The organism is Kitasatospora sp. SolWspMP-SS2h (assembly GCF_003259315.1).
Taxonomy (GTDB): domain Bacteria; phylum Actinomycetota; class Actinomycetes; order Streptomycetales; family Streptomycetaceae; genus Kitasatospora; species Kitasatospora fiedleri.
This window is the reverse complement of the sequence record NZ_QLLT01000004.1, coordinates 56,816-287,501: the sequence shown is the minus strand read 5'-3', so window position 1 is coordinate 287,501 and position 230,686 is coordinate 56,816. Positions and strand designations below refer to the sequence as shown.

The window sequence follows — 230,686 nt, the reverse complement described above, 5'->3', positions numbered from 1 at the left end:
CGGTGCTCAGCCTGGACGCGACGGTGGTGCTGCTGACCCCGGTGGTGATCGCCACGGCGGGGACGCTGGGGGTGCGGCCCCGGCCGCACGTGTACGCGTGCGGGCACCTGGCGAACACGGCCTCGCTGCTGCTGCCGGTCTCCAACCTGACCAACCTGCTGGCGTTCACCGCCAGCGGCCTGGGGTTCGGCCGGTTCACGGCGCTGATGGCGCTGCCCTGGCTGGCCGCGGTGGGGGTCGAGTACCTGGTGCTGCGGCGGTGGTTCGCGGCCGAGCTGGCGGTGCCCGCCGAGCGGCCGGTGGCGGCGGGCGGGGTGCGGCTGCCCCGGTTCGCGCTGTGGACGGTCGCGGGGACGCTGGCGGGTTTCGTGCTGGCCTCGGCGGTCGGCGTCTCCCCGGCGTGGGCCGCGGCGGCGGGCGCGCTGGTGCTGGCGGTGCGGGCGCTGACCGGTCGGCGCAGCACGCCGCGCCGGATCCTGTCGGCGGCGGCCGTCCCGTTCCTGGCCTTCGTGCTGGCGCTGGGCGTGGTGGTGCGGGCGGTGGTGGACAACGGGCTGGCCGACCGGCTGGCGGCGGTGGTCCCGGCGGGCGACACGCTGCCGGTGCTGTTCGCGCTGGCCGGGCTGGCGGCGGTACTGGCCAACCTGGTCAACAACCTCCCGGCGACGCTGCTGCTGGTCCCGCTGGCCGCCCCGTCCGGTCCGGGCCCGGTGCTGGCCGTGCTGCTCGGCGTGAACCTCGGCCCAAACCTGACGTACGCGGGCTCCCTCGCCACCCTGCTGTGGCGCCGGATCACCCGGGAGCGGTCGGTGGACGACGGCGGTCCGCGGCTGTTCACCGCGCTGGGCGCGCTCACCGTGCCGACCACCCTGGCGGCGTCCGTCCTGGCCCTCTGGGTCTCGCTGCGCCTGTTCTGAGCGGTGGCGGGCGAACTGACCGGGCGTCAGCTCCCGTTCGCCGGGTTTTCCGATGATCAGCGGTGTGAGATCCGCCACGGCCGGGGGAATTGCGTAGACACGGCCGGGTGAGGCAGGGTGAATCGGCGTCAGGCCCTGCGTACGGCCCCGCACACCCGCCGACTCCGGTCGGCGGGCCGATGACTTGCACGACCGCGAGGCCGTACGCCGCTCGATCCACCCGCCGCTCCGGGCCCGCCCGGGGCGGCGGCCGAGTCCGCGTCTCCCGTGACCAGCGTTCGACGGAGGCCAGCGCCAGGGGCAGGTAACGCGCCCGTGCGGTCACAGGACGGGCGACGCCGGAAGGAAACCATGTGACTCGGATCTCGGTCCGGGGCGTCGCTGTCGCCTCCGCCACCGCGGTGACCGCCGTCGGAGCGGTCGTGGGTGCGGCCGCCGGCAGTGAGGGCAAGGCCGTCCAGACGGTCGACGTCGCGAGCGCCACCCTGCTCGCCGACGCGCCCACCGGTGCGCAGGCCCAGAACGTCAGCGACGGCATCGGCCGGCAGGCCGACGCCCAGCAGGTGTCCGCCGACACCGCCGCCCGGAAGGCCGCCGCCGAGGCCGCCCGGCAGAAGGCCGCGGCCGACGCCCAGGCCAAGGCCGACGCGGACCAGGCCGCCGAAGCCGCCAAGGCGGCCGCTGAGAAGGCGGCCAAGGACGCCAAGGCCGCCGAGGAGGCGGAGGCGAAGCGGGCCACCGAGCAGGCGAGCCGCGATTCCGCGCGCAGCGTGCTGGCCAGCGTCCCGGCCGGTTCGGTCCAGGAGATCGCCCGGGGGATCATCGGCAGCGACACCCAGTTCCAGTGCTTCAGCCAGATCGTCACCCGCGAGAGCGGCTGGAACTACACGGCGAGCAACGCCTCCTCCGGCGCCTACGGCCTGGTCCAGGCACTGCCGGGCTCCAAGATGGCCTCGGCCGGCGCGGACTGGCGCACCAACCCCGCCACCCAGATCAAGTGGGGCCTCAACTACATGAACAGCCGCTACGGCAGCCCCTGCGGCGCCTGGTCGTTCTGGCAGTCGCACCACTGGTACTGACCGGCCCCGACCGCGGCCCCGCGGTGGCGGGGCACGGCGCACGACGTACGGCCCGAGGCCCGCGCGACCCCCGTGGTCGCGCGGGCCTCACCGTTCCCGCACGCCACCTTCACCTCCCGCGTCCCGGGATTCTCCTCCCGGCTCACTAAGCTTCGCCTCTGCCGAAGGTTCCCTCCCGTTTTGCGTTATCCGCCGCCGGCCGGTGGATCTCCCAGGGTGTGAGGGCAGGACGCGAGAACACGAGGACGGACCGGGCTGTGGACAGTGGACGGACGGCGGCGCTGGTCGGGCGGGCGCAGCGCGGTGACCGGCAGGCGGTGGCGGAGCTGGTCGGCGGGCACCTGCCGCTGGTCTACAACGTGGTGGGGCGGGCCCTGTCGGGGCACCCGGACACCGACGACGTGGTGCAGGAGACGATGCTGCGGGCCGTGGACGGCCTGGCCGGGCTGCGCGATCCGGCCGGGTTCCGGAGCTGGCTGGTGGCGATCGCGCTGAACCAGGTGCGGCGCCGCTTCCGGGACGCGGACGCGGTGGACGCGGTGCCGGACCCGGCCGCGGTGGCCGATCCGGCGGCGGACTTCGTGGGCCTGACGATCGTCCGGCTGGGCCTGTCGGAGCAGCGCCGCGAGGTCGCGGAGGCGACCCGCTGGCTGGACGACGGGGACCGCGAACTGCTGGCGCTGTGGTGGCTGGAGGCGGCGGGCGAGCTGTCGCGGACGGAGCTGGCGGCGGCGCTGGAGATACCGCCGCAGCACGCGGCGGTGCGGGTGCAGCGGATGAAGGGCCAGCTGGAGGCGGCCCGGGTGGTGGTGCGGGCGCTGGCCGCGGTGCCGGGCTGCCCGTGGCTGGCGGAGGTGACGGCCGGTTGGGACGGCGTGCCGGGCGCGCTGTGGCGCAAGCGGATCGGGCGGCACGCCCGGGAGTGCGCGGTGTGCGGGGAGCAGCGGCGCGGCCTGGTCCCGGCGGAGGGGCTGCTGGCGGGCCTGGCGCTGGTGCCGCTGCCGGACGGGGCGCGGTTCGGGCAGGAGCTCGCCGCCGCGTCCTCCCCCGGTGGCGGCGACGGCACCGGCGGGGCCGCGCCGTGGGCCGGGCGGGCGGCGCACCGGCGGGGCCCGTCCTCGGGCGGCGCGCACCGGGCGGGGGCGCGGCGCGGTCACCGGCGGGCCCGGCGGCGCGGTCCGGCCCCGGTGGTGCTGGGCGGCGGGGTGGTGGCCGCGGTGGCGGTGGTGGCCGGGCTGCTGGTGGTGGTCGGCGGGACGGACACGCCGCCGGCGGTGGGCGCGGCCGAGCCGCCGCCGCCGTCCGTGGCGGCGCTGGTGGACCCGGCGCAGGGCACCGCCCCGGCGGCCGACGGGGGCGCCTCGCCGTCCGCAGCGCCGTCCGCGTCCCCGTCCGCCTCGGCCTCCCCGTCGCCGAGCGCGCCGGTCTCCTCCGCCGCCCCGTCCCCGTCCGCGTCGGCTTCCGCCAAGCCGTCCGCCCCGGCGGCGGCGCCCGGTTCCGGGTCGGCCGCGCCGTCGGCGAACCCGGCGGCGGCCTCCGCCGCGAAGCGGTCGACGGATCTGGCGCAGCAGGTGGTGGACCTGGTCAACACGCAGCGCGCGCAGGCGGGTTGCGGGCCGGTGCGGTCCAACGCGAAGCTGGCGACGGCGGCGCTGCGGCACTCCGAGGACATGGCGGCGCGCAACTTCTTCGACCACACCAACCCGGACGGGGCCGGTCCGCAGCAGCGGATCGACGCCGTCGGGTACGCGTGGAGCGGCTGGGGCGAGAACATCGCGCGCGGGCAGAAGGACGCGGCCGCGGTGATGGAGAGCTGGATGAACAGCCCGGGCCACCGGGCGAACATCCTGAACTGCAAGTTCACCGAGCTGGGTGTGGGGGTCCACCTGGGCACGGGTGGACCCTGGTGGACGCAGGACTTCGGCACGCCGCGCTGAGGCCGGAGCCGCGAACGGCACGGAGACCCCCCGCCCGCGCCCCAGCCCACGCCCCCGCCTGCGTCTCCGGTCGAGCGGTCAGTCGGTGGTGGCGTGGGTCCCTTCGCGCGGGCGGGGGACGGCGTCGGCGGCGTCCGCGGTCAGTACGGTCTCGCGCAGGTCGGCGAGTGCCTCGTCCACCGAGTCGTGGACGTCGAAGATCCGCTCGATCCCGAAGAGCTGGAGGATCTTGCGGGTGTGGACGTCGGGCCCGGGCAGGACCAGCCGCAGTTGCCCCTCGCGGGAGGACAGCATCCGGCGGGTGGCCACCAGGACGGCGAAGCCCGTGGAATCGCAGAAGTCGACCCGGCTGATGTCGACCACCATCCGCAGGCAGCCGTCGGTCACCAGTCGCTGGAGGCGTTCGCGGAGGGCAGCGACTCCGCTGATGTCCACCTCCCCGGCCACCTGGACCACCGTCCAGCCGTATCGCTCCCCGTAGCTCACGCTCAGTGCCACGCTGTTGCCTCTCTCTGGTGCCGCTTGGGGTATGCGGCCCCCTGCCCGTTTCCTCCGGCGGCAATCCTGTTCCAGGTGACGGTTTGGCGGTCGAACGGAGTAATTTCCGCGAAATGTCATGGCCAGGCACCGTTGAACGGTCGAATTCGCTGGCCGACCTGATGATCTGCACAGGATTTCCTCCGGTTGGCGGTACCACCGGGGCGGCCTCCCGGTGCAGGCCGAGGAGGAGGGGAGGAGGAGGACTAGCCGGGCGTGTTCTCCCGCTCCCGGCGGACCTGGCGCATGCGCTCCCCGGTGGCGTCCGGGGCGATCAGGGGGGCCGGGTAGGAGTCGGGGCGGTGCGGGGACTGCCAGGGGCGGTGGATCTCGCGGCCGGGGAGGTCGGCGAGTTCGGGGAGCCAGCGGCGGACGTAGTCGCCGGACGGGTCGTAGCGGTCGGCCTGGGTGAGCGGGTTGAGGACGCGGTTGGGGCGGGTGTCGGTGCCGGTGCCGGCCACCCACTGCCAGTTCATCTGGTTGTTGGCGAGGTCGCCGTCGACCAGGTGGTGCAGGAAGTGCGCGGCGCCGGGCCGCCAGTCCTGGCGGAGCGTCTTGGCGAGGAAGCTGGCGGTGAGCAGCCGGGCCCGGTTGTGCATCCAGCCGGTCTCGGCGAGCTGCCGCATCCCGGCGTCGATGATCGGGAAGCCGGTGCGGCCCTCCCGCCAGGCGGCCAGTTCCTCCGGGTCCTCGTGCCAGTGGCCGGGCCGGTGGCGGTAGTCGGCGCGGGCGGCGTCGGGGCGGGCGGCGAGCACCTGGTGGTGGAAGTCGCGCCAGACGAGCTGCCGGACGAAGGCGTCCGCGCCGTGGCCACCGCGCCGTTCGGCGAGGTGGGCGAGTTCGTTGGCGGACAGGCAGCCGAAGTGCAGGTAGGGCGAGAGGTGGGAGGTGCCGTCGGCGGCGAGGTCGTCGTGCAGGGCCGCGTAGTCGTCGGTGTGCCAGCGCTGCCAGGCGCGGCGGGCGGCGGCCTCGCCGGGGTCGGGGAGGCTGCGGGCGGTGGGGGTGGCGGTGGGCAGCGGGGCGCCGGTCAGGTCCTCGGGGGTGCGCAGGGCGGACGGGGCCGGCAGCGGGGTGCGGCGGGGGGCCTGCTGCCAGGCCCGGTGGTAGGGGGTGAAGACGGCGTAGTGGTCGCGCCCGGCGGGCTGCACGGCTCCGGGCGGGACGGCGGTCAGCGACGCGTCGTGCACCCGCAGCCGTTCGCCGAGCGCGGCGCGCAGCCGCTGTTCGCGGCGGTGCGCGTAGCCGCTGACCCCGGCGGCGACGTGGACGCTCGCCGCGCCGGTCTCGGCGGCGAGTCGCGCGGCCTGGTCGGCGGTGTCGCCCTCGCGCACCAGCAGCCGGCCGCCGGCCCCGCGCAGTGCGGCGTCCAGTTCGGCCAGGCAGCCGGCCAGGAACGCGGCCCGGTTGGGGGCGGCGAAGCCCGCGGCGGCGATCGCCGGGTCGGTGACGAACAGCGGCACCACCCGGTCGGCCCCGGCGCGGGCGGCGTGCAGGGCGGGGTTGTCGTGCAGGCGCAGGTCCTGGGTGAACAGGACGATGGCGAGAGTCATGGTGCTGGTTTCCGTATGGGGCTCACGGTGTCGACTTGGCGACCTGTCGGTGTTCCGGGCGGCGCGGTGGCCGCGCCGGGCGGTGGTCGGGCCGACGGCCTGGGTGGTCTGGTCGGTCTGGCGCTGTGGTGTGGTGGCGGTCTGGCGCTGTGGTCCTGTGGCGTTCTGCGGCGGGGACGGGTGCCCCGTACGTCTTCGGAGCGGTCGCCGCACCGGATGGGGCCGGGGCGGGCGGGGGCGGGCCTCGGCGGTACTGTCGGCCCGTCCCCCTCGCCGATCACACCACCGGGAGCCGTGCCGTGCACCAGCTCAGCCACGCCGACGTCCAGGCCGCCGCCGACCGGATCGCGGGCCTGGTCCGCCCCGTGCGGGTGGTTCCGGGCGGGCCGGGCGGGGTGTGGCTGGCGTTGGAGTACATGCAGCACACCGGCTCGTTCAAGGCCCGCGGCGCGGTCAACTTCCTGCGCGCGCACCGGGAGGCGGGCACCCTGCCGGACGCGGGCGTGACCATCGCCTCGGGCGGCAACGCGGGCCTGGCCTGCGCGTGGGCCGCCCGGCAGCAGGGCGTGCGGGCCACCGTGTTCCTGCCGGTGAACGCGCCCGCGGTGAAGGTGGCCCGGCTGCGCGGCTACGGGGCGGACGTCCGGTTGGCGGGCGGCGAGTACGCGGAGGCGCTGGCGGCCTGCGAGGAGTTCGCGGCGGCGAGCGGCGCGCTGGCCTCGCACGCCTACGACCACCCGCTGGTGGCGGCCGGGGCGGGCACCCTGCTCGGGGAGGTCCACCGCCAGGTGCCGGGCCTGGACACGGTGGTGGTCTCGGTCGGCGGCGGCGGCCTGTTCGCGGGCGTGGCCACCGCGGCCCGCGCGCACGGGGTGCGCACCGTCGCCGTCGAACCGGAGAACTGCCGGGCCCTGCACGCCGCGCTGGCCGCCGACGCGCCCGTGGACGTCCCCGTCGACTCGGTCGCCGCCGACTCGCTGGGTGCCCGCCGCGCCTCCGCCACCGCCCTGGCCGCCGCCCGCCACCGGGACGTGCGCACCGTCCTGGTCCCGGACGCGGCGATCGTCCGGGCCCGCCGCGACCTGTGGGAGGAGCACCGGATCGCCGTCGAGCACGCCGCCGCCACCGCCCTGGCCGCCCTCGGCACCGGCTACCGCCCCGCGCAGGACGAGCGGGTGTGCGTCGTGCTGTGCGGCGCCAACACCGACCTGACGACGCTGGCCGGGGCCGACGGGGCCGGGGACGACGCCTGACCCCTTTCCCCCGGCCGCACCGGCGAACCGACAGCCCGGTCCCGGCCGCCGTGCCCGCTGTCCCCGACGCCACGGGCCCCGACGCCACGGCCCTCGACGCCACCGGCCCCGGCTGCCCGGACGGGCCCCGCGCAACTATCCGATGATCCACTCGTTGGTCCGTCCGACGTACCCCGGTCGCGTGCCGAGCCTTGGAGGGGCCGATGGATCTCAGGACACTGCCGCGGCCCCGGGCGGCCGGTTCCGGCGGACGGCCGGAGTCCGCGGAGGCCCTGCTGGTGCGGCACTACCGGCACCTGGTGGGGATGGCCTACCTGACGCTGCCCGCCGACCGGGGGCGGCACGCCCGGGTGGTGGCGGCGCACGCGGTGGTGCAGCGGGCGCTGCCGGTGCTCGGCGGGAAGGTCGCGGACCGGTCCGGGTACGGGTCGGGGTACGAGGCGGTGCGGGCCCGGGTGCTGCGCGGGGCGCTGCGTCGGCGGCGCTGGCCGGGGGCGGTGCTCCCCCGGGTGTGGGGGGTGCGGCTGTTCACGCCGCCGGACGACGGCGGCGCCGAACTGGACGTCCGGCTGGCCGAGTTGCCCGCCCCGGCGCGGGCCGGTTTCGCGCTCCGGGTGCTGGACGGACTGGACCGGGCCGAGACCGCCGAGGCGCTGGCCTGGGCCGGGGTGGAGGCGCCGGCCGAGGCGGCCCGGGCCGGGGACGAGCTGCTGCGCTCGCTGGGCGGCGCGGGCTGGTCGGAGCTCCCGCCCGGCTACGACGCCTGCACGGTGCACCTGCGGCCGGGCGACCTGCTGCGCCGCCGCCGCCGTTCAGCCCTGGTGGCCGCGGCGGTGGCGGTGGCACTGACCGCCGCGGTCCTGCCGGTGCTGGGCTCGCCCCACGGCAGTACCGGCAGGTCGAGCGCGCCGCCGCCCGCCGCGCGGGCCGTCGCGCCCGAGCGCCGCGCCGCGGACCTGTGGCGGCGGACCGCGAAACTGGACCTCGCCGTCTGGCCAGCCCGCGGCGAACTGGTGGACGACACCGCCCTGGTCGATCGCGCGGTCACCGCCTGGCAGCAGGCCGGGCCGTCCGCCGCCACCGAGCCCGGCAGCACCCCGGCTCCGCCCGTGGCCGTGCCCCAACTGCTGTACGCGGGACGGCTGGACGGCACGGCGGTGGTGCTGCTGACGGACGGCCGGAGCCTGGCCCGGTACACCGACGGACCGGCGTCCGACGGACCGGCACCTAGCGGACCGGCACGCAGCGGGCCGACGTCCGGGGCGGCGTCCGGACCGACGTCCGGGACCGGCGGACCGGTGCTGGCGCTGGCGGCGGCCGGGGACAGCGACGTGACGGCCGGTGCGGCGGTGGTGCTGCGGCGCGACGCGCGCGGGGCCCGGTACCTGCTGGCGCCGTGGGTGGCGTCCGCGGCGACCCGGCGGCTGGACCGGCCGGACGAGGCGGAGCGCCCGCTGGCGTTCGCCGACGGGGTGACCGACCCGGTGCCGGGGACGGCCGCGCCGGGCTGCCCGGGGCCGGTGCTGCAACTGCGGTCGGACCCGGTGGTCGCCGAGCAGCACGCCTTCCTGCTGGCCGACCTCGGCGGGCTCGCCCCCGCGCACCTCACCTACACCCCGCCCCCGGACGGCTCCGCCCCGGCCCGCCCGCCCCGGGAGGCGGTCGGCGCGCAGGCGCTGCGCCGGTGGGCGGCGGGCGCCTGCGCGGTGCCCGAGGCGGGTCCGGGCGTACGGCAGTTGAACCTGTGGGAGTTCGCCGACCAGCGGCTCCCGCAGAACGCCGGGGAGTTGGCCTGGGCCTGTCTGCGGGCCGACCGCTGGGACGGCTCGGGCAGCGCGGCGGCGGCGGTGCTGCCCCCGGACGGCGGCCGGGCCGAGCGGCTGGGCCGCGCGGACGGCCGGGCCTGCAGCCGCTACGAGCAGGACACCGTCGCCCAGTACCGCTGGCGCGCCCCGAACGGTGCCGCCTACCTGCTGGTCGCCGCCAGCCGCCGGGTCTCCCGCCTGCTGGTCACCACCCCGTCCCGCCGGCTGGACCAGCCCGCCCCGCCCGGCCGGACCCTGGCCCTCGACGACCCGGGCAGCGGCCCGGCCGGCGTCGAGGCCGTCACCGCCTCCGGCACCCGGCTGCGCCCGATCGGCTGACCCCGTCGGCGCCTTCGCCGACGGCGTCCCCGCTCAGGCGAGTTCGAGGATCAGCTTGCCGGTGTTGGCGCCGCGGAACAGCATCTGGAAGGTCTCCGGGAAGGCGTCGACGCCGCCCCGGACCAGGTGTTCGCGGGTGGTGAGGCGGCCGTCGGCGATCCAGCCGGCGATCTCCCGGGCGGCCTCGCGGTAGCGGGCGGCGTGGTCGAAGACGACGAAGCCCTCCATCCGGGCCCGGCGCACCAGCAGGGACAGGTAGTTGGCGGGGCCCTGGACGGCCTGCTCGTTGTTGTACTGGCTGATCGCGCCGCAGATCACCACCCGGGCGTGCATGGCCAGCCGGGTGAGCGCGGCGTCCAGGACGGGGCCGCCGACGTTGTCGAAGTAGACGTCGATGCCGTCGGGGGCGTGGGTGCGCAGGGCCTTGCGGACGTCCTCGGTCTGGTAGTCGACGGCCGCGTCGAAGCCCAGCTCCCCGGTCAGCCAGTCGCACTTGGCGGCGCCGCCGGCGATGCCGACCACCCGGCAGCCCTTCACCTTGGCGATCTGGCCGACCAGGCTGCCGACCGCGCCGGCCGCGCCGGAGACCACGACCGTCTCGCCCTCGCGCAGCGCGCCGACCTCCAGGAGGCCGAAGTAGGCGGTCATGCCGGGCATGCCGAGCGCGCCGAGGTAGGTGGGCAGCGGGGCGACCGCCGGGTCGACCCGGTGGGCGCCGCGGCCGTCGGACAGCGCGTACTCCTGGACGCCGAAGGTGCCGGTGACGAACTCGCCGACCCGGAAGCCGGGGTGGGCGGATTCGACCACCTCGACGATCGAGCCGGCCCGCATCACCTCGCCGAGCGCGACGGGCGGCAGGTAGGAGGGGCGGTCGTCCAGCCAGCCGCGCATCGCCGGGTCGAGGGAGAGGTAGCGGGTGCGGCCGAGGAACCAGCCGTCGGCCGGTCCGGTGACCGGCTCCTCGGTCAGCGTCCAGTCCTCCGGGCGGACCGGGCCGACGGGGCGGCGGGCGAGTCGGATCTGGCGGTTGGTGGCCGGCATGGCGCTCTCCTGCGAGGGGGGCGGGACGGGACGCGGGGCCGCCGGCGCTCGGGGGATGGGTCGGCGACCCCACCCGGCCGAGTCTAAGCAAGCGCTTAGTCAAAACACCAGGGGCACGCCGCCCGGCCGTCCGCAGCCGTCCGGGTGGTCGGCGGTGGGCGGCTCAGCGGGCGTCCGGCGCCGGGTGCGGTTCGCGGAAGGTGAACGCCTCCGGGCCGGGTCCGTGGTCGCGGATCAGGGCGATCCGCGCCATCGCCTCGGCCACGCCCGGACGGTGCCCGGCCGGGACCCACCACATCGCCTGGTGCGCCCCCGTCGGCCGCCGGAACCACTCGCGACGGCGGGCCAGCACCCTCAGGTGGTCGCTGCGGTAGACGTACGCGCGCAGCGCCTCGACCGACTCCCAGACCGAGCAGTTGATCTGCAGCAGGCCGTCGTCCGGGTCGGGGCGCAGGCCCGTCGCGTCCGCGCCGGTTGCGTCGACCAGCCGCCAGACGAAGCCGGGGCTGCGTTCGGCGAGCTCGTTGATCTCCGCCAACTGGGCCATGAAACCGGCGAGTTCGGGGCTGTCCAGCGGGGCCACGGTACGGCCGACGTTGACCTGGGCCAGGTGGTGGCCGGAGGGGGCGGGCGCGACGGCGGCGGGGGCGGCGGCAGCGGGCGCGGCGGGGGCGGCGGCAGCGGGCGCGGCGGGGGCGGCGGCAGCGGCCTGAGGGGCAGTCATGCGGCAAGCATGGCCCGGACCGGCTTCTAACGTCAATGGTTATTGTTTTTAGAGAGCGACACGCAGCAGCCGCCCGCGCACGGGTCCATCGCGGGCGTCCACCCCTCCCCCGCCAGGCCCTCCAGCAGCGCCAGGTTCATCCCGCACACCAGCGCCGGGAACTCGTCCGCCAGCGCGTGGAACGGGCAGTTGCGCAGCCGCACCACCTCCCCGTCCAGGAACGGCGCGTAGCCGCGCTCGCGCAGCGCCGCCAGCACGTCCGAGGGCTGCTCGGCCGACCCCGCCGCGCGGGCCGCCGCCTGCAACTCGCGGTCCAGGCCCGCCCGTTCGACCACCTCGGCGAGCAGTCGGCCGGCCGCGCCGTACTCCCGCGGCGGCAGTGCCACCGCGAACTCCGCCTCCGCCCGGCGGTACACCTTGGCGGGCCGCCCCGCGCCGGGGCCGCCGCGTCCCGGCGGCCGCCGGTAGGAGACCGCGAGCAGGCCCGCGTCCACCAGCTTGTCCAGGTGGAAGGCGGCCAGCGACCGGGAGACGCCGGCCGCCGCCGCGGCGGCGTCCCGCCCGACCTCCTCCGCCGCGTCGGCCACGTGCCGGTAGAGGGCGCGCCGCACCGGGTCGGCGAGGGCGCCCAGCGCCTCGATCGAGGAGTCCTCAGCAGTCATCCGTCGAGTCTATGACCGGCGCGCCCGACGCGAACGCGCCACCGGGGCGGCGCCGTTGCGCCACACCGCCCGGATGGCCGACGATTCGTTTCTACACCTCTGTAGAGTGTTCCCGACCGCCACCAGCCGGGTCGTTCGGGCATCCCGCACCCGTTCCACCCCCGCCGACCGGACTCGAAGGAGGCCCGCAGTGCTCCCTCCGCAGCTGCAGACCGACCCCGCCTGGTCCCCGCCGGAACCGGACGTCCGCCCCGCCTACCAGCCCGTCGAAGTCCTGCTCGACGACTCCGACACCTGGGCCCTCGGCCGCATCAACGCCTGGTGGCACTCCCCCGAGGGCACCCCCTGGTGCCGCCTCCGCCTGATCGGCGCCACCGCACCCCCCGCCTGGCACCGCTACGACCCCGACCGCATCCTGCTGCTCCCCACCCACGGCACCTGACGCCGCGCCGGGCCCGGCCGCTCCGGGCCCGGCGCGGCGTCAGCGTCAGCGTCGGGTGCCGCAGCTGGGGCAGAACGCGGAGCCGGCGGGCACCTCGGCGTGGCAGGAGGCGCACTGCGGGGGCTGGGCGAGGCGGAAGCCGCAGCCGGGGCAGAACGGGGTGCCGTGGGTCTCGGCGCGGCACTGCGGGCAGACCAGTTGGCGGTCGGTGGTGACGTCGAACTGCGGGGCCCGGGACTGGCCGTGGGTGTACGCGTTCTGCGTGACGGCGTCGTTGAGGCCGCGCTGGCGGGCGGCGGCGGCCTCGGCGGCGGTGTCGGGGGCGCAGCCGAGGCAGAGGCCCTGGGTGGCGTTCCAGCAGCGGCCGCAGACGTAGTGGGTGCAGCGGGCGCAGCGGTTGAAGTGCTGCTGGGCGCTGCCGATGGCGCGCTGGAAGGCGGCGTCGCGGCCACTGCCCCAGCTGGCGCCGGCCAGGCCGTCGGCGGCGTTGGTGAGGCCGTTGGAGGCGCTGCCGCCGAGCAGGCTCCAGGCGGCGCTGACGCCCTTGTTGATCCAGCCGGCCGCCTGGCCGGTGCGGAAGGGTTCGAACTCGGAGCGCCAGGTGTCGTAGCAGCGCGCGCAGGAGAACTCGAACTGGAAGCCCGCGCCGGTGCCGTGCTGCTCGCTGAGGTCCCGGTAGTTGTTGCTGAACTGGATCTCGCTCATGTCCGCCGACCAATCCTTTACAGGTGCTCCACAGGTGCCGTCTGGATTCGCCACACAGGCTCCCACACCCGGGGGCGGGGGCCGGTGCGGGGCCGGTGGTCCGGCCGCCGGTGCGGTCCGGCGGCCGGTGCGGTCGGTCGGTGTGGTCAGCCGCCGAACAGGACCGGTCCCAGCACGGAGGGACGGAACAGCAGGGTGGGCGGTTCCACCATCGCGGCGACCCGGTGGAACGCGCCGGCGACCCGGGCGTCGGTGACGGCGCGGGCCAGCACCCGGTCCAGCATCCGCTGTTGGACGCGGACCTGGAGGCCGGAGGGGCCGCCGGTGGTGCCGGCGAAGCGGACGTCCTCGCCGGCCGCCATCTGCCAGGGGTTCCTGGTGACGCCGGCAATGGCGTCCCGGGTCTCCCGGACGGCGGCGTGGCCGAGGTCGCCGCGGTGGTGGACGGCGTCGCGCAGGGCGCGGGCGGCGAGCGCGGCGACGGTCATGCCCTGGCCGTAGACCGGGTTGAAGGTGCAGGAGGCGTCGCCGAGCGCGAGGAAGCCGTGGGTGGCGGAGCGTTCGTAGTGCCGCCAGACGCTCGGGCCGGGGACGAAGCCGCGGGCCGGGCCGGTGGGCTTGGCGCCGATCACCGTCTCGGCGATGACGGGGTCGCGGAGCAGGCCGAGCTGCTTCTCGAACTCCTCGGGCTGGAGCGAGGGTTCGAAGCCGCGCATGCCGCCCATGCCGACGATCCAGCGCTCGCCCTCGACGGGCAGCAGGACGCCGAAGCGGCCCTGGTCGGGGGCGTGGCTCTGCAGGTAGACGGCGGAGCCGGCGGGGGCGTCGGCGGGGCGGTGGTAGAACCGGGTGGCGTAGGAGACGCCGGCGTCGACCCGGTCGCGCGGGACGGCGGGCGCGCCGAGCACCGAGAGCCACTTGGCGGCGCGGGTGGCGCGCCCGGCGGCGTCGACGACCAGCTCGGCGGGGATCGCCTCGATCTCCTCGCCGTGCCGGCCGCGGTGGTTGACCTGCACGCCGGTGACGGCGTGCCGGTCGCCGAGCAGGCCGATCACCTCGGTGCCGGTGCGGAACTCGACGTTGGACGCGGCGCGGACCCGCTCCAGCACGACCTGGTCGATCAGCGGGCGGCTGCAGGTGAGGACGGCCAGGTCGCTGTCGTAGGGGGCGAGCCAGCCGGCCGAGGTGAGCCAGCGCAGGCCGCCGGAGAGCGGGACCCGGGTGGCGCCGGCGGCGAGGAGTTCGGCGAGGGTGCCGGGCAGCAGTTCGTCGATGGTGCGCTGGCCGGCCTCCAGCAGCAGGTGGCCGTGCTTGGCCTGCGGGACGCCCGGGCGGAAGTCCACCCCGTCCGGGTAGCGGTCGCGTTCGACCACCACGACCCGTTCCGCGACGCCGTGCAGCGCCCAGGCCGCCAGGCATCCGGCCAGTCCGCCGCCGATCACCACTGCCGTGCCGCGGTCACCGGCCGCGGTCCCCCTAGAACTCATGTCCGTACAGTAAGGGACGCGGCGCGCTCGGTCACCGGGAGTCCGGGGTTCGGCCGCCTTTTCGTGGCGGGCAACTCCCCTCCGGGCGGGGTGGTTTCACCGCTTCCGCCCGGAGGTGCCCGCCTTGTCCGGGTGCGCGGGAGGGTCCGTCACCGGTCGGCGGCGGTGCGCTGGCGCAGGAACAGGGCGGCCCGTTCCAGCGCCTCGTCGGCCTCGTCCAGGACGCCGGCGTAGCACTGGAAGACGTGCGGCACGTCCGCGGTGACGTCGAGGACGACGTCCACGCCCGCGTCACGCGCCCGGGCGGCCAGCCGGGTGGAGTCGTCCAGCAGCACCTCGTTGGCGCCGACCTGGATCAGCATCGGGGGCAGGCCGGTGAGGTCGGCGTGCACGGCCGGGCTGAGCAGGGGGTGGCGCGGGTCGGCTCCGGCCAGGTACATGGCGCCGGTGCGGTCGAAGGAGGAGCGGGTGAAGACCGGGTCGATGCCGTCCTTGGTCTCCATGCTGGCGCCGGTGCGGGTGGCGTCGGCGCCCGGGGAGAAGGCCAGGATGCCGGCGGGCAGCGGGAGTCCGGCGTCCCGGGCGGCGAGGGCGGTGGTGACGGCGAGGCCGCCGCCCGCGGAGTCGCCCGCGAGGACGGTGCGGGCCGGGTCCGCGCCGCGCTCCAGCAGGGCGCGGTAGGCGGCCAGGGTGTCCTCGACGGCGGCCGGGAAGGGGTGTTCGGGGGCGAGCCGGTAGTCCAGCGAGTACGCGGGCAGGCCGCTGCCGGCGACCAGGTGGCCGGTCAGCGACAGGGCGGTCTCGGGCGAGCCGAACACCCAGCTCCCGCCGTGGAAGTACAGGATCGTCCCGTCCCGCGCCTCCCCGACCGGGTCGACCCGCAGGGCGGGACGGCCGCCGAGTTCGGCCGGGGCGGTGCGGATGCGCTCGTGCGGGACGGTCATCCCGGCCATCAGCTCCCGGAACCCGGCCCGGATCTGCTCGACCGTCGGCTCCCCGTCGGGGGCCGGCTTCCGCAGCCTCCGGTCGATCTCGGCGCGCTGCTCCCTGCTCATGGCACACTCCTGTCCGAAGTAGCTTCCACCACACTATATGCCATGGAATATACATTGCCCGACGACCGCACCTCGGCGGACCTCCTCGCGGACTCCCCCGACCCCGCCCGCCGTCCCGAACTCCCCGGACTCCCGGACCTCCCGGACCTCCCCGGACTCCCCGCGCTCTTCGCCGACCTGATCCGCTGCGAGACCCGCCTCTACAACGCCCTCGGCGACCGGCTGCGCGAACGGCACGGCATCGTCACCTCGCAGTACGAGTTCCTGCACCACCTGCGCGAACACCCCGGCTGCCGGGTGGCCGACCTGGCCGCCGAGTTCGCCATCGGCGTCGGCGCGACCAGCAAGGGCGTCGACCGCCTGGAGAAGCAGGGCTGGGCCGTCCGGCACCCGAACCCCGACGACCGCCGCTCCTCCCTGCTGACCCTCACCCCCGAGGGCGAACGGCTGACCGCCCAGGCCGAACGGACCTACACCGAGGCCCTGACCGAACTCCTCACCCCCGCCCTGGACGCCCCCGCCCTCACCGCCCTCGCCCGCACCCTCGCCGCCCTGCGCACCACCCTCGAGCACCACCGCACCGGCACCCCGGCGGGCTGACCCCCGCCGCCCCGGAGCGGGCCGCTCCGGACGGACCGCCCCCGCCCGTCCGCGCCCGCCGGAATAACCGGTCGAATTCGCCCCGGGCGGTGCCTACCCTGGCGGGCATGGCCCACGCGAAGACCTCGTACGTCTGCCTGCCCTGCCGGGCCTCGTACAAGCAGCCCTACGACCGGGAACGGGCGCGGACCTGCCCGCGCTGCTCGGAGCCGCTGGTCCACGCCGGGTCGGCCTTCGCCGCGCCCCGGCGGCGGGACACCGCGGCCTGGCGGACCCTCGCGGTCCTGCTGAACGCGGGTGTGGGTTTCCACAAGAGCTGCTGCGGCGGCCCCGGGTACCGCCCCCGCACGCCTCGCGAGGTGCGGGAGCGGATGGCGCACGCGCGGCGCACCGGCGAGCCCGTGGCCGAGGCCCTCGTCCGGCGGGTGATCTGACCGGGGGCCGCGGCCCGGCGCTCCCCGCCGCGGTCGTCCGCCGTCCCTCGGGGCTCCCGGCCGCTCCGCTCCCCGACTGGGCGGACCTGGAGCACCCCGGGCACCGTGTCCCGCCCGTCGGACCCGACGGGTCGTGGAGCCGCCGCTGGGAGGCCGCGGTCGGCGTCGCGCCGGCCCACCTCGTGGTGGCCACCGGGAACCGCCCGGTGACCCTCCCGGCCGGCCCCGTGGCCGAGTTGCTCGGCCACGCCGTGGCCCGCCGCCTGCCCGCCGGGCCCGACCCCCGTTCGGTGGGGCCGGCCGGCCCGGGCATCCCCGTGCCCCGGCCCCGGCCCGACGTCCTGCTCGTCCCTCGCCACCCCGGCACGGGCGAGCCGTGGCGGCCGTCCGGCCGGCGGGCGACGGTCGTGCCGCTGGACAGCGGAGTCTGGGCGTACCTCACCGGCACCGGGGAGACGTCGCCGACGCCCGCCACCGGGACGCTCCCGGCGGACGTGCTGCGCGACGACTACCCGCCGCCGGCGCGCCCCTGGTGCCCGCCGGAGCCCCACGGCGGCGCCTTCCGGGACACCCTGGTCCGCCTGCCCGGGATCCGTCGCCCCGAACTGCGCGGGTACCGCGGCGACGCGTACCCCTCGTGAGCCCGGGAGCGCCCGGCGGTGGCGGGGCGGCGCCGGACCGCCCCGGCGCCCGTGACGGCTCCTCGGGGGGCGGGGCCGGGTCAGGAGTGTGCGATGTCGCCGGAGCGCGAGGGGACGGCGTCCAGGGCGGCCAGGGTCGGGGCGTCGAGGACGACGGCGCCGGCCTCGGCGTTGGCCCGGAGGTGGTCGGGGTCGGCGGTGCCGGGGATGAGGAGGGTGTGGGGGGCGTGGTGGAGCAGCCAGGCCAGGCCGACCTGGGCGGGGGAGGCGCCGAGCGCCCGGGCCGCGGCGAGGACGGCGGGCTCGTCGGCGACCTTCGGGATGCCCGGGTACGCGCCGCCGAGCGGGAAGTACGGGACCCAGGCGACGTCCTCGGCGAGGCAGAGCCGCAGGACGTCCTCGTCGTCGCGCGACACCAGGCTGTAGGCGTTCTGCACGCAGGCGATGCCCGCCGGGAGGGCCCGGCGCAGTTCGTCGGCGCCGACGCTGCTGAGTCCGAGGGCGCCGATCTTGCCCGCGTCGCGCAGCTCGGTCAGGACGGCGAGCTGGTCGTCCAGGTCGACCACCTGGTCGCCCTCGGCGCGCAGCCCCGGGCCGTGGCCGGCGCGGCGCAGGTTGACCAGCGGAATCCGCTCCCAGCCGAGGCTGCGGAGGTTGTCCTCGACGGCGGCGCGGAGCTGCTCGGGGCGCTGGGCCAGCCGCAGCGGGAGCGGGCCGGTGGCGGGTTCGGCGCCGACCTTGCTGGCCACCAGGACGTCGTCCTCGGCGGTGAACGCGGCGCCGATCGCCTCGTTGGCGGAGCCCGCGCCGTAGAACTGGGCGGTGTCGACGTGGTCGATGCCCAGTTCGGCGGCGGTGCGCAGCAGGGCGACCGAGGCGGCGTGGTCCAGGCGGCGCAGCTGCATGGCGCCGAAGCCGACCCGGGAGACGGTGCGGCCCGCGAGCGCGCCGGGCCCGCCGGCCCGTTCCGCGCCGGTGGCGGTGAACTGCGGGGATCGGGCCGTGGAGGTCATGGCGAGGTCACTCCCGTGAGACGATGGAGGTAAACGGAGGAACTCCGTTACCGACCACCGTAGCACCGGTCAGCACTAACCGGAGGGACTCCGCTTTGACCGCCCCCGATCCCCGCGCCCCCGACTCTTCCGCGGCCGGCCCGTCCGGGTCTGACTCCCCCGCGGCCGGGCGTCCGCCCCGGGCCGACGCGCAGCGCAACCGCGAGCGGCTGCTCGCCGTCGCCCGGGACGCCTTCGCCGCGACCGGCGGCAAGGCCACCCTCGACGCCATCGCCCGCGAGGCAGGTGTCGGCATCGGCACGCTCTACCGCCACTTCCCCACCCGCGAAGCGCTCGTCGAGGCCATCTACGCGACCGAGCTGGACGCCGTGGTCACCAGCGCACCCGCGCTGCTCGCCCAGCTCCCGCCCGACGCGGCGCTGCGCGCCTGGATGGACCGCTACGCCGCGTTCTTCGCGGCCAAGCGCGGCATCTCCGAGACCCTGCGGGCCGGTTGGGCCTCCGGCGCGATCGCGACCCCGGCCACCCGGGAGCGGATCACCGCGGCGATCGCGTCGATCCTCGACGCCGGTGCGGAGGCCGGTGCGCTGCGGGACGACGTGCCGGCCGAGACGGTCACGATGATGCTCCTGGGCGTCTTCCTCTCCACGACGGCCGGTAACGACCCCGAGCTGACCGGCCCGCTCCTCGACCTCGTGGCGGACGCCCTCCGGCCCACCGCCTGACCGGCCCGCCGGGCCGCTTCCCCGCACGGGCGGGGCCCCGGCCGGGCCGGTCCTCAGCCGACTCGGGCCTCAGCCGACCCGGGCCTCAGCCGACCCGGTCGAGGAGGGACGCCAGCACGGTGCGCAGCTGTTCGTCCTCGCGGACCACCGCGTCCTCGGCCCCGAAGACGGCCAGGCGGCGGTCGCCGGTGGCGAGGGCGGCCAGCCGGTCGCGCTGCCGCGGCGTCAGGACGGCGGGGCCCAGGGCCCGCAGCGCGTCGCAGGCGGTGTCGAGGTCGGCACCGGTCTCGGCCGAGCGCAGCGCCGCCTCGGCGAGCCGGGCGCGGTCGAGGTCGGCCGGGTCGGCGACGGCGAGCAGCCCGAGCACGGCCGAGGGCGCCTGGGCCGGGTGGTCGAGGAGGGCGTGCAGCCGGGCGGTCAGCGGGCGCCCGGCCGGGCCGAGCACGGCGATCTCGCGGGCGGCCCGGGCGGCCGTCCAGTGGAACCACCGCCGGTCTTCGCAGCGGTCGAACACCGCGTCCAGCACCGGGACGGCCTCGGCCGCCTCCCCGGTGATCCGCCACAGCGCGAGCGCGAGCGCGAGGTCGGCGTCGACCTCCGGCGCGGTGTCGCGTGCGGTGTCGCGGTCGACGGCGCGGCCGAGCGCCGCCCGCAGCGCCGGGACGAGGGGTCCGGCCGCCGACCCGAGGGCGGCCGCGGCGCGGGCACCCTCCGCGACGCCGCGCGGCCCACCGACGAGCGCCGCCCCGACCGCGGTGAACAGCGGCCCGGTCTCACCGGTCAGCACGTGCAGCGCCTGCGCCCCGAGCAGCTTCCCGGCCCCGGCCCGCAGGACGTTCGCGGCCTGCTCGCGCCACTGCGGCCCGGCGGCGATCGCGGCGACGGCGGTGCCCGCGCCGACGGCAGCCTCCACGACACCCCCGGCGGCAGCGTCCGCAGCCGCAGCGGCACCCACAACGCCCGCAGTGACGGCGGTGATCGCGGTGGCGGCGTGCGGGAACCGCGGCAGGGCGGCGCACAGTTCGGGCAGCGCCTCGACGGCCTGCGGGCCCCACTGCCGCAGCAGGCGGACCAGCCCGGCGGTGTCGCCCTGGTCGCCGGTCGGCGGGCAGCCGCAGGGCTCGGGACGCTCCGGCGTCCTGGCGGCCAGGCGGGCGCGGACCGCGGCGAACAGTTCGGGGTTGAACGGGAAGGGTGTGTCGGCCGGGGCGTGGGACCCGGCGGCGCACTGGAGGGCGCGCGGGCGCCGACCGAGCGCCCGGGCCAGCAGCGGGGCGGCGGTCTGCGGGGCCACCAGGACGAGCGCGGCGAGCGCCTGGTCGGCCGCCTCGTCGTCCGACTCGTCGTCCGCCCCGCCACCCGGACCCGGCCGCGCGGCGAGTGCGGCGAGGACCGGGGCGGCCTCGGCGGCGGCCGGGCCGAGCTTGCCGAGCAGGCGGGCGGCCGTCGCGTCGGCGGCGAGCGGGACGATCGCGGGGATCAGCCGTCGCGGGGCGCTGCGGGAGCGGGCGCAGGCGCGGTCGGCCGCCCACAGGGCCTCGGCCCGCGCCTCGGGGCGCTCGTCGCGCAGGGCGGCGTCGAGCAGGGCGAGGGCGCTCTCGCGGTCGGCCTCGGTGTCCCGTTCCAGCAGCGCCCCGACGATCGCGCGCAGCGGCTCCCTGTGCTCGTACGTGTGGCCGGTCCCGGCCGTCCCGGCTGCGGGCAGCAGGCCGAGGACGGCGTCGTGGTGCGCGGCGCGCCACGGTTCCCCGGCGTCCAGTGCGGCGAACACGGCGGCCAGGCGCAGCGGCGCGGGCGTCTCCGGGCCGAGCAGCGCGCGGGCCTCGGCGGCGGCGCCCGCCCGGTCCAACCGGCCGTACGAGGTGAGGAGTTCGGCCCGGACGACGGGCTCGGTCTCGACGGCCAGCCGGGCCCGGACGGCGGGCAGCGCGGGGCCGGCGTCCCGGGTGTGGCCGACCGTCCAGCCGGCCGCCTGCCGGACCGCGGCGTCCTGATCGGCCAGCAGCGGGAGGAGCAGCGGCAGTTGGGCGGCGACGGCGGCCCGGACGGCACCCGGCGCGACCTCGCACTCGTCCTCGCTCTCGGCGAGGCAGCCGAGCAGCCGGAGCGCGTCGAGGCTGCGTCGGCCGGAGGCGGCGATCCGGGCGAGGTACGGGGCGGCGTCGGCGCTGGCCGCGTACACGGTGCCCTGGTGCGCGATCGAGCCGTACAGCTCGTCCAGCGCCTCCTCGGCGTCCGCGCCGTCCTCGGCGAGGGCCCGCAGCAGCCCGGGCAGGTCCTCGGCCGGGCCGTAGGCGTGGTCGACGGCGGCCCAGGGGTGGGCGTCGAGTCCGGCGAGGACGGTGCGGAGTTCCATGGCCGCGATCTTCCCGGGAGCCTCCGACATCCGTCCGGTCCGGACCGCCCGAACCGGACCGGACCGTGCGAGAACGGTGGTGCGGGAGCGGCGGCGCGGGCCGGGCTGGGCCGGACGGGTGACCCGCCGGGCGCGTGGCGGCGCGGCGCGGTGGTCGGCGGCTTGGGATGGGCGGATGACCTCTGAGCAGATCCTGATCGGGTCCGGGCTGACCTTGGTACTCGCCGTCGCCTCCCAGCTGCTGGCCGCCCGGCTGCGCGTCCCGGCGATCATCGTGCTGCTGCCGGTGGGCTTCGCGGCGGGCGCGCTCACCGACGACGTGCACCCCGACCGGCTGCTCGGTCCGGCCTTCTCGCCGCTGGTCTCGCTCGCCGTCGCGGTCATCCTGTACGACGCCGGGCTCGGCCTGGACCTGCGCGAACTGACCGGCCACGCCCGGCACACGGTGGTGCGGCTGGTGTGGGTCGGCACCCTGCTGACCGCCCCGGCCGCCGCGTTCGCGGCCGCCCCGCTGCTGGGCGTCTCGGGGAAGGCGGCGGCGATGCTCGGCGCGATCCTGGTGGTCTCCGGGCCGACCGTGGTCGGGCCGCTGCTGGACTTCGTCCGCCCCACCGAGCGGGTGCGGCGCGTGCTGCTGTGGGAGGGCTCGCTGATCGACGCGGTCGGCGGCATCCTCGGCGCGCTGGTCTTCCACGCGCTGGTGAGCGAGCAGCACCGGAGGCTGGGCGCCGGGCTGCTGGAGTTCGCGGCCAGCGTCGGCCTGGGCCTGCTCGGCGGGCTGCTCGGCGCGGCCCTGCTGTGGCTGCTGCTGGTGCGGGCGCGGCTGAACGAAGTCCTGGGCACCAGCGCCCAGTTGGCGGTGGTGGTCGGCGTGGCCGCGGTCTGTGACGCGCTGCGCGACGACACCGGGCTGATCGCCGCGATCGTGCTGGGCGTGGTGGTCGCCACCGTCCCGGCCTTCGACCCGCCCGCCCGGCGGATCTTCCTGGAGACGCTGGTCCCGCTGATCGTCGGCGTGCTGTTCGTGTCGATCTCCTCGACCGTCACCTGGTCGTCGGTGCGCCCGGTGCTGCTGCCCGTGCTCGGGCTGGTCGCGGTGCTGGCGGTCGTGGTGCGGCCGGTCGTCGCGGCGCTGTCCACCGCCGGGACGGACCTGGCGGAGGGCGAACGGGCGTTCCTGGGCTGGATGGCGCCGCGCGGCATCGTCGCCGCCTCCACCGCCGCGACCTTCTCCACCAGCCTGGCCGCGGCGGGCGTCGGCGGCGCGGAGAAGATCCTCCCGGCCACCTTCCTGGTGATCGTGTTCACCGTCACGCTGTACGGCCTGAGCGCCGTCCCGGTGGCCCGGCTGCTGCGGGTGACCCGCCCGGCCCGCTCCCGCCCGCTGCTGGTGGGCGGCGAGCCGTGGACGGTCGAGCTGGCCGCCGTGCTCCGCTCGGCCGGGCTGGACGTGCTGCTGTGGGCCGGGCGGGACGAGCAGCGGGCCCGGATCTCGGCCGCCGGGCTCGAACTCGCCGACGGCGAACTGCTGGCCGTCGCGAGCGGCGAGGGCGCCGAGCGGGAGGGCGTCACCGCGGTGTACCTGCTGACCGCCGAGGACGGGTTCAACGCGCTGGCGGCGGCCGTCCTGCACGAGGTGTCCGAACTGCCGGTGTTCCGGCTGCCCGCCGCCGCGCCCGGCCCCGGCGCGGTCGGCGGCCCGCCCGCCGCGACGGTCCTCCCGGCCGCCCTGACCGGCCCCGAGCTGGCCCGCCGGCACGCCGCCGGAGCCCGCATCCTGCGCCGCCCCGCCGACGGCGAGCTGCCGCCCGGCCACGACCTGCTGTTCACCCTCGACCGGGCCGGCCACCTGCACCCGGCCGCCCCGGACGGCGCCCCGCCCCACCCCGACCGGGTCACCGAACGGATCGTCCTCGGCCCGGCCTGACCGCCCGTCACCCGTCCCGGTGGGGCACGGGGCGTCAGCGCGGCGTGGCGGCCACCCCGTTGATCAGCATCCGGAACGTCCAGGCGAGCCGTTCGGCGGGGCGGCCGGAGACCAGCTCCCCGGCGGTCGCGGCCACCTTCGGGTAGCGGGACGGGTCGGCCTCGCGCAGGGCGCGGACCATCGCGCCGTGCTCGGCCTCGGCCGCCGCGCCGGTGCGGGCGGAGTGCTCGGCGGCGGTGGCGGTGGCCACCTGGAGCAGGGTGTCGACGCCCCAGGCGGCCTGCCCGGCGGGGACGCCGCCCTCCTCCAGCAGGGCCAGCAGGGTCTCCACCAGGGCCAGGTAGTGCGGCCCGGCGGGCCGGGCGAGCAGCGCGGAGTGGGCCAGCGCCGGGTGTTCGAGCAGCACGGCGGTGTAGGACTCCAGCACCGCGGCGAGCCGCCCGCGCCAGTCCCGGCCCGGGTCTCCGGCGGTGCCCGGGTCGGCGGCCCCCGCGCCGGCGGCTGCGCCCAGGTCGACCCGTCCGAGGTGGTGCTCCAGGATCGCGGCGTGCAGTTCGGCCGTGTTGGCCACGTAGACGTACAGCGAGGCCGGTCCGGTGTCGAGTTCCTGGGCCAGGCGCCGCATGGTGACCCGCTGGAGCCCCTCGGCCTCCATCAGGCGGACGGCCGCCGCCACGATGCCGGCCCGGGTGAGCGCGGGCTTGGCGGGCCGCTCCCGGCGGCTGCGCGGGGCGGGGGCGGGGCTGTCGTCCATGACCACCAACATAGATGATCGGCGCCGGGGGGCCGGGGCGGTCGACACGGCCTTGGAAGCGCTCTCAGAGCAGGCCGCCCAGCAGCCCCCGCCCGCACCGCCCCGCACCGCCCCGCACCGGGTGCGGCGGCACGACCTCCGCGCCGCCGCACCCGCTGCGCCTACCGCTCGCGCTGACGCTGACGCCGACGGTCAGGCCAGGGCGAACTTCTGGGCGCCGGAGCCGTTGCAGTCCCAGATCTGCAGCCGGGTGCCGTTGGCGGTGGCCCCCGACGGGGAGTCGACGCACCGTCCGCTGGTCGGGTTCGACAGCGAACCGTCGCCGTTGGCCACCCAGTTCTGGTAGCCGCCGCCGTTGCAGGTGGCGAGCTGGAGCTTCGTCCCGGCCGCGCTGCTGCCGCCCGCGATGTCCAGGCACTTGCCGAGGGTCTGGAGGGTCTGGCCGCTCCAGGTCCACTTCTGGTCCTTGGCGCCCGACTGGCAGTCCCAGAGCTGCACCGCCGTGCCGTCGCCGCCGTTGTCGTCACCGGCCACGTCCGCGCACTTGCCGCCGGGGCCGTAGATCGGCGCGCCGATGGCGAACTTCTGGGCGCCGGAGCCGTTGCAGTCCCAGATCTGGAGCCGGGTGCCGTTGGCGGTGGCCCCCGACGGCGAGTCGATGCACCGGCCGCTGGTCGGGTTGCGCAGCGAACCGTCGCTCTGCCGCACCCAGTTCTGGTATCCGCTGGTGTTGCAGGTGGCGAGTTGGAGCTTCGTTCCGGCGGCGCTGCTGCCCCCGGCGATGTCCAGGCACTTGCCGAGGGTCTGGAGGGTCTGGCCGCTCCAGGTCCAGTGCTGGTCCTTGGCCCCGGACTGGCAGTCCCAGAGCTGCACCGCCGTGCCGTCGCCGCCGTTGTCGTCGCCCGCCACGTCCACGCACTTGCCGCCGGGGCCGGTGATGGCCTGGCCGGAGACCGTGCCGCCACCGCCCCCGGAGCCCGGGCCCTTGTTGTAGACGGCGACCGAGTCGATGATCAGCTTGCCGCCCGAGACGGTGGCCGCGTTCGGGCCGCCGCCGAAGGCGTCCGGGAAGCCGCCGCCGATCGCCAGGTCGTAGATGATGAAGAACGGGTGGTCGACGGCGTTGGCCCAGGTCGTCGCGTCCACCTGGTTGGCGTTGACGGTGTAGAAGTTGCCGCCGTCGAGGTAGAACCGGATCTGCTCGGGCGAGACCGAGCGGTCGATCTCCACCGCGTAGTCGTGGAAGCCGGTCTGGCAGCCCGGACAGGCGCGCTCGCCCGAGCCGATGCCGGTGGACTCGTTGCACGGGCCGCCCGGGTTCACCCCGCAGTGGATCGTGCTGAAGACGGAGCTGCGGCCGTTGATGTCCTCCATGATGTCGATCTCGCCGGACTTCGGCCAGGTCACCCCGTCGCGCAGCGGCGCGCCGAGCATCCAGAACGCCGGCCAGTAGCCCGCGCCGTTGGAGGTGTTGACGTTGGGCTGCTGGAGGACGGACTCCATCCGCACCACCCCGCCCGCCGGGGCGCCGAAGGACGCCGACTGGGTCTCCACCCGGCCGGAGGTCCAGCCGGCGCGCGGGTCGGAGCCGGAGTGCAGCGCCTGGAGCACCAGGTGGCCCTGGCCGTCGTAGTAGACGTTGGAGGTGCTGCTGGTCATGGTCTCGATCTCGCCGGTGCCGAAGTTGCTGCCCGGCCCGGTGTCGTACTTCCACAGGCTCTGGTCGATGCCCGTCCCGGACGCGCCGTTGAAGTCGTCGCTCCAGGTGAGCGAGAAACCGGACGGCGGCGCGGGGGCCGCGACGGCGGTGTCCGTCGTCGCGGTGACGGTGGCGGCCACCGTGAGCGCGACGACGGGCAGCAATGAGAGCGCTCTCTTCCACGCGCGGCGCATCGGCCGTGCACTCAGGGATGTCATGTATGCAGCATGGCGATCAGCCCCGCGCTCGACAAGAAGTTGGACGCGTTCGGCTTCGAACTCCGCTACAACGTTTACCTTCTGAAGGCTTCCAGTGACTCCGCGTCCACCGCGACCCGGTCGGCGTTCACTCCTCGTCGGCCCCCGCGAAGACGGCGAGCAGTCCGGCGACCGGGTCGGGACCGAACATCAGCTCCAGGCCGGCGGCGGACTCGGCGGCGGAGGCTTCGGCACGGGCGAACATGGCCTGCTCGTAGGCGTCGAGGGCGGCCTCCAGGTTGCCGGGGCGGGCGGCCAGGGCGAGGCCGAGCTCGGCGCCGTCCTGCATGGCGAGGTTGGCGCCCTCGCCCGCGAACGGGGACATCAGGTGCGCGGCGTCGCCGAGCAGGGTGACGCCGGGGCGCCGCTCCCAGCGGTGGCCGACCGGCAGCGCGTGGATCCGGCGCAGCGTCAACTCCCCGTCGGCGTCGGCGAGCAGGGCGCGCAGCCGCTCGCTCCAGCCGTCGAAGGCGGCGAGCGCGGCCTCGCGGAGCGCGGCCGGCCCGGCGGCGGGCGGCCAGCTCTCGTCGGCGCGGACGGCGGCGTAGACGTGGATGCTGCCGTCGGACTCCAGGTGGCCGAGGAAGCCGCGCCCGCCGCCGAGGGCCATGAACATCCCGCCGCCGACCAGGGCGGCGGCGCCGGGGTGGCGGCGGGCGGCGTCGTGCAGGTCGGCCTCGACGAAGGAGACGCCGGTGTAGGCGGGCCGGGCGTCGGAGAGCAGCGGGCGGACCTTGGACCAGGCGCCGTCCGCGCCGACCAGCAGGTCGGTGGTGATCGCGCTGCCGTCGGCGAACCCGACCCGGTGGCGGCCGTCGCCGAGCGCCCGGACGTCCACCGCCTTGCGGCCCCAGTGCATGGCACCGGCGGGCAGCGCGGAGAGCAGCAGGTCGCGCAGGTCGCCGCGGTCGACCTCGGGGCGGCCGCCGGTGCCGTCGTCCTCCTCGGCGAGGTGGACGGTGGCGTCGGGGCCGAGCAGGCGCAGGGCCTGGCCGCCGGGGTGGACGATCCGCCGGAAGTCCTCGTGCAGCCCGGCGGCCTCCAGCGCGGGCTGGCCGGAGTCGTGGTGGATGTCGAGCATGCCGCCCTGGGTGCGGGCGGTGGCGTCGGGTTCGAGGTCGAAGACGGCGGCGGGGATGCCGTGCACGTGCAGGACCCGGGCCAGGGTGAGGCCGCCGAGGCCGCCGCCCAGGACGGCGAGGGGGTGGTGGGGGGTGTGGCCGGCGGCGTGGTGGGCGGTGGTGGTCACGGCGGGCTCCTCGGGTTCGTCCGGTGGCTGCCCTTCGAGCGTAACGAACGTGTTCGTGACGAACAAGTTCGGCGCGCAGGGTTCACGCGTCCGACACGGCGGCGCGTCACTCTGCGTAACAGCACTCGGGTACCGTTCCCACCGCCGCCCCGGCCACTGCACGCACCGGAAGGACCCCGCTCGGTGACCACCGCCCCCGACATCACCGCGTTCCTGCACGCCCAGGGACTCGACCCGCACGGCCTGGACGACCCCGACACCCTGCTGTGGACCACCCGCGACGCCAACGGGCCGATCGCCAGCGCCGCCCTGGAACTCGCCCGGCCGGCCGCCCTGTTGCGCAGCGTCGCCGTCCGCCCGGACCGGCGCGGCCACGGGGCCGGCCGCCGCCTGGTCGAGGACGTCCTCGCCGAGGCCACCGCCGGCGGCATCCGCCGGGTCTACCTGTTCTCCACCGACGCGGGCTCCTTCTGGCAGCACATGGGCTTCCACGAGGTGCCCGTCCCGGAGGCCGCCGCCGCCCTCGCCGGCGCCCCGCAGGTCCGCCGGTACCTCGCGGACGGCTCGCTGGCCGCCGAGGTCGCCTGGCGCCGCGACCTGGACGTCACCTGACGACCCGTCGGCACCGCCCGCACCACGGCCCGGCCGCCCCCTGACCGGGCATCGGCCGGGCATCGGCCGGGCACGGTACGTTGGCGGGCGTGACCGAAGCCCCGGCGCTGCCCTGGCCGCCCGCCCCGATCCGGACCGCCCGCCTGCTGCTGCGCGAGCCGCTGCCCGGCGACCGGCCCGCGATCGTCGAGCTGTTCACCTCCCCCGAGGTCGGCGCCCACATCGGCGGCGCCCGCCCGCGCGAGGAGTTCGAACGCACCCTGCCCGACGTCCCCCGGGGCCGCCCCGGCCTGCTGGTGGTCGACCTGGACGGGGCGATGGTCGGCCTGGTCACCCTCGACCCGTACGGCCCCGACCGCCCGGGCCGCCCGACCCCCGCACCGGGCGCGCGCGAACTCGGCTACCTGTTCCTGCCGTCCGCCTGGGGTCGCGGCTACGCCACCGAAGCCTGCGCCGCCGCCCTCGCCTGGCTGGCCGCCGCCGCCCCCGGCACCCCCGTCGCGCTCACCACCCGGACGGCCAACACCGCCTCGCTGCGGGTCGCCGAACGCCTCGGCTTCACCGAGGTCGAACGCTTCCACGAGTACGGCGCCGAGCAGTGGTTCGGCGTCCGCCACCCGCACTGACCCTCCCCGCCGGCCGTGCGCGGCCACGGAGTCGGCGCGGTCAGCCCAGGGCGAACCAGGGGGCGGGGTGGTCGGCGAGGGCCTTCTCCAGGAGGAGGGCGTCGTTGGGGGCCAGCGGGGGGAGGGCGTCGAGCGGGAACCAGGCGACCGCGAGGGACTCGTCGTCGTTGACGGTGGCCTCGCCGGACAGCGGGCGGCAGCGGAAGGCGAGGTCCAGGTACTGGACGCGGTCGCCGTTGGCGCAGGCGAAGGCGGGCAGGGTGAGGACGCTGGTGATCCGCTCGGGGCGGACGGTGACGCCGGTCTCCTCCCGCACCTCGCGGACCACGGTGTCGGCGGGCTGCTCGCCGGGTTCGACGATGCCGTGAAGCAGGGCCCAACGGCCGTTGTCGGAACGTCGGTTGAGCAGGATGCGGCCGTCCTCGACCACCACCGCGGTGATGCCGGAGAGCCAGAGCGGGCCGTGGCCGACGTGTTCGCGCAGGTCCAGGATGAATGGCGGGGTGGGCATACCGGGCACTGTAGTGCCCGGTATGCCCGGGGAGCGCGGAACGCCGCCGCGCCCCGCCCCGGAGGGCGGTGCGCGACGGCGTCCGGACGGTCCGACGGAGCGTCAGGCCAGGGTGGCGAGCGCGTCGTTGAGGGTCTTCGACGGGCGCATCACGGCGGCGGCCTTGGCCGGGTCGGGCTGGTAGTAGCCGCCGAGCTCGGCGGGCTGGCCCTGGACGGCGATCAGCTCGTCGACGATGGCCTGCTCCTGCTCGGCCAGGGTCGCGGCGAGCGGGGCGAACGCGGCGGCCAGCGCGGCGTCCTCGGTCTGGGCGGCCAGCTCCTGGGCCCAGTACAGGGCCAGGTAGAAGTGGCTGCCGCGGTTGTCGATGCCGCCGAGGCGGCGCGAGGGCGACTTGTCCTCGTTGAGGAAGGTGCCGGTGGCGCGGTCCAGGGTGTCGGCGAGGACCTTGGCGCCGGCGTTGCCGGTGGTGCCGGCCAGGTGCTCGAAGGAGGCGGCCAGCGCGAAGAACTCGCCGAGCGAGTCCCAGCGCAGGTAGTTCTCCTTGACCAGCTGCTGGACGTGCTTCGGGGCGGAGCCGCCGGCGCCGGTCTCGAACAGGCCGCCGCCCGCCATCAGCGGGACGACCGACAGCATCTTGGCGCTGGTGCCCAGCTCCAGGATCGGGAACAGGTCGGTCAGGTAGTCGCGCAGCACGTTGCCGGTGACCGAGATGGTGTTCTCGCCGCGGCGGATGCGCTCCAGCGAGAGCTTGGTGGCCTCGACCGGGGTGAGGATCCGGATGTCCAGGCCCTCGGTGTCGTGCTCGGGCAGGTACGCCTTGACCTTCTCGATCAGCACGGCGTCGTGGGCGCGGTCCTCGTCCAGCCAGAACACGGCCGGGTCGCCGGTGGCGCGGGCGCGGGTGACGGCCAGCTTGACCCAGTCCTGGATCGGCAGGTCCTTGGTCTGGCAGGCGCGGAAGACGTCGCCGGGCCGGACGGCCTGCTCCAGGACGGTCTCGCCGTCCGCGTCGACCAGGCGGACGGTGCCGGCGGCGCCGATCTCGAAGGTCTTGTCGTGGCTGCCGTACTCCTCGGCGGCCTGGGCCATCAGGCCGACGTTCGGGACGGAGCCGATGGTGGCCGGGTCGAGGGCGCCGTGGGCGCGGCAGTCCTCGATGACGGCCTGGTAGACGCCCGCGTAGGAGCTGTCGGGCAGGACGGCCAGGGTGTCGGCCTCCTTGCCGTCCGGGCCCCACATGTGGCCGGAGGTGCGGATCATGGCCGGCATCGAGGCGTCCACGATGACGTCGCTGGGGACGTGCAGGTTGGTGATGCCCTTGTCGGAGTCGACCATGGCCAGGGCCGGGCCGTCGGCGATCTCGGCGTCGAAGGAGGCCTTGATCTCGGCGCCGTTGGGGAGCTTGTCCAGGCCGGCCAGGATGCCGCCGAGGCCGTTGTTCGGGTTGAGGCCCGCGGCGGCCAGGTCGGCGCCGAACGCGGCGAAGGTCTTCGGGAAGAAGGCGCGCACCACGTGGCCGAACAGGATCGGGTCGGAGACCTTCATCATGGTGGCCTTGAGGTGCACCGAGAACAGCACGCCCTCGGCCTTGGCCCGGGCGACCTGCGCGGCCAGGAACTCGTTGAGCGCGGCGGCCCGCATCACGGAGGCGTCGACCACCTCGCCGGCCAGCACCGGGACCTTCTCGCGCAGCACGGTGACGGTGCCGTCCTCGGCGACCAGCTCGATGCGCAGCGCGCCGTCGGCGGCGATCACGGTGGACTTCTCGGTGGAGCGGAAGTCGTCGACGCCCATGGTGGCGACGTTGGTCTTCGACTCGGCCGACCAGGCGCCCATCCGGTGCGGGTGGGTCTTGGCGTAGTTCTTGACCGACAGCGGGGCGCGGCGGTCGGAGTTGCCCTCGCGCAGCACCGGGTTGACGGCGGAGCCCTTGACCTTGTCGTAGCGGGCGCGGATGTCGCGCTCCTCGTCGGTCTTCGGCTCGTCCGGGTAGTCGGGCAGCGCGTAGCCCTGGGCCTGGAGCTCGGCGACGGCGGCCTTGAGCTGCGGGATGGAGGCCGAGATGTTCGGCAGCTTGATGATGTTGGCGCCGGGGGTCTTGGCCAGCTCGCCCAGCTCGGTGAGGGCGTCCGCGATGCGCTGGTCCTCCTGGAGGTACTCCGGGAAGACGGCGATGATCCGACCGGCCAGCGAGATGTCGCGGGTCTCCACGCTCACACCGGCGGTGGCGGCGTACGCCTGGACGACCGGCAGGAACGAGTACGTGGCGAGGGCGGGGGCCTCGTCCGTGTGGGTGTAGATGATGGTCGAGTCAGTCACCGTAGCTCCAGCTTCCACGTCTGAACGTCTTGACGTCAAGATATCTCGTCCCGGGGGGATCTCCGCAACCAACCCCCCGGCCGGCGGCGACCCGGGCGCGGCGGGCGCGGCTCCGGGCCGGGGTGGACGCGGTGCCGAGCGGGTGTCGACGCGGTGCCGAGTCGTCGTGCCGGGCCGGGGCTACGGTAGGCGGTGTTCAGGGGAACCCCGCGCTCCACGGGGTGCCGGATTCCTCCCGATGTGGCGGGGGCGTCGATCCGGTGCCGGGGCGCGATCGTGCCGGGACGGACTCCTCTCCGCCCGCACAGGCGGGTAGCCGGTCCGGGCGGTGGCCGTCCCCAGCGCCACCGCCCGGGCCGGTCCGCCGCCGGTCCGCCCCCCGCGTCCGTGGGCTCAGCTCCCGGGGCCGTCGGCCGTCCGGATGCTCCGCCCGGTGACGGTGGTCGGGGTCAGCCGCACCCAGCGGCCGTGTCCGGCGGGCCGGGGCAGTTCGGCGAGCAGGGCCGGTTCGGTGACGTACTCGAGCGGGCCGACCATCAGCACGCTCCAGCCCTCGCGCAGGTCACCGTCGGCGCGGTCCACCTCGAACGCGGCGTCGCCGCCCGCCCCGGGGGCCAGCGGGCCGTGCTCGGCGGTGCGGTAGAGGACGGTGCGGCCGTGCACCAGGTAGCCGACGGGGCGCACCACGGGGCCGTCCGGGCCGGTGCGGGCGATCCGGCCCAGGCCGTTGGCGCCCAGGCGCCGCCAGCACTCGGCGACGTCGAGTGCGCCCAGGACGGGCGGTCCGACCAGCGCGGGGCCGGCCGGACGGCGCACCCGTTCGGCGGGTCGGCCGGCCACCAGCTCCTCGTACTCCAGGCCGAGGACGGCGGCCAGCCGGAGCAGCGCGAGCGGGTCGAAGTCGGGTCCGAGTTCCAGGACGCGGTGCAGGTACGCCGTCGACATGCCGGCCCGTGCGGCTGCCTGCGCCTCGGTGAGCCCGAGGTCGGCGAGGCGGTCGGCGAAGCGGCGGGCGAGCGCGGTCGGAGCCGCGTGGTCGGTGGTCACTCCGGTCACCTCCCGTGGATCGTGGGTCCGGGCCGGTGCGCGGGACGGGACGGGTTGCTCCCGGCGCCTGGTACTGCGTACGGCGTCCGGCCGGTACCCCCATGGTCCGCGACCCGGGCCCGGCCCGGCAGGGGCCTTGGACCCCTCTTCGCCGCCGGGGTGCCCGGGCACCCGGGTGCGGGGACGCGGGGGCGGGCGCGGGACCAACGGCCCCGGGCGGCCGGGCCCGCCGGCCCTGGCGGGCCCGGACGGGCCGGAGCAGAGTGGGCCACGACCCCGGCGCCGGGCGATGGGGCCCACGGGGATCCGTCCAGGGAAGGCACTGCCATGACTCGTCCCGTTCTCGCCGCAGTCGATGCGTCCGTCCGCAGCCGCGCCGCCGCGCACTGGGCCGCCCGGGAAGCCGGCCGCCGGGGTGCGCCGCTGCGGCTGCTGCACGCCTGGCCGCACCCGGGCCGCACGTCCGACGACCGGGTCGGGGCCGAGGACCTGGCGGGCGGCGGGCGGGCGATGCTGGACGACGTCGCCCGGGAGCTGACCGCCGCGTACCCGGGCCTGGAGGTCTCCGGCGAGCTGGTGCCGGACGCCGCGGTCGACGGGCTGACCGCCGCCGCCGGGCAGGGGGAGCTGCTGGTGATCGGCACCCGCGGGCTGGGCGGCTTCCGCGGGCTGCTGGTCGGCTCGGTCAGCCTGGGCGTGGCGGGCCGCTCGGCGGCGCCGGTGGTGCTGGTCCGCGAGGGCCGGCCGGAGCCCGAGCGGCACGAGCCGGAGGTGACCGTCGGCCTGGACGCGCTCGAACCGAACGACGCCGTCCTGGAGTTCGCCTTCGAGGCGGCCCGGCTGCGCGACGCCCGGGTACGGGTGGTGCACGGCTGGGAGCTGCCGCCGGCCTACGGGTACGCCGGGTGGATCCCGGTCGAGACCGAGCAGCAGGAGCTGGGCGCGCTGGCGGTCGGCATGGTCGCCGAGGCGGTCGCCCCGTGGCGGGGGAAGTACCCGCGCACGCTGGTGCTGGAGGACGTCCGCACCGGTGGCGGCGCGGCGGCCCTGGTCGAGGCGTCCGAGCAGTCGGACCTGGTGGTGGTCGGCCGCCGCCGGCGCACCCTGGGCCTGGGCAGCAAGCTCGGCTCGGTGGCCCACGCGGTGATCCACCACGCGCAGGCCCCGGTCGCGGTGGTACCGCACGACTGACCCCGCGCCCACCGGTCCCGGCCGCTGGGCCTTCACCATCCCCGCGGCTCAGCGGCTCAGCGGCTCAGCGGTCGAAGCGGAAGGCCAGCAGCGTCGCGTCGTCCTCCGACAGCGGGCCGGACATGTCGCGCACCACGGCGTCCACCAGTTCCTGGAGGTCCGGTCCGGTCGCGCAGTCCTCGGTGGCGTGCCGGTGGACGGCCGCGCAGAGCGCGGCGAGGCGGGCGTCGATGTCCTGGTCGCGGCGCTCGATCAGGCCGTCGGTGTACAGCAGGACGGTGTCACCGGGGCGGACGCGGGTCTCCACCGCCCGGTAGGAGACGTCGGGCAGCACGCCCAGCGGCGGGCCGGTCTCGGGGGTCATCGGGGCGGCCCGGCCGTCGCGCAGCAGGACCGGCGGCGGGTGGCCGGCGCAGATCCAGCGCAGCAGGCGCCGGTGGGGGTAGTAGCGGGAGACGATCGCGGTGGCGGTGGCCTCGTCGCCCTCGTCGCAGGCGATCCGGTTGAGCCAGCCGCCCAGGGACTCGACCAGCGCGCCGGTGAAGGCCAGTCCGGCCAGCGCGTGCCGCAGCATCGACATCAGGGCGACCGCGTCCAGGCCGTGCCCGCGCGCGTCGCCGACCGCCAACAGCAGCTGTCCGTCCGGGAGTTGGCGGACCTTGAACCAGTCGCCGCCGACCCCGCCTTCGGCCGGGCGGTAGGCCGCCGCGGTGCTGACGCCGATCCCGGCCAGGGCCGCGGAGCGCGGTTGCAGCGCCTCCTGGAGGCGCTGCACCACGTAGTGCTCGGTGTCGGCGCGGCGGGCCTGGCGCTCGGTCTCCTCCTGCTGCTCGCGCAGCCGCCGCCGGCTCTCCCACAGTTCGGTGACGTCCTGGAGCACCACCCGCACGCCCTCGATCGGCCCGCCGTCCTCGCGCACCGCCTCGGCCACCAGCCGGACCCGGCGCGGCCGGCCGGACCCGTACAGCTCGGTCAGCACGTCGATGTCCTCGCCGGTGGCCAGCAGCCGGTCGAGCTCGCGGTACAGGGCGGGGCGGGCGGTCTCGGTGACCCGGCGCAGCGCCCGGCCCGGGGGGAGGGCGGCGGTGTCGGGGGGCAGGCCGAGCAGGACGGCCAGGCCGGGCGAGACGTCCAGCCGGTCCTCGTGCAGGTCCCACTCGGCCCAGCCCACCCGGGCGATCCGCTGCGCGGCGCGGGCGATCTCCTCGGTCCGGTCGTCGGGCCACACCAGCAGCAGCCGCCGGCCCAGCCGGTGCGCGGTGACGTGCTCGCGGCGGGTGCGGGTGCCGCCGTCGGACACCGGGTAGCGCCGCCGCACCGGCACCGAGCGGGCCGCGTGCCCGGTGCGCAGCACCTCGCCGACGGTGTCCGCGAACGCCGCGCTCCACAGCCCCGGGTACGCCTCGCGCAGCGAGACGCCGCGCCCCTCCTCGGCGGCCTGCCGGTGCGCCTGGCCGGGGTGGTGCGGGTGCCGGAGCACGGCCTCGTTGACGATCACCGCGGCGAGGTCGCGGACCTCGCCCGCCTCGTCGAGCACCGGCTCGGCCAGCACCGCGGCCTGCGGGAGGGCGTCCAGCAGGTGGTGCAGGTCGCGGTCCGGCGGGCGGGCCAGCTCCGGGTCGAGCGCGGCGTCCGGGACGACCGGCGGCGGTCCGGACGGCTCGGCGGGCGCGGCCCGGCGCTGCTCCTCGCGCAGCCGCTCGACGGTGCGGCGCAGGGCCTCGCCCCCATCGGTCCGCTGCGGTCGCCCGTACACGGCAGCCCCTCTCCGGTCGGCGTTCTCCGCCACTTTTCCGGTGGCCCGGCCGGGCGGCGACCTCGGCGGACCGGACGGGTGAGTTGCGGGGCGGGGGCGGCTGGGACGGCGTCACCCCGGGCACGGGCGCGGGCGCGGCGCGGGTGGTCGGCGGTGCGCGGCGTTCGACGGCTCCACCGCGGACGGAGCCCGCCCCGTTCTCCCCATGCCTCCCCGTTACGCCTCCCCGCTCTCCCCGGCGCAGGCCCGGGCCTCGGCCAGGTAGCGGGCCACCGGGCCCAGGGTCAGCAGGCCGCTGGCGGCTCCGGCGTGTTCGGCGCGGGCGGCGTGCAGGGCCCGGGCGGCCCGGGTCGCGGGGGCGGGCTGTCCGAGCAGGGCGGCGGCGCGGGCGGTCAGGCACCACAGGGCTTCCTGGAGGTGGTCGGGCGGGGGGTCGGGCAGGGCGGCGAGCGCGGCGGCGGCCTCCGTCCGGCGGCCCCGGGCGTGCAGCAGCAGCGGGCGCGCCCAGGGCAGGTACGGGCCCCAGTCCAGGCGCGGGTCGGTGGGGGCGGGCCGGTCGTGCAGCAGGCGCAGGCCGAGCAGGGCGAGCGGGAGCAGGCCGCGCCGCAGGCCGGGCATCCCGGCGGTGCGCAGGGCCGCTTCGGCGTCCCGGTAGCGGGCGGCGGCCTCGGCGGCGGTCGGGCCGCCGGGGCGGGTGCTGCGGTCGGCCGCGGCCCGGGCCCGGAACCAGCCGGTGAGGACGCCGACCAGGGGCGCCTCGGTGCCGGCGGCGAGCCGTTCGGCGGCCCGGGCGTGCGCGGCGGCGGCGTCCAGGTCGCCGAGCGCGGAGGCGGACTGGAGGCGGACGAGTCGGCCGAGGACGGCGAAGTGCGGCAGGTCGTGCCGGGTCGCCAGGTCGAGGATCTCGGCGCCGGTGCGGTCCCGGTCCGGGGCCAGGCCGGGGCGGCCGAAGGACTGGAGGAAGACCCCGTTGAGGGCGAACGCCAGCAGCGCGGGGTCGCCGAGGGCGCGGGCCAGCGACTCGGCCCGCCGGGCGGCCTGCCCGGCGCGGCGCAGCCGGTCGGGCGTCAGGTCGGCGCTGCGGCTCTCGACCGCGACGGTGGCCAGCAGCCGGGCGGCCGGCGCGTCGGGGGCGGCCGGGCCGAGCGCGGCGAGGGTCCGTTCGGCGGCCTCGACCACGGCGCGGGACTGTTCGGCGTCGTCGGCGCGGCTCCACAGCGCGGGGACGTCGTAGGCGCCGATGACCCGGGCGGTCAGTTCGGCGTCGCCGGTGCGTTCGGCCGCGTGGATCGCGGCGAGGCGGTCGCGGCGGGCGTGCAGCAGGGCGTCGCCGCCCGCGAGCGAGAGGGTGCGGGCGAGGTCGACGGTGGTGCGCGGGCCGAGCCGGCCGCCGGGCACGCTCCAGGCGGCGGGCGGCTGCCCGTACGGGGCGGCGCCGGTGAGGATGTCGGCCTCCAGGCGCTGGAGTTCCGCGCCCGGGTCCAGGCCGAGCCGTTCGCCGAGCAGGGTGCGGGCGCGGCGCAGGGCGGCCAGCGCGTCGGCCTGCCGGCCGGCCCGGTGCAGGGCGCGGGCGAGCAGGGCCCAGGCCGGTTCGCGCCAGGGGTGCTCGTCGACGTGGGCGCCCAGTTCGGCGGCGAGGGCGGCGAGTTGGGCGGCCGGGGTGGGAGCGGTGGCGGGGATCCCGCTCGCCGGGGCGGCGTCCGGGGCGGTCGGGGCCGCGTCGAGGAGCAGGCGGGCACGCAGTTCGATCCCGTCCAGCCGCAGTTCCTCCAGCCTGGTCCGCTCGCGCCGGGCCCACGGCCGGTCGGGCAGGTCGGCGTAGGCGGGGCCGCGCCAGTCGGCGAGCGCGGCGGTGAGTTCGGGCGCGGCGGCGGGGTCGTGCCGGGCGCGGGCGAGGACGTCCTGGAAGCGGTGGGCGTCGACGTCCGCGCGGGGCAGGCGCAGGACGTAGCCGGGGCCCTCGGTGACCAGCAGGCGCGGCGGGGTGCGGGGCGGCCGGTCGGGTTCGAGGGCCCGGCGCAGGGCGGCGACGAAGGTCCGCAGGGCGCCGACGGCGCGGGGCGGCGGGTCGTCCCACAGCGCGTCGACCAGGGTGTCGGTGGGGACCATCCGCCCCTCGGCGGCCACCAACCGGGCCAGCACTTCGCGGTGGCGGGGGCCGCCCAGTCCCACCGGGGTCCCGTCCGCGCGCCGGGCCCGGACGGAACCGAGCACGTCGATTCGCATGACCCCATCCTGCCCCGGAGCGGCGCGCGGACGGCGGGGGCGGGCGTTCGCCGGTCCGGCCGCCGATCCGTTTGCTGATCGGTTGCTGATCGGCGTCGCCGAGGCTGGTGCGGTCGGTTCCCGATCCGGGGAACCCGGTCCGAGGAAGAGGTCCCTGTCATGACGTCCCTGACATCCGGTGGCACGCCCGGCACGCCCGGCCCCGCAGCAGACCCCGCAGACCCCGCAGGTTTCGAGAGCTCAGAGGGCTCAGAGGGCTTCGAGGGCTTCGAGGACGTCCGGCTGCCGGGTGCGGACGGGGTGGAGCTGGCCGCGTGGGTCGGCGGCAGCGGCAGCCCGGTGGTGCTGCTGCACGGTTTCCCGCAGACCCGCCTGATGTGGCGGCACGTCGCCGGGCGGCTCGCCGCCGAGCACACGGTGATCTGCCCCGACCTGCGGGGCTACGGCGCCAGCGGGAAGCCCGCGGCCACCGGTCCCGAGGTGTACGCGAAGCGCACGATGGCCGCCGACGTGGTGGCGCTGGCGGCGGCGCTCGGCCACCGGCGGTTCGCGCTGGTGGGGCACGACCGGGGCGCGCTGGTCGCCTTCCGCGCCGGGCTGGACCACCCCGGGACGGTCACCCACCTGGGCATCCTCGACGTCGTACCGACCCTCGACATGTGGGACGTCCTGCACGGCACGTCGGCGGCGGTCGGCTACCACCTGTACCTGATGGCCCAGCCGCCCGGCCTGCCGGAGACGATGATCGCCAACAGCGCGGACGCGTTCTTCGGCTCCTTCCTCGACGCCTGGGCGAACGATCCGGCCGCCCTGCCCCCGCGGGTCCGCGCCGCGTACCTCCGCGCGAGCGCCGCCGCGGTCCCCTCGATCGTCGCGGACTACCGCGCCTCCGCGGGCATCGACGTGCTGCACGACCGGGCCGATCTGGACGCCGGTTCGCAGCTGGCCGTGCCCGTCACCGTCGTCCAGCAGGACTGGGGCGCGCGGTTGGGCTACGACGCCGCCGGAGTCTGGCGCGCCTGGGCCCCCGACCTGGACCACCGCCTGACCCGCGCGGGCCACTTCATGGCCGAGGAGTCCCCCGACGAGATCACGGCGGCCGTCCGGGAGCTGCTGGCCCGCTGACTGCCTGCGGTGGTCCCCGGGACCGGATGTTCCGACGGTGCGTCAGGGAGGTTTCGGGCGGCGGACGGTGGGGAGCGGGGCCCGGCTCCGGCGGGGTGGGGAGAAGGTCGTGTCGGAGCTCTTGACGGTCCACCGACCAGGACCCTACGGTGCGGACACCGATGGCCCCGGGCGGGTGGCCATGGGCTCCCCCACCCCGTGCCAGGAAGGGCGACCGCGTTGCCCGTTCACCCGCTCCCCCAGCCGATCGGCGCCGCCCGCCAGCCGGGTCGCGCCGTCCCGTTCCCGATCTCCGGGCCGGACGGGGCGCCGAGCGCGTCCCCCGGTCCGACGCTGGCCCAGGTCGCGGCCCGCGCGGGCGTGTCGAGCGCCACCGCGTCCCGGGTGCTGAACCGGTCCGCGCCGGTGTCCGCCGAGGTCGCCGCCCGCGTCGAGCGCGCGGCCCGCGAGTTGAGCTACGTCCGCCGCCGGGCGCCCGCCGCGGCGGCCCGGGACACCGGGGCGATCGCCGTGGTGGCGTTCGCGGACGTGCTGCGCTTCCACGCCGACCCGTTCCCGGTGCGGCTGCTGGCGGGCGCGCAGCGCGTCGTCCCGGACCGGGAGCTGGTGGTGCTGACGGCGGGCCCCGGGCCGGTCCGGCCGTCGCTGGTGCGCTACCTGTGCGGCGGGCACGTGGACGGCGTGCTGCTGGTCGGGCGGTGGGGCGACCCGGCGCTGCCCGGGCTGGTGCAGGCCGCGGGCGTGCCGGTGGTGTCGCTGGGCCGGCCGCCGCAGTCGCAGCGCCTGGCGCACGTGGACGCCGACAACCTGAGCGGTGCCCGCGCCGCCGTCCACCTGCTGCACCGGGCCGGGCGGCGGCGGATCGCCACCATCGCCGGGCCGCCGGACACCGCCGCGGGCGCCGACCGGCTGGCCGGCTACCGGCGGGCGCTGGCCGACCGGGGCGACCCGGCCCGCTGCGCGGTGGCCTACGGCGACTTCGGGTCGCGCTCCGGCGAGCACGCGATGCTCCGGCTGCTCGACCAGTACCCGGACGTGGACGCGGTGTTCGCCGCCTCGGACGCGATGGCGGTGGGCGCGCTGCGGGCGCTGCGCCGGCTCGGGCGGCGGGTGCCGGACGACGTCGCGGTGGTCGGCTTCGACGACTCCCCGGCCGCCGCGACCTCCCGGCCCGGCCTGACCACCGTCCGCCAGCCGGTGGAGGACCTGGGCGCCCGCGCGGTGGAGCTGCTCCAGGACGCGGCGCCGGGCCGCTCCGTGGTGCTGCCGACCCACCTGGTGGTGCGCCAGTCCTGCTGACCGGGCCCCGTCCGCCGCCCGGTGGCGGCCGTCCGGGCGGCGGGGACGCGTACAGGCCGTCGAACGGCTGCCGGACGGCTGCCGGACGGCTGCCGGACGGCTGTCGGAGGCGGCCCGCCGCAGGTGCGCGCCGCTCCGTCAGGGGCGGTTCCCGGGGCGTCGGTCGGCCCTGGAGCCGATGTAACTTCCACCGCGGGCGCGGCACCGACCTGCGGTTTCGCCCCCGTGCGGGACCCGGCCGCTGTCGGCCGGGCGGACCGGGCGGCTTCTCTGGTCCTCCGCCCCCGTGACCGAGGAGAGCCCCCATGACCCCTGTCCCCCCGGAGCGCCGGGCCGCCTCGCGGCCCCCGGTGCGCGGACGCCGGCCGGTGTCGGCGGTGGTGGCCGCCGTCGCCGCCGTCGCCGCCTGCGCGGCGACCGCGGTGCTGCCCCGGCCGACCGCCGGTGCCGCCGAGCCGACGGGCGCGGCGGCCGTCGGGAGCCAGCCGTACAGCTGGAACAACGTGCAGATCGGCGGTGGCGGGTTCATCCCGGGCATCGTGTTCAACCAGGGGCAGCAGGGCCTGGTGTACGCCCGCACCGACATCGGCGGCGCGTACCGGCAGGACCCGGCCACCAAGCAGTGGATCCCGCTGCTGGACTCGCTGGGCTGGGACGACTGGGGCCTGACCGGGGTGGCCAGCCTGGCCACCGACGCCAGGGACCCGAAGCGGGTGTACGTCGCGGCGGGCACCTACACCAACGGCTGGGACCCGGCGAACGGCGCGATCCTGCGCTCCTCCGACCAGGGCAGGACCTGGCAGCGCACCACCCTGCCGTTCAAGGTCGGCGGCAACATGCCGGGCCGCGGCATGGGCGAGCGCCTCACCATCGACCCGAACAACAGCGCGGTGCTCTGGTTCGGCGCGCCGAGCGGCAAGGGCCTGTGGCGCAGCGCCGACTACGGCGTGACCTGGTCGCAGGTGAAGGCGTTCCCGGTGACCGGCACCTACGCGCCGGACCCGACCGACACCTCGGGCTACCAGAGCGACCCGCTGGGCGTGCTGTGGGAGGTGTTCGACCAGGGCGGCGGCACCGTCAACGGCGTGACGAGGACGGTGTACGTCGGCGTCGCGGACCAGCAGAACAGCGTCTACCGCTCGGACGACGGCGGGACGACCTGGACCAGGATCGGCGGCCAGCCGACCGGCTTCGTCCCGCACAAGGCCGTCCTGGACGCCTCCGGCAACCTGTTCGTCTCGTACTCGGACACCGGCGGCCCGTACGACGGCGCGCACGGCGACGTGTGGAAGTACGCGACGGGCACCGGCGCCTGGACGAACGTCAGCCCGGTGCCGTCCTCGAACAGCAGCGACAACTACTTCGGCTACTCGGGCCTGACCGTCGACCGCCGGCACCCCAATGTGCTGATGGTGACGGGCTACAGCTCGTGGTGGCCGGACACCCGGATCTGGCGCTCGACCGACTCGGGCGCGACCTGGAAGCCGTTCTGGTCGTACGACGGCTACCCGAACCGGGTCGACCGGTACACCATGGACGTCTCCGCGGTGCCGTGGCTGACCTTCCACGCGAACGCCTCCGCGCCGGAGGAGGCCCCGAAGCTCGGCTGGATGACCGAGTCCCTGGAGATCGACCCGTTCGACTCCGACCGGATGCTGTACGGCACCGGCGCGACGCTGTACGGCTCCTCGAACCTGACCGACTTCGACAAGGGCGCCAAGGTCGGCATCGCCCCGGTGGTCAAGGGACTGGAGGAGACTGCGGTCAACGACCTGGTCTCGCCGCCGGCCGGCGCGCCGCTGCTCAGCTCGCTGGGCGACCTCGGCGGGTTCCGGCACGACGACCCGGCGAAGGTCCCGGCGCAGACCTTCGCCCAGCCGAACCTGACCTCCGGCACCTCGATGGACTTCGCCGAGGCCGCGCCGGCCACCATGGTGCGGGTCGGCGAGACCGCGTCCGGTTCGACCGAGAAGCACATCGGCTACTCGACGGACGGCGGCTCCCACTGGTTCGCCGCCTCCGCCGAGCCGGCTGGCGTCACCGGCGGCGGGCAGGTCGCCCTCGCGGCGGACGGCGCGGCCACCGTGTGGAGCCCGAAGGGCACCGGCGTGTACCGCACTTCGGGGACGGGCAGCTCCTGGACGGCCGCCACCGGCATCCCGGCGGGCGCGAGCGTGCAGGCCGACCGGGTCGACCCGAAGACCTTCTACGGCTGGTCCGGCGGCACCTTCTACGTCTCCACCGACGCGGGCGCCACCTTCACCGCGAAGGCGAGCGGCCTGCCCGCCGCGTCGGTGCGCTTCAAGGCCGTCCCGGGCACCAGGGGCGACGTCTGGCTGGCCGGCGGCACCACCGCCACCGGCTACGGCCTGTGGCACTCCACCGACGCCGGCGCGACCTTCGCCCGGCAGCCGGGCGTCGACCAGGCCGACAGCATCGGCTTCGGCAAGGCCGCCCCCGGCCGGACCCACCCGGCGATGTACACCTCCGCGAAGATCGGCGGCGTGCGCGGCCTGTTCCGCTCGGACGACGCGGGCGCGAGCTGGGTCCGGATCAACGACGACGCCCACCAGTGGGGGTGGACCGGCGGCCCGATCACCGGCGACCCGCGGATCTACGGCCGGGTCTACGTCGGCACCAACGGCCGGGGCGTCCTGTACGGCGACACGGCGGGCGGCGTCTCGCCCTCCCCGAGCGCGAGCGCCTCCCCCTCTCCCTCTCCCTCCTCATCGCCGTCCCCCTCCCCGTCGGCGTCGCCGTCGGCGTCCGCCTCGCCGAGCAGCGGCACCTCCTCCTGCGAGGTCGCCTACGCGGTGAGCAGCCAGTGGGGCGGCGGCTTCGGCGCCAACGTGACGGTCACGAACAGGGGCACCGCGCCGGTCAACGGCTGGACGGTGGCGTGGACCTTCCCGAGCGGCCAGAGCGTCACCTCGCTGTGGAACGGCAGTGTCGCGCAGAGCGGCGCGAAGGTGACCGTCACCGACGCGGGCCACAACAGGACGATCGCCCCGGGGAGTTCGGTCTCCTTCGGCTTCAACGGCAGCTGGACCACCGCGAACACCGCCCCCACCGCGTTCACCCTGAACGGCGCCGCGTGCGCCGTGAAGTCCGGCTGACGCACCGGCGGACCGGCCACTCCGCGCCCGGAGCCCGGGGCGTCCCCCTCACGGAGGAGGCGCCCCGGGCTCCGTCGTGCCCGGGCCCGCCCCGCGCACCGGCAGTCCCACTGACGGATTCCGGACGCACCGTTCACAGGAGGCGTGCGATCCGGTCACGTCCCGCTCGCCCCGTTTAATAATCGATCGGGCATGCGAGTATTCAGGAATGGCGGGCACCGCTTCGGGCCCGCCGGCGGGTGGGGCGGCCGTGCCCGGGCGGTGTCCCACCCCTGCCCCGGCCGTCTCTCCCGCCCGCTTCCCGAAGGAGATTCCACCCGAAAACAGGCCCTGCTGACTCCTTCGCGAAACGGCCGCACTGACCGGTTTCCCTGCCCTCCGGGCCACTCGGAAGCCCTTTTCCGTGCCCGGTCCCCCACATGGCCATCGGCGTGGCCGTGTCTACCGAGAAGCAGGTGCGTGAAAGTGTCTTTACGCGACATCGAGGTCAAGTTGCTCCGCGCGCTCGTGGCGATTGTCGACGAAGGCGGATTCGCGTGTGCCGCCCGTTCCCTGCACGTCACCCAGCCGACCATAAGCCAGCAGATCCAGCGGCTGGAATCCATTGTCCAGGCACCGCTGTTCGAACGCACCAGACGCCCGCTGCTGCTGACCCCCGTCGGCCGCGAGGTGCTGGCGCACGCCCGCCGGGTGATCCTGCTCAACAACGAGGTGCTCGGCCGGATATCGACGCTGGGCTCGCTGGACTCGCTCAGCCTGGGCTGTTCGGTCCACTTCGCCGACGGTCTGCGCACGATGCTCAGCGAACTGGCGGTGGAGAGACCGCAGTTGAAGTGCTCGATCGCCACCGGCCTGAGCGCCGCGCTGGCCGACCGGGTCGCCCAGGAGGAGCTGGAGGCGGCGATCCTGCTGGGCATCGAGACGCCGCGCTGCGAGATGCTGGGACGGCTGCGGGTGGCCTGGTACGGGCCGGACTCGCCGCTGCCCGAGGAGCCCGTCCCGGTGGCCCTGGTCAGTGAGCGCTCGGCCCTGAGCCGGCGGATCATCGAGACCCTGGCCGAGCACAACGTCCCCTGGCGGTCGGCCCCCTGGTGCTCGGACCCGCTGGCGGTGCGGGCCTCGGTCCGGGCCGGGCTCGCCTACACCGTGCTGACCGCGAACGTGCACCACACCGACCCCTCGCTGCGTCCGGTGCCGTCCGGCACCCTCTGTCCGGATCCGGAGCCCCTCCCGGTCTACCTCGCCTTCTCCCCCTCCGCCCGCGAACCGGTGATCGGGGCCGCCCGCTCGGCGGCCCGGGCCACGCTCCGGGACGTCCCGCTCGGCCCGCCCTGACCGTGACCGGACGGGCCCCGGCGGGGCGGAGCGGGAACCACCCGCCCCGCCCGTCCCGCCCCCGCCCGGGCGGGCGGAGCAGCGGGACGAGGCGGACGGACGGATCGTCAGTAGTTGTTGCGGGCGGCCCCCTTGGCAGCCAGCTTCGGCCCGTACGGCGCCGAGTCCAGCCAGGCGCCCGCCCGCTGCCCGGCCAGCGCCACCGCGACGGCCATCCGCCGCCGCAGCCGGACCGCGGGCCGCTGCGCCACCATGTGCTCCAGCGCGGTGCTGGCGCAGCCCCGGTTGTACAGCGCCGCCTCCTTGCGCTCGGCGGCGAACCGGGCGATCTGCGCGGTGGCCGCGGCCCGCCCGTCGGCCGACAGCGCGTCGTGCACCGCCTCCACCGCCCGGACCGCGTCCGGGATGCTGGAGTTCATGCCGCGCGCGCCGAACGGGGCGAACAGGTGGGACGCCTCGCCGGTCAGCAGCACCCGGTGGTGGGTGTCGGTGAACTCGGTGGCCACCTGCTGGGCGAACGTGTAGGTCGACACCCAGCTGACCCGCTCCCCGTACGCGGCGGGCATCACCCGGGAGATCCAGCGGCTGAGCCCCTCGGGGGAGACGAAGCGCTCCGGGTCGTCGTCGACCGCCAGGTTGAGGTCGACCCGCCAGCCGCCCGCGAACGGGACGATCAGCACGTTCCGGCCGCCGGCCTTGGGGTGCTTGTAGTGGAAGACCCGCTCGATCGGCACCGGGTGGGCCGGGTCGTCCTTGAGGTCGACCACCACGAAGGTGTTGCGCGAGCGCGGGCCCTCCAGCGGGACGCCGATCGCGTCGCGCAGCGGCGAGCGGGCGCCGTCGGCCGCGATGACGTAGTCGGCCTCCCAGGCCCGCCCGGTGGAGTCGACCAGCCGGACGCCGTCGGGGGTGGTCTCGGCGGACTTCACCTCGACGCCGTGGTGGAACTCGACGCCGTGCTCGCGGCAGGCCGCGGCCATCAGGTCCTCGGTGTCCACCTGGGGCAGGCTGGTGAACGGGGGCAGGCCGTCCTTGGCGAAGCGGGGGTAGGTGCGGGTGTAGACCTCGTGCCCGGCCCAGAAGGAGCGCTTGGTGGCCCACATCACGCCGCGGTCGGCCACCCGCTGCCCGAGCCCGGGGCTGAGCCGCTCCAGTTCGCGCAGCGAGGCGCCGTGGACGTACGCGGCGCGGCTGCCGGGCCGGACGGTCTCGGCGGTGCGCCGTTCCAGGACGACGGCGGGCATCCCGGCGGCGCGCAGCGCGAGCGCCGCGGCGAGCCCGGCCGGGCCCGCGCCGACCACCAGGACGGGGTGGCGGGTGGTGCGGCGGTCGGCGGCGCGGTCCACGGGGTGCTCCTGACTGCTCGTCGGCCCGTCCCCGGCCGGCCGGTCGCCGACCGGCTCGCTGCCCGTCGGCCGGCTGCTCGTCGGCTCGCTGCTCATCGGCCCTCCCCCGTCAGGTGGAGCGTGTCGGAGGTGAAGAGGACGATGCGGCCGGCGAGGCCGCCGGTCAGGGCGGCGTGCCAGAGCGCGGTGCGGATGCCGGTGCCCTCGCGGCGCAGCAGCACCTCGTCGGTGGGCGAGGTCAGTTCGAGGTAGTCGCCGGTGGACCGGGCGTCCATGCCCGCCTGGCGGGCGGCGGCGACCACCGGTTCGAACTCCGGCACGTCGAGTACGTACAGGGCGAGCGTCATGGCGCGGGCACCTCCAGGTTCTTCCGGATGAGTTCCGCCTTGCGCTGCCACATCGCCTGCACCGAGGGCCGGGGCGCGCCCGTGACGTCGATCAGCGCCTGGAGCGTCAGTTCGGCGTCGCGGGCGTCGATCCCCGACATCTCGCGCAGCGGCCGGGTGATCTCCAGCTGGAGACCGTTGGGGTCGTCGAAGTAGATCGACTCGATCAGCTCGTGGGCGAGCGGCGTGGTGACCCGCACTCCGTGGGCCTTCAACCGGTCGCGCCAGGCCAGCAGTTCCTCCTCGGTCTCGACGTGGAAGGCGACGTGCCGCGAGCGGTGCATGAGGTCGCTGGGGGGCGCCTCCTCGGGCAGGCCGAAGTAGTAGAAGAACGCGATCCGGTTGCCCCGGCCCATGTCGAAGAAGAAGTGCACGAAGTCCGGGTAGTCGTCGGTGACCCACCCGGTGGCCGTGATGGCGTGCACCAGCGGCATGCCGAGGGCCCGGGTGTAGAACTCGTACGTCTCGCGCGGCCGCCAGGTGACGAAGGCCAGGTGGTCGACCCCGTCGACGCTCAGCCCCTGGGACGGGGCCGGCGGCCGGATGGGCGGTGGTGCGGTAGCCAATGTTCCTCCTGGAGACGGGTAGGGCGGAACCGGGCGCGCGCTCGGGGGTGGGTCAGGACTTGGCGGGTGCCTTTCCGCGCAGTCCGGTACTGGTGACGACGGCCCCGAGCAGCAGGACCAGTCCGCCCACGATCAGCGCCCAACGGGTGCCGTCGGCGCTGGACGAGGACAGGTTGAGGATCACGCCGAGGACGGCGACGCCGAGCGAGGCGCCGACCTGGCGGGCCGAGTTGAGGACGCCGGCGCCCATGCCGGCGAACTCGGCGGGGACGGTGCTCGCCATGCCGGCGACCAGCGCGGGCAGGGCGAAGGAGACGCCGAAGCCGAAGGCCAGCAGGCCCACCACGGTCGCCACCAGGGCGAGCGCCGAGTCGTCGGTGAACGGCGCCTGGAGCAGCGCGCCGACGCCCATCAGGCTGAAACCGATGGTGGCGGGCTTGCGCGGCCCGATCCGGCCGACCAGGCGGCCGGTGTAGATCGGGTTGAAGGCGGTCGGCAGGGTCAGCGGCAGGAAGACCAGGCCGGCGACGACCGGGGAGTAGCCGCGGCCGTCCTGGAAGAACAGCGACAGCACGAACAGCAGGCCGGAGAGGCCGAAGTTGGCCAGCAGGCCCGCCGCGACCGCGGGCGAGAAGCCCGGGCTGCGGAACATCCGCAGCGGGACCATGGCCGCGTCCCCGGCCCGCAGCTCGGCGGCGAGGAAGACGATCGCGCCGAGCACGGTGAGCCCGAAGGCGACCAGCACCCCGGGGGCGCCCCAGCCCTTGTCCGGGCCCTCGATCAGCGCGTACACCAGGGCCGCCAGGGCGACCACGGAGCTGATCTGGCCGGGCAGGTCGAGGCCGCTGCGCTGCTTGCGGGCGGTCTCCGGGGCCAGCCGGAGCGTGATGACCAGGCTGATCACCGCCAGCGGCACGTTGATCAGGAAGATCGCACGCCAGCCGACGGTGTCGGTCAGCACGCCGCCGACCACCGGTCCGGCGGCCAGCGCCGCGCCGGTGATCGCGGCCCAGGAGCCCACCGCCCGGGCCCGCAGCGCGGGGTCGGTGTAGGCGTTGGTGATCACCGCGAGCGAGGAGGGCAGCAGCAGCGCGCCCGCCGCGCCCAGCGCCAGCCGCAGCGCGACCAGCACCGGCAGGGTGGTGGCCAGCGCCGAGACGCCGGACAGCACGCCGAACGCGACCAGGCCCCAGACGAAGACCCGGCGCCCGCCGAAGCGGTCGGAGAGCCAGCCCGCGGTGAGCAGCAGGGCGGCGAAGGTGATGGTGTAGCCGTTGGTGACCCACTGGAGGCCGCTCAGGCCCACGTGGAGGTAGTCGGCCATCGCCGGCAGGGCCACCGAGACGATGGTCATGTCCAGCAGCACCATGAAGTAGCCGAGCGAGAGCCCGATCAGCAGGGTGCGGGGTGGTCCTTGGGGGCCGGTGGGAGTGACGGCGGCCTGGACGCCGGCCTGGGTAGCCATGTGTGCTCCTCGTTCAAGAATGGCATGCCTCGCCCCCGGATCATCGGTTGGTCGGAGGCGGGAAGTGCCATTCTTCCGGACCCGGAAGGGGAGTTGACGGTACTGACGACGGGAATGGCCTATGGATACAATCGGCCCAGCCGATAGATCGTCAGAGGGGTACCGCCATCATGGAGTTACGACACCTTCGCACGTTCGAGGTGGTCGCCCGGACGCTCAGCGTGACACAGGCGGCGCGCGAGTTGCACTACGCCCAGTCCAGCGTGAGCGATCAGATCCAGTCATTGGAGCGCGAGTTGGGCGTCGAACTGATCAACCGCTCGCAGCGCAGGATCCGGCTGACCCCGCAGGGCGAGGTGCTCTCCTCCTACACCGACCGGATCCTCAAGCTGATCGAGGAGGCCCGGTTCGCGGTCTCCCGGCCCACCACGGAACTGGCCCTCGGCGCCCTGGAAACCCTGGGCCTGTACCTGCTGCCCGAGGTGCTCTCGTACTACCGCGAGCTGTACCCGCAGACCAGGGTCCGGGTCTCCCAGTTCAACCGCGGCGAGCTCTACCAGTCGGTGCGCCGCGGCGACCTCGACCTCTGCCTGACCTTCGGCACGCCGCCGGAGGACAGCGGCCTGCGCGCGGAGACGCTGGCCGAGGAACCCCTGGTGATCATCGTGCCGCCCGGGCACCCGCTGGCCGCCCGCGGCCGGGCCGACCTGGCGGAGCTGGCCGCCGAGCCGTTCCTGGCCACCCAGCAGGGCTGCGGGTTCCGGGAGATGTACGACGGCGCGTTCGGGGGCGCCGGCGGCAAGGAGCCGGTCGCCGAGGTGGACAGCATCGGCACGCTCGGCGCCTGCGTCTCGGCCGGGATGGGCTGCGCGCTGCTGCCGCTGGTCTCGGTCCGCAACCAGGCCGACCGGGGCGAGGTGGCGGTGGTGGAGATCGGCGGCAGCGAACTGCGCACGGCGATCACCATGACCTGGCTGGACCGCAACTCGGCCAACCCGAGCCTGATCGGCTTCCAGACCGCGATCCGCAAGCAGCTGGCGGGCTGAGCGCGGGCCGTTCGCGGAGCCGTCCGCCGAGCCCCTGGTGGAGCCGGTCCCGGAGCCGTCCGCCGGACGGGCGGCCGGGCGGACGGCCGGGAGGCTGACGGGGAGGCGGGTCCGGGGGCTCATCGGGCCGTGTCCAGGTCCGCCCGCCGCTGCCCGTCCCGGGGGCGGGGCACGAACGGGGCCGCCGGGGCCGACGGCTGCACGGGGAGCGGCGGGACCGGCGGGACCGGCGGCTGCGCGGGGTCCGCCGCGGGCAGCGGGTCCAGCGGGATCTCCTTCAGCCGGGCCCGGGCGATCTTGCCGGTGACGGTGGTCGGCAGCCGGTCGACCACGACCAGCTGCTCGGGCAGCTTGTAGGTGGCCAGGCCCTTGCCGGACAGGTGCCCGGTCACCTCGTCGAGGGTCAGCCGGGCGCCCTCGCGCAGGGCGACCAGCAGGCAGGAGCGCTGGCCCAGCCGCGGGTCGGGCCGCGCCACCACCGCGTGCTGGGCCAACTGCGGCAGGTCGTTGAGGAGTTCCTCCACCTCCAGGGCGCTGAACTTGAGCCCGCCCCGGTTGATCAGTTCGTCGCCGCGCCCCCGGTAGCCGACCGAGCCGTCGGGGTGCAGGGCGGCCAGGTCGCCGGAGCGCAGCCAGCCGTCCGCCGTGAACGCGGCCCGGGTCAGCTCCGGCGCGTGCAGGTAGCCGCGGAACAGGTACGGGCTGCGGTACTGGAGCTCCCCGGTCTCGCCGGGGGCGGCCGGGACGCCCGCGGCGTCCACCACCCGGACCTCGCCGCCGGACACCGGGCGGCCGATGGTCGCGGCGGCCTCGGGCGGGTCGCCGGGGCGGGTGAAGGTGCCCGCGCCCACCTCGGTCATCCCCCACTGGACGATCAGCCGGGCGCCCAGCCGTCGGCGCACGCCCTCGGCGAGTTCCCGGGGCACCGGCGCGCCGCCGGTGCGGACCTCCCGCAGCCCGGCCACCGGACGCTCCGGACCAGCCGCCGCTTCCTGCTCCAACAGGGCCATCAGGTCCCGCAGTTGGGCCGGTACGGCGAACGCGGCGGTAGCGCCGGCGGTGCGCAGCGCGGCCAGGAAGCGGCGCGGCTCCCAGCTCTCGAAGAGCCCGACCGCGCCCGCGCCGACCAGCGCCAGGTGCACCGAGAGCATGCCGAAGGCGTGGCTGAGCGGGCTGGCCGAGACCACGGTGTCCCCGGCGCCGAGGCCGCCGTCGGCCGCCACGGCCGCGGCGTTGCCGAGCAGCCCGGCGTGGCTGTGGACGCAGAGCTTGGGGCGCCGGGAGGTGGTCCCGGAGGAGGCGAGCAGCATCAGCGGCGCGTCCGGGTCGCGCGGGGGCCCGGGCAGGTCGCCGGTCGACTCCGGCGCCCCGTCCAGGAGTTCGGCCGAGCTGCGCAGCCCGTCCGGGCCGTCCGCCGGCCGGGGCGCGGCGCCGCCGGAGACCCAGACCTCCCGCAGTGCGGGGAGGTGCTCGCGCAGGGCGCGGATCTCCGCGGTCCGGTCCCGGCCGCGGTAGGAGTCCCGGGCCACCAGCGCGCTCGCCCGGGACTGTTCGAGCAGCGAGCGGACCTCGTGCGCGCCGTACCCGGAGTGCAGCGGCAGCAGCAGGACGCCGAGCCGGGCGGTGGCCGCGTGCAGGACCACCAGCTCCCAGCCGTTGGGCAGTTGGGCCGCCAGTACCTCGCCGGCCCGCAGTCCCCGCCGGTGCAGGGCGGCGGCGGTCCGTTCGGCCTGGCGCAGGCAGTCCTGCCAGCTGTACCAGCGGTCGCCGTCCAGGACGGCCGGCCCCGGGCGGCGGGCGGCCCGCTCCAGGGCTTCGCCGAAGGTGCGGGAGACCGGGGAGACCGTTGTCGATTCCTCGGGGGGAGCTTTCACGGAGGTCCTCCATCGGCGTCGGCGCAAACATCCGGTGCTTTCCGACCGGGATTCTGCTCATGCCGCCGACCGCCCGTCCAGGGCGCCCCGATAAGGGATTCCAATTCGCCCGGACCGGTCGGTCCGAATAAGGAGCCCTTATATCCGGACCGCCCGGGCGGTGGCACCCGCCGCGGTCCGGCGGATTCGTCCCGGAAGCTTCGGCCGTGCCGATGTGATCCATCGGCGGCAGCGGTCGAAGGGCCCCGGCGGTGCCCAAAAGGGGCACGGACCAGGCGGCATGCGTTAAGAACAATCAATCGGGGGGCGCGGGCCGGCGGCTTCCGGAGGGTCCCGGGGTGGGGGCGCAACACGCCGGTAAACCGTTCGGCCGGGCCGATGGATGCCATCGAGAAAACCGAATCCGCCCGTTTGCCCAGGCCACGGGGCCGGACCGGTGGGAATCAGGCCACTTCGGACGGCCGTTCCGGCCCGATCGGCCCTGGAAAGGCTTGCCGAACGGTCCGCGGCCACTACAGAATTCCGGTCGTCCCCGTTGCAGGAGGTATCGATGTCGATTGCACGACGTTTCGAGAAAGCGAATGCAGAGCCGGGGTCGGTCCACGGAATTCCGGAGACCGGTGGCTTTTCCGGGGCCGGGACGCGCCCCGGGTCCGAGGTCTTCTCGGCGGCCGGGCTGCGCCAGTTGGACGACGTCGTCCGCAGCGCCCGGCTCGCCTCCGCGGCGGTCGCCTCGTCCCTGCTGGCCCCCGTCCCGGCCGGCGGCGACGCCGCCGCGCTGACCGAGCAGCACTGCGTGTTCGACCACTGCGGCCTGCTGCTGTTCCCCCGCACCCTGGACGAGGGCCTGCGCGGGCTCCAGCAGCTCGGCCTCGCGCCGTCGCCCGTGGTGCCCAGCACGGTGGTGCGCCGCCGGCTGGCCGAGCGCCACGGGCTCGACCCGGCCGACTGCGACGTCCGGATCACCCGGCTGCGGCTCGGCCTGCCCAGCGGGCGCCGCCACGCCGCCGTGGAGGTGTTCCTCTTCCCGCGCGACAGCCGGGCGTACGCCCCGCAGGTCGAGGAGGCCGAGGTGGTCAACGGCTTCGAGCAGCACACCGCGTTCGTGGTGGCCCGCCCCAGCACCGGGCTGCTGACCCGGCTGGTCGCCTCCTGGCGGGTCGAGGCCGGGCTGCTCACCGAGGGCGGCGGGCACAACCCCCACGAGGGCGGCCCCGACGGCTCGACCGTCATGTACTTCGTCCGCGAGCACGACCACCCGGGGCTGCGCCGCCGGTTCGAGCTGCACTGTCCCGGCGACCTGACCGCGTTCATCGCCGGACTGCCCGAACAGACCGCGGCGGTCCGGCACGCCTACGCCGCCTGGCACCCCGTCGACCCGGTGCTCGCCGCGCCGCCGGCCCGCTCCGTCTGAGACCTGACCGCACCGCCCCGCACTGTCCCGCACCACCCCGCACCACCCCGCACCGCGCCGTCCCGGCCGGGCCGGGCCGGACCGCTCAGCCGGCTCGACCCGCTCAGCCCGCTCCGCCCACCGCCCCACCTCACTCGGGAGAATCCTGTGCTGCGCAACGACACACTCACCCCCCGAGGCGTGGCCCTCACGCCCGAGCTGCACGACTACCTCCTGGCCCAGGGCCGGATGACGCCGGACCCGCTGCTGGCCGAGCTGATCGAGCGGACCCACGCGGCGATCCCCGACCAGGCGCACATGTCCGTCGCCCCCGAGGAGGGCGCGCTGCTGACCTTCCTGGTCCGGCTGCTGGGCGCCCGCCGGATCGTCGAGGTCGGCACCTTCACCGGCTACTCCTCGCTCTGCCTGGCCCGCGGCCTGCCCGCCGACGGCTCGCTGATCACCTTCGACGTCTCGGCCGAGTGGACCGAGCTGGCCCGCGAGTTCTGGGTCCGCGACGGCGTCGCCGACCGGATCGAGCTGCGGCTGGGCGACGCGCTGGAGACGCTGCGCGCGCTGCCCGCCGAGCCGCACCTGGACCTGGCCTTCATCGACGCGGACAAGCCCGGCTACGTCGGCTACTGGGAGGAGCTGGTGCCCCGGCTGCGCCCCGGCGGCCTGCTGCTGGTCGACAACACGCTGTTCAGCGGCCAGGTGATCGACGAGGACCCGGGCCCCAAGCCGGCCGCCGTCCGCGCGTTCAACGAGCACGCCCGGCGCGACGAGCGGGTCGAACTGGTCATGCTGCCGATCGCCGACGGGCTCACCGCGGCCCGGCGGCTGGCCCCCGGCGAGCGCGCCTCCCGCGGCCCGTGGAACGAGGGCCCGCGGTGACCGGCACCGCCCGCCCCGGCCACCCGCCGCAGCACCTGCTGCCCGCCGAGCGGCCGTTCACCGACCTCGACGAGGAGTGGACCCGGCAGGCCGCCACCGCCGAACAGCAGCCCGACTGGAGCGACCCCGTCCGGGCCGCCGCCGCCCGCGCCGAACTGGCCCGGCTGCCCGGCCTGGTCACCTGGGCCGAGGTCCGCCACCTGCGGACCCTGCTCGCGGAGGCCGCGGCCGGCCAGTACCAGGTCGTCCAGGCCGGGGACTGCGCGGAGGACCCGCAGGAGTGCGAGCCCGCCACCGTGGTCCGCAAGGCCGCGCTGCTGGACGCGCTGGCGGGCGTGATGACCACCGGCACCGGCCGGCCGGTGCTGCGGATCGGCCGGATCGCCGGGCAGTTCGCCAAGCCGCGCAGCGCCCCGACCGAGACCGTCGACGGCATCGAACTGCCGGTCTACCGCGGCCACCTGGTGAACGCACCGGAGCCCACCGCGGCCGCCCGGCGGGCCGACCCGGGGCGGATGGTCGACTGCTACCACGCGGCCCGCTCCGCCGTGGCCTGCCTGCGCCAGCGCGGCGGCGCCTGGGGGCTGCCCGCCGGGGCCCCGGTGTGGACCAGCCACGAGGCGCTGGTCCTGGACTACGAGCTGCCGCTGCTGCGCCGGACCGCCACCGACGACATCCTGCTGACCTCCACCCACCTGCCGTGGATCGGCGAGCGGACCAGGAACCCGGACGGCCCGCACGCGATGATGCTGGCCCAGGTCGCCAACCCGGTCGCCTGCAAGATCGGGCCGACCACCCGCCCGCAGGACCTGCTCGCGCTCTGCGACCGCCTGGACCCCGGCCGCGAACCGGGCCGGCTGACGCTGATCGTCCGGATGGGCGCGGCCGCGGTGGCCGCCGCGCTGCCGCCGCTGGTGGCCGCCGTCCAGCGGGCCGGGCACCGGGTGGTGTGGCTGTGCGACCCGATGCACGGCAACACCGTCAAGGCGCCCAACGGGGTCAAGGTCCGCTCGGTGCGGACGCTGGTCGCCGAGGTGCACGCCTTCCAGGAGGCGGTCGCCGCGGCCGGCGGCATCCCGGCGGGCCTGCACCTGGAGACCACCCCGCACGAGGTCGCCGAGTGCGTCTGGGCCGACCCGGCGGAGCTCGGCACCGGGCCCGGCACCGCGCCGTCCGGCACCGCCTCGCACTGCGACCCCCGCCTCAACCCGGCCCAGGCCGTCGAGGTGGCCCGCGCCTGGGCGGGCCCGCCCGGGCCGCTCACCGCCCACCGGTGACCGCCGGTGCCCCCGGTGACCTCCGATGTCCACCACCGCCCACCACTGTCCACCAGTGAATGAACCGAACCCCAGGGAAAGGGAACGATCCTGATGAGTGAGACCATCCTGCGCACCGACGACGGCGCCATCTTCATGATCAACGTCTTCGACGTCGAGCCGGAGAACCAGAAGGAACTCGCCGAGGTGATGAGCGAGGGCGCCGAGAAGTACATCCGCAACCGGCCGGGCTGCCTGTCGGTGAACATCCTCACCAGCCGCGACGGCAAGCGGCTGCTCTACGTCGCGCAGTGGAGCCACAAGGACGGCATCAAGGCCGCCATGGGCGACCCCGACATCCAGCGGGTCCGGGACCGCGCGGCCGAGCTGGCCAAGCCGGACCCGCACGCCTACACCGTCTACTCCCTGCACCACCCGGACCCGGCCCCGGCCGACGCCGAGCAGGGCTGACCCCGGACCGGCCCCGGCCCAGGCCCCGGACCGAGCCCGGCCGCCCGGCCCGCTGACCCCCGTCAGCGGGCCGGGCGCCAGCCGAGCAGCGGGCCGAGCCGGGTGGCGAGGTCGGTGAGGATCTGGGTGTAGTCCTCCGGCGCGAAGGTGAACGGGAGCGCGAACGCGACCTCGTCGCTCTCCCGGAACGCGGCGTGCGCGTACAGCCGCTCGGCGAGCTGCTCGCTGGTGCCGACCAGGTCGGGGGCGAACAGCAGCCGGCCGGGGCCCTGCGGGGCGCGGGTGCGGGCGAGCCGGGACGCGGCGTACGCCTCGTACTTGGCGCGCTGCTCGGGGGTGGCGCCGTCGGTGGGGACGACCACCAGCCCGTGCGAGACCCGGGCCCCCTCGCCCGCGGGGTGGGCGGCGCGGAACGCCCGGATCAGGGCGAGCTGGTTGGCCTCGAAGTCCTCGCCCTCCTCGGCCCGCACCACGCTGCTGGTGAGCAGGTTCAGCCCGTGCTCGCCGGCCCAGCGCACCGAGCGCAGGCTGCCGCCGCCGTACCAGACCCGCCCGGCCAGGCCGGGCACGTGCGGCTGGACGCGCTCGGAGTACGCCTCGATGCCCTCCGTGCCGCGGAAGCTGCTGGCCCGCTCCCCGCGCAGCAGGCCGAGCAGCCGCTCGACCCGCCCGTAGCCGAAGTCCTCGCGGTCGGCGGTGTCCGGGTACAGCGCGTCCTTGACCTCCTCGTAGTGGATCGGCACGCCGACGCTGACCCCGGGGTTGAGCCGTCCGCCGGACAGCACGTCGACCGTCGCCAGGTCCTCCGCGTAGCGCAGCGGGTTCTCCCAGCCGAGCGGGGTGACGGCGGTGCCGAGGGCGATCCGGCGGGTGCGCTGGCTGGCGGCGGCGAGCACCGCCAGCGGCGAGGAGATGCCGTACTGGAGGTGCCGGTGGCGCAACCAGGCGCTGTCGAAGCCGAGTCGCTCGCCGAGTTCGATCAGCCGCAGGGTGGCCTCGTGGCCGCCCGCCGGGTCGTGCTCGTCGAACAGGCCGATGGTCAGGAATCCCAGCGAACGCAGCGGCCGGTCGGGGGTGGGCACCGGGTTCCTCCTCGGTCCGTTCGGTCTCCGTCCCGCCACGCTCACACACCGGGACCGGGATGATCAACCGTCGGCCGGGATTGTGACCCGGCGCCACACTCCCGCAACACCACCGGTCCCCCGTTCCGCCCCGGCCCGCCGTCCGGCCCGGCTACGGTGGCCACTGCCACCGGACGCGCCGGACGCCGGGTGCTCCGGGAGGGACGACGATGTTCGCCAGGGTGTTCCCCGTGTCCGCCGTCCCCGTGTCCGCCGGTCCGCTCCCCCGCGGGCGGCGCGCCCTGCTGGTGGCGGCCGTGGCGGGCTGCGGCAGCCCGGATGCCGCGGCCCCGACCTCCGCCGCCTCCCCCGCCGCCTCCGTTCCCGGCTCGGTCGGCGTCACCGCCAGCGACGACCCGTCCGCGCCCGGGCCGGTCAGCCCCGGTAGGTCTCCAGGAGTCGGAGCCAGACCTCGCTGATGGTCGGGTAGGCGGGCACGGCGTGCCAGAGCCGGGCGAGCGGGACCTCGCCGGCGACGGCGACGGTCGCGGAGTGCAGGAGTTCGGCGACGCCGGGCCCGACGAAGGTGACGCCGACCAGGACCTCGCGGTCGAGGTCGACGACGGCCCGGGCCCGGCCCCGGTAGCCGTCGGCGTAGAGGGCGGCGCCGGAGACGCTGCCGAGGTCGTAGTCGACGGCGCGCACCCGCAGCCCGGCGTCCCGGGCCTCCTGGAGGGTGCGGCCGACGGCGGCGACCTCGGGGTCGGCGAAGACCACCTGCGGGACGGCGGCGTGGTCGGCGGTGGCCACCGAGCGGCCCCAGGGGGCGAGGTCGAGGGGGCGGCCGGCGGCCCGGTCGGCGATCGCGCCGCCGAAGACCCGGCCCTGGTACTTGCCCTGGTGGGTGAGGAGCGCGCGGTGGTTGACGTCGCCCGCGGCGTACAGCCAGCCGGCCGGGACGCCGGTGGCGCGGCCGGTGTCGTCGGTCTCGATCCAGCCGCCGGGTTCGAGCCCGACGGTGTCGAGGCCGAGGTCGGCGGTGGCGGGGCGGCGGCCGGTCGCGAACAGGACCTCGTCGGCGGGCAGCCGGGTGCCGTCGGACAGGTCGAGGGCGAGCGCGCCGGCCCCGGCGGACTCGCGGTGCACGGCGGTGACCGAGACGCCGAGCCGGACGTCCACCCCGGCGGCCCGCAGGCCGTCGGCGACCAGCTGCCCGGCGAAGTCCTCGGTGCGGTCCAGCAGCCCCCCGCCGCGCACCAGGAGGGTCACCTCGCTGCCCAGCGCCCGCCAGGCGGTGGCCATCTCGACCGCGACGACGCCGCCGCCGACCACCGCGAGCCGCCCGGGCACCTCCTGCGCGGAGGTGGCCTCCCGGCTGGTCCAGACCCGGGCCCCGGCCAGCCCCGGCAGGTCGGGCAGGGCGGCCCGGGTGCCGGTGCACACGGCGACGGCGTGCCGGGCGGTCAGGGTGCGCCGCCCGCCGCCGGGCGTGTCCACGGTGACCCGCCGTTCGCCGTCCAGCCGCCCGTGCCCGCGGACCAGGTCGATCCCGGCCGAGGCCAGCCACTCCACCTGCCCCTCGTCGTGCCAATGCGAGGCGAACCCGTCCCGGCGCGCCAGCACCGCCGCCGCGTCCAGCCGTCCCGCGGCGGCCTCCCGGCTGCCCGCCACCCGCCGGGCGTCGGCGAGCGCCGCGACCGGGCGCAGCAGCGCCTTGCTCGGCATGCACGCCCAGTACGAGCACTCGCCGCCCACCAGTTCGCTCTCCACCAGGGCCACGCTCAGCCCTCCGGCGCGCGCCCGGTCCGCCAGGTTCTCCCCGGTCGGCCCGCCCCCGATCACCACCAGGTCGTAGTCGTCACGCCCGCCGCCCTCGGCACCCATCCGCGTCCACCCACCCTCTCCGACTCGTCCGCCGCCCGGTGACGGCACCTCAGCCCCATCGTGCACCACACCCGACCGTCCGCCGTCCCGTCCCGGCCCGGCGGGATGCCACGTCACGTCGGGGCCGCCCCCGGCCGGGTGGGCGGGGGCGGCCCCGGGGTGCCGTCAGCTCTGCTTGATCGCGGAGACGTCGAACTCCAGCACCACCTTGTCGCCGACCAGTACGCCGCCGCCCTCCAGCGCGGCGTTCCAGGTGATGCCGAACTCCTTGCGGCTGATGGTGACCGAGCCCTCCAGGCCGACCCGGAGGTTGCCGTAGGGGTCGACGGCGTTGCCGGTGTACTCGAAGTCGATGCTGACCGGCTTGGTGGTGCTCTTGATGGTGAGGTCGCCGGTGACCCGGTACTCGCTGTCGGACTTCTGCTCGACCCGGGTGGTGCGGAAGGTGATGTCGGGGAAGTTCGGCGCGTCCAGGAAGTCGTTGGTGCGCAGGTGCTGGTCGCGCTGCTCGACGCCGGTGTCGATGCTCTGGGTCTTGATGACGACCTGGCCGGTGGACTCGGCCGGGTCGGCGCCGTCCAGGTGCGCGCTGCCCTCGAACTGGTGGAAGGCGCCGCGCACCTTGGTGACCATGGCGTGGCGGGCGACGAACCCGATCCGGGTGTGGGTCGGGTCGAGGACGTAGTCCCCGGTGAGCTCGGGCAGGCTGACGGTCATGGTCTGCGCTCTCTTCTCGCGGCGGTGCGTGGGCGGGGCCGGCGGCTGCTCGCCCCGGTCCCCCGCAAACGCTAGGCGTTCGGCCGCCGCCGACCCCCTGTGACACGCGGTCGGCGGGCCGACGGCGGACCGCCGGAAGGCCGCCGGAAAGTCGTCGGAAGGCCGTCGAAAGGCCGCCGACGGCTCGTCAGTGGGCTCAGCCGAAGCGGCCGTTGACGTAGTCGGCGGTGCGCTGGTCGGCCGGGTTGGTGAAGAGGCGTTCGGTGGGGCCGGACTCGACGATCCGGCCGGGGGTGTCGTGGGTGGCGAGGAAGAACGCGCAGGACTGGGAGACGCGTTGGGCCTGCTGCATGTTGTGGGTGACGATGACGATGGTGACGCGGTGGCGCAGTTCGGCGATGGTCTCCTCGATCCGGCGGGTGGAGGTCGGGTCGAGGGCGGAGCAGGGTTCGTCCATCAGCAGGATCTCCGGGGAGACCGCGAGCGAACGGGCGATGCACAGGCGCTGCTGCTGGCCGCCGGAGAGCGCGCCGCCGGGGGTGCCCAGGCGGTTGCTGACCTCGTCCCAGAGCCCGGCCTGCCGCAGGCTGGACTCGACCAGGTGGTCGCGCTCCTCGCGGCCCGCCCTGATGCCGGCCAGTTTGAGCCCGCTGACCACGTTGTCGTACAGCGACATGGTGGGGAACGGGTTGGGGCGCTGGAAGACCATGCCGATCCGGCGGCGGACCTCGGCGGGGCGGCGGCCGGGGGCGTAGACGTCCTCCCCGGCGAGCAGCACCTCCCCGGCCAGCGCGGCGCCGCGCACCATCTCGTGCATCCGGTTGAGGATCCGCAGGTAGGTGGACTTGCCGCAGCCGGACGGGCCGATCAGCGCAGTGATCTCACCGGCCCGCATCGCGAACGAGACCCGTTCGAGGACCTTGCGCTGCCCGAACCAGGCGGTGACCTCGCGGGTCTCCAGCCCGGACAGCGGGCGCTCCGGCGGCGCGGCGGCCACCGGCGGCAGCGGCACCGTGGGCGGGTCGTCCTGGTCGTCGAACTTCTGCACGGGGAAGGGGGGTTGGGCGGTCTCGGTCATCGGGTGCGGTCCTTTCCCGGGAAGCCGGAGGGTGTCAGTAGACGTTGGGGAGCAGTGCGGCGGCGTTCTCGTACACCGACCAGAGCAGGGCGGCGACCACCGGCGCGAAGCACAGGTAGGCGGCGGCGCGGCGCCAGCGGCGGGCCGCGACGACGGCCGTGACGACGGCCAGCAGCATGGCCAGCGACCAGAGTTGGAGCGCGGACAGGGCGCCCTTGTCGGCGGCCAGCGCCTTGTCGGCGGCGGTGCCGGTCGGCCGCTTCGCGCCGGCCGGTTCGGGGTCGCCGTCCAGCCGGGCGCCGACCAGCACGGTGCTGGTGGGAATCCAGTCGGAGTCGCCGGTGACCAGCACCAGCCGGTTGGGCGCGGTGTCCTGGATCGGGTGGCCGCCGTCGCCGTGGGCGTTGACGGTGTAGTGGAAGCTGCCCTGGCCGGTGGTGACGTCGATCCGGTCGCCGACCCGGAGCCGGCCGAGGTCGGCGAACGGCGCGCCGAACGCGGTGGAGCGGCCGAACAGGACGGCCACGCCGGGCTGTCCGGGCAGCACGGTGTCGCGCCGGTGCCCGGGGCCGCGCATCAGGTCGCGGCCGGTGGTGCCCTCGACCACCACGGCCTGGCGCAGGCCGAGCGCCGGGACGTCGAGGACGGCCAGCGGCGCGCCGTCCTCGGTGGAGCCGGTCGGCGCGGTGGCGTTGGCCAGCCGGTCGCGCAGGGTCGCGTAGGCGGTGGACTGGTGGCGGGCCTCCTGGAGGCCGGACAGCGCGAACAGGTAGCCCGCGAAGCCGAGCAGCAGCACGGCCGCCAGCGTCACCGCCCGGGCGACGGCCGGCAGCGGGCGCCACCGGGACCCGGCGGGGACCGGCTCGGAACCGGACCCCCCGGCGTTCTCCTCCGGCACCGACACCGGCGCGGACACGGACGCGGACGCGGACACGGGCAGCGGTCCCGGTACGGCCGCGGACGGCCGTTCGAGGGCGGGCGCGGTCATCTGCTGGTCTCCTCGACTGAGACGGATGCGGCGGACGCGGCGGACGCGGAGCGTGTGGCGACCGCGGCGCCTGCGGCGGGCACCACCGACGCGGCAGGCCCGGCCAGTACGGCGGGCACCACCGACGCGGCAGGCCCGGCCGGTACGGCAGGCACCACCGGTACGGCGTCCGCGGCGCGGATGGCGGTCCTCGTGGCGGGGTTCACCGGCTGCCGCCCGCCGGCCGGTCGCGGCGGCGCCACCAGGCGGCCAGCAGCGGGGGGACGGCGACCACGCCGAGCAGTTCGAGCGCGGTGAGGGTGGAGAGCAGCCAGTCCTGCGGCCGTCCGCCGAGCGCGACCACCGCGGCGGGCGCGGCGCCGCCGGTGCCCCCGCCGGTGCCGGAGCCGCCGCTGCCGGCGTCGAGCACCTCGCCGGTCTGCGGGTCGATCACCGGCTGGGCGCCGCCGGCCCCGCCGGTGCCCGTACCGCCGGTGTCGCCCGTACCGCCGGTGCCGCCGCCGGTCCCGCCCGTTCCGCCGGCACCGGCGCCGCCGCCACCGGAACCGGCTTTGCCGGAGCCGGTGGCGGCGCTGCCGGTCTTGACCGGCTGGCCGTTCTGCACGGTGCAGTCCAGCGGGCTGCCCTTCCGGTCGCAGGGGCTGGGCTGCGGGGCGTTCTTGAGCACGGTCAGCTCGCCGGCGGAGTTGAACGTCGGGTTGGGGCAGTTGGTGAGGGTGTTCGGGTCGACGGGGCTGGCGTTGCCCGGGATGTGCTGGGTCTGGAGCAGTCCGCCGCGCACCAGGTTGCGCGGGATCGGCGAGTAGCCGAGGTCGTCGGCCTCGCCCTGTCCGGCGCACAGCACGTACGCGAGGTAGCGGCTGAGCGCGCTGCCCTTGGCGTCGTTGAAGCGCGGCGGCACCGGGCGGGAGGCGTTGGCCCGGGGCACGATCAGGTAGCTGTAGGAGGAGATCGGGTAGGAGCGGGCGTCGCCGTTGCCGTAGACGCCGTCGAGGTTCTGCTGGAGGTAGTCCGGGTCGTCGGGCGAGGTGCTGTCGTCGACGCCGCGGATCTTCGCGGCGGTCAGCGCCACCGCGACGTTGGAGGCGGTCGGCAGGGTGTAGTACCCGGCCGGGTTGAGCACCTTGACGACGGGCCAGTTGCTGCGCTTGGCGAAGGCGTACTCGTCGTAGCCGATCGCGCCGATGCCGGTCGGCGACTGGATGTAGCCGGCGACCACGTCGGAGCCGTTCTGCGCGGTCATCCGGCCGGACGGCGGGAAGAACTCGGTGTAGTCGCCGCAGCTGACGCCGTTGACCTTGGTGCAGTACGCGTCCCACTCGGCCTGGTGGGTGTGCTCCATCCAGCGGGTGAACTGGGCGGTGGCGCCGGAGCCGTCGGAGCGCACCACCGGGGTGATCGGGATCTTCGGCAGCGCCCTGCCGTAGTCGGCGGTGATCTTCGGGTCGTCCCAGGAGGTGATCCGGTTGGTGAAGATCCCGACGACGGTGTCGGGCGACAGCCGCAGGTCGGTGATCTTCTTGCCGCCGAGCTCCAGGTGGTACATCAGCGCGGTGCCGCCGGCCGTGATCGGGACGTAGGAGAAGCCGTACTGCGGGTTCTCCGCGCCGCCCAGGCCGCTGCCCTGCTTGCCCGGGTCCACCCCGCTGTCGCCCTTGCTGCGGAACGGCACGTCGGAGGCGGTGAAGTCGTCCTGGCCGATGGACCACTGGACGCGTCCGGCGGCCGAGCCGACCGGGTTGAAGTCGATCTCGATGCCCATCGGGCCGACGTCGCGCCGCCACTGGTCGATGGCCGGCCCGGCCCAGCTGGAGCCGTCCGCGTTCAGCGAGGTCGCGGCGTGCGCGGGGGTCGCGCCGAGCAGCGCGGTGGGCAGGGCCAGTGCGGCGGTGAGCAGCGCCGAGGCCAGGTGACGGAGTCGCACGGGACGGGTCTTCCTTCTGTGACGTGTCATCGGTTCTCCACCGCCGGCGCGGTCGTGGCCGGGACGGGTGCGGCCGCCGGTACGGGTGCGGGTGCGGCTGCCGGTGCGGCTGCGGCTGCCGGTACGGCTGCGGGTACGGCCACGGGCGCGGCGTCCCCGGGGTGGTCCGCGGTGCGGGTCCGGCGCGGCGGGCGGCGGGTGGGCCGGTCGGCGGGGGCGCGGTGGCGGCCCAGCACCCGGGCGGTGACGAACAGCACCAGCACCACGGCCATCAGGGTCAGCGCGCCGGCGAACGCCCGGGCCACCATGTCGGGGTAGGGCTGCTTGACGTAGTTCCAGACGTACAGCGGCAGGCTGGCCTGGTTGCCGTGCAGCGGGTCGAGGTTCATCCGGGCGGTGAACCCGGCGGTGAGCAGCACGGGGGAGGTCTCGCCGACGCCGCGGGCCATGCCGAGCACCACGGCGGTGGTCAGTCCGGGCCGGGCGGTGGGCAGCACCACGTGCCACACGGTGCGCCACTGGGAGGCGCCGAGCGCGTAGGACGCCTCCTTGAGGGTGCCGGGGACGAGCCGGACGACGACCTCGGCGGCGCGGGTGACGATCGGCGTCATCATCACGGTGAGGGCGAGCGAGGCGGCCAGTCCGCTCTTCTCGGCGCCCAGGGTGAGGATGACCACGCCGAGCACGAACAGACCGGCCACGATGGACGGCAGCGCGGTCATCGCCTCGACCAGCACCCGGACCGGCTTGACCACCCGGGCGCCGCGCCGGGTGGTCCCGGCCTCGACCAGGAAGACGGCGGTGAGGATGCCCAGCGGCACCGAGAACAGGGTGGCCAGGCCGAGCTGTTCGAGCGAGCCGACCACGGCGTGCAGGCAGCCGCCGGAGGTGATCGGCGACAGCGGGGCGGTGGTGCGCATGGTCTCGGTGAAGAAGTTCCAGTGCCGGGCGGCGTCCAGGCCGCGGACGGCGACGTAGCCGATCTGCTCGACGATGACGGCGAGCACTAGCAGGCCGGAGCTCCAGGCCAGCGCGGTGGCCAGCCGCTCGCGGACGGTCAGGGCGTCCCACTGGAGCCGCCCGGCGGCGGTGTACACCGCCAGGAACAGCAGGTACCAGCAGAGCAGGAAGCCGAACGCGCCGCTGAACGGCAGCACCCGCTCGTACAGCACCCAGTCCAGGGCGAGCGAGCCGGTGGCGGCGCCCAGCAGGGTGAGCACCTCCTCGCGGGTGGTACCGCCGAGCCTGATCCGCCGCTGCTCGGGCGGGGCCGTGGCGGCGGTGGCGGGAGCGGCGGCCGTGGCGGTGGACGGCGCGGCGGCGGCAGTGGTGTCAGGGGGTGCGGGGTGCATCGGGGTCCTCCGGTCAGTCCGAGGTCGAGGCGCCGGACCGGGACCGGCTGATGACGAACCCGGCGGCCACGTTGACCAGCAGGGTGAGGGCGAACAGCACCAGGCCGGCGGCCATCAGCGCGGACAGCGAGAGGCCGTCGGACTCGCTGAAGCGCAGCGCGATCAGCGAGGAGATCGAGCCGCCGCCGTTCTCCAGCACGTGCCAGGAGATCCGGAACACCGGGGAGATGATCAGCGCGACGGCGATGGTCTCGCCCATCGCCCGGCCGAAGCCGAGCATCACCGCGCCGATCACGCCGCCGCGCCCGAACGGCAGCACCACGGTGCGCACCATGCCCCAGCGGGTCGAGCCGAGCGCGTAGGCGCCCTCCCGCTCGCCCGCCGGGGCCTGCGAGAACACCTCGCGGCTGAGCGAGGTGATGATCGGGATGATCATCAGCGAGACCACCGTTCCGGCGATGAACGTCGAGGAGGTGTACGAGGTCGGGGTGTCGCCGGTGCGCACCTCCAGGAACGGCAGCGGCCCGCCGAGGTGGTTGGCCAGCCAGCGGCACAGGCCGACGAACCGCGGCTGGAGGAAGAACAGGCCCCACAGCCCGTACACGATGCTGGGGATGGCGGCCATCAGGTCGACCAGCGAGACCAGCGCGGGCCGCAGCCGCACCGGCGCGTACTCGGAGATGAACAGCGCGGCGGTGAGCGAGACCGGCACCGCGATGCACAGCGCGATCACCGCGATCAGGATGCCGTTGGGCAGCACGGCGGCGATGCCGAAGGTGTGCGCGGCGGTGCGCCAGTTCTGCTCGGTGAGGAAGGACCAGCCGACCGCGCGCAGCGCCTCGGTGCCGCGCATCAGCAGGAAGAAGGCGATCAGCCCCATCAGGACGAACACCGACAGGCCGGCGGCGCGCAGCACGCCGCGGAAGGCGCGGTCGGCGGGCGAGGCGGGGGCGCTGATCGGGCGGGGCCGGTCGGGGTCGGGCGTCGGCGGTGGGACGCGGGTGTCCGTCGGCTGGGCGGCGGCTGTCATGGTGTCAACTCTCGGCGCGGTGAGGGTTCCTGGGGTGTTCCGGACGGGCCGGTGGTCGCCGGACGGGCGCGCGGGGCGCCCGTCCGGCGGGGCGGGGTCGGCCGTGGCGGGTCGGCTACGGCGGGTCGGCTGCGGCAGGTCAGCTACAGGGGGTCAGCTGCGGCGGGTCAGCCGCGACCAGAGCCGCCCGGTGCCGCGCCGGAGGTTCGCGCCGGCGGCGGTGCCGCCGAGGAACAGCGCGGCGGGTCCGCCGACCAGCAGGACGGCGCCGGTGGCGAGGATCACGGGCAGCAGCAGCCGGGCCATCCCGGCCCGGTCGGCGGCGGCCTGTCCGACCGGGGCGGCGGCCAGGCCGGGCGAGGGGCTGCCGCCGGGCGTGCCGGGGGCGGCGGCGCTCTGCGCGGGGGTGCCGCCGGAGCCGTCCGCACCGCCCGTCCCGCCGCCGGCGGTGGTGCCGCCGACGCCGCCGTTGCCGCTGCCGTTGACGCCCGAACCCCCGCCGGAGCCACCGCCGTTGGAGCCGGACCCGGAGCCGGGGCCGTCTCCGGTGCCGGTGTCGGCGGGCTTGCTCGGCGTGCCGCCGTCCTGCGCGGCGACGTGGGCGGCGGCGGCTTTCGCCTGGGCGAGCTGGGCCTTGGTCAGGCCCGCGTACCCGAGGGCGAGCTGTCCGGCGGCCCGCCCGTAGACCTGGCCCTTGGCGGGGTCGGTGACGTCGCGCACGAAGGTGCTCACCGCGGCGCTCCTGGCCTGGGCGAGGCCGTCGGTGGGCAGCATCGCGTACTGCACCATGGTCAGCGGGTACGCCTTCGGGTCCTTGGCGTAGGCGGAGCCCGCGTCGCCGTACGGGAGCTGCTGGGTGCCGGTGGCCTCGTCGAACGGCATGTCGTTCGCGGCGGCCTGCATCGCGGTGATCGTCGGTGTGGTGAACCCGCCCGCCGGGTTGGGCAGTTCGGCCTCGGGCAGGCTCATCGCCTGGGCGTTGCCGCTGTCCATGACGGCGAACAGCGCCCGGCTGCCGGGGGCCAGGGCGGCGCACTTCTCGTGCTGGCCGTCCGCGTTGACGTAGGGCAGCTGGCAGGACAGCCGGTTCTCCAGCACCATCCGCAGCACCTGGCCGAGGCCGCCCAGCACGGGGTTCCACTCGTACTGCTTGTGGTTGTTCTGGCCGGTGTAGTCCAGCGCCTGGAACGAGTCGACCGGGTAGCCGGTGAAGTTCGACGGCAGGAACGTCGTGTTGACGTGGGTGCCCCACGGGTCGGGGGCGCCCTGGAGGAACTGCGCGGCGTCCGGGTCGGCGACGATCCACTCGGTCAGCCGGTGCACCAGGTCGGTGGTCCCGCCGACCACCACCGGCTCGGTGTTGGCGAGGTTGCCGCAGCCGGGCCAGGTCACGCCGGGCGAGACGTCGGCGTTGAGCGTGCGGAACTCCTCGTCGTCGAACATGCAGAGCGGGTTGCCCCGGACGGTGTCGGTGTCGTCGTCGTTGTAGTAGCGGTAGGTCTGGGTGAGCATCTTCGCCAGCAGCCGCTGGTTGAGCCGCACCCGGCGGACCTGCCGGTGGGTGGCGCTGTCGTCGACGACGAAGACCACCGAGACCGCGCTGTTGGCGAGCGGCGCGTAGACGTACGGGCGGGTCGGCGGGTCGGTGCTCGGCACCGAGGTCAGCGCGACGTCCGCGCCGGACCTGCGCAGGAAGGCCGCCCGGGCCTGCGGCTCGCCGTTGCCGACGGAGTACTGCACCCGCAGCGGGTCGCGGTCCAGGCAGCTGCCGGTGCGCCACTGCTGCATGGCCCGGTCGGCCATCTCCAGGCCGATCGCGGAGAAGTCCGCGTCGCCGGCGGCGCAGGCGTCGGGGGTCGGCGCGAACTCCAGCGGGATGGTGACGTGCCGCTTCCAGGCGCAGGACTCGCCGGAGAGGAAGCTGGTGCCGCTCGGGCGGAGCAGGAACGAGGCGTCCGTGGCGGTGTCGAAGCTGAAGTCCATGTCGAGCGAGTGGTCATCGCAGTTGATCACCACGTCGGGGTAGCTGTTGGCGCCGATCGAGTCGCCGCCGTAGTTCGGTTCGACCACCAGCGAGCACGCGTGGGTGGCGTCGCAGCCGAGGCCCTGGCTCTGCGCCGCGGTCCAGAGCTCGATGTCCGCCTCGCCGGTGCCGTCCGGGCGGGTCGCCGCGATCACCGTGTTCGACGGGAACTCCGGGGCCGGACCGGCCGCGGGCGGCTCCTGCAGGAAGCCGCGGGCCGGGTCACCGCCGTACAGGGTGGAGCCGTAGCAGTCGGTGACCTGCGGGTCCTCGCCCCGGCACTGGTAGATCCGGACCGGGTAGTAGGCGTCCCGGGCCAGCGGGGCGATGACCTGGACGGGCTGGCCCGTGTAGTCGACGGTCGGCGTGAGGCCCGTCCAACTGACGTGCACCACCTGGTTCCTGAGGTCGTTGACCTGCGAGACGGTGACGGTCCCCCGCGGGCCGTCGGTCCAGGTGGCCGGGTCGAACCGGGCCGGGCCCTCCACCGTCTTCCCCGAGGCCGCCAGGGCGGGCTGGACCCCCGGTCCGCCGAGCGGCAGGAAGACCACGGTGGCGGCCACCGCCCAGGCCAGCACGGCCGCCAGGTAGGTCCGCGACGGGCGCGGTCCGGTTCTCGGCCCCCAAGGGCGGGTTCTCATCGGCGCAGCACCTCCGGCGACGGCGCGCCGGATCGGGCACGCACGGGTGACAGGGAGCGGAGCCGCCGTCCGGCCGCCCCGACGCCATTCGGCCAGTCCCGCCTGGCCGCTCGCTGTCCACCAGGTGTACGAGACCCCAATTGGTGCTCGAATCAAGCCAATTGGCGTACCGTCAGGAACGGGACCGCCCGTCCGGAACCCGCCGCAGGGGTGTCGGACGGGCGTCGGACGGGCGGGGGGCCGCGCCTGCCGCCCGGGGTCAGTCCCTCCCCGCCCCGCCTGCCGCGCCGTCCCCCGCCCCGCCCCCCTCCCCGTCGGGGCCGGTCTCGTCCCGGTGGGTGAGGGCCAGGGCGCTGCCCGCGATGCCGATGACGATCAGCGCGACGGCGATGCTGACCCAGCCGGCGTTCTCCCAGTAGACGTCGTTCAGGTCGATCAGGTTGGCGGTCTCGTCGACGACCAGGGCGGTGCCGATGCCGTAGGCCAGGCCCATCCAGGTCCGCCAGCGTGCCGACCGCTCGACCAGGCCCAGCGCGCCGACCACCATCAGGACGAGGATGCCCCAGATGTAGTGGTGGATGTGGACGCCGCCCGCCGAGACGTTGCCCACCCCGGCGGCGTCGATGTGGATCAGCCAGGTCAGCAGCCGGAGGAAGCCGAACGTGAGGGTGAAGCCCCACCACGCCAGCACCAGGCCGCGCCGGGTCGGGGAGACCTCCCGCCAGCGGCGGGGGCGGCGCCCGCTCCGCCCCGGCGCGGGCGGCCGGTCCCGCGCGTGCCGCTGTCCGTGCTGCTGCGCGCGCTCCTGCCCGGGCTCCCGCTCGTGCTGCTGTCCGTGCTGCTGTCCGTGCTCCGGGGATGCGTCCACCCGGCGACCCTAAGCCCGTCGCACCGCCGCACCGGACCGGCACGCCACGGGCCGCCGCCGTCCCGGCCCCTCCTGCCGTCCCGTCCTGTCCTTCCTGGCCGCCCTGTCCGTTCCGTCCGTCCCGTCCGTCCCGTGGAGGCATGGTCGACCGGGTCCGGGGCAGTCGAGTGTCCAGCAGACGATCGACGCACACCGACGAGGAGGCAGCTGTGACCAGCGGACTGTGGGGTTACGAGGGTGCCGAGGGCTACACCGCGGGCTCGGACCTGACCGGCTACCGGGTCGAGGCCACCGACGGCCACATCGGCAAGGTCGACAAGCACACCGAGGACGTCGACGCCGGTTACATCGTGGTCGACACCGGCCCGTGGATCTTCGGCCACGAGGTGCTGCTCCCGGCCGGCACCATCACCCGGATCGACCACGAGGACCAGGCGGTGTACGTGAACCGCTCCAAGGACGAGGTGAAGAACTCGCCCGCCCGCGACGCGGGCCACCACACCGACGATCCGGCCTACCGCGACCAGCTCGGCGGCTACTACAGCGGCGGAACCATCTGACCCCGCCCGTCCCCCGCCCGCCGGGGCCCCGCGCGTAGTACGCGCGGGGCCCCGGCGTCGCCGTGCCGTCGGGCCGTTCCGGCGGAGCGATCCGACGGGGCGTCAGGAGGCGGGCGTGTAGGACACCGTGAAGGAGCCGACGCTCTGGCCCGCCGCGAAGAACGCGGTGTGCAGCTTGGTGTCGAGGTACTGGGCCCCCGCGGCGTCCAGGACCAGCGAAGCGGCGGTCAGGTTCTGCGTGGTGCCGCTGTAGTTGATGGCGTTGTCGCCGGCCGGGTCGAACAGCGCCACCGGGGTGGTCGAGCCGTCCGGGACGGCGGTCAGCGTCCAGTCCTCGAAGGAGAAGGCCAGCTGGTGGAAGGAGACCGCGCTGCCGGTCTTCGCGTCGACGAACAGCAGGCCGCCGCCGAGCCGGACGCCGCCGAAGAAGTCGCGCAGGCCGCCGGTGCCGTCGGTCACCGGGAAGCTCGCCGACAGGCCGGTGGTCGCGTTGTAGCCCGCGGTGGCGGTGGGCAGCGGCACGGCCACGACGCCGGCCTGGGCGGCCTGCTGGAAGAAGGCGTTGCTCTCGTTGATCACCGCGTTGCCGGCCGCCGGGGCGGCGGAGGCGGAAGTGGCGGAGGCGGCGGTGGCGACGAGGGCGAGGCCGGCGGCCGCGGCGGCGATCCGGACGGTGAGACGGGACATCGTGGCTCCTTCGGACGGGGTGCGCGGTGGCACCCGGTGCATGGTGGCGCGTGGTGCGTGGCGGCGCGTGGCGCGGGACGGTGCTGCGTGGTGGCGCGTGGTGCTCGATGAGGCGTGGCGCGCGGTGGTGCGTGGTCGTACCTGGTGCCGCCAAGGGCCACCGCCCGTCCCGGGGTGTGGCCGGGACGGGCGGCGGGTGGTGCGGGGGTGACGGACCCGGTGCGGGAGCGTCAGATGGTCGAGCCGCAGGACGCGGCGGCCAGGTTGAGGTAGCCGTAGCTGGTGATGCTGGCGCGGCCGGGGGTGGAGCAGATGTAGCCGGTCGGGCCGAAGATCGCGCGCAGAGCGGTGCTCTGGGTGGTCGCCGGGCTGGCGTTCCACTCGGCGGCGCGGACCACGTTGTAGAGCACCCGGCCGTAGGTCGGGTTGGCGAACGCGGCGTTCAGGGTGCCGGTGCCGGTCAGCGGGGCGACGCCGTTGATGTTGCGCAGGGTCAGGTTGCCCTTGTTGTCGGTGGCGGTGGTGTGGCCGTTGGCCTGGCCCACCCAGTGGCCGACGGAGTACGGGAAGATGACGTTCGGGTCGTTCAGCGCGGCGTCGGTGCCCTCGTTCTCCTCCGGGCCGCTGACGACGCAGGCGCCCAGGACCGGGTTGCCGATGGCGCCCAGGAAGAAGGAGCGGGTGCCGGAGCTGAGCTGCGGCAGGTAGGGCTTGATGGTGCCGGCGGTGCCGCCGAAGTTCGACCAGTTGGTCTTGCCGGCCTTGCAGGAGTAGATGTCGTTCAGGTCCTGGGTGGTCAGGTTGGTCGGCGCGTTGCCGCCGGACTTCGCCGACCAGGTCACCGCGTCCTTGGCGAACGCCACGAACAGGATGGTGGCCGGGTCGGTGCCCTGCCGGGTGCGGGAGGAGCGGGCGAAGTCCAGGGTGGCGCTGGTGTTGGCGTTCAGCGCGGAGATGCCGGCGCCGGAGCCGTTCGGACGGGTGATGGTGCCGGCGCCGGCCTTCGGGGTGATGGTGGCCGAACCGGTCGCGTCCCAGCTGTACAGGTGCGGCAGGGTGGAGCCCGCGCCCAGGGTGGCGTTGTAGTCGACCGAGAACTGGTTGAGCAGAGCCTGCGTGGTGTCCGAACCGGCACCGACGATGTCCTGGGCGGCCGGGGTGACACCCGTGGCCGGGTCAGCCATCGCCGGGACGGCGACGGTGGCGAGAGCGGCGGCGGTCATCGCGGCGGCCGCGAACGCCTTGGCAGCGGTGTGACGCATGGTCCTGTTCCTCCATCAAGGAAAGTCCTAGCTGGACCGGGCCTGGCGGGGCCCGGTGCCGGAGAGCTCCGCGGCTTCCCGGCGGAGTGATCCTCGCCGCGACCGCCCGCCGTCCGGAAGCACCGCCTCCCCCGGCCGCCCCGCCGCCGATGCTCCGCCCGTCCTCTCAAAGCGACTGCTCAGCAAGGTGATTGACGGGCCGTCGGCCACCCTTCGCACCACGGAGGCGTTCTTCTCCAGGTGTGCCCACGGGGTCACCCCGGCCATCTCCGCTTCACTCCCGCTGCACCAGCCCCGCACAACCCCCGCCCCTCGCCCGCATCCGTCCGGGCGGCCTCCGGCCCCGCGCCGGAGGCCGGGGACGGCTCCGGCCGACCGCCCTCGGAGGTATGCCGACACACCCCCTCCGCAAGGGGGTTGAGGGGCCTCGGTACGCCTACCAGCCGGGCGACAGGGCCGAGCCGCCGCCCAGGCGGCGCAGCCGCTGGACGTGGTCGGCGCCCTGGAGGAAGGCGGTCACGCTCTGCCGGCACTGGTCGCGGCGCAGGTAGCCCCGGGCGCTGCGGGCGATCGCCTCGCCGCCGCCCGCGCCGGCCCGGGTGGTACGGGCGGGCAGGTGCGCCGTCCAGACCCAGAGCCGGTCCTCGCGCTGGCCCAGGACGAACCGCAGGGCCGCCCGTTCGGCCAGCAACTCCCCTATTCCGAGAGCCAGTTCGCGGTCGTCACGGTAGGCGCGGGCGGCCGAGGCGAGCCGCCTGCCGTTCGCGGCCACCAGCGACCAGCCGACCCGGCCGTCCGCCCCGCGCACCGGCACCAGCCGGGGGCCGCGGCCGGTCTCCACCGTGCTCACGAACCGCCCCCGGCCCGGGGCCCGGGCCCGCCGCCGGGCCGGCCACCGAATCCGCTGCCGGGCCGGCCACCGGGTCCGACGGGGGCGGGGGCCTCCGCCGCTGCCGCCTCCGCCGTCTCCGCCATCCGGGCCACCAGCGCCATGAACCGCCGGAACGCGTTCTGGCAGGTCGCGTAACGCTCGTACGCCCGGCTCGACTTGACCAACGGATTACCGCGCGGCCCCGGCACCACCCAGGTCCAGCCCAGCCCGTCGCGGACATGGGTGATCCGCGCCACCAGCGCCGGCCCCAGGGCCACCAGCTCCGCGAACGCCCGTTCGGCGTCGACGGACGACTCGTGGACGGAGGAGGACACCGCCACCACCCGGCCGTTCATCGCCTTGAGCTGCCACTGGAACCGCCCGTTCGGCGCCCGCTCCGTGAACAGGCCCTCCCCGCGCACCGCCGCTACCCCCGGATCGTCTGCCGGGCCACGGCCGTTCCCCGGCCGCGCCACCGAACGCCCTGCCGCCCCGCGTGGACCACGGACCGGACGCACATCGTCACGCCGCGAACGCTATGTGTGCACAGAGGAAGTCCGGAAGTGGAATCCCTCCCACGCCGACGCTGTTCGCCCCGAAGTTCTCCCTCGTTAATGCGGCACGCTCCGGGCCCGGCCCTCCTGCGCGCCGCGCGCCGCCGCCGTCCGGCCCTCCCGTTCACCCGCCGGGCCGGGCGATACGCGGACGCCACCGTGACGATACGCCGGTCCAGCAGCATGACCGCGGGGGCCGGGAGCGATCACCCCACCGGTACGACGTCGGCCGCCCGCCGGATCACAGCAGCGGACAAGGACAGGTGGAATCATGAAGAAGCTCCTCAAGCGGGCCGCCCTCACGACGGCGGTCACCGCGGTCGCGGCCACCGCAGTCGCCGTCACCCCCTCGGTGGCCGAGGCGGCCACCTACAACGGCGTGTGCGGTTCCGGGTACGGCGTCATCGACACCCTGCCGCTGGCCGGAGGGACGGTCTTCCTCACGTACAACAGCTCCAACGGCTACAACTGCGTCGTGACGGTCCGGAGCCACCCCAGCTCCTACCTGGTGGACGTCGGTGCGTCGATCAAGAAGAGCGGCACCACCCAGTGGAAGCAGGACCTGGACTTCTACACCACCTACGCCGGTCCCGTGTACCTGTACGCGCCGGGGGCGTGCATCGACTGGGAGGGCGAAATCAACGGCGAGATCAACAACCAGTTCCACTCCCACTGCAGCTGACCCGCGGCAGCCGACTCCGCGCACCGGGCACCGCGTCCCGTCGTTCCGGTGGGCGGCGACCGGTGCCCGCCGCCGTGAGGTCCGCCGACTGCTGCTCCGCGGGCGGGGACGGAGCCGAGGGGCCGTCACCTGACCGGGTGGCGGCCCCGGCGCGTCCCGGGGGCCGGGCGGCCGGTCCGGCGGACTCCACGGCCACCGGAAGGTTTCGTTCGACTGCCGAATGTTGCGGTGGCGCTACGCCGCGCGACCGCCCGGGCCGGGGCCGCCCGCCGGGGACGGTCCCCGGTTCGCGCACCGTCCCGCCCTGTTTCTCGGGGGCGCTACTATCCGTCCCATGAGCGCTGCAGAACTCGAACCCGACCCCGCACCGACGCTGTCGGAGATCGCCCGGGCGGCCGGCGTCTCGGCGCCGACAGTTTCGAAAGTGCTGAACGGCCGGGCCGACGTCGCGCCCGCCACCCGGGCCAAGGTCGAGGAGATCCTGCGCCGCACCGGCTACCAGCGCCGCCGCACCGCCGCGCCGCCGTCCCGGCTGCTCGACCTGGTCTTCCACCAGCTCGACAGCGCCTGGGCGATGGAGGTGATCCGGGGGGTGGAGAACGTCGCCCGGGACGAGGGGCTGAGCGTGGTGCTCTCCGAGTCCGCGGGGCGGCTCACCCCGGGGCAGACCTGGGTGGACGGCGTGCTGGCCCGCCGGCCGGCCGGGGTGGTGCTGGTGCTGTCCGAGCTGGACGCCGCCCAGCGCGACCAACTCACCAGCCGCGACATCCCGTTCGTGGTGCTGGACCCGGCCGGCGACCCGGCCGAGGGGGTGCCCGCCGTCGGCACCGGCAACTGGCAGGGCGGCCTCGCCGCCACCCGCCACCTGCTCGACCTGGGCCACCGCCGGATCGCGATGATCTCCGGGCCGTCCGGCATGATGTGCAGCCGCGCCCGGATCGACGGCTACCGCACCGCGCTGGGGACTGCCCGGCTGCCGGTGGACCCGGAGCTGATCCACGAGGGCGACTTCCACCACGAGGCCGGGTACGCCGCGGCCCGCGCCCTGCTCACCCGGCCCGACCGGCCCACCGCGATCTTCGCGGGCAACGACCTCCAGGCCCTCGGCGTGTACGAGGCCGCCCGCGAACTGGGCCTGCGGGTGCCGGAGGACCTCTCCGTGGTCGGCTTCGACGACCTGCCGCTGGCCCGCTGGGTCGGGCCGCCGCTCACCACGGTGCGCCAGCCGCTGGTGGAGATGGCCGAGACCGCGGCCCGGCTGGCCATCGGCCTGGGCCGCGGCGAGCACCCCTCCGCCACCCGGGTCGACCTCGCCACCAGCCTGGTCGTCCGCGCCAGCACCGCCCCGCCACCCGCCGACGCCTGAGCGGCACCCCGCCCACCCTCGCCGCCCCCCTCACTCACCCGCACGCGGTTCCGGACCCTCCGGGCCGCGCGCGGGTGGTTGACGCCCTCGCCGGGCTCCCCTACCGTCGTCCGGGTCGCGCCGTAACATTCGGCCGGAGTTCGAAATTTTCGACCCGTCAGGAGGGGCACCATGGCCGAGTCCGCACCCGTGCCCCCACCCGACGCCGCAGGCCCGCTGCCGCCGCCCCCACCGCCGTCCGACACCCTCGCGCTGACCTTCGACGACGGCCCGCACCCGGACTCCACGCCCGAACTGCTCGCCGCGCTCACCGCCGCCGGGCACCGCGCCACCTTCTTCCTCTGCGGCGCCCAGGCCGAACGCCACCCCGAACTGGTCCGCGCCCTGCACCGGGCCGGCATGGCGATCGGCAACCACAGCTGGTCGCACCCCTCCCTGCCGGGCCTGCCGCGATCCGCCGCCCGGAACGAGATCGAGCGCACCAACCGGCTCCTGACCGCGCTCACCGGCCGCCCGCCGACGCTGTTCCGACCGCCGTACGGGGACACCGACCCGGCGATCCGCTCGCTCGCCACCGCCGCAGGCCTGACCGAGACGCTCTGGGAGGTCGACACCCGCGACTGGGACGGCACCCCGCCCGCCGAGGTCGCCGCCGCGGTGGCCGTGGCCCGCCCCGGCGACACCGTCCTGCTGCACGACCACGGCAACCGCAACACCGTCACCGCGCTGCCCGCCGTCCTGGCCGCCCTCACCGCCCGCGGCCTGCGCTCGGCCCCGCTGCCCCGCTGACCCTCCCACCGCCCTCCGGCCCCTCCCCCGCACTCCGGTGGCCGGGCGCACCCGCCCAGCACCACGCGCCCGGCCACCGGTGCACCCGCCGCACCGCACCACGCGGCCGGAAGGCCCTGGCCGGAGCGGTGGAGGCGCGTCCGGTCAGGCGGTCTCGGCCAGCCAGAGGCCCGCCGGGTCGGAGTGCAGGCTGCGGACGGTGACCAGGGCCGCGCCGAGGACGGGACCACGGCGGCCCAACGGCGAGGCCCGCAGGGCCTCTTCGGGCCAGGGGCGGACCCGGATCAGCGCGGCCAGCTCGGTCCGCATCGCGGGCAGCAGCCACTGCGCGAGGTCGGCGTAGCCGCCGCCGAGGACCAGCGAGTCGGGGTCGACCAGGTTGACCGCGGCGGCCAGCGCGGTGCCCAGCGCGGTGCCGGCGTGCCGGAGCGCGCGCCGGGTCGCCGGGTCGCCCTGCTCCGCTCGGCGGACCAACTCCGCGATGGGGTCGCCGTTCTGACGCCCCGTCAGGCTTGTCGCACCCGGCGCCCCGCTGGAACCGTCCGACCGCTCCGACCGGTCCAGCCGGTCCGACTCGTCGAGCCCGTCGAACCTGTCGGGCCCGTCCAGCCCGTCCAGTTCGTCCAGTTCGTCGGTGAACCCGGCGGAGCGGAGCACCGCCGCCAGGCCCGCGTACGGTTCGAGGCAGCCGCGGGCGCCGCAGGAGCAGGGGCGGCCGTCGGGGCGGACGGTGAGGTGGCCGAGTTCGCCCGCGAAGCCCTGGACGCCGCGGAACAGGCGCCCGTCCAGGACGAGCGCGCCGCCGATGCCCTCGCCCGCCGAGATGTGCACGAAGGTGCCGCTGCCGGTGCCCTGCCAGAGTTCGGCCAGCGCGCCGAGGTTGGCCTCGTTCTCGACGGCGGGGGCGGTGCCGGGGCCGGGCCACAGCTCGGTGACGTCGACCTGGTGCCAGCCCAGGTTGGGGGCGTGCTCGACCTGGTTGGCGGGGCTGCCCAGCGGGACGCTGCCGGGGACGGCGAGCACCCGGCCGACCACCCGCAGGCCGAGCGCGACGGCCTCGCGTTCGGCCCGGTCGGCGAGTTCGGCGAGTTCGGCGAGGGTCTGCCCGGCGGAGCGGGCCGCGTTCGCGGCGGGGCGGTGCAGTTCGACCCGGACCTCGCCGCGCAGGTCGAGGACGCAGGCGCTGAGGTGCTCGACGCCGATCTCCAGGCCCAGCCCGGCCGGTCCGTCCCCGTTCAGCACCAGGGCCCGGCCGGGGCGGCCGACCCGGCCGCTGCGCTCCAGTTCGCCCTCCAGCAGCAGGCCGCCGCCGATGAGTTCGTCGACCAGGCTGGAGACGGCGGTCCGGGTCAGCCCGGTGCGGCCGGCCACGTCGGCGCGGGAGAGCGGGTGGGCGGCGGCGACGGTGCGCATCACCAGGGCGAGGTTCTGCCGCCGCATGTCCTGCTGGGAGGCGGGGCCGCGCCTGGTCCCGGGGTCGCCGTCAGGCGGCTGCTGCTGCCCGTCCTCTGCCACGTCCGCCCTGTCCCTCCGTGCCACTGTCCGCCGCACCGTCCGTCCGCCGCCTGCCGTTCACGGCCCGTCTGCCGTTCACCGCCCGTCCGGTCGACCCGTCCCGTCCTGTCGACCCGTCCCGTCCGGTCGACCCGTCCCGTCCGGTCGGGGCGGCCGCCCGGCGGGGTGCGGCGGTCCCGGCCGGAGGGTCGGGTTCCGGTCAGCGCGGGCCGTCCCCCTGAAGGGCGGTCGTCTGCGAAATGGTAGTCCCGATCCGTTCGAGTGCCGCGTCGTCCCGGGCCAGGGCGGGCAGCACCGGGCCGTCGGCGGTGCCCCAGCGGCGGGCGACGGCGTCGGCACGCTCGCCGGTGAGCAGCGCGGCGGCCTGGGCGGCAGCGCCGAGGGCCACCAGTTCGCGGGCGGCGGGCAGTTGGACGGGTCGGCCGGAGAGCCGGCGGACGGTGTCCTGCCAGGCCCGGCCCCGGGCGCCGCCGCCGATCAGCAGGATCGGCCGTTCGGGATCGGCGGCGTCGGGGCCGTCGACGGCGAGGACGTCGTCGAGGGCGGCGAGCAGCGAGTACGCGGCGCCGTCGTAGGCGGCCTGGAGGAGTTGGCCGGCGGTGGTGTCGTGGCGCAGGCCGTGCAGCAGGCCGCTGGCGTGCGGGAGGGCGGGGGTGCGTTCGCCGTCGAGGTAGGGCAGCAGGACGGCGGTGCCGCCGGGTTCGACGTCCTGGCGGTCGCGGCCGAGCAGGGTGGCGATCCGGTCGACGGCGAGGGTGCAGTTGAGGGTGCAGGCGAGCGGGAGCCAGCCGTCGAGGGCGTCGGCGAAGCCCGCGACGGTGCCGGTGGGGTCGGCGGGGCGGTGGCGGGCGACGGTGTAGACGGTGCCGGAGGTGCCGAGGCTGAGCACGGGGGTGCCGGCGGTGAGGCCGAGGCCGAGGGCGGCGGCCATGTTGTCGCCGGTGCCGGCGGCGACGAGGGTGCCGGGGCGCAGCGGTCCGCCGGGGCGGGCGTGGCCGGCGGGGGTTCCGGCGGGGGTGACGGCGGGGAGCAGGGCGGGGTCGAGGCCGAGGTGGTCGAGGACGGCGGGGTGGTAGCCGTCGGGGGTCCACCAGCCGGTGCCGGAGGCGTCGCCGCGGTCGGTGGTGGCGGTGCCGGTGAGCCGTTCGGTGAGGTAGTCGTGCGGGAGGCGGACGGCGGCGGTGCGCTCGGCGTGCTCGGGTTCGGTGGCGCGCAGCCAGGCCCATTTGGCGGCGGTGAAGGAGGCGCCGGGGACGCTGCCGAGTTCGGCGGCCCACCGGTCCGCGCCGAACTTCCGCACCAGTTCGGCGGCCTGGGGCGCGGAGCGGACGTCGTTCCAGAGCAGGGCGGGGCGGACGGGGGCTCCGGCGGCGTCCAGGGTGACCAGTCCGTGCTGCTGGCCGCCGACGGCCAGGGCCTGGGCGCGGTCGGCCCAGCCGGTGGCGGCGACGGCGGCGGTGAGGGCGTCCCACCACTGGGCGGGGTCGCTCTCCTGGCCGTGGCGGGAGTCGACCCGGTGGGGGGCGCGGCCTTCGCCGAGGACGCGGCCGGTCTCGGCGTCGACGGCCAGGGCCTTGGTGGACTGGGTCGAGCTGTCGACGCCGATCACCACCTGCGGGTGTGCCATGGGGGCGTGCTCCTGTCTGCGGTCGTCCGGCGCCGGTGTGCGGCCGTCCGGGGTGGGGGTTCGGCCGGGGCGAGGTTCCGTCGGGTGTTGCGCCCGGGGGCTTCCCTCCCGGGCTCGGCCATATTAATTTGTCTTTTGGCCTGACGAATAGACCCCGATCCGGGTTACCGTCGGTTCCGGCCCCGATTCGCGTCGGGCCACCGGTCGATCCCTCGGTCGATCCACCCGGTCGATCACCAGCGTTTGGAGTACGAGATGAGCCAGCTCACCCCCACCCCCGCCGACAAGTTCACCTTCGGCCTGTGGACGGTCGGCTGGCAGGGCCGCGACCCGTTCGGCGACGCCACCCGTCCGGCCCTGGACCCGGTCGAGACGGTGGAGAGGCTCGCCGGGCTGGGCGCGTACGGCGTGACCTTCCACGACGACGACCTGGTCCCGTTCGGCTCCTCGGACGCGGAGCGGGAGGCGGTCGTCAAGCGCTTCCGCGCCGCCCTGGAGTCCACCGGCCTGCGGGTGCCGATGGCCACCACCAACCTGTTCACCCACCCGGTCTTCAAGGACGGGGCGTTCACCGCCAACGACCGCGACGTACGCCGCTACGCCCTGCGCAAGACCGTCCGCAACATCGACTTGGCGGTCGAGCTGGGCGCGAGCGTGTACGTCGCCTGGGGCGGCCGGGAGGGCGCCGAGCACGGCGCGTCCAAGGACGTCCGGGTCGCCCTCGACCGGATGAAGGAGGCCTTCGACCTGCTCGGCGACTACGTCACGGAGCAGGGCTACGACCTGCGCTTCGCGATCGAGCCGAAGCCGAACGAGCCGCGCGGCGACATCCTGCTGCCGACCATCGGCCACGCCCTCGCCTTCATCGAGCGCCTGGAGCGCCCCGAACTGGTCGGCGTCAACCCCGAGGTCGGCCACGAGCAGATGGCGGGCCTGAACTTCCCGCACGGCATCGCGCAGGCGCTGTGGGCGGGCAAGCTGTTCCACATCGACCTGAACGGCCAGTCCGGCATCAAGTACGACCAGGACTTCCGGTTCGGCGCGGGCGACCTGCGGCAGGCGTTCTGGCTGGTCGACCTGCTGGAGTCCTCCGACTATCAGGGCCCGCGGCACTTCGACTTCAAGCCGCCGCGCACCGAGGACTTCGACGGCGTCTGGGCCTCCGCGGCCGGCAACATGCGCAACTACCTGCTGCTCAAGGAGCGCGCGCTGGCCTTCCGCGCCGACCCGCAGGTGCAGGAGGCGCTGCGCGCCGCCCGCCTCGACCAGCTCGCCCGGCCGACCGCCGACGACGGCCTGTCCGCGCTGCTCGCCGACCGCTCGGCGTTCGAGGACTTCGACGTCACCGCCGCCGCCGAGCGCGGCATGGCCTTCGAGCACCTCGACCAGCTGGCCGTCGAGCACCTGCTCGGCGCCCGCTGAGCCGGGGCGGGGGCCGGGGCGGCGGCCGGGGCGGGGGCCGGAACGGCCGGTAGCCCGAACGGTTCAGGTCGGCCCTCCGCCCCTGGGAGCCGACCGGAGCCGCTCCTGCCCAACTTTACTACTCAGCACCCTTTCTGACGTTGCATCACTTCGCCACCCTGACGGAACACCCCGACCGGACGGGGGCGGGCTCCCGCGAGGCCGACCCGCGCGGGAGCCCGCCCCCGGCGCCCGTTCAGCGCGGGAGCGCCCCCGGCCGGTAGTCGTGCAGCCAGCCCGTCGTCCGGGCGTAGCCGCGGGCGAACACCAGCGGCATCACCGCGTCCCGCATCCGGGCGGCGAACGGACCCGCGGTCTTGGCGTCCCGGTTGGCCGCCGCCGTGCGGGCGAGCTTCCCGGCGCGGGCCGTCCGTTCCCGGTCGAACGCGGCCAGGGCGGCGGCCCGGTCGGGCCCGGCGTGCAGCGCCCGGGCCAGCGCCACCGCGTCCTCCAGCGCCATGGACGCGCCCTGCCCGGCGCCCACCGGGTGCGCCGCGTCGCCGACCAGCACGTGCCGCCCGTCCTGGCGGCGCGGCACCGGCGGCAGGACGTGGAACAGGGTCGCCGCCTCGACCCGGGCCGCGCCGAGAATCCGCCGGGGCACCTCCTCGATCGCGAAGACCTCGGCCACCTCCGCCGCCCCGAGCGCGGGCCCGCCCGGCGGCACGGGGCCGACGAGCTGCGCGGACCACCACACGGTGCCGTCCGGCGCTGGCAGGTGCAGGAACGTGCCGCGACGCCCGAAGGTCAGGTTGAACGTCCGGCCCGGGCCCGCCTCCGGCACCCCCTCCGCGACGCCCGCGACCCCGTACAGCCCGGCGTACGAGGGCTCCGGCCCGCCCGGGTCGAGCACCTGCCGGACGGTCGAGCGCAGCCCGTCCGCCCCGACCACCAGGTCCGCACCGGCCATCGCCGCCGCCACCGGACCGGCCGCCGGGCTCCTCTCCGTCCCGCCGTCCGGACCGGACAGTCGTTCGCCGAGCACGATCCGCGCGCCCGCCCGGACCGCCGCCGCCCGCAGCGCCGCGACCAGGTCGGCCCGCATCAGCGTGACCGCGCGCAGCGGGTCGTCCGCCGCCCGGCCGCGCGGCACGTCGCCCAGCAGTTTGCCGCGCCCCGACCACATCAGCTGCCGGTCGACCTCGAAGCCCGCCGCCCGCACCTCGTCCAGGCAGCCCAGCGACTCCAGCGCCCGCAGTCCGTTGACGGCCAGGCCCAGGAACGCGCCGACCCGGCCGGCCGGGTCCGGGTACGCCTCGTACACCGTGACCTCGGCGCCGATCCTGCGCAGCGCGATCGCGCTCGCCGCGCCGGCCACCCCCGCACCGATGACTACCGCTTTCATGGCCCACCCCTCACTGAATCGAGGTTCAATGAATATTAATTCACCGAACTGGGCGTCAGTATGCTGTCGGCACGAACGGCGGGTCAAGACAGCGGGTCGAGACGGCAGGTCACGGCGCCAGGTCACGGCGGCAGGCCGGGCAGCGGGTCAAGGGAGGCTGGACGCGATGGGCGTGCGCAAGGCGCAGGCGGCGGGGACCAGGGCGGCGCTACTGGAGGCCGCCCGGCAGCAGTTCGTCGAACGCGGCTACCTCAACACGAAGATCACCGACATCACCGCGGCCGCCGGTCGGGCCACCGGCTCGTTCTACGCGCACTTCGCCGACAAGGACGAGTTGCTGCGCGCCCTGCTCGACGACGTCCGCACCCAGGCCCGCGGCCAGGTCGTCGCCCGGGTCCACCCGCGTGAGCACGACCTCGGCGACCGGGACCAACTGCGCGCCCACCTCGGTGCGTCCTGGCAGGCCATGCGCGACCACCTGCCGGTCACCATCGCCCTGTTCGAGTCGATCGTCGCCGCGGGCCCGCGCTCCGGCCGGGCCTGGCAGCGCCTCACCACGGACACCGACGTCCTCCGCGACCACCTCGAATACCTCCGCGAACAGGGCCGCCCCCTCCCCGGCGACCCCGCCCTGCTCGCCCCCGCGATGGGCGCGATGCTCGGCCTGCTCTCCTACGCCCTGCTCACCGCCGACCACCCCGCCCACGACGACACCGAGGTGGTCGACACCCTCACCGACCTCCTCCTCCACGGCCTGGCCGGCCACCCCGCACCACCGGAGCAGCCGGACCGGCCGGCATCCGGAACGGCACCCGGCACGGCGAGCTGACACCCGCCCCCTCACGCCCCGCCCCGGCGTTGTTGAGGTGCACCACCCGCCCGACCCCCGCCGTCTCCCGCCGCACCCGCTCCACGTCGATGCCCGCCACCAGCGCCCGCCCCTCCCGGAACCGCGCCCGCGCGTCCGCGCCGCGGGCGGCGCGCAAAACTCTTCGGCACCCGGGGGCAACGCGCCGTCGGTGGCCGCCGGTTCCCGTCTCAGCGGGCATCGACGGGGTGGGGCGGGGAGCGGCAGGACGGCAGGACGGCAGGACAGCCAGGGTCGCCGACGTCCTGACGGGCCGTTCGACGGGCGGTGCTACGCTCGGGGCACCGCCCGCCGCCGCACCGTGCGCCTCTTCTCGTGCCCGTTCGCGCCCGGCCGGCCGGTCGTTCCCTCGGTGTCGACGCCCCGGTCCGCTGTCCTGCCGACCGCCGGGCCGACGCCGCCTCGGTCACCGCCCGCGCCAAGGTCCGTGCCGGTGAACGCCGTTCCCTTCTCCCCCGTCCCGGAGGTCCGTGCCGTCATGCGTCCCACCCTGTTCACGATCGAGCGGCCCGGCCCCGGGCTGCTGAGCACCATGGCCCGGCCGCGCGGCGGTGACTGGCTCGCGGAGGAGGTGGCGGGGTTGGCCGTGCTAGGGGTGACGGAGGTGGTCAGCGCGCTGACCGTGCCGGAGTGCGTCGAGCTCGGGCTGGGCGCGGAGCCGGGGTTGGTCCGGGCCGCCGGGCTGCGCTTCACGGCGGTGCCGATCCCGGACCGCACCGTTCCCGTCCTGGCCGAAGTCCGGCCGGTGATCGACGAGTTGGCGCGACGGTTGGACGCGGGCGGCCACCTGGCGGTGCACTGCCGGGCCGGGATCGGGCGGTCCTCGCTGCTGGCGGCGGCCGTGCTGGTCCGCTGCGGCACGGAGCCGGACGACGCGTGGGCGCGGATCACCCGGGCCCGCGGCCTGCCGGTACCGGACACCGCCGAACAGCGTTCCTGGACCGACCAACTGACCGGCTGACCAACTGACCTGCTGGCCAACTGACCAACTGACCAACCGACAAGTCGACCAACCTGCCAACCGACAGGCCGATCAACCGATCGCCTGACCGTACGACCGTCCGACCGTCACGCGTACCGGCCTGCCCGGCCGGTGGGGTGGCGGCGTTCGGGTGGGCCTGGCCGTGTCGCGGGGCGGCGGGCCGGGGCGGGGGCGGGGCGCGTCCTACCGTCGGGGTTCGGTCACCGTGCGCGGGTGGTGGCGTTGCGCCCCTGGGAGGGTTGATGTCTTCGTCCAGCAGCACGTCAGCGTCGGCGTCGGGGCCCGGTCCGGCGGGGGCGTCCGGGCCGCCGTCCCGGGGGCGGTTGTGGCGGCTGGGCGGGTGGTGCGCCCGGCATCCGGTGGTGGTGCTCGCGGGTTGGCTGCTGGTGCTGGTGGGGGCGCAGGTCGCGAACCATGCCGTGGGCGGCGCGTACTCGGACGACTTCTCGCTGCCGGGCACCCAGGCGCAGGAGGGCGCGGACGTGCTGTCCGCGCACGAGCCGGCCGCGGGCGGGACGGGCGCGCAGGTGGTGCTGCACGACGGGCAGCCGCTGACGCAGTTCCAGGCGCAGGTCGACCAGGCGGTGACCTCCCTGCAGCACCTGCCGCACGTGCTGTCGGCGCAGAACCCGCTGCCGCCGCCGGGGCAGGCCCCGCAGCCGGGCGGGCCGCTGGCCGCGGACGGGCTGACGGCGTACGTCACGGTGCGTTTCGACGGCGTACTGGCGACCTTCGGCAACGACTACCTGGACCAGGTGGACGCGGCGGTGGCGCCGCTGCGGCAGGCGGGCGTGGAGGTCGAGTACGGCGGTCCGCTGGGCGAGTTGGCGCGGCCGGAGCCGAGCGACCGGGTGAGCGAGCTGATCGGGTTCGGGGTCGCGGTCGTGGTGCTGCTGGCCGGGTTCGGCAGCGTGGTCGCGGCGGGGCTGCCGCTGGTGAGCGCGCTGGTCGCGGTGGTGCTGGGCCTGGGGCTGCTGGGCCTGTTGGCGGCGTTGACCACCTTCGCGACGGTCGCGCCGACGCTGGCGACGATGATCGGGCTGGGGGTCGGCATCGACTACGCGCTGTTCCTGCTGACCAGGCACCGGCAGAACCTGATGGACGGCCGGGACCCGGGGGCGGCGGCCGGGCACGCGGTGGCGACCAGCGGCCGGGCGGTGCTGATCTCCGGCACCACGGTGGTGGTCGCGCTGGCGGGCCTGTCGGTGTCGGGCATCTCGTTCGTGGCGAAGCTGGGCCTGGCGGCGGCCGTGACGGTGGTGACGGCGGTGTGCGGCGCGCTGACGCTGCTGCCCGCGCTGCTGGGCGTGGTCGGCCGCCGGATGGACCGCTTCACGGTGCGCCCGCCGGTGGCCGAGGGCACCGGCCCGGGCGGGGCGTCGGCGAGCGGCCTGTGGCACCGGTACGCACGGCGGGTCGAGCGCCGGCCGTGGTGGTACCTGGCGGCGGGCCTGGTCACGGTGCTGGTGCTGGCGGTGCCGCTGCCGTCGATCCGGCTCGGGCACGTCGGGGACGGCGCCGACCCGGCCTCGTTCACCGACCGGCGGGCGTTCGACCTGATGTCGGCGGCGTTCGGCCCGGGCTCCAACGGCCCGCTGACGGTGGTGGTCGACCAGGGCGCGGTCGCCGCGTCCGACCGTCCGGCGCTGGCCGCCGCCGTCCAGCAGGCGCTGACCGGCGTGCCGGACGCGGCGGGCACCGCGCCGCTGGAGACCAGCGCGGACGGCGACGTGCTGTTCACCACCGTCACGCCCGCGCAGGCCCCGCAGAGCCAACGGACCACCGACCTGGTCGGCCACCTCTCCGACACGGTGCTGCCGGACGCGGTCCGGGGCACGCCCGCCACCACGTACGTCACCGGTACCACCGCCGCCCAGGTGGACTTCCTGGACCTGATCGCCGCCCGGCTGCTGCCGATCATCGCGGTGGTGGTCGCGCTGGCCTTCCTGATCATCCTGCTGGTGTTCCGGGCCCCGCTGGTCGCGCTGAAGGCGGCCGTCCTCAACCTGGTGTCGATCGCCGCCTCGTACGGGGTGCTGGTCGCGGTGTTCCAGTGGGGCTGGGGCGGGCCGGCGCTCGGGGTGGCGGGCAAGGTGCCGATCGAGAGCTACGTCCCGATGATGATGTTCGCCATCGTCTTCGGCCTGAGCATGGACTACGAGGTGTTCCTGCTCTCCCGCGTCCACGAGCACTGGCGGCGGACCGGCGACAGCCGCGGCGCGGTCGCGCACGCGTTGGAGACCACCGCGCGGGTGATCGGCTGCGCGGCCCTGATCATGGTCAGCGTGTTCGCCGCGTTCGTGGTCAGTGACGACGTGGTGGTCAAGATGATGGGCCTGGGCCTGGCCGTCAGCGTGCTGATCGACGCCACCGTGGTCCGCCTGCTGATGGTCCCCGCCGCGATGACGCTGCTCGGCGACGCCGCCTGGTGGACCCCGCGACTGCTGGGCCGACTCCTCCCGGACATCGACGCCGAGGGGAGCAACGTCTCTGCCCGATAGTGGAATTGACGGTCCGTCAGCTCTGTGCCGGACGCCCCTTCCGCTCCGCCCGTCCCGCCCGCCCCACCGCTCCCGCCGGTCGGCCGCCGGCGCGGAAGCGGTCCGTCCGCCCCCTTGCCAGGTGCGGCGTTCCTGCCTACCTTCGTGCCCCAGGACTTCGGCCCGACCGGGCCGGGCGGTCCACGGCGCCGGGCGCAGACCCGCGGCCGCGCCGGACGCGCGACAAGACCTGGAGGCGTCACATGCCCGTTGCCACCCCCACCGCGATCCGCGACGCCGGCCCGCTGGCCGTGGACGACGAGACCCTGGTGTTCGAGGACGACGACCGCACCGACCACGGCCCCACCGCCTGCCTGTCCGACCCCTGGGTGACCGCGACCACCCGCGTGGCCTGCGACTTCAACTCCTGACGGTGACCGGCCCCATCGCCGGCCGCCGCCCCTGGTCCGACGACACCTGGTCGTACCTGAACGATCCGCGGATGCCGGCGATGGAGCACGGCTGGAAGCTCCACGTCTCCGCCCGCCCCGGCACCCTGGACGCCGTCCTCGCGCTCGTCCTGCCGGTGCTGGCCCGGCACGTCTGCCACGCCAAGTGGGCCCGCGACCCCGAAGTGCTGCGGACCCTCAACTCCGGCGCCCGGGACGCCGCCTCGGTCGGCAAGGCGATCACCGTCTATCCGCCGCCGGACGAACTCCTGCCGCTCGCCACCGAGTTGGCCGCCGCCCTGCGCGGCCGGGAGGGGCCGCCGATCACCGGGGACCGCCGCCTCGACCCCGACTCGCCCGTCTACTACCGCTACGGGCCGTTCACCGGCGACTACCGCACCGGGCGCAGCGGGCGCCTCGAATCCGTGATGACCGGCCCCGACGGGCGCCTCTTCGACGGCCTGGCGGGCACCGCGTACCGCTGCCCGCCGTGGGCCGCAGACCCGTTCGCCCGCCCCGCGGACGCCGGTCCGGCCGGGACGGGCGCGGCGACCGGGGCGAACGCGGCGACCGGGCAGGTGGACGGGCCGTCCGGGCCGGCGGGGGCACAGGCGGGACGGCCCGGGTTCGGCGGCGGGCGCTACCGGGTGACCGGCGGGATCGCCCGCAAGGCGCAGGGCAACGTCTACCGGGCCCTGGACCTGGTCAGCGGGCTGGCCGTGGTGGTCAAGCAGGCCCGCGCCCACGTCGCCGAGGACACGGACGGCTCCGACGCCCGCGACCGGCTGCGCAACGAGCACGCCGTGCTCACCGCGCTCGACGGCGTCCCCGGCGTCCCGCGCGCCCTCGACTACTTCCGCCACCGTGCCGACGAGTACCTGGTCACGACCAGTTGCGGCAGCCGCGACCTGCGCCGCGAGGTGCAGGACCACGGGCCCTTCGCCGCGGCCGGACCGGACCACCCGCGCGCGCCCGGCCCGCTCGCCGTCCGGCTGCTGCGGGTGCTGGACGGCGTCCACCGGCGGGGCGTGGTGGTGCGCGACCTCAAGCCCGACAACGTCGTCCTCGACGCCGAAGGGCGCTGCCACTTGGTCGACTTCGGCATCAGCGCGCGCCACGGCACCGGACCGGACGGTTCCACCCCCGGCTACAGCGGGCCGGTGCACCGGCCCGGCATCCCGGCCGAACCCGCCGACGACTACCACGCGTTGGGCATGACGCTGCACTTCGCCGCCACCGGCCTGGACCCGGTCGTCCTCGACCCCGACCCGGCCGTCAACCGTGAACGCACCCTCACCTGCCTGGAGTTCGCCCTCCCCGGCCACGCCCACCGCCGACTCCGCGCCCTGATCGGCGAGTTGACAAGTCCCGACGCCGGGATCCGGGCCGTCGGCGCGGAGCGGCTGCGCCACGGCAGCCGCTCCGCAAGAGGACATCACCCCTACCGCCCAGCGGAGTTCACCCCGAAGGCCGTCGAGTCCGACCCGCCGCGCCCACCGGCCTCCGCGCCGCGCACCGCGCCGACGGCGGCGGTGGTAGCGGCGGCGGTCCCGCCCGACCGGGACCGGCTGGCGGAGATCGTCGAGCACACCGTCGCCCGCTGCGTCGCCCAGGCCCACCGGATCGCCGACCCGGCGCGCGCCGACCGCTCCGGCGTCCCCACCCCGGTCGACGTCTACGGCGGGAGCTCCGGTCTCGGCCTGGAACTCCTCCACCACCTGCACCGCCCCGGCGTCCCGGCCGCCGTCGCCGCGCTCGCCGACTGGACGGCCCGCCAGGACCGCACGCTCCCGCCCGGGTTCTACTGCGGGCGGGCCGGTGTCGACCTGTTCCTGACCGCCGCCGGCGTCCCGCCCCTGGAACGCACGATGGACCTCCAGGACCTGCGCGATCTGCCGGACCTGCCGGAACTTCCGGAGCAGCGCCCCGGCGGCGGGCCGCCGGAGGCCGACCTGATCGACGGCGTCGCCGGGACCGGCCTCGGCCACCTGCTGCTGGCCCGCCTCCTCCCGGCCGCCACCACCGCCACCGCCGTCACCGCCACCGCCGCCGTCACCGACCGGCACCTCGCCATCGCCACGGCCTGCCGCGACCGGCTGACCACCGGCCGCGCCCGCCTCACCCCGCCCGCCGTACCGCGTCCCGGCGACGCCGCCCTCACCCGGGGGATCGCCCACGGGGACGCGGGCGTCGCCCACTTCCTGCTCGCGCACGCCCGCGCCACCGGCGACCCGGACTCCCGGCACCACGCCGCCCGGGCCTGCGCGCGCCTCGCCGCGGCCGTCCCCGCGCTGCTCGCCGCCGCCGCCCGGCCCGGCGCCACCCGTCGCTACGGCTCCTGGTGCCGGGGGCTGGCCGGGATCGGCGCCGTCCTGGCCCGCGCCGCCGACCAGCTCGACGTCCCCGCCCACCGCGTCCTCGCCGAACGGTGCGCCCGCGCCTGCCTGGCGCCGGCCCCGCGCATGCCCCTGGTCACCCAGTGCTGCGGCCTCGCCGGAGTGGGCGACCTGATGCTCGAACTCGCGCCCGGATCATCGGAGTTCCACACCGCCGCAGGAACCGTCGCCACCCTCGTACTGGCCCGCTCGGCCGGCCCCGCCACCCACCCGGTCTTCCCCGACGCCGGCCTGCTCCGCGAGTCCTTCGGCCACGCCACCGGCACCACCGGCGTCCTCTCCTTCCTCCGCCGCCTGCACTCCCCCGGCGGCCCCCCGCTCGGCGTGCTCCCCTGACGCCCGCGGCCCGCCGGGGCAGTCGCCGACCGCACCGCCGCCGCGCCGTCACGCCGTCGCGCGGTCGCCGCCGTCCCGCCGATCCGGTTGCCCCGCACGGCATTTCGTGCCCCTCACCGGGGGCACGTACGGTCCCGTTCCATGGAGAAGTGGACGCACGCGACGGCGGAAGAACTGACGGCGGCCCTGCGGTCCGGGGAGGTCAGCTCGGTGGAGCTGACCGAGGACGCGATCGGCCGGATCGAGCGGGAGGACGGGGCGCTGAACGCGATCTGCGTGCCGGACTTCGAGCGGGCCCGGGACGCCGCCCGGGAGGCCGACCGGGCTCGGGCGCGGGGGGAGGAGCGGCCGCTGCTGGGCATCCCGGTGACGGTCAAGGAGTCGTACAATGTGGCCGGGCTGCCCACGAGTTGGGGCATGCCGCAGTTCCGGGACCACGTCCCGGCCGAGGACGCCCTCCAGGTGGCCCGGGTCAGGGCGGCGGGCGCGGTGGTGCTCGGCAAGACCAACGTGCCGCTCGGGCTGCAGGACATCCAGACCTTCAACGAGATCCACGGCACCACCACCAACCCGTGGGACCGCACCCGCACCTGCGGCGGCTCCTCCGGCGGCTCGGCCGTCGCCCTGGCCGCCGGGTTCGGGGCGCTGTCGCTGGGCACCGACCTCGCCGGTTCGCTGCGCACCCCCGCCCACTTCTGCGGCGTCTACGCGCACAAGCCGACCCTGCACCTGGTGCCCACCCGCGGCATGGTCCCGCCGCCGGCCCCCGCGCTGCCCGCCGACATCGACCTGGCCGTCGCCGGTCCGATGGCCCGCTCGGCCCGCGACCTGTCCCTGCTGCTCGACGTGATGGCCGGGCCCGACCCGCTGACCGGCGGCCTGGCGCACACCCTGCGCCTGCCGGCCGCCCGGCACGACCGGCTGCGCGACTTCCGGGTCCTGGTCCTGGACGAGCACCCGTTCATCCCGACCGGCGCCGACGTCCGCGCGGGCCTCGCCCGGGTCGCCGACGCGCTCACCGCCGGTGGTGCCCGGGTCGAGCGGCACAGCCCGCTGCTGCCCGACCTCGCCGACGCCGCCGAGCTCTACACCCTGCTGCTGTTCTCCGGCCGCACCGCCCACTTCCCCACCGGCCTGCACAGCGAACTGGCCGCCCGCGCGGCCGGGTTGAGCGAGGACGACCACAGCCTGGACGCCGCCCGGCTGCGTGGCATGACGCTCTCCCACCGCGACTGGCTGGCCGCCGACCACCGCCGCGAACTGCACCGCCACGGCTGGCGGGAGTTCTTCGCCGGGTTCGACGCCGTGGTCGCCCCGATCACCCCCACCCCGGCCTTCCCGCACGACCACGACCCCGACCTGATGCGCCGCCGGATCACCGTCGACGGCACCGACCACCCCTACTTCGACCAGCTGGTCTGGGCCGGGCTCGCCACCATGCCGGGCCTGCCCGCCACCGCCGTCCCCACCGGCCCCTCCGCCGGGGGCCTCCCGGTCGGCGTCCAGCTGATCGGCCCGATGTACGAGGACCGCACCCCGCTGCGCCTGGCCGAACTCCTGGAGGAGCAGCTCGGCGGCTTCCGCGCACCGCACTGAGCCACCGCCGGACCGCCCGCCGCTCACCGGCCACCGGCCACCGGCCGTACGCGCAACGGGTCGGCGGGCGGGACGGCGGCGCGGCGGCGCCGTCAGCGGGCGGCCTGGTACGCGCGTCCGGCGGCGGTGGCGGTCGTCCCGTCGGTGAACAGGCCGCTGCTGGGCTTCGCCGGGTCCGCGCCGAGGCCGAACCAGGCGTAGCGTTGGAGGTAGGGCAGCGCGTCGAGGGCCTTGGTGGAGGCGGTGACGAAGGCGGCCTGCTGGTCGGCGGTCGGGAAGCGGGTGCCCTGGGAGAAGTCGATCAGGGCGTACTCGGTGAGCCAGATCGGCTTGTGGTAGCGCTGGTGGACCGCTTCCAGGTAGGAGGTCAGCTGCTGGACGGCCTGCGGGGTGCGGAAGTCGCCGCCGTACCAGTGCAGGGTGATGAAGTCGACCCGGTAGCCCTTGGCGGCGGCGCCGGTCATGAAGCGGTCCAGCCAGCCGCCGGGCGTGTCGGCCCCGTACGCGACGGCCGGGCTGCCCAGGGTCTGTCCGGCCTGCATCAGCTTCGGCCACAGCTCCAGCGCCCGGTCGACCGTCATGTTCGACTGGGCGGCCATGTCGGGCTCGTTGAACCCGAGCAGGTAGGGGCCGTTGGCGCGGGCCTGGGCGAGGGCGGCGTCGGTGACCGAGGACGCGCCCCAGATCATCGGGACGAAGGACGCCGAGGCGGGCGTGGTGATGCCGGGGTGCTGCGGGGCCCAGGTGTAGTACCAGCCCGCGCCGGAGGCGGCGAGCGCCTGGTTCACCCCGGTGAAGGACCACACGCCGACGCCCTTGCGCGCGGAGGTGACGACGGGGTTCTGCTGCGCCGGGGCGGCGGCGGGGGACGACGCGGACCCGGACGCGGACGCCGACGCGGAGCCGGACGTCGAAGGCGAGGACGAGGGCGAGGGCGAGTCGGACGGCGCGGGCGAGGGCGGTGGTGACGTCCCGTCGGGGGCCGGGAGCGCCGGCGCCTCGGCGGCCGTGGGCGGCGCGACGGCCCCGGCCGGTACGGGTGCCGCCGCCGGGGCGGCGTCCTGCCCCGGCGCGAGCTCGGCCCCGACCAGGACGGCGGCGGCCACCAGCGCCACCGCGGCCACCCCGCCCAGCACCGGCTTGGAGAGCAGCGGCTTCGTCCGGGCGGAGCGCGGCCGCCGGTGGCCGCCCGGAGCGCCGCTGGACGGACCGTCAGCGGCGGGGCCGGAGGGACCGGACGGGCCGGACGGGCCGCCGGGATGCGCGCCGGGGTGCGTGCCGGGATGCGCGCCGTCCGGGGTGAGCGCGGCGAGGATGCGGGCCGGGTCGAGGCTCGGCGGGACGGCCAGCAGCGGCAGGCCGTACAGCAGCCGTTCGGCGGGGAGCAGTTCGCCGCGTCCGCCGGTGCAGCGTTCGCAGTCGCGCACGTGCCGGGCCAGGCGCTTGCGCCACAGCGGGCCGGGGGTGCCGTCCCAGGTGGCGGCGGTCTCGGCCAGTCCGGGGCAGCGCGGGTCGGCGGCCAGGGCGCGCACCAGCAGGCGGGAGAGGTCCAGTTGCTTCTTCATCCGGCCGGTCCGGACGGCGGCGTGGCCGGAGCTGAGGCCGAGCGCGGCGACCAGGTCGGCCTGTTCGAGTTCGCCGGTCTCCTTGAGCCACCAGAGCGCGAGCAGTTCGCGGTCGTCGGGGTCGAGCCAGCGGGTGGCCTCGGCGATCTCGCGGCGCTGTTCGGTGAGGCCCAGCCGCAGGACGGTCAGCCCGGCGAAGTCGAGCGCGGGGTCCGGTATCGCCTCGGCCTCTTCCAGCCGGGCGGACCGGTCGAGGGCCGCGGCCCGGTCCTGCTGGCGGTTGCGGACCTGCCGGACGGCGATGGCCACCAGCCAGGACCGGAAGGCGGCCGGGTCCCGCAGGTCGGGCAGTCCGCGGACCGTGCGCAACAGCGTCTCCTGTACGACGTCGTCGGTGTCGGCGTGGCCGTTCAGCGCGCGGCCGACGATGTTGTAGACCAGCGGCAGGCTCTGGGCCACCAGGTGTTCCAGCGCCTGCCGGTCCCCGGCGCGCGCCGCCGTCACCGTTGCGGGGTCGGGTCCACTGCGTCCGGTGTGCGGCATGGGTCCATTCCTCTGCGTGCGTGGGGTGGGAGCAGCGACGGGATCGCGCTCCGTCCTCGGAGACCGGCCGCGGGGGTGGCCGCCAACAGAAATTCTCCGTCCGGGCCGGAATTTGTGTTGGCGGGTGCCTCCGGCGGCGGTCTCCGATACGTGCGCACGCACCCCGGGGATCGTCCCGGGCCAGCACCCCACACCGTCCGAACCAGGCGGCCGGGCGGCCCCCACCGCCCGTCCGTCCCCACCCCTGCCGGCCCGGGCCCCACCCGGCACCACCCCGGCCCGGCAGGGCGCGCCGGGCACCGCGCCCTTCCCCCTGCACGGGGCGCGGTGCCCGGCTTCTCCGCGTTCGCGCCGGCCCGCCCGTCCCGGTCGGCGCGTCCGTCCCACCCGTCCCGGTCGACGTGTTCGGCGCGGTCGGCGCGGTCGGCGGGACGAAACGGTGGCGGCCACCGCCCCGGGCATGGGGACGGTGGCCGCCGGTTCCGTACTGGCCGTGGTTTCCCGTTACGGGTAGGAGACCAGGTTGGAGGGGACGGTCCCGGTGCCGGAGGTCCCGGCGCCGGTGTTGTTGACCACGTGCAGGAACTGGCCGTTGCCGCCCAGCGAGTTGACCAGGACGTCGTGCAGCTTGACGCCGGGGGCGTTCGGGACCTCGAAGCCGTGGTCCATCACGATGGTCGGGTCGACGTTGAAGTAGCAGTAGCTGCCCAGGCCCCAGCCCTCGTGGGTGGTGACGTTGTTCTCGACCTTGTAGGCGGCGTAGCCCTTGGTGCTGCCGTTCTGGATCGCGGCCTGGTTGGGGGCGTCGTACGCCTTCTCGTTCTGGAAGAAGATCGTCCGGCCGCCGTTGCCCTTCCACCACACGTCGTACTTGTTGAAGTGCTCGACGAACAGGCCGGTGGCGAGGACGTCGTTGCCGCCGACGACGAAGCCGTAGTCGGAGCGGTTGCTCTCCCAGCCGACGCCCGCGCCGTGGTCGGCGCGCCAGATCCAGGTGTGGTCGACGATGGTGTTGTTGCTGTTGATCACCATGCCGTTGGTGGCCTTGCCGGCGGTGACGCCGCCGACCCGGACGAAGACGTCCTGGATGACGATCGGGTCGGCCGCGTGGTTCGCGCCCGGGGTGTCGTTGCCGACCTGGAGCAGGGCCGGGGAGTTGACGGTGCCGGCGTCCAGCAGCAGGCCGGAGACCTTGACGCCGTCGACGTCGGCGACCTTGAGCGCGGTCACGCCGTTGTCCGGGATGACGGTGGCGAGGCCGAGGCCGAGCACCACGGTGTCCGGGCGGGTGATGTTGATGCTCTGGTCGACGTGGTAGACGCCGGGGGTGAAGAGCAGGTTCAGGCCCTGGGCGAGCGCCTGGTTGATGGTGGCGGCGGTGGCGCCGGCCTTCACCACGTAGAACTGGCTGAGCGGCAGCGAGGCGCCCTGCGGGGTGCCGTTGCCCCAGGAGGTGCCGCGGGCGTTGGTGCGCTTGGCGGGCACGAACACCTTGTAGGCGTTGCCGTCCAGGTACAGGAACGGCTTCTCCTGCGAGACCGGCGTGGTGTCGAGCGTGGTGTACGGCGGGTTCGGGAAGCCCTGGGCGGGGGCGCCCTGGACACCGGAGAAGGTCTGGTTCCACACGCCGTTGGAGAACCCGCCGATGGAGCTGTCGCGGGTGTACCACTGCTGCTGCGAGTAGTTGCCGACCTGGCCGTCGATCTTGGAGTCGGCGATGTAGCCGCCCGACGCCCAGCCGTAGCTGGCGGGGGCGAGGTTGAGGCCGCCCTCGACGTGCATCCGGCGGAACGGCGCGGCCTGCGAGACGGCCCAGCGGTCGGTGCCGCTGACCGGCTTGAGGTGCAGGTTCTCGGCGGAGCGCCAGAAGTTCTGGGTGGCGTTGCCGTTGAACCAGCCCGCGTCGACGGTGACGTCGCCGTTGAAGGTGGTGTCGTCCGGGTTCAGGCCCAGGCCCGCGATCGAGGTGTAGAAGCCGATCTGGGCGTTGATGTTGTTGTACGTGCCCGGCTTGAACAGCAGCGCGTAGCGGTCGGTGCCGAACTGGTTCGACTCCTGCTTGGCGAAGACCTGGTCGACCGTGGCCTGGATGTTCGGCGTGGACGGGTCGAAGACCAGCACGTTCGGGCCGAGGTCGCCGCCGCCCTGCACCGGCGGGACGGTGGAGGTGCCGCCGCCGGTGTGCACGCCCAGCTCCCACAGCGAGTAGCCGTAGTTGGTGGCGCGCTGGGTGCCGTACAGCCGCACGTAGCGGCCGGAGCCGGAGACGTTGAGCGTCTCGTTGCCGCCGGCGCCGGTGGTGGTGGAGTAGATCGTCGCCCAGGTGGTGCCGTCGCTGGACGCCTGGATCTGGTACGCCTTGCCGTACGCGGCCTCCCACTTGAGGTCGACCTTGCACAGCTGCTGCACGGAGCCGAGGTCGACCTGGAGCCACTGCGGGTCGGCGGCGGCCGAGGACCAGCGGGTGCCGGTGTTGCCGTCGACCGCGGCGGAGGCCGGGGTGCCGCCGTTCTCGGTGGAGGAGGCGGTGGCGGTCTTGCCCTGGGCCGCGTTGTCGGTGGAGCAGGTCCCGCCCGTCGGGGTGGACGGGTTGCCGGTGGGCGTGCCACCGAGGGTGCCGTACACCTGGAACTCCCAGAGGGAGTAGCCGTACCCGGTGCCGCGGGTGATGCCGTTCATCCGCACGTAGCGGCCGGAGCCGGAGACGTTCAGCACCTCGGTGCCGCCGGCGCCGGTGGTGGTGGAGTAGATCGTCGTCCAGGTGGTGCCGTCGTTGGACGTCTGGATCTGGTACGCCTTGCCGTACGCGGTCTCCCAGTTCAGCTGGACCTTGCTGATACTGGAGACGGAGCCGAGGTCGACCTGCAGCCACTGCTGGTCGGAGGCCGCCGAGGCCCAGCGGGTGCCGAGGTCGCCGTCGACGGCACCGGCCGCGGTGGTGCCGCCGTTCTCGATGGACGACGCGGTGACCGCCTTGCCCTGCGAGATCAGCGAGTCCGCGGCCTGCGCGGTGCCCGGGATCGTCATGACGGCACCGGCGACCAGGGCCGCCGCGGCGAGTACGGCAGGCGTCCGGCGCATGGGGGCACCGGAAGGGGGAGGGGCGAGCCGCATGGCTCCTCCTGCTGTGAGCGGTGGGTGGGGTGGGGAAAACAGCGGAGAGCGCTCTCCAGGCGGAGTGTCGGACCAGGATGCACCGGGCGTCAAGCCTGCCGTGGGGGTGGCTTGAAACCTCAGCGTCACCTGGGGGAAACGCCGCCGCATCAGGTTAGTTCATGGCGAGAGAAAAGTAGAGACCCTGGCGCCAACATCTCGATTTCCCGGGACCGTGCCGGGAGAGCGCTCTCCCAGATGACGGTTCAGAAGGCCGCGCGGGAGCCGACGCGCCACTCCCGGCCCGCCGCCGTCCCCGCGCTAGGTCCGCGCTCGGCCCGCGCTCGGTCCGGGACCGGACGGGCCCGGCCCCGGACCGGACGGGAGACCCGGCGTGGGGAAGGTCACCCTCTTGGGAATGCCTTTACCTTCGGTTGACCCTTACGATCCCGGGCCCGCCTCTGAAAGGGTGGGACGACCGTCCCGACCTGCACCCGGAGGAATGCACCGTGCCCGTCTCGCGCCTGCAATCGACCCCGCTGCCCGGCATCGGCGTGCGGTACGACCTGACCACCCGAGAACGCCAACACGTCTCGGTCATCGCCCACCGCGACGGCACCCGCACCGTCAACACCTACCGCCGCGAGGACCCGGACGCCTGCGCCCACTCCCTGCACCTGACGGAGGGTGAGAGCGCCGCGCTCATCGACGCGCTCACCCCCACCCACCACAGCCCCAACCTGCTGCACACCTCCGGCCTCGGCCTGGTCGCCGAACGCGTCGAACTGACCGGCTCCTCGCACTGGAACGGACGCGCTCTCGGCGAGACCCGGATGCGCACCGAGACCGGCGTCTCCATCGTCGCCGTCCTGCGCCGCACCGGCGCCGTCCCCTCCCCCGCCCCGGACTTCCGGCTGGCCGGCGGGGACACCCTCATCCTGATCGGCACCCGCGAAGGCGTGGACGCCGCCGCCGTGATCCTCGGAAGGGAGTGAACGCTTGCACACCGCCACCGTCTTCATCGAACTCGGCGCGATCATCCTCACCCTGGGGCTGCTCGGCCGAATAGGCGCCCGCTACGGCCTCTCCCCCATCCCGCTCTACCTGCTCGGCGGCCTCGCCTTCGGCCACGGCGGCCTGCTCCCGCTCAGCGCCAGCGAGGAGTTCGTCGCCACCGGCGCCGAGATCGGCGTCATCCTGCTGCTGCTCATGCTCGGCCTCGAGTACACCGCCGCCGACCTGGTCACCAACCTCAAGAGCCAGTACCCCGCCGGACTGGTCGACTTCGTCCTCAACGCCCTGCCCGGCGCCGCCATGGCCCTGCTGCTCGGCTGGGGCCCGGTGGCCGCCGTCGTCCTGGCCGGCGTCACCTGGATCTCCTCCTCCGGCGTCATCGCCAAGGTCCTCGGCGACCTCGGCCGGCTCGGCAACCGCGAGACCCCGGTCATCCTCAGCATCCTGGTCCTCGAGGACCTCGCCATGGCCGTCTACCTGCCGATCCTCACCGCCCTGCTGGCCGGGGCCGGACTCCTGGTCGGCGGCGTCACCCTCGCCATCGCCCTGGCCACCGCCGGCGCCGTCCTGTTCGTCGCCCTGCGCTACGGACGCCTCATCTCCCGCTTCGTCTCCCACGACGACCCCGAGAAACTGCTCCTCGTCGTCCTCGGCCTGACCCTGCTGGTCGCCGGCATCGCCCAGAAACTCCAGGTCTCCGCCGCCGTCGGCGCCTTCCTCGTCGGCATCGCGCTGTCCGGCGAGGCCGCCGAAGGCGCCCACACCCTGCTCAGCCCGCTGCGCGACCTGTTCGCGGCCGTCTTCTTCGTCTTCTTCGGCCTCAACACCAACCCGGCCAGCATCCCGCCCGTCCTGCTGCCCGCCCTCGCCCTGGCCCTCACCACCGCCCTCACCAAGATCGCCACCGGCTACTGGGCCGCCCGCCGGGCCGGCATCGCCACCAAGGGCCGCTGGCGCGCCGGCGGCGCACTCGTCGCCCGCGGCGAGTTCTCCATCGTCATCGCCGGACTCGCCGTCACCGCCGGCATCGAACCCTCCCTCGGCCCGCTCGCCACCGCCTACGTCCTGCTCCTCGTCATCATCGGCCCCCTCGCCGCCCGCTGGACCGAACCCCTCGCCGCCCGCCTCACCCGCCGCGACCGGACCGCCACCTCCGAACCTCGTCCCCACCCCGAAACCGAAGAACCCGGCATCCGCGTCTGACCACCCGCGCCACCGACGGCCACGTGCCGCCCACCGCCCGTTGCCCGCCGCCCGTTGCCCGAAGGGGCGGCGGGCGGTCGGCGGCTGACGCCCCGCCGGCACCCACCGCCCCCGACCGCCCGCCCACCCGGCCGAGTCCGGCGACCGCCACCCGGCCCGAGCACAGCGCGACGCGACCCCTCCCCTTCCCCCCCACCCCCTCAGGCGAGTTCGGCGACCGCCACCCGACCCGAACGCAGCGGGGCGCGGGTGGCGGCCGGGGTGTCGAGGGACCGGGCGAGGGTGAGCAGGTCCTGGTCGGAGCGCGTCCGCAGGCCGTGTGCGGCGAGCAGGGCGGCCATCCGTTCCGGCGTCCACCGGGAGCGCCAGGGTTCGCCCGCGGTGATGGAGTTGCGCAGCAGCCGGGTCAGCAGCCGTCCGGCGGTCGCTGCGGCCGAGGGGGCCTGGTAGTTGAGGACGAGTGCGCTGCCGGGGGCGGAGCGGGCGGTGAGCGCGGCGAGGGTGGCGCGGACCTGGTCGCGGGTGAGGTAGGGGACGACGCCCTCCCAGAGCCAGGTGGTCGGGGCGGCGGCGTCGTGTCCGGCGGCGGCCAGGGCCGCGCCGAGGTCGTCGACGGCGAAGTCGACCGGGGTGAAGCGCACCGAGCGGGCGACGGGCCGGACTTCGGCGTCGGCCAGGCGGCGGCGCTTGTCCTGCTGGGAGGCCGGGTGGTCGACCTCCCACACGTCGGTGCCGGCGAGCGCGGTGAGCCGCCAGGCGCGGGTGTCCAACCCGGCGCCCAGCACCACGAGCTGGCCGTCGGCCCGTTCCCGCAGGGCCTCGTCGATGGCGACCGTCCGGGGCACCGCCACCTCGGCGCAGGCCCGTACGCTCTCGTAGCCGGTGCGGGCCTGCCAGCCCTGCGGCGGGGTGCCGGCCCGTACGGTGTCGACCACCGCCCGTTCCGCGGGGCCCAGCAGCCGGACCGCCACCGGGTCCGCGAAGCGTCCCGTCGCGGTGCGGCCGTCGGCGACCGCCCGGCCCTGGCAGACCAGCACCGCGGTCCGGCTGGCGGCCCGTCCGTTCCCGTCCGTGGAGTCCATGGGCCCATTGAACACACCGGGCCCCGCCCCGGCGGGGGGCGGGGCCCGGTGGGGCGGGGGCGGTCAGTCGTCGGAGTAGCTGAGGTCGCCGACCGACCAGGCGCTGATGTCGGCGATGGCGATCCGGTACATGCCGCCGGTGTGGGGCAGGCCGAAGTCGCCCTGGAGGATCTTCGCCCGGTGCAGGTGGAGGTGGGTGGGCGGTGAGGGCGCGGGCTCGGCGGGGTGGCTGAACAGGGTGGCGAACGGTTTCAGGTGGTCGGACGTGCGCAGGACGTCCGCCACCCGCTCCCACCACAGGGCGGCCGGCGCGAGCCTGCCGGTGATCACCGCACCGGGAACCACTACTGTCACGGACATCTGGTTGCTGTGCTCGGATTCGACCGTCGCGGCGATATCGACGAGCAGCCCGTCGGGGTTCGACATGCCTCCGAGCCTAGGCCACCGTCCGGCCCCGCGGTACGCGGTCGTGCGCATCTCCGGTTTTCGAGTCGCCGTCCGGGTCCGGAGGGGTAGGACGGGGAGGGGAGAGCCCTACCGGTGCTCGGGGTTCTCGAAGTCGAAGCGGCAGCCGGCGTCCCACGCGGAGCGCTGGTTGCCGTGGGCGGGGAGGCCGCCGGCGTCCTTGAGCATCCGGGCCAGGTGCAGCTGGTTCCAGGTCATGAAGGTCACGTTCCGGTTGGTGAAGTCGTTCTCGGGGCCGCCGGAGCCCTCGTCCAGGTAGGACGGCCCCGGCCCGGCCTCGCCGACCCAGGCGGCGTCGGCCTGCGGCGGGACGGTGAAGCCCAGGTGCTGGAGGCTGTAGAGGACATTCATCGCGCAGTGCTTCGCGCCGTCCTCGTTCCCGGTGATCAGACAGCCGCCGACCCGGCCGTAGTAGGCGTACTGGCCACGGTCGTTGAGGACCGACGAGCAGGCGTAGAGCCGCTCGACGACGCGCTTCATGACGGAGGAGTTGTCGCCGAGCCAGACCGGCGGAACACTCTGGCACCCTAGCTGACCTGGAGCGTAGTCCATCCATCAACAACCGTGCCGCACTTTCGCACCACGACAAGATGCAATGCCCCAATGCTTTGCCCAACCCTCAACGGCACGGAGGGCTCCGGACTCTACGCTTGCGCAACGAATGTGGCTTTCCGTACTCGACCCGCGTGGACGCTCTGATAAGCAGGTTGCGGCTGCAGGCGGGTGGCCGCTCAGTGCGGCCCCCGCGGGAGGGAAGCACATGGGCACGTCACCGAGGTCGGCCGTAATGGCCACCGAACAACGAGCGGTCGATCGCGCGTACGCCTGTTACGAAGCAAAGCTCGCCGAACTGTCCGGCGCCTCCTCGGCCCGGGCTGCGGCCACCGGGAAGGACGGCATCGCGGCCAGGGCAGAGTCCTTGGCCAGGGCGGAGGAGTTCCGTCTGGAGGGCGAGAACCTCGTCACGATGCGGGTGGATACCCAGTCGGACAAGAGCGGTGAGGAGGAGGTCTTCTACCTCGGGCGGCGGACGGTACACGATGCCGAGACCCGCGACACCGTCGTCATATCCTGGACGAACGAGCTCGCCACCGCCTGGCGCCTGGCCACGCCGAAAGCCCCAGGAGAAGTCCGGTTGCGTCGACGTCTCGACTGCGACGAGCGGACGGTCCGGGACTACCGCGACGAAATAGCTCCAACGGTCACGACCGCCACCAGTGCGGGGGGCGGCGCGCCCTCCCCCATCGACGTGTTCGGCCCCATCGCCGTGGCTCAGCAGCCTGCCGTGGATGACCTGCTGCTCCGCGACCTCGACCGCGCCCGTCGCAGTCGCATGCGCGACATCGTCGAGACCATCCAGCCCGACCAGATGGCATTAGTGGCCAGCCCGTCCACGGACATCCTGATCGTCCAGGGCGGCCCGGGCACCGGCAAGTCCGCTGTCGGTCTGCACCGGGTCACCTGGCTCGTCGACAACAAGCGCTTTCAGGCGCAGGACATCCTGGTGGTGGGCCCGCACCGGAGGTTCCTGGAGTACGTCGGCAGGGTCCTCCCCACGCTGGGCACGCGCAATGTCACCGCGGTCGAGCTCCCCCTGCTCTGGGAGGGGGCCGTTCGGGGCGAGGACGCCCCTCCGGTGCGGCGGGTCAAGTCGGACGAGCGCATGGCGGTGGTGCTGCGGCGCCGGGTCGACGGCAACTGCCGGCCGGACGCCATCGACGCGGCCGTCACCGCCGCCGCGGACGCGCAGGACGAGCCGATGTTCACCATCGTCCTGGGCAGCGCGCCGCTGAGGGTTCCGGTGTCCGAGGTCCGCCGCGTCTTCGAGGCCGCCCGCAGCAGACCGGGTCACTACCGAGCCTGCCGTGACCACTTCCGCGACCTCCTCGTCGACCTCCTGCTGGCCGCGCTGAAGCAGGGTTTCCCGCAGCGTGCTCGCGACCGGACCGTTCGGAAGAGCGTCGAGCGCCATCGCCAGGTCGCCGGGCTCGTCGAACGCGTCTGGCCTCCCCTGAGTCCGGAGGAGGCCCTGCGCAGCCTGCTGAACTCGTCCGGCAGGCTGGCCGAGTGCGCAGCCGACGTGTTCGACGCGGCTGAGCAGGGGTTGCTGTCCCGCCCGGCCGCCGAGCGTGCCGAGGACGAGCCGTGGACCCTCGACGACCTGGTGTGCCTCGAGGAACTGCGGGCCCTCATCTCAGGAAAGACACCGCCGAGTTACCCGCACATCGTCGTGGACGAGGCCCAGGACCTGACTCCCATGCAGGCCCGGTCGCTACGACGGCGCAACCCGAAGGGGTCGATGACGGTACTCGGCGACCTCGCACAGGCCACCGGAGCGCACGGTTACCCGAGTTGGGAGCGGATCGGCCGGATCCTGGCGGGCCAGGGCGGCTGGCACCTCGAAGAACTCACCACCAGCTACCGGGTGCCCGCGCAGATCATGGAGTTCGTCGCTCCCCTGGCCCGGGCGGTGGCCCCGTCCGTTCCGTTCCCGGCCGCGGTGAAGGAGGCGAACGGGGAGCCCGTGCGCATCGTGGAGACGCCACCGTGGCAACTCCTCGCCGAGGCGGTCGCGCACGCGGCACGGCTGGCCGGATCGGACGGTCGCACCCAGCGCTCAATCGCCCTGGTCGTCCCCGACGACTCGGACTGGCTCCAGCAGGTACAGCTCCTGGTCGACTCTGCGGAGGCGATGACAGACGAGGTCCAGGAAGCGGTGACCGTCCTGACCGCTGGCGAGGCGAAAGGCATGGAGTTCGACCACGTGCTCGTCCTGGAGCCTGCGATCATCACCGCCCGCGGTGCCGAGGGCCCGCGGCAGCTGTACGTGGCCCTGACCCGGAGCACGCAGACCTTGACGGTGTTGCACGCCTCGCCCCTGCCGGCGGTCATGCTGCCCTCCGTCGGACCGGACGAACCCGCCCCGAAGCCCCCGTCCGATCCGGCGATGGGCCGTGTCTGCTCGCGCTTCCACCTGGACGGCGAGCGCTGCAAGCTCCCCACGGAGAACGCGGACGGCTGGTGCCGTGACAGTTCCTGCAGCGGATTCCGGATGGGCGCGGTACCGGACCGGCCGCCGACCCGCTACCTGCCCAGGGTGCCCGTCGACGCCGACCTCGGAGCCGTGCTGGAGGCGTCGGACGCCTTCCTCCGCAGGCTCCGGGTGACCAGGGCCGCCGTGCGAGCTTTCGTCACCGCGCACGGCGGCAGTGACCAGGAGGCCGAGGCCGAGATCCGCGGTGTGATCGCCATGTTCCTGACCGACGGGCGCCAGGCGCAGCAATCGGACGGTTACCGACTCGTCGACCTCAATGGCTACCGGTTCGTCCTGAGCCACGACGGGACAGCCGTGACCGGCTACCGGAGCGTGCACGGCGAACGGAGCCCGGCACAGTACCTGGCCGGGGTCCCGTCCCGGTACAGGTCCTCCGGGCTCGCCGTTGCCCAGCGCGGTCCTGCGCTCCAGGACACGGCGGCCGTGCGCGCCCTTGGGGCCGAAGAGATCCTGGTGGGCGCGGAGACGCGCGCCGCGTACGCCGACCTCACTTCGGACCGGGCCGATCCGGCCGACCCCGGTTTCCTCGGCCGGCTTCGCACCGCACTTGCGGAGGACCTGTCCAGCGGCCACGTCGAGACACAACTGCGAGGCAACCACCTCGTTCTCGGTGCCTCACGCACCTGGAACCTCTCACCCGACGGCAGTTCGGTGGTCTTCGTCCGCAGCCCCACCCCGCTGGACGCGGAGATCCTGGCAGCGGCCGGCCTGGGAGGGGCCGACGAACTCGTACCCGGCACCGAACTGCGGGTACGTGCCCTTGCCCATGGCGACCAGCTCCACTGGAGGGTCACCCCGGTGCCGGAGGATCCGCAGCGGCGGTACCTCCTGCGGCTGAGGCCCGGTGACCGAGCACCCGAGACCGGGCAGGAGCTGGACGTCTGGGTCGTACAGCACCGTTCCGGCGTGCACCTGGTGTCGGCCAACGACTTCGGACGCCAGGCGATCTCCGACCGGTCGGCCGAACTGTACCGAGCCGCGCTCGCGGTCCTGACCGCCCTCGGCGAGGGCATCCCGGTGGAGCTGCCGGAGACGGGCAACTCGGGCCTCGACGAGCTGGTGAACTGCTGCCTCCGCCGCGACCAGGCCGACTGGCTCCCTGTCTGGCAGCTCCTCGGATCCCCGTCCGCAGCCGATCTGACGGTGCTGAGGGACGTCTCCCGTAGTCTCCCGGAGGCCGTACGGTCGCCTGACACCACCATGCTGGAACACCTTGGCGAAGTCCTGCGGAGCAGCGGCTGGCACGATCGGGCGGCCGCCGCCCTGGCGAACCTGACCGGCCAGGAGTCCTCGGACGCGTCCACCGTGTCAGCGCCGACTACTGTCCTGACCGCCGAGCTCGCGGCAGCGGCCGAGTCGGATCGGTCGTGCTTCCAGCACGAGGCGGTGCGCCACCAGCTCATGGCTGCTCTCTTCGGGGCGGGCCACAAGCCGCAGGACTCGTCGATCGTCGATGTCGTCCGCCCCGGAGAACGGGGGCCGATCGTTTACGAGGTCCTTCCGGTCGGCCACACCTCGTACCACGCCGTGCGGTCCGGCGCGGTCCGTGTGCGGGAGATCGGGCAGGTGGTCGACGGGGTTCCCGAGCGGCTCCACGTCGTCCTGACGTCGCCGCCCGACGAGCCGTGGATCCCCGGTCTCATCGAGCAGGTTCTCGATGTCTCCGTTCTCTGGCCCGCGGCCACCGGCTGGCAGGGTCCGGGACGTTCCTCCGTCGGCGGCGCCGCCGGTTGAGTCGCTGATCGGCCAGTGACACGAGTACCCGACGGCGGCGCTCTGCCGTCGGGTACTCGCACCGGATCTTCGAACCGTCAGCGTTGAACGCCAAAAGATTCCCCGAGAGCGTGTTTCGTCTCCGGACGGACGGGTTCTGCTACTGATGTCGACCGGTTCGACATCGCAGTGTCCGCGGAGGATGGTAGGCAGTGCCGTGCGGCCGGTGCCGCAGCGAGCGCGCGTCTGGGGCGAGGAGCGAGCAGTGAGTGATCGCAGCAGTATCGAGTGGACGGAGGCGACGTGGAATCCGACCACCGGTTGCGACCGGGTCTCCGCCGGGTGCGACAACTGCTACGCCCTGGTCCTGGCACGGCGGTTGAAGGCGATGGGCGCCGCGAAGTACCAAGCGGACGGTGACCCGCGAACGTCGGGGCCCGGGTTCGGGCTGACGGTCCACCGGGACGCGCTGGAGGTGCCCCGGCGGTGGCGCAGTTCGCGGATGGTGTTCGTGAACTCGATGAGCGACCTGTTCCACGCCAAAGTGCCGCTGTCCTTCGTGCGGGACGTCTTCGCGGTGATCGCCGAGACACCGCAGCACACCTATCAGATGTTGACGAAGCGTTCGGTGCGGCTGCGCCGGGTCGCCGAGCGGCTCGACTGGCCGGCCAACCTCTGGATGGGAGTGTCCGTGGAGGACGCCGGACACCTCGGGCGCGTCAACGACTTGCGCGAGGTTCCCGCAGCGGTGCGTTTCCTCTCGCTGGAGCCGCTGCTCGGACCGCTGCCGGGGCTGGAACTCGACGGGATCGGCTGGGTGATCGCGGGCGGCGAGTCCGGCCCCGGGCACCGACCGATGGACCCGCGGTGGGTACTGGAGATCCGCGACGCCTGCGCGGCGGCGGACGTGCCGTTCTTCTTCAAGCAGTGGGGCGGGCGCAACCCGAAGGCCGGTGGACGCGATCTCCAGGGACGCACCTGGGACGACATGCCCGAACGCCACCGCACCGCCGTTGGATGATGCCGTGAGCCGTGTACGCACCCTGTTCAGCGCGTGATGATTGTGTGATCCTCCCCTCGGTAGCAACCGCAGATCTCATCGGGGAGACACATGTCGGTACCGAAGGACGTCACCTGGGACCGCGACCCGCACACTGCAGCGAAGCACGCCCTGCTGCGCCGCTACCTCCAGGCATGGGCCCCGATCATGCTCCGGTACAACGACACCGTCGTCTACGCCGAAGGGTTCGCGGGCCCCGGCGTCTACCGGGGAGGCGAGCAGGGCTCGCCAGTCGTCGCCTACCACGTGCTCGCCAGCGCCCTTCAGGACAGACCGGGCCGGGTGCAGATGGTGCTGCTGGAAGAAGACCCCCGGCGCAAGGCGGAGTTGGAGCAGCACATCGCAGCCGCCGCGCGTTCCAGACGGCTGCGGTCGGGACGGCTGGATGTCCGGATCGGCCAGGGCAGCTGCCACCCCGTCCTCCTGGAGGAGCTGACCCGCACGGACAGCATGCGCCGGCCGATGTTCGTCCTGCTCGACGGATTCGGCGGCCCGGAGGTGCCGTTCGACCTTCTGCGACGGATAGCCGACGCTCACCACAGCAACGAGGTGATGGTCACCTTCCAGCCTTCCTTCCTCTTTCGGTTCGCCGAGAAGAACGAGCAGCACCGCGCCGCCGGCGATGCCTTCTTCGGCGACTCCGACTGGCACGGCGTCTTCCAGCAGCCGTCCAGCGCCAAGGCCGCTTACCTGCGCGACCAGTACCGCACGTCGCTCCAACAAGCCGGTTTCCAGCACACGTTGGCCTTCGAGATGATCGACGAAGGCAGCCGCCTCCTCTACCTGATCTTCGGCACCCGCCACGAGCGAGGCGTCGAGAAGATGAAGGAAGCCATGTGGGCCGTGGACAGCACCTCCGGCGTGCGCTATCGCGACCCCAAGGACCCCAACCAGCAGGCCCTCGACCTGGAGCTCGAACCGGACACCGGCCCGCTGCGTCGCATCCTGCTCGAACACCTCCGCACCGCTCCGGCGCCCCTGACCGTCGATCAGCTCAAGAGATACACCTTGCTGGAGACCGTCTACCGGCCCACCCAGGTGATACCCCTGCTCAAGCGCATGCGGGACGAGCAACAACTCACGGTTTCCCCTGGCCGGATCATCGGAACGACTACCGTCACCGCTGTCCCGCAGGACGCTCTGTTCTGAGTCCGAATCAGGTGCTGCGACTCGCCTTGGTCCGTCGGGATGATCTTGCGGATCATAGGGACGAACCGGCAGCGGCGCAGACGGCGTCGGCGAGGTCGGACACCTCGGCGAGCAGTGCGGTCGGCGGCTGGTCGAGGTCAAGGGCGTGCTGGTGCAGCACGATGTCGCCGCCCCGCACCTGGTGCACGGCGTGCGGGGCGTTTCCCTTGGCGTAGACGAGGTGGCCCTCGCCGAGGCCGAGAGCTGTGCAGTAGGCGAGCATCTGGTACAGGTCGGCCTCGGGGAAGCCGTCGGGCTTCTCGGCCTTGTACTTGGCGTCGACGACCGCGTGCGGGCGGTCGCTTGGCCCGTAGAGGACCAGGTCGGGCCGGATGCGGATGGTGTTCGCCTCGTCGAGGTGGTGACGTGCCTGCAGCACGGTACGGCCTCCGGGATGTTGGGACGTCAGGGCCTCGCGCAGGGCGACGGTGACGAAGTCCTCGAAGAGGCGGTTCATGTCGAACAGGAAGCCGCTGATGCGCAGGTCACCCGCGCGGTGCTCGACGGAGCTGTCGCGCAGCACCGCCTGGGCCAGGTGCAGGGCCTGGTGGTAGCGCGCGTTCAGCCGGGTCGCCCGCCAGGCGGGCAGTGGGACGCCGCGCACCAGCGGGGAGACGTCGGCCAGGCGGGCCTTGTGGTGCAGCAGGCGGCGGCGCACCAGGGGCGGCACGCCGGGCAGGCGCAGCAGGCGCTCGACGGCGGCGCGCAGGATCCGGTTCTCGGGAGTGTCGGCGGTGAACTCGTCGTAGCGCAGCTCCACGGGAATCGCGGCGCCGAAGCGACGGCGGATCTGGTCGGCTTCGCGGATGCGGCCGCGGACTACCAGCGCGGTGTCCTCGATGGTGCGGTAGCCCTGGATCAGGCCCTGGCGCAGCGCGCGTTCCACCTGGCGTTCGAAGGCGTGGGCGAGCGCGGGCAGCAGGTCCACGTGCTCCTGCACGTCCACGGTGTCGTTGCGCCAGCCCTTGGGGTCGGTGGCGTAGCCGAGCAGGAACAGCAGCCTGGCGATGGGCACCTTCGGCGTGATCCGGACGCCCACCGGATCGGCGCCGGGGGCGGTGACCGTGACCGCGCCGACCTTGCTGCCCGCCCGCAGCAGCCACACCCCAGGTGTGTAGGGGTCGGGTGCGGCATCGACGATCTTGGATGTGGCGAGGGCCTGGCCTATCGCTGTGTCGAGCGTCCACGGAGTGGGGCGGGCGTGCTCGACCAGCTCGACGGTGGTCATCGGGCGGGCGCGCCGACGGCCGGGGTGCCGCCGTCGTCGGATTCGTTTCCGGAGCTGCCACCCTGATCGGGCGACCATTGGAGGTCGCCCGGCTGCGTGACGAAGCGCTCGGCCCTGGCTCGCCGCTCGCGGGCGACCACCGCGCGCAGGGCGTCGAGCCCGTAGCGCTTCTCGATGTCGACACCCTCACCGTAGTGGTGTTCCTCCAGCAGCGGCAGGATTTTCGTCCGCCAGGTGCGGTCCAGGCCGCCGGCCCGGTAGACGCCCTTCTTCATCAGGTAGGAGGGGCCGATCCGGAAGTCCGGGTCGTCGATGCGGGCGTTGAGGGCGTCGAGCAGGTCCGCCGGCTCGCCGTCCTGCGCGTCCTGAGCGGTGAGCCAGCGGCGCAGCAAGCCTCGGGTGGGCTCGATCCGCGGGGAGAGCTCGACGAAGGCGAAGCGGCGGCGCATCGCGGCGTCCACCAGCGCGATGGAGCGGTCGGCGGTGTTCATGGTGCCGATGACGAACAGGTTCGACGGCAAGGCGAAGTCGTCGCCCGAGTAGGTGAGCCGCACCGACTTGTTGCGGTACTCCAGCAGGAAGTACAGCTCGCCGAAGACCTTGGCCAGGTTGGCACGGTTGATCTCGTCGATGATCAGGAAGTGCGGGATGTGCTGGTTGCCCTCACGCGAGGCCAGGTCCGCGAGCTCCCGCAGCGGGCCGGCGGTCAGCCGGAACGCGACCTCGCGGGTCTCGCGGTCCTCCTGCGGGCGGAAGCCCTCGAAGAAGTCCTCGTAGGCGTAGGAGGGGTGGAACTGCACGAGCTTGACCTGCTCGGGGCCGCCGCCGAGGAACTCGGCGAGCTTGAGGGCCAGGAAGGTCTTGCCGGTGCCGGGCGGCCCGTAGAGGATCAGCTGCCGCTCGTCCCACAGCAGGTCCCGCAGCTCCCCCAGCCAGGCGGCGTCGTGCACCAGCAGGTCATCGGCCAGTTCTTTGGTGGGCTCGGGCAGTTCCAGCTCGCGGCGGGCGGTCACGACGGGGAGCTCGACGCTGGGGTCCACGTCGGCTGCCTCGGCTTCTGCGGCGAGGTCCTCGTCGGTCAGGCCGAGCCCGTCGATGAGGGCCTGCACGGACGTCAGCTCGACCACCTCGTGCTGTGCCGACAGCTTCTGCTGCAACCCCTCCGGCAGTTCGTCGTAGGGGTGGCCGCCCGGCTGCCACTCCACCGGGCGGCGCAGGTTCGACCTCCCGTCCTCCGAGGCGACCTGCTCCGCCGAACCGGTGATCTCTCCGACGTACAGCTCGTTGTCGGAGAGGGTGCACACGGTGTCGCCCGGCTTCATCCGCGACAGGAACGCGTGGAACTCGCCGGCGAGTTCGAGTCTCTGGCTGTAGGTCGCGGTCGACTCGTAGTCCTCCTCGACCATCGACCGCAGTTCGTGCTTGCTCGCACCCTGCTTCACTCCGGAGCGCAGCCGCGCGGCCGACAGGCTCACCCTTCCCTCCGGGAGCCAGAGGCGACGGACGACATCCACACCGGACACCTTGGCCCCGCGGACCAGCCAGGCCCGGTTGGGGCCCGCCCAGACACCCGGCATGAAATCGGACAGCGGCGCCCCATCCGCGGTCTTCCACTCGGCCCACCCGTTGGCGCTGCGTCCCACCAGGATCTCGGCGGCAGCGGACGGCGAGCCGCACTCGACGTCGTGCACCACCTCCAGCATCCCCGCCCAGCGGCCGGAATCGGTGATCGCACCCTCCGCGATCAGCTTCTCGCGGAAGCGGAACGAGGACGGCATCCGGATCGGGAACGACGGCACCACCTCGGCCCGCACCGGAGAACCCGCGAGCACCACGAACTTCTGACTGCCGTTGCTGCCGCGGTCCGCCAGCAGCCGCCCTCGGGCCACGTGCGTGCCACCGGGCAGGCTCAACAGGAAATCGGGGTACGCAGTGCTGTCCACGACGGCTCCTCGAACGATGGGGTACAGGGGTAACAGGGCTTCGGAGCCGATGCGATGCCGGCTACGGCTCCGCCGGACCGCCGCGCACGGCGAGCTCCCGGTCCGACAGTCGGCGCGAGCGGTCGGTTCGCGATCTCGGGACTGTTGTCCGGTGACTCGACGCTCCTCCTGGTGCTCATTGGATCTGCAGGAACGGGCTGGGGGCACCGTGCCATGAGATCGACAGTGCGTCGCGAGCACGGGTAGCCGCAACGAAGAGCAGATTGCGGCTCTGTTTGAGTTCGCGCTCGTAGCGCTTGGGATCGGTGTGGAGGTACTTCTCGATCAGGGCCGTGCGGGGCAGGATGCCGTCGCTTGCGCCGATGATGGCGAGCTTCTGATATTCCAGACCCTTGAAGCGGTGCATGGTGCCGATGTGCACCTCGCCGCCGCCCTGGGGGCCGTCCTTGGTGAGGGTCGCGGTGGTGATGCCGTGCTTGAGCGCGAGGTCGGAGGCGACCCGGCCGGCCATGTCACCGTCCGCGACGCAGACGGCCACGGTGCCGTGGGGATCGCGGACGGTACCGTCCTCGGCCGGTCGGGTGATCTCCTCACGCCAGAGCTCCAGCCTGGCGGCGAGCTTGGCGATCTCGTCGTCCCAGTCCGTGCAGGCGATGAACTCGGGCGCCGGGCCACGGAGCAGGGAGTGGTAGCCGTTGAGGTTGTCGGTGCCGTCGTCGAGGTCGTCGTAGGTCGCGTCGCCGACGACCTTGGCGGCCTGGTGGAGGATCTCCTGCGTGGTGCGGTAGCTGAGGGTCAGTTTGGAGGAGCTGCCGCGGATGTTGATCCCGACGGTGGAGAGGGTGACCTGGCGGTCGTAGATCCGCTGGTGGGTGTCGCCGGCGATGAACAGGTCGTTCGAGCCGGGGGCCGCCATCGCACGCAGCATCTTCCAGTGGGCGGCGCTGAGGTCCTGTGCCTCGTCGACGACGATGTGCTGGTAGCGGTGGCGCAGGTAGCGGGTGGCGGAGCTGTTGTCGTCGAGATGCTTCAGGTCGCCGCCGCCGATCGCGGCCTTCTGCTCGGCGCGGTCCTTGATCTTGCGTGCGCGCTCCATCTCGTAGCGCGCGGCACGCTCCGCGGACTGCGCCCAGGTCTCGCGCTTCATGCCGTTCAGGCGCAGCGTGAACTGTTCCAGCACCTGCCAGACACTTGCGCGTTCGGGACGGGTGAGGGAACGGCCCATACCGGCGCGCCGGGCTTTGAAGTAGTCCTGCCGGGTGGCGAGCGACTGGCCCAGGATCACCTGCTCCCACTCGTCGAAGAGGAAGTCCGCGTCCCAGCGCCGCTCCGCGTCGTGCTCGAACAGGACTTCACCGAGGACGTCCTTCGCCTGGACGTCTCCGATGAGTGAACGCTGTGCACCGGCGGCGCTGTTCTCGTTGAGAACACCCTGGGCCAGGATGTCGATGTGCTTGATGTCCACCCGGGCGAGCAGATCGGGGGTGACCAGGGAGCTGAGCCGCGAGCGCAGGTCCGCGGTGAGGTTCTTGGTGTACGTGGTGAGCAGGATCGGCTTGTCCCGGCCGGGCGGGAGCTGGGCGGCGAGCCTGGCGGTGCGGTGCAGGGCCACGATGGTCTTGCCGGTTCCGGGTCCGCCACTGACCCGGGCCGAACCCTTGTGGTTCCGCTCGACGATCTTGCGCTGGGTGGGGTGGAGGTAGACCTTCCAGGCCCGGAAGTCACCCTCGGCGAGCACGTTGCGCAGGTCGTCGTCGACGGTGGTGACGGCGGTGCGGGTGAGGGCGGCACCCATGTCGTCCTCGAAGCCGGGTTCGAGGACGGTGGCGGCGGGCCGGGTGATCTCCTCCTCCACCTCGTCGACGCTCATGCCGGCGCCCAAGCCGGTGAGTACTTCGGCGGTGAGACGCGGTGCGCCGGCGACGAGTTGGTCGAGTTCGTCGTCGGTGGTGACCTGGAGGGCCACCTCGATCAGGGCTTCCGCCACGCCGAGGCGGCGGAGGTCGTCAGCGGTGCAGGCGGCGAGGAGCGGCTCCGCGGAGGGTTCGACGGCAGGCGCGGAGGCGGAAGCGGAAGGGGGCTCTTCCGAGTGGGCCGCCTCGGCCGGGTCGGGGGTGAGCTGGATGCCGGCCCGCTTGAGCACGCTCTGGCCGACGACACCGAGGTCGACGAACTCGATCTCGCCGGTGATCCGGTTGATGGCGACGCTGAGTTCCTCGTAGACGTGCTTGCGGTGCCGCACAGCGACGACGAGCCACTGCTCGACGCCGTCCGGGCCCACACCGGCGGGGGCGAGGAGCGCCCGGTACGAGGGGTCGATCCTGGCCCGGAAGATGCGGCGGTCGCCCTTGAGCGGTTTGAGGTCGAGTTTGGGGTGCGCCGGGTCGTTCCGGAACAGGTGGCAGAAGTCGTAGAACTTCGTCTTGACCGACGAGTCCATCTTGTAGAGCTCGTTCTCGGCCTTCTGGTAGAGGCTCAGGCGTGCGGTCATCGTGCGGCACTCGGTTCGTGGGAGTCGGAAGCGGAGTCGGGCCGGTCGGTGGGACCGGGGAGAGTGGCGAGCAGGTCGTCGAGCAGGCCGAGCCATTCATCGGCCGAGCGAACGGTGAAGCCCGCGTCGCGGTACGCCTGCCAGGTCTTGCGGTTCTCCTCGTCCTCGCTGTCGTACGGATCGGCCATCACGGCGATCCGCACGCCGGGGTCGGCCCAGGCGAGGTCGGCGAGCCAGCCGCGGTCACCCAGCTCGTAGCCGTACACCGGCGCCTGCCTGCCGTGGTCGGCCAAGGCGTGGGCGAGGCGGGCGAGCGGGGAGTCGGGGGCGTCCTCGTCCAGGTAGCCGAGGATCTCCCGGTCCCACAGCAGGTCCCGCAGGGCAGTCTCCAGCGGAGTGTCGTCCGGCAGTCCGACCGCTGCGGGCTGCGGGACGGGCCGCACGCCCTCGCCGTACTGAACGACCAGGGACTCGAGTTCGCCGATCCCGCCGAATGCCTTGAGCGTGCCGAGGTCGAACCCGCCCGCGGTGGCGGTGGTGAGCTGGATGCCGTCGCCGCCGTCGTGGGCGAGGAACTGCAGCAGGTTGGACCACTGGAGCCAGGCCCGCCACCGGGCCTTGTGCTCCAAAGTGTCGAGTTGGTCGGTCTCCGTGTCGTCGAGGCACACCAGCGCCGTCCAAGGGCCGGTGAGACCGTCGACCAGGAACGCGATGGGCAGCCCGGACTGGTCGCAGCTCTGGAACAGGTTGAGCGTCCCGGCGCCCGGCACGGTGGCCGGGTCGATGCCGTCACCCTGGCCCCAGGCTTCGAGGAGCGTCCCGAGCGTTCGACGCGTCTGCTCCGCGGAGCCGCCGGTGACGAGCAGCACCGGGTCGTGGCGGAGCAGTCCGCCCACCACGGCCGCGGCCCGCCGACCCCAGGCGGCGTCGTCGGGGCTGCGCAGGTACGCGAGGAGCTGGCTCATCGGGTCGAGGAAGGCGGTGGTGTCCAGGTCCTCCTCGCTACGCTCGGCGTGCAGTTGTTTGGCCAGCTCCCGGGCGGTGTGCGAGTAGGGCGGCCACACGGACTCGGCCACCTCGCGGTCTCCCGAGCCGACACCCATCCGCTTTTCGAACGCGCCCAGGTCGTCCCAGGTCAGCTGGAAGACCGCTCGTCCCTTCGCCCTCAGCCGGTTTCGCTTGTCCGCGTCCCCGGCGAGCCGGTTGTGGCGGCTGGAGGCGTGGAAGCGGCGGCCGTCGAGGTACACGGTCACCTTCCGCTTGGGGCCCTCGGTGCGTTCGAAGGTGAAGTCGGTGCGGGTAAAGCCCTCGCCGCGCTGCGCGGTGAGGCGCCAGCCGTGGACGGTGGTCGAGTCCTTGAGGCGGAGGTAACCGCTGTTGTCACCGCTCTCGTCGAGCGAGGCGTCACTGTCCTGCTGCCCGGCCCACGCTCGTAGCACGGTGAGGAAGCGTGCCTCCAGGTCGGACTCGACCTGTCCGTCCAGGCCGATCTGGTCGGTGTTGCCGATGTCTTCCGTGGTCCAGGCATCGGTGTCCCGGCCGAGGAGGTCGTCGAGGATGTCCAGCGCCGCTTGCCGGGACACCGCGTCGATGTGCCGCTCGTCGGCGTAGCGGTACAGGCAGCGGTGGCAGGCCGGCCGGTTCTCCTGGACGCACGGGCATTCGACGAGCAGGGTCCGCGCGTCCTCCAGGACCTGCCGGAAAGCGGCCGGTTTGGTGAGCCGGTCGAGATAGCCGGTGCCGTGCGGGAGCCGGTCGTACAGGACGAGGAAGTTGCGCGTCTCCTCGGTGTCGCGGTCGGGCATGACGGCCAGGCAGGAGTCGAGGTGCTGCGGGTCGCCCCCAAAAGCGCGGTCGACACCGAGCCGGAGCGCAGCCTGGAAGGAGTACACCTTCTCGTCGACCAGGACGGTCGCCGCGGGGAGCAGGACGCGCAGCGCCTCGGTCTCCAACTGGTGGGCGAGCAGCACCTGTTCCTGCGGCACCTGGGTGGCGCCCCGCCGGTGCGGGCACCAGGGCGCGTGGTGCTTCAGGGCGCGCTGGCGGTTGGCCGAGGCGTCGACGGCATCACGGTCGTCGTCGAACACCGGCTGCCCGTCAGCGCTCGCCGCGCCGCACCCGGTGCACACCTGGAAGGGCGCGATGCGCACCGGCCTGCCGGCGAGCTGGTCGCCGTCCTGGGCGCCGATCCTCAACGGCCCGACGTTGACCCGGCGGATCACGGCGCGCCGGGTGTAGTCGACGCCGAACACCTCCTTGGTGTGCCGCCACGAGGTCTTGGCCACGAAGTCGTCGGGGGCGATGTCGACGATGTCGACGACGGTGTAGAACCGCCGGTCACGGTCGTCGCTCTCGTCGCCGATCCGGGCGTCCTCACGCTTGGCGCGGGCGGTGACGGTGGTCGGTTGGACGACCTGCCACAGGCTGCCGGAGTCGGCGATGCCGGTGTCCGCGCAGCGCGGGCAGGGCGAGATGTCCTGATGGGCGTTGTCCGTGCGGACATAACCGCAGGAGGGGCAGAAGCGCCAGTGAAGCCAGTCCTGTTCCTGGCCCGCGACGATGTCGATGCCGGTGATGCGGTGCTTGTAGCCCTCCGCGTAGAAGGTGTTGCCGGGGGCGAGTTCGGCGACGGCGAAGGAGCGCGGCCGGTCGTAGCTGTACGGCTTCGACTTGTACTGGTCCTGCCCGGTGGGGGTCTTCCCCTCCGGCCAGTAGAGCGTGGCGGACAGGGTGGTGACCGAATCGATCAGCGCGTAGTTCGGGAGCAGCCCGAGGTCGCACAGGACGCTCTGGGCGGGCTGGCGCAGCCGGGCTCCGCCCTTCTTCGACAGCGCCCGCGCCTCGGCTTCCAACTCGGCCTTGGTCCGGGCCTGTTCCTCGTCGCCGTCCTTCAGCTCGTCGATGGCGGACCGGATGGTGCGGATGCGGTCGCGCAGCTTCTGGCTCTCGCGTTCCCAGTTGCGTTCCGCCCGCTCGACCGCGCTGCGCAGGCGGCGCTTCGCGTACTTGGTCAGCTCCGCCCGCGCGTTCTCGTTCACCCCGGTCGGGAAGAGGGCGAGGAACCCCCGGACCAGTTCCTCGCCGTGGGCGAGGGCGGCATCGGCGAAGTCCTCCAGATAGCCGGACGGGCCGAACAGCTCGTCCACCCGGCGCGGCAGCGCGGCCAGCGGCCTGCCGTCCTCACGCAGGAGTCGGCCGCGGGCCGCCAGGTCGAGCAGGTGGGCGGTGTACTGGCGGCGCAGGATCTCGACGGCCGACAGGTACGAGCCGGGCGGCACGATCCGCCCGTCGATCATGTCGCGCGGCCGGTCGAGGAAGTAGAGATCACGGCGCTTGCGGTCCGAAATGGTGAGCAGGAACGCGTTGCCGGTCCGACGGCCGGCCCGACCGGCCTGCTGGGTGTAGTTGGCGGGGCGGCGCGGCAGGGCGCCGAGCACGACGGCAGACAGGTCCCCGATGTCGATGCCCATCTCCAGCGTCGGAGTGCAGGACAGCACGTTGGGGTCGTTGAAGCCCTCACCCTTGCGGAACGCCTCTTCGACGCGTTCGCGCTTGGCCCGGGACAGCAGACCGGTGTGCTCCGCGGTGATCACCTGGAAGACACCGGCCCGGCGGTACAGGGCCCGGTAGTAGTCGTCGCGGTAGTCGCGATCGCGGTCGTGCCGGTCGACACTCTCCTGCCAGCGGTCGCCGGCGACCAGACGCCCGGAACTGCAGCGGTACGCCGGGCACGGCTGGTCGTGGTACTGGCTCAGCAGCGACGGATGGACGGTCTGCTCCCAGAAGCACCTGGGGCAACGCACGTACGCGCTGTTGACCTGCTCGTCGGAGAGCAACTGGAGCCGCACGGCCCCGGGTTGGAGCCCGTAGATCCGGGCCGCCGAGTCACCGGGTGTGCGGACGGCGAGCAGCCCGGCCTCGGCGAGCCGGGGCAGCAAACGGAGCCAGAACTGATCGGCCTGCTCACGGGTCAGGCCGAGGCAGCGCTGCGCCCACGTTTCGTACCAGGACAGCCGTCCGGCCGCGACGTCGAACTCGCTGTTGGGCTTCGGCTTGGCGAGCAGGAAGACCGGGGCGGCGACGCCCTTCGGGAACGCCTTCATCCCGGGCGGGCGACCGCCCCAGACGAAGAACCGGCTGGTGCCCGCCTCGTCGAGGTACTTCGCCAGCCAGCGGTGGCCGATCGCACCGCGGGTGCGCAGCCGGTCGAGGAAGCCCCGCAGGAAGACGAGATGGCGGGCGTCGTCGTGCCCAGCGAGGGCGAGACCCTGGTCCGCCGTCTCCTCGTAGGCGGTGCGGACCAGTCCGATCGCCACCCGCTCGTCCGGGATGTCGGCGAACGCCGCAGCGGTACGGGTGAGCTCGAGGGTACGGCCGTTGCGGGAGCGGTGGCCGAACTCCATGACGGCTTCGAAGGCGAACCGCTCGCCGATCAGGTCCCAGGTCCGCCTGTCGCCGCCCCGACCGGCACCCGACAGCAACCGGGCCACGCCCGTGTCGTCGTGCAGGTCGGGCGGGACGACGGCGGCCAGGGTCTTCCGGTCGGTGGTGGCTGCCACCACGTCCGCCACCAGGTCGTTCAGAGCGGTGGACCGGTCCTCTCCCAGGTGCTTGGTGAACAGCGCGCGCAGCGAGAACGTGTAGGAACGGGAGGCGACGAAGCCGGCCCGGTGCGCAGCGTCCTGCACCGAGTCGTTGAACATCAGCGTCTTCGTCTCGCGCTGCCGCTCGTCCATCTCGCCGCCGGTGAACAGCTGGGTGACGGAGGCGGCGGCGAGTGCGGCCGCACCGGTGCCGAGGAAGCGGATCGCGTTGTGGGTGCCGCACGCCGGGCACCAGTCGTCCTGCGCCGCCCGCTCGGCCCGCTCGCCCAACTGGACGAGGACGAACGCCGCGTCCGCACCGCGCGGTTGGGGGGCGCCCTCTGCCGTGTAGTCGTCGACCGGGTCCGGCAGCCGGAGCCGGCGGTCGGGGCCGTCCAGTACCATCAGCACGCCCGCCCCGCCGGTGGTCAGCGAGCGCTGCGCCGCCCGGTCCATCACGGCGCGACCGCTGCCTTCCATGGCCTCCTTGTCGGTGGCCGCGATCAGAGCGCGGACCTTCGCCTTGTCGGCGGTCACCGAGGCGCGCCGGATCTTGTGGGACTCGAAGCTCAACTCCTCGTCGTCCGACTCGGGCGCCAGCACCGACCAGCCGGAGCGGCCGCACTCGCGGCAGTACACCGCCGGCAGGAACAGCCGGGTCTCCCGGGGGCCGGTGGTGTCCGGCGTCGTCCGCGGCTGGGCCTGCGCCCCGGCCGCGTCCCAGGCGAACGACGCCTGCGGCCACGGCTGTACACCGCGCAGCATCCGCGTCACCGACCGCGCCCACTGGTGCACCTCCACCTGCACCAGCGGACGACTCACCCCGGCGGGCGCGTCCGGGTCGCGGGCGACGGACAGCAGAGCGACGAACCGGGCCAACCCGAGAGCAGCCACCTCCGGCCGGGTGGTGACCGCCTCGTCCCAACCGGCGGCCCCTTCACGCCGCATGACGTCCAGGACCTCGTCGTAGCTGCGCACCGTGCCGTCGAACGCCGACAGCACGGCGTAGGTGAGCCGGTGCCGCTTGAGCGCTGCCCCCAGCTCCCGGGCACCGTGCAGGTCGGCCGTGTCGATCCGGCGTCCGGTGACGGCCTCGACGAGCAGGGCGAGCGCGACCGGTCCGGAGGCGGGGTCGGGGAGGGTGGTCAGCTCCTCGGGCGTGGGCACCCGGCCGGGCAGGAACTTCGGGTCCGGGACGGTCTCGTCGAGCATGAACTCGTCGACCGTGAGCCGGTCCTCGCTGACGATCGCGTCCTCGGTGAACTCGGTTCCGAAGACGTGTGCGGCGACGTCGAGGAGTTGGCGCACCCCGTCGGAGTCGGTCCTGGACGCGAGCGTGGCGGAAGTCGCTACCGGGGTGATCGTGCCCAGCGGCCGACCGTCCTGCGTGGCCCCGACGGCGGAGGCGAGACGGCGCAGCAGCATCGCCACGTCGGTGCCCTGCGCACCGTCGTAGGTGTGGAACTCGTCCACCACCACGTAGCGGATGTCGCTGCCCTCCCACAGCGGCGCATCGGCGGAACGCTGCAGCAGCAGGTCGAGCATCTTGTAGTTGGTGATCAGGATGTCCGGCGGGGACAACTGCATGTCCTGCCGGCGCGTGTAGACGTGGTCGTAGTGCGTCGCCGCCTTGTCACCGATGTACAGGCCGGCACGGACACCCCTGAGCGCTTCCTGATCGTCGGTCAGCAGGTCGTTGATGCGCCCTGCCTGGTCGGTGGCGAGGGCGTTCATCGGGTACAGGAAGACGGCTTTGACACCGGCCCTTCCGACGGCCCGCTCGCGAGTGCAGTGGTCGAGCACCGGGTAGAGGAAGGACTCCGTCTTGCCGGAACCGGTGCCGGTGGTCACCAAGGTAGGGAGCGGAGTGTGACCGTTCTTCGTGGTCAGCCGGGCGAACGCACGGGCCTGGTGCGCGTACGGAGACCAGCCGTCGGCGCGACGCCAGTCCAGGTGCTGCTGCCAACCGTCCTCGGCACGGGTGAACGGTGTGCGCAGGCGCAGGTAGGGGCCGCGGAACATGCCCGTGGTCTCGTCACCGAGGAAGGTGTGCAGCGCCTTGCGGGCGCCCTCGTCGGCGAGGCCGTAGGTGGTGGAGAGGTACTGGAGCAGGCTCTCCTTGAGTCCCTGCGCTTCGAGAGTGGGCCTCACGGCTTCGGGACCTCCATCGTCGTCGGATCCCACAGCCCCTTGGCCACGGCCTCGTCCAGGCGCGCGGTGAAGTAGGCGTGAGTGCGGCGCATCTCCGCTTCGCGGTCGGCCTTGTAGAAGGGCCTGGCGTAGCCGTCCGGCACGGGGTTCGTCTCCGGGTCCTCCTGGTGGGCCTCGAACTGCTGCCAGTGCTCCTTGGTCTGGTCGAAGCCGTAGGTGTACCGGTCACCGGCGATCTTGCGCTCGTTCGCGTCGAACCAGGTCACCCGGTCGAAGTCCTGCATGATCGGGAACCGGGCCCGGTACATGGCGACGAGCGTGTCCGCGTCGATGCCCAGCCAGACGGCGACAAGCGCGTCGATCTCGACCAGCGCGGCCCGGCGAGCGTACTCGGTGCGGAGCGGGGTGCCCCGCTGCCAGGAGGGGGTCACGGCGTGCAGCTCGGTCTCCATGCCGGGCCACTCGATCGCCCACGGCTCGTAGCCGGGCCACTTGGGGTCGTAGAGCTCTTCCCAGAGGTCGGCGTAGGCGGTGGTCAGGCAGTTCAGACGGAGGGTACGGAGGAGGAGGGCGGGGGCGAGGGGGTGGTCGGGTTGTGCTTGTGGCAGGCGCTTGGCCTGGGAAACTTCCAGATGTCCCACACCCATGGTCCGGAGGAGATAGTCCACCGGCAGCGCAGCCATGAACCCAGCTGCGAGGACGGTTAGCCGAGATGTGACGAACCGTGCTGAGCGCACCGCATGAATGTGAGTCGTCCCCGGCGGAATCAGAGCCGCGTACAGAGCGCGTTCGGTGTCAGGTGCAATCATTTCACGCCATGCCAGGCGGTACCACCCGCTGTACGGCGCGCTGGCCTTATCCTGCAGAAACTCATCAATCTCCGCCTCTGCGACCGCTTCGGGCTCAATCCTCCGTTTCTCAGCGAGCGTGAGCCTTGCTGCTGCTCTCTCATCCTGCGACCCGAGCAACTCCCCGTAGCGTTCCCAGTTGGTCCACCGCTCCTGTTCCCCCTGGAACACTTCGACTGGCGCCACCCTCCGGTATTCCGACTCGGGCACCGCGCCGTCTGCGAACGTTCGAGGGTCCAAGCCGCGTGTCTCACCACCGCCCTGGCTAGGCTGCTTGAACATCGGGTTGGCGACCCCGAGTTGAGGGCCCTTGAGGATGATTTCACCCCAAGACTCCGCACGGTAATCCTCCTGGCCATCCACGCCGGTATTATATTCGATGAGCCGCACATTCTTTCCGGGGCCGAACTTTGCCTTCTTGGTTTGACCTTCATCGAAACCGATAGCAATCTCGGGGCTCAGCTGGCCAATACGCAGCGGATAACGCGCAAGGGCCTTGATCGCGGGCTCTTCGGCTGTGCTTACCGGCATGAGCAGGGGTGCCTGCTCTGGATGGCCGCTGTCTCCCGTGAAACGCCTCCAAAGCTGGAGGGTCTCCAGGGTGACGCGGATAACTCGCTTAGGGTGTGGACGTTCGTCCCACTCCCCGCGGTACTTGACTCCGGGCGCCTCTTCGCTTCCCTCGGCGAGAGCCGAGAGCCGCAATGTGTCGACCGTAAACAGCCAGGACAACGAGTCGAAATCAATAACCCCGACGCCACCGTAGATGTGGACCCCGAAATGGCTAGACCTGCCCACCGGCGGAGGAAAGAAGCGATTTCCCGCATTGACAAAGTCCCCGCGCACCCGAAGGCGTCTATACGCCGCCGACCGCAGCCGAGCCTCTTTGTCACCCGAGAAGTGAGTATCAGGGTGAACCATCCCCGCCATGCCGTGGACGCTTGCATGGTCCCACACCTCGCACATAAATGCTCGGTAGAGATCGGGCTTAGTTCCAGAAACTAGCGGATAGACCGCCAAATCCGACAGATATGACGCCGTAGTAATTGTATTCGTGAACTCGTCGAGCAAGTACTTCTGAACTTCCTCTCGCTCAAGCAGCAGCGCCCGTCGTCGACTCTTTTCTTCTGCCTTCGGCTTTTCTGTCAGCATAAACCAGGGCTCGGACTCTGCGAGGACCGAATCTTCCTTCCACTGGGGCCGCACCCACGGCGGGTTACCGACCTGGAGGTCGAACCCTCCAGACGGCCCGGCGAAGACCCCGGCGTACTCCAACTCCCAGTGCAGGAAGCCCTGTTCCGCCGCAATGTCACGCACCGTCCGCATCCACGGGTACCGCGTCTCGACGGCTCGGCGGGCGTCGTCCATGCCCATCTCCGCCTCGATCAGCTTCTCCAGGTCCCGCAGCTTGGCCAGCGAGTCGACGGACGTGGCGAAAGTCCCTTTGGGCACCTCACCCGTACCCACCATGGACTCCAGGAACGCGAGCCAGTCGTCCAAGCCCGCAAGCGGGATGACGTCCCGTCGACGCACCGGTCCGCTCGTTGCCTTCCGGCCGGACGGTGCGGCCTTCTTGATCACCCTTCGCTCGACGAGGTCACCCTCCTCCCCCTCGCCGAAGGCCAACTGGTCGCCCGGCATGGCGAACAGCAGCCCATGCTCCACGACCACCGGCTCAGGTTCAGGAACCGGCTCGGCCCCGACGACCGGCGCCACCCCGGACGCCAGCAGCGCGTCCAGCGCGACGACCGGTGCGGAGGCATACTCGGGGTCCGAGCCGTCCAACAGGCCGACCTTGTCCAGGGGCCAGAACCAGAGCGCGCACCAGGCGTCCATGATTTGCTTGAGCCGCCAGTAGGGCGAGCCCTCCGCCTCGAACAGGTCCTTGAACACCTGCTCCTTGGTCAGCGGCAGCGCACCGCCCGCGCGCTCCTTGTCGCGGCGTAGGAAGGCGTACTCCTCAGCGTCCTCCGGCCGACCCGCACCCCAGACGTCAATCGTCCGGGCGATCTCCTGCTCACTGAGCTCCAGCCGCTTCGCGACCAGCTCCCACAGGTACTCCACCCGCTCCGCAACGGCCTGGAGCCGGGCCAGCTGGCTGCTCTTGCCCCCGGTCGTCTTCGGCTTGGTACCGACCGCCTTCCGCCACGCCTTCAGCGCGCCGAGCTGTTCACCGGCGAGCTGCTCGACCAGCTTCTTCGCGTCCCCGCCGGCGTCCGCGACCGCGCCCCACCCGGGCGAGGGCAGCAGGAACTGGTGCACCCCGCCCGTCGGCAGCGGCTGCTCGGCGCCGGTCTCGGCCGACCGGAACGGCAACTTGTCCGGCGTGTGCGCGGCAGGCGTCCGTTCCTGCTTGAGATGGTCGGCCGAATATACCCAACGACGCGCTCCGATCAGGGAGTTGCCGCGCCGCAGGTGCAGGCCGAACCAGGGTGCGCGCATGCCGGGGTGCATGGTGTTGAGCCACAGCGACACCTCGGCCAGCTCGACGCCCGTCGCGTTGAGGTCGACGCCGTACGCGTTGTGCAGCGCGATGTACGCCTTGACCTTCTGCTTCGCCTCCAGCGCCTGCGAGGTGTCGAGAGTGAGGCCCAGCTCCTCCTGGCGGCGCTTCAGGTACGCCTCGGCGACCTGGTTGATCGCCTCGTTGAGGAACGCACCGGAGCCGAGGGCGGGCTCGCAGATGGTGTAGCGGAGCAGTTCGCTCGCCCGGGTCTTGACGACCTCGCCATCCTCGTCGCGCTGCTGGTCGAGCCGGTGCTTGAGCGCCAGTTCGACGGTGACCTTGGTCAGCGACTCGGGCGTGTAGTAGGACGCCGAGGTCTCCCGGTCGCGTCCGGCGAGCCGGTAAACGAAGGTGCCAGGGTCGTACTTCTTCGGGCCGCGGAGTCCGTGCTGCTCGGCGTCCTGCGCGGAGTAGACGACGTGCGTGTTCGCGGGATAGTCACTCAGCCGGTCGGCGGGGACGAGCCAGGAGCCCTTCTCCGGGTCACCGTGCTGCTGGGTACCGGTCTTGGCACCGGGCTTGGCGACCTCGGCCAGCTGGCGCTCTTCGTCGATGATGCCGGTGTACGACATCAGGCCCTCGTAGACGGCGCCGAGTTGGTTGATGCCGAGGTTGCGGTAGGAGATGAAACCGCCCTGTCGGCCCTTTGCGCTCGCCTCCTTCATGGTGAGCAGCCGCAGCACCTCGTGCAGGGCGGCGTTGCGCAGCCGGAGGTCGAGCCACTTCGGGCATTCGTCCGCTCCGCCGTCGCCTTCGCTGCGCGGGTCGCGGACGCCCCGGCCGATCAGGGTGATGGCCTTGGGGTCGAAGAGTTCGCTGCGCAACGGCTCGAAGCGCAGGCCGCGCTGCTCGCTGCGTTCGGCGACGGCCTTGTGGTCGTCGGGCTCGGTGCCGTGCGGGCGGTGGCCGTAGTTGACCTTGTTGAACAGGACGTCGAGCGACGAGTAGAGGTGGAAACCGTTCTTGCTCTCCTCCTCGACCAGCTTCCGGTCGCGGGAGACGAGTTCGCGCAGCCTGGCGACCGAGTAGCCGGCCTCGTAGGTGGAGTCGTCGGCGGGCAGGATGCCCAGCTCGGGGCGGGCTTCGGCGTACAGCAGGAAGAGGATGCGGTAGAGGTAGCGCAGTGATTCGCGGGTCAGCTGCTTGGCGAACGGGCCGTGCCGTTCGGGGTCCTCGATCTGCCGCGGGGTGATCTTGTGCTGCTTGAGCCGGGCCAGCACCTCGTTGGCGATGATCTCGACCGAGCGCTGGAGTCCCTTGCGCAGTTCGGAGTTGACGCCGACGGCGTTGTCGCGGGACGCCTTGAGCAGGTCGTCCATCCGGCGGCCCTTGCCGTCGGGGCGGGGGGCGAGCATGTCGTGCGAGAACAGGGCGGCGAGGAGGGCGAGTTCGCCGGTCTTCCTGGTGTCGTTGCGGAGCAGCGCCGCATCCACGCTGACCGCGAGGTAGCGGCCCTCGGACCAGGTGGCACGGTCGGCCAGGACGATCACACCGCCGCAGAGCAGCAGCACGAAGCGCGGTGACTCGCCGCCGGGCTCGTCCAGTTCACTCTGGAACAGCCAGCCGGCAAGCTTTTCGCCCGTGCTGATCAGGCCCTCGTGGGTCTTGAAGGGGCGCAGCAGGCGGCCCGCGTCCTCGGGGTCGAGGGCGTCGTCGAGGTTGTCCGTCCACCCGCAGTCGAGGGCGACGATGCCGTCGCCGTGCCAGGCGACGGGGAGTTCGTACGCGCGGCCGGCGTTGTGCAGCGTCAGCACGATGTCGGACTTGCGGTAGCCGAGCGCGGTGAGCAGGTCGGTGTGCCAGGAGGTGAGCCGCTCGCCCCGCAGCTCGTCCCGGTCGTCCTGCGCGGCGAGGACCGGCCGGACTCGACTCGCGTAGTCACCGTGCAGCCGCAGGACGCTCTCGCGCGGGGTCGACTGCGAGTCGTGCTCGTCGGTCTCGCGGTAGGTCCACAGCGTGAACAGGCCTTCGTCGTCCGCGGACTTCTTCTTGAGGCTGTTCTCCAGCTCCTCGCTGAAGTAGTGCGCGGAAAGGTACTCACCGCGGTTGGCGAAGGAGTCGAAGGTGTAGCTCATCGGGCGGACTCCTCGGCACGGAGGTCGGTGGTGGCGGGCGCGGCGGAGTACAGGGGTTCGAGTACGGCCAGGACCCGGAGCATCGGATCGCCGGAAGTCCGCAGTCGCCGGACCAGCTCGCGGCGGCCGACGGCGGTGTCCTGCACCTCTTCGCGGCGCTGTCGGCTGCCGGCCGCGATCAGCGCGCCCTGCTCCCAGACCTGCACCCGGTCCTCGTACGGGGCGAGGTAGTTGTCGATCAGCCGGTCGTACTCGGCGCGTCGGGCCCGCAGGTGGAACTCGGCCGCGTCGACGGCGGCCGGCACCAGGGCCTGTAGGCCGTCCTCGTCGAGGATCCGGTCGCGTCCGGGCATGCTCGGTCCGACACCGCAGGCGGCGAGGAACGCCGAGTCCATCCGCCATACCCGGGGGTCAGCCCCTTCGAGACCGGTGACGGCCATCCACTCGACCACGGTCGGCTTGCCGGCGGCGTTGGAGTACACGCCCTGCACGAGGTAGACGGCGCCGTCCAGCGCGGCCGGCAGCTCGGGGTGGATGCGCCCCGCTTTCGCGGTGTCGGGCCGGTGGGCGAGCACGAACGCCTCGTCGTACTTGAGGTTCGCCAGGACCTTGTCCGTCAGCCAGTCGAGGACCGGGTGGATGTCGGAGACGTAGGAGACGTTCGGCCACTGCGACGCGGTCTGCTCGGTCTTGCCGCGCTTGGCGTCGCGGGCGGCCTCCAGCCGCTCCGCCGCGTACTTCCGGTCGAAGGTGATGCTCAGTCTGCCATCGTACTTGGAGGTGGTGAGGATCTTCTCCTGGTCGAGGTAGGAGGCGGGCAGTTCGCGGAACCGGTACTGGAGGTCGTCCGGCGGCGTGAACTCGATCCGGCCCCGGTCCGTGACCGGCTTCCAGCCCATGGCGTCACGTTCGGACTGCGGGTAGACCAGGTCCATCGCGGCGTGGAAGTACGCCTCGGTGTCGGCGAACAGGTGCGGAACGTCCGCCTTCGCGACCGGTGGGAGGCTCGTACCGACCGGTGCGGCCGACGGGTCGGCGATCCGCGCGTGGACGTTCGCCAGCAGGCCGGCCAGCACGCCGCCCGCCTCCTGCCGGGACTGCTGGAGGGAGCGGTCGACCGTGCTGCCCTTGATCAGGTCTCGGGTGAGCCGGTCGTCCTCCTTCTTGGCGTCGTACAGGCCTGTGACGGCCTCGGCGCAGCCTTCCCCGGACTCGATCCCGTGTGCCTGCTCCTCGCGGCGCAGTAGCCGGACACCAACCAGCCGGTCGTCGAGGGTGAGCTGCTCACCGGTCGCCTCGTCGCGTCGCCAGGGGACGTCGGCGGTCAGGGTGACGGCGCGGAACTCGGGGCTGACGGCCTGGCCGTAGCGGTCGATACGGCCGTTGCGCTGCTCGATCCGGATCAGCGACCAGGGCAGGTCGTAGTGGACGAGGTCGTGGCACTGGTGGTGCAGGTTGACGCCCTCGGAGGCGATGTCGCCGGTGAACAGCAGCCGTACCGGCTCGTCGCGGCGGCCGAAGCGGTCGACGATCTCCCGCTGCTGGTCGTCGTTGCTGGTGTCGCCGTGCATGACCTCCACGGCTCCGCCGTACGCCTTCCAGGGGCGGGTGCGCTCCGCCAGGGCGGGCTTCGTCTTGAAGCCCAACCGCTCGGGCACCACCTGCGCGAGCCACTCCAGGGTGGCGGTCCGCTCGGAGAAGACCACGACCCGGCGTTCGGAGCGGGGGCCGACGCCGAGACCCTTGAGCGTGGCCACCAGCGCGTCCAACTTGGCGGAGTCCTTGTCCTCGAACTCGGCTACCAAAGCTTCGAGTTCGCCGAGAGCCCGGAGCTCCGTGGCGAAGTTCTCGCGGTCCTTGGGTGCCGCGGTGGCGCGCCGCGGGTTCTCCAGGTAGGTGCGGCGGTTGGCGAGCGTCTTGCGCAGGGCGACGTGGGAGGAGAGGAACGCCTTGAGGAAGCCGTACGCGACCATCGTGTCGGCGCACACCGAGGAGCGGGCGGGGTCGCCGGGCGTCCATTCGGCGGCCAGCTTCTCCAGTACGGCCACCTCCTTCGGCGTGGCCGGGGCGGGGACCGGTCGGGACTCGCCGCGTTCCGCCCACGGCTTGCCCTTCAGACCGTCGCGCACCTCGCGGTCGGTCTTGGTGCGGCGGAGGTAGAGGTGGCCGAGGTCCTCGACCTTGTAGTTCTTGGCGTCGGCGATCGCCGCGGGGTCGAGCATTCCGATCAGCTCGGCGAAGGACTCGGCCTCGCCGTTGTGCGGGGTCGCCGAGGCCAGGATCAGCGCGTCGGTGCGCTTGGCGAGGAGCTTGGCGAGGGTGTTGTTCCGGGTGCCCCTGTTGACGAGGTTGTGCGACTCGTCGATGACCACCGCGTCCCATCGGGTGTTCTCAAGGTGGTGCGCGTAGGTGGCCGACTTGAGCGTGTCGACGGAGACGATCACCCGCTTGAAGTGGGCGAACGGGTTGCGTCCGGCGGGGATCTCCTGCTGGATGCGCTGGATACCGGTGGAGTCCAGGCGCACCAGCGGCAGCGAGAACCGGGTCCACAGCTCGCGCTGGAACTGCTCCAGGACGTGGGCAGGGGTGACGACGAGGATGCGCTCGCCGCGGCCCCGCCGGATCAGCTCCGCCAGGGTGATGCCGATCTCCAGGGTCTTGCCGAGACCGACCACGTCGGCGATCAGCAGCCGCGGCTGCGGGTTGCGCATGGACAGCGCCAGCTCGGCCGGACGCAACTGGTGCTCCTGGCGGTCCATCAGGAACGAGTCGGCCAGGGCGAGCCCGTGCTCGGTCTGCGGGAGCGCCGTCTTGCGGATCACCGCTTCCAAGTAGAGGCGGGCCTTGGCGTGCTTGGAGGTTTCGTCCGCGACGAGGCGCGTCTTGCGCGGGTCGAGGACGTCGATCTGGTCGAGGCCGTCATAGAAGACGGCGTCCGTCCCGCGGACGAATGCGGACACGCCACTGACCTCGACCATCAGCCCGTCCCGGCTCTCGGCGACCGACTTGACCAACCACTGCTCGTCCCGGATCCGGACCTGCGCGCCGGGGGCGAACGTCGGCTTCGTGCCTGCCGGAAACTCCGGGTCCGCGGCGGTGCCCGCAACAGGATCGTCGGGCAGTGGCGCCGTGGTCAACGTGGTGCTCCTCGATGGATGGGGTGCTCGGCCGGTACGGCGGTGCCGCCGTATCCGGGTCTGCTGTCTACGTGTTTCGCCGCAAGCAGTGGGGCCCGGTGCAGGGCCTCAGGACCCGCGCTGCCCGGACCAGGTCAGCTGCCCGCGCACCGCGTACCGTGTGCGCAGCTCCTCGGCCACGCGCTGGGACGCGGGCGGACGGCCGGGTCTCGCGGCGGCGGGCCGGTCGTCGTCGGGCGAAGGTACCGGGACGGGCACCGGTTCGCTGGGGGCACCGCCCGAAGCGGGGACCTCCTCACCGGGCTCGATGCCGGCCTCCGGCTGCTCCCGCAGTTGCTTGTCGAGCGCCTCCAGGCGGTCCAGCATCTGGGCGTCAGGCTGCGGGAACCTCGCGGACGCCCCGCCGGTCGACCTGGTCTGCTGGATCAGCGCGTGGCGGGCACGGGCCGGACTGGTGCCCAGTTCCCGCAGCAGGTCGGTACAGCGCCGGGTCACCTGGCCCAGGGCGGGGCGATCGTCCGGGTCGAAGGCGAGCATCGAGCTCACCAGTGGGGCCAGCCCCGTGGGCAGCCCCGACAGATCGGGCTGGGCGTCCGGGTTCACCACCTGCACCGCGATGGCCTCCCATCGTGTGCCGTCGTAAGGCGCGTGGCCCGTGGCGGCGTGCAGAAGGACCGTGCCCAGCCCGTACACGTCCGCCGCCGCCGTCACCTCGGTCTCGCCGCGGGCCTGCTCGGGCGGCATGCAGCGGACGGTGCCGAGCACCGTACCGGGCTGACTCATCGAACCCTTCGACGCCTCCAGGAAGGCACCGAGACCGAAGTCGATGATCACCGGCCCGAAGTCGCCCAGGATGACGTTGGATGCCTTGAGGTCCCGGTGCAGCAGACCAGCCCCGTGCACTGCGGTCAGCCCCTCGGCGAGCAGCGCGCCCACACTCGCCACCAGCGACGCCGGCAGCGGTCCCTGGTCCTGCACCACCTCGGTCAGCGGCCGTCCGGGGACGTAGTCCATGGCCAGCCACGGCTGCTCGGCGAGCGGGTCCGCATCCAGGAACCGGGCCACCCGGCCCGTGCCGGAGATGGTGCGCGCGATCTCCGCCTCCCGCTCGAAGCGGGCGCGGGAGTGCGGATCGATCTTGTCGGGCCGGATGACCTTGACCGCGACCGGATCGCCGGCGACGGAATAAGCCAGGTACACCGCCCCCATGCCCCCGGTGCCGATACACCGTTCGACGACGTACGGGCCGATCTGCTGCGGCAGGGCGACGCCTGTCACCAGCTTCCCCCCGAGTTCCACGGTGCCGACGCGAACGCGATTGACGAGAGCGCCTCGCCGCCCGCCTCAGGAAGCCGCACTGAGCGGTGTGGACACTGACGAATCACCCGCACAGCGTACCGATCAACGCCAGCCTGCGCAGAAAGTGACGCCTTTCTGTGACCGGAGGATGAGTCAGAGTGACGAATGGCAGGCAGCGGGCCACTTCGAGGTTCGTCTCAGCATCTGATCGCAGGGCAGCGAGGTGCACGGATGAGGTGCAAGTCTCCGGCGTGTCGGCCCCTGTCGCTGTCCAGGGAAAAGCAGCAGGTCAGAGCGCGTCCTTCGACCCCGGGTGTCCACTGTCGAAACGATGACGGTGAGCATCGTTTCGGGAGCGGCGCGAGGGGCGGAGCCGAGGGCTCGCGGGCCCTGGTCCGGAGCGTTCTGGCAGGCTCCTTTCATGGCGATGATTCCCCCTGCTGATGCCGCGGATTTCACCTTCGCGCTGGGCGACGCACTCGATGTCCCGGTCCGTGTGCGTTCCGACGGAGATCTGGCGAAATGGGACCGCCGGCGGGCGCCCAAGGCCGTGCAGCCATGGCCGACCGGTGACGGGCTGCCGGTGGACGGCGAGTACCTGGCGACGACCACCTGGCGCCAGCTCGTCACGGCAGCGGCCGGTGCGGGTCGCGACCTGGCGCCCTGGTTGCGCAAGACGCCGGCCTTCGCGGTCAACGAACTCATCGCCCGCATTGCCCCGCTACAGGCGTACCTGTCCCTGAAGGACGTCCCGGCGCCTGCGACCGCGGCGGGGCGTCGTCTGTTCGTGAACGCGGTCTACCGCCACGGCACGGAGCGCAGCGCCCACGCCGCCTTCGGCTACCACCTCGGCATGACGATGGCCCAGTGGCTGACCGTCGGCATGGCCGGGCTGCCGGCCACCGTCCACCTGGAGGCATGCGGGATCCCGGCGTTGACGGACCCGGCGAAGAAGCTCCCGGACCTCTACGGCAACCACGTGGCCGAGGCGCTGCCGTGGCTGATCGAGGCCAAGGCGCGCAAGTCGCTAGGTGGTCCCGACATGCAGGGCGGGCAGGAGCAGTTGAACCGGGCGAGCGCGGAGCTCGCCGTACCGCACCGGCAGGTGCTCTGCGGAACGGTCATGCCGGCACCGCGCTGGTGGGAAAAAGACCATCTGGTGGTGATGGTGCACACCGCTCTGGTCGACCCGTCCCCCGGCGGCGGCGTCCGCTCCCTGCCGGAGCCCCCGGGCAGCCCGGGAGCGCCCCCGCTGGACGAGTCCCCCGACGAGTTGCTGAGCGTCGCACGGGACCAACTGCTCGTCTTTCGGGCGCTGGCGTTCGGCGCGGTGCAGGATCTGCGGATCGCGCCACTGGCGGAGATGGGGGCGGAGCCGACCGGGCGGTCTGGGCGGGTGGGCAGGACGAGGCCGCTTGAGTGGGACGCCAATACCCGTGAGCTGCGCAGTCTGCTGCTGCACCAAGGGAGGCACTACGAGTCGATCCGGCAGGAATGGGGCCGGAACCTTCGGGAGTTCGTGGTGGGGCGCATTCCGGGCATCGGCGTCCACCTGGGTCTGTCGCGCGGCCTGTACGCAGCCTGCGCCCTCCTGCACCTGGCGCAGGCGGAAGTCCCCGCAGAGGAGCCCCTGTTCCTCGCGGACCCGTTCCGCTCACGGCGCGAGGAGAACGAGGTGCGTGAAGAGATGAGCCGCGAGGCGCGGCGCACTTTCTACGAGCGTGAGGACGAACGGCTGGTGGTGACCAAGCGGGAGATGGCCCATGCGTATGCGACCCAGGAGGTTCCGGCCGGGCTCCTGCGCGATCCTCGCCTCGCGGTGGAGCGGCCCGAAGCCAATGGGCTGCTCGAAGCAAGGACGGCCGAGACGTACGTGGCCGTCGAGTCCGCCGATCCGATTCTGTCGGAACGTCGTTGACCCCAGCCGTCGCGGAGTCAGCGGGCCAGCGTCATCCGGTGCGTGATCAGTGGGAACCGGGTCGGCTCTGTGGTGCCCCCAATGAGCTGTTCCTCCCGTTCCGGTATGTGGCTGACGCCGGATTCAGCGGGCTCCCTGCTTGGGTCGGGAGGTCGTGAACCGGACGGGAGCGGTCCAGGCGCGGTCACCCTTGCGGGCGGGGCAGGCCTTGTCGTAGCAGCGCCAGTACCAGCCAGTTTTGCCCCGTCTGAGGTCGAGTCGGTCTCCCCGGCAGCCGCCGCACCGCGGTGGGTGGGCGAAGTCCTCGGCGTGCTCGTGGTCGAGGATCTTGCGGGCGAAGTGGGCACCTCGCACGGTCAGCATGATCTCGCGGGAGTGGCTCTGGGAGAGGGTGTTGAGGCTGCCGAGCAGGACGGTCTGCTCGTCGATGACGACGATCTTCTGGTGCATGACGTTGACAGGGATCACCGAGGGGGTGATGGCCTTGAGTTCGTCGAGGTACTCGGTGAAGCGCTGCTGGTTCTGGTCGCTCTGGTCGCGGACGAACACGGTGATCCGTACCCCGCGGCGCACAGCGTCCTCCAGGGCGGGGAGCAGGCTGCGTACGCGCTTCGCTACCCACGGGGTCCAGATCCACAAGGAGTGCCTGGCCTCGGCGAGGCGGTCGGCGAAGGTCTTGTGGAAGGAGACTTCGTCCTGGACGTCGGCGATCTCCACGTGGCGGCTGAGGATGTCCGCGAGGCGGGTGCCGACGGGGCCGAGTCTGGGGGTCTGGGCGACGAGCGGGGTGATGAGGTCGGCGGCCCGGATGGTGCGGACGGCGCCGGCGGTGATGAGTTCGCGGACGGCGCCGAGGGCGGTGTCGCCGCGGGCGGCTGTGATGCGGCTGCGGCTGCCGATGAGGTAGAGGCGGTTCTGGACGCGGGTGGCGGCGACGTTGAACAGCCTCACGCCGTTGTTGACCCACTCTCCGGCGTCCGGTCGGCGTGCGGCTTGGGCCATCCACATGCCGCGGCCGTGCTGCTCCTCGACGAGGTCGAAGATGACGATGGGGAACTCGCGGCCTTGGAAGCGATGGGCGGTGCCGACTTCGGCGAGCAGGCCGGAGTCGCCTTCGATGTCGCGCAGGGCCGCGAGTGTTGCTTCTGCCTGGGCTCCGTAGGGGGTGACGATGCCGGTGGTGTCCCCGTCGGCGCGGTGGAGTTCGACGAGGGTGCGGGCGAGGAGGAGTCCGGCCGGCCACCAGCCGCTGGCTTGTCCGAGGCGGTGGACCTGGGCGAGGCTGCCGAGTCCGTCGGTGTCGACGATGACGATCTCCGCGTCGTCGCCGGTCCTGGTGCGGGCGCGGGCTTGGACGGTTGGGCCGCCGGTGAGCAGGCCGTCGTAGGCGAGGGTGTTGGCCAGGCGCATGACGTCCGGGCCGAAGCGGTGTTGGACGTCGAGGCTGAGGCATCCCGGGTGGGCGCGGGCGGCGGCGGGGGTGGTGATGCGGCAGTGGTCGAAGACCTCGGTCAGCAGCCAGCGGCGGATGTCGGGGCGCTGGTTGCCCTTGAGTACCTCGGGCAGGACCGGGCCTAGCTGCATGAAGTCGCCGAGGAGGACGGCGGTGCTCTTGGCCTTCGCGACGGCGAGGAGGACTTCGGGCAGGGTGGCGGCGCCGACCTCGTCGACGAGGACGACGTCGTAGGGGCCTTCGAAGACGGTCGGGTTGGTGCGGAATCTGGCGAGGGTGGTGGCGACGAGGCGGGCTTCGCGGATGATGTGGCCCTGTGCGTCGCGGGCGAGGCGTTCGTACTGGTCGTGGAGTTCGCGGTGCTGCCGGAGCAGTCCGGGTTGCCGGGCGGTGTCGGCGGCGACCAGGGGCCGCAGGGTCTCGGCTTCGCGGTGGGTGGCGGGGTGGCCGCGGCGGTCGGCCTTCTTGACGTCGTCGGCGGCGGCCAGGGTGAGGCGCAGTTGCTCGTCGAGGTGGACGATGCGGGCGGCTGCGTCTTCTTCCTGTGCGCGGATGTGCCGGAGGGCGGCGTCGGCCTGGTGCAGTTCGTTGTCGATGGCGGCGAGGTCGTCGCGGGTGAGCGGGGTCTGCCGGCTGATCCGGGTGATGGCGGTGTGGGTCTGGAGGCGGTGGCGGTCGGCGAGGGCTCGGGCTTGTCTGGCCTGTTCGAGGGTGTCCTGCCGGCGCGCGAGGGCGGCGTCCCGGTGCTTCTCGGCCGCGGCGATGGCCTGCCGGGCTTTGAGTCTGGCGAGGCCCTTCTTCGATTCGAGTGTGTCCAGGGCCTGTTGGGCTTCGGCCAGGTTCTGGCGGGCGAGGAGGTCGCGGGCTTCGGCGCTGGTCGAGGCTTCCTCGACCTCGGCCGTTTCGGTCTCCAGTGCGTCGATCTGCGCCCAGGCCGTGCGGTGGTCGGTGGCGTCGGCGCTGCGCCGGGCGGCCTGTTCGGCGCGGTCTTCGGCTTGGGCGAGGAGGGGTTGCAGTTCCCGGTGGCGGTCGGATTGGTCGGCGAGTTGCGCGGTGAGGTGTGCGGCTGCGAGTGCCGGGTCGTCCAGGCGCTCGCGCTGCCGGGTGTAGTGGTCGGCGTCGAAACCGACCATGCGTGCGGTGAGGGCGGCGAGTTGCCGGGCGCGCTGCTGCAGGGCGCCGAGTTCGGCGGCCACGCTCTCGCGCTGCCCGTCGATGGCGGCGAGCTTGGCGCGGACCATGAGGGGCAGGCACACCTGGGGGTCGTCGGCGATCTGCTTGAGGTGGGGCGGGCCGACGCGGACGAGTTGCCCGGGAGAGTGCCGTTGTTCCTTGACGACGCCGAGCAGGGCGTTGTCGACGGCGATGTTGGTCGCCGACACCAGGAGCACGCGCTTTCCGGCGGCGATGAGGTCGCTGATGGCGCGTTTGAGGACGGAGGTCTTGCCCGTGCCGGGCGGCCCCCACACGAGCCACAGTCCCGTGCCGAGGCAGGCCCGGTAGGCGCGGTCCTGGGCGGGTAGGAGGACTCCTTGCGGCAGTCCGTGCGGGGAGAGGCGGCCGCCGGGTTCTCCGCGGGCGAGGAGGCCGGCGAGTCCGTCGTCGGTGAGGCCGGCGATGCCGTCGCGGAGGGCTTTGGTCAGGAACGTCGCCGGTTGCTGGTAGAGCCACAGGCACGGGTCGGCGGGTTCGGCGAAGTCGGGGACGCGCACGCGCAGGGCGGTGCCGTCGTGCGTGACGTCCAGGACGGGGTGGCCGTCCTCGACGGTGTTCTCGTCCGGTTCCGCGAGGCGCAGGCTGTCGCTCTGCAACTGGTCGGCGTTGATGTTCAGGCCGCGGATGTCGACCGCGTACTGCCCCGGCCCGGCGACGACGGCCCGGCCGAGGATGCGCCACTGGGCCTTGCGTCCGGCTCCGCCCTCCAGGGCGAGCCAGGAGTCGAGCGCCGTCACCGTTTCCTCGCGCCAGCCCACAGTCCCCCCAGAAGGCGTCCCTCAACGGCCTCTGTCCTACCATCGGGGACCGTTCGTCGGAGGAGTAACGCCAAGATCCGGTCCCGTGACGCTGGGTGGACGGCCGTATGGGGTGCGGAACCGGCCAGTTCCGGCCGGGGCAGCCGGCCACCGCCCTACGCCGGCACTGGTGCCGGAAGGGCACGACTCGCACTGCCACAGGTCCACACTGGGCTGTGCGTCCACCGGAACTCCAGAAGGAGGACGCCATGCACAGCACCGGAACGATCTACAAACGGTGCGGATGCCGCGATCCCCTCACCGGCCGGCAACGCGGCAGCGCCTGCCCCGGACTGAAGCGGCGCGGCCACGGCTCCTGGTACCTGGCCCTCCCCCAGCCGGCCACCGCCGCCCACCGAGCAACCCGGCTCCGCCGCGGCGGCCACCCCACACGTGCGGCCGCCGCCCACGCTCTCGCACAGCTCCGCGACCCCGAACTCGTCAGCTCAGGCGCCCTGATGCCCTGCACCCAGTGGCTCGGCCACTGGTACGCCACCGTCGAACCACACCTACGCGCTTCCACCGCCCGCGGCTACCGCAAGCACCTCCAGCAGTACCTGGTCCCACTGCTCGGACGCGAGCTGCTGTGCGAACTGACCCACGACCGCGTCCAGCAGGCGTTCGACACAATCGTCCGCCAGCACCGGGACTCCGGGCGGCCCATCAGCGGCAACACTCTGCGCCGCATCCAGGCCACCTTGCGCGCCGCACTCAACGCGGCCATCCGCCGGGGCATGCTCAGCACCAACCCCGCCCGCTACCTCGACCTGCCCCGCACCCCGCACCCCGCACCCGCACCCCGTCGTGTGGACCGACGCCCAGGTCGCCGAGTGGCAGCGCACCGGGCAGCGGCCCGCCGCCATCGAGGTGTCGGTCGCCAGGGTCGGCGCGCACCGAGGAGTGCCAGATGGTGGTGGCGGGGGCGCGGTCGCCGATGGCCTTGACGGGCTGGTCGAGCTGGTTGGCGAGTTGGGCGATGGTGTGGTGGGGGTTGCGGCCGGGGTCGGGGGCGAAGTCGTTCCAACTGGCCACGACGTGCTGGTCGGTGTGCTCGTCGCGTTTGCCGGGGCCGAAGAGGTAGCGGATGAGGCCGTAGGTGCCTCCGGTGCCGGTGCGGATCTTGGGGATCACCGGTGGACCATCCAGGCGACCGCGTCGTCGACCGCGGCGATGGACGCTTCGACGCGCCGCAGGAGTTGGTGGAGGTCGGTGGTGACCTGGCCTCCGGCGTTGAGGAAGTGGGCGACCTGGTTCAAGTTGTTGCCGATGCCTCCGAGTTGGCGGTTGGACTCCATGAGTTCCTGGATGCCGCGCCGGTAGTCGGCGACGGCGGCGGTCGGGTCGCTGCTCGCGGCGGCGGCCAGGGTCGCGGCGGCGGCGTAACCGCCGGGGGCGTGGCCGGACTGCCGGGCGGCATACTGAAGGAGGGACCACTCGGGGTCGCTGAAGCGGGGGCAGACGCGGTTGGTGCGGGCGACGGGCTGGCGCAGTCGGCGGCGGGTGGCAGCGCGGACGGCTTCGGCGGTCGGCTCGCCCTGCTGCCCCTCCTTCTTCTTCGTCGGCACCCCTGGGCCGACTCCCCGTCCGGTGGCAGGCCCCCTTGGGTCTGCCACCGGACGGGGTGCTCCCGCCCCCGTGGGGGTGGGAGCGGGGTAAGGACTCCTTACCCCACAACTTGCTCCGCCAGGAGCCTGGTTGGGGTCACCGACCGGACGCGAGACGGTCGCCTCCGGGTCGGTTCCGGTCATCGGTGCGGCTCCGTGTCGCGCTGCTCGACGTCGCGGACGAGGTCCTCGATCCAGTCGAGGGCCAGGACCGGGTGGTGGAGGGTCCAGGGCCGGGAGTGCCGGCCCCGTTGGACGGTTCGGGTGCCGTCGGTGCCGGTTTCGACGCGGTGGAGGTGGCCGCGCTGGCACAGGACGGTCAGCCAGGCGTCCGCCTCGGTCCAGGTGGCGGGGGTGGTGCGCATGACGGTGCTCCACTTCGATGGTGCGGTGGCGGGTGGGTGACCGGCCGGGGTGACCTCCTCGGTCACCCCGGCCGGTCGGTGTCGGTCAGTCCCGATCGGCGTCGACGAGCTGGTTCTTGCGCTGCTGTTCGCGGAGCTGGGCCATCAGCTGGGTCAGGGTGTCGCTGGACAGCGGGATCCGCTGACCGCGGATCGCGGCGGCGACCACAGCGCGGGTCAGCTTGTTGTCCGCCTCCGCGACCGCCTGCCTGGCGATCTCCAGCAGCTCCTCGGTGCCCCGGTCAGCCGCCCGGTCAGTGACCGGCCGGGAGGGAACCGGGCTGACCGGCGAGCCGGTCACAGGGACGACCTCGGCCAATCGGTCAGTGACCGGCAGGGCACTGACCGGCTGACCGGCCAGGTCAGCGGCCTCGGTCACCGCCGTCGGCAGCACGCTGACCGGGCTGACCGGCGGACCGGTCACCCGAGCCGACCTCGGCCGGACGGCCAGTGACCGAGTAGGTGTTCTACTGACCGGATTCGAGAGCGCTGATGACCACCGGGATGGGACGGCGCAGCGGTTGTTCAGGCAGCGCGCTGGTGGCGTCTGCGGTCGACCGGCTCGAAGGAGACCCGGGTGGTCATCTCGGCGAGCCGGGAGGTGACGCGGTCACCCAGGCAGGTGCGGAGGTCCTTGATCGCCAGGTTGGTGGTGATCAAGGTGGGCAGGCAGTGGTTGTAGCGGCGGTTGATGAGTCGGTAGGTCTGCTCCTCGACGAACTCGCTGTTCTTCGCGGCGCCGAGGTCGTCGAGGATCAGCAGCGGCACCCGGCTGTAGGCGGCGAGCACGCGCTCGGCGTCGGTGTCGGAGCCGGGGCGGAGTTCGGCGTAGAGGTCGGCGGTGGTGGTGGCGCGCCAGCGCACGCCGAGGCCGGCGCGCACCAGGACCCGGACCGCTCCGTACGCCTGGTGGGTCTTGCCTGTGCCCGTCACCCCGGCCATCAGCAGGCTGGGACCGCAGGTGACCTGGCGGCGTGCCCCGGTGCTCGGGGCGGTGGCCTGGGCCGCGACCTGCCGGGCCCAGGCCAGCACCAGCGGGTGGTCGGCGATGGCGTCGCGGTAGCGGGGCGGCATCCCGGCGGAGAGCGCGGCTTCCGGCGAGAAGGGCTCCGGCTCGTCGGGGAGGGCGTCGACTCGGGCGCGGTCGATGCCCCGGGCGGCGAGGATCTCGGCCATCCGGTCGAGGACGGAGGGCCCGTCGGCGAGGGTCTGCGGGTCGCGGTGGGTGCGCATCACAGCTCCTCGGCGTAGGCGGCGGCAGCGTCGACCGGATTGGTCCACGCCTGGTGAACAGGCAGGTTAGGGCGGAATCCCGGCCGGACCAAACCGGCGCCCGGGGCGTTCATCGCGTCGTTGACCAGGCTCGGCAGCCGGGACGGGTGGCCCTGGATCTCGGCGAAGCGCCGCAGTCCGGCGCGGACGTGCTCAGCGTCGATGCCCTCGGCCAGCAGCACCTTGACGGTCTTGCCGAGGTGGCCGAGCACGCCGTTCGGCGGACGCCGCTCGCAGGCGGCGACGTACTCGCCGACGAGCTGGCCCGCCGAGACGGCCTCCGGCTCGGGCGCTTGCCGCCCCGTAGGGAAAGAAGATCCAGGATCCAAGATCCTAGATCCAGGCGTCGAGGGCTCCCGGACGCTTCGCCGAACCTTCGGGGAGGCTTCGGCGAATGACCTCTGACCTGCGCTTCTTCCAGCGGCAGGGACGGCCACGCGCTTCTCGTCGAGCGCCGGGGCGGTGGCCGTGCCGCCGCCGGTGCCGCCCTGCGGGGACAGCTTCGCGACCGGTTCGGAGAGGGGGTCGAGGTGGGAGGGAGTGTTCGCCGAGGGCTCGTGGAACACTCGGGGAGCCATCGGGTCCGCCTCGGGCGCAGGGGTCGGCGCATCGGCGAGGGTGACGCGCTGGATGCACGGGCCCTTGCAGACGCCGCACCGCTCCGGCTCGCAGTGCGGGCACGCGGGCAGCCGGGACAGCGAAGGCTTGTCGATCTTCTGGTGGTTGCGCCAGGTCGGGAAGTGGAAGTACTTCCGGCCGTCGCAGCCGGTGTAGCGGCACACAGCCCCGGCGGCGGCGAGCTGCCGGAGGTGCTCCTCGACGTCGGTGCGGGTGATCTCCTCGCGCATCGGCCACACCAGGCCGTAGACGACCGCGGCGTTGTCGCGATGCCGGCCGTGGTCGTCGGCGTGGTTGGTCATGCCGAGGAAGGTGACCATCGCGGGGATGGAGACCTCGGCGAGCGTCTCGCTCACCCAGGTCTCGGGCTTGACCGATCGGATGCGCGCCATGTCAGCGACCCCGAGCGGCGGTGCCCGCACCAGGCACCTTGCCGACTGGCTGCGCACCAGGGCGAAGGCGCCGGCTGCGACAGGGCGATGCCGGGTTTTCCGTTTCCGTCATGGGTACGCGCAAGCCATGCTCCGTACTTCGTAGGAGCGCGCGCGGCGGTCTCTCGGGCATGGAAGTCCGCCGAGCGCGCGGTGGGGAATCGGCCACTTCGGAGGGCCGGTGCGGCGTCCAGGAGTTGGTGCTTCTGGACGCCGGTATCGTCTTCGGTCGGCGTGGGCAGCGGCCCATCAGCCTGCCTGCCGTGTGCGGCAGGACCAGAACCATAGGCCGTACCGCGGGCACTCATCCACCCTGTTAAGCCACCTGACCAGTCACGACGGACCTTGGCTTGCCCCTTCGCACGGTCTTCCGCTCACTGTTGAGAAGCTGTGCGCGAGCGCCGCGCCGATGCGCGGCCGGAGACCACACGCGTACGCCGTTGCATACGACCCGACCGCCCTTCCGGAGCCACCCCGTGACGTTCGAACCACCCGTTCCGCCCGCCTTCGCCGGCAGCACACTTCGCCAGAAGGCCGCGCGGGTCGTCACAGACGTCCTTGCCCCTGCCAACCTCGTGATCGCGCTCCTGCTGCTGATCGGCTGGCACAGCACCCGCTCCTGGTCGGGCCTCGGCTGGGGGCTGCTGGCCGCGCTCTTCTGCGGCGTCGTCCCGATAAGCATCATCGCGCTCGGTGTGAAACGCGGCGGTCTCACCGACAGGCACATCCGCGTCCGCCGCCAGCGACTCCTGCCGATGGTGCTCAGCCTGGTGTCAGTCGCCACCGGCATCATCCTGCTGTACGCCCTCGGCGCCCCGTCCGACGTGTCCGCGTTGGTCGTCGCGATGCTCGTGGGGCTGGTCTCCAGCCTCCTCGTCACCACCGGCTGGCAGATCTCTCTTCACAACAGCGTCGCCGGCGGCACCGTCATGATCCTCGTGCTCGCCCTCGGCCCCTGGCTGCTGCTCACCACGCTCGGCGCCGCGGCGATCGGCTGGTCCCGCATGGTCCTCAAGGCCCACACCCTCGCGCAGATCCTGGCCGGCACCGCCCTCGGCAGCGTCACGGCCCTGGTCTTCGGCCTCCTGCGCTGACCATCGGGCGCCCTCACCCGGGGCGTCCGAAGTGGGGCCGCCCAGCAGGCCGCTTCGGACGTCCCCTTTAGGATTCGGCTTCCGCGGAGGGAAGTTAACCGCTCGGCTACTCGGCGCTCCGGCCGTCCTCGCCCGGGGCGAAGTACTCGCCCAGCATGTCGGTGGTCCACTGTGCCTGGTGGATCTCACCGCGGGGACCGAAGTCGACGAACCAGGGCTTCACGTCGAGGATCGGGGTGCCGTCGACGGCGTCGAGGTCCTCGACGTGGAGGTCCAGGCCGTCGACCTTGAGGAGTCGGCAGCGCGAGACGCCGAGCCAGTTCAGGCGGCGCATGTTGCGGTGGCCGAAGATGCCGACCTCGGGCCAGTCGGGGTTGTCGCGCGGGCGGCGGGCACCGAGGTTGAGGTCGGTGGGGTCGGTGAGGTGGAAGCGGAAGACGACCTCCAGGTGGGAGAAGTCCTCGAGCCCCTTGGTGGCGTCGGCGGTGAAGCGGGTGCCGTCGAGTCGGATGATCGCCCGGGTGCCGCCCCAGAAGTCGTCGGTGGGCTCGGTGCGGCCGCCCACCACGTGGCCGAGGGCCTCGACTTCGAACACCTCGCGGTCGGTCATGATCGGTTCTCCTCCTGCGGTCGGGGTGGTGACGGTACGTCGGTTCACGCGGTGGCTTCCAGGTAGGCGGCCGCCCGGCTGTCGACCCGGTCGATGCTGCGGATGCCGCGCTGCCGGAACGGCGAGAGGGCGGTGCGCATGTGCGTGGCGGTCTGCCGGGTCCGCCCGGACCGGACGGGCTCCATGGCGTCCAGGGCGTCCGACCAGACGGTGCAGGCTTCCTCGATGTTCTTGAGCCGGACGTGGACGGCACCCAGGTAGCCGAGGGTGACGGCGTGCGTCCGGGCGAAGGAGCTGGCCTTGCGGGTCTCGACGCTGTGTCGGAACTCCTTCACCGCACCGGCGAGATCGCCTATGTCGCGCAGGGCGGAGGCGGTTTCGTGCGCCAGGCTCGCCTCGCCGAAGAAGAACACCCGGGCCGGTTCGTCGTCGCCCAGTGCCGCGGCGGCGAGGTCGCGCTGGGCCTGGAGCAGGGCGCCGGTGGCGGCCGTGTGCCGGCCGGTCGCCGCCAGGCCCCGGGCGTGGATCACCCCGAGCAGCGCGCGTTCGCGCGGGCAGGCGAGTGCGTACCGGTCTCCGCTGATGGACGCCGCAGCGAGGTCGAGCGCCTGCTTCGGGTGCCCGAGGTCGAGGGCCTGGTGGGCCATCGCCCGCAGGACGTGGCCGGCCATCGCCGGGTCGTCGGCCTCGGCCGCCAACCGGACCGCCTGCCCGAAGTAGGTCTGGGCTGCGGCGTGGTCGGCGCTGTCGAAGGCCATCCAGCCTGCCACGTAGGCGAGTTCGGCCGCGGCGGAGAACATCTGCCGACGCGTCCGCTCCGAGGCGAAGGCGCCCTTCAAGAATCGTGCGACGTCGCTGGTGAGGTACTGCACCACGGCGGTGCGGGCGTGGCCGCCGCCGCGTCGCTGGTCGACCTGGGAGAACAGGCCGGTCATGTCGCGGACCGCCTCGACGTCCGCTTCACCGACCCGTCGGCCACCGGCTCGTCCGCGTGCCTCGCCCGTGCGCGCCATCGACTCCCACAAGCTCTCGGCGGGAAGTGCGAGCGCGCCGACGGAGTAGGCCATCAGCTGGAGGGCGGTGCTGCGATCCACTTCCACGTCGTCCACGTCGATTCGTCGGAGATCGGCCAGGACGCTCAGCGTATCCAAGCCCCACTCCCGAAGATCGCTCACCTCTTCGGCCAGGCCAAGGTCGGCCGGGGTGACGGTCCGCCCGAGCCGGCGGGACAGCACGGCGGCGAGGTAGGACGGCATGTCCCCCGACGGCACCACGCTGTAGCGCACCCAGTGGCTGATCAACGACTTGCCCGGGCGGGCGTCGTCACCGTGTCGACCTGCGACGATGCCCAGCTCCAGGGCCAGGCGATCGTACGTCATCCGGGATTCCCTGATGGCCTGCTGCAGGCGCTCGTTGACCCGAACTTCCTTCGCCATCACGTCCCCTGACTTCCCGTTAAACGGGTTAAACCGCTGGGAGTGGCCAACACCTTACTCCCGGTCGCCAACCACGGTTGTCTTGAGCAAGCGGGCGGCACCGTCCGAACACCAACTGCCGGGACAACCGTGCGGTTCGTGAGGTAGCGACCGGAGACGGCGGAGGGAGCGGGCGTGGACGTGACAGTACAGGGGCTCCGGCTGTGGGAGCAGGAGTTTCCGGCGACACCGGCATCGGCCCGACTGGCCCGTGGCGCTGTCCGGCGGACCCTCCTGGGGTGGGGGTGGGCTCCGGAGCGCATCGACGACATGGTCCTGATCTGCTCGGAGTTGGTCACCAACGCCATCCGCCACGCCTGCCGTGACGGCGAGGTCGTGCCCGTGCGGCTCCAGGAGGTCGGCGGTGACTGCTGGTTGGAGGTCCGCGACAACCGGTCCGAACTCCGACCGTGTCCGCGCCCCGCCGGTGTGCGCGTGGACGGGCAGGGGCTTCTGCTGGTTGCCGATCTGTCCGATGACTGGGGCGTGACGGTCGATCTCGGCGCGAAGGCCGTGTGGGCCCGGCTGTCGGGGCAGCCGCAGCACTCGGGTGTCGGGGAGGCCGCTTGAGTGGGCGCGCCTCGGAGGGCGGTCGCCTGGTGTTCGCATCGCTCGGCGACGGCGGCCTGGCGCTGCGGTGTGCTGCTCCGGGCACGCGCTGATGACTTTTCCGCAAAGGGAGTTGGGACGTGGCCATGTCCCGCTCCGGAACGGTGCCGCACCCATGCGGCAGATCAAGAGGAGAACGATGTCCACCTTGGCAGATTCCATCGGCCGGTCGTTGCCGGACAGGGACGAGGCGCCGCGTGTGGCGATGGTCGAGGCGCTACGGGCAGCGGGCTCGGTGCGCTCGGCCGCTGTCGCGGAGGCGCTGCTGGCCGTGCCCCGGCACGTGTTCGCCCCAGAGGCGGCGTTGGCGGAGGCGTACGAGCCCGAGCGGGCGCTGGTGACCAAGCGGAACGAGTACGGGCTGGCGGTCAGTTCGGTGTCGGCCGCGCGGATCCAGGCGCAGATGCTGGAGCAGGCGGACGTGCGGCCGGGGATGCGGGTGCTGGAGGTCGGGTCGGGTGGTTACAACGCGGCGCTGATTGCCGAACTCGTCGGCCCGGCAGGCGAGGTGGTGACGGTCGACATCGACCCGTTCGTCACCGAGCGTGCGGAGAAGTACCTCGCGGAGGCCGGGTACGAGCGGGTGCGGGTGGTGCTGGCGGACGGCTCCGGGCAGGTGGAGGGCGGCCCGTTCGACCGGATCGTCGTGACGGTGGGGGCGTGGGACCTGCCGCCGGCGTGGACTGGCGCTCTGGTCGAGGGCGGGACGATCACCGTGCCGCTGCGGATGCACGGGCTGACCCGCTCGATCACCTTCCGCCGGGAGGGCGAGCGGCTGGTGAGCGTGTCCGCGACTGTCTCCGGGTTCGTCAAGATCCAAGGCGCGGACGCGCACGACGAGTTCCTGGTGCTGCCACGCGGCACGAAGGAGGTCGGGCTGCGCTTCGACGAGCTGGAGCGCCCGGACACCAGCCGCCTGGGCGGCGTGCTGGAGACGCCCCGCGCGGAGTGGTGGAGCGGGGTGACGATCGCCAACCAGGAGCCCTTCGACTCCCTGTACCTGTGGCTGGCGTCCTCGCTGCCCGGCTTCGGCCTGATGTCCGTGGACCCCGAGCTGGACACCAAGACGGTCGCCCCGGCGAACCGGATGGCGTGCCCGGTGATCGTGGAGGGCGACAGCCTCGCCTACCTCGCGCTGCGCAGGATCAGCGAAGACCCGGCGGAGTTCGAGTTCGGCGCGCACGGCTTCGGCCCCGAAGGGGGGCCCCTGGCCGCCCTGATCAACACCGAGGTGCGCAAGTGGGACCGCGAGCACCGCACCGGCGACGGCCCGGTCTTCACCGCCCAGCCGATCGGCATCCCCAACGACCAGCTTCCGGACGGGCTGGTCATCGACAAGACCCACGTCCGGCTCACGATCTCCTGGCCGTAGTCCGCGGCCAGGTCCTGCACCACCGACTCAAGGAGGAAGCACCATGAGCACCACCATCACCGGCACCGCCGCCGCGAGCGACTTCGAGCTCGACGTGACGATCGTCGAGGGCGCCGACCCGGTGGCCGCGCTGCTGCGCTCCACCGACGACGGCTGCGGCAGCACCTGCTCGGGCACCGCCTGCGCCTCGTTCGGCGGCAACGTCTGACCGCTCCTCTCCCCGTGTGACCGGGCCCGGCGTGCGGTCGTCAAGCCGCCGCACGCCGGGCCCCGGCGTTTCTGAAACCTCCCGAAATCTCCCGGAATCGAGGCGAATACCCGTGTACGCCGTCGCAGGACCGGCCCTGTTACGGGCCGCCGCCCGCCCGGCCGGAGCCGGGCCGTCCTGGTGGCCCGACCTCGCCGACACCGACCCCCACGCCACCGCGAACTGGCGCGCTTGGCTCCAGCACGTCTGGGCGGACGCCGACTTCGCCGCGGCGGTCGAGATCGCCGCAGGCCCGCAGCTGGCCGCCCGGGTGCGCGAGGTGGTCTTCAACTTCGACCACGTACCCCGGCGGCGGCTACGCCGGCTGACGGCCTCGGTGATGCAGTACGCGCTGCGCCAGCAGCGGGCGACGCCCTTCGGGCTGTTCGCCGGGGTGACCGCGGTGCCCTTCGGCGAGTCCGCCGCCGCGCCCCGCTGGGGTGCGTCCCGGGCGGTGGCGCGGCCCGACGCGCGCTGGCTGGCCTCCGTGGTGCGGGAGTTGGAGGAAGCTGTCGGCGATCTGCTGCCGGTGACGGCCAACCAGCTGCGGGTGCTCCGCGGTGGCCGCGTCGTCCTGCCGATGACCCGCAACCTCCAGGACGGAGAACCGGCGGAGGTGTCCGTCCGCGCCACCGCCCCGGTGCTGGCCGTGCTGGAGGCGGCCGACGGCCCGCTGTCGGTGACGCTCGGCGAACTCGCCGACCGCTTCCCGGCCGTCCCGGCGGACACGGTGCGCGCGATGCTCGGCGAGCTGGTGCGCCAGGGCTTCCTGATCAGCATCCTGCGGCTGCCGACGACCGCGACCGACCCGCTCGGCCACCTGTTCGCCATCGCCCGCACCACCGGCCTCGACCAGGTCCCCGCCGCCGAAGCCACCTGGAACACCCTTCGAACGGTGCGCGGGCAGCTGACCCGGCACAACGAGCTGGACGACCCGACGGCCCAGCGGACGCTGCGGACCGGGTTGACCCGGCAGCTGACCCGCCAGCCGGGCGGGGTCCCGGACGGGCCGTCGCCGCTGATGGTGGACCTGCACCTGGACGCCGGTCCCGCGGCGCTGCCCCGGCGGGTGGCGTCGCTGGTGGCCGGCGCGGCCGAGGTGCTGACCCGGCTGTCGCCGTTCCCGAATGGGCACCCGGCGTGGGTGGACTACCACCGCCGCTTCGCCGAGCGGTTCGGGCCGGGCGCGGTGGTGCCGGTGGTCGAGCTGGTGAACCCGGACACCGGGATGGGATTCCCCGCCCGCTACCGGGACTCGGTGCTGCCCGACGTGCAGCCGAAGTTCGGGCGGCGCGACGCCCAGCTTCTGGCGCTGGCTCAGATGGCCGTTGTCGAGCGGCTGGACCAGGTCGACCTCCAGGGCCCGCTGCTGGAGCGCCTCGCTCCGGACCCGGTGCCCGACGGGGCGGTGCAGCCGCATGCCGAGCTGACGGTGCGGCTTTCGGCCTACGGTGTAGGGCTGTTCACCTACGGGGCTGCGCAGTTTGCCCCGGTGGTGCAGGCGGTGCCGCGTGGGGCGGGCACGACCGCGGGCCGGTTCCTGTACCTGCTGGAGCCCGAGCGCCGCCGCGAGCTGGAGGCGGCGATCGCCGCCGCGCCGCCGCTGCGGGCCGACGCGCTGGTGGTGCAGGTCTCCGCGCCCCCGCTGTACGCCCGCGCGGAGAACGTCTCCCGGGCCCCGGCTCTGCTGCCGCTGCTGGCGTTGGGCGAGTTCCCGCAGATCGGATCGGTGCTGCGGCTGGAGGACTTAGGGGTGTGCGCGGACGAGCGGCGGATGTGGCTGGTGCGGCTCTCCGACCGCCGTCCGGTGGAGGTGCGGGCGCTCAACGCGGTGGACTTCCGCGCGAACACCGACCCGCTGGTGCGGTTCCTGTGCGAGATCACCCACGCCCACACCCCGTGGCTGACCACGTTCAACTGGGGCGCGGCCGGGCGGCTGCCCTACCTGCCGCGGATGCGCTACGGGGAGGTGGTGCTGTCGCCGGCGCGCTGGCACCTGCCCGCCGCCGACCTGCCCGGCAAGGACGCCGACTGGGAGGAGTGGCAGGCGGCGGCGAGCGAGTGGATCGCCCGCTACAACGTCCCGGCGACGGTGCACCTGTCGCAGAACAACCTTCGGCTGCCGCTGGACCTGTGCCTGCCGGAGCACCTGGTGCTGCTGCGCGATCACCTGCTGCGGGAGCCGACCGCGGTCCTGATCGAGGCCCCGCGGGCAGTCAACAACCGGTGGTGCGGCCGGGCCCACGAGGTCACCGTGCAGTTGCACTCCACCCGCCCGCCGCTGCCCGCCGCTCGCCCGCGCCCCGGGAGGCCGGTCACCGTCCGGTCCGGGCACCTACCGGGCGCGTCCGGGTGGCTGTCGGCCCGCCTGTTCGGCAACCCGCGCCGCGCCGACGAACTCCTCTCTCGAGTACCGGGGTTGGCTGCTGGCTGGGTGGTGCCGCCGCAGTGGTGGTTCCTGCGGCACACCGACCCCGAACCGCACGTGCGCCTGCGCATCCCCGTCTCCGCCGTCGCCGCGTGGTCGCTGGCCGCCGAGCGCATCGGCAAGTGGGCCCAGCAGATGCGGGAGGAGGGCCTGCTCACGCGGCTGGAGATCGACACCTACCTGCCGGAGGCCGGCCGGTACGGGCGCGGGGCGGCGCTGCGGGTGGCGGAGGAGTTCTTCTCCCTCGATTCCCGAGCGGTGCTGGCCCAACTCGCCTACCAGCGCGCCACCTCCACCGATCCGGCCACCGTGACGGCGGCGAGCATGCTCGACCTCGCCACCGCGCTGCTGGGCAGGGAGGCCGGCCACGCCTGGCTGCTGGAGCGGGTGCCCAGGCGCAGCGAGATCGCGCTGCCGCGCGCCGCGTCGCGGCTGGCCGCCGAACTCGCCGATCGCCCGGACCGGTTGGAACTCACCGAGGAGGGCCGCCTCCTCGCCCTGGTGTGGGGGGTGCGGGCCAAGAAGCTGGCCGACTACCGCAGGGCGCTCGGCCGGGACGGGGAGTTGGAGCCCGCCGACGTCCTCGGCTCGCTGCTGCACCTGCACCACGCCCGCGCCGTGGGCCTCAACCCGGCCAGCGAGCGCACCTGCCACCGCCTGGCCCGCGCTGCCGCGCTCACCCTCACCGCCCGAACCGCTCGCGCCGAGGAAGGACAACCGGCATGACCGCCGAACTGCTCACACCGCCCACCGAGGCCTCCGCCCAGTGGGGCCAGTCCCTGGCCAAGGGCGGCCTCGCCACCGCGCTGCTGCACGTCGAGCGCGCCGCCACCGGCCGGGGAAGCTGGGACACCGCCCACGAGTGGATCACCGCGTGCGTGAGCCAGCCTGTGAACTCCTTCGCCGGGGCCTCCGTGTTCTACGGCGCGCCCGCCGTCGCGCACATCCTTCACCTGGCAGCGAGCCACGGGCCGCGTGCCTACCAGCAGCCGCGCATGGGCCTGAACGCCGCGGTGGAGGACGTCGTCCGCAAGCGCCTGGCGGCCGCCCACCGCCGCATCGACTGCGGAGTGCGCCCCGCCTTCGGGGAGTTCGACCTCCTGGGCGGGCTGACCGGTCTCGGCGCGCACCTGCGGGTCTGGGGCAGCCGGGAGCTGCTGAGGGAAGTGCTGACCTACCTGGTGCGGCTGACCGGGCCGGTGCAGGGGCGTTCGGGCTGGTGGACGCACCTCGCGCCCAGCGGCGAGCAGGACGACCGCTACCCGGGCGGGCACGGCAACTTCGGTATGGCGCACGGCATCCCCGGCCCGCTTGCCCTGCTGGCCCTCACCTACCTTGACGGCACCCGCGTCCCGGGCCAGCTGGAGGCGATCGGGCGCATCCTCGACTGGCTGGACGCCTGGCAGCAGAACGGCGCCGCCCGCGCCTGGTGGCCCGAGGCACTGACCGCCGCCGAAGCCGACCAGGGCCGCACCCGGCAGTCGAAGCCGCTGCGCCCGTCCTGGTGCTACGGCACCCCCGGCATCGCCACCGCCCTGCACCACGCCGCCCGCGCCACCGGCGACACCGACCGCGCCCGCACCGCCGAAGCCGCCTTCCTCGACGCTCTCGAAGACCCCGACCAAGTCCACAGCCTGACCGACGGCACCGTCTGCCACGGCACCGCGGGGGTACGCCTGGCTGCCAAGCGCTTCGCCGAGCGCACCGACCACACCACCGCGGTGCGGATCCTCGCCGCCGCCAGCGGCCTGCCCGACCCCGGCACCGACGCCACCGGCCAGGGCCTGTTCGAAGGCACCGCCGGCATCGGCCTCGCCCGCTGCTCCCTGGCCGCCGACCACCCCGGTACCGGCTGGGACGCCCTGCTGCTGCTCGTCTGATCCAAAGGAGAACTCTGGTGCTCGCCACCGGCGACCGCGCCTGGACGCAGGTCCACCTGCACCTGGCCACCGACACCCCCGAGGAGCACGCCGTCCGGCTCCTCGGCCCCGCCCTGATATCCCTGGAGGACCAGGGGCTGCTGGACGCCTGGCACTTTCTGCGCAAGGGCGAGCGATGGCGGCTGCGCTACCGGGAGACCGCCACCCGCGCCCTGCACGCGGTCGCCACCGCGGTCAACGAGGCCCTGGACATGTGCCGCGAGGCGGGCATGATCAGCGACTGGACCCCGGCCCTCTACGAGCCGGAGACCTACGCCTTCGGCGGAGCCGCCGCGCTGCCCGCCGCCCACCGCCTCTTCCACCAGGACAGCCGCCACACCCTCACCTACCTCGGAGCCGTCCACCGCGGCAAACTGCCCGACCAGCGGGCCGAGCTGTGGCTGCTGCTCGGCACGGCCGCGATGCGCGGCGCCGGACTAGACTGGTACGAGATCGGCGACACCTGGGCGCAGGTCGCCGAGAACCGGCCCGCAGACGGCCCTGGGCTGGCCGTCCCGGACCGCCGCCTGGTCGACGCCGCCCGTACCCTGCTCCGGGCCGACACCACCCCCGGCTCCGCTCTCCTGGAAGGCCGACTCGCACACGCCGCGCCCTGGTTCGCCGAGTTCGCCGCCTACGGCCTGAGCCTGCGGGCACTGGCCGACGAGGGCCAGCTGTGGCGGGGGCAGCGCGCGGTCCTCGCCCACCACCAACTGTTCGCCGCCAACCGCCTCGGCCTGCCCCACCAGCAGCAAGCCGCCCTAGCCTCGGCCGCCGCGGGCGCGGTCCTGGACCTCGTCGACGCCAACGAGGCGGTGCTGCGATGAGCGCCCAGCTCACCGGCCCGCTCGGCGACGCCCTCGCCCGCCTCCCGCTCGTCCCCCGCAGGCACGCCCTCGCCGCCCCGCTGGAGCAGCGGGTGCAGCAGCTCACCGACCTCGCCCGGCAGGCCGCTGACACCGGGAACCCGGCCACCGCCACCAGCGTCCACAACCTCGCCGCGCTCCTCGCCTCCGACCGCGGCCTGCCCGGCCTGGCCCGCGTGCTGTGCCTCAACCACGCCGGCTTCTACCTCGCCCACCGGCCGCTGACCGTCTACCTGGCCCGCCTGGTCTTCGAACCCCTCGTCAACCTCGCCCACCTCGAACTGCGGGCGGGCAACGGCATCCCGGCACTTGCGATCCTGGACGAGCTGCTGCGCGCCGTCGCCGAGAACGACGACGCCAACCTCCCCGGCGGCCTGATCATCCCCCTCGCCGGGCTGACCGCCAGCAGCGCCGACCGTGCCGACCTCCACCAGTGGCTCACCGACATCCAGGTCTTCGAGGGAGCCCGCGCCCTGGCCCGCGCCGGGCGCTGGACCGAGGCGCACTTCCACCTCAGACAGTCCACCGACCGCAGCGACCGCCTGTTCGAGGGCCGCCAGGTCGCCGTCGTCGCCATGGCCCTCGAAGGCCGCACCGCGCTCGCCCGCGCTCTGGCCCGCGACACCCCTGCCGAACAGCCGTGGGAGCACGCCATCGCCGCCGCTCTGACCGTGGCGTGCACGCTGCTCGACGGCGACCCGGCGGCCGAGCAGGCCGAGACGATGCTCCGCGCCCACGCCGCCGTGACCCCGCGCCAGGGCAGCGAGGTGTTCGACACCCGGCTCGTCCTGACCGTCGCCGACCTCGCCACCGCCGCCGGCCGACTCCCCGATGCCGCCCGCGTGTACGTCGCCGCCGTCGGCCGGACCCTGGCCGCACCCGAGGGCTACAGCGCCCGCGACCTCGCCCGCCACCGCCTCGCCGACGGCCTGCCCGCCGAACAGCGCCACCGGCTGGCAGCCATCGCCACCGAGTGTGGCGTCGGCGGCCCGGCCACCCTGACGACCGACCACGAGGACCGGATCACCGCCGCCCTCGCCCTGGCCACCGCCGTCATCACCAAGGCCGCCGCCAAGCCCCTCTCGCCGTCGCGGCCGTGACCCGGCCGTCCGTTCGACCGCGGACCCGGGCACCGCCGCCGGTCCGGCGCACTCCCCGGCGCGCCTTCCAGCAGGACCCGACACCGAGAGGCAACCGCATGAGCAGCACCCTCACCACCGCCAGGCCCGAGGCCGGCGCTATGGGCTCCTTCGTCCACGTCGGCTGGAACATCCAGCACGGCTGGAAGCTGCCCCAAGCGATCGACCACCTGCGTCAGTTCGCCCAGGAGCGCGGCGCCGAGCGCCCGCACCTGCTCACCCTCCAGGAACTCCAGGAGGACCAGGCCGCCGAGGTCGCCCAGCAGCTCCAGCTGGACTTCGTGGAGGCACCCAACCTCCGCTCCGGGTCGAGGAACGTGCTGTTCTTCGCACCCGAGCTGTTCCAGGCCGACCCCGAGTGGGTCCCCTACACCAACGCGGTCCGGCACCGGCCCGCCACGGCCAAGCTCCGCTGCATCCATCCCCACACCAAGGCCCTCAGCAAGCGCGAGGTCTCGGTGGCCAGCGTCCACCTGAACTTCGGTGACCCCGGCGACCGGGAGCACCAGATCCGCTGGCTGCTGGCCAACATGTACAAGGACCGGTGGCTCGCCTTCTTCCAGGGCGACATGAACTCCTGGCCGGTGTGGGGCTGCCCGCTCCGCCTCGACGGGGCCGAGGACAAGGCATGGGTGGTGGACCGCTCGATCGTCCTGCCCGACGGAACGACCCGGCCCGACGACGTGCCCGACCGGCTCATGACCCTCCGCGGCATGGTCAACATCGGCCGGTACGCGGCCACCGTGCTCGGGCAGGTCGGCGCGGACGGGCCCACCACCTGGGACGGTCCGAAGAAGGCCCGTCAGCGGATCCCCGGAGAAGACCTCCCGCCCGGCGGCCTCGGTGGGATCGACCACGGCTACGCCGCCGAGGAGCTGATGCGGGCGCTCATCTCCGCAACCATCCCGAACATGCCGCAGGTGCAGGAGGTTTCCGACCACCTCCCACAGGTCACCGAATGGGACATAGAGGTGTGGTGGGAGGTAATAGACGCCGAGGTCGAACTCGTCCGCCACTGATCCGAGGAACGGCGCCGCGCCCCGAATTCGAACAGCACCCGCATCGAACCAGGCCGTAGAGCACAAGGGCGTTCAAGTCGCGGACCGTACGACACCAGCCGAAATCACCAGGTCCAGCGAAGATCCCTACCGGTGCTCGGGGTTCTCGAAGTCGAAGCGGCAGCCCGCGTCCCACTCGGAGCGCTGATTGCCGTGCACTGGGATACCGCCCGCGTCCTTCAGCATCCGCGCCAGGTGCAGCTGGTTCCACGTCATGAACGTGGTGTTCCGGTTGGTGAAGTCGTTCTCCGGCCCGCCCGACCCCTCGTCCAGGTACGACGGCCCCGGCCCGGCCGGCCCGACCCAGCCCGCGTCGGCCTGCGGCGGGACGACGTACCCCAGGTGCTGGAGGCTGTACAGCACGTTCATCGCGCAGTGCTTCGCGCCGTCCTCGTTCCCGGTGATCAGACAACCGCCGACCCGCCCGTAGTACGCGTACTGGCCGTGCTCGTTGAGGACCGAGGAACAGGAGTACAGCCGCTCGATGACGCGCTTCATGACGGAAGAGTTGTCTCCCAGCCACACAGACCCGGCTAGCGTAAGGATGTCAGCGGCCATCACCTTCGAGTAGATGACCGGCCATTCGTCGCTCTCCCACCCGTGCTCCGTCATGTCCGGCCACACGCCGGTCGCGATGTCGATGTCGACGGCACGAAGGACTTCGACCGACACGCCTTGGCGTTCCATGATTCCCGTGCTGATGTCGATGAGGCCTTGGGTGTGGCTCCGTTCCGGTGATCGCTTCAGCGTGCAGTTGATCACCAGGGCTCGAAGGTCACCGTACGACGTGCCAGGCGCGGGCATGGCTTCCTCTCCTTCTGCTGCTGCTCAGGTCGTTCGGGTCAGCTCACCAGCCACGGGTCCGATCGGCTGACAGGCTCACCCGGTCGGGCGGTGATCCCGCTCCAACGGCTCAGCCGAGGACGAGCACCGGCTCGTGGCAGGTCACTTGCACGCCGTCGGACGTCTCGAAGGAGTGGGACTCGATCCTGAGTTCGCATTGCACCGACGCCTGGCCCTCCGCGAACGCCCGCAGTACGGGTTCCAGCGTCCCGGCCAGCGTCCACGACGAGGTGGCGAACTCGAACACCCCGAGCGAGGGCGCCTCGGTCAGCCGGAACGCGATCTTGATCTCGGGCTTCGGGCCGTGGCCGGACCTGGCCGCAGAGCGCTGCTCCGCCAGGCCCGTGCCACAGCCGCACTGCTTTACTTCGAGAGCAGCAGGGCGGTGACAATTCCGGTGATCCACCTGGACCTTGCCACTCCCCCGCACGCCCCGGTGCACCATCCGGAACGAGATCGACTCAGCACCGTGCATCGTGATCGAGAGGGAGTGGGCTCCGGTCCTCACCAAGCAGGCGGGCGAGGAACCGCGGGGGTCGGCTTCGTCGATCCTGCCGCCCAGCGCCGAAGCGACCGCAACTGCACTCTCTCGGCTGCCGGTGACGAAGCACCATCCTCCCTCGGCAACCACCCTGCTCCGCTCAGCGGCTGCCGGAAGACCGGATGTCACACAACGGTACGTCGCCACAGGACGCCTCCTCACCTCTCGTCGAGTGGTGAGAGCATCCGGATCCGGCGCGATTTGGCTCGGCCGTCTCCCCTTGTCTCGAAGCCCGGCCCAGCCGGGGACCGTCACGCCGCAGCGTGACGGCGACAGGCCGGCCGTGTCGGTCAGGCTGCTGCGGCGAAGGATCCTTGGTCCTTCGGCTTCAACCACGGGTCGGGCTGGTCGAGCCAGTGGATCTCCACGCGCGAAGGGCCGTCGAACACGTTGCATCCTCGACGGCCCTTCGTCACCGCGACCCGGCGGATCACGAGGCGCAGCAACTCGCGTCGCAGGGGCAGGTCGGCCTCTGCCCACGCCTGCCGGATCGCGGCGTCCTCCAGGAGGAACGAGACGTCGAGGCGCTTCGGGCTGGCATCTGCCACCCTCCGCTTCGCGTTCTCCAGCGCGGCCCGTGCTTCGGCCTGCAAGGTCGGCAGGTGCGTGTCGAACGGCGGGTCGAAGAAGCCCGAGGCCTGTTGTTCCACCAGACGCTTGATCCCGGCTTCGGCCGACTTCAACGCGGCTGCGGCTTCTGCGAGTTCAGATCCGTTGTCCGGCTGCTGGAGGCCCTTCCACCGCTGGGCGGCCTTCACCAGGAGCGGGTCGTCCGGCTCCGCCGCGTTCATCCAGGAGAACCAGGCTTCGGTCACGTACTCCTCGAGCCGTGCCCGGCTGACCGACACCGGTGCAGGGCAGACATCGCCCTGCACGGCGCGCCAGCAGCGGTAGTTCTGCGAATCGGGGGACGCACCGCCCCTGCAGCCGGGGCACTTCACCGCGTCGGTGAGGAGTTCGCGGGTCGTCCCCACCCGGGCGGCCTGGTCGGGGGAGGCGAAGGTGAAGCCGGCCGCGACCTGCCAGGCTCGGGCGAGCAAGTCCGCCGGTACGGGTTCCACACCGTCGGCGAGCACGCTCACCCGGTTCCCGTCGCGGTCCCGGAACGCCTCGAAGCGGCCGCGGGTGGCCTTCTGCCGACGTGGCGCCACCTGCCAGCCCTCGTAGACCGGGTTGTGCAGGATCCGCGATATCGCGTTCGCCTGCCACCTTCCGCCGCCGGGCCCGGGGACGGGGTTCGGGCCGGAGTTGAGCGCCTTCGCCACGGACCGCTGCGAGAAACCGAGCGCGACGCACTTCACCACGTGCAGGACGATCCGCCACGTCTCGGGCGCGTGGTGCAGTTTCCTGGCCTTGTCCGCGCACAGGCCGTAGGGGGCCATCTGCGTCCACTGGCCGCGCGCCCGCATCGTCGCCTTGGTCGACTTGATGTTGTACGACAGGCGGTTGGAGTACTCGCGGGCTTGTTCGGCGCGGTCGATGATCCAGCGCCGGTCCCGTTCGATCGAGGAGTCCAGCCCCTCGTAGTCGAAGATCACGCGGGCCTTGCCCAGGATCGGACCGATGTCGTCGATGCCCTTGCGGGTGAACCGGTCCAGGAAGGCGCACCACAGCGCGGGCACTTCGCCCGCCAGGACGGCGGCGAGCGCCTTGTCGAACTCGGGCCGCTCGATGTCGCTCCAGGCGGACAGGTTGTCCACCCACACCTCGCGGACCCGGTACCCCTCCCGTGCGGCCCAGGCCCGACCGGTGTTCTCCTGGGACTGGATGGAGGTCAGGTCACGCGGGTCCTCGTCCCGCACGACGCGCGATTTGCGCAGGTAGAGGTCTACGTACGGCAGGTCGGTCATCACTCGTTCTCCGTCCGGGGCGGGCCATCATGGCACGCGATTGGCGGCAGGCAGAGTGTTCCGCCGGCTCAGACCGGGCCGGCCAGGGTGAGGATGTCGGCGTCCATGAGCCGGGAGTAGAGGACGGGCCACTCGTCGGTGTCCCAGCCGTGGTCGGTCATGTCGGGCCAGACGCCGGTGGCGATGTCGTGGTCGACGGCGCGGATCTCGTCGACCCGGACGCCCTGGCGGCGCAGGATGCCGGCGCTGAGGTCGATGAGGCCCTGGGTGTGGCTGCGTTCGGGGCTGCGCTTGAGGGTGCAGTTGAGGAAGACCGCCCGCAGGTCGGAGTACTGGGTCATCGCCGTCCGTCCGTTCGTCTCGCCGCTGTTCCGGTGGCCCATCGGACCACGCGGCCGCCCGCCGGGCGGGGATCCTCCGCCGGACGGCGCAGCGGCCGCGGTGTCGGGGGTCCCGGCGTCCGGGCCGGGGCGGGGGGTAGGTTCGGGGGCGTTGGTGTGTCGTCGCACAGGAAGCAGGTTCAGGTCATGGTGGATTCGCTGTTCGAGCTCCCGATCCGGACGCTGGCGGGCGAGCCGTCCTCGCTGGGCGAGTACCGGGGCAAGGTGCTGCTGCTGGTGAACGTGGCGTCCAAGTGCGGTCTGACGCCGCAGTACTCGGGTCTGGAGCAGTTGCAGAAGACGTACGGGGAACGCGGGTTCACCGTGCTCGGGTTCCCGTGCAACCAGTTCATGGGGCAGGAGCCGGGGTCGGCGGAGGAGATCCAGGAGTTCTGCTCGACCACGTACGGGGTGTCGTTCCCGCTGTTCGAGAAGATCGACGTGAACGGGGCGGAGCGCCACCCGCTGTACGCGCGGCTGACCGAGGTCCCGGACGGGGCGGGCGAGGCCGGGGACGTGCAGTGGAACTTCGAGAAGTTCCTGGTGTCGGCGGACGGCGAGGTGGTCGGGCGGTTCCGGCCGCGGACCGAGCCGGAGTCGGCGGAGCTGGTGGCCGCGATCGAGGCGCAGCTCGGCGGCTGAGCGGGGCGGCCGGGGCCGGGCGGCGCCCGGTCGCGGAACGGGTCCGGGGCCCGGGCGGTCCGGCGGTCCGAACTGTACAGGTAACCTGCACAGTGGAACCGGACAGTCCGGGCTCCGGCCTGTCCGCACGCCCTCCCGTCCCTCCCCCGAAAGGTCCGCCGTGTCCGTCACCGCGCTCGACCCGACCGCCGCCCTGGTCGTCATCGACCTCCAGCAGGGCATCCTCGCCATCCCCGGCACCCCGCACCCCAGCACCGAGGTGCTGGAGCGCAGCGTCGCGCTCGCCCGGGCGTTCCGCGCCGCCAAGCTGCCGGTGGTGCTGGTGCGGGTGTCCTTCGCCGCCGACGGCGGGGACGTGCCGCCCGGCCGCACCGAGCAGAACCGTTCCGGCGGCGGGGCCGCCCGCCCCGAGGGCTGGGACCGGCTCTCCGCCGAGCTGCACGACCCGTCCGACCTGGTCGTCACCAAGCACAACTGGGGCGCCTTCCACGGCACCGACCTGGACGTGCAGCTGCGCCGCCGGGGCGTCACCCAGATCGTGCTGACCGGCATCGCCACCAGCATGGGGGTGGAGTCCACCGCCCGGGCCGCGCACGAGCACGGCTACCACGTGACGCCGGTGGTGGACGCGATGACCGACATGGACCCGGAGGCCCACCGCAACAGCGTGGAGCGGATCTTCCCGCGGCTGGGCGAGACCGGCACCACCGAGGAGGTCCTGGCGCTGCTGGCCGCGGGCCGCTGACGTCCGGACGCGGCGGAGCCCGCACCCGCCGACCCCCGCGAGGGCCGGCGGGTGCGGGCTCCGCCGCGTCAGGTCAGGCCTCGCCGGGGCGCCAGGCGGGCCACTCCCAGGGGCGGTCGTCCCAGTGCACCCGGGCGGGGTCGCGCGGGTCGAGGTCGGGGAAGTGGTGGTGCACCTCGGGTTCGAACTCCTCGGGGGCGAGCGGCTTCCACCCCTCCCCCTGGAAGTGGACCAGCCGGTAGCGGCTGTCGGTGCGGAACTCGGCGACCCGGACCAGGGGCTCCTCGGTGCTGCTGCTGTTCGTGTGGCTCGTCATGCGGCCAGCATCGGCCGGGCCGCGGCGCGACGCACGCCCGCTCCGCCACCCGCAGCGTGTCGCGGCACCCCGGGCGCCGTCGCGAGCGCCGACCCGGGCGCTCCCGGAGCGTGGACGGCGTCCCGTACCGTGGAGGGCCGGCGGCGGAACCGGTCGGCAGCGGAGCCGGCCGGACGGGCGGGGAGGACCGGATGGGCAAGGGGCGGGACAGGGGACGGGGCAGGGGCGGCGTCGGCGGCGGGGCCCGGGTGCGCGGGCTGGACGGGGTGGCGGTGACCCGCTCGGCGTGGGGGCTGTACCGGGAGACCCGGCGGCCGGGCGCGCCGGGGCTCGGGGCGCGGGTGCGGGCGCTGCCCCGGCTGCTGCGGGACGCGCTGACCGGCCGCTACCCGGGGCTCGGGCCGGGGAAGCTGGCGGCGCTGACGGTGGCGGTGGGGGTGTACCTGCTCAGCCCGGTGGACGCGGTGCCGGACTTCCTGCCGGTGATCGGCTGGGGCGACGACACGGCGCTGCTGCTGTGGTTCCTGATGGGGCTGACCCGGGAGTCGGGCCGGTACGTGGAGTGGGCCGGGAGCCGATCACGTCGCAACGATTGACCTTGAATTCGCAAGAAGCTGACATCTGTAAGAAATTTCTGCGCAACTCTCTTGTGGTGGTGCGGCGCGTCCCCCTACTGTCGGCTCACTTCCACCACGCCTTTCAGAGAGCCGGTCCCCGATGACTGCTGCCCCCGCATCCCCCCACCGTTCCGTGCTGTCCCGTCCGGCCCGCGCGGGAGCGGTGGTGGTCGCCTCCGTGCTCGGGCTGGGGGTGGCGCTGTGCGCCCCGGCCGCGCAGGCCGCGTCCGCGTCGTCCGGCTCCGGCTCCGGCGGGAGCGCCGCCGCGGTGACCCGGGCCGGGATCGACCCGGCGCTGACCGCGGGCCGCGGCGCGCGGGTGGACTTCCTGGAGCAGGAGGCGGAGCACGCCGCCACCAACGGCAGCGTGATCGCCGCCGACCGCACCGCGTACACCCTGGCCGCCGAGGCGTCCGGCCGCAGCGCGGTGAAGCTGGCGCCCGGCCAGTACGTGGAGTTCACCCTCCCCAAGGACGCCAACGCGATCACCGTCCGCTACAGCCTGCCGGACGCGGCGAACGGCGGCGGGATCACCGCCCCGCTGGACGTCACCGTCAACGGCAAGGACCGCCGGCAGCTCTCGGCCACCAGCCAGTACTCCTGGCTGTACAACCAGTACCCGTTCAGCAACGACCCGAAGGCCGGGCTGCTGCACCCCGACTGGTGGATCACCGAGTGCGGCTGCGTGCCCGCCGCGACCACCCCCGCCCCGGCGATCTCCACCCCGTTCCGCCCCGGCCACGTGTACGACGAGCAGCGGCTGCTGCTGGGCCGCACCTACAAGGCGGGCGACAAGGTCCGGATCGCGCTGCCCGCCGGCTCCAAGGCCCCCTGGGCGGCGATCGACCTGCTGGACTCCCAGCTGGTGGCCGCACCGCACGTCGAGCTGAAGGCCGTCAACGTGCTCGCGCTGGGTGCCGACCCGACCGGGCGGCGCGACTCCGCGGACGCCGTCGACCGGGCCGTCCAGCTCGCCAAGCTGCTGCACCTGCCGGTCTACCTGCCGCCGGGCGTCTTCCAGGTCAACCGCCACCTGGTGGTCGACGACGTCACGCTGATCGGCGCGGGCAGCTGGTACACCGTGCTCAAGGGCAGCCAGCAGACCCTGTCCGCCCCCGCGCCGGACGGCAGCGTGCACACCGGCGTCGGCCTCTACGGCAAGGACGCGGCCCAGGGCGGCAGCCGCAACGTCCACCTGTCCGGGTTCGCGATCGAGGGCGACGTCCGGGAGCGGATCGACACCGACCAGGTCAACGGCATCGGCGGGGCGTTCAGCGACTCCAGCATCGAGGGCCTGTACATCCACCACACCAAGGTCGGCATCTGGCTGGACGGCCCGATGAAGAACCTGAAGATCACCGGCAACCAGATCGCCGACCAGATCGCCGACGGCATCAACTTCCACACCGGCGTGGCCGACTCGGTGATCCGCGACAACTTCCTGCGCAACACCGGCGACGACGGCATCGCGCTCTGGTCGGAGAAGACCGAGGACGCCCGCACCGTCATCGACCACAACACCGTGCAGTCGCCGACCCTGGCCAACGCCATCGCGGTGTACGGCGGCACCGACACCACCGTCTCGAACAACCTGGTCGCCGACCCGGTCCGCGAGGGCTCCGGCCTGCACGCCGGCTCCCGCTTCGGCGCCGAGCCGTTCACCGGCTACCTGCACTTCACCGACAACACCACGGTGCGGGCCGGCACCTACGAGCTGAACTGGAACATCGGCCTCGGCGCGATCTGGTTCGAGGTGCTGGACCGGGACATCGACGCGGACGTCGAGGTCACCGGCGACCACTACCTGGACTCCACCTACAACGCGATCATGGCGGTCGCCGAGTGGGGCGTGAAGGACCAGTACAAGCTGTCCAACCTGGCCTTCAAGGACGTCAGGATCGACGGCACCGGCACCTCGGTGCTCAGCGCCCGCGTGGCCGGCTCGGCCAGCTTCCAGAACGTGGTGGCCCGCAACGTCGGCGCCGTCGGCGTCAACAACTGCGGCACCTTCCACTTCACCCCGGCCGGCTCCGAGTTCTCGGTCACCGACTTGGGCGGCAACTCCGGCGGCGGCACCACCGGCGACTGGCTGGCCTCCTGGGAGCTGCCCAACACCATCACCTGCGACGACCGCCCGCCGGTGGTCGCCCCGCCCGCCCCCTCCGGGTGGTGACGGACCGTCACTCCCCCTGCGGATCCAGCGGCTTGACCAGCCGGGCGAACCGCAGGTCGGGGCGGAGCGGCACGCCGAAGCGCTCGTTCCCGTAGGGGAAGGGCTCGAACTCGCCGGTACGGGCGAAACCCCGCCGCTCGTACCAGGCGATCAGGTCAGCGCGCTGGTCGATGACCGTCATCTCCATCGCGGTCGACCCCCACGCGGCCCGGGCCCACTCCTCGGCCCGGGCCAGCACCCGCCGCCCCAGGCCACCGCCCTGGACGGCGGGCGACACCGAGAACATCCCGAAGTACGCGGCCGGGCCGCGCCGCTCCAGGTGGCAGCAGGCCACCGGGGCGCCGTCCCGCTCGACCAGCAGCACCACCGAGTCCGGACGGCCCAGCAGCTCGGCCACCGCGGCCTCGTCCGTGCGCTGCCCCGCCAGCAGGTCCGCCTCGGTGGTCCACCCGGCCCGGCTCGCCTCGCCCCGGTACGCCGACTCCACCAGCGCCACCAGCGCCGGCACGTCCGCGGGCCCCGCGGGCCGCAGCACCGGGTCGGCAGTCCGGTCGGTGGCCGGGGCGGACGTCGGCTCGGCGGCGGTCATCGGTGCTCTCCTCGGAACGGGGTGCGGTGGTACGGGCGCGGCCTGGCGGGCACCGCGCCACGGCGGGACGCCGGAACCGCCATGGTGCCACAGCACCCACCCCGCCGGGCCACCCCCACGACCCGGCGGGGCCCCCGACCGGCGCGGTCGGCCCCGGGCCGGGGGCCGACCGCGCCGCACACCCCTCCCCCGCCGGCCCCGCGCCCCGGCTGCGGCCCGTTCCGCGGCCGGGGTCGGTCCGGTCCCGTCCGGTCCGGTCGAGGGTTGGTCCGGGCCAGGGTCGGTCCGGTCCGGTCCGGTCCGGTCCGGTCCGAGTGAGGGTTGGGCCGGGGGTGGGCGGACAGACGGTGTCCGTGCATCCGAGCCCCACCGGCCGGGGCCGCCCGCGCGCGGCCGGTCCGCGGGGACGACCGAAGGAGCGAACCGCATGAGCGCCGACCCCGTCGCCCCCGCCGCAGTCTCCGCCGACAGCGGGGGTGACGACCTCGCCCACTGGCTGCTGCACGCCTGCGCCCTGGACGCGTCCGCCCGGAGCACCACCGGCGCCGAGCTTCCCGACTGGCGGATCATCGACACGCTCACCGCCGTGCTGAACGGCTGGGAGCGGCGTGCCGCCCTGGCGACGGAGGCGACGCTGGCCACCGCCGTCCTGGCGCTGCAGTCGACCGCCTACCTGCTGGGCCGCTTCGACAACGACCACGACCTCGCCCGGCAGTGGCTGCTCGACTTCGGCCACCGGTTCGCCGAGAACCAGGCGCACCCGCACTCCGCCGGCCCCGCCGCGATCGAGGTCCTGGACACCGCCGTCGTCGAGGTCCGGCAGCACCCCGGGGCACCGTCGGCCGCCGCGCTGGTGCGGATCGGTGCGCCGGTGCTGGACCACATGCGTCCGGCGTCCCGGGTGGAGGACGCGCGCGAGCTGCTGCTGACCCTGGGCCTGTGGGCGGGCAACGACCTCGCCCGGCTCGCGGACTGGGACGCCGACCGGATCGCCGACCGCGTCCGCCCGGGGGCCGGGTGACGCCCGCCGGTCCCGCCCCCCGTGCCCGCGGGGGTCAGCCGTTCCGCCGCGTGTTCAGTGGTCGGCCTCGACGGCGAAGGTGTTGCCGTCGGGGTCCTGGAACCAGGCGATGCGGCCCCCGCCGGCCCGGGCGGTGATGCCCTGGGCGTCGTGCTCGTACTCGTCGTACCGGGTGAACTCGACCCCGGCCGCGGTGAGCTGGTCGACGACCTCGTCGATGTCGTCGACGTACCAGGTGGCCATGGTCGCCGACGACTTCCCGGCGGTGGCGGACTGGTACACGTTCAGAGCCGGACCGCCGCCGGACCCGTAGACGCGGCTACCGTCGGCGATCCTGGCACTGGGGCCGGACCGCAGCGCCCGCAGGCCCAGCCTGCCCTCGTAGAACTCGGCCGCCCGCCCGATGTCGGACACGGCGATCGACGCCCTCACCTGGAAATCGCTCAACGGCATGATCCGACCCTACGCCCGTGCGCCCCGCTTCCCGACACCTGGACACCTGGACACCTGGACACCCGGACACCACCGGAAGCGGGGCCCGCGCATCGACGCGGTCTGCCGGGGCATGCGCGGAGTGGGAAGGCAGCGGACACGACACCCGGGAGGACGCGGTGAGCACGAGCAGCAAGCTCAAGGGCAAGGTCAAGGAGACCGTCGGCCGAGCGGTCGGCAACAAGCGCCTCGAAGCCGAGGGCCGGACCGAACAGACCAAGGCCAGCCTCAAGCAGGCCGGCAGGAACATCATGGACGTCCTCAAGCGCTGACCGGCCGTCACTGGCCGGTTCACGCGTGTGGCCCCGCCCGGCCGTCGGGCGGGACCACACGCGTCGCCGCAGGTCGACAGGGCTGCTCACCGCGGCTGCGGGGAGTCCCCCGGACGTCCGGGGGTGCTCGCGCAGCAGGCCGACACGCTGCCCCTCATCGCACGAACGTGGCGCGGACGGTACCGCGTCGGGCCGCTTCGGCACTAGCCGTCGGTGGACCAGCGGACGGTCAGGTCCGGGGTGTCGGTGGCGGTGGCGAGGCGGGCTAGGGCCGGGGTGAGGGACTCGGTGGGTGGGCGGTGGGCGAAGGGGGTGAGGGTGAGGGTGGAGCCGTCCTGGTGCCAGGTGCCGGTGATGCGGCCGTCGACCAGGAGGAGCGGGGCGATCCGGCCGGCGGTGCGGCTGACGGCGGGGCGGTGGGCGGGTGGGAGGATTTCGGTGGCCTTGGTGCCGGGGCCCAGGACGTACTGGTCGAAGGGGCCGAGCAGGTGGACCGAGCCGGTGGCGGGGGCGGTGGTGGCGAGGTCGTCGAGGTGTTCGGTGAGGGCGTAGGCGGGGGTGCCGTCGACGGTGACTTCGGTTAGTCGGTCGCCGAGGGCGGCGGCGAAGCTCTTGAGGACGCTCCGGCGCAGGCTGTTGCGGGAGAGCCAGGCGTCGAACCGGTCCAGGTCGGCCGGGCCGTACGCGCCGAGGTAGGCGGCGAGCAGGCGCGGGCCGGCCTGGTCGACCGGGGGGAGGCCGGGCCAGGCGGGGCTGTGGCGGGCCGGGTGGGTGAAGGCGGTCCGGCCGTGGGGGGCGGGCGCGTGGCAGAGTGCGCCCTGCCAGGCGAGCGGTTTCAACAGCGTTCCCCAGCCGGAGCGCAGTTGTTCGGCCAGCGGGGCGAACCGGGGGTCGGCGGCGAGGGCGGCGGTCAGTTCCTCCCTGGTCAGCACGGTGCCGTCGAGCAGTTCGGCGACGGCTTCGACCAGCTGGGCGACCTGGGCCGGGGTCGCGCCGAACTCCCTGGTCCAGGCGGGCTTCTCCCAGGTGCGGGCGGAGCCGATCAGGGCAAGTGCGTCGGCGGCGGTGGCGGGGTCGAGCAGGTGCAGGGTGCCGCGCTGGGCCCAGGTGCGCAGCAGCCGGCCGTCGGCGAGGGCGGTGCGCAGCTGCGCGGCGGCGCCGGGGCCGGTGCGCAGGGCGACGGCGAGTTCGGCGGCGGCCGGGACCTGGGCCTGCACTCCGGCGAGGCGTTCGACCACGGCGACCGGCCCGTCCGGGGACGGTGCCGTGCCGAGGTGTTGGCGGCGCAGGCGCCAGGCCAGTACCTGGTCCACCGTCAGTTCGACTCCGCCCACCGCGCGTCCCCCTCCGTGCCGGTTCCCGAGGGCACCGACCCTAGCGGCCGGCACTGTCAGCGGCCGTTCCCGGCACGGGCGTTCGCGGCGTGGCCGTTCGGGACGCGGCCCTTCGCGGCACGGCCGTTCGGGACGCGGGTCCTCAGGGCGCGGGCGGGGCGGGGACGGGCTGCTCGGGCGGGCCGGGGTAGGGGAGGATCTGGCGGAGCAGTCCGCGCGGGTGGCCGCGGCGGCGCCACTCGCGGGGGTAGCCGATCGAGACCTCCTCGAAGCGCACGTCCTCGTACCAGGTGGTGCGGGGGATGTGCAGGTGTCCGTAGACCACGGCGGCGACGTTGAAGCGGCGGTGCCAGTCGGCGGTGCCGTCGGTGCCGCACCACTGGGCGAAGTCGGGGTAGTGCAGGATGTCGGTGGGGCGGCGGTCGAGCGGCCAGTGGCTCGCCAGGACCAGCGGCAGGCCGGGGTCGTGCGCGGCGAGCGCCTTCTCGGTGGCCTCGACCCGTTCGCGGCACCAGTCGTCGACGCCGGCGTAGGGCGCCGGGTCGATCCGGTACTCGTCGGTGCAGACCACGCCGTTCTCGTGGGCGCGGGCCAGCGACTGCTGCTTGTCGGCGACGCCGGGCACCCGCCAGCTGTAGTCGTAGAGGGTGAAGACGGGGGCGACGGCGTACGGGCCGCCGGGACCCCGCCAGACCGGAAACGGGTCCTCGGGGGTGTGGACGCCGAGGGCGCGGCAGCGTTCGACCAGGAGCTGGTAGCGGGCGGGGGCGGCGAGGTCGACCTGGTCGTGCGCGGTGCTCCACAGTTCGTGGTTGCCGGGCGTCCAGATGACCTGGGCGAAGCGGCCGGTGAGGAAGCGCAGCGCCGCCTCGACGTCGCGGACCTGTTCGGCGACGTCGCCGGCGACGATCAGCCAGTCGTCGGGGCCGGTGGGGTGGAGCGCTTCGAGGGTGTCGCGGTTGTCGGCGATGCCGACGTGCAGGTCGCTCACCGCGAGCAGGCGTCCGTCCGGCACCGCTCCCCCGTTCTCGTCTCGGCCCGGCGTCCCGGCAGCGGGACGCGCGTTGACACGCTACCGCCGAGGCGGTGGGGCGCGCCAGCGGGTCGTTGTCCGGTCGGCGCGCCAACGCCCGGCGGAACCACGGGCGTTCAGTTGTCACATGTATGGCTGTTCGCTCTACATACGGTCATTCGATGTGTAGTTTCAACACTCTGTTGACTGACGGGGGCATGACTATATCTTCTCGGCAGCGGCCGATCCGGCCGCCGCCACCGGATTGAGGAGTCGTCATGCCCGCTTCCGGCACCACCCGGATGCTCCGTCGCGCCGCCACCGCGGCCGCGTCCGCCGCCCTGCTCGTCGGCGCCGTCGCCGCCGTCCCCGCCCAGGCCGCCGCGCCGGGCACCCCCGCCGGCTTCCACCCCGAACGGGACTTCGCCGGCTCGACCGTCGCCGGCCACGAGGGCCGCGCCGACACAGCCGACACCGCGAGCGCCTTCGCAGCACTGGCCGCCACCCAGACCAAGGGCATGGACGTGTCCAGCTACCAGGGCAACGTCGCCTGGAGCACCGCGTACGCCAACGGCGGCCGGTTCGCCTACGTCAAGGCCACCGAGGGCACCGGCTACACCAACCCGTACTTCTCCCAGCAGTACAGCGGCTCCTACAACGTCGGGATGATCCGCGGCGCCTACCACTTCGCGCTGCCGAACGCCTCCAGCGGCGCCGCCCAGGCCACCTACTTCGTCGGCCACGGCGGCGGCTGGTCCAAGGACGGCAAGACCCTGCCGCCCGCCCTGGACATCGAGTACAACCCGTACGGCGCCACCTGCTACGGCCTGAGCCAGGCCGGGATGGTCAGCTGGATCCGCGACTTCTCCAACACCGTGCACAGCAAGACCGGCCGCTACCCGACGATCTACACCACCACCGACTGGTGGACCACCTGCACCGGCAACAACTCCTCCTTCGGCGCCACCAACCCGCTCTGGATAGCCCGCTACGCCTCCGCCGTCGGCACCCTGCCGGCCGGCTGGTCCTACCAGACCATCTGGCAGTACTCCGACTCCGGCACCCTGCCGGGCGACCAGAACTACTTCAACGGCGCGCTCGACCGGCTCAAGGCCCTCGCCAACGGCTGACCCACCGCTCCCCCGCCCGCCCGCCCGCAGCCGCCCGCAGCCGGACGGGCGGGTGGATGTGCGGACGGGCAGACGGACGGGCGGACGGACGGGGGTGCTCAGTCGCGGCGCAGCACCAGCAGGTCCATCCAGCTGACGGCCTCCTCCTCCGGTCGCTCGGCGGCCGCCCGGCGCAGCCGGTCGAGCCCGGCCCGCCACGCCTCGTCCGGCAGGGCGCGCAGCTTGCTGTCCGCGTCGCGGCGCAGTCCGGCGGCGAACGCGGCCAGGGTGGGCGCGGAGCGCTGCGGCAGCGAGCGCAGGGCGACCGGGGTGAACCCGGCCGCCTCGAACGCCGTCGTGACGTGCTCCACGGTCGGGTAGTCGGCGATCCCGGCGGCGGTCTCCGGGAAGTACCGCACCCGCAGGTCGCGTTCGCACCGGCCGGGGAAGGCGTTGCGGATCAGCACCGTCCCGCCGGGGCGCAGCGCGCGGTGCAACTCCCGTGCGGCGGCGGCGAGATCGCCGATGTGGTGGACCACCGAGCCCAGCCAGGCGGCGTCCGCCGCCGCGTCCGCGACCGGCAGCTGTTCGGCCCGGCCGTCCAGGACCGTGATCCCCTCCCCCGCGGGGATCAACTCCGGCATGGCCGGGGCGGGTTCGACGGCCACCACGTGGACGCCGAACCAGTCGCGCAGCGCGGTGGCGAAGGCCCCGGTGCCCGCCCCGACGTCGAGGACGGTGGCGCCGGGACCCGGCGCGGCGTGCTCCGCGATCGCCTCCCGCCAGGCGGTCAGCCCCTCGCGGGGGATCTCCCGGGCCGCCCGGTAGTCGGCGGCGGTGCTGGCGTCGTACACGGTGTCGGCCACGGCGGGCTCGCTCCTCAGGTGAGTCGTTCCAGGACGGGGGTGAGCGGGGCGGGGTCGGCGTCCCCGAGCGCCGCGAGGAACAGCCAGCCGCGCGGTGCGGCGAGCGTACCGGCGGCCAGCGGGAGCAGGCCCGGGCCGCCGGCGGCGGGCAGCAGCCGGGCCTCGTCCAGGGCGTTGACCAGCCGCTCGAACCAGCCCTCGCCGTCGATCGGGACGAGCCGCAACTCCAGCCGGGCGTCCAGCTGTTGGGCGATCATGCCGGGCGAGAGCCGGGCGTTGGCCTCCAGCACGGGGACGAGTGCGCCGTCGGCGGTGGTCATCGAGTCCACCGACAGCGGCCCCCGGTAGCCGGCCGCGGCGGCGGCCTCGGCGACGGACTCCGCGGTCTCCCGGTAGCCCGCCCGGTCCAGCCGGGCCAGCAGTTCGGGGCTCGGCCGGTCCGAACCCCGGTACGCGTGGCCGTCGTTGAGCACCTGCCGGATGCCGTGCCAGTGCGGCCGGCCCGCCCTGCTCACCGACCGGACCGCGCTGCGGGCCGCCGCCGACCGGGCCGGGGTCCTCGACGTGCTCGACGCGCTGCCCGACGGCCTGGACACCGTGCTCAGTTCGCACTACCGGGGCGGCAGCGACCTGTCCGGCGGGCAGTGGCAGCGGGTCGCCCTGGCCCGGGCCATGCTGGCCCTCGCCGACGGCGCCTCCCTGCTCGTCCTGGACGAGCCCACCGCCCAGCTCGACGTCCGCGCCGAGGCCGCGTTCTTCGACCGCTTCCTGGAGATCACCCGCGGCGTCACCAGCGTCATCATCGCGCACCGCTTCTCCAGCGTCCGGCGCGCCGACCACATCGTCGTCCTCGACGGCGGCCGGGTCGCCGAGTCCGGCACCCACGACGAACTGCTGGCCCTGGACGGCGAGTACGCCCGCCTGTTCCGCGCCCAGGCCGAACGCTTCACCGCCGACGCCGACGCCGACGCAGCCACTGCCGACGCCGATGCCGCCGCTGCCACCACTGCCGACGCCGACGCCGACGTCGTCGCCCCTGCCGCCGATGCCACCACCGCCGACTCCCCGGACACCACCGGCGCCGGCACCCCGCCCGCCGAGGAGGCCCCGCGGTGACCGACCTGATCCCGGCCCTGCGCCACCTGCTGGTCCTCGCCTGGCGGTGCGACCCGCGCCGACTGCTGCGCGCCGCCGCCATGATGGCGGCCGGCTGCCTCGCCACCCCGCTGATCGCCCTGTGCCTGAAGGGCCTCACCACCGAGACGCTGGCCGGGCACGGCGGCAGCGCCGTCCTGCTCGGCCTAACCGCCGCCGTCCTGCTGGTGCTCGAACTGATGATGGGCCACTTCGCGCACCTCGCCTACTTCGAGCTCGGCGACCTCGGCGAGGTCGAGCTGCAGAACCGGCTGGTCGCCCTCGCGCACGGTGCGCCCGGCCTGGAGGACCTCGACACCCCCCGGTTCGCCGACACGCTCGCGCTCGTCCGCGACGACCTGCCGCGTACCCGGGCCTCGCTCGAAGCGGCCCTGCAACTCGCCGGCCTGACGTTCCAGTTGGGCCTGACGGCGGTGCTGCTCGGCCTGCTCGACCCGTGGCTGCTGCTGCTCCCGCTGCTGGGAGCCGTCCCCGTACTGGCCGGGAACCGGGCCCAGCGCCTGCTGGACGCCGCCAAGGAGTCCGCCGCCCCGCACCAGCGTCTCAACCGCCACCTGCTGGACGTCGCCACCGGCCACGCCACCGCCAAGGAGGCCCGGCTGGCCGGTGCCGCGCCCTTCCTGCTCGACCGCCACCACCGTGAGTGGCGCGCCACCACCCGCCTGCTCGGCGGCGCCCACACCCGGGCCGCCGCCCTGCGCGCGGGCGGCCAGCTCTGCTTCGCGCTCGGCTACGCCGCCGCGATCTGGCTGGTGGTCCGGCAGGCCCAGCACGGCGTCTCGCCGCTCGGCGACGTCATCCTGGTGATCACGCTGGCCGCCCAGCTCTCGCTCCAGGTCGGCACCGCGATCCAGCTGCTCACCGTCCTCCAGGACGCCGGCCGCACCGCCCACCGCCTCGACGCCCTGAAACCCTCGACCCCCTTCCCTTCCAAGCCCTCTGACGGCACGTCAGGTCCGCTCGTCCTGGCCCGCGGCATCCGGTTCGAACACGTCTCCTTCCAGTACCCGGGCAGCACCCGGCGGGTGTTGGACGACGTCACGCTCGACATCCCGGCCGGCACCGCGCTCGCCGTGGTCGGCGAGAACGGCGCGGGCAAGAGCACCCTGGTCAAGCTGCTCTGCGGCCTCTACCGGCCGACCGGCGGACGCGTCCTGGTCGACGGCGTCGACCTGGCCGCCGCCGACCCCGCCGACTGGCAGCGCCGGGTCGCCACCCTGTTCCAGGACTTCGCCCGCCTCGAACTGCGCCTGCGCGACAACACCGGCATCGGCGACCTCGACCGGATCGACGACGACGCGGCCCTGGCCGCCGCCCTGGCCGCCGCCGAGGCCGCCCCGGTGGCCGCCGCCGTCCCCGGCGGCCTGGACGGCCTGATCGGGCGCAGCTACGGCGACGGCGTGGACCTGTCCGGCGGGCAGTGGCAGAAGCTCGGCCTGGCCCGCGCCCTGCTGCGCCGCGACCCGCTGCTGCTGGTCCTGGACGAGCCGGCCTCCGCACTGGACGCGGCAGCCGAGCAGGCCCTGTTCGAACGGTTCGCCCGGCTGGTCGCGGACTCCCGCTCCCGGACCGGCGCGGTCAGCGTGCTGGTCTCGCACCGCTTCTCCACCGTCCGGATGGCCGACCTGATCCTGGTCCTGGAGCACGGCCGCCTCGCCCAGGCCGGCACCCACGAGGACCTGCTCGCCGCCGGCGGCCTGTACGCGGAGCTGTACCGCCTCCAGGCCCGGGTGTACGCCTGACCCCACCGCCGGCGGCCGTCAGGAGGTGGGCAGGACCAGGGCCCAGGTGTCGACGGAGAAGTCGACCTCCATGCCGTGCTTGCGGTACAGCTCCGGTGCGCCGGTCGCGTTCTCGGTGTCGACGCCCAGGCCGACGGCGGAGCGGCCGTCGGCGGCGTGCACCGCGAAGAAGTGCCGGAGCAGGTAGCCGCCGAGGCCGCGGCCGCGGGCGGCGGGCAGGACGCCGATGTTGAACGCCCAGGCCAGGGTGGGGAGTCGGACGCCGGTGCGCAGCACGCCGACGTCGCCCTGGCCGTCGAGTTCGGCGACCCAGACCCGGGACCAGTCGACGGTGTCGGCGTTGATGTCGGCCAGCCACTGCTCGTAGCCGCGGGGCTTGAAGTCGTAGTGCTCGGCGAAGGTCCGCTGGAGCAGCCGGTGGGCGATCCGCCGGTCCTGCTCCCGGGCGCAGTCGCGCAGCCGTACTCCGGCGGGGGGTTCGGGCAGCGGGTCGGTCTCCGGGGAGACGTCGCGCCGCAGGGCGTGGTGGCGGCGGGCGAGCCGCCAGCCGCGGGCCCGCATCGCGTCGGTGTCGGTGGTGGGTTCGGCGTTGAGCAGCAGGTGCAGGACGGCGCGGTCGGCGCCGTTGCGGCGGGCGAGTTCGGCGGCGCGGGCCTCCATCAGGTCGAACAGGTGCAGGCCGCCCGCGAGTTGGCCCGGCAGCAGGTACTGGTCGAGGTCGATCCGCTCGCCGCCGGAGCGGTCGCGGACCACCCCGTACCCGACCAACTGCCCGTCGGCGTCGTGCAGGAGCCAGGTGTCGCGGGCCAAGTCGACGTCTGGTCGGCCGAGTTCGGACTCCACCTCGCCGGGTTCGGTCTCCGCCCACCCGGTCTCCATCTCGTCCACCTGATTCAGCAGCGCGCAGACCGCCGCCGCGTCCCCGGCTGCCGCGGGCCGCACCGTCATACCGTCCGGGAGTGCCATCGCCGCTCCCCCTCCTCCGTCGTCGACTTCTCCGGCAAACCCACCCTTTCTATCCGGCCGACCGACTCCGCCTCACAACTTTCCCGTTTCCCGCCCGCGATCGCCCGTCATCACCCCCGGCCGGTCGCGGCCCGGAGGGGCTAGCGAGGACCCGCGTCGTCGGCGTCCTCCCGGTGGCCGCGGCGGGCGTCGCGGTCGAAGATGCCCATGATGTCGCACGGCCCGCCCTCGGCACCGATGGCGTGCGGCAGCATGGTGGGGAACTCCGCGGCCTGGTTGGTCTCGATGCGAAGGCGCCGGTGGCCGAGCATGAGGACGGCGGTGCCGGACAGCACGACGAACCATTCGCGGCCGGGGTGGGCCCGCATGCGGGCCGGGCTGTCGGGCGGCGGGTCGGTGATCCGCTGGCGCACCACGCTCATGCCGGGGTCGCCCTTCACCGGCCAGCGCAGCCGGCCGTGGCCGCCGTGGGCCACCGGGTTGATGACGACGTCGTCGACGGCGTTCTCCACGAGCTGGTCCAAGGTGGTGTCCAGGGCGCGGGCGAGGGTGACGAGCTGGTCCAGGGCGAGGCGGCGCTGACCGTTCTCGATCCGGCTCAGCGAGGACTGGCTGAGGTGGGCCCGGCCCGCCAACTCCTCCAACGACCATCCCTGCGCGACCCGCAGCGCGCGGATCCGTTTGCGCACGAGGCTGTCCAGCTGCCCGTCTTCTTGCGTCATGCGCAACATGCTATGCCCATCGTGCATGGCGGGCTTAACGTCGGACGGAGACGCCCCGGCTCGGGGGTCACGGATGGCGAAGAGGCACGGCACGGTTGCAGGAACCTCCCGCCGCTCCGCCTCCGCGCCCGCCGGCGTCCGGAAGTCCGGCGGCCGCCCCCCAGGGGCCCGGCCCCCGAACGACCGCGCGACCGCGCGACTGCCCACCGGCCGTCCGCGCGGTGAGCACGTCCCCCTCGCGCCGACCCGGCGACCGGCTCCGCTCCGGCACCGGACCGGCCTGCCCTGCCCTGCCCTGCCCTGCCGGAAGGAAACCATGAGTATCGATTCGCTCCACCGGACACCGGACGCGCTGCCGGACAGCGGGGGCGGCACGCCGGACGCGCGTCAGCTGCGCGCGGTCCTCCTCGCCGTCTCGCTCGCGCTGATGGCCGTCGTCGCCTCGGTGTCCGGGCTGAACGTCGCCCAGACCCACCTGGCCGTCGAGTTCGGCGCCTCGCAGACCACCGTCCTGTGGATCATCAACATCTACACCCTCGCCCTGGCCGCGCTGCTGCTGCCGCTCGGCGCCGTCGGCGACCGGCTGGGCCGCAGACCCGTGCTGATCGCCGGACTGCTGGTCTTCGGCGCCGCCAGCGCGGTGGCCGGCCTCGCCGGTTCGGCCGCGGTGATGATCGGTGCCCGGGTGGCGGCCGGGACCGGCGCCGCGATGATCATGCCGATCACGCTGGCCGTCATCACCTCCACCTTCCCCGCGGAGCAGCGCGGCAGGGCCGTCGGCGTGTGGACCGGTGTCGCCGGAGGCGGCGGCGTCCTGGGCATGTTCCTGTCCGCCCTGCTGGTCGACGTGGCCGACTGGCGCCTGCTGTTCGTGCTGCCCGTGGCGCTGGTCGTCGCCGCGCTGGCGATGACGCTGAAGTCGGTGCCCGACTCCCGCGAACGCGCCCCCCGTTCCTTCGACACCGTCGGTGCGCTGCTCTCCGTCGTCGCCGTGACCGGTCTCGTCTTCGCCCTCCAGGAAGGCCCCGAACGCGGCTGGACCGTCCCCGTCACCCTGGTCGGCCTGGCCGTCGGCCTCGCCGCAGCCGTCGCCTTCGTGGCCTGGGAGCTGCACCGCCGGGACGCCGCGCTGCTGGACGTGCGCCTCTTCCGCGAGCGCGGCCTGGCCGGCGGCTCCCTCACCCTCCTCGTCGTCTTCGGCGTCCAGGCGGGCATCGCCGTCGTCCTCTTCCCGTTCTTCCAGGCCGTGCTCGGCTGGTCCGGGCTGCTGTCGACGCTGGCCATGATGCCGATGGCCGTCCTGATGATGGCGGCCTCCGGCCTGGCGCCCAGGATGGCCGCCAGGATCGGCGCCCGCTCCACCACGGCCGTCGGCGTCGCCCTGGCCGCCCTCGGCCTGGCCCTGATGGCGCTGTTCGTGTCCGTCGACGGCGGGTACCCGTCCGTCCTGGCCGGCCTGCTCGCCATGGGCGCCGGCATGGGTCTGTCGATGACGCCCTCCACCGAGGCCATCACCGGCTCCCTGCCCCGCGCCGCGCAGGGCGTGGCCTCCGCGCTCAACGACGTCACCCGCGAGTTCGGCACCGCCCTCGGGGTGGCGGTGCTCGGCGCGCTCCTGGCCACCGGCTACCGCAGCGCCATCGGCACCCGGCTCGACGGCATCCCCCCGGACGCCGCCGACACCGCCCGCGAGGGCATCGCCAACGCCGTCGAGGCCGCCCCCGCGACCGGCGACCACGCCCAGGCCCTGGTCCACGCCGCCCGGCAGTCCTTCGTCGACGGCTGGCAGCAGACCATGTGGATCGGCACCGCCGTGATGGGCGCCCTGCTCGTCCACGTCGTCCTGCGCGGCCCGAAGGACACCGCCCCGCTCGAAGCCGACGGGGCTGCCGGGCCGGCGGGAGCCTCCTAGCGGCGGACCTGGATCAGCGCGTGCCGCCCGTCCGTGCGCCACGGGGTGCCGGTGGCGTCGAGGCGGGGCGGGAGGTCGGGGGCTAGGCCGACGGCGACGTCGGACTTGAGGGTGCGGAGGGTGGCGACGGGGGTCGGGAAGTGGGCGGTCAGGGCGGCGAAGGGGGTGGTGGGGGGCCAGTGGCGGTCGCCCACCAGGCGGCGGTGGTTGAGGTCGCCCTTGAGGATGGTCAGGGTGGCGCCGGAGAGTCCGTCCCGCAGGTCGGCGGGCATCGCGTCGAAGGGCAGCGGGGCGCAGAAGAACGGGTGGGCGCCGATCGTCAGGGTGCCCGCGCCCATCGCCCGCCACAGCCGCTCGCCGATCGCGGCGGCGGCTCGCCCGGGGGCGGTGCGCAGCCGGGTGAGGGCGGCCAGGGTGTCGGCGGTGGTGGCGTCCGAGACGAAGTGGGGCTGGGGTTTGACGTGCAGGGTGACGCGTCCGGCCAGGCCGGAGGTGAGCAGGTGGTCGATCAGGACCAGGTCGGGGAGGAGTTCGCGTCCGGCGTTGTCGGCGACGAGGTCGACCCGCCCGCCCCGGCCGTGTTCGAGCACCGACCAGAGCGCCGCGCTGTCGTCGGCGACCAGCGCGGCGGCGGACGTCCCGTCGTCCCCGGCCGTGAGCCGGAAGCCGAGGTCGGCGCGGTTGCCCCAGAGCGCGGCGGAGAGCAGCGCCTGCCGCGACGGCTCGGCGGCGTCCAGCGCGGCCAGTTCCCCGGCCACCGCCGGGCCGGCCAGCTCGGCGGCCTTGACCGGGGCGAACGGGTCGACGCCCCGCCAGGGGCCGGGCCGGAAGTAGCCGGTGGCGTCCAGCAGTCGGCGGTAGAAGTAGGTCTCGGCCCACAGGAACGGCGCCTCGTCCCACCGCCTCCCCCACAGCCCGGCGCCCCACTCCCGCCACCGCGCCGCGTCCGGGTCGTCCCCGTCCGGCGGTTCCAGCACGCCGCCGCCGGTGCTCTGCGCGAGCAGCGCCGCCAGCCGCTCCTGCTGCGCCGGCCCGTACGGCAGCGCGTCCAGCACCTGCCGGATCAGCACCGGGTGGCGCTCGTGGAAGACGCCCCGGGCGAAGGACCCGGGCACGTCGATCCGGACCACGGGCGCGTCGGGGAGGTTCGGGACGTCCGGAGGGTTCGGGACGTCCGTGGGGTTCGGGACGTTCGGCACGGGCGGGCTCGGCTCTCTCGCAGCGGCACGGACGGACGGATGGCAGACGGACGGGCGGACGGCGTTCCCCCCGATGCTTTCACGCCGCGCCCGACCGCCCGCCCCGGCAGGGCCGCGTCCTCCGGCGGTCGGGCTGCCGCCACAATGACCGCATGAGAGTGATCTTCACGGTGGCCGGGACGGCGCTGCTGCTGACGACGGCGGCCGGCATCCTGCGGACCCTGGTGGTGCCGCGCGGGCTGTACTCGGCCCTGGTGATCCGGCTGTGGTCGGTGCTGCGCCGGGTGCTGCGGACGGTCGCGGCGCCGTTCGGCGGCTACCGGGCGATCGACCGGGCGCAGACCTGGCTGGCGCCGCTGGTCCTGCTGGGAATGCTGGGCTGCTGGCTGGCGTCCACGCTGCTCGCGTACACCCTGCTGCTGCGGGGGACGTCCGGGCTGCCGTGGCGGGTGGCGTTCCGGGAGGCCGGGTCGAGCCTGTTCACGCTGGGTTTCGCCAGCGGCGACCGGCTGCACCTGTCGGTGATCGACTTCCTGGCGGCGGCCAACGGCCCGCTGATCATCGCACTGCTGATCGCCTACCTGCCGACGCTCTACGGGGCCTACAACCGGCGGGAGTTGGAGGTGACGCTGCTGCAGTCCCGGGCGGGCGAGCCGGCCTGGGGGCCGGAACTGCTGGCCCGGCAGGCGCTGGTGCGCACCGAGAGCGGGCTGCCGCAGCTGTACCGGGACTGGGAGCGGCTGGCCGCCGACCTCGGCGAGGGCCACTCCAACTACCCGGTGCTGATCTCGTTCCGCTCCCCGCAGCCGTACCGCAGCTGGGTGGTCGGCCTGATCGCGGTGATGGACGCGGCCGCGCTGCAACTGGCGCTCGCCCCGCGCTCCGCCCCGCCCGAGGCCCGCCTGCTGCTGCGCGCCGGGTTCACCGCGCTGCGCGACATCGCCACGGCGCTGCGCATCCCGTTCGACCCGGACCCGGACCCGGACGGACAGATCCGGCTGACGTACGCCGAGTTCGACGCCGCGGCGGCCCTGGTCGCCGCGTCGGGCATGCCCCTGGAGCGGACGGTCGCCGAAGCCTGGCCGCACTTCCGCGGCTGGCGGGTCAACTACGAGGCCGTCGCCTACGAACTGGCCCGCCGCGCGGACGCCGTCCCCGCCCTCTGGACCGGCCCGCGCGACTTCCCCGCCACCCCGATCCCACCCCGCCGCCCCGCCGACCGCCGCCCCACCGACCCCTGACCCGACCTCAGTCGACCCGTCCGGCCCGGAACGTGCCCGTCCCGCGCACCGGGCCCCCGGAAAGCACGGACACCACGGAAAGCCCGAGCACCGCGGGCACCGCGGACGCCCCGGCGCAGGCGGCGGGGGAGCGCTCCGAGTCGCGGTGACTCCGGAGTGCTCCCCCGTCGGACCCGTCGACTAGCTTCCGCCGCGCAGCAGTTGTTCCTCCGCGGTGGCCAGGACCTCCACCACCTGGCGGCCGAAGCCGATGTCGCAGGGGTGCGGGTCGCCGGTCTTCGCCGCGGTGAGGAGGGCGTCCAGGGCGCGGGCGAAGGCGGCGGTGGGGTGTTCGTCGCGGTGCGGGAGGGTGGTGACGCCGGAGGTGCCGCGCAGTTCGACCGCGACGCCGTGGGCGGAGGCGGCGGGCGGGGCGGTCAGGCTGAGGGCGACGGTGCTGGAGGCGCCGCCGCGGTGGCGGAGCACCAGGTGGGTGGTGTCGCCCGGGCCGGGGGCGGCGGTCAGCCGGTCGACCTCGCCGAGGACGGGCAGCAGGACGGACAGGGCGTGCGGGCCGACGTCCCAGAGCGCGCCCTTCTGCTGGCGCCAGGGGGAGGCGGCGTAGGGGCTGTCGGTGGTGAAGACCGAGCCGATCCAGTGGCAGTGGGCGGTGAACCAGCCGTCCTGGGCGGCCTGTTCGGTGATCCACTCCTCCTGGACGGTGCCGAACCGGGTGGTGAAGAAGACCACCGAGGCGACGCCGGACGCGGCCACCGCGTCCTCGACGGCGCGGGCGGCGTCGACCGTCGCGGCGACCGGCTTGTCGAGCAGCAGGTGCTTGCCGGCCTGCGCGGCCCGGACCGCGTACTCGGCCTGCACGTCCGGCGGGAGGGCGATCGCGACCGCGTCGACGTCGGCCAGCAGGGCGTCCACCGTCGGGTGGGTCGGGACGCCGTGCACGGCGGCGAGTTCGGCGGCGGCCTCGGGGCGGCGGCCCCAGAGTCCGGCGAAGGTGACGTCGGGATGGGCGGCGAGGGCGGGGGCGTGCACGAAGCCCGCCCAGGGGCCGGTGCCGAGGAGTCCGATGCGCATGGTGCTCAGTCTTCCACTGCGGCGTCGGCGACCCGGATCAGGGTGAACCCGTCGTACCCCTTGGTCCCGACGGTCTGCACGGTGGTGGCGTCCAGCCGCCTGTCGCCCGCCAGCAGCTCGTGCATCCGCCGCACGCCGCGCACCGCCTCGTCCGTGCTGTCGGGGTCGGCGAGCCTCCCGCCGCGCACCACGTTGTCGACCACCATCACCGCGCCGGGCCGGGCCAGGGCCAGGGCGGCCTCGACGTAGTGCGGGATGTTGGCCTTGTCGGCGTCGATGAAGAAGAAGTCGTACGGTCCGGCGCCCTGGTCGATCAGCTGCGCCAGGCTGTCGCGGGCCGGGCCGACCCGGACCTCGACCCGGTCGGCCAGGCCGGCCCGGTCCAGGTTGGCGGTGGCCACGGCGGCGTGCGCCGGGTCGATCTCCAGGGTGGTCAGGGTGCCGCCGGCGGGCAGGGCGCGGGCGAGCCAGATGGTGCTGTAGCCGGCCAGCGTGCCGATCTCCAGGATGCGCCGGGCGCCCCGGGTCAGGGCCAGCAGGTGCAGCAGCTTGCCCTGGTTGGCGGCCACCGCGATCTGCGGCAGCCCGGCCTCGTCGGCCGCCGCGAGCGCCGCGTCCAGCACCTCGTCCGGTCCGATCAGCCGCTCCTGGGCGTACGCGTCCACCGCGGTCCACACCTGCGGGTCGTTCTGCTGCATGCTCTTCCCCACCTCCGGGATCGGGCCGTGACCGGGCCGTGATCGGCTCGCGGGTGCGACCCTACTCCGCCGCGTCCCGGCCCCGGCCTCCGCACGTCCCGGAACACGCCGGGGCCGCCGCGCCCGGCGAGGGGGTGCGGCGGCCCCGGTGGAGTGCGGCGGCCCCGGTGGGGTGCGGGGTCGGCGGGGGGGTCAGTCGGTGGCCTCGGCGAAGGTCTCGGCGAGCGGTTCGCCGCTCTTGCCGCCGGACTGCTCCGGGTGCTCGGCGCGGGACTTCTTCGCCTTCCGCTTGAGCACCAGCGCCGACCCGGCGCCGAACAGCACGGCCGCGCCGAGCCCGATGTACGAGGCGCCCTGGAGGTACTTCTCGGCGACCTTGCCGACCTGGTAGACCAGCAGCGTGGTGCCGCCCGCCCAGACCACGCCGCCTAGCACGTTGGCGGTCAGGAACTTCCAGTACGGCATCCGCAGGGTGCCGGCCAGCGGGCCCGCGAAGATCCGCAGCAGGGCGACGAACCGGCCGAAGAACACCGCCCACATGCCCCAGCGCTGGAACTGCCGCTCGGCGGTGGCCAGGTGGTCGGGCCCGAAGTGCTTGGGGAACCTCCGGCCCAGCCGGTCGAACAGCGGTCGGCCGCCCTTGCGCCCGATCGCGTAGCCGATCGAGTCGCCGATGATCGCGCCCGCGATCGCGCAGAGCGCCACGCCCCACGGGCTGACCGTGCCCTTGGCGGCCAGCAGCGCGGCGGTGACCAGGGCGATCTCGCCGGGCAGCGGGATGCCCAGGCTCTCCAGACCGATGATCAGGCCGATGATCGCGTACACCAGGGTCGGTGGGACGTCGTTGATCCATTGGTCGACGTGCAAGGCGGAGTACCTCCGTCTGGGCAGGACAGGGGCCGTCGACACGTCGCACGGCACAGTCGTACGGCACACAGGAAAATTTCGGCAAAGAACCGGCCGGGTCAGCCTATCCGCTCCCGCACCCCGCGCCGAGTGCCTCCTCCCGGCCCCGGCCCGGCCGCCTCCCCCGCAGGTGCCGTACACCGGATCCAACGCGGCGCGCCGAGCCGTTCGTTCCCGTCCCGAATGTGAGATCACTCAACGCCTGCGGCCCTGTCGCGGCCCTCCGGCGCGGGCCCATACTCCGTCACCTGACCGCCGTGGCACCGGCCGCGGCACACCGACGACAGGGGGACGACATGACCGCGCACGCCTCGGCGGCGGGCGACTGGCAGCTCGGCGACCGGCGGGTGAACCGGCTCGGCTACGGCGCGATGCGGCTGACCGGCAACGGGATGCACGGCAACTCCGACGGGCCGCCGATCGACCGGGCGGCCGCCGTCCGGCTGCTGCACACCGCGTTCGAGCACGGCGTGGACCACGTCGACACCGCCGCGTTCTACTTCTCGCCGCTGCGCTCCGCGAACGGGCTGATCGGCCGGGCACTCGCCACCTGGCCCGGCGCCGACCGGATCACCGTGGCCACCAAGGTCGGCCCCGGCCGCACCCCCGACGGCGCCTGGTACACCATGGCCCGGCCCGAGCAGCTGCGCGCCCAGGTCGAGGAGAACCTGCGCCAGCTCGGCACCGACCACCTCGACCTGGTCAACCTGCGCCGCAACGGGCCGGACGCGGAGTCCGTCGCCGAGCACTTCGGCGCGCTCGCCGACCTGCGGCGGGCCGGGCTGATCCGGCACCTGGGCCTGTCCAACGCCCGCCCCGAGCACGTCCACCAGGCCCGGGCGATCGCCCCCGTGGTGTGCGTGCAGAACTCCTACGGCCTGGACCGCCGGCTGGCCGACGACAACGGGCTGCTCGACCTGTGCCGCGGCCTGGGCATCGCCTTCGTCCCGTTCTTCGCCATCTCCGGCCGGGCCCGGGAGGGCGCGCCCGCCGCCGAGCGGGACGCCCGAGTGCACGCCGTCGCCGCCGCGCACGGCGCCACCCCCGCCCAGGTCCGCCTCGCCTGGACGCTGCACCGCGGCCCGCACGTACTGGCCATCCCCGGCACCTCGAACCCCGCCCACCTGGCCGAGAACCTCGACGCCGGGGCGCTGCGCCTGACCGCCGAGCAGCTCGCCCTGCTGGACGGCCTGGACGGCCCGGCACCAGGCACTGACGCCAGGGCCGGACACCAGGACCCGAGGAACCCGGCGTCCGGACCCGAGGAGCCGGGCGTCAGGACCTGAGGAAGTCGAGCAGGTCCCGGTTGAACCGCTCCTTGTCGCCGGGCACCAGCGCGATGCCGTGCGAGCCGCCCTCGTAGACCTTGAGGACGGCGCCGGGGACGAGTTCGGCGGTCCTGCGGCCGGTGGCGTCGATCGGGACGACCTGGTCGTCGTCGCCGTGGACGACCAGCAGCGGGACGTCGAACTTCTTCAGGTCCTCGTGGAAGTCGGTGTGCGCGAACGCGTCCACGCAGGCGACGCCACCCTCGATGGTCTCGGCCATGGCCATGTACCAGAAGGCGTCCTTGTTGCCCTCGGTGGCCTTGCTGCCGGGCCGGTCGGCGGAGAAGAAGCCGACCGCGGTGTCCTTCCAGAACTGCGAGCGCTCCTTGAGGATGCCCGCCTTGATGCCGTCGAAGACGGACTGCGGGACGCCCTCGGGGTTGTCGGGGCCCTGGAGCATCAGCGGCGGGATCGCGGAGAGCAGCACCGCGGAGCGGACCCGGTCGGTGCCGTGCCGGCCGATGTAGCGGGCCAGCTCGCCGCCGCCCATCGAGTGCGCCACCAGCGTGACGTCGCGCAGGTCGAGGCTGGTGAGCAGGTCGTTCAGGTCGTCGGCGAAGGTGTCGAAGTCGTAGCCGTCGTACACCGGGGTGGAGCGGCCGTGGCCGCGCCGGTCGTGGGCGATGGCGCGGAAGCCCGCGTCGGCGACGGCCTTCAGCTGGTCCTGCCAGGCGTCGCCGTTCAGCGGCCAGCCGTGGATGAAGACGACCGGTCGGCCGTTCCCCCAGTCCTTGTAAAAGATCTCCACACCGTCGCGGGTCGTGCAAACAGGCATGAGTGTCTCCGATCCGGGGCCAGGCGGCGCCGGTCGGCCGGTCCTGGCGGGAGGGGTGGGTCGGGTGCGCCGGTCCGGCCGGGGTCGGCGGGACGGCGTCACCTCGACCATTCAAGGCACAGCCCGGAGCCCCGCGCACCCGGGCCGGGGCCGCATCCGCGCCGTCCCCGCGCCCGGGCCGGGGCCGGGGCCGGTCCCGCGTCCGCACGGAGGACGACCCGCCGCCGCGCCCCGGCCAGTGGTCGCGGCGGCCCGGTCAGTGGTCGCTGCCCCAGGCGAGGTGGAGGACGGCGAGGTCGTCGGTGTGCCGGCCGGCGTTCAGGGTCTGGGCCTGTTCGATGAGCCGGTCGATCCGGGCGGCCGGGTCGGCGGGGTCGGCCGGGCCGGCGGCGGTGCTGCCGATCAGGGCGAGGAGTCCGTCGACCTGGAGCCGCGCTCCGGTGACGCCGTTGTACCCCTCGACCAGCCCGTCGGTGTAGATGGTCAGGGAGCCGCTGTCGGGGAGCGGGACGGTGGTGTGCGGCCACTGCCGCAGCCCCGGCAGGATGCCGAGGGCGATGCCGTGGGCGGCGGTCAGCTCCCGGGTGCCTTCGGCGGTGGTGAGCAGGGGTTCGTGGTGGCCGGCCAGGTGGAGCGTCGCGGTGCGGTTCTCCTGGTCCAGGGTGAGCAGGGTGCAGGTGGCGAAGAGCGAGGTGTTGTCGCGTTCGGCGACCAGCACCCGTTCCATCAGGTGCAGCAGGTCCTCGCCCCGGTGGCCGCCGAGGATCAGCGAGCGCCAGGCGATCCGGAGCAGGACGCCGAGGGCCGCGGCGTCCCGGCCGTGCCCGCTGACGTCGCCGACGACGGCGTGCAGCAGGCCGTCGTCGCCCTCGACCACGTCGAGGAAGTCGCCGCCGAGCAACGCCATGGGGGCGCCGGGCAGGTAGCGGCTGGTCACCTCGACCTTGGAGGTGCCCAGGATCGGCGGCGGGAGCAGGCCGCGCTCCAGCCGGGCGTTCTCCTCGGCGCGCAGCCGGCCGGCCTCGGCCTGGATGCTGGCGCGCTCGGTGCGGCTGCGGTAGACGGCGTAGCGCAGCGAGCGGCGCAGCAGTTCGGCCTCGACCTTGCCCTTGACCAGGTAGTCCTGGGCGCCGGCGGCCATCGCCTCGGTGCCGGCCCGGTCCTCGGACAGGCCGGTGAGGACGATGACGGCGCTGTGCGGCGCGAGTTCGCGGACGGCGGTGACGGCGGCGGTGCCGGAGACGTCGGGCAGGTGCAGGTCGAGCAGGATGCAGTCGGTCCGCTGCTCGGCCAGGACGGCCCGGGCGGCGGCGAGGCTGGTGCGGACGGTGAGTTCGAAGGGCATCCCGGTGTCGTGCAGGAGCTCCTCGACCAGGATGGCGTCCGCCTCGTCGTCCTCGATCAGCAGGACGTGGTAGGCCGGTTCGCCGGAGGCGCTGCGGGGCGGGCTGGTGACGGTGGACGTCATCGCGCTTCCCGCCCTGGTTCGGCGTCGGCGGGGTCCGTCGCGGCGGCGGTCTCCGTCCCGGCGGGGGTGCGCGTCCCGGCGGGGGCGTGCGTCCCGGCGGCGGGGTACGTCGCGGGGACGGCCGGGTACGCGGCGGGGACGGCGGGGAGCTCCGCCGCGTCGGGGTCCTCCGTCCCGGCGGGGGCCGCGGGCGGCTCCGGGGAGAGGGTGAAGGTGATCCGGGCGCCCTCGCGGTGGTACGGGTCGACGGCGATCGTCCCGCCGTGGAACTCGACGATCTTCTTGCACATGGCCAGGCCGATGCCGCTGCCCGCGTAGGCGTCCTTGGTGTGCAGGCGCTGGAAGATCACGAAGACCTTGACGGCGAACTCCGGGGGGATGCCGATGCCGTTGTCGGTGACGGCGAAGTGCCACAGCTCGCCGTCGCGTTCGGCCGAGACGTGGATGCGCGGGGCGGTGCCGGGGCGGCGGAACTTGACGGCGTTGCCGATCAGGTTCTGCCAGAGCATCCCCATCTGGGTGAGGTCGGCGAACAGGGTGGGGAGCGGGTCGTGGGTGATCTCCGCGCCCGACTCCGCGATGTTGTCGCTGAGCACGTCCAGGGTGCGCTCCAGCACCTTCTCCAGGTCGACGTCCTGGTGGTTGCGGTGCACCCGGCCGACCCGGGAGAAGTCCAGCAGGTCGTTGATCAGGACCTGCATGCGGTTGGCGCCGTCGACCGCGAAGTCGATGTACTGGTCCGCCCGGGCGTCGAGTTGGCCGCCGTAGCGGCGCTGGAGCAGCTGGGTGAAGCTGGAGACCTTGCGCAGCGGCTCCTGGAGGTCGTGCGAGGCGACGTAGGCGAACTGCTCCAACTCGGCGTTGGAGCGCTGGAGGTCGGCGGCCTGCGCGTCCAGGCGCAGGCGGGCCTGCTCGGTGAAGGCCAGCTCCCGCACCAGCCGTCGGCGCATGGAGTCGATCTCGGCGCTGAGGCGGCGCAGGTCGGCGGGGCCGTTGCCGACGATGGAGTGATCGAAGTCACCCGCGGCGATCCGGCGGGCGTCCGCGCCGAGCCGCTCCAGCGGGTCGGTGATGCCGCGGCGCAGCCCCTCGAAGACCAGCACGGTCAGCACGGCGATGACGGCCGCGATCGCGGTGAAGACCCAGTTCCGGACCCGGGTGGTGGCCAGCAGGTCGGCCCGGGCGGCGGCGCGGTCGGCCCGCAGGTGGTCCTGCTGGCGGGTCAGTTGGACCCGGATGCGGTCGAACGCGGCCTTGCCCGCGTCGGCCGAGGCGGCGGCCTGCGGCACGGGCTCGCCGGGGGGCGCGGCGGCGATCGGCTCGGCGATCTGCTGCTGCCACTGGCCGACCGCGGCCTGGACCGCGGCGAGGTCGGCGAGCCCGGAGTCGTTGCCGTGCAGGAGGCCGAGCAGGGTGTCGGTGTGGGTCTTCTGGTCGATCAGGCCCTGCCGGTAGGGCTGGAGGAGCTCCGGGTTGCCGCTGAGGGCGTAGCCGCGGATGCCGGTCTCCTGGTTGAGCAGCACCGATTCCAGGCGGAACGCGGTGGACATGGCGGGCGAGCGGGTGTCCACCAGGTTCGTGCTGATGTCCTGGGTGCGCTCCAGCGCCCAGAACCCCGCGACACCCAGCAGTGCCAGGACGGCCAGGGAGAGCGCGGCACCCACCCGCAGCCAGCGCCTGGTCGTCCACGTGGACAGCGAGCGTCCGCGAGTCGGCCTGCGGTCGTCGTGCATGGTGTGAGCCCCTCCGGGAAAGGCCGACCCGGAAGGGCGGCGCAGCACACTGTAGAGGCTGTTCGACAAGCGTTGTTGTCGAGGGGTGAAATCAGGGCCTATTGTTTCGACCATGCCTGGCAAGAACTTCGTGCTCCGCTCCACCCCTCAGGAGACGGCCGCGATCGCGGACGCCGCGGTGGCGCGGCTGGCACGGCGCCTGGTCGCCGAGCTGCTCCAGGAGAACGGCGGCGAGCTGAGGCAGGCCCTCAGCACGCTGCACGTCCTGAACCAGCTCCAGCAGGCCGCGGAACGCCTCCAGCGGGACGCGGCGGCGACCGCTGCCAGGGCAGGGGCCGGTTACCCCCAACTCGGCTCCGCATGCGGCATGACCCGCCAGGGGGCCCGGCAGCGCTGGCCCGGCCTCTACGACCATTCCGACGAAGCACCTACGGAGACCCCGACCATGACCAGCCCCGCCCGTGCCTTCGACGTGTTGCTGGTCGAGGACGACGTCGCCGACGCCATGCTCATCGAAGAGGCGCTGACCGAGCGTGGCACCCGGAACCTCGTCCAGGTCACCGACGGCCTCGCCGCGCTGGAGCACCTGCGCGACCCGGGCACCGTCCGACCCGACCTGATCGTCCTGGACCTCAACATGCCCCGGATGAACGGCCGCGACCTGCTCCGGGTCCTCAAGTCCGACGAGGACCTGCGCACCATCCCGGTCGTGGTCCTCACCACCTCCGCGGCCCCCGACGACGTCACCGGCGCGTACAGCAGCCACGCCAACGCCTACGTCACCAAGCCGGTCAACCTGGCGGAGTTCGAGCAGGCGGTGCAGAGCATCGACGCCTTCTACCTCGACACCGCCACCCGCCCGCCCCGCGACTGAACCGCCCCACCGCCCCGGCCGGGCCCACCCCACCCCGGCCGGGGCCCCGCACTCCCCCGCGTCCCGCTCCGCACCGGCCGCCTGCGGGCCACCGCGTCGTCAGGTCACCGCGTCGTCAGGTCCCCGCCGCGCCACGGTGGGGCGGCTGCTGGTAGCGTCGCCCTCTTCGCCGGACGCCCCGGCGGAGTACCCCTCGGCAGGGACCGGCATGACGACCGCGCAACAGCGCCTGCACCACGCCCTGGACGCCCTCGACCGCACCGCCCGCCCCGGACCGGCGGTCGGCGGCTGCGAACACTGCTACACCGCCGGGCAGTTGGCGGCCCTGGCCGGTCCGCCGGCCCTGGTTCCGAACGGTCTGCTGCACTCGGTGGCCGCGAAGAGCCCCGACCACTGGACGGACTTCCCGACCCTCTACCGGCGCCTCGCCCCGCGCATCCTGCGCCAGTTGACCACCGGCACGCTGGCCGTCGACGGCCCGCTGGTCGCCGACCGCCTGGTCGCCGCCGGCTGGCCGGACTGGCACCGCGCCGAACTCGTCCGGGAGGTCCTGGACGCCTGGTGGCCCGCGGCCCTGGCCGACCCGGGCGCGGACGCCGCCGAGGTGCTGGGCACCCTCGCCGTCGCCACCGGGACGGTCACCCCCTGGCTGCGCACCTGGGCCGAGACCCCCACCGCCACCGCGAACCGCCACCTCGCCGACACCCTCGACCGGTGGCTGGCCTACGGCGAACTCCCCGACCTGCGCCTCGGCTTCCACCGCGACCTGCCGGTCGGCCCCGAGGTCGCCGCCTGGATCACCGGCCTCCCCCCGCACCGCATCGGCGAGGACCGGCGGCACTGGCTGGAGCTGGCCCTCCGGAACTGACCGCACCACCGCCCGCCGCCGGGCTCAGTCCGGCGGCGGGGTCTCGCCGGAGCCGCGCGGGACGAGGAGGGTGGGGAGTTCGAGGCGGGCGGGCGGGGTGGTGTCGCCGGTGAGGCGGTCGAAGAGACGGCGGGCGGCGAGGGCCCCGAGGGCGACCGGGTCCTGGGCGACGACGGTGAGGCCGGGGGTGAGCAGGTCGGCGAGTTCGAGGTCGTCGAAGCCGACCAGGGCGGGGCGGCGGGCGGCCGGGAGCCGGTGCAGGGCGACGAGGGTGACGCGGTTGTTGGCGGTGAACAGGGCGGTGACGGCGTCGGGGCCGGTGGTGAGGCGGTGCACGGCGGCGGCGACCCGGGCCCGGTCGGTGGGGCCGCAGTCGACCCAGCGTTCGTCGACGGGCAGTCCGGCGGCGGCCATCGCCGCGCGGTAGCCGCGCAGGCGTTCGGCGGCGGTGTGGATGGACGGGAGGTCGCCGACGAAGCCGATCCGGCGGTGGCCGTGGGCGATCAGGTGCGCGGTGCCGGCCTGCGCGCCGCCCGCGTTGTCGCTGAGTACGGCGTCGGCGTCGATGCGGCTGCCGGGGCGGTCCAGGAAGACCACGGGGGTGCCGGACTCGATCTCGGGCAGCAGGTAGCGGTGGTCGTCCCCGGCCGGGACGACGATCAGCCCGTCCACCCGCCGGGCGCAGAACGCCAGCGCCAACTCCCGTTCGCGCGAAGGGTCCTCGGCGCTGGAGCCGGTGAACAGCAGGCAGCCCTCGGCCGCCGCGACCTGTTCGACGGAGCGGGAGAGCGCGGAGGAGAACGGGTCGCTGATGTCCTCCAGCAGCAGGGCGACGCTCGCCGTCCGGCCGGTGCGCAGCAGCCGGGCGCTGTCGTTGCGCCGGAAGCCGAGCGTCTCGATCGCGGTCCGCACCCGGGCGGCCATCTCGGGCGTCACCCCGCTCTCGCCGTTCACCACCCGGGAGACCGTTTTCAGCCCGACCCCGGCCGCCGCCGCGACGTCCTTCATGGTCGGGCGGGCACCGCGAGGGCTGCTGGCAGGGCTGCTGGTCATGCCAGGGAGGATAGTGCGGGCCCGGCAGGCCCGGCGGGCCCCGGCACGCCCGAGGTCCGGCCGTCCGCCCGGCACCGCCGCCACCGCCCCTGTCACCGCAGCTACAGGCAGTGAGCGGCACCGGCGAAGCGGCAGTCGGGCGGGGGTGACCGGCCTCCCGGGCCGCTCGGTACCGGAGGCACCGGACCGCGACCGAGGGCGCTGGACAACGTTGTCAGATCGCGTCAGAATCACCGGGTACGACCCGGCAGCGCCCTGCCCAGCACCACGGCGCTCCCCTGCCACACCTGCGGAGACGTCACGATGAGTTACGAAACGGCCGGTACCGCCGTCGCCCCCGGCTCCCACGGGTCCGCACCGGACGGCGCTCCCGCCCCCGGACCGGTCGACGGGCCGCTGATCGCGGCCCTCGACATCGGCGGCACCAAGATCGCCGGCGGGCTGGTCGACACCCGCGGCACCCTGCACCACCGCCTCCAGGTGCCCACCCCCGCCGACGGCGACCGGCACGAGCTGATGACCGCCGTCGACCACGTCCTCGACGACCTCGCCCGCCACCCGGACTGGCACCGGGTCCAGGCCCTCGGCATCGGCAGCGCCGGCCCGGTCGACACCGCCCGCGGCACCGTCAGCCCCGTCAACATCCCCGGCTGGCGGGAGTTCCCGCTGCTCGACCAGGTCGCCGAACACCCCGCCGCCCGCCACCTGCCGCTCGCCCTCGGCGGCGACGCGCTCGCCATGACCGCCGCCGAGCACTGGCGGGGCGCCGCCCGCCCCTACCGCAACGTGCTCTGCCTGGTCGTCTCCACCGGCGTCGGCGCCGGACTCGTCCTCGACAACGCCCTGCACACCGGCACCACCGGCAACGCCGGGCACCTCGGCCACATCACCATCGACTACAACGGCCGCCGCTGCCCCTGCGGCTCCCGCGGCTGCGTCGAGACGCTCGCCTCCGGCACCGCCATCGCCCGCACCGCCGCCGAACTCGGCTGGACCCCCGGCCCCGGCCAGGACGCCGACGCCGGTGCCGTCGCCCGCGCCGCCCGCACCGGCGACCCGCTCGCCCTGGCCGCCTTCGACCACGCCGCCCGCGCCCTCGCCGCCGGCATCGCCGCCACCGCCACCCTGGTCGAGCTCGACGCCGCCGTCGTCGGCGGCGGCGTCGCCCAGGCCGGCCCGCTCCTCTTCGACCCGCTCACCCGCCACCTCGCCGACTACGCGACCCTCTCCTTCACCCGCCACCTCACCCTGCACCCCGCCCACCTCGGCACCGACGCCGGACTCATCGGCGCCGCCGCCCTCACCCGCCACACCTGGCCCGCCGGCCCGCCGGCCCGCGCTGACCGCGCCCCCTACCGGAGCGGTTCCGCAACGGCCCGGGTGCCGGGGACGGCCGGGTCGCCCCGGAACACCGCGCCGGTGAACCTGCCGCCCGCACGGTCGGACAGCACGGCGCGCTGACGACGCCCACCCCTGCCACCTCCGGAACTCCGAGGACCCGAGCGGCCCCCGTCCTCGCCTTCGCCCCCGCCGGCTGGGCGGCCTTCGTCCGCCCGGTCGAGGGCCCGCCCCCGGGGGTCGCCCCGGTGGACGTGGCGGAGGGGCGCCACCCCCACCCGACGGGCGCGACGGGCGGTTCCCGGGGGCGGGCCGGTCACGTGCCGGGTTCTTCGTCCAGCCGGGTGCGGAGGGTGTGCGCGAAGTCCTCGGCGCGGGCGAGTTGGACGCGCAGGCGGTCGACCTGTTCGGCGGCGGCGCGTTCGTAGGTGCGGACGAGGGCGAGCAGCGCGGGGCGGCCGCCTTCGCCGTAGGGGCCGTCGGCGTCCAGGCGGTCGGTGGCGTCGAGGAGTTCGCGCATCCGGTCGAGGGTGAAGCCGAGCGGTTTCATCCGGCGGATCACCATCAGCCGGGCGACGTCGCGCTCGGTGTAGAGCCGGAAGCCGCCCCGGGAACGGGCGGACGGGACGACCAGGCCGGTCTCCTCGTAGTGGCGGATGGTGCGCAGGGAGAGTTCGGTGCGGGTGGCGACCTCGCCGATCTGCATGTGCCGGTCCGGGCCCGCGCTTCCGTCCGTGCCCTCGTCCGCGCGCACGACCCCGGCCCCGGTCCCGGCCACGTCCACGTCCTCGCCCACGCTGCGCCTTCCTCCGTCCACCGGGCGAACCCTACCCTCACGTCAGGGTAGAGTTCGGTCTCCCTCCTTCATTCTCCCCTCCCCCTCCACGACGGGTTGCCGCCTCTTGTCCTCCTCCGCCCTGTCCCGCTCCCTCCGCCTGCCCGCCTGGTGCTCCGACCCGAAGGTGTGGCGCACCGAGGTGCTGGCCGGCCTGGTGGTCGCGCTGGCGCTGATCCCGGAGGCGATCTCGTTCTCGGTGATCGCCGGGGTCGATCCGAAGATCGGCCTGTTCGCGTCGGTGACGATGGCGGTGACCGTCTCGGTGGTGGGCGGCCGGCGGGCGATGATCTCGGCGGCGACGGGCGCGGTGGCGCTGGTGATCGGCCCGCTGAACCGGGAGCACGGCCTCGGCTACCTGGTGGCGGCGGTGATCCTGGCGGGGGTGTTCCAGATCGTGCTGGGCGCGCTGGGCGTGGCCCGGCTGATGCGGTTCGTGCCGCGTGCGGTGATGGTCGGGTTCGTCAACGCGCTGGCGATCCTGATCTTCCTGGCCCAGCTGCCGCAGCTGACGCACGTCCCGTGGTCGGTGTACCCGCTGCTGGCGGCCGCCCTGGCGCTGATGGTGTGGTTCCCGAAGCTGACCCGGGCGGTGCCGGCGCCGCTGGTGTCGATCGTGGTGCTGACGCTGGTGACGGTGGGCGCGGGCGTCGCGGTGCCGACGGTCGGCGACCAGGGCGCGCTGCCGTCCTCGCTGCCGGTGCCGGGCCTGCCGGACGTGCCGTTCACGGTGGACACCCTGGCCACCGTCGCCCCGTACGCGCTGGGGATGGCGCTGGTGGGGCTGATGGAGTCGCTGATGACGGCGAAGCTGGTGGACGAGATCACCGACACCCGTTCCGACAAGCGCCGGGAATCGATCGGGCAGGGCGTCGCCAACATCGTGACCGGGCTGTTCGGCGGGATGGGCGGCTGCGCGATGATCGGCCAGACGATGATCAACGTGAAGGTGTCGGGCGCCCGGACCCGGGTGTCGACCTTCCTGGCCGGAACGTTCCTGCTGGTGCTCTGCCTGGTCTTCGGACCGGTGGTCTCGCGGATTCCGATGGCCGCGCTGGTGGCCGTGATGGTGATGGTCTCCTTCGGCACCTTCGACTGGCACTCGATCGCCCCGGCCACGCTGCGCCGCCTCCCGGTCGGCGAGTCGGCCGTCACGGCGGTGACCGTGGTCGTGGTGGTCGCCACCGGCAACCTGGCGATCGGCGTCGTGATCGGCTCACTGCTCGCCGCGGCCCTCTTCGCCCGGCGGGTCGCCCAGCACGCCGACGTCACCGCCACCCCCGACCCGGACGGCGACCGGGTGGTCTACGCCGTCACCGGCGACCTGTTCTTCGCCTCCGCCGACGAACTGACCACCCGCTTCGACTACGCCGGCGACCCCGACCTGGTCGTCATCGACCTGGCCGCCGCCCACGTCTGGGACGCCTCCTCGGTCGCCGCCCTCGACACCGTCCGCGCCAAGTACGCCCAGCGCGGCAAGCAGGTCGAGATCACCGGCCTGAACCACCCCAGCGCCGCCCTGCACGACCGCCTCAGCGGCGAACTCGCCGTCGCCCACTGACCCGGGGCCGGCCACCAGCCACTTCGACGCTACTTCGACCCGCCGCTGCTCTGGAGGAGTTGGCCGTTGATCCACTGGCCCTGCGGGGAGCAGAGGAAGTCGATCAGGTGCGCGGCGTCCTGCGGGGTGCCGAGCCGGGCCAGCGGGGTGCGGGCGACCGTCTCGGCGCGCAGGGCCTCGTCCATCCAGCCGGTGTCGGTGGGGCCCGGGTCCACCGCGTTGGCCGTCACGCCGAGGTGGGCGAGCTCGCGGGCGGCGGCGCGGGTGATCCGGTCGAGGGCGCCCTTGCTGGCGCCGTACGGGAGGTTGCCGACGGTGTGATCGCTGGTCAGGGCGACGATCCGGCCGGTGCCGAACGCGCCGGTGAAGCGGAGGCCGAACTCGCGGATCAGCAGCCAGCTCGCCCGGGCGTTGACCGCGAAGTGCCGGTCGAAGCTCTCCACCGTGGTGTCCAGCAGCCCGGAGTCGACGGACTCGGCGTGGCTCATCACCAGCGCGGTGACCGGGCCGAGCCCGGCCTCGACCCGGTCGAACAGCCGGGCGGGCTCCGCCCCGTCCGCCAGGTCGGCCGGCACCGCGAGGTGGCGCGCGCCGTGCGCGCCGATCGCCGCGCCGACGGCCGCCACCGCCCCGTCCTCGACGCCCCAGGGCATCCGGGTGTCGTACGGCGTCCAGTAGCTGTAGGCGACGTCCCACCCGGAGGCGGCCAGGCGCTCGGCGACGGCGGCACCGATGCCGACCGTCCGGCCGACGCCGGTGACCAGCGCGACGGGGCGCTCGGCGCGGGCGGGATGCGGGTCGGCGGCTCTCACGGCACCGGATCCTGACGGTTCGCCAGGCCCCCTGACAAACCGTTTTCCGGCTCCGTCCCGCAGCCCCCGCCCCACAACCCCGTCCCACCACCCCGCCCCGCAGCCCCGTGCGCTACTCCGCCGCCGCCACCACTGCCTCGTTCTCGACCTCGGTCTCGGCCGCGTCCGCGGTCTCGGCGTGCAGCACGGCCCGGACCGGCCCGTCGGGGTGCACCGTGAGTCCGTACCCGGCCCCGGCGGGGGCGTCCCGGATCTCGACCCGGTACGCGGGCAGCAGTTCCTCCAGCAGCAGCGCCATCTCCCGGACGGCGAACTGCGCTCCCAGGCAGGCCCGCGGCCCGAGCCCGAACGGGAGGTACGCGCCGGGCGCCGGGCGCCGCTCGGCGTCCAGGAAGCGCTGCGGGCGGAACTCCTCCGGGTCGGGCCACAGCCCGGGGTCGCGGTGGGTCAGGTACGGGGAGAGCAGCACCGTCGTCCCGGCCTCGATCGGGATGCCGTCCAGCGTGTCCGGCTCGGCCGCGTACCGGGGCATCAGCCAGGCCACGGGGTACAGCCGCAGCGTCTCGTCGATCAACGCCCGGATCGCGGCCGCCCGTTCGGCCGAACCGGCCGGTCCGGCGGCCAGCGCCCGGGTCCGCTGCTCGGGGTGCGCGTCCAGCAGCAGGAACAGCCAGCCGAGCGCGGTGGCGGTGGTCTCGTACCCGGCCACCACCAGCGTCATCAGCTCGTCGCGCACCAGGCGCTCGGTGTAGTCCGGGAGTTCGGCCGCGGCCCGGAGCAGCACCTGGACCAGCCCCGGCTCCTCGGCCTCCTCGGCCAGCGCGATCGCGCGCTCGGCGACCCGGTCGACGTGCTCGTTGGCCTCCCGGAAGTCGATCGCGGTGTCGCCGGTGGCGGGCGCGAACGCCGGGATCGCCGCGAAGCCCTCCCCGGCCGCGACCAGCCGCCGGCGGGTGTCCGGGTCCAGCGGGTGGGCGGTGAGCGAACGCCAGATCACGTCCAGCGAGAAGTGCCGCAGGTCCGCGTCGATCTCCCGCACCTCCCCCGCCGCGGCGGCCACCCGCCAGCGCTCGGCGGTGTCCGCCACCGCGGCCCGGATCTGCGGCTCGTACGTCCGGATGCCGCGCCCGGTGAACTGCGGCTGCAACAGCTTGCGTTGACGCCGCCACGGCTCACCCGCCGCGCACAGCAGCCCGCCGCCCAACAGCGGCTTGACCCGGTGCCCGCGCTTCACGTACGTGTCGGGGCGCTTCGCCAGCACCTGCTGCACCTGCCCCGCCCCGGTCACCAGCACGACCTGCCGGTCCCCGAGCCGGAACCCCGCGACCGGCCCCAACTCCCGTACTGCACCCAGCAGATCGACCACCCGCCCGCCGCCGGCCCGCCAGCGGGCGAACGCCCCGGCGTCGAGTTCGGGAAGAACACTGCTGGCGGCCGTGGCCAAGGCACTCTCCTACCACGCTGGACTGCACCGTACGGACACCGACCACCCTAACGGGAGGACCGCCCCCCACCGGCGACTTGGCGCAACCTCCCCCTGCCGGCGCCTCCCGCGCCGCCTCCCCCGGTCCCCCTCACTGCACCCGGTAGCTGAACGAGTAGGGGATGGACTCCGCGTCGGTGCGGCAGACGTACTCGCCGGTGCCGGTGAGCCCCGCCAGTTCCTCGGTGCCGCTGCCCGGGACGACGGTGAAGGCGCAGTGGATGGTGCCGTCGGCCGCGAAGGTACCGCGCTGCTCCAGGACGAAGGTGCCGTGGCGGCCCTCGATGCCGCCGGTGACCAGTTCCACGCCGGTGAACACGCCTTCGTGGCCGGTGGTGTAGGCGATGCTGTAGTCGCAGGCGGTGCGGACCGCCTCGATGCCGCCGGTGAAGGTGTTCGCGACCGAGGCGTGCGCGGTGCGCGGGCCCGACGCGCTCGACGCCACCTCCTGCTCCGTCCAGTCGGCGAAGCCGATGCTCCCGGTGATGGTGGTGCCGGTGATGGTGCTGATGGTGGTGCCGGTGGTGTCTGCGGTGGTCATGGCGCCGTCCTTCCGTCCGGTGCGCGGCGGTTCCGCGCAGCGAGGGCCTGCGGTCGCGCCCCGCCGGGTGCGCCGCACCACCAAGGCTGGCGGCCATACCTGACACCTCTTGTCAGGTATTCCGGCCGGTCTGCGCGATGATGGCGGGGTGCGCGCCGACCGTCTCCTCGCCCTGCTCCTGCTGCTCCAGAACCGGGGTCTGTGCACGGCCGCCGAACTCGCCGCCGAGCTGGAGGTATCGGTGCGCACCGTCCACCGGGACGTGGAGGCGCTGGGCGCGGCGGGCGTGCCGGTGCTGGCCGAGCGCGGCCGGACGGGCGGGTACCGGCTGGTGGGCGGCTACCGGACCAGGCTGACGGGACTGACGGGGGACGAGGCCGGGGCGCTGTTCCTCGCCGGGGTGCCGGACGCGGCGAAGGAGCTGGGCCTGGGCGCGGTGCTGACCACCGCCCAGTTGAAGGTGCGGGCCGCACTGCCCGTCGAACTCGCGGACCGGACACGGCAGTTGCAGGAGCGCTTCCACCTCGATCCGGCCTCCTGGTTCCGAGACGCGGACCCCGTGCCGGAGTTGGCCCGGGTCGCCGAGGCGGTCTGGGAGCAGCGGGTCCTGCGCGTGCACTACCGGCGCTGGCGCGGCGAGGTGCACCGCGAACTGCAGCCGCTGGGACTGGTGTTGAAGAGCGGCATCTGGTACCTGCTGGCATCCGCCGCGCCGGCCCCCGAGGGCGTCCCGCCCGCCCCCACCCGCACCTCACCGGCTCCCGGGGACGCCGCGCCGCCCGCCGGGGCCGCCGTCGCGGTCCGCACCTACCGGGTCTCCCGGATCCTGGCCGCCGAGGTCGCCGACCAGCACTTCACCCGCCCGCCGGACTTCGACCTCGCCGCGCACTGGGCGTCCACCACCCGCGAGTTGACGGGCATGCTGCACCAGGACACGGCCACCGTCCGGGTCTCCCCGCGCGCGCTGCGGCTGCTGCCCGCCCAGTTCGGCACGGCGGGCGCCGAGGCCGCCCGGCAGGCCGGCCCGCCCGACCAGGAGGGCTGGGCGGTGGTCCGACTCCCGGTCGAGTCCACGCCGGTGGCCGTCTCCGACCTGCTCCGGCTCGGCCCGGACGCGGAGGTGCTGGCCCCGCCCTCGCTGCGCGCCGCCGTCGCCGAGGCGGTCGCCGCCCTGGCCCGCCGCTACGCCGACGCGGACACCACGGCCGCCCCGTCCTGATCCGGCCGCGTCCGCCGAGCACCCCCGTCCAGCGGGGCGGCACGCGATTCTCCCGGGGCGGCCACCGCGCCGTGGTGGCACGGCACCGGCCGGGCGCACTGCGGATACCCGGCGCAGCGCGGATATTCGGGTGCCGCGGATATTCGAGTGCCGATCGCCGGGCGGGCCGTTACGGTGGCGGGCATGAAGCGCGCCGCGAGGTCGACGACGACGCCGGAGAGTGTCCCGGCGCGCTGACCGCTGTGCGTGTGCGAGCCCCGGGGCCGAGAGCTCCGGGGCTTTCGTGTGTGCGCGTGCGCGTCCTCCCCGGCGGTCCGGCCCCTCCCCGTGAACCCGTTCCGTACGTCCCCGAGGAGACCGCCGTGTTCGAAGCACCCGACGTTCCCGCAGCACCCGACGTTCCCGTCGCGCCCGCCGGGCCCGACCACCGCCGGCTGGGTCGCGAGCTGGGCCTGTTCGACACCGATCCGCTGATCGGCTCCGGCCTGCCGTACTGGCTGCCGGACGGCGCCGTGGTGCGCCGGAGCCTGGAGGACTTCGTCCGCGCCCTGGAGCGGCGGGCGGGCTACCGGCACGTCTACTCGCCGGTGCTGGGCAAGCGCGAGCTGTACGAGCTCTCGGGGCACTGGGGGCACTACCGGGAGGACATGTTCCCGCCGCTGGAGATGGGCGGCGACGAGCAGCTGGTGCTGCGTCCGAGCCTGTGCCCGCACCACGCGGTGCTGTTCCGGTCCCGTTCCCGCAGCTACCGGGAGCTGCCGCTGCGGATGGCCGAGCTGGGCGACATGTACCGCTCCGAGCGCTCGGGCGTGCTGGGCGGGCTGACCAGGGTGCGGGCGATCCGGCTGAACGACGCGCACGTGTTCTGCACCCCGGAGCAGGCGGCGGCGGAGGTGCGCGGCGCGCTGGAGCTGATCGCGGCGGCGTACCGGGCGATGGGCGTCGTCCCGTCCCGCTACCGGCTGTCGCTGCCGGGCCCGGGGGGCAGGTACGCGGCGCGGCCGGAGCTGTGGGAGCGGGCGACCGCGGTCCTGGTGCGGGCGCTGGCGGAGCTGGGCCTGCGGTACGAGGAGGGGGTCGGCGAGGCGGCGTTCTACGGGCCGAAGATCGACGTGCAGGTGCTGGACGCGGCGGGGCGGGAGTCGACCCTGTCGACCGTGCAGGTCGACTTCCACCAGCCGGAGCGGTTCGACCTGCGCTACGTGGGGCCGGACGGGGCGCGGCACCGGCCGGTGATGGTGCACCGGTCGGTGGTGGGCAGTGTGGAGCGGGCGGTGGCGCACCTGGTCGAGCGGCACCGCGGGGCGTTCCCGGCCTGGCTGGCGCCGGTGCAGCTGGCGGTGCTGCCGCTGGGCGCGGAGCAGGCGGAGGCGGCCGGGGCGCTGGTCTCCCGCTGCCTGGAGCTGGACCTGCGGGCCGAGGTGCTGGGCGCGGAGCGCGGTTCGCTGGGGGCCCGGGTGCGGGCGGCGCGGCTGGTGCCGTACCAGGTGGTGCTCGGTCCGCGCGAGGCCGCCGCCGGGAGTCTCGCGCTGCGGCTCCGGGACGGTCGGCGGCTCGGCCCGGCGCCGGCCGACGAGGTGCTGGCGCGGATCGCCGGACGCGTCCGGTCGCACGCCGTGGAGCTGTGGTGAGCGCCACCCGGGGCACGTGACGCCGCCCACGCCGCGACCGTCGGCGCACCGCCCGCACGCCGTCCCGGGGACGTCCCCGGAACCGCCCGCCACCCGTGCCCCGTCCGCACCGCACCCGTCCCGCACCCGACCCACACCCCCTTTACGCAGGGCTTATTCACGGTACGGGCGGTCGGGACGGGTGCCGTCCGACCCTCGTCCCCGGGACCTTCGGCGTGCCATACTCCTTCACCATGACCGGCATTCACGCGACCAAGGCCCTGCGGGGCGCGGTGTTCACCGCGCTCGCCGTGCCGCTGGCCGCGTTCGGCCAGGTGGCGATCACCGGGCGTGCCCTGCCGCTCACCCTGGTCGCGGCGGCGAGCGTCGCGGTCTTCCTGCTGGCGGTGGTCCTCGACGGGGCGCGCCGCCGTTTCCTGCTGCTGTCCTCCGTGCTGGTCCCGGTGGAGCTGCTGCTGAACACCACGTTCAACCTCGGCCAGGACGCCTGTGCGCGACCCGCCCGGGGCGTGGACCTGCTGGTCTGCGGCGGCGACTCGGTGGGCGGCTCGGAGCTGTTCGCGCAGTGGACGCACGATTCGGCGGGCCTGTTGCGCCTGCTGGTGCTGGCCGTGCACCTGGCGCTGGCGCTGGCCGCCGCGGCCTGGCTGCGGCTGGCGGACGACGCGCTCAGCGGCGTCGCGGCGGCCCTGGACGCACTGGCCCGCCTGCTGCCCGCACCCTGGCGCGCGCTGCTGTCGGCCGTCCGCCCGGCCTGCCCGGCCGCGCTGCTGCCGTCCCCGGGCACCGAGCCCGCGGCCCGCCGTCCCCAGGTACCCGTCCTCTCCCCCGCTCCGCGTCGCGGCCCCCCGCAGCCGGCCCTCGCCAGCTGACGGACCGTCACCCGGACGCGTTCCGTCCCGGGCGCCCGCCGAGGCGCGCCCCTCCCCCCTTCTTTACCCGCACCCCGCCGCGCCGTGCCGTGTGCCGTGTCCCGCCCCGTCCCCGGACGGGCGGCGGACCGCGCTGCCGCCGGGTGCCGAGGAGACGACGGATCACCATGACCAGCAACGACACGAACCAGCAGTCCCAGCCCCAGAAGCCCCCGTCCCCGTCGAAGTCCGAGTCGCAGTCCCCGTCCCGGTCGCAGCAGCGCGCCACCGCCCGCGAGCGCCTCAAGCAGGCCCAGCAGGCCGAGGCCCGGGCCGCCAAGCGCCGCCGCGGCCTGACCATCGGCGTGTCGGTGGCCGCCGCCGTGGCCGTGATCGCGGGCGGCACCGCGCTGGCGATCGCGGGCGGCTCGAAGGGCGACGGCTCGTCCACGGCCGCCGCCGTCGCCCCGGCCCACACCAGCGCCACCGACGACACCGTGGTCGTCTACGGCAAGGCCGACGCCCCGCACACCCTGGCCGTCTACGAGGACTTCCGCTGCCCGGTGTGCCAGGCGTTCGAGACCTCGGCCGGCAAGAGCGTCCAGCAGCTCGCCGACCAGGGCGACTACAAGATCGAGTACCACCTGGCCGCGTTCCTGGACAACAACCTGGGCGGCAAGGGCTCGAAGACCGCGCTGGCCGCGGCGGGCGCGGCGCTGAACGAGGGCGTCGACAAGTTCAAGGCGTTCCACGACGTGCTGTACGCCAACCAGCCCGCCGAGAGCGAGGACGGCTTCGGCGACGTCAACCACCTGCTCGACCTGGCCGGCCAGGTCCCGGGCCTGAAGACCGAGGCGTTCACCAAGGCCGTCACCGACGGCACCTACAAGAGCTGGGCGGCCAAGGTCGCCAGCGCGTTCAACCGCAGCGGCGTCTCCGGCACCCCGACGGTCAAGCTCGACGGCAAGCAGCTCGCCGTGATCGGCCAGGACGGCAAGCCGCTCACCGGCGACCGGTTCACCGCCCTGGTCAAGCAGACCATCGGCGGGTGACCCGGATGACCACGGCCCTCACCACCACCCCCGCCACCGCGCCCGCCCCGGGGAAGGCCACGATCGGCGCCTCCCGCGGCTACGCCTGGATGCTCCTGGTCGCCGGCCTGATCGGCCTGGCCGCCTCGGCCGTCCTCACCCTGGACAAGCTCAGGCTGCTGGAGAACCCGGCCTACCAGCCCAGCTGCAACATCAACCCGGTGATCAGCTGCGGTTCGATCATGCGCACCGCCCAGGCGTCCGCCTTCGGCTTCCCCAACCCGCTGATCGGCCTGGCCGCCTTCGGCGCCCTCGCCGCGGTCGGCGCGGGCCTGGTCGCCGGCGCCGCCCACCGCCGCTGGTTCTGGCTCGCCCTCCAGTCCGGCACCCTGCTCGGCCTCGGCTTCGTCGCCTGGCTGGTCGACCAGGCGCTGTACGAGATCGGCGCGCTCTGCCCCTACTGCATGGTGGTCTGGGCCGTGGTCATCACCGCCTTCTGGTACACCACCGTCCACAACCTCCGCACCGGCGTCCTCCCCGCCCCCGCCCCCCTCCGCCGCCTGGCCGCCCTCCGCTTCCAGTGGCTCGTCCCGGTCGCCGCCTACCTGGTGATCGCCCTCCTGATCCTCAACCGCTTCTGGTACTACTGGTCGACCCTCCTCTGATCCCCACCCCGCCCGACGGCCCCCACCCGCACTTCTCCCGGGCGGGGGCCGTTCGCGTCCGCCCCGGGCCGCCCCTGGCTGCTCGGTACGGGGTGCCCGGAGGTCCGGAGGATGATCGTCGCGCCGGCGACGCCCCGGACACACGCCGAGTGCCCGGGCGAGGTGGGCGTCCGCTTCGTCGGTGATTTCGGAGAGCTCGATCAGATGCCGCGGACGGTGCCTTGGGTGGTCCAGCCGTCGCCGTTCCAGTCGCCGGTGACGGGGGTGTCCCCGCTGTCGCCGTAGGTGACGGAAGTGACGCTCGCATCGGCGTGCCGGAAGTAGAAGGTCCGGTTGTCCGGGTTGTAGACACCGATCTCGGTGCGCCCGGTACGGTCCCAGTCCCCCACCACCGGAATGTTGTCCGGGTTGCCGAAGGTCAAGGTCCGATCCGCCGCACCGGCCGTGAGACTGTCACGCAGGTAGAAAGTCGAGGTCGCCGGATCGTAGGCACCCACCGTCTCGGCACCGTCACCGTTCCAGTCCCCCGCCAGAGGCCGCCAGTTACCGCCGTTGCCGAACGCGAACACCCGCACCGAACCGTCACCCATCCGCAGATGGAACTTCCCGTCCCCCATGTAGACACCGATCTGATCCGTACCACCGTCCCAACGCCCCAGCACCGGACGATTGCCAGACACCCCGAACACCAACGTCGACTCCGCCACCCCACCCGAGTTCGCCAGGTAGAACGTCGACGTCGTCGGATCATAGGCACTCACCGAATCCGCACCGTCCCCATCGAAATCACCCACCACCGGCACCATCGGCGTGCTCCCGAAATCCACCGCCGGCCGCGTCGACACACCCGACCACCCCTGGTCCGACAGGAACCACCGCAACACCTTGGAGGCCGGAGGCGGCGGACTCGTGGGCGCACAGGCGTTGTTGCTGGTGAAGGTCCGGGTTCCGCCTGCGTAGGCGACCCCGTCGAAGGTGGTCTGCTGGCCGACTCCGTTCAGGGTCTGTTCGAAGTGCAGGTGCGGGCCGGTGGAGTTGCCCGTGCTGCCGACCCGGCCGACCGCCTGACCGGCTTGCACGCTGGCGCCCACGGCGACCGTCACGGCAGAGAGGTGGGCGTAGTGGGTCGTCCAACCACCGCCGTGGTCGATGCGCACCTCGTTCCCGGCCCAACCGTTGCTGGCTCCGGCCGCCACCACGGTGCCCGGCGCGCTGGCGGAGACCTGTCGGCCCAGGTCCTCGGGGTAGTGGTTGAAGTCCACGGAGTTGGCCGGGCTGTGCCCGGAGTAGGTGGTGGCCGTCCACGTCTCCCCGCACGGGAAGGGGAGTTGGAAGGCCGGGCGGCCGGCGGCCTGGGCCGCCGGACCGGGCAGGCCGATGGCGGCCGAGGCCACGAGCACCGCGAGCGAGATGGAGAAGGAGCGCCTGGACATGGAATCCCCCGGTACGAGAAGCCGCCGCGGCAACCGCACGGCCGGTTGCCGGAGAATCCGGTCGGCCGTACGTCGCTGCCGCCGTGCGGAACTGGCGTGCGGATAGTCTTCGGGCGTGTTCGAAGGCCGCCCGCGAGGGCGGCCGCACGGGGACGGACACAGTGGCCCGGCCCGTCGGGACGATCTTCCCGACGGCCACGCAAAGGCGACTCAGATTCGGATCACAGCCGGAGGCGCGCGCTGTGCGCAGCACCCGTCGGGGGGATGACATGGAAGTTCGGTTCGCGCTGCTCGGCCCGCTGCGGGTCGAGGTGGGCGGGGTGGAAGCGGAGGTGACGGGTCCGAAGGTACGGCTGCTGCTGGCCGTCCTGCTGCTCAACGCCAACCGGGCCCTGGCGGTGGACCGGTTGGTGAGCCTGCTCTGGGAGGGCGGGCCCCCGCGTAGCGCGGTCTCCGCCCTGCACAACCACGCGGCCCGGCTGCGTCGCGCCCTCGCCCCGGCCGGCTCCGACCGGCTCCGCTCCACCCCCCCGGCTACGTGCTCGCCGTGGGTCCCGGCGAACTCGACCTGGAGGTCTTCGGCAGCGCTGCCGACCGGGCCGCCGCGGCCCGGTTCTCGCAGGACTGGGACGCGTGGGGGACCGAGACGGAACGGGCCCTGGCGCTGTGGCGGGGGGAACCGTTCACCGGACTGCCGAGCCTGCTCGACTCGCCGACCGCGGTCCGGCTCGTCGAAACCCGGCTGCGCCTCCTGGAGTGGTGCGCCGACCTCAGGCTGCGCGGCGGGCCTCAGCCGGGCCTGGTGGCCCAACTCGCGGCACTCGCCGCAGAGCACCCGCTGCGGGAGGTGTTCCACCGGCAGCTGATGCTGGCCCTGCACCGCGCCGGGCGGACTCCCGAGGCCCTGGACGTCTATCACGCGCTGCGCCGACGGCTGGCCGAGGAACTCGGCATCGATCCCGGCCCGGAAGTGCGGGACGCCCTCCAGGTCCTGCTGACCCTCGGCCGGGAGAGCGCGTCCACGTCTCCCGCGGCCACCGCGTCTCCCGCGGCCGCCACGTCTCCCGCGACCGCGACCGGCCGGACACCGAAGCCGTTCCAACTCCCCCGTGACACCGCCGATTTCATCGGACGCGAGCAGCCCCTGCGGCTTCTCCGGGACGCCCTGCTGCGGGTCGGCGACGCGACGGCGTCCGGCGGTACCGCGAGCGGTGGTGCGGCGTCCGGCGGTGTGGTGGTGATCTCCGGCATGGGCGGCGTCGGCAAGACCGCCCTCGCCGTCCACGCCGGCCACCTCCTGCGCGCGCACTACCCCGACGGCCAGCTCCACGCCGACCTACGCGGCTACTGCGGCGACGTGCCCCGCGACCCGCACGGGCTGCTCGGCCGCTTCCTCACCGACCTCGGGGTGCCCGGCTCCGCCGTCCCCGACCACACCGACGACCGGGCCTCGCTCTACCGGGCCACGCTGGCCGACCGTCGCGTTCTGATCCTGCTGGACAACGCCCGCGAGAGCGCCCAGATCGACGCGCTGCTCCCCGGCGTCGGCCCGTCCGCCGTTCTCGTGACCAGCCGTCACACCCTGGCCGGCACCGAGGCCGTCCGGATCCCGCTGGCCCCGCTCGGGCCGGAGGCGCACACCCTGCTGGCCGGGATCTGCGGCAGCGAGCGCATCGCGGCCGACCCCGTCTCGGCCGACCGCATCGTCGCCGCCTGTGGCGGGCTGCCCCTCGCCCTGCGGATCGCCGGGGCCCGGATCGCCACCCGGCCGGCCTGGCCGCTGAGCGCCCTCGCCTCCCGGCTGGCCGAACCCCGCCACCGTCTGGGCGCCCTGGCCCTCGACGACCTCGCCGTCCGCGACGCCTTCGCGATGAGCTACCACGCCCTGGTGACCGGTTCCCGCCCGGTCGAACAGGAGGCGGCCCGGCTGTTCCGGCTGCTGGGGCTCTGGTCGGCCACCCCGCTCTCCCTGGAAGCCGTCTCGGCCCTCGCCGACCGGGACCCGGTGGAGACCGCAGACCTGCTCGACGTCCTCTACGACGCCCACCTGATCGAGGCTCCCACCGCGCACTCCTACCGCTTCCACGACCTGCTGGCCGGGTACGCGGACGAGCTCGTCCGCGCCGAGGAGGCCCCCGGCGAGCGGGACGCGGCCACCCTGCGACTGCTGACCTGGTACACCGTCGCCGTCGAGCACGCCGAATCGCTCTGCTGGCCCGTCCGCACCCCGCCGGAGGAAACCCGCGTTCCGCTGCCCGAGCTGGGCACCGCCGAGGACGCCCTCGGCTGGCTGCGCCGGGAGATGCCGGCGATCCGGGAGGCTGTGGCCCGGGCCGGCGGGTCCGGCCGCCCGGAGCTGGCCTGGCGGATCGCGACCCACCTGAACGGCTACGGCAACAGCTACTGGTGGGAGGGAGCCTGGCAGGCCGTCGTCTCGACGGCCCTGGACACCGCGCGGGCGGTCGGAGACCGCGAGGCGCAGGCCGGACTGTACGGCTGCCTCGCGGCGGCGCTCGGCTGCGCCGGCCGGGACGACGAGTCGCTGGAACACCTGCTGACCGCCGAACGGATCCTGACCGGGCTCGGCAAGTCCCGCGGCGTGGCCTGCATGGTGGCGAACCAGGCCCTGGTGCACAAGGAGGCCGGCCGCCTCGCCGACGGCTTCGCCGCCGTGCACCGGGCCCTGCGGCTCTTCGAGGCGGCCGGCGAGACCGAGCCGGCGCTCGCCCTCCACACGCTGGCCGGCCTGCACCTGGCGGCGGGTGACGCCCGGGCCGCCGAACGGACCTACCGCCAGGTGCTCGGCGTGTTCCGCCGCCGGGGCCTGACCGGCCCGACCGGGGCCACCCTGGTCGACCTCGGCGACACCCTGCGCGTGCTCGACCGCCGGGACGAAGCACTCGCCGCCCTCGGCGAGGCACTCGCCATCGCCCGGACGCTCGACGACCGGCACGGCATCGCTGCGGCCCTGGAAGCCACCGCCCGCGCCCACGCGCACTTCGGCGAGGCCGAACAGGCCCGCCACTGCCGGCTGCTGGCCTTCGAGACCGCCCGGGTCCAGGAGTCCGACCACACCGCCACCACCGGCACGGCGGATCCGACCGCCCTTGACCAGTCCTGCGCCGCCCGCTGACCCCGAGACCTGCCCCGGCAGTGGTCGACACGGACCCCGGGGCCGCCACCGTGTCCGACGTGGCCGGACCGGTCCTGTTCCTGGAGACCACGGTCCCGGAGGGGCGGCGGACGGCCGGGACGGTTGAACTCCCCTCCCGGAGCGTGGGCCGCGTCACGGGCCGGGCGGGGTCGTCCTCGGGCGCACCCGGCCCCCAGTGGGCCACCGACCCGGTCCAGGACCTCCTACCGGTCCAGGTCCTCCTCGACCGCGGCGGTGAAGCGGCCCGGGCCTTCCGGGTCGGTGCAGCCGCGCAGGCCGTCCAGCGTGTCGGTGGGCGCGTACCGCCGGTCCTCCAGCGCGACGGCCGGGGCCGGGGGCGGGCCGGCGGCCAGTCGCGACCGCGCCTCTCGCTGGAGCGCCGCTCCGATCCCGTCCGGGTCGGCCGGCAGGACCCCCTCGGCGCACATGGCCGGCGGTGGGGAGCACCGGGCGGCCGTCTCGCGGTGATCCATCGCACCAGCGTGGCAGTGGCCCCGGCGGCCGTTCACAGCGCGGCGAGGAGTTCCTCGGTGGCGGTGTGCAGGCGCAGTGCGGCGGCGGGGTCGAAGGCCGGGGTGTCGGTGGGGACGCGGTGGCCTTCGAGGACGGCGGTGAGGGGGGCCGGGGGTGCGTCGAGGTAGGGGAGGATCTGGGCGACGGCCTGGGCGGGGGTCTTGGCGTGGGCGCGCAGGTGGGCGACGTGGGCGGCGGTGGCGGGGTCGTACTCGCCGGCGAAGCTGGTGGCGACGGTGCCGGGGTGGTTGACCAGTTGGGGGACGTCTGGGTGGGTGGCAGCCAGGTGGGCGGCGAGCAGGTCGCAGAGCGATCCGCTGTGGCCGAGGGCTCCGGTGCCGGGGTAGTCGTGGCGCAGTTGGAGGTCGTCCCAGCGGACGGGGCCGGTCAGTCCGGCGCCGCCGAAGTTGAGCACCACGGGCCGTTCGGCGCGCCGGAGTCGGGGCAGCAGGCCGTGCGAGAGCAGGTGGCGGCTGAGGTAGAAGAGGGCGAAGTTGGCCTCCAGGCCGTCGGCGGTCTCGGCCCGGGTGGAGCGGTGGTAGCGGGCGCCGAGCACCAGGACGTCGACGGCCGGGTGGTGGGTGGTGACGTGGTCGATCAGGCGGTGGTTCTCGGCGACCAGGCTGAGGTCGGCCGCCAGGAAGTGCGCCCGGTCGCCCGCGCCGTGCCGGTGCGCCTCGGCCCGGAACGCCGCGCCCTTGGCCGGGTTGGTGCCCACCACCAGGACGTGGTGTCCGCGTTCCAGGTAGACGGTGGCGAGGGCGCGGCCGATGCCGTCCGTCCCGCCCGTGATCACTGCGGTGGCCATGGTTCCCCTTCACGCCCGGAAATGCTTTGAGATATCAAAGCATTCGACCGGAGGGGACGACAACTGTGCTGCTCGGTACCGCAGTTGCCGGAGCGTCAGGTGGGTGCGGCCGGGCCCGGTAGGCTGGTCCGGTGATCTCACCAGCCACCCCGTCGTCCGCCGCCGCCGCTGCCGCCGCTGCCGCCGTCGCGCCGGAGCTGGCGCGGCTGGAGACGGCGCTGTCCGCGCTGGTCCGGTGGAGCGAGAGCAGGCACGTCCGCGCCGAGGTGGCCCGGCTGGCCGGGTGCGACATGCCGCCCAGCGCGCTGCGGCTGCTGGAGCACTTCGCGGCGGCGGGCCCGATGCGGGTGTCCGACATCGCCGAGTGCCTGCGCATCGACGTCTCGACGGCCTCGCTGCAACTGCGCCGCCTGCGCGCCGACGCGCTGGTCAGCCGCAGCGCCGACCCGGCCGACGGCCGCTGCGGCGTCATCGCCATCACCGCGGAGGGCCGCCGGGTGCTGGACGCGGTCCGGGCCGCCCGCTGCGGCCTGCTCGCCGAGGTGTTCGGCGCGACGCCCCCGGAGCGGCTCGGCCGCGCCGCGGACGTGCTGGGCCTGGTGCAGGAGCACATGCTGGCGGGCGCGGCGGAGCCCTCCGCCGGCGGGGACCGGCCGTGACCGGACGGCAACTCGCGCCCGGTCTGGCGGTGTTCGGCCCCGACACCGCTCCCCCGCTGGTCCTGGTGCACGGCATCCGGCTGTCCGGCGCGATGTGGCGCCCGCACGCCCGCCGCCTCGCCCCCGACTTCCGAGTCAGCACCCCCGACCTGCCCTGCCACGGCGCCCTCGCCGACCGCCCGTTCACCCTGGACGCGGCCGTCGCCACCGTCCGCCGCGCCGTCCGGGAGGCGTACGAGTCGACCGGGCGCCGCCCTCTGCTGCTCGGCCTGTCCCTGGGCGGGTACGTCTCGCTGGCGCACGCCGTCCGCCACCCCGCGGACCTCGCCGCGCTCGTCCTGCACGGCTGCACCGCTCGCACCGGCGGCGCGCAGGCCGCCGTCTACGCCGCCGCCGGACGGCTGAACGACCGCCTGGGGCAGGAGCGTTCGGCCCGGCTCCAGGCCCGGGCGATGCGCCGGCTGCTCCCGCCGGAGTCCGCCGAAGCGGTGCTGTCCGGCGGCTTCCACCTGCCCGCCCTCACCCAGGGCGTCGCCGAACTGCGCCGCCACGACTTCCTGGCCCTGGCCGGCCGGCTGACCACCCCCACGCTCTTCCTCAACGGCCGCTCCGACCTGCCGTTCCGCGCCGACGAGCGGATCTTCCTGACCGCCGCCCGCACCTCCGGCGCCCCCGCCCGACTCTTCCACACCCCTGGCGGGCACCTGCTCAGCCTCACCGACCCCGACCGCTTCACCGCCCTGCTGCGCCGCGCCCACCACCTGCTACTGCCGGACGAATCCCGCTCTCAGCAAAAGAATTGACGCCCAGTCAGCTCCTGGCCAGCCGGTACACCACCGCGTGCTGCTGCGGCCCGGGCGGCACGCTCGGGTCGAGGAAGTCCGCCGCCGGGTCGTGCACCATGCCGAGCCGCCGCGCCACCGCCCGCGAGGGCGCGTTCCCGGCCGCGATCACGGCCAGGATCTCGGGCAGCCCCAACTCCTCGAAGCCGTAACGGAGGACGGCCCGCGCGGCCTCGGTGGCGTAGCCGTGGCCCCAGGCGTCGCGGTGCAGCCGCCAGCCGGCCTCGATCCCGTCGAAGGGCATCCCCTCGTCCACCGGGTCGAGCCCGGCGAAGCCCAGGAACCTTCCCTGCGAGCGGAGTTCGACCGCCCACCAACCCCAGCCGCGCCGCGCCAGCTCGGCCCGGAAGTGCTCCAGCGAACCGGCGGCCTGCTCCCGGTCGAGCAGGGTGCCGAAGTGCCGGCGCACCTCTGGGTCGGCGTTCAGCTCCGCCCAGCGGTCCAGGTCGCCGTCCCGCCACTGGCGCAACAGCAGCCTGGGCGTGGTCAGTTCGGTCACGGTCACGGTGCTCCTCCCGCTCCGGCCAGCACCTCGCCGGCCAGCTCCTCCGCCCGGTCCAGCAGCGCCGCCAGGCTCGCCGGGTCGGTACCGCCGGCGGCGAACAGCTCCTGCGCGCACCGCTCGAACTCCGGTGGAGCGCAGGGCAGTCGACCGGCCGAGGCGATCGCGCCCTTCTCGTTGACCAGCCACCGCCCGGCCCGCGCGTGCAGCGCGTGCACCAGCAGGCCGACGGCCCGGAACAGGCAGCCCGCGACGTACCCGGCGTCCCCCCGGCCCGCGCCCTTGCGCGCGTTGGCCAGCACGAACGGCACCTCCCAGGCCGCGTCGGCCTCCAGCGTCCGCGTCAACTCGGCCGGGAAAAAAGGGGTTTCGCCCCGTAGCGCGGCCAGCTCCCCCGCCGGGTCGGCCAGCACCCGGGCCAGCGCCAGCTCGCCGACGTACGCGTAGGACGGCACGCCGTACGGGTGCCCGGGCTGCTGGCCGGAGACGTACCGGCCCCGGCGGGCCTCGGCCGCGTAGTGGCGGACGCGCTCGACGTCCCGGTAGATCCAGTCGACCCGTGCCGGGCCGATGTCCAGCCAGGCGCCGCCGTCCACCCAGGGGCCCCAGCCGCCGGGCTCGGCCACCTCCACCGGACGGCCGCACAGCTCGGCGGCCAACTCCCGCAGCGCGCCGGTGTCGAGCCGCCCGGGGCGGTAGTACAGGCCGAGGTCGTAGTCGGACCCGGCGGTGTGCGTGCCGCGCGCCCGGCTGCCGCCGAGGCAGACCCCGACCACCCCGCCGACCCGCGCCAGCCGCTCCGCGATCCGCCCGAGCCCGGGCCCGGGCCCGTCCTTGCCCTCGTCCCGTTCCGCCGCCGCCGCACCTGCGCCCTGGTTCGTCATCACCCGCCACCCTGCCCCACCGCACCGTCCGCCGCCAGGCATTTTCGCCCGACACGCACCGGCCCGCACCGACACGCACCGGCCCGTACCGACACGCACCCGCCTGCACCCGCCTGCACCGGCCCGCACCGGAAGGCACCGGCGCGCCCCGCCGTGTGCGGGCGGTGCCCGGACGCACAAGGGCGCGGTGGGGGCGCCGCACCGCCCCCACCGCGCCACCGGTCGCCGCCCGCACGGCGCCCGGCCTGAATCGGTCGCCCCGGCCCCGCCCGGCCCTGGGCCGACCGACCCGGTCCCGCCCGGATGATCGGCGCACCCGGCTCGGCTGGTCCGGCTCGACCCGTCCGGCTCAGCCCGGTGGACTCAGCCCGGCAGGCCCGAACCGTCCGGACGGCCGTCCGGCTCAACCGGCCGCGCAGGCCACCCCGTTGAGGGCGAAGCCGCTCGCCGCGGCGGCGTTGCCGGTGTGGTTGGCCTGGAAGCCGAAGGTGGTGGAGCCCCCGGCCGGGATCGCCGCGTTGTACGCCAGGTTGCTCGCACCGACCTGGCCGGTGGCCGGGCTGACGGTGGCGTTCCAGGCGTTGGTGACGCTCTGCCCGCCGGGCAGCGTGAAGGCCAGCTTCCAGCCGTTCACGGCGCTGCCGCCGGTGTTGGTGATCGTGACGTTCTCGGTGAGGCCGGTGTTCCAGGCGCTGACCTGGACGCTGACCTTGCAGGCCGCGCCGGTCGGCGGCACCGACGGCGAGGAGGAGGGCGACGAGGACGGCGAGGGCGAGGCGGAGGAGGACGGCGAGGAGGACGGGGACGGCGAGGAGGTGCTGCCGCCGAGCGCCGTCACCACCGCGTTGTAGGCGGCCTTCGGCTGGTAGTTGTTGTCGTACATGGTGGCCGCGCCGTAGCCGGAGAAGAAGTCCGGGATCCACGAGTCCGGGTCGCCCACGCCCCACTGCGAGACGCCGACGCAACCGGGCACCGCCAGGCAGGAGTTGACCACGTTGGCGTAGTCGGTGGCCTGCTGGGCGAGGTTCGCGGCGCTGGCCGGGACGGGCATCCGGTCGTCCAGCTCGGTGATGGCGACGTTCACGCCGAGCGCGGTGAAGCGCTGGATGTTGGCCTTGAGGGTGCCGGGGACCTGGCCGACGATGAAGTGGCTCTCGAAGCCGACGCCGTCGATCGGCACGCCCTGCTGCTTGAGCGAGGAGACCAGCTGGTACATGCCGTCGCTCTTCGCGCCCAGGCCCTCGATGTTGTAGTCGTTCAGGTAGAGCTTGGCGTTCGGGTCGGCGGCGCGCGCGGTGCGCAGCGCGTCGGCGATGTAGCCGGAGCCCATCGCGTTGGTGAAGGCGTCGGTGCGCAGCGTGCCGTCCTCGTTGAACGGCTCGTTGACGACGTCCCAGGAGTAGACCTGGCCCTTGTAGTGGGTGGCCTCGGTGGTGATGTGGTTCTCCATCGCGGCCTTCACCTGGGCGGTGGGCAGGCTGCTGACCCAGCCGGGCAGTTGGCTGTGCCAGACCAGGGTGTGGCCGCGCACCCGCATGCTGTGGGCCTTGGCGAAGGAGACGATCTGGTCGCCGGGGCCGAAGTTGAAGTTCCCGGCGGAGGGTTCGGTGGTGTCCCACTTCATCTCGTTGCCGGGGGTGACCATGTCGAACTGGGTGCCGGCGATCGCCGTGATGGTGGAGCTGTTCAGGTTGGACTGGGTCAGGGCGGTGCCGAAGTAGCCGCCCTTGGCCTCGGCGAGGTCGCGCAGGGTGGTGCCCGCGGCGCCGGCCGGTCCGCTGCCGACGGTGGCGGCGGCCAGCAGTCCGCCGGCGGCGGCGAGGGCCAGCGCCGCGAGGGCGCGCCCGGGCCGGCGAGCTGCGCGCAACTGTGCAGCCATGGTGGGTCCCTTCCGGGGGGTGGGTGGGGTGCACGGACCGTACGGCGGCCCGCGCGGCCCCGGCAACGGAGCGCCGGGGCCGGCCGCAACCGGCCACCGCCAGGCCGACTCCGAAAATTTCGACGGACGTTCGACCGTCCTTCGACGCCCACCGCCCCGACCTGCGGCGGGGGCCGGAAACGACGCGGCGGCCGCGGCGCCGACCCCCGGCTCCGCGGACGCCCCGACCGGCCCCGCCGGCAAGAAAGTTACAGCTACCGCACGTCAGCGGGCTGCGCCACGGGGACGGCGGCCAGCTCCTTGCCCATGCAGACGCTCTGCTCGTGGTCCTTGTAGTAGCCGAACTTGCGGATCTCGGCGTAGCCCTCGGAGGTGTAGAGCGCGATCGCCTCCGGTTGGAGGGTGCCGGTCTCCAGCACCAGCCGGGTCCGCCCGGCGGCGACCGCGGCGGCCTCCAGGTGGCGCAGCACCGCGCGGGCGTGGCCCCGGCCGCGGGCGTCGGGGACGACGTACATCCGCTTGAGTTCGGCGTCGCCGTCGCGCAGCCCGTCCGCGTCCCGCTCCTTGGCCCGCCAGCCGCCGCAGGCCACCGGCCGCCCGTCCTGGTAGCCGATCACGAACAGCCCGGCGGGCGGGTCGAAGTGGTCGGTGTGGATGGCGGTCTGGTCGCCGTCGCCGTACCTGCGGACGTACTCCTGCTGGACCTCGGCGGCGAGTTGCTGGGCGTCGGGGTGTCCGAAGCCGGTGGTGCGGATCTCCATGGCGCCCAAGGGTACGGGCCCGCCCCCGGCCCGCCCGGTGCCGGGGGCGGGCGAACCGCCAGGTGAGGGGCCGTGCCGGGGCCGGGCGGGAGCCGTGCCGGAACCGGGCGGGAGCCGTGCCGGAACCGGGCAGGGACCGGGCGGGAGCCGGGGCAGGGACCGTGCCGGGGCCGGGGCTCAGGCGCGGGTGAGGTGGGCGATCAGGTCGTCCTTGCCGAACATCCGGGCCGCGTCCAGCGCGGAGGGCGCCCCGGCCCGCGGGTCGGCGCCGTGCGCGAGCAGGGCGTCGACGACCTCGGTGGCGCCCTTGAAGACGGCGCCGGCCAGCGGGGTCTGGCCGTGGTCGTTGGCCCGGTCGGCCTCGGCGCCGCGCTCCAGCAGGGCGGTGACGGCGGCGGCGTGGCCGTGGTAGGCGGCGAGCATCAGCAGGGTGTCGCCGCGGTCGTTGGTGAGGTTGGCGGGGGCACCCGCGTCGAGGTAGGCGGCGAGCAGCGCCGCGTCCCCGGTGCGGGCGGCCTCGAAGAGCCGTCCGGCCAGGGCGATGACGTCCTCGTCGGGCTGCACGGTGGGATCGGTCATGGGGTGTTCCGCCTTCCGGTGGGCGGCCGCGCGGGCCGCTGATCGTCCTGGTGGTGCCACCGCGAACGCTAGCGGACGCCCCCGCGGTGCCGTCCGGCGCGGCGCGGCACGGCCGTTCGGGCGAATTCCGGGTGCGCGGAGCGCGGTCGCGCCAGGCGCGGGGACGCCTGAGTGCGCCGGTGCGATCCACTGGCCCTGTGCATCCCCGCCCCGCGGAACGTATACCGCCGATCCGGGTGCCCGGGTGAGATCCACCCGTTTGCCGCACCCCATCATCTATTACTTCTTGTCACCATGAAGGCACTTTCTGTACACACTGTCCCCGCCCCTCGTGAGGAGCAATCCCGTGATTCTCTCCATCTCCGGCATCGTCCTGTTCGGTGTGATCGCTTTCCTCTTCTTCCGCCGGGACGGGCTGAAGATCTCCCATGCACTGGTCTGCGCGCTGTTCGGCTTCTACGTCGCGGGCTCCTCGATCGCCCCGACCATCCAGGCGGGCGGCGCGAGCCTGGCCAGCCTGATCGGCGGCCTGAAGTTCTGAGCGGTCCCTGCTCCTCACGGCCCGGGCGCGGACATCCCACCGCCCCGGGCCTTCTGCCGGACCCGCCCGGCTGATCCCCCGTCAGCCCGCCGGCGCCGTACCCCGCGGCCGTACCCAGCGGCCGTCCCCGCCGCCGTTCCCCGGGCCGCTCCCCGTGCCCGTCCCGTGCCCGTTCGTTCCCCTCCCCTCCCTCCGGAGCCCGCATGTCCCTCACCCGCCACTTCACCCGGGGCCGCGACCTCGCCCGCAGCGCCGGCGACCACGCCGCCGACGTGTTCGCCCCGCTGGCCCTGATCGGCCGCGGCCTGCGCCGCCACGCCGAGTGGGCCAAGGAGCGCTGGGCGGCCACCCCGAAGGATCGGCGCGGCCCGACGCTGCTGGTCGGCGCGGCCGTGGTGCTCGGCGTCTTCCTGCTGCCGCACGGCCCGCTGCTGGCGATCGTCGCCCTGGTCGCCTCGGCCGCCTGGGTCGGCCGCAGCCCCAAGTCCCCGCCGGTGCCCGAGCCGGAGGCCGCCGACGTCAAGCTGCCCGCGCTGTACGCGGCGCTCACCCCGTACTTCGGCGGCTACGACGACCCGGGCGCGCTGTACCGGGTGGACGGCGAGTGGAAAGCGGTGTTCGCGGACTGGGCGTTCGACCCGGACGGGCGGCTGGCCGCGCTGGACATCGTCTACCCGGCGTACTTCACCGACACCGAGCCGGCCGCCCGGGCCCGGATCGAGCAGGTGGTGCAGGGCAAGGCGGGCCGCTCGCGCGAGTACCGCTTCGACTGGGACGAGGAGTCCAACCGGCTGCGGGTGACGGCGCTTGCCCCGCTGCCCGCCGACATCGCCGCGCAGCGCTTCGTCACCGCGCCGGGCGAGATCGTGCTGGGCTTCACCGACGGCGCGGGCAGCCCGCGCACCATCCCGGTCGAGCAGGGCGGCGTCACCGGGCAGCAGCCGCCGGTGGTGTGGCGGGTCGGGCCGCGCTCGGCCGAGCCGCACCTGCTGGCGCTGGGCGCGCCCGGCCACGGCACCTCGACGCTGCTGCGCTCGATCGCCCTGCAGGCGCTGCCGCACGGCGACCTGGTGGTGGTGGACGGGGCGAGCACCGGCGAGCACGCCTGCCTGGTGAACCGTCCGGGCGTGCACACCGTGGAGACCAGCCTGCACGGGGCGCTCGCCGCGCTGGAGTGGTGCGCGCAGGAGACCGAGCGCCGGCTGGTCGCGCTGAACGCCGCCCGGCACCACGGGCTGGCCGCGCCCGCCGACGTCACCCGCCCGCTGTGGATCCTGCTCGACCACCTCACCGAGCTGTCCGAACTCGCCCACGCCGAGGGCCGCACCGACCCGCAGGAGCTGCTGGAGGTGCCGCTGCGGCACGGCCGGGCGGCCCGGGTCACGGTGGTGTTCGTGGACGCGCTGGACGCCCGGGACCGGGTCTCCGCGACCGTGCACGCCTGCGCCCGGGCCCGGGTGGTGCTCGGCCCGGTCACCGTCGACTCCGGCGCGGCGGCGCTCGGTGGCCCGCTGGACATCGCGCCCGCCGCGCACACCCCGCCCGGCCGCGGCTACGCCCGGATCGGCGCCGCCGCGCCGGTCCGGCTCCAGGTCCCGGTCACCGTCGACCCGCTGGACGAGGACGCCCCGGCCGCGCTGCGGGACGCGGTGGTCGCCCTGCTGCCGCACCACGACACCCGCACCGAGGCGGCGGCCCCGGCGGTCGCCGATCCGGTCGGTGCCGGACCGGCCGCCGCCGAGCCGGTCGAGGTGGAGCCGGTCAGTGTCGAGCCGGTCGACGTGGAGCCCCGGCCGACCGATCTGACGAAGGACGCGGCGCAGGTTAGTCCGCGCCCGGTCTGGTAAGAAGACCGGTCGGGCCCGACGCCCTTCGGCGGACCATAAGTGCACAAAATGTGACACGCCGGGTGATAACACCGCCCAGATGTGACAAAACGGGCGACCATGGGTACAAACAGGGGCGGCACGACAGGCGGCGTATGTCCCGGACGGGAATCTTCGTCGGAGGTCGAGCGTTGGACCCAGCGACGAAGACAGCGACCACTAGTCCTGTGGGCAAGAAGCCCGGGAGGCACGATTCATGAGCGAGCGAGCTCTCCGCGGCACGCGACTCGGGGCGACCAGCTACGAGACCGACCGCGGCATTGACCTGGCACCCCGCCAGACCGTTGAGTACGCATGTCAGAACGGACACCGCTTCGAGGTCCCGTTCTCGGTGGAGGCGGAGATTCCCGTGGTGTGGGAATGCCGTTTCTGCGGCCAGGAGGCCGCCCTCCTCGACGGCGAGGAGCCGGAGGAGAAGAAGACCAAGCCCACCCGCACCCACTGGGACATGCTGATGGAGCGCCGGACCCGCGAGGAGCTGGAGGAGGTCCTGGCCGAGCGCCTGGCCGTCCTGCGCTCGGGCGGGATGAACCTGGCGATCCACCCGCGCGACTCGCGCAAGTCCGCCTGACGGAGCGGCGCCGCACCAACGCCGAAGGGCCCCGGGGAACCGGGGCCCTTCGGCGTTCCCGCGTACGCGGGAAGAGGAAGAGGGTGCGCGGGAACCGCCGGACGGGACGTCCGACGGTGCGTCAGGGCGCGATCGGCGGGCGGTACCCGGTGTCCGGGCCGGACGGGCCGGACGTGCCGGAGGAACCGGACGGGTCGGCGGAGCCGCGCGGGCCGGCCGGCGGGTCGACGACCTCGCCCTGGACGACCTTGCCGTCGGGCCGGTGGATGCGCAGCTGCTCCTGCAGGCGCATCGCGTCGGCGAACCGGTCCGCGCCGACCGGGGTGGCGGAGCGCAGCGCCGAGCCGGTGATCCGGCGGCCGACGGCGCGCCACACGGCCCGGGTCGGCGGCAGCAGGAAGGTCACCGCCAGCAGGTCGGACAGGAAGCCGGGGACCATCAGCAGGAGGCCGGCCAGCACCGTCATCGACGTACCGGTCTGCGGCTGCGCGGACTGCGGGTCCCTGGACAGCTCGACGGCGGCCCGGAAGGCCCGCGCCCCGGCGCGCTTGATCACCGCGCCGCCGAGGAACACCCCGGCGACCAGCAGCAGCAGGGTCGGGAACCAGCCGATCCAGCCGGCCACCACGGTGACCAGCCAGATCTCCAGCACCAGCCAGGCGACGAGCAGCAGCGGCACGGTTCGGGCGAGCCGGCCGCGGCGGGCCGGGCGGGTCGGGCGGGCCGGGGTTGCTTGCCGGGACACGGTAGGGATCCACTCCATCGCGGTGCTCTCCGCGGCGGCCGGCCTCTCCGGCCGCGTCCACGGCACCACTCGGCACAACGGCCCCGGGGCCCGCCGTGTTCCGCGGCGCGCACCCGGGGCCGTCGGCCCGCGGCCGCTCAGGCCGTGCGCTCCGCCCTCCGCCGGCGCACCCCGCCGGCCACCGCGAACGCGCAGGCCAACACGCCGCCGAGGGCCAGCGTCCACTCCGGCGCGGCGCCGACCCGGTCCGCGACGGTCCTCCCGTCGCGCAGCGGCACCACCGCGTTCAGCACGGCCTGCTCCATCTCGCCGGTGCGCTGCCGCACCACGCCGTCCGGGGTGATCACCGCGGAGACGCCGCTGGTCGCCGCGATCAGCACCGCCCGTCCGTGCTCGACCGCCCGCAGCCGGGACATCGCCAGCTGCTGCTCGGTCTGCCCGGTGTTGTTGTACGTGGCGTTGTTGGTCTGCACGACGATCACCCGGCCGCCCTGGTCGACCGCGTCCCGGACGATCTCGTCGTACGCCACCTCGAAGCAGATCACGTCGCCGATCCGGGCCGGGCCGAGCTGCATCACGCCGTTGTGGTCGCCGGGGTAGAAGTCCCGGGCGACCCGCTGGAGGCGGCTGATCACCTTGGACAGCTCGGTGCGGAACGGCACGTACTCGCCGAACGGGACCGGGTGCTGCTTGGTGTAGGAGGCGCCGGGGCCGGTCGCCGGGTCCCAGACGATGCCCTCGTTCTGGACGTGCTGCTCGTCGGGGCCGTCGACCAGCGCGCCGACCAGGGTGGGCACGCCGACCGCCTTGACCGCCGCGTCGATCCGGGCGTAGGCCGCCGGGTCGGTGAACGGGTCGAGGTCGGAGGCGTTCTCCGGCCAGATCACGACGTCCGGCTTGGGCGCCGTGCCCGCGGCGACGGCGGCGGCGAGCTTCTCGGTGGCGGTGGCGTGGTTGTCCAGCACCTCCATCGGGCGGCCCAGGAAGTCCATGCCGGGGCGGTCCACGTTGCCCTGGACGAGGGCGACCTTCACCGTGTCGTCCGCCGAGGTCGGCACCGGCACCGCGTAGCCGACCAGCACCAGCGCGAGCGCGCCCACCGCGCCGACCGCGGTGCGCCAGGGCAGTTCGGTGTCGGTGCGCCGGGCGCGCGCCGCGCTCAGCGCCGCCCAGGCCAGCAGGGTGCCGCTGCCCGCGACCGCGAAGGTCACCAGCGGGGCGCCGCCCAGCGCGGCCAGCGGCGTGAACGGGCTGGCGGTGTTGGCGAACGCCAGCCGGCCCCACGGGAAGCCGCCGAAGGGCAGCCGGTCGCGCATCCACTCCTGGGTGACCCAGAGCGCCGCGCCCCACAGCGGCCAGCCGCGCAGCCTGGAGGTCAGCGCCGTGCCCGCGCCCATCAGGGCCAGGAACAGCGCCTCGATCAGCGACAGGCCGACGGCGGCGTCCCAGCCGACCGGGCGCAGCCAGGACAGCAGCACCACGAAGAACGGGACGCCGAAGGCGAAGCCCAGCCAGGCGCCGTGCCGGGCCCGGCGGCCCCGGGTCAGCAGCGCCAGGCCGGCCACCGCGAGGACCGACAGCGGCCAGGCCCCGAACGGCGGGAAGGCCAACGCCAGGGCCAGGCCGCAGAGCGCGGCCAGGACGGTCCGGCCCCACCAGGCCCGGCGGCCGCCCGCCCCTCCCGCCCCGCGGCCGCCCGGCCCGGGCGCCGGCGGCTCCGCGTCCTGCTCGGCCACCGGCTGCTCCTGCGAAACGGGCAGTGCCACCTGCGCACCACCTCTCTACCTCGGGATCGTCTCCGCGCCGGGAGGGGCGCACGCGCGTTCCACCTCGTTCGACGTCCCAGGAAAGGTACCTCACTCCCCCGGCCGCCCCCGCCCGGCCGACGGCCCGTCAACGGCCGACCGGCGGGCGGCGTCCGGACCGGGGCAGCGCCTCCTCCAGGGCGCGGGCGACCTGGAGCAGCAGTTCCTCGCGCCAAGGGGCGGCGACCAGCTGGACGCCCACCGGCGGGCCGGTGGCCGGGTCCCGGCGCAGCGGCAGCGGGAGCACGGGCCGGCCGGTGACGTCGGACAGCGAGGTGAGCACGCCCATCGGGTGGGAGCCGGGGGTGCGTTCGGTGTCCCACGGGTCGCGGGAGATCCCGAGCACCGGGCTCTCGGTGAACGGCAGTGCCCCGAACTCCGAGGCGGTGGTCTTGGCCGTCAGCACGGACCCGGCCACCACCAGCCGCCGCACCACCGCCCCGGTCCGGGTGGCCGGCTCCCGCGAGGTGCCCAGCGAGCCGTGGGTGGTCGGCCGGCCCGCGACGTCGGCGAGGTCCTTCACCGGCAGCGGCACCCCCGGGAACGGCGGCAGCCGGTCGTCCTTCCCCGCCCGGCGCACCCGGGCCCCGGCCGCCGCCGGACGGCGGCGGCCGGGTCGAGCGCGGAAACGGACGGGTCCATCGGGTCGGCGGGCGTCCCAGGCGTCCTCTCTCCTCGGGTGGTGCCCCCGCCCTGGTGCCGGGGCCGCCCCCGGGTCGTGGCCGGATGTCCGCGCCGGGACGGGTCCTACGCGTCGAGAGCGTGGACGGTGCGGCCGCGGACGACGGTGCGCAGGCAGGTGGGGAGGGAGTGGCCGGGGGTGAGGTCGGGCAGGCCCGGGGTGCCGGAGCGGGGGTCGGTGGACCAGCCGGCGATCCGGGTGTCGGGGGCCTGGACGACCAGGTCGGCGGTGTCCCAGACGGCGTAGGAGGCGATCGCGCCGGGGACGAGGACGCCGTCGGCGTCGTGGCCGAGGGCGCGGTGGCCGCCGCGGGTGTGGGCGGTGAAGGCGGCGCGGACCGAGATCCGGTGCTCGGGGGTGCGGTGGAAGGCCGCGGCCCGGACGGTGCCCCAGGGGTCGAGCGGGGTGACGGGGGCGTCGGAGCCGAAGGCCAGCGGGAGGCCGGTGCGCAGCATCGCGGCGAACGGGTTGAGGGCGGCGGCCCGCTCCGCGCCGAGGCGTTCGGCGTACATGCCGTCGGGGCCGCCCCAGGCGGCGTCGAAGGCGGGCTGGACGGAGGCGGTGAGGCCGAGTTCGGCGAACGCGGCGAGCGTCTCGTAGGTCAGGGCCTCGGCGTGCTCGACCCGGTGGCGGGCGGCCTTGACCCGGTCGAGGCCGAGCTTGTCGGCGGCGGCGCGCACGCCCGCCACGACGGCGCCGATCGCGGCGTCGCCGATGGCGTGGAAGCCGGCCTGGAGGCCGGCCTCGGTGCAGGCGGTGACGTGGTCGGCGATCTCGGCGGCGGTGAGGTAGGCGGCGCCGGTGTGCGGGGCGTCGGCGTAGGGGTCGTGCAGGCAGGCGGTGTGCGAGCCGAGCGCGCCGTCGACGAACAGGTCGCCGCCGGCGCCGACCGCGCCGAGCCGCCGGGCGGTCTCGACGCCCTCGGGGCCGAGTTCGCCCCAGTAGCCGTACACCTCGGGGCCGTCGGTCCCGGCGGCGAGGGCGAGCAGCGCGGCGAGGTCCTCGGCGGAGGAGATCTCCGGCCCGGCGCACTCGTGGAGGGTGCCGATGCCGAGTTCGGCGGCCCGGCGCAGGGTGGCGTGCTGGGCGTCCCGGCGCTGGAGCGGGGTGAGGTGGGCGAGCGCGGCCTGCCGGACGGCGTGGTGGGCGTCCCGGGTGAGCGGGCCGGTGGCGTCGTACCCGGGGAGCGCGTCCAGGCCGGGGACGAGGGCGCGCAGCGCGCTGGTGGCGAGGGCGGAGTGGACGTCGGTGCGGGAGAGGTAGAGCGGCACGGGGCCGGCGGCGGCGTCGAGTTCGGCCAGCGCGGGGGCGCGGTGCTCGGGCCAGCGGGTCTCGTCCCAGCCGTGGCCGATCAGGGCGCCGCCGGTGAAGGAGGCGCCGAACGCGGCGGTGCGGTCCAGGGCTTCGGCGAGCGAGCCGCAGCCGGTCAGGTCGAGGCCGGTGAGCGCGAGGCCGGTGGCGGTGGCGTGCACGTGGGCGTCGACGAAGGCGGGGGTGACCAGGGCGCCGTCCAGTTCGACGATCTCGTCGACGGTGTCGGCGTACGCCTCGGCGGCTCCGTCGCTGCCGACCCAGGCGACGTGCTGCCCCTCGACCAGCATGGCGGTGGCGAAGGGGTCGGCGGGGCTGTAGACGTTGCCGCCGCGCAGCAGCACGGTCCGGTCGGTGCGTTCGGTCATGGCGTCCAGTCTCGCACCGTGGACGGCGCGCCCCCGACCGGGTCAGAGCCTGGGCGGGCGGGCCTCGTACGGGGTGGACAGGACGACGGTGGTGCGGGTGGAGACGCCCGCGGCGGAGCGGATCCGGGCCAGCAGGTCCTCCAGGTCGCCGGGGCCGGGGACGCGGACCTTGAGGATGTAGTTCTCGTCGCCGGCGACGCTGTGGCAGGCCTCGATCTCGGGCAGGCCGACGAGCCGCTCGGGGGTGTCGTCGGGCGCGCTGGGGTCGAAGGGCTTGACCGAGATGAACGCGGTGAGCGCCAGGTCGACCGCCTCGGGGTCGACGATGGCGGTGTAGCCGCGGATGACGCCGCGCTGTTCGAGGCGGCGCACCCGCTGGTGCACGGCCGAGGTGGACAGGCCGGTGGCCTTGCCCAGGTCGGTGTAGCTCATCCGTCCGTCCTGGAGCAGCAGCTGGACGATGCGCTGGTCGAGTTCCTCCACAAGGCGTCAACCTACTCGATCGCGGCCGGGCTGTGCAGACAGCTCGCTGGGGGCGCATCCGGGGGGCACATGCCAACGGAATGTGGCGAGGAACACAAGGAATGCATCACCGTGCGCCGGAGTGCAGGGTTATGACGTGCCGTCACTGGGAAGTGCTGCTGGTGGCCCGGACGACGAGAGGTTCCGGCCCGATCCGAGGGGGATCACGATGCCTTCCACCGACCAGCGTTCCGACGTCGAGGACGAACCCGGCGCGCTCGAGGCGCCCTTCGGGGCGGACTCGGGCGCGGCCGACACCTGGGAGAGCTTCCGGGTGCACTGCCCGGAGTGCGACCGCCCGATCGCGTTGATCGGGGACGAGGAGCGCCTGCCCCAGCACGCGGTGCTGACCTCCGCGTGGAACCCCTTCCAGCCGGCCATCTGCCCCGGCACCGGCCTGCCGACGGCCGAGCTGCCCGAGTGCGAGGAGCCGCCGCGGTCGGACGGCCCGGACAACCTGGTGGCGCTGCCGTCCGCGCTGGACTGGCGCACCCAGCCGTTCTCGCACGCTGGGGCGCACCGCCCGGTGCGGGCGCTGGTGCCCGCGCAGCGCGACCGCCGCGCGGCCTGACGGCCGCGGCCCGCAGAGCCGGACCGGCCCGGCCGGTCCGACGTCCCGGCGAGGGTGCCGCCCGCGGTGCCCTCCGGGATCACTCCCCCGCCGTGCGGGTCCCGACGTCCCGCCGCGCGGGGCCCGGCGTCCGGCCCGGCCCGCGTACCCTTGGCCGGATGGACGCCGCCCTCCCCGACCCGCCCGCGGAGCTGGCCGCGCTGGCCGCGGCCCTGCTCGCGCTGCCGCCCTCGCTGGGCCCGGTGCGGCTGGTCGCGGTGGACGGGCACGCGGGCTCCGGCAAGACCACGTTCACCGGCCGGCTGGCCGCCGCGCTCGGCGGGGCCCCGGTGGTGCACCTGGACGACCTGGCCACGCACGGGGAGCCGTTCGGCTGGACGGAGCGGCTGCGCGCGGGCGTGCTGGAGCCGCTGGCGCGCGGGGTCGCGGGCCGGCACCCGGTGTACGACTGGACGGCGCGGGCCTTCACCGCCGAGCGGGCGGTGCCGGTGGCGCCGGTGGTGCTGCTGGAGGGGGTGGGCGCGGGCCGGCGGGAGGTGCGCCCGCACCTGGCGGCGCTGCTGTGGATGGAGCTCGGTCCGGCCGCGGCGCGGGCCCGCGGGCAGCTGCGGGACGGGCCGGAACTGGCCGAGTTCTGGGCGGGTTGGTCGCGTGCGGAGGATGCGCACTTCGCGGCGGACCCGAGCCGCCCGCACGCGGCGCTGCGGGTCGACGGGGTCACCGGGCGGATCTCCGGGAGCACCCTGAGTGAACCGGGTGGACCGGTCTTGACCTGCGACATCATCAGGATTTAAGTTCTGCGTGTCGCGGAAATCAGTTGAATCCGCAACCACAGACACGGCGCCTCCGGCTTGTTCCCCCGTGAGCCGGAGGCGTCGTCCTGCCCTCCTCCCCGCCCCGCCGCCCCCGCCGGGATGCGATCGTCTCGCGCCATTCGAGCCGCGCGGCACCCTTCCGGATCAGCGCCGCGCCGGTACCATGCCACGCAGGCGCGCAGAGGAGCGCCCCGAGGTCTGGCGGGGGGCGTCAGTGACGGTGGAGAGTTCCGGCGGCGAGGGTCCCGCCGCGGCGGGTCCCGACCCGGACGCCGACCGCGCCTGGGCGCGGGCCATGGACGCCTACACGGCCGGTTCGTACGCCCGCGCGGAGGAGGAGTTCCGCGCCGCGGTCTACGTCGACCCGGGCATGGCGGACGCCTGGCTCGGGCTGCACGCGCTGCGCAGCGACACGGCGGGCGCGCTGCTGGCGATGCACCGGCACCGCGACCGCTTCGGCGAGCAGCGCGAGCGCCACCGCCGTCCGCTCAGCTCCTGGTACTGGCTGGGCTGGTGGGTGCAGCCGGTGCTGGAGACCCCGCAGGACCTGGCGCTGGCGCACGCCTCGCACTGGCTGGACGGCCGCCACCTGGCCGAGCTGGAGCAGGCGCTGACGGACTGCCCGCCGCCGGAGCGCGACCCCGCGGTGCGCTTCCTGCACGCCTGCCGCTCCTACCTGCTCAAGGACTGGGAGCAGCTGATCCGGGATACCGACCGCCTGCTGGACGACCCGGTGCTGGGCATCGAGGCGGGCCTGTTCGCGGGCATGGCCCGGGTCCGGCTGGACATGTGCGCGCAGGCCCAGCGCCCGCTGGCGGCCGCGCTGGCGCGCTGCCGCTCCGAGCAGCCGCAGCGCAAGGAGCTGCGCTACTGGCTGGCCCGGGCGTACGAGGGCGCGGGGCGCAGCGCGGCGGCGCTGCCGCTGTACCGGGCGGTGCACCGGGCGGACCCGGCGTTCATGGACACCGCGCAGCGGCTGGCGGCGATCGCGGCCGAGGACGGGCTGCTGGACGGCGAGGCGTTCGGCGAGTACCGGGGCGCGGCGGGGCCGGCCGGGGCGCCGGAGGAGCTGGAGCCGGTGGAGTTCCGCGGCGGGTCCGGCGGGGTGAGCGAGGAGGTGTGCGAGGAGGACGGCGCGCCGGGCGCGGCCGAGCCGGGCCGGGCCCAGCTGGCCGAACGGGCCTCGGGCGCCGCGCCGTCGGCGCCGCGGCTGGGCAACTGGCCGATGGCGCAGGCGATCCCGCCGGCCGGCCCGAACCCGGCGCCGGCCGCCCGGCTGGAGCTGGACCAGGCGCTGGCCGAGCTGGAGGCGATGGTCGGCCTGGACCCGGTCAAGCGCCAGGTGCGGGCGCTGTCCGCGCAGTTACGGATGGCCCGGCTGCGCGCGGACCGGGGGCTGCCGGTGCAGCCGCCCAAGCGGCACTTCGTGTTCTCCGGGCCGTCGGGCACCGGCAAGACCTCGGTGGCGCGCATCCTCGGCCGGGTCTTCCACGCCCTGGGGCTGCTCTCCGGCGACCACCTGGTGGAGGCCCAACGGGCGGACCTGGTGGGCGAGTTCCTCGGACAGACGGCGGTGAAGGCGAACGAGCTGATCGACTCGGCGCTGGACGGCGTGCTGTTCATAGACGAGGCGTACTCGCTGGCCAACTCCGGCTACAGCAAGGGCGACGCGTACGGCGACGAGGCGCTGCAGGTGTTGCTCAAGCGGGCCGAGGACAACCGGGACCGATTGGTCATCATCCTTGCGGGGTACCCGGACGGCATGAATCGACTACTGGCAACGAACCCGGGCCTGAACTCCAGGTTCACCACCCGGGTCGACTTCCCGTCCTACCGCCCCGCCGAACTGGCCGACATCGGCCTGAAGTTGGCCCAGGCCGACGGCGACGGCTGGGACGTGGACGCGGCCGAGGAACTGACCTCGATCTGCGGACACGTGGTCGCCGAGGGCTGGATCGACCAGCTCGGCAACGGCCGCTTCATCCGCACCCTGTACGAGAAGTCCTGCGCCTACCGGGACCTGCGGCTCTCCGGGCAGCGCGGCGTGCCCTCCCGGGAGGATCTGGCGACCCTGCGGCTGCCGGACCTGCTGCAGGCGTACGGCGAACTGATCGACGGCCGCCAGTGAAGGGCGTCCGGGAGGAGCGCGCCGGCCGGGAGGACGACGAGGACCCGGCGCCGAGAGCGGAACGCGTACGGACGGCCGGGCCCCGCCGGGTGCCCTGGTACGTCTCCCTGCCGGTCACGCTGGCCGTGATCGTGGCCCTGTTCCTCGGGCTCGGGCAGCTGGGCTGGCTGCCGGGCCTGCCGAACCCGTTCGCCGAGAAGAGCGTGGACCGCAGCCAGCCCGCGGTGCTCAAGTCGGTGCAGAACATGAGCCGCTACAACGCGGCCACCGGCAACTTCCAGGTCATCGTGGACCTCGCCAACGAGGCCAAGTTCCTGCCGTCGGCGATCCTCGGCACCCGCAGCCTGTACGTGGGCGCGGGCACCGTCGGCGCCTACGTGGACCTGGGCAAGCTCGGGCCGGACTCGGTGAAGGTCTCCGACGACCGGCGCACCGCGTCCATCACCATCCCGCACGCGCAGCTCGCGGACGCGGCGCTGGACGTCAAGCACTCCTACATGTACTCGCAGGAGCGCGGCCTGTTCGACCGGCTCGGCGACCTGTTCTCGTCCAGCACCTCCGACGACCAGCACAAGGTGGAGCTGCTGGCCGTGGAGAAGATCGACAAGGCGGCGAAGGACACCGAGCTGACCACGACCGCGGAGAACAACACCAAGGCGATGCTGTCGGGCCTGCTGGGCTCGCTGGGCTTCACCTCGGTGACGGTCACCGTGGCGTAGCACCGCCCCCGCACCCCGGGGCCCCCGTTCCTCCGGCCGCGCGGCCGGAGGAACGGGGGCCCTCTCAGCGCTGGGCGGCGGCGGGCGGGCGGTGGTCGGGGTCGTGGACCTCGCCGACCAGCTCCTCCAGGACGTCCTCCAGGGCGACCAGGCCGAGCTGGCGCCCGTCCGGGTCGACCACGGCGGCCAGGTGGGCGGCGGCCCGGCGCATCGCGGCGAGCGCGTCGTCCAGCGGCAGGCCGGCCCGCAGCACGGTGATCGGCCGCCACAGCCGCTCCGGGATCGGCGCGGCCGGGTCGTCGACCTCCAGCGAGTCCTTCAGGTGCAGGTAGCCGAGGACGGCACCGTGCCCGTCGGCGACCGGGAAGCGGGAGAAGCCGGTCCGCACGGCCAGGCGCTGGATCTCCTCTCCGGTGACCTCGCGGCCGACGGTGACCAGCTGCTCGGGGTCGAGCAGCACCTCGGTGACCGGGCGGCTGCCCATCTCCAGGGCGTCCTCCAGGCGTTCGCGGCGGCGGTCGTCGAGCAGCCCGGCCTCGCCGGAGTCGGTGAGCATCAGCAGCAGCTGCTCGCTGGTGGCCACCGAGTCGACCTCGTCCTTGGGCTCGACCCGGAACAGCCGCAGCACGCCGTTGGCGAAGGCGTTCAGGAAGGCGATGAACGGGGCGAGCCAGCGGGCCAGCCGGTCCAGCGGCGGGCCGAGCAGCAGCGCGGCCCGCTCCGGCCCGGCCAGGGCGAGGTTCTTCGGCACCATCTCGCCGATCACCATGTGCAGGAACACCACGATGCTCAGCGCGATGGCGTAGCTCAGCGGGTGCATCGCCGAGTCGGGCACGCCGAGCGCGTGGAAGGCGGGCTCCAGCAGGTGCGCGATGGTCGGTTCGGCGAGCGCGCCGAGCAGCAGCGAGCAGACGGTGATGCCGAGCTGGGCGGCGGCCAGCATCGCGGAGACGTTGGACAGCGCGTGCAGCACGGTGCGGGCGCGCTTGTCGCCGGCCTCGGCGAGCGGCTCGATCTGGCTGCGGCGCACCGAGATGACGGCGAACTCGGCGCCGACGAAGAAGGCGTTGCCGAGCAGCAGGAGCAGCGAGAAGGCGAGTTGCAGGGCGCTCATCGGTGGTTGTCCCGGTCCTCGTCGTCGTTCTCGTCCTCGTGCACCCGGCGGACCTCGACCCGGCTGGTGCGGTGCCGGTCGACGGCGGTCACGGTCAGTTCCCAGCCGGGCAGGTGGGCGCGCTCGCCGACGGCGGGGAGCTTGCCGAGCAGGTCGGCGAGCAGGCCGCCGAGCGTCTCGTACGGGCCGTCGGGGGCGTGCAGGCCGATCTTGGCGAGCTGGTCGAGCCGGGCCCGGCCGTCGGCGTCCCAGACCGGCAGGCCGTCCCGCGGGGGGAGCGGGCGCAGGTCGGGGGTGTCGGCGGGATCGTGCTCGTCCTGGACCTCGCCGACCACCTCCTCGACGATGTCCTCGATGGTGGCGACGCCGGCGGTGCCGCCGTACTCGTCGACCACCACGGCCATCGGCTCGCGGCGGCGCAGCAGGTCGAGCAGCCGTTCGGCGGACATCGTCTCCGGGACCAGCAGCGGCGGGGCGCACAGGTGGCGGACCTTGGTGTGGTCGCGCCGCGCGGCGGAGACCGCGAGGGCGTCCTTGAGCGTGACGGTGCCGGTGACCTCGTCCAGGCTCTCGGCGTACACCGGGAAGCGGCTCAGCCCGGTGGCCCGGGTCAGGTTGACCACGTCGGTCGCGGTGGCGTCCTGCTGGAGGGCGGCGACGTCGATCCGCGGGGTCATCACGGACTGGGCGGTCAGCTCGCCCAGTCCCAGGGTGCGGACGAACAGCGTCGCGGACTGCTCGTCCATGACGCCGGCCTGGTACGAGTGCCGGGCCAGCGCCACGAGTTCGTCGGCGGTGCGGGCGTGGCCCAGCTCCTCCTGCGGTTCGACGCCGAAGGCCCGGACGATCCGGTCGGCGGAGCCGTTGAGGAAGGCGATCAGCGGCCGGCAGGCGGCGGAGAACGCGCGCTGCGGGCCGGCCACGGCGTAGGCGACCCGGATCGGGCGGGAGATCGCCCAGTTCTTCGGGACGAGTTCGCCGATCACCATCTGGATCACGGTGGCCAGCACCAGGCCGACGGCCACCGCGGTGCCGCGGGCCGCCGAGTCGGGCAGGCCGACGGCGGTGAACACCGGCTTCAGCAGGACGGATAGCGCCGGTTCGGCCAGCATGCCGACCACCAGCGAGGTGATGGTGATGCCGAGCTGGGCGCCGGAGAGCTGGAAGGAGAGCCTGTGCAGGGCCTTGGAGAGTCCCTTGGCCCGCCGGTCGCCGTCGGCCGCGGCGCGTTCCACGGTGCCGCGGTCGGCGGTCACGAACGCGAACTCGGCGGCCACGAACAGGCCGTTGGCGAGGATGAGCAGGAAAGCCGCGAGCAGCAGGAGCCAGGCGGTGGTCATCGAGCCGCCCGCCTTCCCCGGCTGGAGACGTGCGCGGCGGCGCGGGTACTACCGGACGGATCGTCCATCGAGGGGAGGTGTCACTCCTCTGGTCGCGGGCGGAGGCGGGCAGCCCGGTTCTCGGGTGGGCTTTGCCGCGGTTTTACCAGCCTAGACGATACCCGAACGCTTCTCCGGACCGGCCCGCCCCGCCCGTCCGGGGCGTGTCAGGACCGCCCGTCCGGAGGCGGGCCGGGGGACGGGGGTCAGGCCCGCTGCTCCTCGCGGCCCGCGCCGCGCTCCTCGACCAGGTCGCGCAGGGCGCGGGCGGCCCGGATCGCCTGCTCCCGGCCGCCGCCGGGCTGGATGCCGACGGCGGCCAGCGCAGTGCCGTCGGCGAGGTCGAGCACCACCCAGGGGTCGCCGGCCCGGAAGTTGACCCGGACCACCTCGGCCCAGGAGAGCCGGCGGCTGCGGACGAAGTTGACCACGGTCAGGCCCTCGGCGTCGGCGACCACCTTGGGACGGGCCAGCATCAGGCCGACCGCGGCGAACAGCAGGCCGGAGCAGGCCATCATCACCCGGTCGTTGAACTGCCAGCTCTCCGGCAGCACGACGGCGAGCACCGAGAACAGGACCACCAGCACGGCGCACAGCGCGTACAGCACGGCGCGGTTGCGGCGGGGCGCCCAGGTGACGGGCAGGACGGCGGGTGCGGGGGTGGACACGGGTGGCTCCAGGAGGGGCGGGACCGGGGTGGCGGCCCCGCCCGGTGGCGGGTCAGATGCGGCAGGCGTGGATGTTGGTGACCAGGATGGCCCGGGCGCCGATCGCCCACAGGTCGTCCATGATCCGCTGCGCCTCCTTGCGGAGCACCATCGAGCGGACCGCGACCCAGCCCTCGGTGTGCAGCGGCGAGACGGTCGGCGACTCCAGGCCCGGGGTGAGGCCGACGGCCTCGCCGACCTTCTCGGCCCGGATGTCGTAGTCCATCAGCACGTAGCGGCGGGCCACCAGCACGCCCTGCAGGCGGCGCAGGAACTGCTCGACCGCGGCGTCCTCGCCGGCCCCCTTGGACCGGATCACCACCGCGTCGGAGACCAGGATCGGCTCGCCGAACACCTCCAGGCCCGCGTTGCGCAGGCTGGTGCCGGTCTCCACCACGTCGGCGATCACGTCGGCGACGCCCAGGTGCACGGCGGTCTCCACCGCGCCGTCCAGCTTGGTGACGGTGGCCTTCACGCCGTGCTCGGCGAGGTGCTGCTCGACCAGGCCGGTGTACGAGGTGGCGATCCGCAGGCCGTCCAGGTCCCGGACGCCGGAGAGCTCCGCGCCGACCGGCCTGGCGAAGCGGAAGGTCGAGCCGGCGAAGCCGAGCGCCAGCACCTCCTCGGCCTCCGAGGCCGAGTCGAGCAGCAGGTCGCGGCCGGTGATGCCGACGTCCAGCCGGCCGGAGCCGACGTACACCGCGATGTCGCGCGGGCGCAGGAAGAAGAACTCGACCTGGTTGTCCGGGTCGACCAGGACCAGCTCCTTGGCCTCCTTGCGCTGCCGGTAGCCGGCCTCATGGAGCATCTCCGCCGCGGGACCCGAGAGCGAACCCTTGTTGGGGACGGCGATGCGGAGCATGAGTGGCGGACCCTTCGCGTTGGCGAGCAGTGGAGCGATCGGACGGGCGGTGGAACGGGACTGCTGGAGGTGCTGGTGCAGGGGTGCGGGTCAGAGGTGCTTGTAGACGTCCTCCAGCGTCAGCCCGCGGGCGAGCATCATCACCTGAACGTGGTAGAGGAGCTGCGAGATCTCCTCCGCCGCCTCCTCGGGCGACTGGTACTCGGCGGCCATCCAGACCTCGGCGGCCTCCTCGACGACCTTCTTGCCGATCGCGTGGACGCCCTGCTGGACCAGCTGGGCGGTACGGGAGGACGCGGGGTCGCCGGTGGCGGCCTTCTGCTGGAGCTCGGCGAAGAGCTCCTCGAATGTCTTGGAAGCCATGATGGGCTCACCTTACGGGGTGCGGGCTGACGGACGGTAAACGGTTCCGCACCGTGGACAGTCCGGTGGACGGCGTCCACGGTGCGGGAGGCCGTCCACCGGACCGTCCACGGCGCGGGGAACCGCCGTCCGCGGTGCGGCGGGGCGTGGTCAGCTCCGGGGCGCGAGCACCGCGCGCAGCGCGGCGGCGGTGGCGACAGCGGCGGTGACCGCCTCGTGGCCCTTGTCCTCGGCGGAGCCGGGCAGCCCGGCCCGGTCCAGCGCCTGCTGCTCGGTGTCGCAGGTGAGCACGCCGAAGCCGATCGGGACGCCGGTGTCCACCGAGACCTGGGTCAGGCCCACGGTGGCGGCCTGGCAGACGTAGTCGAAGTGCGGGGTGCCGCCGCGGATCACCACGCCCAGCGCGACCACCGCGTCGTACCCGGCGGCGGCCAGCCGCTTGGCGGCGACCGGCAGCTCGAAGGTGCCCGGGACGCGGACCACGGCCGCGTCGCCGATGCCCAGGTCCTTCAGGGCGCGCCGGGCGCCGTCCAGCAGGCCGTTCATCACCTGCTCGTGCCACTGCGCGGCGATCACCGCGACCCGCAGGTCGGCGCAGTTCTCCAGGCTCTCCGGGGACAGGACGGGGGCTCCGTGGCCGGCCATGTTCGTCTTCCTCTGTTCGTTGCTGGTGGTGGTTCGCTGCCGGCGGTGGTTCGTCGCCGGCGGTGGTGCGGGCGTGCGGGACGTGCGGCGGTGCGGGGGCGGCGGCTACTTGCCATCGTCCTCCTCCAGCCACGGCAGGTCGTGGCCCATCCGGTCGCGCTTGGTGCGCAGGTAGCGCAGGTTGTGCTCGCTCGCGGCGGTGGGCAGCGGGCGGCGGGCGGCGACCTTGAGGCCGTGCTCGGTGAGCGCGGTCTGCTTGGCGGGATTGTTGCTGAGCAGGGTCAGCGAGCGGACGCCGAGGTCGGTGAGCATCTGGGCGCCGATCGAGTAGTCGCGGGCGTCGGCGGGCAGGCCCTGGTCGAGGTTGGCGTCGACGGTGTCCAGGCCGTGGTCCTGGAGCTGGTAGGCGCGCAGCTTGTGGGCCAGGCCGATGCCGCGGCCCTCGTGGCCGCGCAGGTAGAGCACCACGCCGCGGCCGGCCGCGGCGACGGCGGCCAGCGAGGCGCTCAGCTGGGGGCCGCAGTCGCAGCGCAGCGAGCCGAACACGTCGCCGGTCAGGCACTCGGAGTGCAGCCGGACCAGCACGTCCTCGCCCTCGGGGAGCCGGCCGTCCGCGTCCAGGCCGCCGGCCACCAGGGCCAGGTGCTCGGTGCCGTCGATCGTGCCCCGGTAGCCGACGGCGGTGAACGCGCCGTGCTCGGTGGGCAGTTGCGTGACGGCGGCGCGGTCGACGTGCAGTTCGGTGCGGCGGCGGTAGGCGATCAGGTCCTCGATCGAGATGATCGCCAGACCGTGTTCGCGGGCGAAGGCGTGCAGTTCGGGCAGCCGGGCCATGGTGCCGTCGTCGTTGACCACCTCGGCGATGCCGCCGGCCGGGGGGAGCCCGGCGAGCCGGGCCAGGTCGACGGCGGCCTCGGTGTGGCCGGGGCGGACCAGCACGCCGCCGTCGACGGCGCGCAGCGGGAAGACGTGGCCGGGGCGGGTGAGGTCGGTGGGCTCGGTGCCGGCGGTGGCGAGCAGCTTGACGGTGCGGGCCCGGTCGGCGGCCGAGATGCCGGTGGAGACGCCGTCGCGGGCGTCGACCGAGACGGCGTACGCGGTGCCCTTGCGGTCCTCGTTGACCCGGGTCATCGGCGGGAGCTTCAACCGGTCCAGTTCCTTGCCGGTCATCGGGACGCAGATCACGCCGGAGGAGTGCCGGACGGTGAAGGCCAGCAGTTCGGGGGTGGCGGCCGAGGCGGCGAAGACGATGTCGCCCTCGTTCTCGCGGTCCTCGTCGTCGACCACGATCACGGCGCGGCCGAGCGCGATGTCGGCGACGGCGCGCTCGACCGGGTCGAGGGCGAACGGCCCGGTGGCGGGGGCGGAACCGGCGGGCCGGGGGGTGGTGGGCTGGGCGCTCATGCGGCGGCTCCGGTGGGGATCGAGGCGGTGCGGGCCGCCCGGGCCTTCGTCCACCAGCTGGCCAGGCCGGCCACCACCAGGACGAAGTAGATGCTGAAGGTGAGGGCCGAGAAGACGTAGCCGTGGGTGTACGAGTACGGGACGCTGATCAGGTCGACGGCGATCCAGGCGAACCAGAACTCGACCCAGCCGCGGGCCTGGGCGTACATCGCGGCCAGCGTGCCGACGAAGATGTACGCGTCCAGCAGCGGGTTCCAGGACAGCTTCGGGAAGGCGTGGAAGAGCGCGGCGACGGCGGCGGTGCCGGCCGCGGTGGCGACGACCAGCACGGCCCGTTCGCGCCAGTTCGCGAAGCGCACCTCGACCTGGCCGGTGTCGCGGCGGCCCCGGCTCCACTGCGTCCAGCCCCAGACGGCGGCGACGATGACGATCACCTGCTTGCCGATCAGGCCGGGCACCTGCCCGCCGAGGAAGGCGGTGATCAGCACCGCGCCGGCCAGCAGTTGGGCGGGCCAGGTGAGCACCGAGCGGCGCCAGCCGAGGGCCAGGGCGCCGAGCCCGATCAGGTTGCCGGTCATGTCGGCGACCTTCACGTGCTCGCCGAAGGCGGTGAAGGCCAGGTCTCCGAACGCACTCACTTGGAACCCCCCAGGGTGTCGGGCAGGGCACGGGTGTCGAGCAGCCGCTCGACGTACTTGGCGAGCACGTCCACCTCGAGGTTGACGGGGTCGCCGACCGCCTTGGCGCCCAGCGTGGTGAGGGCGAGGGTGGCGGGGATGAGCGAGACGGTGAACGAGTCGAGGGCGGCCTCGACGACGGTGAGGCTCACTCCGTCCACGGTGATCGACCCCTTCTCGACCAGGTAGCGCGAGATCGGCTGCGGCAGGGTGAAACGCAGCACCTCCCAGCGCGGATTCCCGTCCGGGTCGAGGTCGCCGGGCTCGCGGGAGAGCAGCGTCCCGGTGCCGTCGACGTGCCCCTGCACCAGGTGGCCGCCGAGCCGGGCGCCGAGCGCCATCGCCCGTTCCAGGTTGACCCGGGAGCCGGGGCGCAGGGCGCCGAGGCTGGAGCGCAGCAGCGTCTCGCGCATCACGTCGGCGCTGAACTCGCCGGGGCGGTCCGCGAGTTGCTCGTTGCCGTCGAGGACGGTCAGACAGACGCCGTTGACCGCGATGGAGTCGCCGTGCCGGGCGTCGGCCGTGACGACCGGACCGCGCAGGCGGATGCGCGAGGATGCGCCGATCTCCTCGATGGAGACGACCTCGCCGAGCTCTTCGATGATGCCGGTGAACACCCGGGTTCTCCTCGCGCTTGGGGCGCGGACTCCGGGGCGGCTCATGGGAGTTGACTGCGGACGGCACGCCGGACGCGGCTCCCCCGGGGCGCCTGGGCTTCCTCGCCGAGGCACGGGTTCGCTGCCGTCCTGCTGCGCACCCCGGCCCTCGGGTGGGCCGCGGTACTGACACGCCTGGTCCGCCGCGCACGCCTCCCATCCGGACTTTAACCGTCGGTCCAGGAATTTCACCTGGTCAACCGCCCGCTGGCTGCGGACGGGTCGCGGACTGTAACCGCCGGTTCGGATTTTCACCGACCCCGGAGTGCGCTGAACGTCACTGGTACTGCACCCACATTGTTGCACGCGCCGGTGGTCCGGCCGCAAGGAACGCGCGCTGTGGCCTGGTTCACGCCGGTAGAGGACGGCGGGAAGGAATAGTTCCCGGTACGGAGGAATCCCGGCCGGGGAGTTGGCCCGGAGGTCGGGTCGGGTCGGGTCGGGTCGGGCGGGGCGGGGTCGGATCGGGCCGGGTCGGGTCGGGCGGGGCAGGGTCGGATCGGGCCG

General features: G+C 74.2%; 186 protein-coding genes, 2 pseudogenes and 1 riboswitch (1 of these 189 only partly in view). Of the genes and pseudogenes, 80 read left to right on the top strand and 108 right to left on the bottom strand.

Going from position 1 to position 230,686, the window contains the following annotated elements; translation table 11 throughout:
- From K353_RS07145 to K353_RS07135, 3 genes are all read left to right on the top strand, one after another.
- Positions 1–917 carry the 3' portion of an SLC13 family permease gene (locus K353_RS07145; protein WP_111552716.1) on the top strand. 337 nt of this gene lie to the left of the window's left edge, so only the last 917 of its 1,254 coding nucleotides appear in the window; its start codon lies beyond the left edge, outside the window; its stop codon occupies positions 915–917.
- A 353-nt stretch (positions 918–1,270) separates the two neighbouring features.
- On the top strand, positions 1,271–1,996 hold the full coding sequence (locus K353_RS07140) for a transglycosylase SLT domain-containing protein (protein WP_111552715.1): 726 nt from the start codon (positions 1,271–1,273) through the stop codon (positions 1,994–1,996).
- Positions 1,997–2,253: 257 nt separating this feature from the next.
- Positions 2,254–3,933: a sigma-70 family RNA polymerase sigma factor gene (locus tag K353_RS07135; RefSeq protein ID WP_111552714.1), complete on the top strand. Its 1,680-nt coding sequence runs from the start codon at positions 2,254–2,256 to the stop codon at positions 3,931–3,933.
- Positions 3,934–4,011: 78 nt separating this feature from the next.
- On the opposite strand, the gene K353_RS07130 is transcribed toward K353_RS07135, so the two are convergent.
- Both K353_RS07130 and K353_RS07125 read right to left on the bottom strand, forming a co-directional pair.
- Positions 4,012–4,431 (bottom strand): STAS domain-containing protein, encoded by a 420-nt coding sequence (locus K353_RS07130; protein ID WP_158585368.1) that lies wholly within the window; start codon positions 4,429–4,431, stop codon positions 4,012–4,014.
- A 245-nt stretch (positions 4,432–4,676) separates the two neighbouring features.
- A complete protein-coding gene (locus K353_RS07125) occupies positions 4,677–6,020 on the bottom strand; it encodes a deoxyribodipyrimidine photo-lyase (RefSeq protein ID WP_111552712.1) in 1,344 nt (447 codons plus the stop codon).
- 299 nt (positions 6,021–6,319) lie between these two features.
- Here K353_RS07125 and K353_RS07120 point away from each other — a divergent pair, with 299 nt between their 5' ends.
- A complete protein-coding gene (locus K353_RS07120) occupies positions 6,320–7,273 on the top strand; it encodes a serine/threonine dehydratase (protein ID WP_111552711.1) in 954 nt (317 codons plus the stop codon).
- A 203-nt stretch (positions 7,274–7,476) separates the two neighbouring features.
- Positions 7,477–9,417, top strand: a complete 1,941-nt coding sequence (locus tag K353_RS07115; protein WP_111552710.1) for a hypothetical protein — start codon at positions 7,477–7,479, stop codon at positions 9,415–9,417.
- A 33-nt stretch (positions 9,418–9,450) separates the two neighbouring features.
- Here the strand turns inward: K353_RS07115 and K353_RS07110 are convergent, their stop codons facing one another.
- From K353_RS07110 to K353_RS07100, 3 genes are all read right to left on the bottom strand, one after another.
- Complete coding sequence (locus K353_RS07110; protein WP_199528018.1) at positions 9,451–10,458, bottom strand: NADP-dependent oxidoreductase; 1,008 nt, start codon at positions 10,456–10,458, stop codon at positions 9,451–9,453.
- 163 nt (positions 10,459–10,621) lie between these two features.
- Positions 10,622–11,182: a DUF3291 domain-containing protein gene (locus K353_RS07105; RefSeq protein WP_111552709.1), complete on the bottom strand. Its 561-nt coding sequence runs from the start codon at positions 11,180–11,182 to the stop codon at positions 10,622–10,624.
- Between the two features lie 32 nt (positions 11,183–11,214).
- Entirely contained in the window at positions 11,215–11,844 is a 630-nt protein-coding gene (locus tag K353_RS07100; protein ID WP_111552708.1) for a helix-turn-helix domain-containing protein, read from the bottom strand.
- Between the two features lie 190 nt (positions 11,845–12,034).
- Here K353_RS07100 and K353_RS07095 point away from each other — a divergent pair, with 190 nt between their 5' ends.
- Positions 12,035–12,286: a hypothetical protein gene (locus K353_RS07095; protein ID WP_199528033.1), complete on the top strand. Its 252-nt coding sequence runs from the start codon at positions 12,035–12,037 to the stop codon at positions 12,284–12,286.
- A gap of 45 nt (positions 12,287–12,331) precedes the next feature.
- On the opposite strand, the gene K353_RS07090 is transcribed toward K353_RS07095, so the two are convergent.
- From K353_RS07090 to K353_RS07080, 3 genes are all read right to left on the bottom strand, one after another.
- Positions 12,332–12,991, bottom strand: a complete 660-nt coding sequence (locus K353_RS07090) for a zinc ribbon domain-containing protein (protein WP_111552707.1) — start codon at positions 12,989–12,991, stop codon at positions 12,332–12,334.
- Positions 12,992–13,137: 146 nt separating this feature from the next.
- Positions 13,138–14,478, bottom strand: coding sequence for an NAD(P)/FAD-dependent oxidoreductase (locus K353_RS07085; RefSeq protein ID WP_111552706.1), 1,341 nt, complete (start codon positions 14,476–14,478; stop codon positions 13,138–13,140).
- 149 nt (positions 14,479–14,627) lie between these two features.
- Positions 14,628–15,533 carry an alpha/beta hydrolase gene (locus tag K353_RS07080; RefSeq protein WP_111552705.1) on the bottom strand — a complete coding sequence of 302 codons (906 nt, stop codon included), beginning with the start codon at positions 15,531–15,533 and terminating at the stop codon, positions 14,628–14,630.
- Positions 15,534–15,575: 42 nt separating this feature from the next.
- Here K353_RS07080 and K353_RS07075 point away from each other — a divergent pair, with 42 nt between their 5' ends.
- The 3 genes from K353_RS07075 (at position 15,576) to K353_RS07065 (ending at position 17,208) form a co-directional block, all read left to right on the top strand.
- The gene (locus K353_RS07075; protein WP_111552704.1) at positions 15,576–16,133 is read left to right on the top strand and encodes a MarR family winged helix-turn-helix transcriptional regulator; all 558 of its coding nucleotides are present in this window, start codon (positions 15,576–15,578) and stop codon (positions 16,131–16,133) included.
- Positions 16,134–16,240: 107 nt separating this feature from the next.
- The gene (locus tag K353_RS07070; protein WP_111552703.1) at positions 16,241–16,567 is read left to right on the top strand and encodes a deoxyxylulose-5-phosphate synthase; all 327 of its coding nucleotides are present in this window, start codon (positions 16,241–16,243) and stop codon (positions 16,565–16,567) included.
- 227 nt (positions 16,568–16,794) lie between these two features.
- A complete protein-coding gene (locus K353_RS07065) occupies positions 16,795–17,208 on the top strand; it encodes a hypothetical protein (RefSeq protein ID WP_233533423.1) in 414 nt (137 codons plus the stop codon).
- A gap of 80 nt (positions 17,209–17,288) precedes the next feature.
- Here K353_RS07065 and K353_RS07060 read toward each other — a convergent pair whose 3' ends face one another.
- A complete protein-coding gene (locus tag K353_RS07060; protein ID WP_111552702.1) occupies positions 17,289–18,221 on the bottom strand; it encodes an aldo/keto reductase in 933 nt (310 codons plus the stop codon).
- A 95-nt stretch (positions 18,222–18,316) separates the two neighbouring features.
- Here K353_RS07060 and K353_RS07055 point away from each other — a divergent pair, with 95 nt between their 5' ends.
- Positions 18,317–18,946 carry a TetR/AcrR family transcriptional regulator gene (locus tag K353_RS07055; protein ID WP_233533422.1) on the top strand — a complete coding sequence of 210 codons (630 nt, stop codon included), beginning with the start codon at positions 18,317–18,319 and terminating at the stop codon, positions 18,944–18,946.
- 85 nt (positions 18,947–19,031) lie between these two features.
- On the opposite strand, the gene K353_RS07050 is transcribed toward K353_RS07055, so the two are convergent.
- Positions 19,032–21,302, bottom strand: a complete 2,271-nt coding sequence (locus K353_RS07050; protein WP_146616415.1) for a hypothetical protein — start codon at positions 21,300–21,302, stop codon at positions 19,032–19,034.
- A gap of 175 nt (positions 21,303–21,477) precedes the next feature.
- Between K353_RS07050 and K353_RS07045 the strand changes: the two genes are divergently transcribed.
- Positions 21,478–23,229 (top strand): cation:proton antiporter, encoded by a 1,752-nt coding sequence (locus K353_RS07045; protein WP_111552699.1) that lies wholly within the window; start codon positions 21,478–21,480, stop codon positions 23,227–23,229.
- Positions 23,230–23,263: 34 nt separating this feature from the next.
- On the opposite strand, the gene K353_RS07040 is transcribed toward K353_RS07045, so the two are convergent.
- The 3 genes from K353_RS07040 to K353_RS07030 form a co-directional block, all read right to left on the bottom strand.
- Positions 23,264–23,983, bottom strand: a complete 720-nt coding sequence (locus tag K353_RS07040; protein ID WP_111552796.1) for a TetR/AcrR family transcriptional regulator — start codon at positions 23,981–23,983, stop codon at positions 23,264–23,266.
- Positions 23,984–24,175: 192 nt separating this feature from the next.
- A complete protein-coding gene (locus K353_RS07035; protein ID WP_233533421.1) occupies positions 24,176–25,846 on the bottom strand; it encodes a ricin-type beta-trefoil lectin domain protein in 1,671 nt (556 codons plus the stop codon).
- A gap of 181 nt (positions 25,847–26,027) precedes the next feature.
- Positions 26,028–27,188 carry an NAD(P)/FAD-dependent oxidoreductase gene (locus K353_RS07030; RefSeq protein WP_111552795.1) on the bottom strand — a complete coding sequence of 387 codons (1,161 nt, stop codon included), beginning with the start codon at positions 27,186–27,188 and terminating at the stop codon, positions 26,028–26,030.
- 183 nt (positions 27,189–27,371) lie between these two features.
- Between K353_RS07030 and K353_RS34275 the strand changes: the two genes are divergently transcribed.
- Both K353_RS34275 and K353_RS07020 read left to right on the top strand, forming a co-directional pair.
- Positions 27,372–27,800 (top strand): GNAT family N-acetyltransferase, encoded by a 429-nt coding sequence (locus K353_RS34275; protein WP_158585367.1) that lies wholly within the window; start codon positions 27,372–27,374, stop codon positions 27,798–27,800.
- An 89-nt stretch (positions 27,801–27,889) separates the two neighbouring features.
- Positions 27,890–28,426, top strand: coding sequence for a GNAT family N-acetyltransferase (locus tag K353_RS07020; RefSeq protein WP_111552696.1), 537 nt, complete (start codon positions 27,890–27,892; stop codon positions 28,424–28,426).
- A gap of 40 nt (positions 28,427–28,466) precedes the next feature.
- Here K353_RS07020 and K353_RS07015 read toward each other — a convergent pair whose 3' ends face one another.
- The 3 genes from K353_RS07015 to K353_RS07005 all read right to left on the bottom strand — a co-directional run bounded on the left by K353_RS07015 (position 28,467) and on the right by K353_RS07005 (position 32,306).
- Positions 28,467–28,937, bottom strand: a complete 471-nt coding sequence (locus K353_RS07015; RefSeq protein ID WP_111552695.1) for an NUDIX domain-containing protein — start codon at positions 28,935–28,937, stop codon at positions 28,467–28,469.
- 102 nt (positions 28,938–29,039) lie between these two features.
- Entirely contained in the window at positions 29,040–31,259 is a 2,220-nt protein-coding gene (locus K353_RS07010; protein WP_111552694.1) for an NADP-dependent isocitrate dehydrogenase, read from the bottom strand.
- A gap of 393 nt (positions 31,260–31,652) precedes the next feature.
- A complete protein-coding gene (locus K353_RS07005) occupies positions 31,653–32,306 on the bottom strand; it encodes a pyridoxamine 5'-phosphate oxidase family protein (protein ID WP_111552693.1) in 654 nt (217 codons plus the stop codon).
- A 327-nt stretch (positions 32,307–32,633) separates the two neighbouring features.
- On the opposite strand from K353_RS07005, the gene K353_RS07000 reads away from it, so the two are divergent.
- Positions 32,634–33,497 (top strand): universal stress protein, encoded by an 864-nt coding sequence (locus K353_RS07000; protein WP_111552692.1) that lies wholly within the window; start codon positions 32,634–32,636, stop codon positions 33,495–33,497.
- A 64-nt stretch (positions 33,498–33,561) separates the two neighbouring features.
- Here K353_RS07000 and K353_RS06995 read toward each other — a convergent pair whose 3' ends face one another.
- Positions 33,562–35,253: a PP2C family protein-serine/threonine phosphatase gene (locus K353_RS06995; RefSeq protein WP_111552691.1), complete on the bottom strand. Its 1,692-nt coding sequence runs from the start codon at positions 35,251–35,253 to the stop codon at positions 33,562–33,564.
- A gap of 216 nt (positions 35,254–35,469) precedes the next feature.
- Complete coding sequence (locus K353_RS06990) at positions 35,470–37,479, bottom strand: BTAD domain-containing putative transcriptional regulator (RefSeq protein ID WP_111552690.1); 2,010 nt, start codon at positions 37,477–37,479, stop codon at positions 35,470–35,472.
- A 159-nt stretch (positions 37,480–37,638) separates the two neighbouring features.
- Here K353_RS06990 and K353_RS06985 point away from each other — a divergent pair, with 159 nt between their 5' ends.
- The 4 genes from K353_RS06985 (at position 37,639) to K353_RS06970 (ending at position 44,354) form a co-directional block, all read left to right on the top strand.
- Positions 37,639–38,604 carry an alpha/beta fold hydrolase gene (locus tag K353_RS06985; protein WP_111552689.1) on the top strand — a complete coding sequence of 322 codons (966 nt, stop codon included), beginning with the start codon at positions 37,639–37,641 and terminating at the stop codon, positions 38,602–38,604.
- Between the two features lie 219 nt (positions 38,605–38,823).
- Positions 38,824–39,903: a LacI family DNA-binding transcriptional regulator gene (locus K353_RS06980; protein ID WP_233533420.1), complete on the top strand. Its 1,080-nt coding sequence runs from the start codon at positions 38,824–38,826 to the stop codon at positions 39,901–39,903.
- Between the two features lie 305 nt (positions 39,904–40,208).
- Positions 40,209–43,019, top strand: a complete 2,811-nt coding sequence (locus K353_RS06975) for a cellulose binding domain-containing protein (protein WP_111552688.1) — start codon at positions 40,209–40,211, stop codon at positions 43,017–43,019.
- Positions 43,020–43,484: 465 nt separating this feature from the next.
- Positions 43,485–44,354, top strand: a complete 870-nt coding sequence (locus tag K353_RS06970; protein ID WP_158585366.1) for a LysR family transcriptional regulator — start codon at positions 43,485–43,487, stop codon at positions 44,352–44,354.
- 107 nt (positions 44,355–44,461) lie between these two features.
- Here the strand turns inward: K353_RS06970 and K353_RS06965 are convergent, their stop codons facing one another.
- From K353_RS06965 to K353_RS06950, 4 genes are read right to left on the bottom strand one after another with little or no spacing between them, the layout of a single operon-like run.
- Positions 44,462–45,796 carry an FAD-dependent oxidoreductase gene (locus tag K353_RS06965; protein ID WP_111552686.1) on the bottom strand — a complete coding sequence of 445 codons (1,335 nt, stop codon included), beginning with the start codon at positions 45,794–45,796 and terminating at the stop codon, positions 44,462–44,464.
- The gene (locus tag K353_RS06960) at positions 45,793–46,047 is read right to left on the bottom strand and encodes a hypothetical protein (RefSeq protein ID WP_111552685.1); all 255 of its coding nucleotides are present in this window, start codon (positions 46,045–46,047) and stop codon (positions 45,793–45,795) included. Before K353_RS06960 ends, K353_RS06965 begins: the two co-directional genes overlap by 4 nt.
- A complete protein-coding gene (locus K353_RS06955; protein WP_199528017.1) occupies positions 46,044–46,652 on the bottom strand; it encodes a VOC family protein in 609 nt (202 codons plus the stop codon). The genes K353_RS06960 and K353_RS06955 overlap by 4 nt, the downstream gene beginning before the upstream one ends.
- Positions 46,653–46,704: 52 nt before the next feature.
- On the bottom strand, positions 46,705–48,117 hold the full coding sequence (locus tag K353_RS06950; protein WP_111552684.1) for an MFS transporter: 1,413 nt from the start codon (positions 48,115–48,117) through the stop codon (positions 46,705–46,707).
- Between the two features lie 170 nt (positions 48,118–48,287).
- Between K353_RS06950 and K353_RS06945 the strand changes: the two genes are divergently transcribed.
- Positions 48,288–49,163: a LysR family transcriptional regulator gene (locus K353_RS06945; RefSeq protein WP_111552683.1), complete on the top strand. Its 876-nt coding sequence runs from the start codon at positions 48,288–48,290 to the stop codon at positions 49,161–49,163.
- 119 nt (positions 49,164–49,282) lie between these two features.
- On the opposite strand, the gene K353_RS06940 is transcribed toward K353_RS06945, so the two are convergent.
- Entirely contained in the window at positions 49,283–51,037 is a 1,755-nt protein-coding gene (locus tag K353_RS06940) for an AMP-binding protein (protein WP_158585365.1), read from the bottom strand.
- Positions 51,038–51,722: 685 nt separating this feature from the next.
- Here K353_RS06940 and K353_RS06935 point away from each other — a divergent pair.
- From K353_RS06935 to K353_RS06920, 4 genes are all read left to right on the top strand, one after another.
- Positions 51,723–52,451: a hypothetical protein gene (locus K353_RS06935; RefSeq protein WP_111552681.1), complete on the top strand. Its 729-nt coding sequence runs from the start codon at positions 51,723–51,725 to the stop codon at positions 52,449–52,451.
- A 228-nt stretch (positions 52,452–52,679) separates the two neighbouring features.
- Positions 52,680–53,324, top strand: coding sequence for an O-methyltransferase (locus K353_RS06930; protein ID WP_111552792.1), 645 nt, complete (start codon positions 52,680–52,682; stop codon positions 53,322–53,324).
- 38 nt (positions 53,325–53,362) lie between these two features.
- The gene (locus K353_RS06925) at positions 53,363–54,601 is read left to right on the top strand and encodes a 3-deoxy-7-phosphoheptulonate synthase (protein ID WP_199528028.1); all 1,239 of its coding nucleotides are present in this window, start codon (positions 53,363–53,365) and stop codon (positions 54,599–54,601) included.
- Positions 54,602–54,694: 93 nt separating this feature from the next.
- The gene (locus tag K353_RS06920) at positions 54,695–55,051 is read left to right on the top strand and encodes a putative quinol monooxygenase (protein ID WP_100835050.1); all 357 of its coding nucleotides are present in this window, start codon (positions 54,695–54,697) and stop codon (positions 55,049–55,051) included.
- A 62-nt stretch (positions 55,052–55,113) separates the two neighbouring features.
- On the opposite strand, the gene K353_RS06915 is transcribed toward K353_RS06920, so the two are convergent.
- The 10 genes from K353_RS06915 to K353_RS06870 all read right to left on the bottom strand — a co-directional run bounded on the left by K353_RS06915 (position 55,114) and on the right by K353_RS06870 (position 68,617).
- Entirely contained in the window at positions 55,114–56,133 is a 1,020-nt protein-coding gene (locus K353_RS06915; RefSeq protein WP_111552680.1) for an LLM class flavin-dependent oxidoreductase, read from the bottom strand.
- 414 nt (positions 56,134–56,547) lie between these two features.
- Positions 56,548–57,996 (bottom strand): NAD(P)/FAD-dependent oxidoreductase, encoded by a 1,449-nt coding sequence (locus K353_RS06910; protein WP_111552679.1) that lies wholly within the window; start codon positions 57,994–57,996, stop codon positions 56,548–56,550.
- Between the two features lie 165 nt (positions 57,997–58,161).
- Positions 58,162–58,713, bottom strand: a complete 552-nt coding sequence (locus tag K353_RS06905; RefSeq protein WP_111552678.1) for a YceI family protein — start codon at positions 58,711–58,713, stop codon at positions 58,162–58,164.
- 196 nt (positions 58,714–58,909) lie between these two features.
- Positions 58,910–59,791 carry a phosphate ABC transporter ATP-binding protein gene (locus tag K353_RS06900; RefSeq protein WP_111552677.1) on the bottom strand — a complete coding sequence of 294 codons (882 nt, stop codon included), beginning with the start codon at positions 59,789–59,791 and terminating at the stop codon, positions 58,910–58,912.
- Between the two features lie 34 nt (positions 59,792–59,825).
- The gene (locus K353_RS06895; RefSeq protein ID WP_233533419.1) at positions 59,826–60,779 is read right to left on the bottom strand and encodes a sortase; all 954 of its coding nucleotides are present in this window, start codon (positions 60,777–60,779) and stop codon (positions 59,826–59,828) included.
- Positions 60,780–60,981: 202 nt separating this feature from the next.
- Entirely contained in the window at positions 60,982–62,703 is a 1,722-nt protein-coding gene (locus tag K353_RS36800) for a substrate-binding domain-containing protein (RefSeq protein ID WP_111552676.1), read from the bottom strand.
- A 26-nt stretch (positions 62,704–62,729) separates the two neighbouring features.
- Positions 62,730–64,055, bottom strand: coding sequence for a phosphate ABC transporter permease PstA (gene pstA / locus K353_RS06885; RefSeq protein ID WP_111552675.1), 1,326 nt, complete (start codon positions 64,053–64,055; stop codon positions 62,730–62,732).
- Positions 64,056–64,068: 13 nt separating this feature from the next.
- Positions 64,069–65,085, bottom strand: coding sequence for a phosphate ABC transporter permease subunit PstC (pstC, locus tag K353_RS06880; RefSeq protein WP_111552674.1), 1,017 nt, complete (start codon positions 65,083–65,085; stop codon positions 64,069–64,071).
- 153 nt (positions 65,086–65,238) lie between these two features.
- The gene (locus K353_RS06875) at positions 65,239–67,749 is read right to left on the bottom strand and encodes a hypothetical protein (protein WP_146616414.1); all 2,511 of its coding nucleotides are present in this window, start codon (positions 67,747–67,749) and stop codon (positions 65,239–65,241) included.
- 259 nt (positions 67,750–68,008) lie between these two features.
- Positions 68,009–68,617, bottom strand: coding sequence for a hypothetical protein (locus K353_RS06870; RefSeq protein WP_233533418.1), 609 nt, complete (start codon positions 68,615–68,617; stop codon positions 68,009–68,011).
- A 209-nt stretch (positions 68,618–68,826) separates the two neighbouring features.
- Between K353_RS06870 and K353_RS06865 the strand changes: the two genes are divergently transcribed.
- Complete coding sequence (locus tag K353_RS06865) at positions 68,827–69,177, top strand: PRC-barrel domain-containing protein (protein WP_111552672.1); 351 nt, start codon at positions 68,827–68,829, stop codon at positions 69,175–69,177.
- 102 nt (positions 69,178–69,279) lie between these two features.
- Here the strand turns inward: K353_RS06865 and K353_RS34270 are convergent, their stop codons facing one another.
- The 4 genes from K353_RS34270 to K353_RS06845 all read right to left on the bottom strand — a co-directional run bounded on the left by K353_RS34270 (position 69,280) and on the right by K353_RS06845 (position 72,419).
- A complete protein-coding gene (locus K353_RS34270) occupies positions 69,280–69,864 on the bottom strand; it encodes a hypothetical protein (protein WP_111552671.1) in 585 nt (194 codons plus the stop codon).
- Positions 69,865–70,094: 230 nt separating this feature from the next.
- Positions 70,095–71,126 carry a PstS family phosphate ABC transporter substrate-binding protein gene (locus K353_RS06855; protein WP_111552670.1) on the bottom strand — a complete coding sequence of 344 codons (1,032 nt, stop codon included), beginning with the start codon at positions 71,124–71,126 and terminating at the stop codon, positions 70,095–70,097.
- 436 nt (positions 71,127–71,562) lie between these two features.
- On the bottom strand, positions 71,563–71,976 hold the full coding sequence (locus K353_RS06850) for a hypothetical protein (RefSeq protein ID WP_111552669.1): 414 nt from the start codon (positions 71,974–71,976) through the stop codon (positions 71,563–71,565).
- Positions 71,973–72,419 carry a DUF1508 domain-containing protein gene (locus K353_RS06845; protein WP_111552668.1) on the bottom strand — a complete coding sequence of 149 codons (447 nt, stop codon included), beginning with the start codon at positions 72,417–72,419 and terminating at the stop codon, positions 71,973–71,975. The genes K353_RS06850 and K353_RS06845 overlap by 4 nt, the downstream gene beginning before the upstream one ends.
- A 403-nt stretch (positions 72,420–72,822) precedes the next feature.
- Here K353_RS06845 and K353_RS06840 point away from each other — a divergent pair, with 403 nt between their 5' ends.
- The 3 genes from K353_RS06840 (at position 72,823) to K353_RS06830 (ending at position 75,388) form a co-directional block, all read left to right on the top strand.
- The gene (locus K353_RS06840) at positions 72,823–73,233 is read left to right on the top strand and encodes a spore-associated protein A (RefSeq protein WP_111552667.1); all 411 of its coding nucleotides are present in this window, start codon (positions 72,823–72,825) and stop codon (positions 73,231–73,233) included.
- Positions 73,234–73,567: 334 nt separating this feature from the next.
- A complete protein-coding gene (locus K353_RS06835) occupies positions 73,568–74,599 on the top strand; it encodes a LacI family DNA-binding transcriptional regulator (RefSeq protein WP_100835064.1) in 1,032 nt (343 codons plus the stop codon).
- 171 nt (positions 74,600–74,770) lie between these two features.
- Positions 74,771–75,388: a polysaccharide deacetylase family protein gene (locus K353_RS06830; protein ID WP_111552666.1), complete on the top strand. Its 618-nt coding sequence runs from the start codon at positions 74,771–74,773 to the stop codon at positions 75,386–75,388.
- 144 nt (positions 75,389–75,532) lie between these two features.
- Here the strand turns inward: K353_RS06830 and K353_RS06825 are convergent, their stop codons facing one another.
- Both K353_RS06825 and xylB read right to left on the bottom strand, forming a co-directional pair.
- Entirely contained in the window at positions 75,533–76,903 is a 1,371-nt protein-coding gene (locus tag K353_RS06825) for an ROK family protein (RefSeq protein ID WP_111552665.1), read from the bottom strand.
- Between the two features lie 199 nt (positions 76,904–77,102).
- Positions 77,103–78,530 (bottom strand): xylulokinase, encoded by a 1,428-nt coding sequence (gene xylB, locus K353_RS06820; protein WP_111552664.1) that lies wholly within the window; start codon positions 78,528–78,530, stop codon positions 77,103–77,105.
- Between the two features lie 255 nt (positions 78,531–78,785).
- Between xylB and xylA the strand changes: the two genes are divergently transcribed.
- Positions 78,786–79,952 carry a xylose isomerase gene (xylA, locus tag K353_RS06815; protein WP_111552663.1) on the top strand — a complete coding sequence of 389 codons (1,167 nt, stop codon included), beginning with the start codon at positions 78,786–78,788 and terminating at the stop codon, positions 79,950–79,952.
- Between the two features lie 235 nt (positions 79,953–80,187).
- Here xylA and K353_RS06810 read toward each other — a convergent pair whose 3' ends face one another.
- Entirely contained in the window at positions 80,188–81,336 is a 1,149-nt protein-coding gene (locus K353_RS06810; protein WP_111552662.1) for an NAD(P)/FAD-dependent oxidoreductase, read from the bottom strand.
- 166 nt (positions 81,337–81,502) lie between these two features.
- On the opposite strand from K353_RS06810, the gene K353_RS06805 reads away from it, so the two are divergent.
- The 6 genes from K353_RS06805 (at position 81,503) to K353_RS06785 (ending at position 90,443) form a co-directional block, all read left to right on the top strand.
- Positions 81,503–82,165, top strand: a complete 663-nt coding sequence (locus K353_RS06805) for a TetR/AcrR family transcriptional regulator (protein ID WP_111552661.1) — start codon at positions 81,503–81,505, stop codon at positions 82,163–82,165.
- A 517-nt stretch (positions 82,166–82,682) separates the two neighbouring features.
- Positions 82,683–83,165: a dual specificity protein phosphatase family protein gene (locus K353_RS06800; protein ID WP_111552789.1), complete on the top strand. Its 483-nt coding sequence runs from the start codon at positions 82,683–82,685 to the stop codon at positions 83,163–83,165.
- A gap of 263 nt (positions 83,166–83,428) precedes the next feature.
- Positions 83,429–85,687: an MMPL family transporter gene (locus K353_RS06795; RefSeq protein WP_111552660.1), complete on the top strand. Its 2,259-nt coding sequence runs from the start codon at positions 83,429–83,431 to the stop codon at positions 85,685–85,687.
- Positions 85,688–85,929: 242 nt separating this feature from the next.
- Positions 85,930–86,097 carry an SflA family class IV lanthipeptide gene (locus K353_RS34785; protein ID WP_199528016.1) on the top strand — a complete coding sequence of 56 codons (168 nt, stop codon included), beginning with the start codon at positions 85,930–85,932 and terminating at the stop codon, positions 86,095–86,097.
- Between the two features lie 2 nt (positions 86,098–86,099).
- A complete protein-coding gene (gene lanL, locus K353_RS06790; protein ID WP_111552659.1) occupies positions 86,100–88,847 on the top strand; it encodes a class IV lanthionine synthetase LanL in 2,748 nt (915 codons plus the stop codon).
- Between the two features lie 141 nt (positions 88,848–88,988).
- Positions 88,989–90,443, top strand: a complete 1,455-nt coding sequence (locus K353_RS06785; protein WP_111552658.1) for an amidase — start codon at positions 88,989–88,991, stop codon at positions 90,441–90,443.
- 92 nt (positions 90,444–90,535) lie between these two features.
- Here the strand turns inward: K353_RS06785 and K353_RS36795 are convergent, their stop codons facing one another.
- Together K353_RS36795 and K353_RS06775 are read right to left on the bottom strand one after the other, a co-directional pair.
- Positions 90,536–92,551, bottom strand: a complete 2,016-nt coding sequence (locus K353_RS36795) for a sigma-70 family RNA polymerase sigma factor (protein WP_111552657.1) — start codon at positions 92,549–92,551, stop codon at positions 90,536–90,538.
- Positions 92,552–93,055: 504 nt separating this feature from the next.
- On the bottom strand, positions 93,056–95,632 hold the full coding sequence (locus K353_RS06775) for a discoidin domain-containing protein (protein WP_111552656.1): 2,577 nt from the start codon (positions 95,630–95,632) through the stop codon (positions 93,056–93,058).
- Positions 95,633–96,168: 536 nt separating this feature from the next.
- Here K353_RS06775 and K353_RS06770 point away from each other — a divergent pair.
- A complete protein-coding gene (locus K353_RS06770; RefSeq protein ID WP_111552788.1) occupies positions 96,169–96,639 on the top strand; it encodes a cation:proton antiporter regulatory subunit in 471 nt (156 codons plus the stop codon).
- Positions 96,640–96,643: 4 nt separating this feature from the next.
- Positions 96,644–97,861 carry a cation:proton antiporter gene (locus K353_RS06765; RefSeq protein ID WP_111552655.1) on the top strand — a complete coding sequence of 406 codons (1,218 nt, stop codon included), beginning with the start codon at positions 96,644–96,646 and terminating at the stop codon, positions 97,859–97,861.
- Positions 97,862–98,061: 200 nt separating this feature from the next.
- On the opposite strand, the gene K353_RS06760 is transcribed toward K353_RS06765, so the two are convergent.
- From K353_RS06760 to K353_RS06750, 3 genes and pseudogenes are all read right to left on the bottom strand, one after another.
- Entirely contained in the window at positions 98,062–98,943 is an 882-nt protein-coding gene (locus K353_RS06760) for a class I SAM-dependent methyltransferase (protein ID WP_111552654.1), read from the bottom strand.
- Between the two features lie 63 nt (positions 98,944–99,006).
- A complete protein-coding gene (locus K353_RS06755) occupies positions 99,007–99,369 on the bottom strand; it encodes a hypothetical protein (RefSeq protein WP_100835085.1) in 363 nt (120 codons plus the stop codon).
- 108 nt (positions 99,370–99,477) lie between these two features.
- Positions 99,478–99,918 (bottom strand): annotated as a pseudogene (locus K353_RS06750) (flavodoxin family protein); the annotation flags it as partial.
- 277 nt (positions 99,919–100,195) lie between these two features.
- Here K353_RS06750 and K353_RS06745 point away from each other — a divergent pair.
- The 3 genes from K353_RS06745 to K353_RS06735 all read left to right on the top strand — a co-directional run bounded on the left by K353_RS06745 (position 100,196) and on the right by K353_RS06735 (position 106,385).
- Positions 100,196–104,197, top strand: coding sequence for an AAA family ATPase (locus K353_RS06745; protein WP_158585364.1), 4,002 nt, complete (start codon positions 100,196–100,198; stop codon positions 104,195–104,197).
- Between the two features lie 244 nt (positions 104,198–104,441).
- Positions 104,442–105,197: a DUF5131 family protein gene (locus tag K353_RS06740; protein ID WP_111552652.1), complete on the top strand. Its 756-nt coding sequence runs from the start codon at positions 104,442–104,444 to the stop codon at positions 105,195–105,197.
- Positions 105,198–105,287: 90 nt separating this feature from the next.
- Positions 105,288–106,385 carry a three-Cys-motif partner protein TcmP gene (locus tag K353_RS06735; RefSeq protein WP_111552651.1) on the top strand — a complete coding sequence of 366 codons (1,098 nt, stop codon included), beginning with the start codon at positions 105,288–105,290 and terminating at the stop codon, positions 106,383–106,385.
- A 52-nt stretch (positions 106,386–106,437) separates the two neighbouring features.
- Here K353_RS06735 and K353_RS06730 read toward each other — a convergent pair whose 3' ends face one another.
- The 7 genes from K353_RS06730 to K353_RS06700 form a co-directional block, all read right to left on the bottom strand.
- Positions 106,438–107,652, bottom strand: coding sequence for an McrC family protein (locus K353_RS06730; RefSeq protein ID WP_111552650.1), 1,215 nt, complete (start codon positions 107,650–107,652; stop codon positions 106,438–106,440).
- A complete protein-coding gene (locus K353_RS06725) occupies positions 107,649–109,595 on the bottom strand; it encodes a DUF4357 domain-containing protein (protein WP_111552649.1) in 1,947 nt (648 codons plus the stop codon). Before K353_RS06725 ends, K353_RS06730 begins: the two co-directional genes overlap by 4 nt.
- A gap of 175 nt (positions 109,596–109,770) precedes the next feature.
- Positions 109,771–112,086: a UvrD-helicase domain-containing protein gene (locus tag K353_RS06720; protein WP_111552648.1), complete on the bottom strand. Its 2,316-nt coding sequence runs from the start codon at positions 112,084–112,086 to the stop codon at positions 109,771–109,773.
- Positions 112,083–118,820: a DEAD/DEAH box helicase gene (locus K353_RS06715; RefSeq protein WP_111552647.1), complete on the bottom strand. Its 6,738-nt coding sequence runs from the start codon at positions 118,818–118,820 to the stop codon at positions 112,083–112,085. Before K353_RS06715 ends, K353_RS06720 begins: the two co-directional genes overlap by 4 nt.
- Complete coding sequence (locus tag K353_RS06710) at positions 118,817–124,249, bottom strand: hypothetical protein (protein WP_111552646.1); 5,433 nt, start codon at positions 124,247–124,249, stop codon at positions 118,817–118,819. The genes K353_RS06715 and K353_RS06710 overlap by 4 nt, the downstream gene beginning before the upstream one ends.
- Positions 124,246–127,386 (bottom strand): DEAD/DEAH box helicase, encoded by a 3,141-nt coding sequence (locus tag K353_RS06705; protein ID WP_111552645.1) that lies wholly within the window; start codon positions 127,384–127,386, stop codon positions 124,246–124,248. Before K353_RS06705 ends, K353_RS06710 begins: the two co-directional genes overlap by 4 nt.
- Before the next feature lie 108 nt (positions 127,387–127,494).
- Positions 127,495–128,664: a serine/threonine-protein kinase gene (locus K353_RS06700; RefSeq protein WP_233533417.1), complete on the bottom strand. Its 1,170-nt coding sequence runs from the start codon at positions 128,662–128,664 to the stop codon at positions 127,495–127,497.
- 442 nt (positions 128,665–129,106) lie between these two features.
- Between K353_RS06700 and K353_RS35315 the strand changes: the two genes are divergently transcribed.
- Positions 129,107–130,603 carry a hypothetical protein gene (locus K353_RS35315; protein ID WP_233533416.1) on the top strand — a complete coding sequence of 499 codons (1,497 nt, stop codon included), beginning with the start codon at positions 129,107–129,109 and terminating at the stop codon, positions 130,601–130,603.
- A 123-nt stretch (positions 130,604–130,726) separates the two neighbouring features.
- Here the strand turns inward: K353_RS35315 and K353_RS06685 are convergent, their stop codons facing one another.
- The 7 genes from K353_RS06685 to K353_RS06655 form a co-directional block, all read right to left on the bottom strand.
- Positions 130,727–134,008 (bottom strand): AAA domain-containing protein, encoded by a 3,282-nt coding sequence (locus K353_RS06685; protein WP_111552643.1) that lies wholly within the window; start codon positions 134,006–134,008, stop codon positions 130,727–130,729.
- Between the two features lie 798 nt (positions 134,009–134,806).
- Positions 134,807–135,199: a hypothetical protein gene (locus K353_RS35310; RefSeq protein WP_111552642.1), complete on the bottom strand. Its 393-nt coding sequence runs from the start codon at positions 135,197–135,199 to the stop codon at positions 134,807–134,809.
- Entirely contained in the window at positions 135,196–135,633 is a 438-nt protein-coding gene (locus K353_RS06675; RefSeq protein ID WP_233533415.1) for a MobC family plasmid mobilization relaxosome protein, read from the bottom strand. Before K353_RS06675 ends, K353_RS35310 begins: the two co-directional genes overlap by 4 nt.
- A 179-nt stretch (positions 135,634–135,812) precedes the next feature.
- The gene (locus K353_RS06670) at positions 135,813–136,037 is read right to left on the bottom strand and encodes a hypothetical protein (protein WP_111552640.1); all 225 of its coding nucleotides are present in this window, start codon (positions 136,035–136,037) and stop codon (positions 135,813–135,815) included.
- 85 nt (positions 136,038–136,122) lie between these two features.
- Positions 136,123–136,500, bottom strand: coding sequence for a hypothetical protein (locus K353_RS06665; RefSeq protein WP_111552639.1), 378 nt, complete (start codon positions 136,498–136,500; stop codon positions 136,123–136,125).
- 101 nt (positions 136,501–136,601) lie between these two features.
- Complete coding sequence (locus tag K353_RS06660; RefSeq protein WP_111552638.1) at positions 136,602–137,309, bottom strand: ATP-binding protein; 708 nt, start codon at positions 137,307–137,309, stop codon at positions 136,602–136,604.
- Positions 137,309–138,358 carry a hypothetical protein gene (locus K353_RS06655; protein WP_111552786.1) on the bottom strand — a complete coding sequence of 350 codons (1,050 nt, stop codon included), beginning with the start codon at positions 138,356–138,358 and terminating at the stop codon, positions 137,309–137,311. The genes K353_RS06660 and K353_RS06655 overlap by 1 nt, the downstream gene beginning before the upstream one ends.
- Before the next feature lie 614 nt (positions 138,359–138,972).
- Here K353_RS06655 and K353_RS06650 point away from each other — a divergent pair.
- Entirely contained in the window at positions 138,973–139,491 is a 519-nt protein-coding gene (locus K353_RS06650) for a hypothetical protein (protein WP_233533414.1), read from the top strand.
- Positions 139,492–139,597: 106 nt separating this feature from the next.
- Here the strand turns inward: K353_RS06650 and K353_RS06645 are convergent, their stop codons facing one another.
- Both K353_RS06645 and K353_RS06640 read right to left on the bottom strand, forming a co-directional pair.
- Complete coding sequence (locus K353_RS06645) at positions 139,598–140,101, bottom strand: TrmO family methyltransferase (RefSeq protein ID WP_111552636.1); 504 nt, start codon at positions 140,099–140,101, stop codon at positions 139,598–139,600.
- 44 nt (positions 140,102–140,145) lie between these two features.
- The gene (locus K353_RS06640; protein WP_111552785.1) at positions 140,146–141,480 is read right to left on the bottom strand and encodes a Tat pathway signal protein; all 1,335 of its coding nucleotides are present in this window, start codon (positions 141,478–141,480) and stop codon (positions 140,146–140,148) included.
- A 231-nt stretch (positions 141,481–141,711) separates the two neighbouring features.
- Between K353_RS06640 and K353_RS06635 the strand changes: the two genes are divergently transcribed.
- The 8 genes from K353_RS06635 to K353_RS06600 all read left to right on the top strand — a co-directional run bounded on the left by K353_RS06635 (position 141,712) and on the right by K353_RS06600 (position 151,175).
- Positions 141,712–142,146, top strand: a complete 435-nt coding sequence (locus K353_RS06635; RefSeq protein WP_111552635.1) for an ATP-binding protein — start codon at positions 141,712–141,714, stop codon at positions 142,144–142,146.
- Between the two features lie 187 nt (positions 142,147–142,333).
- A complete protein-coding gene (gene fxlM, locus K353_RS06630; protein ID WP_233533413.1) occupies positions 142,334–143,557 on the top strand; it encodes a methyltransferase, FxLD system in 1,224 nt (407 codons plus the stop codon).
- 43 nt (positions 143,558–143,600) lie between these two features.
- A complete protein-coding gene (locus K353_RS06625) occupies positions 143,601–143,765 on the top strand; it encodes an FxLD family lanthipeptide (RefSeq protein WP_111552634.1) in 165 nt (54 codons plus the stop codon).
- 112 nt (positions 143,766–143,877) lie between these two features.
- Positions 143,878–146,958 carry a lantibiotic dehydratase gene (locus K353_RS06620; protein ID WP_158585361.1) on the top strand — a complete coding sequence of 1,027 codons (3,081 nt, stop codon included), beginning with the start codon at positions 143,878–143,880 and terminating at the stop codon, positions 146,956–146,958.
- The gene (locus K353_RS06615; protein ID WP_111552632.1) at positions 146,955–148,112 is read left to right on the top strand and encodes a lanthionine synthetase C family protein; all 1,158 of its coding nucleotides are present in this window, start codon (positions 146,955–146,957) and stop codon (positions 148,110–148,112) included. Before K353_RS06620 ends, K353_RS06615 begins: the two co-directional genes overlap by 4 nt.
- Before the next feature lie 17 nt (positions 148,113–148,129).
- Complete coding sequence (locus K353_RS06610) at positions 148,130–148,978, top strand: thiopeptide-type bacteriocin biosynthesis protein (protein ID WP_158585360.1); 849 nt, start codon at positions 148,130–148,132, stop codon at positions 148,976–148,978.
- On the top strand, positions 148,975–150,117 hold the full coding sequence (locus tag K353_RS06605) for a hypothetical protein (protein WP_111552630.1): 1,143 nt from the start codon (positions 148,975–148,977) through the stop codon (positions 150,115–150,117). Before K353_RS06610 ends, K353_RS06605 begins: the two co-directional genes overlap by 4 nt.
- Before the next feature lie 98 nt (positions 150,118–150,215).
- Positions 150,216–151,175, top strand: a complete 960-nt coding sequence (locus K353_RS06600; RefSeq protein WP_111552629.1) for a hypothetical protein — start codon at positions 150,216–150,218, stop codon at positions 151,173–151,175.
- A gap of 126 nt (positions 151,176–151,301) precedes the next feature.
- Here the strand turns inward: K353_RS06600 and K353_RS06595 are convergent, their stop codons facing one another.
- The 4 genes and pseudogenes from K353_RS06595 to K353_RS06580 form a co-directional block, all read right to left on the bottom strand.
- Positions 151,302–152,018: a flavodoxin family protein gene (locus K353_RS06595; protein ID WP_111552628.1), complete on the bottom strand. Its 717-nt coding sequence runs from the start codon at positions 152,016–152,018 to the stop codon at positions 151,302–151,304.
- Between the two features lie 109 nt (positions 152,019–152,127).
- On the bottom strand, positions 152,128–152,532 hold the full coding sequence (locus K353_RS06590) for a hypothetical protein (protein ID WP_146616411.1): 405 nt from the start codon (positions 152,530–152,532) through the stop codon (positions 152,128–152,130).
- 356 nt (positions 152,533–152,888) lie between these two features.
- Positions 152,889–154,448, bottom strand: coding sequence for a recombinase family protein (locus K353_RS06585; protein ID WP_111552626.1), 1,560 nt, complete (start codon positions 154,446–154,448; stop codon positions 152,889–152,891).
- Positions 154,449–154,519: 71 nt separating this feature from the next.
- Positions 154,520–154,789: pseudogene (locus tag K353_RS06580) on the bottom strand (flavodoxin family protein); the annotation flags it as partial.
- Between the two features lie 186 nt (positions 154,790–154,975).
- On the opposite strand from K353_RS06580, the gene K353_RS06575 reads away from it, so the two are divergent.
- Both K353_RS06575 and K353_RS06570 read left to right on the top strand, forming a co-directional pair.
- The gene (locus K353_RS06575; protein WP_100835088.1) at positions 154,976–155,470 is read left to right on the top strand and encodes a glutathione peroxidase; all 495 of its coding nucleotides are present in this window, start codon (positions 154,976–154,978) and stop codon (positions 155,468–155,470) included.
- 160 nt (positions 155,471–155,630) lie between these two features.
- Complete coding sequence (locus K353_RS06570) at positions 155,631–156,215, top strand: isochorismatase family protein (protein ID WP_111552625.1); 585 nt, start codon at positions 155,631–155,633, stop codon at positions 156,213–156,215.
- A gap of 73 nt (positions 156,216–156,288) precedes the next feature.
- Here K353_RS06570 and K353_RS06565 read toward each other — a convergent pair whose 3' ends face one another.
- Entirely contained in the window at positions 156,289–156,531 is a 243-nt protein-coding gene (locus tag K353_RS06565) for a hypothetical protein (RefSeq protein ID WP_111552624.1), read from the bottom strand.
- Positions 156,532–156,722: 191 nt separating this feature from the next.
- Between K353_RS06565 and K353_RS06560 the strand changes: the two genes are divergently transcribed.
- Both K353_RS06560 and K353_RS06555 read left to right on the top strand, forming a co-directional pair.
- Positions 156,723–157,127 (top strand): YkvA family protein, encoded by a 405-nt coding sequence (locus K353_RS06560; protein ID WP_111552623.1) that lies wholly within the window; start codon positions 156,723–156,725, stop codon positions 157,125–157,127.
- A gap of 121 nt (positions 157,128–157,248) precedes the next feature.
- Entirely contained in the window at positions 157,249–159,321 is a 2,073-nt protein-coding gene (locus tag K353_RS06555; protein WP_111552622.1) for a glycosyl hydrolase family 28-related protein, read from the top strand.
- A gap of 7 nt (positions 159,322–159,328) precedes the next feature.
- Here K353_RS06555 and K353_RS06550 read toward each other — a convergent pair whose 3' ends face one another.
- Positions 159,329–159,910 carry a GNAT family N-acetyltransferase gene (locus K353_RS06550; protein ID WP_111552621.1) on the bottom strand — a complete coding sequence of 194 codons (582 nt, stop codon included), beginning with the start codon at positions 159,908–159,910 and terminating at the stop codon, positions 159,329–159,331.
- A gap of 427 nt (positions 159,911–160,337) precedes the next feature.
- On the opposite strand from K353_RS06550, the gene K353_RS06545 reads away from it, so the two are divergent.
- On the top strand, positions 160,338–160,931 hold the full coding sequence (locus K353_RS06545) for a hypothetical protein (RefSeq protein ID WP_111552620.1): 594 nt from the start codon (positions 160,338–160,340) through the stop codon (positions 160,929–160,931).
- A gap of 54 nt (positions 160,932–160,985) precedes the next feature.
- On the opposite strand, the gene K353_RS06540 is transcribed toward K353_RS06545, so the two are convergent.
- The gene (locus tag K353_RS06540; protein WP_111552619.1) at positions 160,986–161,384 is read right to left on the bottom strand and encodes a VOC family protein; all 399 of its coding nucleotides are present in this window, start codon (positions 161,382–161,384) and stop codon (positions 160,986–160,988) included.
- 158 nt (positions 161,385–161,542) lie between these two features.
- Between K353_RS06540 and K353_RS06535 the strand changes: the two genes are divergently transcribed.
- Positions 161,543–161,695 (top strand): CsbD family protein, encoded by a 153-nt coding sequence (locus K353_RS06535; protein ID WP_111552618.1) that lies wholly within the window; start codon positions 161,543–161,545, stop codon positions 161,693–161,695.
- 203 nt (positions 161,696–161,898) lie between these two features.
- Here K353_RS06535 and K353_RS06530 read toward each other — a convergent pair whose 3' ends face one another.
- Together K353_RS06530 and K353_RS06525 are read right to left on the bottom strand one after the other, a co-directional pair.
- Positions 161,899–163,029 carry a winged helix DNA-binding domain-containing protein gene (locus tag K353_RS06530; RefSeq protein WP_111552617.1) on the bottom strand — a complete coding sequence of 377 codons (1,131 nt, stop codon included), beginning with the start codon at positions 163,027–163,029 and terminating at the stop codon, positions 161,899–161,901.
- 142 nt (positions 163,030–163,171) lie between these two features.
- Positions 163,172–164,044 (bottom strand): metallophosphoesterase, encoded by an 873-nt coding sequence (locus K353_RS06525; RefSeq protein WP_111552616.1) that lies wholly within the window; start codon positions 164,042–164,044, stop codon positions 163,172–163,174.
- Positions 164,045–164,319: 275 nt separating this feature from the next.
- On the opposite strand from K353_RS06525, the gene K353_RS06520 reads away from it, so the two are divergent.
- Positions 164,320–165,171 carry a lysozyme gene (locus K353_RS06520; protein WP_233533412.1) on the top strand — a complete coding sequence of 284 codons (852 nt, stop codon included), beginning with the start codon at positions 164,320–164,322 and terminating at the stop codon, positions 165,169–165,171.
- A 98-nt stretch (positions 165,172–165,269) separates the two neighbouring features.
- Here the strand turns inward: K353_RS06520 and K353_RS06515 are convergent, their stop codons facing one another.
- Entirely contained in the window at positions 165,270–166,016 is a 747-nt protein-coding gene (locus K353_RS06515; protein ID WP_111552615.1) for a class I SAM-dependent methyltransferase, read from the bottom strand.
- Positions 166,017–166,030: 14 nt separating this feature from the next.
- Entirely contained in the window at positions 166,031–166,531 is a 501-nt protein-coding gene (locus K353_RS06510; protein WP_146616410.1) for a hypothetical protein, read from the bottom strand.
- Here K353_RS06510 and K353_RS06505 point away from each other — a divergent pair.
- Positions 166,497–167,132, top strand: coding sequence for an ABC transporter ATP-binding protein (locus K353_RS06505; RefSeq protein WP_111552613.1), 636 nt, complete (start codon positions 166,497–166,499; stop codon positions 167,130–167,132). The genes K353_RS06510 and K353_RS06505 overlap by 35 nt on opposite strands.
- Complete coding sequence (locus tag K353_RS06500) at positions 167,129–168,913, top strand: ABC transporter ATP-binding protein (RefSeq protein ID WP_233533411.1); 1,785 nt, start codon at positions 167,129–167,131, stop codon at positions 168,911–168,913. The genes K353_RS06505 and K353_RS06500 overlap by 4 nt, the downstream gene beginning before the upstream one ends.
- Positions 168,914–168,931: 18 nt before the next feature.
- On the opposite strand, the gene K353_RS06495 is transcribed toward K353_RS06500, so the two are convergent.
- Both K353_RS06495 and K353_RS06490 read right to left on the bottom strand, forming a co-directional pair.
- Positions 168,932–169,879 (bottom strand): GNAT family N-acetyltransferase, encoded by a 948-nt coding sequence (locus K353_RS06495; protein ID WP_111552612.1) that lies wholly within the window; start codon positions 169,877–169,879, stop codon positions 168,932–168,934.
- 140 nt (positions 169,880–170,019) lie between these two features.
- Complete coding sequence (locus K353_RS06490; protein ID WP_111552611.1) at positions 170,020–170,601, bottom strand: helix-turn-helix transcriptional regulator; 582 nt, start codon at positions 170,599–170,601, stop codon at positions 170,020–170,022.
- A gap of 316 nt (positions 170,602–170,917) precedes the next feature.
- On the opposite strand from K353_RS06490, the gene K353_RS06485 reads away from it, so the two are divergent.
- A complete protein-coding gene (locus K353_RS06485; protein WP_111552610.1) occupies positions 170,918–172,513 on the top strand; it encodes an MFS transporter in 1,596 nt (531 codons plus the stop codon).
- Here the strand turns inward: K353_RS06485 and K353_RS06480 are convergent.
- Complete coding sequence (locus tag K353_RS06480; RefSeq protein WP_111552609.1) at positions 172,510–173,712, bottom strand: damage-control phosphatase ARMT1 family protein; 1,203 nt, start codon at positions 173,710–173,712, stop codon at positions 172,510–172,512. The genes K353_RS06485 and K353_RS06480 overlap by 4 nt on opposite strands.
- Before the next feature lie 152 nt (positions 173,713–173,864).
- On the opposite strand from K353_RS06480, the gene K353_RS06475 reads away from it, so the two are divergent.
- Positions 173,865–174,953, top strand: coding sequence for a hypothetical protein (locus K353_RS06475; protein WP_199528013.1), 1,089 nt, complete (start codon positions 173,865–173,867; stop codon positions 174,951–174,953).
- Positions 174,954–175,133: 180 nt separating this feature from the next.
- Here K353_RS06475 and K353_RS06470 read toward each other — a convergent pair whose 3' ends face one another.
- From K353_RS06470 to K353_RS06460, 3 genes are all read right to left on the bottom strand, one after another.
- Positions 175,134–176,024 carry a Gfo/Idh/MocA family protein gene (locus K353_RS06470; protein WP_111552608.1) on the bottom strand — a complete coding sequence of 297 codons (891 nt, stop codon included), beginning with the start codon at positions 176,022–176,024 and terminating at the stop codon, positions 175,134–175,136.
- A gap of 5 nt (positions 176,025–176,029) precedes the next feature.
- Positions 176,030–176,722 (bottom strand): O-methyltransferase, encoded by a 693-nt coding sequence (locus K353_RS06465; RefSeq protein WP_111552607.1) that lies wholly within the window; start codon positions 176,720–176,722, stop codon positions 176,030–176,032.
- A 192-nt stretch (positions 176,723–176,914) separates the two neighbouring features.
- Positions 176,915–177,589, bottom strand: coding sequence for a DedA family protein (locus tag K353_RS06460; RefSeq protein WP_111552606.1), 675 nt, complete (start codon positions 177,587–177,589; stop codon positions 176,915–176,917).
- 335 nt (positions 177,590–177,924) lie between these two features.
- Between K353_RS06460 and K353_RS06455 the strand changes: the two genes are divergently transcribed.
- Positions 177,925–178,914 (top strand): aldo/keto reductase, encoded by a 990-nt coding sequence (locus K353_RS06455; RefSeq protein ID WP_111552605.1) that lies wholly within the window; start codon positions 177,925–177,927, stop codon positions 178,912–178,914.
- Here K353_RS06455 and K353_RS06450 read toward each other — a convergent pair.
- The 3 genes from K353_RS06450 to K353_RS06440 all read right to left on the bottom strand — a co-directional run bounded on the left by K353_RS06450 (position 178,904) and on the right by K353_RS06440 (position 182,932).
- Positions 178,904–179,731, bottom strand: a complete 828-nt coding sequence (locus K353_RS06450; RefSeq protein ID WP_111552604.1) for an alpha/beta fold hydrolase — start codon at positions 179,729–179,731, stop codon at positions 178,904–178,906. The genes K353_RS06455 and K353_RS06450 overlap by 11 nt on opposite strands.
- A gap of 256 nt (positions 179,732–179,987) precedes the next feature.
- Positions 179,988–181,199, bottom strand: coding sequence for a PP2C family protein-serine/threonine phosphatase (locus K353_RS06445; RefSeq protein WP_111552603.1), 1,212 nt, complete (start codon positions 181,197–181,199; stop codon positions 179,988–179,990).
- Positions 181,196–182,932 (bottom strand): CHASE3 domain-containing protein, encoded by a 1,737-nt coding sequence (locus tag K353_RS06440; protein ID WP_111552602.1) that lies wholly within the window; start codon positions 182,930–182,932, stop codon positions 181,196–181,198. Before K353_RS06440 ends, K353_RS06445 begins: the two co-directional genes overlap by 4 nt.
- A 112-nt stretch (positions 182,933–183,044) precedes the next feature.
- Between K353_RS06440 and K353_RS06435 the strand changes: the two genes are divergently transcribed.
- Both K353_RS06435 and K353_RS06430 read left to right on the top strand, forming a co-directional pair.
- Entirely contained in the window at positions 183,045–183,806 is a 762-nt protein-coding gene (locus K353_RS06435; RefSeq protein ID WP_111552601.1) for a response regulator, read from the top strand.
- A 208-nt stretch (positions 183,807–184,014) separates the two neighbouring features.
- Positions 184,015–184,674, top strand: a complete 660-nt coding sequence (locus K353_RS06430) for a hypothetical protein (protein ID WP_111552600.1) — start codon at positions 184,015–184,017, stop codon at positions 184,672–184,674.
- Between the two features lie 24 nt (positions 184,675–184,698).
- On the opposite strand, the gene K353_RS06425 is transcribed toward K353_RS06430, so the two are convergent.
- Positions 184,699–185,727, bottom strand: coding sequence for a LacI family DNA-binding transcriptional regulator (locus tag K353_RS06425; protein ID WP_111552599.1), 1,029 nt, complete (start codon positions 185,725–185,727; stop codon positions 184,699–184,701).
- A gap of 303 nt (positions 185,728–186,030) precedes the next feature.
- Here K353_RS06425 and K353_RS06420 point away from each other — a divergent pair, with 303 nt between their 5' ends.
- Positions 186,031–187,188 carry an ROK family protein gene (locus K353_RS06420; protein WP_111552598.1) on the top strand — a complete coding sequence of 386 codons (1,158 nt, stop codon included), beginning with the start codon at positions 186,031–186,033 and terminating at the stop codon, positions 187,186–187,188.
- Positions 187,189–187,381: 193 nt separating this feature from the next.
- Here K353_RS06420 and K353_RS06415 read toward each other — a convergent pair whose 3' ends face one another.
- On the bottom strand, positions 187,382–187,771 hold the full coding sequence (locus K353_RS06415) for a MerR family transcriptional regulator (RefSeq protein WP_111552781.1): 390 nt from the start codon (positions 187,769–187,771) through the stop codon (positions 187,382–187,384).
- 196 nt (positions 187,772–187,967) lie between these two features.
- Between K353_RS06415 and K353_RS06410 the strand changes: the two genes are divergently transcribed.
- Complete coding sequence (locus K353_RS06410) at positions 187,968–189,461, top strand: SulP family inorganic anion transporter (protein ID WP_111552597.1); 1,494 nt, start codon at positions 187,968–187,970, stop codon at positions 189,459–189,461.
- A gap of 29 nt (positions 189,462–189,490) precedes the next feature.
- Here the strand turns inward: K353_RS06410 and K353_RS06405 are convergent, their stop codons facing one another.
- The 3 genes from K353_RS06405 to K353_RS06395 all read right to left on the bottom strand — a co-directional run bounded on the left by K353_RS06405 (position 189,491) and on the right by K353_RS06395 (position 192,297).
- Positions 189,491–190,273 carry an SDR family oxidoreductase gene (locus tag K353_RS06405; RefSeq protein ID WP_111552596.1) on the bottom strand — a complete coding sequence of 261 codons (783 nt, stop codon included), beginning with the start codon at positions 190,271–190,273 and terminating at the stop codon, positions 189,491–189,493.
- A 112-nt stretch (positions 190,274–190,385) separates the two neighbouring features.
- The gene (locus K353_RS06400) at positions 190,386–191,717 is read right to left on the bottom strand and encodes a cytochrome P450 (protein WP_111552595.1); all 1,332 of its coding nucleotides are present in this window, start codon (positions 191,715–191,717) and stop codon (positions 190,386–190,388) included.
- Between the two features lie 130 nt (positions 191,718–191,847).
- Positions 191,848–192,297, bottom strand: coding sequence for a DUF3224 domain-containing protein (locus K353_RS06395; protein WP_111552594.1), 450 nt, complete (start codon positions 192,295–192,297; stop codon positions 191,848–191,850).
- A gap of 148 nt (positions 192,298–192,445) precedes the next feature.
- Here K353_RS06395 and K353_RS06390 point away from each other — a divergent pair, with 148 nt between their 5' ends.
- The 5 genes from K353_RS06390 to K353_RS06370 all read left to right on the top strand — a co-directional run bounded on the left by K353_RS06390 (position 192,446) and on the right by K353_RS06370 (position 197,694).
- The gene (locus K353_RS06390; protein ID WP_111552593.1) at positions 192,446–193,516 is read left to right on the top strand and encodes a YafY family protein; all 1,071 of its coding nucleotides are present in this window, start codon (positions 192,446–192,448) and stop codon (positions 193,514–193,516) included.
- Between the two features lie 362 nt (positions 193,517–193,878).
- The gene (gene thrS, locus K353_RS06385; protein ID WP_111552592.1) at positions 193,879–195,147 is read left to right on the top strand and encodes a threonine--tRNA ligase; all 1,269 of its coding nucleotides are present in this window, start codon (positions 193,879–193,881) and stop codon (positions 195,145–195,147) included.
- 233 nt (positions 195,148–195,380) lie between these two features.
- A complete protein-coding gene (locus tag K353_RS06380) occupies positions 195,381–196,019 on the top strand; it encodes a hypothetical protein (RefSeq protein ID WP_111552591.1) in 639 nt (212 codons plus the stop codon).
- Between the two features lie 167 nt (positions 196,020–196,186).
- Complete coding sequence (locus K353_RS06375) at positions 196,187–197,050, top strand: thioredoxin domain-containing protein (RefSeq protein ID WP_111552590.1); 864 nt, start codon at positions 196,187–196,189, stop codon at positions 197,048–197,050.
- A 5-nt stretch (positions 197,051–197,055) separates the two neighbouring features.
- Complete coding sequence (locus K353_RS06370; RefSeq protein ID WP_111552589.1) at positions 197,056–197,694, top strand: vitamin K epoxide reductase family protein; 639 nt, start codon at positions 197,056–197,058, stop codon at positions 197,692–197,694.
- Positions 197,695–197,894: 200 nt separating this feature from the next.
- Here the strand turns inward: K353_RS06370 and K353_RS36790 are convergent, their stop codons facing one another.
- Positions 197,895–199,127, bottom strand: coding sequence for a M23 family metallopeptidase (locus tag K353_RS36790; protein ID WP_111552588.1), 1,233 nt, complete (start codon positions 199,125–199,127; stop codon positions 197,895–197,897).
- Between the two features lie 538 nt (positions 199,128–199,665).
- Here K353_RS36790 and K353_RS06355 point away from each other — a divergent pair.
- Positions 199,666–202,260, top strand: coding sequence for a BTAD domain-containing putative transcriptional regulator (locus K353_RS06355; RefSeq protein ID WP_111552586.1), 2,595 nt, complete (start codon positions 199,666–199,668; stop codon positions 202,258–202,260).
- Between the two features lie 224 nt (positions 202,261–202,484).
- Here K353_RS06355 and K353_RS06350 read toward each other — a convergent pair whose 3' ends face one another.
- Positions 202,485–202,754, bottom strand: coding sequence for a hypothetical protein (locus K353_RS06350; RefSeq protein ID WP_146616409.1), 270 nt, complete (start codon positions 202,752–202,754; stop codon positions 202,485–202,487).
- Positions 202,755–202,786: 32 nt separating this feature from the next.
- Positions 202,787–203,602: an SDR family NAD(P)-dependent oxidoreductase gene (locus K353_RS06345; RefSeq protein ID WP_111552584.1), complete on the bottom strand. Its 816-nt coding sequence runs from the start codon at positions 203,600–203,602 to the stop codon at positions 202,787–202,789.
- 131 nt (positions 203,603–203,733) lie between these two features.
- Between K353_RS06345 and K353_RS06340 the strand changes: the two genes are divergently transcribed.
- Together K353_RS06340 and K353_RS06335 are read left to right on the top strand one after the other, a co-directional pair.
- Positions 203,734–204,261, top strand: a complete 528-nt coding sequence (locus K353_RS06340; protein ID WP_233533410.1) for a MarR family winged helix-turn-helix transcriptional regulator — start codon at positions 203,734–203,736, stop codon at positions 204,259–204,261.
- Complete coding sequence (locus tag K353_RS06335; protein WP_111552583.1) at positions 204,258–205,064, top strand: alpha/beta fold hydrolase; 807 nt, start codon at positions 204,258–204,260, stop codon at positions 205,062–205,064. Before K353_RS06340 ends, K353_RS06335 begins: the two co-directional genes overlap by 4 nt.
- A 7-nt stretch (positions 205,065–205,071) precedes the next feature.
- Here the strand turns inward: K353_RS06335 and K353_RS06330 are convergent, their stop codons facing one another.
- The 5 genes from K353_RS06330 to K353_RS06310 all read right to left on the bottom strand — a co-directional run bounded on the left by K353_RS06330 (position 205,072) and on the right by K353_RS06310 (position 209,708).
- A complete protein-coding gene (locus tag K353_RS06330) occupies positions 205,072–205,602 on the bottom strand; it encodes a GNAT family N-acetyltransferase (RefSeq protein ID WP_111552779.1) in 531 nt (176 codons plus the stop codon).
- A 2-nt stretch (positions 205,603–205,604) separates the two neighbouring features.
- On the bottom strand, positions 205,605–206,489 hold the full coding sequence (locus K353_RS06325) for a nucleotidyltransferase domain-containing protein (RefSeq protein WP_111552582.1): 885 nt from the start codon (positions 206,487–206,489) through the stop codon (positions 205,605–205,607).
- Positions 206,490–206,892: 403 nt separating this feature from the next.
- On the bottom strand, positions 206,893–208,368 hold the full coding sequence (locus K353_RS06320) for an endo-1,4-beta-xylanase (RefSeq protein WP_111552581.1): 1,476 nt from the start codon (positions 208,366–208,368) through the stop codon (positions 206,893–206,895).
- Between the two features lie 254 nt (positions 208,369–208,622).
- The gene (locus K353_RS06315) at positions 208,623–209,129 is read right to left on the bottom strand and encodes a GNAT family N-acetyltransferase (protein ID WP_111552580.1); all 507 of its coding nucleotides are present in this window, start codon (positions 209,127–209,129) and stop codon (positions 208,623–208,625) included.
- A 177-nt stretch (positions 209,130–209,306) separates the two neighbouring features.
- Complete coding sequence (locus tag K353_RS06310) at positions 209,307–209,708, bottom strand: ankyrin repeat domain-containing protein (protein WP_111552579.1); 402 nt, start codon at positions 209,706–209,708, stop codon at positions 209,307–209,309.
- 346 nt (positions 209,709–210,054) lie between these two features.
- On the opposite strand from K353_RS06310, the gene K353_RS06305 reads away from it, so the two are divergent.
- The 3 genes from K353_RS06305 to K353_RS06295 all read left to right on the top strand — a co-directional run bounded on the left by K353_RS06305 (position 210,055) and on the right by K353_RS06295 (position 212,706).
- A complete protein-coding gene (locus tag K353_RS06305) occupies positions 210,055–210,249 on the top strand; it encodes a hypothetical protein (protein ID WP_100835141.1) in 195 nt (64 codons plus the stop codon).
- A 203-nt stretch (positions 210,250–210,452) separates the two neighbouring features.
- A complete protein-coding gene (locus K353_RS06300) occupies positions 210,453–212,096 on the top strand; it encodes an FtsK/SpoIIIE domain-containing protein (RefSeq protein ID WP_111552578.1) in 1,644 nt (547 codons plus the stop codon).
- Between the two features lie 235 nt (positions 212,097–212,331).
- A complete protein-coding gene (locus tag K353_RS06295; protein ID WP_014134296.1) occupies positions 212,332–212,706 on the top strand; it encodes an RNA polymerase-binding protein RbpA in 375 nt (124 codons plus the stop codon).
- 121 nt (positions 212,707–212,827) lie between these two features.
- Here K353_RS06295 and fxsA read toward each other — a convergent pair whose 3' ends face one another.
- The 5 genes from fxsA to K353_RS06270 all read right to left on the bottom strand — a co-directional run bounded on the left by fxsA (position 212,828) and on the right by K353_RS06270 (position 218,100).
- Positions 212,828–213,451 (bottom strand): FxsA family membrane protein, encoded by a 624-nt coding sequence (fxsA, locus tag K353_RS06290; protein ID WP_233533409.1) that lies wholly within the window; start codon positions 213,449–213,451, stop codon positions 212,828–212,830.
- Between the two features lie 137 nt (positions 213,452–213,588).
- Positions 213,589–215,217 carry an apolipoprotein N-acyltransferase gene (lnt, locus tag K353_RS06285; RefSeq protein ID WP_233533408.1) on the bottom strand — a complete coding sequence of 543 codons (1,629 nt, stop codon included), beginning with the start codon at positions 215,215–215,217 and terminating at the stop codon, positions 213,589–213,591.
- 127 nt (positions 215,218–215,344) lie between these two features.
- Entirely contained in the window at positions 215,345–215,836 is a 492-nt protein-coding gene (locus K353_RS34255) for an amidase family protein (RefSeq protein WP_158585357.1), read from the bottom strand.
- Between the two features lie 167 nt (positions 215,837–216,003).
- Entirely contained in the window at positions 216,004–217,617 is a 1,614-nt protein-coding gene (locus tag K353_RS06275; protein WP_111552577.1) for an amidohydrolase, read from the bottom strand.
- A gap of 42 nt (positions 217,618–217,659) precedes the next feature.
- Positions 217,660–218,100, bottom strand: coding sequence for an Lrp/AsnC family transcriptional regulator (locus tag K353_RS06270; protein ID WP_111552576.1), 441 nt, complete (start codon positions 218,098–218,100; stop codon positions 217,660–217,662).
- A 208-nt stretch (positions 218,101–218,308) separates the two neighbouring features.
- On the opposite strand from K353_RS06270, the gene K353_RS06265 reads away from it, so the two are divergent.
- The 4 genes from K353_RS06265 to K353_RS06250 all read left to right on the top strand — a co-directional run bounded on the left by K353_RS06265 (position 218,309) and on the right by K353_RS06250 (position 222,372).
- On the top strand, positions 218,309–218,710 hold the full coding sequence (locus tag K353_RS06265; protein ID WP_111552575.1) for a hypothetical protein: 402 nt from the start codon (positions 218,309–218,311) through the stop codon (positions 218,708–218,710).
- A 158-nt stretch (positions 218,711–218,868) separates the two neighbouring features.
- Positions 218,869–219,504, top strand: coding sequence for a uridine kinase (locus tag K353_RS06260; RefSeq protein WP_111552574.1), 636 nt, complete (start codon positions 218,869–218,871; stop codon positions 219,502–219,504).
- Between the two features lie 316 nt (positions 219,505–219,820).
- Positions 219,821–221,653: an AAA family ATPase gene (locus K353_RS06255; RefSeq protein ID WP_111552776.1), complete on the top strand. Its 1,833-nt coding sequence runs from the start codon at positions 219,821–219,823 to the stop codon at positions 221,651–221,653.
- Entirely contained in the window at positions 221,650–222,372 is a 723-nt protein-coding gene (locus K353_RS06250) for a DUF4230 domain-containing protein (RefSeq protein ID WP_111552573.1), read from the top strand. The genes K353_RS06255 and K353_RS06250 overlap by 4 nt, the downstream gene beginning before the upstream one ends.
- 64 nt (positions 222,373–222,436) lie before the next feature.
- Here the strand turns inward: K353_RS06250 and K353_RS06245 are convergent, their stop codons facing one another.
- The 9 genes from K353_RS06245 to K353_RS06205 form a co-directional block, all read right to left on the bottom strand.
- Positions 222,437–223,486 carry a hemolysin family protein gene (locus K353_RS06245; RefSeq protein ID WP_111552572.1) on the bottom strand — a complete coding sequence of 350 codons (1,050 nt, stop codon included), beginning with the start codon at positions 223,484–223,486 and terminating at the stop codon, positions 222,437–222,439.
- Entirely contained in the window at positions 223,483–224,826 is a 1,344-nt protein-coding gene (locus K353_RS06240; RefSeq protein ID WP_111552571.1) for a hemolysin family protein, read from the bottom strand. The genes K353_RS06245 and K353_RS06240 overlap by 4 nt, the downstream gene beginning before the upstream one ends.
- Before the next feature lie 245 nt (positions 224,827–225,071).
- Entirely contained in the window at positions 225,072–225,533 is a 462-nt protein-coding gene (locus tag K353_RS06235) for a PH domain-containing protein (RefSeq protein WP_111552570.1), read from the bottom strand.
- Positions 225,534–225,585: 52 nt separating this feature from the next.
- Positions 225,586–226,434 carry an ATP phosphoribosyltransferase gene (hisG, locus tag K353_RS06230; protein WP_100835152.1) on the bottom strand — a complete coding sequence of 283 codons (849 nt, stop codon included), beginning with the start codon at positions 226,432–226,434 and terminating at the stop codon, positions 225,586–225,588.
- Between the two features lie 90 nt (positions 226,435–226,524).
- Positions 226,525–226,797 (bottom strand): phosphoribosyl-ATP diphosphatase, encoded by a 273-nt coding sequence (locus tag K353_RS06225; RefSeq protein WP_111552569.1) that lies wholly within the window; start codon positions 226,795–226,797, stop codon positions 226,525–226,527.
- Between the two features lie 150 nt (positions 226,798–226,947).
- Complete coding sequence (ribH, locus tag K353_RS06220) at positions 226,948–227,442, bottom strand: 6,7-dimethyl-8-ribityllumazine synthase (RefSeq protein WP_111552568.1); 495 nt, start codon at positions 227,440–227,442, stop codon at positions 226,948–226,950.
- A 105-nt stretch (positions 227,443–227,547) separates the two neighbouring features.
- Positions 227,548–228,846 carry a bifunctional 3,4-dihydroxy-2-butanone-4-phosphate synthase/GTP cyclohydrolase II gene (locus K353_RS06215; protein ID WP_111552567.1) on the bottom strand — a complete coding sequence of 433 codons (1,299 nt, stop codon included), beginning with the start codon at positions 228,844–228,846 and terminating at the stop codon, positions 227,548–227,550.
- Positions 228,843–229,424, bottom strand: a complete 582-nt coding sequence (locus tag K353_RS06210) for a nicotinamide mononucleotide transporter family protein (RefSeq protein WP_199528022.1) — start codon at positions 229,422–229,424, stop codon at positions 228,843–228,845. The genes K353_RS06215 and K353_RS06210 overlap by 4 nt, the downstream gene beginning before the upstream one ends.
- Before the next feature lie 56 nt (positions 229,425–229,480).
- Entirely contained in the window at positions 229,481–230,140 is a 660-nt protein-coding gene (locus K353_RS06205) for a riboflavin synthase (RefSeq protein ID WP_111552565.1), read from the bottom strand.
- A 183-nt stretch (positions 230,141–230,323) separates the two neighbouring features.
- Positions 230,324–230,451: riboswitch (FMN riboswitch) on the bottom strand.
- Positions 230,452–230,686: the final 235 nt, after the last annotated feature.

Excerpts from the sequence above, each read along its gene's own strand:
- K353_RS06900 (WP_111552677.1), bottom strand. The coding sequence starts at position 59,791 with ATGACCGAGACCGCCCAACCCCCCTTCCCCGTGCAGAAGTTCGACGAC.
- K353_RS06465 (WP_111552607.1), bottom strand. The coding sequence starts at position 176,722 with ATGCAGCAGAACGACCCGCAGGTGTGGACCGCGGTGGACGCGTACGCC.
- K353_RS06245 (WP_111552572.1), bottom strand. The coding sequence starts at position 223,486 with ATGAGCGCCCTGCAACTCGCCTTCTCGCTGCTCCTGCTGCTCGGCAAC.
- pstC (WP_111552674.1), bottom strand. The coding sequence starts at position 65,085 with ATGACAGCCGCCGCCCAGCCGACGGACACCCGCGTCCCACCGCCGACG.
- K353_RS06265 (WP_111552575.1), top strand. The coding sequence starts at position 218,309 with ATGCCTTCCACCGACCAGCGTTCCGACGTCGAGGACGAACCCGGCGCG.
- K353_RS06920 (WP_100835050.1), top strand. The coding sequence starts at position 54,695 with ATGAGTGAGACCATCCTGCGCACCGACGACGGCGCCATCTTCATGATC.
- K353_RS06835 (WP_100835064.1), top strand. The coding sequence starts at position 73,568 with ATGAGCGCTGCAGAACTCGAACCCGACCCCGCACCGACGCTGTCGGAG.
- xylB (WP_111552664.1), bottom strand. The coding sequence starts at position 78,530 with ATGGCACACCCGCAGGTGGTGATCGGCGTCGACAGCTCGACCCAGTCC.
- K353_RS06420 (WP_111552598.1), top strand. The coding sequence starts at position 186,031 with ATGAGTTACGAAACGGCCGGTACCGCCGTCGCCCCCGGCTCCCACGGG.
- K353_RS06990 (WP_111552690.1), bottom strand. The coding sequence starts at position 37,479 with ATGCGAATCGACGTGCTCGGTTCCGTCCGGGCCCGGCGCGCGGACGGG.
- K353_RS06540 (WP_111552619.1), bottom strand. The coding sequence starts at position 161,384 with ATGCCGTTGAGCGATTTCCAGGTGAGGGCGTCGATCGCCGTGTCCGAC.
- K353_RS06810 (WP_111552662.1), bottom strand. The coding sequence starts at position 81,336 with ATGAAAGCGGTAGTCATCGGTGCGGGGGTGGCCGGCGCGGCGAGCGCG.
- K353_RS06945 (WP_111552683.1), top strand. The coding sequence starts at position 48,288 with ATGGAGTTACGACACCTTCGCACGTTCGAGGTGGTCGCCCGGACGCTC.
- ribH (WP_111552568.1), bottom strand. The coding sequence starts at position 227,442 with ATGGCCGGCCACGGAGCCCCCGTCCTGTCCCCGGAGAGCCTGGAGAAC.
- K353_RS07110 (WP_199528018.1), bottom strand. The coding sequence starts at position 10,458 with ATGCCGGCCACCAACCGCCAGATCCGACTCGCCCGCCGCCCCGTCGGC.
- K353_RS06830 (WP_111552666.1), top strand. The coding sequence starts at position 74,771 with ATGGCCGAGTCCGCACCCGTGCCCCCACCCGACGCCGCAGGCCCGCTG.
- K353_RS06495 (WP_111552612.1), bottom strand. The coding sequence starts at position 169,879 with ATGGCACTCCCGGACGGTATGACGGTGCGGCCCGCGGCAGCCGGGGAC.
- K353_RS07125 (WP_111552712.1), bottom strand. The coding sequence starts at position 6,020 with ATGACTCTCGCCATCGTCCTGTTCACCCAGGACCTGCGCCTGCACGAC.
- K353_RS06225 (WP_111552569.1), bottom strand. The coding sequence starts at position 226,797 with ATGGCTTCCAAGACATTCGAGGAGCTCTTCGCCGAGCTCCAGCAGAAG.
- K353_RS06475 (WP_199528013.1), top strand. The coding sequence starts at position 173,865 with ATGAGAGTGATCTTCACGGTGGCCGGGACGGCGCTGCTGCTGACGACG.
- K353_RS06710 (WP_111552646.1), bottom strand. The coding sequence starts at position 124,249 with ATGAGCTACACCTTCGACTCCTTCGCCAACCGCGGTGAGTACCTTTCC.
- K353_RS06275 (WP_111552577.1), bottom strand. The coding sequence starts at position 217,617 with ATGACCGAACGCACCGACCGGACCGTGCTGCTGCGCGGCGGCAACGTC.
- K353_RS06805 (WP_111552661.1), top strand. The coding sequence starts at position 81,503 with ATGGGCGTGCGCAAGGCGCAGGCGGCGGGGACCAGGGCGGCGCTACTG.
- K353_RS06295 (WP_014134296.1), top strand. The coding sequence starts at position 212,332 with ATGAGCGAGCGAGCTCTCCGCGGCACGCGACTCGGGGCGACCAGCTAC.
- K353_RS06450 (WP_111552604.1), bottom strand. The coding sequence starts at position 179,731 with ATGCCTGTTTGCACGACCCGCGACGGTGTGGAGATCTTTTACAAGGAC.
- K353_RS07105 (WP_111552709.1), bottom strand. The coding sequence starts at position 11,182 with ATGACTGCCCCTCAGGCCGCTGCCGCCGCCCCCGCCGCGCCCGCTGCC.
- K353_RS06425 (WP_111552599.1), bottom strand. The coding sequence starts at position 185,727 with ATGACCAGCAGCCCTGCCAGCAGCCCTCGCGGTGCCCGCCCGACCATG.
- K353_RS07060 (WP_111552702.1), bottom strand. The coding sequence starts at position 18,221 with ATGACCTCCACGGCCCGATCCCCGCAGTTCACCGCCACCGGCGCGGAA.
- K353_RS06730 (WP_111552650.1), bottom strand. The coding sequence starts at position 107,652 with ATGACCACCGTCGAGCTGGTCGAGCACGCCCGCCCCACTCCGTGGACG.
- K353_RS06655 (WP_111552786.1), bottom strand. The coding sequence starts at position 138,358 with ATGGCGCGCATCCGATCGGTCAAGCCCGAGACCTGGGTGAGCGAGACG.
- K353_RS06505 (WP_111552613.1), top strand. The coding sequence starts at position 166,497 with ATGCCGTGCCAGTGCGGCCGGCCCGCCCTGCTCACCGACCGGACCGCG.
- K353_RS06590 (WP_146616411.1), bottom strand. The coding sequence starts at position 152,532 with ATGCACGGTGCTGAGTCGATCTCGTTCCGGATGGTGCACCGGGGCGTG.
- K353_RS06455 (WP_111552605.1), top strand. The coding sequence starts at position 177,925 with ATGACCGCGCACGCCTCGGCGGCGGGCGACTGGCAGCTCGGCGACCGG.
- K353_RS06875 (WP_146616414.1), bottom strand. The coding sequence starts at position 67,749 with ATGAGAACCCGCCCTTGGGGGCCGAGAACCGGACCGCGCCCGTCGCGG.
- K353_RS06585 (WP_111552626.1), bottom strand. The coding sequence starts at position 154,448 with ATGACCGACCTGCCGTACGTAGACCTCTACCTGCGCAAATCGCGCGTC.
- K353_RS06560 (WP_111552623.1), top strand. The coding sequence starts at position 156,723 with ATGGGCAAGGGGCGGGACAGGGGACGGGGCAGGGGCGGCGTCGGCGGC.
- K353_RS06215 (WP_111552567.1), bottom strand. The coding sequence starts at position 228,846 with ATGAGCGCCCAGCCCACCACCCCCCGGCCCGCCGGTTCCGCCCCCGCC.
- K353_RS07040 (WP_111552796.1), bottom strand. The coding sequence starts at position 23,983 with ATGGACGACAGCCCCGCCCCCGCCCCGCGCAGCCGCCGGGAGCGGCCC.
- K353_RS06555 (WP_111552622.1), top strand. The coding sequence starts at position 157,249 with ATGACTGCTGCCCCCGCATCCCCCCACCGTTCCGTGCTGTCCCGTCCG.
- K353_RS07085 (WP_111552706.1), bottom strand. The coding sequence starts at position 14,478 with ATGAGTTCTAGGGGGACCGCGGCCGGTGACCGCGGCACGGCAGTGGTG.
- K353_RS07070 (WP_111552703.1), top strand. The coding sequence starts at position 16,241 with ATGGCCCACGCGAAGACCTCGTACGTCTGCCTGCCCTGCCGGGCCTCG.
- K353_RS06785 (WP_111552658.1), top strand. The coding sequence starts at position 88,989 with ATGGAGAAGTGGACGCACGCGACGGCGGAAGAACTGACGGCGGCCCTG.
- K353_RS06605 (WP_111552630.1), top strand. The coding sequence starts at position 148,975 with ATGAGCGCCCAGCTCACCGGCCCGCTCGGCGACGCCCTCGCCCGCCTC.
- K353_RS07045 (WP_111552699.1), top strand. The coding sequence starts at position 21,478 with ATGACCTCTGAGCAGATCCTGATCGGGTCCGGGCTGACCTTGGTACTC.
- K353_RS06315 (WP_111552580.1), bottom strand. The coding sequence starts at position 209,129 with ATGGAGATCCGCACCACCGGCTTCGGACACCCCGACGCCCAGCAACTC.
- K353_RS06415 (WP_111552781.1), bottom strand. The coding sequence starts at position 187,771 with ATGCAGATCGGCGAGGTCGCCACCCGCACCGAACTCTCCCTGCGCACC.
- K353_RS06795 (WP_111552660.1), top strand. The coding sequence starts at position 83,429 with ATGTCTTCGTCCAGCAGCACGTCAGCGTCGGCGTCGGGGCCCGGTCCG.
- K353_RS06430 (WP_111552600.1), top strand. The coding sequence starts at position 184,015 with ATGACGACCGCGCAACAGCGCCTGCACCACGCCCTGGACGCCCTCGAC.
- K353_RS06800 (WP_111552789.1), top strand. The coding sequence starts at position 82,683 with ATGCGTCCCACCCTGTTCACGATCGAGCGGCCCGGCCCCGGGCTGCTG.
- K353_RS06550 (WP_111552621.1), bottom strand. The coding sequence starts at position 159,910 with ATGACCGCCGCCGAGCCGACGTCCGCCCCGGCCACCGACCGGACTGCC.
- K353_RS36795 (WP_111552657.1), bottom strand. The coding sequence starts at position 92,551 with ATGCCGCACACCGGACGCAGTGGACCCGACCCCGCAACGGTGACGGCG.
- K353_RS06310 (WP_111552579.1), bottom strand. The coding sequence starts at position 209,708 with ATGACCGATCCCACCGTGCAGCCCGACGAGGACGTCATCGCCCTGGCC.
- K353_RS06840 (WP_111552667.1), top strand. The coding sequence starts at position 72,823 with ATGAAGAAGCTCCTCAAGCGGGCCGCCCTCACGACGGCGGTCACCGCG.
- K353_RS06745 (WP_158585364.1), top strand. The coding sequence starts at position 100,196 with ATGGCCACCGAACAACGAGCGGTCGATCGCGCGTACGCCTGTTACGAA.
- K353_RS35315 (WP_233533416.1), top strand. The coding sequence starts at position 129,107 with ATGGCGATGATTCCCCCTGCTGATGCCGCGGATTTCACCTTCGCGCTG.
- K353_RS06440 (WP_111552602.1), bottom strand. The coding sequence starts at position 182,932 with ATGCACGACGACCGCAGGCCGACTCGCGGACGCTCGCTGTCCACGTGG.
- K353_RS07015 (WP_111552695.1), bottom strand. The coding sequence starts at position 28,937 with ATGCCCACCCCGCCATTCATCCTGGACCTGCGCGAACACGTCGGCCAC.
- K353_RS07100 (WP_111552708.1), bottom strand. The coding sequence starts at position 11,844 with ATGACTGCTGAGGACTCCTCGATCGAGGCGCTGGGCGCCCTCGCCGAC.
- K353_RS07080 (WP_111552705.1), bottom strand. The coding sequence starts at position 15,533 with ATGAGCAGGGAGCAGCGCGCCGAGATCGACCGGAGGCTGCGGAAGCCG.
- K353_RS06960 (WP_111552685.1), bottom strand. The coding sequence starts at position 46,047 with ATGACGCTCGCCCTGTACGTACTCGACGTGCCGGAGTTCGAACCGGTG.
- xylA (WP_111552663.1), top strand. The coding sequence starts at position 78,786 with ATGAGCCAGCTCACCCCCACCCCCGCCGACAAGTTCACCTTCGGCCTG.
- hisG (WP_100835152.1), bottom strand. The coding sequence starts at position 226,434 with ATGCTCCGCATCGCCGTCCCCAACAAGGGTTCGCTCTCGGGTCCCGCG.
- K353_RS06260 (WP_111552574.1), top strand. The coding sequence starts at position 218,869 with ATGGACGCCGCCCTCCCCGACCCGCCCGCGGAGCTGGCCGCGCTGGCC.
- K353_RS06660 (WP_111552638.1), bottom strand. The coding sequence starts at position 137,309 with ATGCGCACCCACCGCGACCCGCAGACCCTCGCCGACGGGCCCTCCGTC.
- K353_RS06490 (WP_111552611.1), bottom strand. The coding sequence starts at position 170,601 with ATGACGCAAGAAGACGGGCAGCTGGACAGCCTCGTGCGCAAACGGATC.
- K353_RS06905 (WP_111552678.1), bottom strand. The coding sequence starts at position 58,713 with ATGACCGTCAGCCTGCCCGAGCTCACCGGGGACTACGTCCTCGACCCG.
- K353_RS06320 (WP_111552581.1), bottom strand. The coding sequence starts at position 208,368 with ATGGCTGCACAGTTGCGCGCAGCTCGCCGGCCCGGGCGCGCCCTCGCG.
- K353_RS06395 (WP_111552594.1), bottom strand. The coding sequence starts at position 192,297 with ATGACCACCGCAGACACCACCGGCACCACCATCAGCACCATCACCGGC.
- K353_RS06210 (WP_199528022.1), bottom strand. The coding sequence starts at position 229,424 with ATGACCGGCAACCTGATCGGGCTCGGCGCCCTGGCCCTCGGCTGGCGC.
- K353_RS06645 (WP_111552636.1), bottom strand. The coding sequence starts at position 140,101 with ATGACCGACCGCGAGGTGTTCGAAGTCGAGGCCCTCGGCCACGTGGTG.
- K353_RS06855 (WP_111552670.1), bottom strand. The coding sequence starts at position 71,126 with ATGCGTCACACCGCTGCCAAGGCGTTCGCGGCCGCCGCGATGACCGCC.
- K353_RS06720 (WP_111552648.1), bottom strand. The coding sequence starts at position 112,086 with ATGACCGCACGCCTGAGCCTCTACCAGAAGGCCGAGAACGAGCTCTAC.
- K353_RS07050 (WP_146616415.1), bottom strand. The coding sequence starts at position 21,302 with ATGGAACTCCGCACCGTCCTCGCCGGACTCGACGCCCACCCCTGGGCC.
- K353_RS06950 (WP_111552684.1), bottom strand. The coding sequence starts at position 48,117 with ATGGCTACCCAGGCCGGCGTCCAGGCCGCCGTCACTCCCACCGGCCCC.
- K353_RS06470 (WP_111552608.1), bottom strand. The coding sequence starts at position 176,024 with ATGCGCATCGGACTCCTCGGCACCGGCCCCTGGGCGGGCTTCGTGCAC.
- K353_RS06670 (WP_111552640.1), bottom strand. The coding sequence starts at position 136,037 with ATGCGCACCACCCCCGCCACCTGGACCGAGGCGGACGCCTGGCTGACC.
- K353_RS06545 (WP_111552620.1), top strand. The coding sequence starts at position 160,338 with ATGAGCGCCGACCCCGTCGCCCCCGCCGCAGTCTCCGCCGACAGCGGG.
- K353_RS06600 (WP_111552629.1), top strand. The coding sequence starts at position 150,216 with ATGAGCAGCACCCTCACCACCGCCAGGCCCGAGGCCGGCGCTATGGGC.
- K353_RS06255 (WP_111552776.1), top strand. The coding sequence starts at position 219,821 with ATGGACGCCTACACGGCCGGTTCGTACGCCCGCGCGGAGGAGGAGTTC.
- K353_RS06735 (WP_111552651.1), top strand. The coding sequence starts at position 105,288 with ATGTCGGTACCGAAGGACGTCACCTGGGACCGCGACCCGCACACTGCA.
- K353_RS06775 (WP_111552656.1), bottom strand. The coding sequence starts at position 95,632 with ATGCGCCGGACGCCTGCCGTACTCGCCGCGGCGGCCCTGGTCGCCGGT.
- K353_RS06375 (WP_111552590.1), top strand. The coding sequence starts at position 196,187 with ATGACCAGCAACGACACGAACCAGCAGTCCCAGCCCCAGAAGCCCCCG.
- K353_RS06380 (WP_111552591.1), top strand. The coding sequence starts at position 195,381 with ATGACCGGCATTCACGCGACCAAGGCCCTGCGGGGCGCGGTGTTCACC.
- K353_RS07075 (WP_111552704.1), top strand. The coding sequence starts at position 15,576 with ATGGAATATACATTGCCCGACGACCGCACCTCGGCGGACCTCCTCGCG.
- K353_RS06240 (WP_111552571.1), bottom strand. The coding sequence starts at position 224,826 with ATGACCACCGCCTGGCTCCTGCTGCTCGCGGCTTTCCTGCTCATCCTC.
- K353_RS06965 (WP_111552686.1), bottom strand. The coding sequence starts at position 45,796 with ATGAGCAGCGAGCCGACGAGCAGCCGGCCGACGGGCAGCGAGCCGGTC.
- K353_RS06325 (WP_111552582.1), bottom strand. The coding sequence starts at position 206,489 with ATGACGAACCAGGGCGCAGGTGCGGCGGCGGCGGAACGGGACGAGGGC.
- K353_RS06350 (WP_146616409.1), bottom strand. The coding sequence starts at position 202,754 with ATGGATCACCGCGAGACGGCCGCCCGGTGCTCCCCACCGCCGGCCATG.
- K353_RS06300 (WP_111552578.1), top strand. The coding sequence starts at position 210,453 with ATGTCCCTCACCCGCCACTTCACCCGGGGCCGCGACCTCGCCCGCAGC.
- K353_RS06345 (WP_111552584.1), bottom strand. The coding sequence starts at position 203,602 with ATGGCCACCGCAGTGATCACGGGCGGGACGGACGGCATCGGCCGCGCC.
- K353_RS06595 (WP_111552628.1), bottom strand. The coding sequence starts at position 152,018 with ATGCCCGCGCCTGGCACGTCGTACGGTGACCTTCGAGCCCTGGTGATC.
- K353_RS06640 (WP_111552785.1), bottom strand. The coding sequence starts at position 141,480 with ATGACGTACGATCGCCTGGCCCTGGAGCTGGGCATCGTCGCAGGTCGA.
- K353_RS06985 (WP_111552689.1), top strand. The coding sequence starts at position 37,639 with ATGACGTCCCTGACATCCGGTGGCACGCCCGGCACGCCCGGCCCCGCA.
- pstA (WP_111552675.1), bottom strand. The coding sequence starts at position 64,055 with ATGCACCCCGCACCCCCTGACACCACTGCCGCCGCCGCGCCGTCCACC.
- K353_RS06565 (WP_111552624.1), bottom strand. The coding sequence starts at position 156,531 with ATGACGAGCCACACGAACAGCAGCAGCACCGAGGAGCCCCTGGTCCGG.
- K353_RS06625 (WP_111552634.1), top strand. The coding sequence starts at position 143,601 with ATGAGCACCACCATCACCGGCACCGCCGCCGCGAGCGACTTCGAGCTC.
- K353_RS06520 (WP_233533412.1), top strand. The coding sequence starts at position 164,320 with ATGCCCGCTTCCGGCACCACCCGGATGCTCCGTCGCGCCGCCACCGCG.
- K353_RS06930 (WP_111552792.1), top strand. The coding sequence starts at position 52,680 with ATGACGCCGGACCCGCTGCTGGCCGAGCTGATCGAGCGGACCCACGCG.
- K353_RS06755 (WP_100835085.1), bottom strand. The coding sequence starts at position 99,369 with ATGTCGAACCCCGACGGGCTGCTCGTCGATATCGCCGCGACGGTCGAA.
- K353_RS34785 (WP_199528016.1), top strand. The coding sequence starts at position 85,930 with ATGCCCGTTGCCACCCCCACCGCGATCCGCGACGCCGGCCCGCTGGCC.
- K353_RS07115 (WP_111552710.1), top strand. The coding sequence starts at position 7,477 with ATGGATCTCAGGACACTGCCGCGGCCCCGGGCGGCCGGTTCCGGCGGA.
- K353_RS06895 (WP_233533419.1), bottom strand. The coding sequence starts at position 60,779 with ATGACCGCGCCCGCCCTCGAACGGCCGTCCGCGGCCGTACCGGGACCG.
- K353_RS06760 (WP_111552654.1), bottom strand. The coding sequence starts at position 98,943 with ATGGACTCCACGGACGGGAACGGACGGGCCGCCAGCCGGACCGCGGTG.
- K353_RS06910 (WP_111552679.1), bottom strand. The coding sequence starts at position 57,996 with ATGGGTGCCGAGGGCGGCGGGCGTGACGACTACGACCTGGTGGTGATC.
- K353_RS07090 (WP_111552707.1), bottom strand. The coding sequence starts at position 12,991 with ATGAGCGAGATCCAGTTCAGCAACAACTACCGGGACCTCAGCGAGCAG.
- K353_RS06485 (WP_111552610.1), top strand. The coding sequence starts at position 170,918 with ATGAGTATCGATTCGCTCCACCGGACACCGGACGCGCTGCCGGACAGC.
- K353_RS06975 (WP_111552688.1), top strand. The coding sequence starts at position 40,209 with ATGACCCCTGTCCCCCCGGAGCGCCGGGCCGCCTCGCGGCCCCCGGTG.
- K353_RS07000 (WP_111552692.1), top strand. The coding sequence starts at position 32,634 with ATGACTCGTCCCGTTCTCGCCGCAGTCGATGCGTCCGTCCGCAGCCGC.
- K353_RS06445 (WP_111552603.1), bottom strand. The coding sequence starts at position 181,199 with ATGACGTCCACCGTCACCAGCCCGCCCCGCAGCGCCTCCGGCGAACCG.
- K353_RS06370 (WP_111552589.1), top strand. The coding sequence starts at position 197,056 with ATGACCACGGCCCTCACCACCACCCCCGCCACCGCGCCCGCCCCGGGG.
- K353_RS34270 (WP_111552671.1), bottom strand. The coding sequence starts at position 69,864 with ATGTCCCGTCTCACCGTCCGGATCGCCGCCGCGGCCGCCGGCCTCGCC.
- K353_RS36790 (WP_111552588.1), bottom strand. The coding sequence starts at position 199,127 with ATGTCCAGGCGCTCCTTCTCCATCTCGCTCGCGGTGCTCGTGGCCTCG.
- K353_RS06435 (WP_111552601.1), top strand. The coding sequence starts at position 183,045 with ATGCCTGGCAAGAACTTCGTGCTCCGCTCCACCCCTCAGGAGACGGCC.
- K353_RS06615 (WP_111552632.1), top strand. The coding sequence starts at position 146,955 with ATGACCGCCGAACTGCTCACACCGCCCACCGAGGCCTCCGCCCAGTGG.
- K353_RS06575 (WP_100835088.1), top strand. The coding sequence starts at position 154,976 with ATGGTGGATTCGCTGTTCGAGCTCCCGATCCGGACGCTGGCGGGCGAG.